The sequence below is a fragment of the Acinetobacter sp. MF4642 genome (assembly GCF_002018925.1).
Taxonomy (GTDB): domain Bacteria; phylum Pseudomonadota; class Gammaproteobacteria; order Pseudomonadales; family Moraxellaceae; genus Acinetobacter; species Acinetobacter johnsonii.
On the sequence record NZ_MVON01000001.1, the window covers coordinates 115,343 to 291,482 of the forward strand.

The following is a 176,140-nucleotide window of genomic DNA, read 5'->3' on the forward strand; positions in this document are numbered from 1 at the left end:
GTAAATGCTGTAATGCGTCCAAGTGAGACTTTGAATGCTGCACTTGAAGCGATCTAAGTCAAAACTAAATCGATAAATTTACCGATGAAGTGAAAAAAGCCGATGCGAATGCATCGGCTTTTTTTATAGTACTTTATGCTTTCTATTTAAAAAATTTGATGATGTTTTTTAATATCAGATGTTTGTTATAACTATAAATGGCTTTGTTGCATAAATATGTAAGCATCTGATTTAAATAAATTTAATTTTAGATCAAAAAATAATCAAAACTTTTAAAATCATATAGTTATGAAATCTTTGTGCAACAAAGCCACTATAAATTAATAATGCTTGAGTGATCTAATTGAGATATGAATAAAAAGAGTTTAATTTTTGGGGTAATAGCTACTTTGATTTGGTTTCTAGGAATTTATGTATTCAGTCAAAGTAATAGTTATAATCTGCCTGCAACACTCAATGAATTGGGTGATTTTCTTGCGGGTATTTTTGCACCTATTGCATTCTTTTGGCTAATTTTAGGTTATATACAGCAGGGCAAGCAGTTAGATCAAAATACTAAAGCTTTAGAGCAACAAGAAAAAGCGTTACAACTTCAGATTGATGAGATGAAAGAGGGTGTTAAACAGCAAAAAGAAATAGCATTAATTAATGAAAAGACTTTGCAGGCATCATTTGAAAAAGCCCGACCTGAGATAGGTTATTATGCACCTAGTGCTTTTAAACATTCTGAAGATCATTATTCGTTATTATTGAATGTGCATAATATAGGTAAAGGTGATTGCTATAATTTGACTGCATATTTACATGATGGAATTTCATCAAGAGCGCATATTAATTTTCTACGAGTTAGGGGGCTAATGCCCGTTGCATTAAGTACGTTTAAAATGAAAAATGTAGCGTTTTTTAATGATAGCTTACAGTATAGTAATTTTTTTGATGATATCTTTGGAGATACGGGTGAAACTCTTACTGCAAAAATAAAAATTGAATATGAAAATGTTTATGGGTATAAATTAGAAGAGATATGGGAAATAAAATTTTCGCTAAAGAGCGATTTTGATAAAATGTTAAAGCAATACGATTTTGAAAGAGAAAAATAAATATAAGTACTTTTTGTATAGTATTAATTATTAAAGCCCACGTTCGTGGGCTTTAAAATACTTAATTTTTAACGACCATTACGTCCGCGACCACGTGGAGCTTTCGTATTAGGACGAGTAGTACCATTGGTTTTACGCTTTGGTTTCTCACTATCATCCATTTGCCAAATACGCTTTGTACCTGACTTTTTCACAGAACCATCTTTGTTCTTACGAACCATAGGCTTACCACCTGTACCACCCGGTTTTTTCACATAAGAGCGCGAACGGTAAGGTTCTTCAGCAGGAATGTTTTGAAAGTCAGGGTATAAAAGTGGTTCGATTTCTTTGGATTCACCTGGTTGTAAACCCATTTGAACCAAATCAATTGCACCAATTTTAGTACGGATTAAACGTAAGGTTGGAAAACCTACAGCAGCAGTCATGCGACGTACTTGACGGTTACGGCCTTCACAAATTGAAATTTCGACCCAAGAAGTCGGCACAGACGCACGGAAACGTACAGGAGGATCACGCTCCCATAACCACTCAGGTTGTTCAACTTTAGATGCTTCAGCAGGTAAAGTCATACCATCTTTCAGTTCCACACCTTTACGCAACTGCTCAAGGGCTTCTTCAGTGACATCACCTTCAACTTGAACCAAGTATGTTTTAAATTTTTTATTGGCAGGGTTAGTGATGTATTGGTTTAAACCACCATGGTCGGTTAAAAATACCAAGCCTTCAGAGTCCATATCCAAACGACCAGCCAAGCGCAAAGTAGAGTCGCTGACAAAGTCAGACATCGTCATATGTGCTTCATCTTTACGGAACTGGGAGAGGACGTCATAGGGCTTATTCAGGATGACGATTTTCATTATAACCTACTAAAATATATAAATTAATTTTGATGTGGTTTCCTACTTACCCGTTTAAGTACCCGCTCTGGGAGAGATAGCGGAGAAATTAGGAATAAAATGACCACTAATTGTGGGGTACTATATCAGATTTAGGCTTATGCTCCTCAACTTTATTCTTAACGTACGAGGAATACCAAAAAACATCTTTATCAGAAAGTCTAATTGGTTGCTGAATATCCCCAGTATTAATCATGTTATAGAATTTATCTTTTCCAATGGATAGGAGTTGCATAAATTCTTTAGCTCGAATTCTGCGATCAATCTCAATCATCTTGCATCCTCTGTGCTCATCCCACCACCTTCATATCTAGAGGATAAGACTCTTGGTGATTCATGTATTCTTCATCAAATGACGGGTAAACTGTATTAGCTTTTAAATTGTGCTTTTTAAATATAAATCTAAGTGAATTTTTCGTACTGTTACCAGAAAAAGTGCAGCTACCATTAGCTTGTACTTTTTTTACATATTCAGATAATTCAAACCGAATTTTGAAGTTCATCGATCCTCCCATAAATTGATAAATTTTTCATTTTCAGGGTGAGCTGGTAATTAAATGAAAAACCGAATATGCACATTATCAAAATATTTAAAAAAAAGATGAGAAAAGTTTAAAAAACAAAAAAAAGGTTTATTTTTTAATTTATTATATCAGTAAAATAATCTTAAGTTTGTTTAGATGGATATTCATTAAATTAGAAATGGTTTTTTGTAAAGTGATTTTTAAAAAAATATTATTATAAAGTAAGAGAGTTAAATTTTTAAAAACGCACACGGCTTAGCCGACCCTGAAAAAAAGGTCGGCTATTAACGCATACTGCTTTTTCTGTTAGTTTTTTTATTTACTCATCGTAAATTAAGAATGGATTATTTAAATTGAGTAAAATTGAATTCTTTTTGTTGTTAAATTCTCTTCCAGTTTCTGAAGTACTAAATTCATTTATCTCTTCAGTGTTAAATGATTTTCTCTCAAAATAATCATGCATTAAATAGAGTTTCATGATCTCAAATAATATATCGATTGGATCATCATCATTATTATTTAATTTAAGAAGCGACAATAATGTCCCACCAATAAAAAATTTTTGATGATTCTCTCTATTTCTCTTTTTAATATTTTGTTTCTTTTCTAAAGCATCATCCGTGTCTAAGATGTTTTGATGGATTTTTATTTTTATATCATCGGGTAATTTTGACATATAATTGTCTAACATTTTTTCAGCTAAAAAATAATGTTCAAGCACTGGTGGAACAACTTCTCCGAAATAACTATAATCTAAAATATCGCGTTCTATTTTTGTGATCGATTTTGGATCTTTTTTAGATATAAAAAGAAGTTTATTATCATACGTCTTTCTTTTTTTTGTATATAGATACGTTTTTCTGATTAATTGTTTTTCTTTATCACTCAGTTCCCCTAATTTTTTTTGTTCGATTAATTGAATGACATCATAATGTGAACTTTCGAATGCACGGTTATTCATTGCAAAATATTCGATTGAATTAATATGCTCTTGTGTTGTTAATGCTGTACGACTCATCGTGATATTTTCTCACTAAAATAATAAAAAATGTATATCACATGTCAATTTTAAAACTTGAGAAAAGTTTAAATATTCAAAAAAAGTTCTGTTTTTTTTCTGCTCTCTGTTAGTCCTGCTAGTTTGGCTGTTAGTTTTACTGTTAGTGGTGAGCGATAAAAATCATTTTTTGCGAATGCAAAAAAAAGATTTTTATCTCGTCTCCGTGTTCATTAAAATTTTCTTTCAGAAAATTTTAATGAACACTACGGCTCGTCCTGCGGAGCACTTTTAGTTAGTTAAGTGTTTGTATTTAAATGATATTATTTATTAAATATTCGAAAATTTACTTGAAGTGGCTAAAAATTGCACAAACGCCTGTTACACGTTAAAAATTGGGGCTGTTACATGTTTTTTTGCTTAAATTTCGTTCGGTGTTACACGTTAAAATTTCTGTTGTTACACGTTAAAACTGGGGGGTGTTACACGTTAAAAGTACATACATTTATGATGCTGATATATTTTCTATAAAAAAATCGCATTATTTTTTCATTTTCTGTATCAAACGAATAAAATTTTTGAATAATTTTATATGCTCCATTTTCTTTATTTGAAATTGGATTTGTATATGTATTATTTTGATTTACGTCATAATGTGAAAGAACTAAAAATTCAGCATAAAAATTTGCGTAGAGACAAATTTAGACATTCTTCAGAACTCGGTTATCACTACATTACGCGAACATTATATTTTTCAACGCATAAACAAGATATTGAAGAGCTTGAATATACAGCATCAGCCAATATGCCAATCTGGGCAGCTGATTGCCCCGAAGTATTTTGGAATGCAGCGGATCAATATGAAAGTATGAAGGGGAGGACATCTACGCATATTACCGTGGCTCTGCCGAAAGAACTCAATTATATGCAGCGGATAGATTTATCAAATCAACTTATATATGAATTCTGCGGTCAATATCAGATGCCCTACAGCTTTGCCATCCACAATCATGTTTCAACCCTAGATGGGCGTTATGAACAACCACACCTACATTTATTATATTCAGAGCGAAGTATTTATGATGGTATTGAACGAACACCAGAACTGTATTTTCAAAGACACTGTCCAAAGAATCCTGAGAGAGGCGGTGCCAAGAAACTAACAGCAGATGTAATTGGTCTCGGTCGTCATCAAATTAATCATTATCGAAAAATCACAGAAAATGTCATAAATAAATTTTTAAAAGAATATGCACCCATTAAAGAGGTGGAGATCTACGGAATTAAGTTCCACGTCGAAAATAAGGTCTCATGTTTATCGAATGAAGATTATAATCAAAAAAATGGGACAAATTTAAAAGATGTTCCGCAAATACCGAGGCATTATTTACATAGTAAAGATCCGAATATTCAAGAAAAAATTCAAATGGTTAGGCAAACAGTTAAAGAGATTCGAGAAGCGAATTTATATGAATTGCATCAAGCCGAGTATCAGCTTGAATTGTCCAGAAAAAATCAGTATCAATATGAAAATAATGATATTGTTCAGAAGCCAAAATCTAATGATTTCGACTTCTAATTTATTTTGATTCTCAGTGTAAGGATAGTTTCTAATAAGCAAGTTCAATCTGGATAAGATGAACTTGCTTACTTGATTAAATAGCTGTCGATTTGCAATTGCTCAAGTGCATGCCATTGATAACGATCCTGACCTGAAAAATGCTGTTTGATATAGGCAATATGTCGAATCACGTGTTTCTGCTGTTTGAGTAAATGCTGAATGCGCTGATCTGCATAATGAATATCAACGCGCTGCTGCAACAGCGCTTGATAAAAATGACGATAATCAGGGTTCATATTTTTCAAAATTTCATGTGATGCAATTGGAGAGCGTGGCTGACTCAATCCTTGTGCCGTCGTATTTCCAGAAATGACAATTTTCGGTTGTACGGAACTTTTCGCTGGTCTTAAGGACTGTGTGGGTGTATCTGTCTGAGTTTTGAGAGTGTGAAACGCGTGTTGAATTGACTGCGTTAGCGTATCAGCTTGGGTGTCTTTAAGTGGATTTGTACTTCTTTCAGGCTTTGTACCAGTTGTATTTGTCATTTGCACCGACGATTGCGGTTGAGCTTGAGTTTCAGTATTCGGCTGGATCAGTTGCTTTAACTTTCGATAGTTAATTGAATAAAAGTTGGTTTGAAGCCATTTATTTTTTGAGAGCTTTTTAATCACTAAAATCTCCGCTTGTTTTAATTTAGCGACGATCCGTTTGATTGTGGAGACACTATAAATCCCCAGAGTTTGTTGCCACTGTTCATAGCTATGAAACCAATACTTTTTTCCTTTGTGGACTTGAGCATCACTGTGTTCTAAACAGTAGTGCAGCTTTTGTAAAAAAGTCGCGGCTGCGACGCCATACGCTTTTGCAAGCGTAGGCGAAGCAATTAAAGGGTAGTCAGAGGGAGCCAGCAGAATATGCTGATTATGCTTCATAACGTGCTCCCAAAAGACGCTCAGCACGTTCAATCAGGTTTTGACGTTGATGGGTGCGGAATGCCCAGAGCGATGGGGTATGATTATTTTGATTGAGTTTTGCGACTTCAGCGATTTGTTCATCATTCATCTGGCGTATACATTGACGAATAATTTGGTGCGCATGTTCAAGCTCGGTCAACAAGGAGTCTGCAGTATCGAGTGCTTGATAAAGATGGGTTAGACTTTGACGCTGGGGATTTGAAATGCTTTTGCCAAGTTCAACAATCAGTTGAGAGGCTTGTTTTTTAGATGTGCAAGTGTATGCACCATGAAAAGTAGCGTTCATAGCAGTAGTCCTAGATAAGTTTTAAATACTTACCAGCATTACTTCTCACGGTAATGGTGGCAGCGAGACAGGGGTGAGAATACTGAATCTAGGATCAGCCAACCTTACGGTTGCCCTATCAAGCTGCCATAACGACTGCTAAAACAGTAGACAAAAAAATAGCCGCGAGTGCGACATTAATTTGCACCTAGATTGTATCAGGTTCTCACGCCTGAACACAGATTTTGCTGTGTCCTATAAGCTTATCTGCGTATCCATTGCACTGTCAACGCTGTATTTGCATATTTTTACAAAACGCTACATTTAATTAATTCATTGATTAAGCTTTAGTTATTGGGGAAGTCTGACGGCTGGGTTTACCTATGATGAACAGGAGTATGTCGTTGGATACGGCAGGGCTTTTCTTCAGATCCACTTAAAAAAGTGAATGTTTGGTGAAGATCTATTCAATCATTTTATTCATTTATTTTATTACAGAAGAGCAGTTCATTTTAAACCGATCCATAGCATCAAAATCAGCCCATTGATGGTTTTAATTTGAGCTTATGGGTGAAATCAATAACTTAACTGAATTTATTCAAGGCGATCATGTGAATTTTATCGTATCGCGAAATTGACTAAAGCGCTGGATAAATCTAATATGAGCTCGCTGGCCTACATTGCCAGTCGGTTTTGACAGACCGATTCATCTAGCACATGAGGTTTATATTTTTGGATATAAACTGAATGTGGGAATCTTCACGTCCCCCTTTTTTTCTATGGTAGGACGGAAGGGGGACACTTTCGGGTGTGCTGATTCCTAGATGATCAGTCTGTCAACCCCTTTTCGTTCTGCCACCATTATTTGACAGTAATTTGGTAGAACTTCTATTACATCTAGGAGCTTCTCATGCTGTATCCATCTATTCTTTATTGTGCCTCCGCACCTATTCAACCTTGTTGTGTCCTTCAACAGGGCATACAGCACTGATTTTAATTTTTAAGCGGTATTAAAAAAACATTTTTACACGAACAATCTCTAAGGTGGATGGCTCAATCACGCCTATAAAAAAATACTTATTTTTATATCCCCTTGTGATTGTCAATTGCATTGAACATGCGGGGAACAATGATGTCTGAATTCACTCAACCAAAAATCATTCCAATCGAAAATCGCCCATCAAAATCCAAAGTCTTTGTAAAGTGCATCGTGGTGCCGATCGTCATCTTTTTGATTATGGCCAAAGTCTTTTCCTTTGGCTGGTTTGGCTCTCTATTCTTTGGAATCTGGCTGTTGTGGTTTGTGATCACTTATTACTTCTATGAATATGGCAATACCTACTTTGCAGGTATGACGGAGCAACTGACGCGCCAAGGTGAACAGTTTAATTATCACAATCGTGGGGTCTGGATTAACAGTCAGGATAAAACCATCATCCTGTTTGATGAACCTGAACAGCGTTTAGTGAAATACCCATTTGACTATATTACCTCGGTCGGTCACTTCAACTTAGTTGAAGACAAAGTGTCTTATTCCAGCACAATCACCAGCAATCCGATGACGGGAACGCATATCCGCCAACACGAACATCGCAGCCCAGTCAAAAGAGAATACCAAGTCAATATTGGAACACGCGATCAATTCAAACCCCATTACCGCCTCAAGGTGTTGTTTCCTTGGCGTAGCCCAAAAATGGCCAGTGAAATCCGCCAACTGCTATCGGCCGATCATTACCAATAAAAACTAAGAATAAGAGGGAGTAATAAACGTATGAAACATTCAAAAACGGGGATACCATCCATCACAACCAGCACCTTGATGCTGGTCATCAGTATGGCGATGGTTGGATGTGGCGGTGGTTCAGGCGGAAATACTGGTTCCAATAGTGGTGGAACGGATGGGGTAAACGATGGTGGTACTTCACCTCAGCCTGTCACGTGTTCTGAAACGCAATATCTACAAGAAGGAATTTGTAAAAACAAGACAGCACAACGCTTTGAACCTTTATTGGTCTCTCGCTTTCTCAAAGGTCAGGCCTATCAATTGAACTTGAAGACTGATCAAGATCTGACCTTCAGTTTTAGCAGTCAGAGTCCGAATATTTGTGACTTCGAACAAGGGGAGCTCAAAGCCCTTGATGTGGGCAAATGTACTTTAAAACTGACACAGGCAGGAACCTCACAGCTTCTGCCTGTGAATAGCACGATGGTAGTGGATGTCATTGAGGCGCATGCAGAGGAGCATAAAGATTTGAATGCTTGTCATGCAGGGAGACCCAGTGAGGCGGAGCGGCAGCTGTTTATCAATACCCTGAATGAGATCCGTGCCTTACACAATCTGCCGAAAGTTCGCTATGACCAAGCCTATGAAGACCAAATGATGCAAGCCTCTATGTTACTGGCGGTGAATGAAAAGACCTCACACTATCCGGACCGTACGTGGCGCTGTTTTAGTGACATTGGCTATCAAGGGGCTTCAACATCGAACTTGAACTTTGTTCAAGCCTATCAACCTTTAGCCAGCTACGGTGCTGATACCCATCTGATCAATTGGTTGATTGAAAAAAACTCGAGCAGCATTGGACATCGACGTCATATCTTGAGTCCATTCCTGAGCAAAACTGCCTATGGCGAAGTCTCCAATACTGAGGCTAAAAGCGTACCGACCATCTTAGGCGCTGCCATGAAAGTGGTCTATCCCTATGCATCGCAAACCTTAAGCACCACGATGCCGAAAGGGGTGATTGCCTATCCGTATCATGTTTATCCGAAGAAATTCTTTTCAAAAAATGAACCTTTATCCCTGTCGATATTAGTCAATCCACAAAATACCTATGCCAACAATACGGTGGATTTTTCTCAGGCGAAACTAACCGTGACGAGACGGGATAATCAGCAAAGCCAAACGATCAGCAACATCCAGTATGACAATATCAGCTATGGTTTAGTCGCCAATAATCTGCAATTCCATTTTAGCGCAATGGAATACAACGTGATCTATGACGTTAATGTGCAGAATGTATTGGTGGATGGAAAAGCTGAGGACTATACCTACTGGTTTAAAGTTGATGATCAGTCTAGTGAACAACACTTATCAGGAGAATCATCCAATGAGATTTAAGCTGAGGCCATTTTTACTTGCCAGTGCTTCACTACTGGTATTACAGACAGCGGTAGCTCAACCCGTTTCTAACGCCAATGCATTGACTTTGCAGCCAGTGACTTTAGCGCAGGGCTTAAACTGTTTGGATTGGGCCAAGCAAGAACAGTCGTTTAGCAATCAACTGGCTACGGGAGATTGGACGCATACAGCAGCCTCTAATCTAACGACTCTGCAACAACAATTTCAGCAGCACTACACCCAGCAAAAATCAAGCGTTGTGGATGATCCAGACGATGAAAACTACTGTGAGGATTGTCCTGAAATAGAAGTCTATTTGCCCAAAGATAAACGCAATCCGATTCAACGGATTGAGGCTTTGATGCAGGTCAGTGTGGCTGGGGCAAGTACTTCGATTTATCGCAATGATGACATGGCTCAGACCAAGCAGAAGCTAGAGGAAGGGTTAAAGATTCAGTTCAGTCACTATAGTGGACAGCAATTTAAACGTTTTAAGCAGCAGTGGGATCAAGCCTCAGCACATGACAATGAGAAACGAACCAAGACCCATCAGGTCTTTCAGCAGTATCCACATTTAAAAGTGTTTAACGGGGAGGTCTTTCAAAACGGAAAACGTTACAGCCCTAAACAGATTTACATCTATACCCAGCACTATAAACGGGATGCTTCTGATCTGAGCAGCATGATTGCCTATATCAGTCTGTATGACCATCCCGTGAATCCATCACAGCACATATTACAGTGTGGCTTTATTGACAATATGTCTTACACCGCTTCAACTGAATAAATAACGAGTAGCATCATGAAAAAAATATTTTTAGCGGGCTTATGTCTCAGCCTTTCAAGCTTGGCCTGTGCGGGCGCCAAAGAAAGCCTGATCGGAAAACGTCTGGTGATGGACATCCCGGATGTCCAATGTGCGGGCTTGTCCTTCTCCAAAAATGGCAAAGATGCGGCGATGTATGCAGAACTGGGACAGTGTCAGGATCCCTTACATCTTAGGGTCAGATGGTTGGATGACAAGACCTTTATCTTAATTGAAAAAGTACGTCTCAATGAGACCTCTCCACCCCGTAGCTTTTTATACAAAGTCAAAAGCATCAATCAGGATTATGTCCAGCTGACTGAGATCTGGACAGGGTGGGGAGACTCAAAAGACGATACGCTGGGTTATTATTTTAGATAACAAGATCGGAATAGTGATCAAGACAGGCCCTTGCTGAGGTAGGGGCTTTAAAACAAGAAATGAATAGTTCGATCAGTATTTAAAGGAATTCAATCATGGTGTGTAGTCCAATGTTTTATCCAGCAAAATTCGAACAAGAAGGGCAAGCTTATAACGTCTCTTTTCGAGATATTCCTGAGGCAATGACTTGTGGTGACAATTTCGAGGATGCGCTACAGATGGCCAAAGATGCGCTGTTTACCAGTGTGGACTTCTATCGTGAAGAGGGTCGGATTTTACCTCCACCCAGTGAATGCCAAGAGGGTGAGATCCTGATTGCTTTGGATCTGGCACTGAAATAAAGCGCATAGGGCTCAAAAGTGAGGAGAGCGAGATGGAAAGCAAAGAACAGGAAGCTTTAGAAGAATACAACCACTTAGAGCAAACGAAAGATATTTTATGTGACGTTTGTCAGGAGTTCACTCAACTGAACTATGCAGTCCTATCCGCCAATTGGGGCAGTGGGTCGAAGCATGATGGAGAACAGTATCAACTGCATTTATGTGAGGCATGTTTCTTCGCGACTCTCGCAACGTTAAAAAGAGAGCATCGAGTGAAGCAGATGTTTAATGAGGATTTTAATGAAGCTGCATTAGAAAAATTTGGTTTGAAATAAAGATGACTTGATGACGGATTGTGCCTATGGATGACAATATTAAAAGACTTTTAGTAGAAGCTGAATTGAAAAACTTAGCAGCGGGCTCAGTGTTTTCTGTTCAAGAGTTTAGTGTTGCTCTTTCTAAGAAGCAGCTTCTAAGCTTTTTATCTCCCTATTTAGATCAAGAGGAAGTCAGCCAGGTTATACCCAATATTTACTATAAAGTTAAATTCTCAAGTCTTTTTAATCCGCCGAGAGCCTTACCTCCTGATCTCTCCAAAGTGTTAGCCGCGATCACTCGATTAACCGGTGAGACGTTTCAATATGATGGTGGCTATTGTGCCAATCGTTTAGGGTTAAGTACTCAAGTGCCTCTATATCATGTCTTACATACCAATGGCCGTTCAAGGCGATTCAAACTGGCGGGTGTAGATGTGGTACTGAATCACACGGATGATCAGCGGCTCCTCCAATATCCTTTGCAAAAGGTCGGTATGGTGATCTCTGCTCTGTATTATTTAGGACCAAATGTTGTGGATGATAAGATCATAAAAGCGATCAAAGATCAGTTATCACCTGAGGAGTATGCAAAGTTACTTTCAGCAGATTTGCTGAAATAGCCCATTCCTGTGTAAGCCTACGAACTATTCCTATTTGCACCCTACCTATCATTCCTGTTCCAAGTAGGCGATCAAGAATTAAATTACATAGTTAATATTGATATTACATGCTTGAAATATGGTCAAATTATAGGGCAAATATGATGCAATTCTTACCATATAGTATGAGGTCTTAGATATGAAGGGATTAACTTTGATTAATGGTGCGACTGTTTCTGCGACTGATGTTTGCAAATCTTGGAGTAAAATTGTTCAAGCTGCCAAAGATAGCCATGAACCTGTTTTTGTTTGCAGGAACAATACGCCCGAAGCTGTTGTTCTAAGCTTTGAAGAATTTCAAAACATCCAGGAAATCGTTGAAGCTGCTCGACCTGAACAGCTAGGACAACAGATGGTTTGTGATCTGTTGGATATTGCTCAGTTAACTGGTCAGCCGATCAGACCTATGCTTTTGAACAAAAAAGGTGTGTTTGAAGAAGCAGAAGGGCAATAAGCATAGCTGTTGGTGATAATTATGGGATTTTCGTAAGATTTGATTCAGATACCCTTGAACGGAAAGGGTGTTATACAGTTGGAATTGGTAAAACTAATTTAACTGTTATATTTTTAGATTCGATTATAAGCCAGTACAAAGCAATAAAAAATGAGTTATCACCTGAAGATTATGCAAAGTTACTTTCAGCCTATTTGTCGCAATGGATCAAAAGGTTGATGAGTGATTATGAAAATTGGACTGCCACCACTTTCCTAGACAAATATGGTCTATTCTTGGACTGTCACCTGTATTAGGCTCTACATCTCCTGCTTCAGGATTTAATGCTAAGAATGTTTTGAATTCCTCATATTTTTCCTGAGCCCAATAAACAAGACAGTATTTAGTAAATAATGGTCTCACATATTGTATACATTGATTTTAGTTATACTACCTTGTAGTAGTTTATTTCATACTACTTGGTGATATTTTTACATACTAAATTTTAATTCACAGGGTTAAAGACGATGTACTATTTCGCAGAGGATCCCTTCTAGGTAATGTTACCTAGGAGGAACAATGAAAAAACTAAAACATCAATACAAGCAATCAATACAAAGTACTCGACACGATTATCTTTGGAAGGTTTACCCTAATGTCAGAAGTTCTATATTTAAGAAATTTAGAACTCAGCAAGAGCGTAGCTTTTATTTTTTGCATCGTATTGAATACAAAAGTTATTCGCTTAAAATTCGAGTAGCACGTGGTGCAGGCTTACCTCAAGTTTGGGATGATTTTCCGACTTGCGTTTATAAAGTTGCTAAAAGTTGGAAACATAATTCTAAGAGAGCACATCAGTACTACAAAGAACATGAACAAAAATAAAAAATGGGAGCTATCAGCTCCCATTTTTTGTTGTTTCTGCATAGCCTGCAGAATCAATAGCCCCATTATGTTAAATAGGGCTAAAATTCCCTCTTTGAGAAATCTGATTGAGCTGATCCTAGACAGTCTTAACCAAATATCGGTAACTGTCAGATTAGGTCGGAACTAATACACATGATCAAAGTTTTAATACTGTGCCTCCTGCTTTCAGCCTGCACAGGCCATTCGATTTCGACAAAAGTGCATGTCACTGTATGTGTACAATGTGTGAATTGAAAAGCCCTCAGGTGAGGGCTTTCTTACAATTTAATCTTCAAGCAGCGAAAAGATTCTCATGAATCCTTTGAATCAAAAAACTAAAGTCTCCATGTTCTGACATAGCAACAAGAGTTGTCCGTATAGTATCTTTATTAACAGCTAGATCACTCTTAATCTTGTATAAACATTCAGTATTATTTTGGATGATACACATACTACAGGGACTTCGCTCAGAATCACAATTACAGTTTTTCAATTCTGTATTAATATAAAGAGCTAGAATTTCGCAAAAAAATGATAAAAACCATTTACCTTTACATATTTTTTTCAGGGCTTCAATTGAATGATTTAAATTCAATGATGATTCAAATTCTCCTAAAGGTATATTGATCTCATTCAATAATTCCAGTTTCCTTTTGTTCTTTAATTCTTGATACGAGTCAGAGTAAGAATATATATTGGGATAATTTCTTTGAGTAGAGTTTTTCAAAGCATCTAAAGATATTTTGTATAAATCAAAAGATTTTTCTTGGAAAAAAATAAAAAATTTTTCAACTATTAATCGGTCAATTAATGCTTCAGGCGACCGAATAAAGTTAGAAATAATTTTTAATACAATTTGGTTGGATACTAAATGAGTTTCCATGGAGTAATAGGGTGTATAAATGAGATTTTGTAATGATCTAATTTCATTTCTAAAGTCTTTTACATCTTTATCCATAACACCCAAAACATACTTAGTTGCCAGACCTTCCGTAAATGTTGCATTTAAAATATCTATAGCTCTTTCAACACCCTTACAACCAGGCTCTATACCATCTAATTGTTTTGAAGCATAAATTTCAATATCTAAAGAATTTAAATTTTTAATTTTATCGTATATTGGAATGTCATCGACACCCTCAACTATTAGGTACGGGGTTCCAGACATTTTCGCTATAGTGATCAAATCATTAACTTGAATAAGAGACATAATATTTAACTTCTAAACTTTACCAATTTTGAATTCACGTAAGACCTTAGGATCTTGTCTTGTAATAAATGGTGAATGTGATGCAACTATGATTTGAGTTTTAGGTAGTAGTTTTGAGAATAAACCTATTAGTTCTCTTTGCCATTTTATATTCAAAGATATTTCTGGTTCGTCAATAATCAATAAATCTCTCTGTCGGCCTTTAAATAGAACTAAACAGAGTAAAGTTAATATATGTCGTTCACCACTAGATAAGTCATTTATTTGATGATATTTTCCGTTGATATCTACACTGGCTTCTTCATGAGTAACTTTTAATTTTTTTCCATTAATTAAAAAATTATTAAATGTATCAATTAGTGTGTTCATTGAGCTTAAATGGAATTTTTCAAAATCAAGTTCTTTAATCATATTCAAAAAAAGTTTTTGCAGTAATTCGTTTTTTGAGACTCTAAGTTGATATTCTTTTTGATCAATATTATTAATAATTTCTAATATATTTTTTTTAAAACCATTGTTCTCTCCATCCATTAGAGCTTCTACTAATCTTTCCTTGTTATTGACTAATTTAGTTATTAACTGTGGGTCATAAAAACTAATAGATTTATCTGGATTTTCATTTTCATTTTCAATTTCATTTATTGTAATTGCTTCAGAAAGTGTTTCAAATAAAGCACTTTGAATTCTTTGAGATGCAAAATATCTGGCTACCCTATAGTTTTCAACTAGCATTTCTTCAATATTTTCAATTTTAATATTCTGAATAAATATATGGGAAGAAGCAAAATCTAAGTCTGTAGATCTCTTTCGATTTGATCTATGATATGTTTTAATTCGCATATCAAGAAATTGACTTATATCTTGGAGTTCTGAAATGTTTAATTTATTAGAGACAGCATTTCTAGCAAAATAGTTTCTTAATGAATCAAATATAAACTGTTCTGGAATGTTTAGTGGAGATGTTGTCACTCCACGTTCTACACCTAGAGATAGGGAGCTAATTTGATCTAAAATATTACTATTCTCAGACCATGTGAAATTATTATCATCTGGGTTTTTTTCTACCCAAATATTTATTTCTTGTTTTATTGTTGGTTCATTATTAAATGATAGAAAATCCCTTCTTTCTTCAAACGTAAAAGTTGTGTCTATTCTAGAAATTTTTAAGTTATTTAGTTCTGCCTCATTTTGGCTAAGAAAAGCGTGAATAGCCTTCAAAAAGCTAGTTTTACCACTACCATTTTGACCATATAAAACAGTGACATTTCCATCAGCAAAATTTACCCCTATATTTTGATATATATCTTTAAAGTTAGTAATATCAAATTTTTTAATTTCAAATTTTTTCATATGTGAATTTCTAAAAATTAATTAACTGAATTATAACAAAAAAATATTTGATTTGTCGAAATATTCTTAGGAATTCAATCGAAAATCTTTTGAAGATTTTTTTCTTTCTAGAGTTAAATTTTGCTAGTACATTACAAATGTGATTGTATTTGAAGTACCTAAATTTTTGATCTAATGTTAGTGGTATTGTTTTAACTAAATATACCCATATATGCGTAAGATGTTTTATCAAACTGATAAATTTAATATTCTTCACTTATAAAATAGCACTACGCGCAGTCAACATGCCTTCCCAACTAAAGTAATCCCGCGTCAAACTTCCCCTAATTCAGCGACCAGCCAATTTTTGGCTGGTGCAATGTAATATCTATGATTAATGCTCACTTAAAATAAGCTGCCTAACCTTAACTGCTTTCTCGAAGTGATCAAGTTTGTGTTGTAGGATCCACCAGTGAGCAGCCTCCATCAATAGCTCAGGATTATCATTCTTATTCTTGAAGAAAGCATAAAAGGATAGTCCTACATTATCTCCCTTTTTCTCAATTTTCTCGTTACACCCACGAATAAAAATCTCTTTTAATTCATCTCTCATTTTTTGACCTTTGTTAATTATTCAATTTCTCTAAAACCCGTATTCCTGCGGATTGTTTTAGTTTACTTTTCCCAACACTGGAATCATTCTCGGTCCAGCCTGTCTAGCCTTGCCAATGATCTCTACCAGCTCATCATAAGTCAGCTCAAACTTATCCTCGCTGTCAAAGACGTAAACCATATTCTTGTCTTTGAATTCTTCAGGAGTCGGCGGGACAAAACGCTTAGGAATTAAAATCTGTGCCAATTGTTCATTTGAAAGTTTATAAATATGCATAGTCTTATCTCACTCTAAAGAGTTCATTCCATTCTGTTAAATAGTTTGGCGATTTACGTTCTTGATTCATTTGCCAGTGCTCATCTTTACGCCCGCACAAGCCCAACGACAGCGTGTTCTTGCCATACTTGTGGGTGATGTGATCTAAGGCGTTGGAGAGCTTGGCTCGCTTAATCTGTAGCGAATAATCGGTAAATAGGTCAGGGGAGAATTTTGCTTTAGGGATAATCTCCATCAGGATGATGCCTGCCTTTTTATACTTAAAGCCGGGTTTGAATACCTCATCAATTGCCTGCATTGCTATGCGGGTAATCTCTAAAACATCATCGGAGTGCTCGGGCAGCTGCATAATCACGTAAGGTGTGTATTTTGCACATTTATCAAAGCGACCAGTTTGAATAAACACCCCAATCATCTTGCATAGGGACATGTCATCTCGAAGCCTTGAGACAGCTCTTTGCACATATAAACGCACTGAAGATTTGATATTTTCAATGTCATAAATAGGTTGGCCATAAGACTGGCTGCTGATGATTTGCTTTTTAGCAGGGGCATCACTCTCTAGATCAATACATGAGATCCCATTCAGCTCACGTACAGTCTTTTCCATGACAATGCTGAACTGCTTTTTAATTTCTGCCGGGTGCGCTTGAACCAAATCCAAAACGGTACGGATATTCATTGCATGGAGCTTTTTACTGTTCTGTCGTCCAACACCCCAAACCTCACCAACATCGATTTGTGCAAGCATGGCTTCAGTAGAGCAGGGATCCATATCGACCAGATTGCATACCCCATTAAAAAACTTATTCTTCTTGGCTAGGTGATTGGCAATTTTTGCTTCTGTTTTTGAGCGGCCAATACCTACGCAGCAGGGTAAAGTAAGCCACTGCCAAGCAGTCTTACGAATATCTTGGGCATAGTCGGTTAAATCAAATAAGTGCTCGTAGCTGGTGAGATCCAAGAAGCATTCATCAACTGAATAAATCTCTTGCTCTCCTGGTGCAACATACATACCCAGTAAAGTCATAAAACGACGAGACATGGCCCCATACAGCGCAAAGTTGCTGGAGAACACTTGCACGTCGTGCTTCTTGATGATGTCTTGAATCTGGAATACCGGTACACCCATTTTAATACCAATGTCTTTGGCTTCTTGGGAGCGTGCCACGGCACAACCATCATTACTCGAGAGAACAATGACTGGACGATTATTGAGGGACGGATTAAAAATACGCTCACAACTGACGTAGCAGTTATTCACGTCCACTAACGCGAATATACGATTTTCAGCTTTCATTTTTATACTTCTTATTTGCTGGTCGAGCGTCTATAAAATTGCTTGAGGTTGAAGGTCACAACCCCTTGAATAGAAATAGACTGGCTGTCTTTAGGAATAATATGCTCGTAAGCTGGGTTTTCAGCTCTCAGCCAAATAGGGGGAAGTTCATAGTCTTCATCCCCAAACATTTCTTTGATTTCTTGTTTTGACATCTTAGCAGTCATCATTAACCGCTTAAGTGTTATTTCACGCTCATCGATGAGGGCTAAAACGATATCTCTATGTTGTGCTGTAATGCTCTTATCGACCAAAAAAGGGTCATCAATTTCAAAGCCAGCGTAAAGCATAGACTCACTATCAACCCGTCCCATAAAAGTGGATATTGGATTGAAGATGAGGAAGTCATTTAAGTCGATCGACTTGTCGATATGGTCTTTGGTACCAAAAGCAGGACCAGCAGAAAACCGTTCCAATGCAGAAGGAATTTCGAGGCGAGTTTTGATTGAAATTTCTTTAAGATCAAACTTAGACCCTAGCTCATGCTCTTTTTGTATTTTTTCAAAGACAGCATTGATTGTAGGACTTGGAGCACCATCAGGGCCCATAAGTTTTTGAAGGAATGACCAGACGTCATCCGAGAAATAGATCGGTAGTTTCTTTGACATGTTTGACTCCTACGCTACGAGGCGTGTTTGGAACTGAACTCTTTTTTTAGGATAGTCGGTGGCAAATGAAAATTCAAATTTAAAAGCTGTGGATAATCAATGGGCGTTCAAATTAAATTAGGTTGAGCATCATTTTCGGATAAGCGGGATTTAGGGAAAGTGATGTACTCATCTTGCATTTCAAAGAAGAACTCATGAGCCTCTTTAAAGCTGCAATTCAGCCATTCTTCGCGGTATTCATCAGGGATTACGATGATCGAACGCTTCTCATCTTTAGGCTTATGGAATTGCTTCATGAAAGGGTGTTTATCAGCATTGATAGTGAGCATGCTCATTGAGCGTATTTGCTCTCCATCGATGATGGCATTCTCATATATCGCGGCCACGGTAAAGGGCATACCATCCTCACGTGCAATGCCATACCAGTGTGACTTCCCATCGATGTATTTGGGTTCAAAGATAGTTTCGACAGGAATTAGGCCAAATTGTGACTTGTGCCAAGCTTCCCTAAAACTGGGCTTCTCAGCTACTGTTTCAGTCCGGGCATTGTATGTGTACTTACCGAAGCTTTTTTCCTTGGCCCACTTAGGAATAATTCCAAAATTAACGGATCTCCATTCGATCTTGCCGTCATTGGAAAAGATCAACGGTGAAGGATAGTTCGGAAAAATGTCTTCAGGGAACTCCAATTGATCAGGCTCAGGGAGATCTAGTAGAAATGCACGATTCTTTCTGATCGCTTCGAAGTTTGCGCACATAGACTTATCCCTTTTTATTCTTTGTAATCATCGCTCAAATAATAACCCAACTAAGAATAAAATGATTTCAAAACAATTTAGTATCGTCAACGCAGTGCTCACATAAGAATTTGCAGTATTAAACCTAAAAACAGTGAGTTTTACATATCTATAATTGATACTCAGCTCTACAAGTCATATTTATTTATATAAGCTATACTGGTGATGGAATCGCTATGACTAATAAACAAACGCAAGAGTCCAATCCTCAAAAAGAATCAAACGATGACAAGGGTGATCAGAAAACCTATCAGAATCCGGATCCTCAGAAAAAACCTAATGAAGAGCCCGAGAACCCGCTTAAAGAGCAGAAGTAGATCAAAAAGCCCTCGACAAGGGCTTTTTGAAATCAAATGCTTACACTACTTTTAATCTCAAATAAATTCATGCTGGAATAGCTGCGACAACTTTTTCTCTATCCCACAAACGGTGATTTTGAATAGCTTGTTTGAATTGATCTTGGATCTCTTTAAAATTTTGAGTAGAGAATAGAGCTGCATCCTTCGTGAGCTGAAACTCATCTATTAAAGCGCATTTATCACCCAGGAAAACAATGGGCTTGAGATGTTTATATGTCTCTAATACATAATGTTTAGAAACTCCATCAGCCTTAAATACTTCTAAATTATTCCCATCAATCACGATTACGGCATCATAAGTCACTGAAGGCTCGCCATTTTGTCTTCCATCTACTGGTATTTCATTGCCATCACAAGATTTAACAGGGGCTGCGTTCGGTGCTAAAGTTTCCACAATAGCTTTTTCTGCTTCAGCCCATATTTTAATATCATCTATTGATGATGCATTTACACCGTCATGAACGAGCAAGGCAATTTTTCGCTGTTTAATGTCAGATGCAGGAAAAGATGAGGTACTTAATCTTTTCGAAGATGCAATTACGGGTTGGTGCAGACTATCTTGCTGTTTAGGGGGAGTTTTAATACCTAACTCTTTCGCAACATATTCAGCTAAGTCCAAGTCAATATTAGCTAAGACAGCGTAAACTACACGTCTGCGGATATCTTCCGATTTAACCTTAGATAATTCAAAAGAATATGCATCCTTAATATGCTGTTGTTCATGTTTTTCCAAACTATGGTAGTGCATTGTGGCTTGCGAGAAATGATCAGCGAAACTTTCTGGTCGAACTCTTAGTTTGCTGCCTTGTACTTCTTCAGGATGTGTCTTGAAGGCACCACTGTCATTAGGTGATTCTCTTGGCCAATTTTCATCAACAGAATTAGGTTCATAATTTGCCTTTCCTTTATAAACTTCGTGATTAGCATAACCACCTCGTCTATTCGTATGAAAAGGACAAACGGGTTTGTTAATTGGAATTTGATTAAAATTTACCGTACCTAGTCTGTGTAAGTGAGTATCCGTATAGCTAAACAGCCGTCCTTGTAAAAGGGGATCGTTACTAAAATCTATACCTGAGACAATATTTGCAGGACTAAAAGCAACTTGTTCTGTTTCTGCGAAAAAATCATCTGTATTTTTGTTTAAAACAAATTTACCTAGTGGAGTGACAGGTACAAGTTCTTCTGGGATTAATTTTGTAGCATCTAAGACATCAAAGTCCCATTGTTTTGCATCTTCTTCAGAGAAAATTTGTGCGCCTAATTCCCATTCCGGGTAATTGCCACGCTCAATAGCATCCCACAGATCACGTCTGTGAAAATCGGGATCTTTGCCATTAATTTTTAGGGCTTCATCCCAGACGACTTGAGCTACCCCTTGCTTTGGAGTCCAATGGAATTTCACTAAGAATGCTTCATTATTCTTATTAATCAATCTAAATGTATGAACACCAAAACCTTGTATAGATCGTAGATTTCTTGGAATTGCTCTATCAGACATTATCCAAGTAGTCATATGTGATGCTTCGGTGTTTAAAGAAATAAAATCCCAGAAAGTATCATGGGCAGATTGACCAGTTGGAACTTCATTGGCATCTTCTGGTTTTACTGCATGAACAAAGTCCGGAAATTTAATAGCATCCTGAATGAAGAAGACAGGGATATTATTCCCCACCAAATCATAATTTCCTTCTTCAGTATAAAATTTTATAGAAAAACCTCGTACATCTCGAACGACATCAGCCGAACCTCGCCCACCTTGAACTGTAGAAATACGGACAAAGATAGGGGTTTGATTATTTGTGTCCGTTAGGAACTTAGCTTTAGTCCATTTTTCATTACCGGTATAAGCTTGAAAGTAACCATGAGCACCGACCCCCCGAGCATGTACAACACGTTCTGGAATACGCTCACGATCAAAATGAATAAGTTTATCCCTTAGAAGAAAGTCCTCGAGAAGAGTAGGGCCTTTCTCATTAATTTTTAGACTATTTTGATTATCAGCTACGGGAACACCTAAAGAAGTGGTAAGAGTTTTACCTATAGGATCCACGTATGCTTCCTCAGAAAGCTGGTCGATTTTTGGTGTATTTGGTTCTTTCATATCACATTCTCTTATACATTTGCTTTATAACGTTTTATGAAAATAAGTATTTATTTTCACGTAAGTTAATGGCTTATTTGTTGACGGATATTTTGTGCTTATACAATTTAATAGGTTATCTACAATCGAATATGAGTTACTTGCAAGAAAACTCTTTTTTGGATCAAAGATACCCATATAAACTTTAAGTATTTACGCTTTGAGTAAGGTAAAGAAATGTGTATTTTTTGTTCGCTTAAACTTTTCATTTTAAATAATATTGAATTAATCTAAGTCAAAACAAAAGCTTATTAATTTTGATATTCCTCGCAATACAAACAGGATTTAGCCCATTTGGTATTTTGACAGCGTGGGCATTCTTCATTTAAATGATTTAAATGTTGGGTTTGACCACACAACATACAAGAATAAAAGTGATCTACATTGTGATGATCTGCGATTTGGTATTCATCGGGAAATAGAGGAAGGCCCCATTTTATATTTTCTTTAGAATATGGGATCACGCTTAGGCAGCCATCAGTCTCAAGCAGTGCCATTTTAACTTGTCCAAGATGCTCTATCTTCTTTTGGCGCATTTCAGCAAAGAACTCATCATATGAATACTTTTCTTGCTTAATATCCTCAACAATCAGTAAACCATTTTTGACGATGTATATAGGTCGACCTTCCAATACGGTCTCAAAAGCATCGGATTTCATCATTAAGTAAGTTGTTAAGCGATACAAAGCCATAATTACTGCAAAAACGATGACAGCATGAATGATAGGAACTTCTTCATAGAACATAGCATCGCCAGCAGCAGATCCTAAACTAAGAATAATTGCGATTTCAAAGATGGAAAGTTGCCTAACACCACGTTTACCAGAAAATCTTAAAACTAAGATAATCAGGAAGTACATCAAGACACTACGAAGTACAATTTCTGCTGCAAAAGTAAATGTAGTATCAGCTAATAGTATTTTTATAAAGTCCATTTTACACCTATTTAATTATTATTTAGATGTGCTGATAATGAGCCTAAAAGGCTCATTATCATTATATTGGCTTACATTTTGTCCCATGCATCTTTAATCGCATGTTTGGCTTGTTCCCACTTTAAGCGTGATTCAGCCTTTAGTTCTTCCCATTTTACTTTTAGATCACTTTCTGAATCCTCAAATCGTGCATCAGTACCACGCTCATTTCGGGCATGCTGACCTAATTCATAGGCTGAACGAAGATCACGGTCATAATCTACATCAGGAAGTTCTCGTTGGATATCGCCGTAATATGGGCGGTTTGAATAATCTGTACGCCAATCATGCTTGATTGGGTTTTCGTCTTGATGGTCATTGATAGTCATAATGAACTCCAATTCTATCCAACTAAGAATTCAAAAAAAATTCATAGTTGGATTTAATTAATGAATGAGTTTAAGAATTTAATAATATTATTCAACATGAAAAACTATTATTTCTGTTGAGCGTGTTGGTCATTTTTCTGGTTTTGGTTCGGTTGTTTTTGCTGATTCGGATTTTTTTGTGGTTGGTCTGGTTGCTGTTGCTGTTGTTGCTGATCTGGCTTTTTTTGCGGTTGATTTGGCTGCTGCTGTTGCTGATTTTTCTGCTGTTGATTTTGATTAGTCATTTTACTGAACCTCATAAGATTAGAATTAATCTACATTAATTAATCAGTAGATTTATTATTAATATCATAATTTGTGTTTTAAAAAACATCAGAGGTGTTACATTTTAATTTTTGAGTTAAATTGTGTTTGTTTTAAAGGTTTAGGTGTTGATAATAAATGGAAATATATATTTTGTTTTTTACAAAAGGCTAACAATGTTAAATTTTATTCTTAATTCAGATTTATATCTTTTTGATTGGATTTGTGTTTGTAATTTATTGATTTTTTTGAATTTGAAAAAATAAAAATCTGTGTTGGATCAATGAAATAACGAAAGGAATAATAACGGTGCTTGTACTTTCAATAAATAAAGTTAAAAATTTTATAAATTAGATATAATGCTTTTTACTAATTTTAAACACCATAATTTTTTTAATTCCAATGAGTGTGATTTATATCACAGATTGTGAAATGTTTCTTTATTTCAAATATTATAATTATTTACTTAAATTTTTGTATTTTAAAATAAATAAACTAAAGGATTACATTTGTTAACGTTTCTTTTCAAAGTTGTTAATTAATTAAGTGCAAGTGTCAATTATGTTGGTATAAGTTATTTACCGCGAGAGAATTATAATGCCTACTGCAGTAAAAGAGAGAATTTTAAATTTAATAACCGATGCCCATCAGAAATATTTTGAAATAACACAATTTTTCTTAGATCCATCAGTGTCGCGTTCTGCAAAAGAGTTGAAAGCTTTTCATTTCCTAGAAAACGAAATACTTCATTTGGATAGTGATTTCTCTGATTTTCCTACTAATGTTGATCAATTGGCAGTCTGGATGCAGAAACAAAATAAAACACAATGCTTGCATTACAAAGAGTACTTAGAAAGGCGTGAAAATGGGAGTGCAAGGGAGTTTTTTGGAACTACAAGTAAAGCTTATGAGTTTTTATACAAAGTAGCACCGACCAAACGTGTAGACGGGGCTTGGCTTTATAGCTTTACACAGTACTGGAATGATCCAGCTTTTAGAGACTTTATACAGATATATGTTGAGGAGTTGGGGTTAGGTTCCAGTCAAAGTAACCATGTAAAACTTTTCAATAAATTACTTCTATCACTTGGTCTTCATCAATTTTCAATGAATTTGCCTGATGAATATTATCACCAGTCAGCAATACAATTAGCTTTAGCTTATGCTCCATCAGATTTTATACCCGAGATTGCAGGTTTTAATTTTGGATACGAACAACTACCACTTCATTTACTGATTACAAATTATGAACTTAAAGAGTTAGGTATTGATTCCAAATATTTTAACCTACACATTACAATTGATAACTTTGATAATGGGCATGCTCAATTAGCTACAAATGCGATTAAATGTTTAGCCAAACGCTACCCAAATCAATCCGAATTTATTCGTAAATTAAAGATAGGCTTTTTATTGAATAATCGGGGAGTTAGCTCAGTTCAAATAATAAAGAACCTAAATACTGAGCGAGTGGTTCTGGAAATTTTCAAGAGCAAAGCTTTGGTTGGAAAGCACATGCATAATGAGAAATGCAAGTTTAATAATAAGTCTGTAAATTCATGGCTATCAGAAGAAGATCAGGTTGAGGAATTCATTAGTGAGCTAATAAAAATAGGATGGATTAAGCTTAACGAAGATCCAGAACATAGCCGATTTTGGAAGCTGATCAATGAAGAAGATGGGAAAATGTTTGGAGTTTTCTCTGCTGCAGAAAAAACTTTTATTTATGATTGGATTGCTGGTGCTAATTTAAGTAGACGCATTAATCCAGTAAATTCAGAATATATAAAAAACTTTATAGAACTAAATGATTTTAGTTATTTGTCAGAAAAAGAATTATCGCTGTTACAGCAGCAAATTCAGATATCTACAAATACTGGGCATAAAATTAGCAAATTGATGCCATATTTAGCTCCACATCAACATCACCAAGAGATTGGTTTATGGGCTACGCAAAAAGTAGTTGAGTATATTTTCCCATTCTTAGGCAGTAATTTTAAATAAGAGTAGGCTAACTTATTAATTTATACAGAATAGATGTAGTCTATGACAAATAGATTGCATCTAGCTATTTTTTACAAGTATGAAATGAAATACCTATGACTCAAACGGACATTGCGAAGGATTAGGGCTTTTTTGAAATTACTTACAAAGAAATAAAGAGTACGATCAAAGTCTAGCCGTACTCTTTATTTTACGATAATTTAAATAGCTTGCCATTGTTGCTTAACTTCTTCTGAATTTTTAATCAGAACTACTTTGTCATCTTTGACCTCACCAATCCATGCCGTTGGGATCAGATGATGCTGATCATTTTCATCACGCGTCAGTTTGAGTTGGCTATCACCTTCGAGATGATCAACTGTTCCGACTTTGGTACCACAAGAAGCAATTACATCTGAATGTTTTTTAATATCTTGAATATTTAAAGTACTCATTTCTTAAACCTCTTTTATAAACATTACAACACAGAAGCCTTTAAGCTACTGCTTATTTCATCATAATTGTTGGATTTTAAATAATCCTTACATGATGATTTTATAGATTCACATAAACCTACTATTTAGTTAACAATGAAACAAAAGAAATAAATAGTTAAATAATTACGAATAATTATCTTTTCATTACAATTTATCTATTTAACTAAACAGATTATTTCAATTATTATTTAAATAAACTCATTTGAATTAAAATTTTAAGAATGAATAGAAAAATATTTATAAAAGGCTCAACTTTAGACATATTAAATCGCTTTGAGCAGTATTCAGCTGAAGAAAAGCTAAGTCAACGTCCGATTGTGTTGAAACAGTTGATTCATTCTGTTGGACGATTGCCTGACCCTGCTTCGGGACAAACCTATCAACGCTGGCAAATTTTGGCCCAGATAGCTGGCTTTGACCTAAGTTTAGCAAAGCTTTTTGAGTCCCATTTTGATGCTTTAAGTATTTTGCATGAACTCGGTTATCATCATGAAATCAATGAGGAGACATGGGCTGTTTGGGCTGCCGATGGTGGACCCGTGCCGTTACAGGTCGAAAATGGGCTTTGTCATGGAATTAAGCCGTGGTGTTCAGGCGCTGAATTTATTCATAAAGCATTAATCAGTTTTAAAGATCAACAGGGGCAATCTCAGCTCTGCATTATTGACCTCAACCAATCCTTGATCACCATTGATCTGGCTCACTGGCAAGCTATAGGCATGCAGGGAACACAGACCGCAAGAGTCAATTTTCAGGGGATAGCAGTCAAACTCATTGGTCATGCCAATGACTACCTTGATCGGGTTGGTTTTTGGCATGGTGCTGCGGGTGTTGCAGCTTGCTGGTACGGTGCCGCGGTACGGTTAGTGGATGAGCTACAACAAAGTTGCCTTAAAACCCCTAATCCTTTTAAGAAAATGTATTTAGGGCGGTTGGTAACTCGACTTGCTGTAACCCGACAATATTTCCAATATATCGCGCAACTGATTGATAGCCAACCCAAGCTTAGCCATGAACGGGATGTACGGATCTTGCGTGCGCAGGCAGAACAAAGCTGTTTGGAGGTTATTGAAGGGGTAGGAAAAGCGCTTGGAGCACGGCCTTTTTGTGAACAAGCAACTTTTGCCAGCCTAATGGCTGATTTACCTGTATTTATTCGGCAAAGTCATGCGGCATTCGATGATGAGCAAATTGCTGAACGATGTTTACAGGAGCAAATATCATGGCAGCTCTAAAACATGCTTTAGTCGAAGATCGTATTATTGAAGGGCAAGGGACCTCCCGAGAACAATGGCTGCATGCATTTGAGCAGCAGCCGCTTTCTCTACTCAATTTTAAAAAATTTCAATCTAAAAGAATCTTGATTGTCGCACCCCATCCAGATGATGAGATACTGGGGTGTGGCGGCTTGATGCAACAATTAATTATGTTGAATTGTCAGTTGGTGATCGTTGCCGTCAGTAATGGGACACAAAGCCATCCACATTCAACCAAATACAGCCCAGATCAATTAGATCAAATTCGCCCACAAGAAAGCTTAGCGGCTTTACAGTGTCTAGATATTTCTGAATATGTTCAACGTATTGCATTAAATTTACCAGACGGGCAGATTCATTTGCACAGGGAACATCTGTGGCAAGAATTAGACAAGTTGGTTAAAGCGGAAGATATTTTAATTTGTAGCTATGCACTGGATGGGCATCCAGATCATGAAGCGGTAGGAAAGACTGTACAGGCATTTGCTCTAGCTCATGACATATCATATTTACACGTGCTGATCTGGGCTTGGCATTGGGCGCGACCACTAGATCCGCGTATCCACTGGCAAAAGGCTAGAGCTTACAACTTAACTCAGGCCCAATTAATCAAAAAACGTCAGGCCATCATGCAGTTTAAGAGTCAGATTGAAGCTGATGAAAGTACAGGCAATGCTGCGATTTTATCTCCAGCAATCATCGAACGTTTGTTAATGCCTTGGGAGGTTTATCTTTGTGAATGATTCTAATCAATATTTCGAAGCCTTATATCATCACAATAATGACCCTTGGGGCTATGATTTACATTGGTATGAAGCTCGTAAAAGGCAGATTTGTTTGGCATTGCTTACTCAACAGCGTTATTCATCAGTGTTGGAAATCGGCTGTTCCAATGGCCATTTAAGTGTACATTTAGCCAAACGCGCTGATCAGCTTTTATGTCTAGATTTTTCTGAACATGCTGTTCATTGGGCCGCTAAACGTTTACAGAATTTGAAGCATGTGAGCGTTCAACACCAAAAAATTCCTGAATATTTTCCTGAACAGAAATTTGATCTGATTGTCATCAGTGAAGTGGCCTATTACTTATCAAGCAATGAACTGCATGAACTGATCGATCAGCTCCAAGACAGTTTAACGCCACAAGGTGAAATCCTGTGTTGTCACTGGCGTCACGCCATTCAGGATTTTGAACTAGATGCTTATCAAGTCCATCATTATTTAAAACAATCTTTGTTGTTCACTCATTATTTAAGTCTGAATGATCCAGATTTCATCATTGATATCTGGACGGTAAATCCTTCATCTTTGGCAAAACAACAGGGCTTAGTATGAAAATAGGTATTGTTATCCCAGCCCATAATGAGGAACAGAATTTATCCGCTTGTTTGCAGTCAATTAAACACGCTATACAGCATATAGGTCACGGTCAGGTCGAGATTCTAGTGGTTTTAGACAGTTGTACTGACCAGTCCCTCATGATTGTAAAGTCACATCAAATGAATTGGCTTGAATGTAATTTTGCTTGTGTGGGCAAGGCCAGAGACCTTGGCATTAGGCAGCTAATCGATCAAGGAGTTACATGGGTCGCTTGCACGGATGCTGATACAATTGTAGATCCAGATTGGTTACTATGCCAAATGCGACATCAGCCAACAGATGCTATTTGTGGAATCGTTATACTGGATGATCTTAGTCACTTATCAATACAACAACAGCAAAAATATCTGACGCATTATCAAGACATGATGGATCATCAACATATACATGGGGCGAATTTAAGCTTTAGTGCCGAAGCCTATATTCAGGCGGGAGGCTTTGAACCTATTCCTTGTCATGAGGATGTCTCATTAATTGAAAAATTTATTAAGCAATGTTGCAAAATCACTTGGAGCAATTTGGTTCGCGTCACCACTAGCAGTCGATTAAATGGACGTGCACCTGAAGGTTTATCGTACTTTTTAAAACATTTATAAAATTGACCTAATTCGAGAGAGAAAGTTAATCCACAGCTTTAGCGGGTGACATATATTATTCAGCTTTATAAATGAGCTATTTAATTCTGTCATCTTTACAAAATTTAAGTAAATTCATATCTTTGCCTAATTAAATTGAAAAGCTAAGAAGAAAAAGTGTTAAAAATAAATGCTTTAATTTTATTTGGATAATTAATAATAAGTTATTGATATATATAAATTTTATTTTTGTAAAAAATACTGTTTTTAGATTGGTTTTGTGTATAATTTCGTCATAAAAGCCTCTGTGGATTTATAGAACTTCTCTATAGATTAGCAGGGGTTTTTCTATGGCGATTTATCCGAGATGGACGCTCTGAGTTAATTTGTGTGGATGGTATTAAATGATCCTTTTTTCCAGAACTGCTCTTATTGATCCTGAAATTCAATTAAGTGCTCAACGTCTTTCAACTCGTTTTAGCTTTTTCGGTCTTGGTTTCGCCACGGCTGCATGGGCGCCGCTGATTCCTTTTGCCCAGCAACGTTTACATTTTAATCATGCCGATTTTGGTTTGTTGCTATTATGCAGCGGCTTAGGTGCAATGCTAGCTATGCCTGCAACAGGTAAAATTGTTCAGCGTGTTGGTTGTCGTGTGCCGATCGGTTTCGCTTTACTCTTGCTTGCCGTTTTATTGCCAAGCCTAAGCTTATGGACCACGCCGTTAATGATGGCGATCACCTTATTCTTATTTGGTACAGCAGCAGGAAGTCTGGGCGTTGCACTCAATATTCAGGCCGTAGTGGTTGAGAAAAATAGCTTAAAATCATTGATGTCTGGCTTTCATGGTATGGCGAGTCTAGGCGGATTAGCTGGGGTACTGACGATTACTGCATTGCTTGCTTTAAGTATTTCGGCTGTTATGAGCGCATTTGCTGTGAGTTTACTGTTGGTAATTATTATTTTTCTTTCAGTGCCATACAGCATAAAAGCTGTAGAAAATACCAGTCTTGAAGCATCTTCGAAAGTGAAAAAGTCGATACGCCAGCGCCTGCCACAACCTTTGATTATATTAATTGGTATTGCCTGCTTCATCATTTTCATGGTGGAAGGCGCGGCGATGGACTGGAGTGGTATTTATTTAACGCAACAATATGGAGTTAATACCACTTTTGCGGGATTGGCGTATACCTTCTTCGCGATTGCCATGACCACAGGACGTTTTACGGGGCATTATCTGATCCGTTATTTTGGTGAAAAAAAGCTTTTAACCTATAGCGCGATTTGTGCAACTTTAGGTTTAGCTTTGGTCAGTATCGCGCCTTATTGGTGGCTGGTTTTAGTGGGTTATACACTGGTTGGGACAGGTTGTTCTAACATCGTCCCGATCATGTTTTCCCGTGCTGGACGTCAGACGGTGATGCCGAGCGCAGTTGCATTGTCTTGTGTTTCGACCATGGCTTATACGGGTATTCTGGTTGGACCTGCTTTCATTGGAATGGTGAGTGAGCTGATTGGCCTAAGTACAGTGTTTATGGCACTATCGGGTCTATTATTATTGATTGTGGCTTTAAATCGGTTTACTTATGTGAAATAAGCATCATAGTGAATTGAACTGGCAATATCTGGATACTGCCAGTTCCTTACAAATCGAAGTACTATAAATTTTGATAAATAGGGTTAACGTTACGCATTCCCAGGAATCTGAAATCCTGCATAGCGGTTTTGTTCTGTAAGTCGTTAAGAAATGCATTGCGCCAGTCATTAATATCAAAATCTTTTAAACCTTTCATTAGTTGTTTGTAGCGTGAAATACGTTCTTGTCGTGGCATTTCCAGTGCTGTTTTTAAAACATCGACCATTGCCGTTTTATCGGTAGGATCAACCAGTAGTGCTTCTGACATATGCTCTGCAGCACCTGCATATTTGGATAGAATAAGTACACCAGGATTTGATGGATTTTGCGCGGCAATATATTCTTTCGCGACCAGATTCATCCCGTCTCGTATTGAACTGATCCAGCACACATCGGCTTGACGATAGATTTGCATCAAATGATGATGTTTTATTGCATCATAAATACATTCCACGGGTTGCCACTCTTCCTTTGCAAATTCCTGATTAATCATCTCGATCTTAATCTTGAAACGCTCAAATAAACGTTGATAAGCTGGAACTTCCAAACGACATGGGCAAGCAATTTGTAAATGTTGAATATGCTGCTGATACTCAGGATATTTCTCTAAGAACTCTGCATAGGACAAAAAGCGTTCCAGTAAACCTTTTGAATAATCAATCCGATCTACGCCGATAATGGTTTTTGCAGCATTCAGCTCTACTGGGCGGGTAAGGAAGTCTTGTACATCAATAAACTTATGGGCCGCTTTTTGAATCGCTGTTGGATTTACACCAATTGGGTAGCATTTAATTATGGTTAAACGTTGATGGTAGCTTAACAAAGTTTGTTGAATTTTCTGTGCGTTCAATAAAGATGTGCATACTTGCATACACACTTTTTGATCTTTATCTGTTTGTAGACCCACCACATCGTATTGGCATAGATCCTCAATCAATTGTTGAGCACATGGAATTTTTTGCCAGATAAATAAAGGTGCAAAAGGAATGTGCAGGAAAAATCCAATTTTATTCTGCATACCGAGTTCACGGCAATATTTCGCCACACTTAAAAAATGATAATCATGAACCCAAATGGTATCGTCTGGATCTGCAATTTCGGCAAGTTTTTGAGCGAATAAAGAATTTACTTTTTGATATCCTTCGTATTCTGATGTTTTAAACTCAATCAGGTCTGAACGATAATGCATGGCAGGCCAAAGTGAATTGTTGGCAAACCCTGCATAATAATCTGAATATTGAGAATTTGTTAAAGGGCAGGTGACATAATCAACTTTATCCTTCCGAAAAATATTAAAATGTACTTCCTCTTGCTTATGAACTCGTTCGCCATTCCATCCGAGCCATATACCACCAATATCATCTAATGCATCTTGTATAGCGACTGCAAGCCCACCTGCGGTAGTTTTTTGCCCGTTGGGAATAGTGACTCGATTCGATAAAATAATTAATTTAGACATGTTTTCTCTCCATCTAAGTTGTTGTTACCCTTAAAATTGTTATCATGGTTTCGAATATGGTCTAAAAATAATTCTAAAAAATCATATACTTGCTTTGTGTCTTTAAGCTGGTATTTGGCATGGGTAAGCCCTTGACCGACTTTGATTGAGATGCCATCTTCCAACTGATTCACAAAATAAAAACCATCTTCGTCCGTAACGTCATCACCAATGAAAATTGGTGTGTAAACCTCATACTGGTTTAAATGAGCTAAAACTTCCTTGATTGCCAAGCCTTTATTGGCTTGAGCGGGTATTAATTCATAAACGAATTTCCCTTGAATTAATCTTAGGTTGGGGAATATCTTTTGAGCTTCTAACATTATTTTTTTTGCTATATCTTCGAGCTCTGGAGCTTTCCTATAATGCAACGCAATTGATGATTTCTTGTTTTCAATCAGTAAACTTGGATAGGCGATACATGCTCGAGCTAAAATTTTGTAAATATTTGAAATTTCTAAGAAACTCTTTGGTGTATGTAATTTTTTTTCATTTCCTATATATATTTCTAATCCATGCAATGCGGCAATTGGAAGATCAATGGATTCAAATAATTTACGTGCAGAATCAATATCTCGTCCAGTCACAGCTATAACAGGAATCTTCTTTGAAATAATTTGTCTTAAAATATTTAAAGTCTTAGTCGGAATATAACTATCGATAGGATTTAATTGAAAATCAGATAAAGTGCCATCTATATCTAAAAATAGACATGGCTTATTGTAATTTGAGCTAAGCTTATCTCTTAATAAAGAGTTCAAGTATTCTAATTGTGAAATTGATTTATCTATTATGTCTCTCAATTTTTAATATCTCATATTGCGATTATATTTTATTATAGATCGAAATTTTTTTTATAATACTTAAGTTGTCAATAAGCAAACACAAGCAGAACGTAATTTACATTATTAATGCTTATAATACATCGTAAACCTTTCTTACATGTTTAATAAGAATTCATTTTTTATATTTATTATGGCTTTGTTACACAAAGATGTATAAGTTGAAGTCGCTTTATTGCATAAATTTCTTCTTGAATATTTTTCAACAATATAAATTCCAAATGAAGAAGCCTGTACCTAAAATCTATCGTACAGTGAATTGGTCCCCCAATAACCGAGCTTTAATAAATCGAGGAAATATCTCGATTGGTTTTGATCTTACAACTTAATGGTAGACTCCTCCCAAAGGCAAACATGGTTGAAATTAAACTTATTCGAACACATCCATCCAAATTATTAACTTATTATTCCTTAAATGTCTCATTCAAAGCTTGTTGTACAGCATCAACACGTGTTTTACAGGCTTTGTATGCCACCATAGACTCTTCAACGATTTTCATTAAATTGTCGATGTCTGGCTCTTCGTGTGACTCCAATAGCTCGGCATTCTTTTTAAGGACTCCATAGCCTTCCTTGAAAGAGAGTTCTTTTTTACTCATTACCAATTACCTTCGTTACATTTGCTTGAATGGTACCATCCTGTAATTCGACCTGGATGTTATCACCTGAAATCTGTTGAATAGAGCGAATAGCTTTCCCTTCACTACGAACTATTCCATAGCCTTTAGCCATCACGTTTCGCGGATTCTGGATTAGGGTTTCACGCATCAGCGATTCGACTTGATTCATTGCCAGTTTGATCTGTTGCTGGGCTAAGTAATGTAGGGTGCTTCGCATCAAATCTACGCTCTTATTTGCTTCATTAATTTGCCCATGCGCAAGCGTCTTAATCACTCTCATGTATTGATCATTTTGGCTTTGGTACGTCGTGATTTGATGTTGGGATAATAGCTTAATGGTTTGGAATGAATCTAAGACACCCTGAGTCCGTTCAGCGATAAGATTACGAATACCACCAATTACCTTACTTGGTGTGTCAAATGAACGGTTTGCAACTTCATCCAATATCGTACGGTCTTTCTCGTGACCAATACCGACCCAAATCGGAACGGTTCGTTTGGCCAACAATGCTGCCAGTTCGAAATCATTTAAATAGGCAAGGTCGTTCACAGCACCGCCACCACGGATAATCACGATGAGATCGGGTGGCGTATTGAAATCAGTAGCCCATTGTCTCAGACCATTACTTAGAGAAGTGATGATACTCTTTGCTGCCGTGTTCCCTTGAAATGTGGCTGAATAGTATTTGAAATGACATACACCAGATTTTTCTAAAGCATCAGCATCTTTTTTGAAGTCACCTAAACCTGCCGCATTCTCAGGAGCAATTACCAGGACATTCTGAATATCAAACGGAGTAGGAATGAGCTTATTTTTATTTAACAGACCTTCAGTGGTTAGTCTTTCTAATATTTGTTGATAACGCCGTGCAATGTCTCCAAGGGTATAGCTTGAATCAATATCTTCAACATTAACTGAAAAGCCATACTGTGGATCAAACTTGGCTCTGACTTTTACCAGGACATTTAAATCTTTTGAAAGCTCTACACCGCTTTCCCTTTCAAACTTAAGCACCATTTTCTGAGCTGTAAATTTCCAGATGGTTCCTTTACAACTCGCTATAACTTTGTCGGTACTTTCATCCTTTTCAGCTAACTCAAGATAGTAATGTCCGCCCTTAATATTTAGATTACGGATCTCAGCTTTCACCCATACAGGCTCATTGAAAGTAATTTGAATTACTTCCTGTACGGTTGATAGATAATCACTGAGAGAAAACTGAGGTTCAGACATTAGATCAATTATTTGAAGTGCTTAGATGAATAGTATTAAAGCAAAGCCAGAAGTGCAAATTGAGAATATGCTCACTTGACCCTGATCAAGGTATATGGCATATTTCTGCTATAGTGGACGTACATATGGAAATTCACTTAATTACCGTAAAAAGCTCATCATTTGATGGGATTTTTTGTTGCTAGATAATTTGGAATAAAATGTGAATGAGGTCTCAATATAAACCAAGTATATTAGTTGGTATTAAGTTCTCCATGATAGTTAATATCAGTTTATACCTGCACCTTCCCTAAGTTGCAGGTTTTTTTTCTTCATTTTTTATTCGATTAATGATTTAATTATTTTGTTGTAAATAAAAACAACGATTCCTTGTTTCGGCGCAAAAGACCAAGGGGAAAGCCTTACAGAAATGTAGGGCTTTTTTAATAGGAGCTTAACTTAAATCGTATTGGTATAAATTTTAATTTTTTATCAGATGCTTAGTCGATAAAGTGCGTTCAAATAATTGCGCTTTTTTGTTGTGATATATTTTAATCATTACTTACAACAAGAAGAATAGAAATGAATATTTATATCGGTGGTGATTTAGATGGCAGGGTAATAGTGCTTGATAAACCATGTTTTAATGCTAAAAAAGTAAACAAGACAAAAGCAGCAAACTACATTAAGCAAATGTATGTCATACATGGTGACGTCTATTATTTTTGGCGTGATGCTGAGCTTAAATTATTGGAAGTTACTCAACGTATAGAGATCTTACTGGCAAAGACTAAGCGAAAATCTATTTAACTGTCCCTGATAGTAAGTTTTTTATTGTCTTTATCCGTAAAAGAAATTAGTTTAAATTGAACCAATTGTTAAAATAATTATGAGAACGGAAAAAATGAATAGAAAATTTGAACTACATGTGATTAGCCAGATCTATGACTTTTTAGTTGAAAGAGAGGCGTTTACCTCACTAAACCTTGATCGGAAAGTTACGGAGTTTTTTCGGGAAGTACATGTAGGGCGAGAAGAAGATTTTACAATTCTTGAATCAAATAAAATCTCAGGAAACTTTGGTGAAGTTTCCTATATCAATTTATTGAATGTCCCTAATTTCAACGATAAAGATAAATTTCTGAAATGGGCACATAAAGCTTTAAATTTATAAGTTGTAATAAATCAGTGTAATTTAATAGGAATTGTTTCATTGTTTAACAAATTCAATTACATAAATAATAATGTGGTTACATTATGAACAGTAATTCATCATAAGGCGGTTAGATAAATACAAATCACAGTGATATGTTTGAATCAAAAGTTCTACATGGATGGAATTAAAGATGAAATTCTTAACTTTGGTGAGCATAGGTGCGGTAGCAAGTTTCTGTTTATTGTTAAAGAGTCACACTACTGAAAATTCATTTCATTCAAACTTCGATAAAGTTGTTCGAAATGCTGTCTTACAGGGATTCATATAAATATAGATGCCTAAGACATATACTTTTTAGGTACTTAAAGGAGGAATAAGATGATCAGATTATTAATGTGTATATTTGGCCTTCATGGAGCTAGAGAGATTGATTACACAAATGACCATAAAGAAATTTGTGTATGCCGAGAGTGCTTGAAGAAATTTAAAAGTCCTCATGATTAGGTATAATTTCTTTTTATGAAAAGACTGCCTAAAAAATCTGAGCATATAACCTCAAATTGGACAACCGAGCAGGATATTTTCTTAATTGAAAATAGTGTTATGGCGATTGAGGAGCTTATCAATCATCTGCCTTTTACTGAAGATGAAATTATTAAGCGCAAAGAGGTACTAGGTCTCACTAGAAGACATAGACAGATGCGTAAATTTTTTAAGCAATCCATCTTAAGAGAGTTCTAAGCCTCTATTTTTTTAAATGGATCAGACATAAAAGACCCTGTTCGATATCTATTATTCGCGGAGGTTTTTTCTCTCTTATGAAATGTTGTTATACAACTTTATACACTTAATCAACGTCACAGTTACTTTTATAAAACCTCTTACATGTCTATCCCTAGAATTTGTGATAATTGTTTGCATTTAGAGTCAAATGCATTCTTAATGACTAGAGCATTAAATAGAACAATAGAAGGAGATGGATATGACCTCGCAAGAAGTACTCGTATTTTCAGCCTCAGCATTTGGTCTCACATTACTCATTTATGAGTTTGGACAGATGTCAATGATGTTTAGTTAAACCACCTTCGGGTGGTTTTTTATTGCAAGATATAACTACATCACAATATGGATAGAATATGTAAACTGGTTAAATTTTAGTGTAATTGTGAATTTACAATATTTACTGGAAGTTTCATTTACGTAACAAACGAGTAATTAATTATTGATTATGTATTCACATAATAGTTTAGGTATGATTTATATAAAGGAAATTATCATGCCACAATATCTAGCTTTGGCTGAAAAAGTCATAAAAGACATTAAGGAAGAGGTTGGTATTGAAAGGGATCAAAAAGGCCTTTTCACATTGATAATCCTCAAAGTTAGAGAGTATACCCACTCAAGTAATTTAAAAGTTGATCATGAAATTTGTGCGACCATTTTTGATGATGAGAATAAAATTGACGGTATTAAAAGGTTGGATTTAACCCTAATTCCTCGAATCTCAAATGAAGATGAGTTTCTGTTATGGTTAGCAGGTTTCATACAACATATTACTATTGATGAGAGTAAGAAAGACCAGATTCCTTTATCCATTGTTATGAAACAAAGTAAAAAATCCAGCAAACATACTTTGTTAGATGATGTTAATTATGAGTATGAAATTTATAAGTATTTCAGAGAGCCATCTAAGGAAAAAATTACTGATGAATAATAAGTTCTAATAATAAAATAGAACTCATAATAATTATTTCTAGATATTTTAACCACCTTAGGGTGGTTTTTTAATAAGCGTACCATGTGTAAGCAGACGACTACTTCCAGAAAAACAAAAAGCGGCCACCCAACTGCTATCAGGCTGTGCAGCATATTCGATTTCGACAAAGGTACATGTCCTAGTTTGTGTGCAGTGTGTGAATTGAGAAAAAGGAGGTAAAACTGATTTATTGAATGACCGCAATCCAGTCAACGTCACACTTTTCACCATTTTTAAAAATTAACTGATTTGAGTATGAATATTTATCGTAAATCAAAATAGCTTCCTCTCCATAAATATATTCATAGCAATATTTAGTTTTAATAATTAGTTTTGCTTGGGTATCCATGTAGATGTTGCTGTCGTCTCTTTTAATGTAAACTTTATAGTATTCCGCATTCGCTAAGGTGGAAAATAGTGAGAGTGCGAAAGCCCCAGAGATTAAAAAGCTTTTCATATTTAGAGTTGTGTCCTAATTTTTTAAAGGATTATATATAAATCAATAAATTAGGGCCTAATTTTCTAATAACCTTAGCACCTTTCCACGTTGTTTTAATAAGGAGGAACTGGCAATCCCTCTAGTGTTAAACATTTTTGTTGTCAACCTAAACCTTTCTTTGACACCTTTCACAGCAAGCTGTAGCTTTTCATTTCGTTCTATCGATTCAACATTAGTAAGCAAGGCCAGGTTGTATGCAGCCTTGTTCTCGATACATATTAAAATCATACAGCACTTTTTAAACTAAATTCCTTCTTGAAACAGCTCATTCGAGTGCGATTTCCCATTAATGTATTGGGGTTCAAAGATGGTTTCGAAATGGATTAAACCAAATTGAGACTTGTGCCGAGCTTCTCTAAAACTGGGTTTCTCAGCAACCATCTCTGTCCAGGCATTATATGTGTACTTTCCAAAAATTTTTTCTTTTGCCCATTTGAGAATCATTCCAAAATCAACTGATATCTATTTGATCTTGACGTCATTGGAAAAGATCAAAGGTGAGGGGGAGTTCGGAAATATGTCTTTAGGGAATTCTAATTGATCTGGTTCAGGAAGGTCTAGCAAGAATGCGCGATTCTTTCTGATCGCTTCAAAGTTTGCGCACATGAGAGAAATATTCAGTAATATACAATTTTTTGATCGTTTACACCAAAGCCAGTATAAAACGCACTCCATCTTGAGACCGAGGGAGATATGTTAATTTTTTCTTTTTCGATTAGCTTTCCAAATAACTCCCAATCAATCACTAGAACCGATTTTACTTTCATTACTTATCTAGTGCATTAGGTAGTTAGTTGGGTGTTATATCTGATATTTTCATAATTCATGTGCTCCAGCTATCTACAATATTTGCCCAATCCTGAAGCATCTTTCTACGATCAGTCAAATATTTCGCATGGTTATATGAAGCGCGGGTCTTATTTACTTCGGCATGGGCTAGTTGTGTTTCAATCCAGTCAGTATTATAGCCAAGGCCATTTAATTCAGTTGAGGCTGTAGCCCTAAAGTCATGAGCTGTTACTTGATTTAAGCCAATATATGTAAGCATTTTGTTTAGAGTAGTTCTAGAGATCATGCAGTCTCTTTTTTGCGGGGAAGGGAATACATATTTTTGATCTTTAGTAAAAGCATATTGTTCATTCAAAATATTAAGTAATTGATTGGAAATGGGAACGATATGAACTCGATTTTTCTTCATTGTTCGTTCTTGCTTTAATCGTCTAGAGGCTTTAGGAAATTTGATAATCTTCTCTTCAAAATCTACAAAACTCCATTCCATTTTTCTTATTTCAACAGTCCTGAGCATAGAGTAAAGCATTGCCAAACATGCATTCTTAACGGTTGTAGAACCTCCATAACTATCAATATTTTGTCGTAGTGCATTCTTCTCATGCTTTTCAAGTGGTCGAGCATGTTCTACCTCAGGGGATTCAATGGCCTCCCTTACCGCGTATGTGGGATCGTTATCAGCGCGTAAAGTCACAATTGCATAGCGCATAACTAAACCAATGAATCTACGATTAAGGTTGGCAGCAGACTCACCAGTGCCATGCTTCCCTTGACTTAATACACGTTGAACAGTGTTCTTCATAATGGATAAGATATCTGCAGAGCTAACGTCATTGATTGGCTTATTGCCAATGGCTTTGTAGACATCCTTTTCCATAGAATTATTAAAACGGCCGATATAGTCCTCTGATTTGTACTTCATTCTCTCTTGAACATATTCTTGAGCAATGGCCTTAAATGTATTGTTAACAGCCAATTCTTTTTCAATTCTATCTTTTTTCTTTTCTTCAACAGGGTTCAAGCCTTTAGCAAGTTTAGCTTTAGCCTCGTCTTTAAGCTTACGAGCATCCTGAAGTGATACTGCAGGGTATTCGCCAAAACTAATAGTCCCTTCTTTTCCATGTAAGACAAATTTGAATCGCCAAATTTTTTTACCAGTCGGGCGCACTTCAATATATAAACGTTCAGCATCAAGTATTCGGTAAGATTTTTCTAGTGATTTTAAAGTTCTGACTTTTGCATCTGTGAGCATACGGGTATCTTGTTAATAGAAATATGTTACCCGTTAAGATACCCGTTTTTATTGAGGATTAAAATAGAATAAAAAAGACTAAAATAGAGTGTAAGTTTTGTTTTGTAAGGGTTTTAGTGGTTTTGATTAGATTGTAACGGATTGATACAGACTCATATTATCAGCATTATTCAGGATGACGATTTTCATAGTCAATAACTTCTGTAATTACATAAAATAAGAAATATCAAGATTTATTTAATAGAGAAATGTAGTTATTTCTCGTATAAATCTCAAAAACAGCGGAATTCGATTAAGCTATTATGCGATAAGAAGAGTGGAAAGTATTGTCTATCGGCAATTATTTTTTAAATTTGCCAATTATAATAAAAGGGAGCGCCTGCAAAATGGGTTATCAGAAGATCATCGTTCCTGCGGATGGTAGTAAAATTACCGTAAACGCAGATTTATCATTAAATGTTCCAAATCAACCGATTATTCCTTTTATTGAAGGCGATGGTATTGGTGTCGACATTACACCAGCCATGAAAACTGTAGTAGATGCTGCAGTACAAAAAGCATATGGTGGTAAACGCTCGATTGAGTGGATGGAAGTCTACTGCGGTGAAAAAGCCAATAAAATTTATGGCTCTTATATGCCAGAAGAAACTTTTGATGCGCTACGCGAGTTTGTAGTTTCAATTAAAGGCCCCTTAACAACACCCGTCGGCGGGGGCATTCGTTCTTTGAACGTGGCGCTACGCCAAGAATTAGATTTGTATGTCTGTGTACGCCCTGTACGTTGGTTTGAAGGCGTACCATCACCTGTTCAGCATCCTGAACTGACCGATATGGTTATTTTCCGTGAAAACTCAGAAGATATTTATGCAGGAATCGAGTGGAAAGCCGACTCTCCTGAAGCGAAGAAAGTGATTAAGTTCCTCAAAGAAGAAATGGGCGTGACTAAAATCCGCTTTGAAGATAACTGTGGTATTGGGATTAAGCCCGTATCGAAAGAGGGAACGCAGCGTCTTGTGCGTAAAGCGATTCAATTTGCGATTGATAATGATAAGTCGAGTGTGACCTTGGTTCACAAAGGCAACATCATGAAATATACCGAAGGGGCGTTTAAAGAGTGGGGCTATGAGCTTGCGATGGACCGTTTCGGTGGTGAGCTCATTGATGGCGGGCCATGGGTAAAAATTAAAAACCCAAAAAATGGTAAAGACATTATCATTAAAGATGTGATTGCCGATGCATTCTTGCAACAGATTTTAATGCGTCCTGCGGACTATTCAGTGATTGCGACTTTAAACCTGAATGGTGACTATATTTCTGATGCACTGGCTGCAGAAGTTGGAGGGATTGGTATTGCGCCAGGTGCGAATATTGGTGGGGCGATTTCTGTTTATGAAGCCACGCACGGAACAGCACCAAAATATGCAGGCCAAGATAAAGTCAACCCAGGCTCTATTATTCTTTCTGCTGAAATGATGCTACGGGACATGGGCTGGGTTGAGGCGGCAGATTTGATCATTAAGGGGATTTCAGGGGCAATTGAGGCGAAAACAGTCACTTATGATTTTGAGCGATTAATGCCAAATGCAACCTTATTGCGTTGTTCAGAGTTTGGTGAGGCTATCATTGCAAATATGGAATAAGTTTTAAGCTGAATTGGTAGAAGCCCGCACATACTGCGGGTTTTCTTTTGTTGTGTTGAAAATAGCTCTGGAAATAGGTTTGCAATGTAAAACTAGGTTAAAGGATTTGTGCTTTCAGTGAGTATAGGTAAGGTTAAATAAAAAGGAGAGTTGATTCTTAACCACAATTTATATATGTAATTACAATGAAGTACTTTGATACAGCTTATAGCTTGGGTTTTTAGCTGAGTGATGTATGGTGGTCTTTGTCGAATGTTACGGCAGATGATAAAGGAGTAGTCTCATGGCTAATCAACAAAATCAACAGCAGAACAATCAGCAGCAACGTCAACAACAACCAAATCAACCACAAGAACAACCAGACCAGCAACAACAGCAACAACAACCCAAACCAAATCAAGGTCAGCAAAAACAGCCGAATCAAAACCAACCGAACCCAGATCAGCAACAACGCTAGGCGTATTGCTATTTCATGAACGAATGTTAAAGGCATTTCAAGGAAGAATCGATCAAAGGGAGTTGAACCAAAGGAGGACCCTATGTCGAATAATGTTGTGAAAACATTAAAACAGAAGATCAAAGCACGTTTAAAAAAGATCTCTAAGCATCAGTCTAAGCTGAAAGCCTTAGAGAAAAAACTGAAGAAGCGTAAGTAGTTTTACGTGGTTTATTTGAAGCAAAGCCCTCATTTTATATGAGGGCTTTGCCGTTACATATATAAGATATCTTTCAATATATGAGGCATTTAGTATGAAAAGGTAACTTTATCTTATTTTAATATCTAAAAATTAGCTGAGTAGTTGAATCATGCCTCGTTTAGTTCTGAGTGGAGCTATTTTAAGTATAAGTCTGCTGATGAGTGGATGTCAGCCACCCGTTTCGGGTGAAGCAGCAGGTTTGAGTTATCCATATTTATATTGGCAGTTATATAAGACGCCTTTAGCAAAAAACTTAAATGTGCCTGTACAAGGTGTAAGCCATAAGCAGATACAAGATACTTGGGGGGCAGCACGTGGTCAGGGACGAAAACATCAAGGTATTGATATCTTCGCTAAACGCGGAACACCTGTCTTAAGTGCTACATCAGGCATTGTCTTGGATGTCGGCCTCAATAGTCTAGGTGGACAAGTAGTATGGGTAATGGGACCAAACTTAAGCCGTCACTACTATGCACATTTAGATGCTTATGCGCCTAATATTCAAACGGGTGATTGGGTTGAAGTGGGAGAAGTATTGGGCTATGTCGGGAACACGGGCAATGCCAAGAATACGCCACCACATTTGCACTATGGAATTTATAGGACTGGAAAAGGAGCCGTAAATCCTTATCCGTATTTAACTTTAAATGCATTGAAATAACCGAGCTTTGATCTACAGCTGTAAAAGTTTGAATGCGTGAATTGTATTGGTTATAGAAGGCACATCAATTGGGTTCTTTTCTTATACTTAAACCGTACATTTGTAGTATTTAGAGGTAAGTTAAAAATATCACAGGTATTTAACATGGACGGCCCTTTATAACGGAACCTACAACTCTTTTTCGATTTCCTTCTATGTGAAGGATTAAAAGGCTTCTTTTTTAGTTGTTGGATTGGAGGTGGATGTCCTACGGGTAAAGTAAAATAGTTGCAATGTTCCTAAACCGAGAACTCCCGCAGCAAGCATAAACTGAAAGTGATATGACCAACCCAAATGCTGCAAGGTACTAAAACTTAGACCACCGACCAGTTGGACCGTTGCAAAGCTGAGTGTTGCCATACTCCACAACTTTTTATAGGCCAAGCCGTAGAGTTGTAAGATGGTGTAGGAGGTGAGAAAGACCACCGCAGGGTTCAGTAGGCCTGTGAGAAATGAAGACAGGAGCGTAAATACAGGCGAGAAACTCAGAACCGCAATAAAAACTGCCGCAATATAGACACTGTATAAAATCTTTAAAGCGTGAAAGTTGCCAAATTTACGTGCTAAAGCATAAGCTGTCGCTGCACCCAAAGCGCTGCCTAAGCCATATAAAATCCAGTTAAAATTGATCCAATATAAATTTAGCGTTAAAACATGGCTTAAGTAATCAATCCAAAACAAAGAATGGGGAATATACGCAAAGGCACTGCAGGCATAAACAATGAGTAAGCTATAGTAAATTTTATTCACTGTATGAGTTTGGGGCTGGCTTGTAGGGATGCTGTGTAGTTGCTTTTGGAAAGGACGAACCAGTCTCCATAATAACCATGTAATGACAAATGCAAAGCCACAGAGAATGAACCATGCGCTACTGATTGCAATACGGTCTAAATACGGCATAAACAGCGTGGCTGCCAATACACCAATTCCTATTCCGCTAAATCCAATGAGATTAATTTTAAAACGGTGCTGTAACTCACTGCACTGTGCCACAATACTGGGCGATAGAATCATCAGCAAACCACCGCCGATACCTGAAATGATGCGCCACACCAAATACCAAACTTCGTTAAAATGCGCAAATGCACAGGCAAACAGGCTGATTGAACCAAAGAGCGCAGCAAAAATGATATAGATTGGCATTTTTGCATTCTGTGGCAACTTCATCGCCCAAAATGCTCCGATCAGATAACCCAGCAGATTGGCGCTACCGAGTAGGCTGGCGAAATTGTGTGACCACTCATAGGCTTCGCGAGTGGACGGCAGTAGAGCGGTATAAGAAAAACGTAAGATGCCAATTCCCAAGCACATACTCAGGCAGAGAAAGAGACTCAGTTGTACGGTGCTTGAGAACGTCCTGTTCATCATCATTTGACTATTTGTTTAAAAAATACACTTGAACTATAAGATGAAATTTACAATAAAACAATCGGGTGATGTCCGTCTTTAGTCGAGCGGAGTAAAGGCGAAGTCAATTTAATCAGTGTCTTTAAGTGCATTAATATCCACGGCATCACCAATGGTATAAAAATGCCCGCCTGCAACATGATGGATACTTTTCCATTCATCTGCGGCTTCATGGTAGTACCAATGGCCATCTCTAAAAACACGATCATCTGCATAAGCGGCAATGACTTTACCAATAAATAAGTCATGTTGCTGTTGATTATGCGGTTCAGGAATGAGTTCACACAGAATCCAAGCGCTACAGCCTTCAACCACTGGAATTGGGCTGTGACCAAACTGAAAAAGTTCGACCCCACACTGACGTAACTTTTCAGGAGCATCATATTGACTGATCATGCCCAGTGCGTAGACCATTTTCAGCTGTTTAAGTGTAGGGACTTGCAGCGCAAACAAACCCGATTTTTCAATAATACTGCGGGTTTTCGTAGATTTATCGAGTACGACCGTCACTTTGGCTGGGCTAAACTCTAGGGCGCATGCCCAAGCCGCGGCCATGACATCGGTGCTTTCATCATCTTGACTGGAAACCAGCACGGTTGGGCCGTGGTTGAGTAGCCGATATGCTTTTTCTAAAGGGACGGGCAGAATGTGAGGATTAAGCAGAGATTGAGTCATGTAAAAGAACACTTTAACAGCCGTTTAAATGCTTTATACCACATTCTAAAACTGCCAATTCAGTCTAAATTTGTACATTCAGCGTGGAATATGGCGCAAAACAGTAAGCCCGTTTAAATTTTGATTTATAATTATGACAGCATCATTTAGGGAAACAATATGAATATCCCCTTAATCGTCAATGTCATCATTTTTATTGCATTGCTTTTTTTACTGGGCCAAACCCGTAAAACCGATTGGAGTTTAGCGAAGAAAGTACTGGCAGGTCTCTGTCTTGGTATTGTTTTTGGTCTCGCTTTACATGGGTTTTATGGTACGCATTCGCCTGTACTGCAAGAGTCGGTACAGTGGTTTAATTTGGTCGGTAAAGGCTATGTCAAACTACTACAAATGGTGGTGATGCCTTTGGTGTTTGTTTCCATTTTAGGCGCTGTGATTAAGCTACACGATGCGGGTTCATTGGGTAAAATTAGTTTTATCAGTATTGGAACTTTGTTATTTACCACAGCAATTGCTGCATTTGTCGGTGTGGTGGTGACCAATCTGTTTGGCTTAACTGCGGCAGGTTTGGTACAAGGGGCACAAGAAACTGAACGTTTAAATACGATTCAAACTGACTATGTCGGGCAAGTGGCTGACTTGCAAGTACCTGATTTATTTCTGTCATTTATTCCGAGCAATCCTTTTGCCGAGCTGACAGGGGCACATCCAACCTCAATTATCAGTGTAGTCATTTTTGCAGTGTTTTTAGGCATTGCAGGCTTGAACCTCATGAAAGCGGATGCTGAGAAAGGGCAAAAGCTGTTGTCTGCAATTGATATCTTGCAAGCGTGGGTCATGAAGTTGGTGCGTCTAATTATGATGCTCACGCCTTACGGTGTGTTCGCACTCATGACCAATATTGTGGCCAATTCTAAAATGGTGGACATCTTAAACTTAGGTGGCTTCTTGGTTGCGTCTTATATCGGTTTGGCGATTATGTTTATCGTGCACGCCGTGATTTTGGCGCTCACAGGCGTGAACCCAATTCAGTTCTTTAAAAAGGTTTGGCCTGTGCTGACCTTTGCATTTACCAGCCGCTCAAGTGCTGCCAGTATTCCTTTAAATATTGAAGCGCAAACACGACGTTTGGGTGTACCTGAGTCAATTGCCAGCTTTTCAGCCTCATTTGGTACGACCATTGGGCAAAATGGCTGTGCGGGGCTGTATCCTGCGATGTTGGCTGTTATGGTTGCACCGACAGTTGGCATTAATCCACTCGATCCACTTTGGATTTTGACTTTGGTTTGTGTCGTGACCTTGAGCTCGATTGGGGTGGCAGGTGTAGGTGGTGGTGCAACATTTGCAGCGCTGATTGTCCTGCCAATGTTGGGCTTGCCTGTGACTTTGGTTGCACTGCTCATTTCAATTGAGCCTTTAATTGATATGGGTCGCACAGCTTTGAATGTGAATGGTTCGATGACCGCAGGTGTCGTGACCAGTCAAGTCTTAGGTCAAACAGATAAGCGCATTTTTGAGCAAGACAATGTGGACTTAAAAGAAGTCTAAGCTGAGAAATATATAGCTTATGAACTGAAAAGAAGCCTATCTTCATGATTAGGCTTCTTTTTATTGGGCGTGTATCCATAAATGACGAAAAACTGTATCTACTTTTTTGCGCAGTTTTTTGCAAAATAAAGCTTCAATTTAGGAGAAAAACGATGAAAATGTATCAAGTCGATGCCTTTACAACTGAATTATTCAAAGGTAATCCTGCAGCTGTGATTGTGCGTGATGAATGGTTAGCAGTAGATTTGATGCAGAATATTGCCCTGGAAAACAATTTGGCAGAAACGGCTTTTGTGAAAGTGATTGATGCTGAAAACTTTGAAATTCGCTGGTTCACTCCTCAGGTTGAAGTAGACTTTTGTGGGCACGCGACTTTAGCCAGTAGTTTCGTCCTGTTTCGCGATTATACCGATGCTAAACGTATCCAGTTTCATGTAAAAGACTTGGGTATTTTTATCATTGATCAAGATGCTGACGGCAAGATTCATATGAATTTTCCAATTCGTGCACCGCAAAAGTTAGAAGACTATCCTGCGGAAATTCATGAGTTGGTCGATTGTGAAATTAAAGAAGTCTATTTAAACCCACAGGCTTATATTTTAGTCTGTGAGTCTGAGCAGGCCGTTAAGGATGCCAAACCGAACTTGGATAAAATTCGTCAAATGGCAGAAAAGCACAAAGTCAGTACTGCTATTACCGCTGAAAACTTGGATGTTACCCTGACTTCAACGTCGCAAGACTATGACTATATCGCGCGTTATTTCGCACCGCATAAAGGCATCAATGAAGACCCTGTGACAGGCTCCATGCATACAGGTCTTGCACCTCTATGGGCGGAGAAGTTGGGTAAAACCTCATTGCTTGCCTATCAGGCATCGAGCCGTGGAGGATTGCTTTACTGTGATATTCAGTCTGAAACACGAATCCAAATTTCTGGCTATGCCAAGTTATATATGACGGCTGAACTTTACTTAGATTAAGTTGTAATTCTCTTAAATTAAAACTACTGGTGAAAAATAAGCATTGATTAAAATGCTATTTTTCACCAAATTACTATAAAAATAATTTCACTTTCCTCTATGATGTTGAGAATCATTCATATTTTGTCGAATTATTTGGAAAAATAATGTTAATGCGTTTTAAAACATTGAGTTTGTCGGTATTGCTACTTGGCTTTGGGGGCACAGTATGGGCACAACCCGTATTGGTAAAATCGGAACAGAAAATTGAAGAATATAAATTAGATAACGGTTTACGTATTATTCTTGCGCCAAACGATAAAGAAAATAAAGTGTATATGAATATGGTCTATTTGACTGGTTCATTGAACGATCCCAAAGGTAAGGGCGGTTTGGCGCACCTACTGGAACATTTAGCGTTCAAGGGAACTAAAAATGTTCCAGGGGACGAGTTTCAGCGCCGTTTAGATCAGTACGGTTTAATGAATAATGCCAGCACGGACTATTATTCAACCAAATATATTAATGTGGTTCGTCCTGAACAAAATGCGATTAATGAGCTGATTCATCTTGAAGCAGAGCGTATGGACGGCTTGGTGCTCCAAGAAAAATATGTACCGTCTGAAATCGCGATTGTAAAACGCGAGCGTGAAGTCCGTATGGATCAGCCTTTTTCGGTACTCATGGATCAGATGTGGAAGTCTGCTTATGGTAATCAATATTTAGGGCGTTTACCGATTGGTGATCTAAATGAGTTACAGTCAATCAAAATGGCTGAACTGAATAAGTTTTATCGTGACTGGTATGCACCGAATAATGCGGTATTTGTCATTTCAGGTAAGTTTGACCAAGCAGCTGTACTGAAGCAGATTGATGAAAAGTTTAGTGCGATTAAAACGCGCGCTGTGCCTGCGAAAGTTAAAGTGCCTGTCTTAGATGCCAGTAAGATTAAAGATCGCCAGTTTGTGGTGAAAAAAGGCAGTAATTTCGCCAAATATAATATCTACCTGAATGGTAAAAACGAGAACATTAAGACTGCGCTGGCGGTGTCACCGTATTTATACACCATGCAACCCAGTGGACATTTGTACCAAAGCATTGTAGAAACGGGAACGGCGACAGCTGTTCAGTCGACCACATGGTTAGACCAAGATTTCAATATGGTGTTTATGGGCGCAGTTTATGCACCCAACCATGATGTGAAAAAAGTCGAGTCGGCTTTGGTTGCTGGAGTAGAAAAGACACCAAGCTTCAACGAGATTGAGCTCAACCGCGTGAAGAGCATGATTAAAAATGCCCAAGAAAGCATGTTCAGCAGCGCAACGGCAGTCGGTGGTATGCTCAGTGACTACGTGGTTTCTGCCAATGGTGATTGGACACAATACTTTAAAGATCAGCAACACTTACAACAGCTCAGCGTTACTGATGTGAACCAACGTTTAGATGACTTTTTAGTACCCGAGCATCGTATTTCAGGCACAATTTTACCAACCCCAGAAGATCAGAAAAAAGCACTTGAACAAGCGGCAGAAGCGACCCCAGCAAAAACTTTAGACCAACAAGCAGTGGCTGAAGAACCATTGAAAGATGTCAGTGCGTATAAGGCAGAAGTGGCTGGATATGTAAAAAGTTCAAAGCAATATTTAGAAAGTGCTGAAAAACAAATTCAGCGTGGCAAGTTAAAAAATGGCATGCAATATGCGCTGTACCCAAGTACTACGCGTGATGATAAGACTTATGCCACCATTTCGATTGATTTTGGTACTGCAGAAAGTTTGTTTAATAAAGCAGAGTTATTAGACCTGACTTCTTATTTACTGCTCAGAGCTTCAACTCAATATAGCTTGCAAGATATTGCCGATCATTCTATAGATGCGGGTGGAGGTGCAAGTGCAGCAAGTAATGGCAATGGGATTAATATTTCAATCGTGGCGAAGAAAGAAAAGTTTGATGAATTTTTTAACTTCGTGATTGATGTCCTTAAAAATCCAACTTTTGAACAAAGCCAGTTTGATTTGATTAAGTCACAAAGCTTAGCAAGTCTAGATCGGCCGTATACTGAACCTGAAACTGTAGCGGCTTTAACCATTGCTCGTTTACTTGAAACGTATCCAATTGGGGATATTCGACATCACTTCGAGCCTGAATATGTCAAGAAGCAGTATCAGGCCGCAACACAAGCTCAGGTTAAACAGTTGTATCAGCAGTTTTTTGCGATGAATCATGCACAAATTTCGGTAACGGGTGTGATTGATACGAAAAAGATGAAAAAGACTTTAAATCAGGCTTTTGCAAACTGGAATTCGGCAGCGCCTTATCAGCGGATTACTTCTGACTTTACGGCATATAAAGCGCAGCGTGTACATGCACTGTCAGAGCAGCGTGAGTTTGGTAGCTATCAGAGTATTATGACGTTCCCTGTAGGCACATACCACCCAGATGCACCTGCCTTACAGGTACTCGAGCACATTTTAGGTGAGTCACAATTATCTTCTCGTTTGGCGCAAGAGCTACGTGAAAAGAATGCCTTGGTCTATGGTTTTGGCAGCAGCATTTCGCTGGATGACTGGACGGAGTCAGGAGCGCTAACGATTGATGCAAACTATAGCGCAGGCAAATCGGCTCAAGTGTCTCAGGCGGTGTATAAAGTCTTGAATGAGTTACTGGCCAAAGGCGTTACTGAACAGGAAGTGGAAGCTGCCAAGGCTGATATTTTGAAAAAGCGTGTGACTGCACTTGAAGATAGTCGCAATATCCATCGTATGTTAATTCCTCAAATGAAGCGAAATCGTACTTTACTGGATCGCGAACAGCGTGATTTAGCATTGGCAAAAATTGGCAAAGCCGATGTTGATGCGGTGATTCAGAAGTATATTAAGCTGGATCAGTTGGTTGAAGTGATGGCTGACCAATATGGCAAAGCGCAACCAGCGCTGAAAAAGTAAAGATTTCAGTTTTCATTTAAAAGAACCCCTCAAAATTGAGGGGTTCTTTTTGTTATAGCTTTTAGAAATTAGTTTTCTTATTTTTTTAATTAAAGCCGATAAAACTGTTTGGCATTGTGATGGAATACGCGCTCTAAAGCATCAGGCTCATAGGCAGCGACGACATCGCTAAAGGCATCGATAATATTCACCAACGATGTACTGACCGAATCCATAGGAAAGTTCGAGGCAAACATTACTCGATAGATTCCAAAACAGGTGAGGGCATGTGTAATCATGGGATGTGCAAGGTCAAAGACTTCTTGTTTGGAAGCCAGTCGGCCTTCTTTATGAAAACGATGTCCTAATACAGGCATGAATAGTCCTGACATTTTGGTATAGACGTTTGGACAGCTTGCAAGTTCAGCTAAGTGGTCCTTCCAACGAAAGAGAATATTTTCGCGTGCCGTCTGCGTTATGCCTGTATTTGCACCAATTGGACCAAATAAACCCGCAGGTGTACCCAAATGGTCTAGCACAATGGAAGTTTCTGGGAACTGCTTGGCCAGATAAATCACATCTTCAAGCTGTGTCGAATAAACCCAAGCATCAAAACTCAAGTTGTATTGGGACAGTACTTCGAAACCTTTGAGAAATTTTTTATTGCGATATAACTGTGGCTCACCTGTCCACGCATGGATTTCTTTGTCTTCATGAAAAGACGCCATTTTACGAATACCACGAAAGTGTGGTGAAGCTTTATGGTGTAATTTTAGGATCTTTTTAAAGTTACGATCACGTGGGTCAGCTGTTGCGACAATGCCACCCAATTTGACCGTATCTGCCCCAAAAGCTAAAGACTCAATAAATTGAGTTTCCTCAACCACGCCTTTACCTTTGCTGTGATGCCAACTGGCTTCAACATGTACCACTTGCTCTACTGTGTATGGGCCAGTATCGTGTTTATAGTCTTGGGGCAAATAAGGACGTGTGATATGACGGGTTAGGCCTAGGGTTTCAATCAGATCTTTAGGTTTCACCAAACGAACCATTTTGTCCAAAAGCTTAGGATGCTTACCCAATAATTTGACTGCCAAAGCCGCTGCATGTGGCGTGTTATAGGGGTCCCACTGATGGATGTGTGGATCGATGAGTGCAAAGTCCAAATGCTGCATGTTCTTCCCTAAGTCATATTCCTTAGCGATTACCATACTGTAAATTGAGGTGTTGCAACATTGTATTTCGTTTCAAATACGACGAAATGAAAAAAGCCTGCGCGAAGCAGGCTTTGATTGATCAGTGATCGTGTTTGTGGTCATGCTTGTTGGCATGAAATTCTTCGTTATGACGGAAACGAAGGTAGTTTTCAAACTGTTCACAATATTCATCATAGTTGTCTTCAAGCATCATTTGGAACTGCTGCAAAATATAAGACATCACTTGCTCTTTGGCCTCACGCATTTCATCGCCATCTTTAAAGTTGTTGGCTGCCACCCACGTGTTAAAACGGGCTGTACCAAACAACATCGCGGCACTTACTTGGCCACGTATTTCAGCAGGTTTCACTTGTGAACCTTTTTCAGTGCGACAAAAATCGTTGGCTTGCTTAATAAATTCATCTGCACGTTCAAAAAAAGCAGCATTCAACGCTTCTTCTTCGGTTACATCTGTTGCTTCAATCTTCTGAACCATGAACTTGTCCTAAAATACATAAATAACTCAGACTGCATTATAGGCAAAGCCTTGCAGAAACTAAACCTTTGCCTTAATCTAAAAATAGCCTAAGCAATAAAATAGAGAATATCCATGCAAGACGCGATTGCGGTAAAAAGTGATATTGCTTTATTGCGTCAAAACATTTGGCCACCACAAAATTTAGCCAATGTCGAAGGCTTACCGATCTACTATGGCACGAAAGCGGAAGTTGAGGACTACTACCGTCAGTGGATGGGTTTGATTGAGCGGGCACAAGACTTGTTCCAACCTTTTATGGAAGATGAAGTGTTGGATGCAATTCATTTACCTAGTCATTTGAACTTACCGCTGTTTTATTTTCACGTCGATCGTATTCGGATTAATAAAACCCGCGCCAAAGAATCTAAAAGTTTTCGCGGTATTGCAAGCTTAATCGAAAAATGTGGGCAGTTTGAGCCAGAGCAAGTCCAAGCCATGCGCGCTTGGTTGGACAGCGATGATAACGCCGCCTTGGTTGCGCATAGGGAATTTATTGACCTCAGAACCTATGTGTTTCAGCATGGGCAGAGTGAATATACCCGTACCCGATTTTATGTAAATGGTATCGTGTTAAGTACCGAAGCACACTTTGAACTGGTCGATGCACGAGACAAACCACGTAAGCAGCGCAGTGATAGCTATAACGCCCCCTTAGCAGATAACAATACGTGGAAGGTGTACGGCAAGTATCGTTAACTTAGGTGTAGACAGGGAATTCACCTATAGAAGAACTTTTCGCTGCTGATCTATATTTTAATTTAAAAGACTATTTCAGCTTTTTGGTTTGACTGAACAGCATCAGCTGTTGTTCAACCAATTTCAGCATTCTATTTTTTTCCGCGGCGATCCATCCTGTGGCAAAACTATAAGCAGCTTCTGGTTCAGGGGCTTGTTGAAATAAGGCATCTGCAACCACCAAATCATTATAGTGCCCTAGGCTTTCCTGAACTGCTTTGAGTTTTTTTAAATAGGTTTTTAATGCTTTTACATCGAGTAAAGACGTCACAAACTCAATGCTATAACGCAGTTGTTTGACTTGTTTACGAATACGGTGTTTTTCCTCATCTTCAAGCTGGCTAAAGTGCTCGGCATGTGCACATATTTTATCGTGTAAAGCATGTATAACTTTGAGTGCATGCTTTTTCAGTTTGGCTTTTGAAGGCGAATCTAGTTCTTGCTCTGTAAATAAAATTAATTCAAGCCAAAGTTGCGTCGTTTCTGCTCGTTGGAATAGGGCGCAGACATCAGTGATGGCTTCTGTATTTGGAGCAAGATGGTCTAAAGGATAACCTGCCTCAATCAGTTGAGGGAGTAAGTCTTCGTTTAGCGCATCGATGTCACGTGTTCCACCTAAGGCTTGAAAAATAGTGGTGAGTTCCGTTTTCCAGTGCGGTTGCGTAGCCTCCGACCATGCAGCAAAACTTTTCAGTGCGGTACGCAAGCGGCGGATTGCCACGCGGGCCTGATGCACATGCTCAGTGGAGTACTGCTGTCGAGCAATTGAACTGGCATTCGGAAGTAAGTGCTGTAAGCAATTGGCCACTATGCTTTGTAGCGCTTCAGTTTCTCTTGAGCTTCTGTTCAGTAGAAGAAGTGTTTGATACTGTGCAGGAAAGCAACTTTGCTGACGAACAGCTAGAAGGCCATAGTCAGATTTACTGTGTGTGTCGAGACTCAGTTGGTATTTTTGAACCCAAGGTCGTATAAATGCGATCAAATCCTCTGTTGATCCTTGTTTTAATTCAAATTCGATCTCGAAAATATCAACACTGTTTTGTTCTTTAAAAATTTTGCCAATATCGAGAGCAATTTCAACTGTACTGCTTTCAATATTTTGCAAAACGCGTAAACGTTGGATATTGGTTTCAAAGAGCAATTCAAGGGTTGGAAGTGGAAGCCCCAAAGCGCGTTTTAATTTTTTGTAGATAGCGGAATAATCTTTATAGTTCTCTAAGTCGAGTGTAGTCGTCTCAGGTGGCGCTATATCAAATTCAAGTTCCAAGCGACTCAATACTTTTGCGGTATTCACTGCTTTGAAAGTTTGTTTCCATTCATCATTTTCCTGCCGACGTCGAATCGCGATGCAATGCTTAGCAAGTGTTTGATCCGCTGTATCAAAGTATTGGGCTGCTAAATGAATCGGCTCAGCCTTGAGCAGTGTAAAAGCTTTTTGCAATGCCTTACGCTTCTTAACTGGAACTTGAAACTTAAACTCAATCTCTTGCATAGCCCTGACTCATGACAACCTACGTTTTACTATAAGCTAAATTGAGCAAAAAAAGACCAGACTTGAATAGGTATAAGCTAAAAGAGCAGAAATAGTGTGCTAGATGTCACTTTTAAAATGAAGATAGTGGTTAGAAATATGCAGAGTTAATAAGTACAGATGGTTACATCGAAGTGATAATAAATCTACATTGAGTAGGAATGTATAGCCTTACTTTTTAAGAATAAAAATGAATATAAAGCCTGTATTGTTTTGATAATAGGCCGTTTTGTCATAGATAAATTAGCGGTTTGAAGCGACCAACCACGATCTTCTATCGTGGTTTTGCGGCTTGTCAGGCCTTGTCGAGGGACGATAGCAGTCATGTATTTAACATGACTGCTTTGGTATACAGAGCGTTATTTTAAGAATTTACGGCTAACTAAGAACTGTTCTGTCGCTTCTAAAAGTTTATCGGCATAAACTTCAAGCTTTGCTGTGAGCCAACCCAAAACAAACCAATCACTGGCTTCAAGTTCGGTCTGTTGAATGTATGCAGCTGAAGTCGCCAAGATTTGATATTCATGTGCAGCTTGTTGGGCATCATTCAACGCTTTACTGTATTTCTGCAAATTTTTCACATCATAAATTGACGTTAAAATAGGAAAGCTAAACTTCAATTCCTTAATTTTCTGCGCCAATACATCTAAGCTTTCAAAGTGACTAATATCCGCAGCATTTAAGCTTTCCTGTAGCTGTCGATATTGGTTTTGCAGGGTATTGTGCGCATAGGTTTTTAAATCCTGCTTCTGCACATGATCATGTGAGCTTAAACTAAAGGTTAATAACTCAAGATAATGATGGACGTTTTGGGTCGATTTAACTAAATTTCCAAGCTTTTCTTGAGCATATAAAATGTCTTTGGCAAGATTTTCTGTAGTGGTTGGATTCTGAAGAAAAGCGCCTAGGGTGCTTTGCATATGCTGCAAATGTTGTAAATGATCAAACTGATGCTTAAATGCGGCAAGTTGCATCGCCCATTTATCAGAAATATTGCTATTCCAGTCCTTAAACAAAGCTAAGGTTAGTTGTAAGTGCTCTAAAGCGGTTTGTGCCTGATCAATATGGCTTTGCTCAGCAACACCTGCTGAAATTGCAGCAATATTCGGCAGTAAATGCTGCATTTGCTGACCAATCAACAAACTCAGGTTATGTGCCGCACTTTCTTTTTTCGATAAGACAAACTCTTTTTCAAAACGTGCTGGACTTACGGTTTGCTCAAGTGCCAGTAGATTACCCATTTCGGCTTTGCTGCGGACATCTAACCACAGTTGATACTTCTTCACCCATTCAAAACTAAAGGCCAAAAGCGACTGAACAGAGCCTGATTTGAGTTCGAATTCTACCTCATGAATGGTCTGTTCTCGACCAGATGCACGAACCACACCAACATCCAAACAGACTTCAATTTCAGCATCTTCAAACTCAATGACGCGATAGGTGCGTTGGATGTCCGTTTCAAAGGTGAGCTTTAACGCAGCTGCATCTGAGCCTAAAGCTTGGGTTAAAATCTGTTGAGCCTCTGGAATAGCTTCATAAATGCTTAAGTCCAGTTCAGGAGATGACTCTAACTCACCCAAATTATGATTATGTTCAAAACGGTGTAAATGACTTTTACCTGCGGCTTTGAGTGTTTGAATCCAGCAAGCACCTTCAAGACGCTGACGCAAAGCAGCACCATGTTGGGCCAAGAGGCGATCAGGCGTGTCAAAATACTTGGCTTGAAGTTGAATCGTTTCAGATTTTTTAGGATCTAAAGCTTTAAGAAGGGCGGTACGTCGTGCTTCGCTAATCTGAAATTTTAATTCAATTTCAACCATGAAAAATTCCTAATTTGAGGGGCTAGGTCAGTGCCAAGCCTTTATGTATTTAGATGCATGATCTGTAGTTTGTTTTTATGTGCACTAAAGGCACACCAATGGACCACTGGATTGTAGCGAAAAAGAGACAGTATGTAAGACTTGACGACACAATAAAACAAAGTTGCAGCGTGAGATTGATCAAAAAACAATTCTGTTTTTAGTGGACACGCGCCTAGAGGCGATTGCACTTTGCAGATTGCATATTTTCAGCTATGTTGGTAAAAAACCATCAGGATGATGACAGATGAATGCTCAGGTTGAACCGAAACAGGAACATGACGCTGAACATAATTTTCAATTGCCGATTAAGGACTATCACCAGTTTTATCGTTTTTATCTAACAGAGCACCGCAACATCATGAGTCGTCGGCTACACGTTGCAGGCAGTTCAATTGGACTGTACTTTTTCTCTAAAGCCATACTTAAACGCAAGCCGCGCTATTTTATATACGGCTTAGTCTCTGGTTATGCCTGTGCGAGGGTAGGTCATTTTGTTTTTGAAAAAAATAAGCCAGCCAGTTTTAAACAGCCTTTGTATAGTTTTATTTCTGACTGGCGTATGTTTTCCGATGTTTTACGTGGAAATTTAAGCTTACAAGATCGTGCTTTGGATAAAATTCCAAGTTAGTGAAGCACTTTGTGACTTCATCATGAAAGTTTTATTAAAAGCTTGAAATTAACAGTTGCAAAGTATGAGTTAATGTTCTAATAATGAGATCGTTGTTTATATTTTCACCAAATAATATATAAGTGCTTTGAATTTTAAAGTGCTTTTAGTTTTCCAAGCCTAGAGCGACCTTCTCTAGGCTTTTTTTATATGGACGTTAAGTAAAATATGCGGCTTTTTAGCTTTTATGATGTTATTTCAACATCACTGGTTTAAAAAGCTAAAAAGCCGTATCAGATCGCTGCGTTTCTCTTATCCTTGTTATAAAGTTGTTATTTTTATTTTATTCTTGTTGCTTTCTGTATCCATCAAACTGCGAAAGCGGTGGGGCGACTATCACTGAAAATAGGTATTTTTATATAGCCTGAGCTTGGTCGTGGGATTTTTGTGCAAAGCAAAGCATTTTCGGTCCCAATTCATTAAAGAATTAGTCACCATTAGCTTTATAATAGAATGACATAACCCAAAGGTAGAGTTAAATGCGCGGTTTATATTTAATTACAAATGATGATCCTTTAGAGCTACTTTTGGCTAAGCTAGAAGGTGCAATGGCAACACGTGAAGTTGCCATTTTGCAGTATCGCCGAAAAAAAGTACCCAAAGAAGAACAGGCTTACGAAGTTGAGTATATGAAAGCGATGTGCGCTGAGTATCGTGTTCCTTTTGTGATCAATGATGACTTAGAAATGGCCGTTAAATACGGCGTTGGTGTGCATTTAGGGCAAGGTGATGGCGAAGTTGCCGAAGCTGTCGCACGCCTGCCAAAAGATACGGTGATTGGTCGTACGTGTTTGAACTCGATTGAGCTGGCTGAAAAGGCGATTACTGAAGGTGCAACTTACGTCGCTTTTGGTGCAATTTATGCAACTGAGACCAAACCAGAAGCTGGCAATATTGGCTTGCAGACTTTAAAAGAAGCCAAAGCCAAATTGGATGTGCCTATTTGTGCGATTGGTGGCTTAACAGTTGAAAATTCAGGTGAAGTGATCGAAGCTGGTGCCGACCTTTGCGCAGTGATTAGTGATATATTAGGGCTATCAATGTCTGCGATTCCTGATCGTATAGAACAGTGGGCTGATTTATTTGCATCTAAAGCTTAAGCGTTTTTAGATGTTTTTTTATTTTTTGAGTTGAGTAACTTCATGAGCTTATCTCCAAAGCAAGAACAATTGTTTAAACAAGCAAGCAAACATATTCCGGGTGGTGTGAACTCACCTGTACGTGCATTTAATAGCGTAGGCGGAACGCCTGTCTTTATTGAAAAGGCGCAAGGTGCATACTTGTACGATGTGGATGGTAAGCGCTATGTAGACTATGTGGGCTCATGGGGACCAATGATTTTAGGTCATGCTCATCCTGAAATTATTAAAGCAGTTCAGAATGCTGCAGTGGATGGTTTAAGTTTCGGTGCGCCTACCGTACATGAAACGACTTTAGCCGACATTATTTGCGAAATTATGCCGTCAATTGAGCTGGTTCGTATGACCAACTCAGGTACTGAAGCTACCATGACAGCTATTCGTCTTGCGCGTGGTTATACAGGTCGTGACAAGATTGTAAAATTTGAAGGCTGTTACCACGGTCACTCAGATTCACTGTTGGTCAAGGCAGGCTCTGGTTTGTTAACCAGCGGCGAAGGCGAAGCAACTTCAGCAGGTGTTCCTGCCGACTTTGCCAAACACACACTGACTCTTCCATATAACGATATAGCCACTTTAAAAGAGTGCTTTGCTAAGTTTGGTTCAGAGATTGCAGGCGTGATTGTGGAGCCTGTGGCAGGGAACATGAACCTAGTCAAACCAATCGACGGCTTCTTACAAGCGATTCGTGACGTATGTGATGAACATGGTTCTGTTTTTATCATAGATGAAGTGATGACTGGTTTCCGTGTTGGATTGGGTGGTGCACAAGCTCACTATGGCGTGACTCCAGATTTAACCACCTTGGGTAAAATTATTGGTGCAGGCTTACCCGTTGGTGCTTTTGGTGGGAAAAGAGAAGTGATGGAGTGTATTGCTCCACTGGGTAAAGTTTACCAAGCTGGAACACTGTCGGGGAATCCACTTGCAATGCGTGCAGGGATTGAGATGTTTAAACACCTGCGCCAAGATGGTTTCTATGAAAAATTGACAGCGCAGCTAGAAAAACTTCTTGTAGGTTTACAAGCCGCGGCTGATGAAGCGGGTATTGCTTTTAAAACACAACAAGTAGGCGGTATGTTTGGTTTGTACTTTACCGATCAAGAAGACATTACCAGCTTCGACTCGATGCTGAAGTGTGATATCGATGCATTCCGTAAGTTCTTCCACGGTATGTTAGACCGTGGTGTGAACCTTGCACCCTCCGCATTTGAAGCTGGCTTTATTTCAGCTGCTCACTCTGATGAAGATATAGAATTTACGCTGCAAGCAGCGAAAGAAGTTTTTGCAAGCATGAAGTAAGTATTTGTCCTTGCTAAAAAGCCCATCTCCTTTGATGGGCTTTTTATATGGCGGGTATTTTGAATAAAAAATACTATATCTCAAATACTTTATGTTAATTTTAAGAGTACATGAAAAAATTAATAATTAAATAAGATGACTTATGATTTTAGATTTTCTTAGAAAGCCGATTCAGCTAAAACATTTTTTGATCTTTATACTATTGTCACCAATCATTATCGTCATTTTTAGCGTTATTGTTAGTGTATTAGAACCAAGTGATGTACCGAGCTTAAAAGAAAAACCATATGAGTGTGGAAGTTTTGGCGATCAGAAAATGCGCATTGATCGACGATATTTATTTTTTGCAAGTGTTGAATATCAAGATGTAAATTATTGGGGCAAAGGTCACAAACAAGTTCATGACACAAAAGGATGTGATGATCAAATCCAAAGTGCCTCATTTAATGTGAAATGGCCTGAGATGCTACCTTCTAAAAATGGATTTCAACTTTCTTCAAATAAGCTAAATGACATCACATTTTCTCTTCATCAACGCACAATTTGGACTGGTAGTCAAGAAGACAAAGATTTTTTTGACTCTGATCCAGTTCTGAAACTGTATTTAAGTCCAGATGGTGCTGACATGGAAATTAACGATGAAGAGATTAATAAAAATAAAGTATTTAATCCAGACCTAGGTCTTTATGAAATAAGTTTTGACAGAGTAGGAAATGTCACAAAAAAGGTTTTTTGGCAAGAGAAAAAGGGGAAAGGAGTCAGTTTAGTAATTAAATGTCTTTATTTTAAGACTGGCGGAAGTGATTGTAAGTTAAGTAGTCATGTGCCAGATTATGGGTTTAATACAAGTTATTTAAATGTTTATTTTCATGCTGAATTACTTCCACATTGGAAAAATATTCAAAGGGAGTCATTAAAATTTATTGATTCTTTGCAGATAGAAGAAAATCAAGTAAATGCTTCCAAGTAAGAATATTGAAGTAGCATAAGAACTATTGAGTAGTAAGAAAACGCGATATAACGCAATCAAGCCTAAAATTTAAAGACTTCGAATAATGGTAAAAGAGGGGGAGGAATAATGGATAAATACTTACTGGTGGCCTTGGTAGTTGGTGCATGCATATTGCTGGTGATTTACACTCAACTTGCACCAGCAGGTGGACAGAAAAATTTTAAACAAATCGTACAGCAGGCATTTGGTCGTTATAAAGTGATCGAAAAAAACTACACCATTATGATTTGTGAGATCAATCATCGCAATGAACCAGAAGAGTTGGTCTTTATCCGTATTGACCCTGCCCAAAAGAAAAATTTACGCATTTCAGGAAGGATGCTGATAGCAACCTATCCCAAAGCACCATCGGTACGTGAAATGCGTAAAGACTTTAAAGACTATGTCACTTAACACTTAGCGTCGACGAGAGCTACTACGGCTGCGGCCGCGCGCCATACCGCCGAGAGCATTGAGTACAGCAAGCTTGGTCATACTGCCTGAAGCATGCGCATGACAGATGGCAGCAGCGAGAGCATCGGCAGCATCTTGCTGTGGTTTGATGCTCAGGTTTAGGAGTCTCATCACCATCATTTGTACTTGTTCTTTGTCCGCAGCGCCATAACCGACCACCGACTGTTTAATCTGGCGTGCGGTGTATTCTGCAACTTGTAGGTCAAGGTTGACCAGTGCAGCAATAGCAGCACCACGTGCTTGCCCCAGCTTCAGTGCGGAGTCAGGGTTTTGTGCCATAAATACTTGCTCAACTGCGGCTTCGGTTGGGCCATGAAATTTTACAATACGATCAATCCCTGCAAAAATACGTTTTAGCCGTTCAGGCATATCAGCAGCTTCGGTACGAATGGTGCCAGCATCGACAAAAATTAGTTTTTGACCTTCTTTTTGAATAATACCGTAGCCTGTGAGGCGAGAACCGGGGTCAATACCAATAATTAATGACATGCTTGCCCTTTAAAAAAAATAATATGCCCATATTGTTACATAAGCGTATCAAAAAAGCTTGATGTAGATTGAGCACTTGATTCTTGCACCTTATTCATTTTGTTGAGATTAGATTAATTTTCATGAAATTATTTCTTTTTATATTAGCTGGTGTCATTCTCGAAGTCTTCGTATGGATTGGCGTGGGCGACCTCGTTGGTAGCATGTGGTACGTGTTCTTTTGGTTTATTGCCGCTTTCTTTATTGGTATGAGCCTGATTCGTAAGTATTCAGCAGGTTTAATGCCACAAATGCAGCAAATGCAGCAAATGCAGCAAATGCAAGCGGGCCAGATGGGTGCAGATCCTGCATTAACAAACAATCTGCCAAAAATCATTGCGGGTTTTCTTTTGTTGATTCCTGGCTTGGTGACAGATGTGGTTGCCGTGTTATTGCTTATTCCAGCAGTACAAAAAGCCATGACGGGCGCGCTGATGAACGTGATGATGAAACGTCAGCAAGCGATGATGGAAAAAATGATGGGTGGCATGATGGGTGGCATGATGGGGGATATGAATGGCATGGGCGGTGGTGCTCAAGGTCAAAATCCATTTGCAGATATCATGCGCCAAATGCAAGAAATGCAGCAACAGCAGGGCGGTTCAACTTATCGTGACTCTAGTATTATTGATGGCGAAGCACGAGAAGTCACGCCAGATGCGAAAAAAATTGAAATGAAAGATGTGAATAAATAATTTCATACCTAATTTTAAAGCCGAGTTCTAACTCGGCTTTTTTTATCTTTATGAAAATGTTTTAAGTGCTTATGATTTAAAATAAATATAACAAACGATATAATTATTTTTTAAAATTTATGCCGCTTTTTTATGTCATTGCTTTTCACGATTTGCGCATTGCATTTTGTTGCGCAGCTAAGTCCTGGTCCTGATGTTTTACTGATTGCCAAAAGTTCAGCTTCGACCACACAAAAAAACACTTTAAAAACGATCTTAGGTATTTCTGTTGGCATCGTCGTTTGGGTGGTTTTAACCTTGTTAGGTTTTACCGTACTCATCGAAAAAATGCCATGGATTCAACAGGTATTGATGGTAGTTGGTGGTGTGTTCCTTGCACGTATGGGGTGGCTAATGTTGAAAGCTGGTTTCAATACAATGCAGCAAGAAGCCTTGCTAGATGATGGTCAAAAACTGCCTACACCCAATGCCAACCATTATTTCATGTCAGGTTTGCTGACTAACTTGTCTAACCCGAAAACGCTGATTTATTTCAGTAGTGTGTTTTCACTAGCCTTAAGTTCTAGTGCAAGTCCTTATTTAAAAATGCAACTTGCGGTCATTATTCCCATCCAAACTTTTATGACTTTTGCACTGCTGATGCTGCTTTTATCATTACCTAAAATTAAAGCGGCATATCAGCGTTCAGGAAGTTATATTGACATTTTTTCTGGCGGGTTGTTTCTGATTTTTGCTTTATGGCTTTGGTACGATGCTCTCGCAATCTACATCTAAGTCATTTTTAAGCTCTTTAGATGATGGAGCCTGTTCCAAGCTAGACACTTCGTCTTTTTTACTTTGCGCATAGCGGTTGGGCTGCAATGTCGCTTCGGTATTTTCTGAGCCCTTATAGCTACGACTGCGGTTGGCACGTTCGCGTAAACCGCCTTTTTTAATCAACTGAACCATTCTTTCTTCCTCATCGTTGCATCTTATTTTAATAAACAATCGCGAGAAAACTAAAGGGTTTTAAGCAAATATGACGGAATACGTCAAAAACTATTATGTTACAAAATGAAATTGTCATAATTCGGTGTTATAAAGAGGAATATGCGTTAAATCAATTGATTAATCTTTCAGTGTAAGCCGTTGCTGACATCACTTCGGGTGAATGGCGCTTGAGTCTCAACAAATACTCACATAAGATAAATGAATCTAACATTCTGTAAGGCAGGGTGATGGACAATAAAAACAAGAAAGGACAAAAACAAAGGGGTAAAGCGATGCTCTATCAATACCACTGCGCATGTTGTGAAACAGTTGTCGCATCAACAGATAAAGACTGTCCAAACTGTGGATCACATAATATTCGAAGTCCTTTTGGATTTTGGATTTTCTGTATTGTTGCATGTCTTGCAGCAGCGATTATTGTTAAATCTGTACAAGTCTATTTGGCCGACCGAAACAGCGAACCCGCTGCCGTGACTTCGCTCTTTGATGTGCTCAATCATGACAACAAACCTAAGTAGTGAGGTTCAATGACTTCACGACTGAACTGATGGACTATTTTCCATTAGTTAAAATAAAAAAACCCGCATTAAGCGGGTTTCTTTTAGGAGCAAACTTATAGACCAGCTGAAGCTTTAAGTGCTTCCACTTTGTCGGTTTTTTCCCAAGTAAATGCAGTATCTGAACCTTCACGACCGAAGTGACCATAAGCAGCAGTTTGCTTATACATCGGTTGAATGAGGTCGAGCATACGAGTGATCCCGTATGGACGTAAGTCGAAGTGTTCACGGACTAACGCAATGATCAACTCTTCAGATACTTTTGCTGTATTGAAGGTATTGATCGAAATAGACGTTGGCTCAGCCACACCAATGGCATAAGACACTTGAATTTCACATTTGTCTGCAAGACCCGCCGCTACGATGTTTTTCGCAACATAACGACCTGCGTAAGCAGCAGAACGGTCAACTTTAGATGGATCTTTACCAGAGAAAGCACCACCACCGTGACGTGCCATGCCACCGTAGGTGTCTACGATGATTTTACGACCTGTTAAACCACAGTCGCCCACTGGACCACCAATCACAAACATCCCTGTTGGGTTGATGTGGAATTTGGTGTCTGCATGGAACATTTCAGTAGGGATCACTTTTTTCACGATTTCTTCAATCACAGCTTCTTTTAAGTTGCTTTGAGAAATTTCAGGATCATGCTGAGTAGATAATACGACTGCGTCTAAACGAACAGGCATGCCATTTTCATAAGCAAAAGTCACTTGGCTTTTTGCATCTGGGCGTAACCATGGTAAAGCGCCACTACGACGTAGTTCAGCTTGCTTTTCCATTAAACGGTGTGCATATGAAATTGGAGCAGGCATAAGCACGTCAGTTTCACGGCTTGCATAACCAAACATTAAACCTTGGTCACCTGCACCTTGATCTTCAGGCTTTTGACGGTCTACACCTTGAGCAATCTCTGGTGACTGTTTACCAATCATGTTGATCACGGCACATGTTGAACCATCAAAACCAAGGTCAGAATGGTGGTAACCAATGCCATTTACGGTTTGACGAACAATCGCTTCAAAGTCAACATTTGCAGTTGTTGTGATTTCACCTGCAAGTACTACCGCACCCGTTTTTACAAGCGTTTCACAAGCAACCCGCGCATATGGGTCTTCTTTTAAGATCGCATCCAAGATAGCATCACTGATTTGGTCAGCCATTTTATCTGGATGGCCTTCGCTTACAGATTCCGAGGTAAATACAGCGTACTCGCGCATAAGTCCTATCACAGTTAATTTAAAAGACGCAATATGGTACATCGACTTAGCCGTTTGAGCCAGTTCTACACGACCAAAATGACTGAATTTATTTCAATTCAACGACTTTTTATCTGATATAAGCATCTAAAAAATTGATATAGCGTTTATTTTTAGTTCGAAATGACAAAGTAAAGGCTTTTGGTTCAAAGTTTATGGGTGCGTATCATGAGATTTTGTGTTTTGGTTATATCTAATTGTAAAACAATAGCTTGTTTGAGTTTTTGTTGGCTTGGGTGTTAAGTTGGTAAATAAAAAATGCTCAAAATAAGCATCATAAAAGAATCTATAATTTGTACTAATTCATGAATAATTTAAAAAAGTGAATAAAATTCACCATGAATGTTTAATTGTATGTAAAAAATACAAATGTATCCTATGATGTGTTTGCTACTCAAGGATAACGGTTTGTTCTGATTAGTGAATAGGGTGGCCGAGCTTTGTTTTTAAAAATTGATGATTCTATCGTGTAGAATTTGACTCAGAGAAAAGCGATAGAGACATTTCCGAGTGAAATTGTTGTGATTTTAGGCAATGCCCGCATTTATTAGACATTGATGATGAATAAATAGCGAAATATTGTCCATTAGGCTTTACCCATTCCTCTTTTTTTAAGACAATACACCCATCTTTGAATTCTATTCATCTTACTCTTTAAATCATTTGTTTGGACTCTGACCTATGACAACCCCGCTTAACGAACGTCGTATTGCAAACGCAATTCGTGTATTGGCAATGGATGCTGTGCAAAAAGCAAACTCTGGACATCCAGGTGCGCCAATGGGGATGGCTGATATCGCTGATGTGGTATGGCGTGAGTTTTTCAACCATAACCCGACTAACCCTCAATGGGCGAACCGTGACCGTTTTGTACTATCAAATGGTCATGGCTCTATGCTGCAATATGCGTTATTGCACCTTACGGGCTATGATTTATCAATTGAAGATTTAAAAGCATTCCGTCAACTGCACTCTAAAACGCCGGGTCACCCAGAATTAGGTTATGCACCAGGTATTGAAACGACAACTGGCCCGCTTGGTCAGGGGATTGCAAACGCAGTTGGTTTTGCTCTAGCTGAAAAAACTCTAGCAGCGCAGTTCAACAAAGATGAGATGAGTGTTGTTGACCATTTCACTTACTGCTTCTTAGGTGATGGCTGTTTAATGGAAGGTGTTTCTCACGAAGCATGTTCACTTGCAGGTACACTAGGTCTGGGTAAACTGATTGCTTACTATGACGACAACGGTATTTCGATTGATGGTGAAGTAGAAGGTTGGTTCTCTGACGATACAGAGCAACGTTTCTTGGCTTATGGTTGGCAAGTACTTAAAGCTGATGGTCATGATGCAGATGCATTACGTGCTGCAACTTTGCAAGCAAAAGCTGAAACGAAAAAACCAACGATCATCATCTGTAAAACGATTATTGGTCTAGGTTCACCAAACAAGCAAGGTAAAGAAGACTGCCACGGTGCGCCGCTAGGTAATGACGAAATCGCATTAACACGTGAAGCATTGGGCTGGACTGAAGGTCCATTTGAAATTCCTGCTGACGTTTATGCAGCATGGGATGCAAAAGCGAAAGGGACGGCTTCTGAAGCGGCTTGGAATGAATTATTTGCTCAATATGCAGCAAAATATCCAACTGAAGCAGCTGAATTAAAACGTCGCCTTTCAGGTGAATTGCCAGCTGAATTCCTTGCTCAAGCAGATGCATTTATCGCAGAAACTAATGCAAAAGCTGAAACCATTGCTACACGTAAGGCAAGCCAAAACACATTGCAAGCTTTCGGTCCATTATTGCCTGAACTATTAGGCGGTTCTGCGGACTTGGCGGGTTCTAACTTAACACTTTGGAAAGGTTGCCAAGGTGTTCAAGACAATCCAGCAGGTAACTACGTACACTATGGCGTACGTGAGTTTGGTATGACTGCCATTGCAAACGGTGTTGCGCTTCACGGTGGTTTCATTCCTTACGTTGCAACATTCCTTATGTTTATGGAATATGCGCGTAATGCAGTACGTATGTCTGCGTTGATGAAACAACGTGTAATCCATGTATATACACATGACTCTATTGGTTTGGGTGAAGATGGTCCGACGCATCAACCTGTAGAGCAAATTGCGTCTTTACGTGGTACACCAAACTTAAATACTTGGCGTCCATGTGACACAGTTGAAGCTGCTGTGTCTTGGAAATCTGCACTTGTACGTTCAGAAGGCCCAACAGCGTTGATCTTCTCTCGCCAAAACTTACCATTCCAAACACGTACAGATGCACAAATTGCAAATGTAGCGAAAGGTGGTTATGTATTGGCTGAAGAAAAAGGCGAATTAAAAGCGATTATTATTGCGACGGGTTCTGAAGTATCTTTAGCAATGGAAGCGCATGCACAACTTGACGGTGTGCGTGTCGTGTCTATGCCATGTGCTGAAGAATTTGTGAAGCAAGATGCAGCGTACCGTGAAGCGGTTCTTCCATCAAACATTCGTGCGCGTGTTGCTGTTGAAGCAGCACATGTAGACTACTGGTGGAAGTTTGTAGGTTTAGATGGTCGTGTAATTGGTATGACGACTTATGGTGAATCTGCACCTGCGAAAGACTTATACCAATACTTCGGTATTGCCACTGAAGCAGTTGTTGCTGCGGTAAAAGAATTGACAGCTTAATTTTTAAAATTAACTGTTTGAAGGACGCTCCAGTTTAGGGGCGTCTTTTATTTTGAATGGTGTATATAATATGCAAGCTGCTGCTGAAGTAGCTGCATAAATTTTAGGTGATGATATGAGCTTGTACGATCAAATTCATGATGAAGTTGTATTGATGGATGCGGGCGAACAGAAGTGGATTGGACCAGATCTACCTTTGGAGGCGATGGTTGCTGTTGAACTGTTATTGCAAGATTTAGCAGAAGATAAGCAAATTAAGATCCGTCGTAAAAACCATGAAAAGCAGACAGGTATGAAGTTGATTGATCGGATTCTGATTGAAAAACTATGATGGTTGTCACGTCTAAAAGAAGCCTTATTGAAGCGATTCAATAAGGCTTTTTCTTTGTAATGATTTCAATTTAAATATAAGCCTTACAAAAATAAACATCACTTTGAAAACAAAATGGAAGTACCAAATATTCATATTGTGCCACTGACAGAAATAGATCAGTCGATCTGGGCTGTATTATGGCAAGCTTATCAGGCTGATTTATTGGAGCAGATATCTGAAAATACGTGGCATAAACTGACTGATTCTAAGCGTGAGCATATATATGGTTTTGCCGCACTTATGGCCGGTCGGGTTGTAGGCATTGTGCATGTGGTAGAACATGATAGTTGTTAGACGTTAAAGCCTTATGCCTACTTGCAAGATTTGTTTACGCATGAGTACTATCGTGGGCTAGGGGTTGCAAGAGCTTTAATCGAACACGTCAAAATGCGTACCGAAAAGCGAGCATGTGATCGGGTTTATTGGCTCACCCATCAGGATAATTTAGTCTCACAGCAAATCTAGAATAAAGTCGCGAAGAAGATTGGTTTCATTCAATATCAGGTGTAGGTAAGTCGCTACATTTAAAAACAATTATATCGTTCTAAAGTTGCAACATATCGTTTTATCTTTATAGATGTATTCGTTGTAGAACTCTATAGACTAAGCAGTATTCCAATGTGAGATAAAAACATGAACTTTAAAGCTTTAACAATCGGTTTGGCTGTTGCAACTGCGACTACATTTGCTATGGCGAAACCTGTGGCATATCAAATTGACCCTACACACACAGCAACAGTTTTCACATGGAGTCACTTTGGTTTTTCAACGCCATCTGCAAACTTCAGCGACATTCAGGGTGTGATTAATGTTGATAATGCAAAACCTACAAACTCATCGGTGAATGTAACGATTCCTTTATCTAGCTTAAACACCAACGTAAAAGCTTTAGATGAACACTTACAAGCGGCTGATTTCTTTGATGCGGCAAAATACCCAACCATCACCTTTAAAAGTACAAAAGTACAAGCTCTTGGTGCGAATAAATACAAAATCACAGGTGATTTAACCATTAAAAATGTGACAAAACCTGTCGTTTTAGATGCAGTGCTGAATAAACAAGGTGAGCACCCGATGACCAAGGCACAGTCAATTGGTTTCAATGCAACCACTTCATTTGACCGTTCTGCTTTTGGTGTAGGCGCATACGTGCCTAACGTGGGTGATAAAATCACTGTGAATATCACCACTGAAGCATCAGTTCCACAGCCTAAAGCTGTTGCAAAATAATTCATATCTACCAAAAAAACACCTTCATAGAGGTGCTTTTTTATGTCTGCTGTAAACTTAAAAGTTAGAGCAATAGGCGCATTGAACGGATTATGGCTGAATTATATAACGAGTGCTTTTAAATACGCTGCCAAAACTTGTCCAGAGACATGCTCTAGTTGAGCTGCAAAGCGTTGGTTGTCTGCACGTAATGCTGAAATATTGATGTTCGCTTGACGAAGTTCAGCAGTATGCCCGATTAGCCATTTTTCTAAACCATCCGCTGCGACTTCAGGATGGAACTGTAAGCCAAGAATATTTTTGCCTACACGAAAAGCTTGGTTGGGATAAACTTCTGAGCTGGCCAACAGTTCAGCTTGAGCAGGGAGTTCAAAGGTGTCTCCATGCCAATGTAGCACTTCAGTTCCTACCAGTGCTTGTAGTGGGTTCTGTTCAACGGTATTGAGCTGTAACTGACTCCAGCCAATTTCTTTGCTATGACCTGCATATACTTTTGCACCGAGTGCATATGCAATCAACTGTGCGCCTAAGCAAATTCCTACAGTCGGTAAGTTTTTTTCTAAACGAACTTTAAGTAAGTCTATTTCGTGTTGTAAGAAAGGGTAGTCTTCAATTTCATATACCCCAATTGGGCCACCTAAAATGACGGTTAGACCTGTGTAATCCAACGCTTTAGCTAAGTCATCTTTGCCGGCTTCAAAATATCGTACCCGATAACCCAATTGATATAACATATCTTCCCATGCACCCAAATCTTCAAAAGCAAGATGCTGAATCGCGTATATGGTATCGGGTAGGGTCGTCATAGTTGGCTCGTTCACAGGCGTTAAAGGAATGTAAAAATGTACAGGGAAATGCACAGAAGTTGAAGGCAATAAATCAGAAAAAATGTAGAAAAACTATGAACTCAATCCAAGCTTTCACTTGCGCTGCAGCATGTTTTTAATCATCCATTTGCTTGAGCTTAAAATTTCTCGTTGTAGATGTTCATCCGCCATGCTCCGCGCCATGACGATTGCACCGACCAGTTGACACAGTACCGCCCAAGCTTGTGTTTCATTGCCTAGATGTTGTGTAAAGAGTGCGTGACCACGAAGCATTTCCTGTTGAAAACACAGTTTTGTTGTTTCACTACTACGTGCTACCTCGGCTGCAAGAGAGGGAATAACACAGCCTTGATCTGGACGTTGCACATGAGACAGCGCTAAATAACGTTCAAGTTCGAAGTCAATCCACTCTTCGAGGTTGTCATGCGGATTGGCTTGCCATGCTTGAAAGCTGTGTTGTAACTCGGATTGGATCAGTGCTTCAAATAATTCATGTTTTGATGAAAAATGCGAATAAAAAGCACCGCTGGTCATTTGAGCCGCTTTCATAAAACCGTCGACGCCAGTATTGGCAAAGCCTTGCTTCTTGGCCAGTTGAGCACTGATTTTAAGCAGCTCTTGACGTTTTTCTTCTTTATAGCCTGTTTTATAGCGCATAGGAGTTTCATCAAAATAAAATTGACTGATGCTGAAAACTATAACATAGTGATCGTTATGATAACGATCGTTATTTTATAAAGGGAGTGTATTTATGGATGGACTACAGCCAGAACAGCAGTTGCAAAAGGCTGATGCTAAAAAGAAAGTTGCGTTAGTGATTGGCGCAGGAGATGCTACAGGGGGTGAAATTGCGAAACGGTTTGCACGTGGTGGATACATCACCTGCATGACGCGAAGAAATGCCGAAAAACTCCAGCCCTTAATTGCAGAGATAGAAGCTGAAGGTGGCCTTGCATATGGCTTTGCGTCGGATGCACGTAAAGAAGATCAAGTCATCGCTTTGGTAGAAGAAATTGAAGCCAATATTGGTGAAATCGATGTTTTAGTGTTTAACATTGGGGCGAATGTGCCATGTAGTATTTTAGAAGAAACTGCACGTAAGTATTTTAAAATTTGGGAAATGGCATGTTTCGGCGCGTTCTTGACAGGGCGTGAAGTGGCGAAGCGTATGCTCGTGCGTGAACATGGGAGCATTATTTTCACGGGTGCAACCGCAGGCATAAGAGGTGCAGCAAACTTTGCCGCTTTTGCAGGGGCGAAACATGCACTGCGTGCTTTAGCGCAAAGTATGGCACGTGAGCTTGGCCCGAAAAATATTCATGTGGCACACGTGGTGGTGGATGGGGCAATTGATACCGATTTTATTAAAGACACTTTTCCTGAGATGTACGCGCGCAAAGAACAGGATGGCATATTAAATCCCGTGCATATTGCAGAAAATTATTGGCATTTGTCGCAGCAACCGCGCGATGCATGGACGCATGAGTTAGATTTAAGACCTTGGATGGAAACGTGGTAAAAGGACAAAGCATGAAAAGCGTAGAATTTTATTTTGATTTGGGCAGCCCATATAGCTATTTGGCCTACTATCGTTTACTGCAAATAGCAGAGCAGCAAGAGATTCAGATTGTGTATAAGCCTATTTTATTAGGCGGGGTGTTTAAAGCAACAGGTAATCGTAGTCCGATAGAGATTCCTGTCAAAGGGGTTTATTCAATCTTAGATATGCAACGCTGGGCGGAGTATTACCATATCCCAATGCAAATGAATCCGCATTTTCCAATGAACACTTTAACCCTAATGCGCATTTTGACAGGCGTTCAATTGTTGCATCTAGAAAAGTTTGAGCAAGTTTTAAAACTTTTATTCGATGCGATGTTTGGTACACCACAAAATCTGAATGAACCTACTGTCTTGGCAGAAATGCTAGAACCAAGTGGCTTTTCTGTAGAAGATATTATGAGTATGGTTCAGTCGGATGTGGTGAAACAAAAACTGATCACTGAAACAGAACAGGCCATTCAACGTGGCATTTTCGGCGCACCGACATTCTTTGTGGGTGATGAAATGTATTGGGGCCAAGATCGCCTACATTTTGTAGAACAAGCGCTGAATAAAGCAAGCTAAAAAAACTAAATCAACATAACATGCTATTTAAGATCAGCCGTAAAATCACGGCTGATCTGCTTCAAATTAAAATAAACGCTTAGGCGCATGTTCCGTGTCTAGACTCACCATTTTATGTTCATCTTTTAAGTCTACACCTGAGTAACCGAGTTTCTTAGAGCCACGCATGAGAGACATTAGCCGTTGTACTGCAACAGGAATGCTTAAGCCCGCAGGTCGAACATTTGAAATACAGTTCCGTTTAGCATCCAACGTACCTGAGGCTGCTTTCCATGTATAGTAAATGCCCATACTATCAGGTGAGCTTAGGCCAGGCCTTTCGCCAATCAGCATCACGAGCATAGTCGCGTGTAGGCACTCTGCAACTGGATCACCCAAAGCGACTCGGCTTCCAGTAGCAATAACCATCGGTGCAATGCTCCAGTGTTCCGCTTGCAACTGCGGGATAAGGTGTTGAATAAAAGGCACTGCATTTTCTTCAATTGCCCGTGCAGATAGTCCATCACCAATCACAATGCAGACATCATAGTTTTGCGGGTTACTGGCTTTAAAGACCTCTAAGCCATGTTGTGAAGCTGGACTTAACAGGCGACCTAGGTCAGGACGTTTTAAGTATTCTTGTTTATTTTCAGCTTGACTGTGTACCGTCAGACTATCCAAACCTAGTGTATTAAAACTTGCAACTAAGTGTTCGACATCTAAAGCTTGATGTACCGCATCTTGCGCTTCCGCATGTGCTAGTTGAAATTTCAGCAGTTCATGGGTCGGGATGCTACAGCCTGCACGTCCAATGGCGATACGAGCATCGGTAAATTTCTTTAAGTTTTCCCAAACATCCTGATGCTGTTCAGATTGATAGTTTTCTAGAGGAACAAGTGACATAAGTTGCTCCTTATATATGTAAAAGTTTTTCAAATTGTGGCGGGATATGTTCTGGCCAGAGAATGTGCTGCTGCTGTTGTTTAAAGATGCCTTGTTCTGCCAACCACAGATCAAACTCAGGTCCGGCTTTTAAGCCTAAAAGTTGCCTTAAATACAGCGCATCATGAAATGACGTGGTTTGATAGTTCAGCATGACGTCATCCGAACCCGGAATGCCCATAATAAAGTTCAAACCTGCTGCACCGAAAAGGGTGAGTAGTACATCCATGTCATTTTGGTCGGCATCGGCATGGTTGGTATAGCAAATGTCGCAGCCCATAGGTAAGCCTAGGAGCTTGCCACAAAAATGGTCTTCCAAGCCTGCACGGATAATTTGTTTGCCATTGTATAAATACTCTGGGCCAATAAACCCAACCACAGTATTTACCAGTAGTGGGTTAAATTTACGAGCTACTGCATAGGCACGGACTTCTAAGGTTTGCTGATCTACGCCGTGATGCGCATTACTAGATAAAGCACTGCCTTGACCTGTTTCAAAATACATCACATTTTGTCCCACAGTCCCACGCTTGAGAGCCAGTGTTGCTTCATAGCCTTCACGCAGTAATTCGAGATTAATGCCGAAACCTTCATTGGCGCGCTGAGTGCCTGCAATCGACTGAAACATTAAATCAATCGGCACATTTTTCTCTGCCAGTTGAATCCCCGAACTGATATGCGTCAGCACACAAGACTGGGTTGGAATATGATGCTCTTGAATCACATGATCGAGTAGTTTGAGCAGCTCCGATAAATTTTGTAGGTTATCGGTTGCAGGATTAATCCCAATGACGGCATCCCCATTGCCATACATCAAGCCATCCAAAATACTAGCAGATATCCCCAAGAGATCATCGGTCGGATGATTCGGTTGTAAACGGGTCGAGAGATGACCTTTTAAACCGATGGTGTTGCGAAATTGGGTGACGACTTCACATTTACTCGCAACCAAGATGAGGTCTTGATTGCGCATAATCTTACTCACCGCAGCCACCATTTCAGGGGTTAAACCGAGCGCAAGTTGTTGTAATTTCTGCGTAGTCGCATCTTCACTGAGTAGCCAGTTACGAAAGTCTCCTACGGTAAAATGTGAAATAGGCGCAAATAAATCACTACGGTGCTCATCGATAATCAGGCGGGTTATTTCATCCTGTTCATAGCTGATCAGCGCTTCAGTTAAAAACTGCTTCAATGGAACATCGGCCAATGCCATTTGTGCGGCAACACGTTCAGTGGCATTTTCCGCCGCAACACCTGCAAGTTGATCACCTGAGCGCAGCGGGGTTGCTTTTGCCATTAAAGTTTTTAAATCATTAAACACATAGTGCTGATGTCCAATCAACGTTTTATAAGCCATGTCATAGGTCCTTCTATAAGTCTTGTTCGGCCTTACGAATACTTTCAAACTCTTCTTCAGGTGTACCTTGAACGAGTCGATGGCGACTATGGAAAATAAAGTAGGCAATAAAGACCGCATAAATAGCGGCAGCCATAAACCAAACTTTAGGATCCACTACAAAACCAGCTATCACCGCAATACTGGCTAAAATCAAAGCAATTGATGAGGTGACAATCCCACCTGGGGTTTTATAGGGACGATGCAACTCTGGACGGCTGATGCGCAGTTTAATGTGAGAAAGCATCATCAAGACATAAGAAATAGTCGCACCAAATACCGCCATCAGGATGAGCAGATCACCTTCACCTGTTAGGGACAATAAAAAACCAATGATGCCGGGAATAATAATCGCTAAATAGGGCGCTTTGTTTTTATTGGTCAGGGATAACGAGGTTGGTAAATAACCCGCACGGGATAAGGCGAAAATTTGACGTGAATAGGCATAGATGATGGAGAAGAAACTCGCAATTAAACCTGCCAGACCGACAAAATTGACAAAGCTGCCTAACCAGCTGTTCTGACCATAGACGGCTACCAGTGCATCAACTAAGGGTGCGCCTGATTCCTTAAGTTGTTCTGCGCCAGCAGCACCAGCTCCTAAGAACAGAATAAGTAGGGCAAAAGCGGCCAAAATCAGCATTGAACCGATCAAACCACGTGGTAATGATTTAGATGGATCTTTGGCTTCTTCTGCTGCCAGTGGTACACCTTCCACCGCTAAAAAAAACCAAATCGCATAAGGCACCGCCGCCCAAATACCGATATAACCCATCGGTAGGAAGCTACTTGCTCCGATATTTTCAGTCGGTGCAATGTTAAATAAGTTGGCGCTGTTAAAATGTGGTGCCATTGCGATGATAAAGACAAAAAGAGCTACGGCTGCAATGGCGGTAATGACAAACATGATCTTGAGGGCTTCACCTGCACCTTTAAGATGAATACCCATAAAAACCAGATAGCAGATTAGATAAATGATCCATCCACCGATACCAAATAAGGACTCGCAGTAGGCACCAATAAAGCATGCGATAGCCGCAGGGGCGATGGCATATTCAATTAAAATCGCCGTGCCAGTGAGATAGCCACCAAATGGGCCAAATGCGGTACGCGCAAAGCTATAGCCACCTCCCGCAGTGGGCAGCATGGTGGCCATTTCAGACATCGACAGGCACATGCATAAGTACATGATGGCTACAACAACCGTTGCGATAAACATACCGCCCCAGCCACCTTGAGCAAGACCGAAGTTCCAGCCAGCAAAGTCGCCTGAAATGACATACGCTACGCCTAAACCGACTAATAATAGCCAGCCTACAGCACCTTGTTTCAGTTGCCTTTTTTCAAAATAGTCGTCAGATGTGCTTACCGTTGAAGTAGAGAGCGGAGTTGTTGGGCTGTTAATGGGAGAATCGGTCATGTGAAGCTCCATATCTTGAGTTTTTATAGATGGCTTGATGGATGCAATATTTATGCAATTTCAGTACCAAGAGATTAGACGTCCTGTCTAATGTTTATATGACACAGTTTTGAATTATTGTTTTGATGGTTGATGGTTGATGGTTGATGGTTGATGGTTGATGGTTGATGGTTGATGGTTGATGGTGTTCAGGGTAACGAATCACCCTAAACACATAGAGAACAGAATACGAATAAGCTAAGTGCTTAGAAGAAGCCCATAGGCTTAGTTGCATAGCTCACAAGTAAGTTTTTAGTTTGTTGGTAATGATCGAGCATCATTTTGTGGTTTTCACGACCAATCCCTGACTTTTTATAACCACCGAAAGCGGCATGTGCAGGGTAGATGTGGTAACAGTTGGTCCAAACTCGACCCGCTTGAATTGCACGACCTGCACGGTAAGAGGTATGTGCTGAACGTGACCATACACCAGCGCCTAAACCATAAATAGTGTCGTTGGCAATTTTAATGGCATCGTCAAAGTCTTTGAATGTTGCCACTGAAAGTACAGGCCCAAAAATTTCTTCTTGGAAAATTTTCATGTCATTGGTGCCTTTGAAAATGGTTGGTTCAATATAGAAACCAGAACCCACTTCATTACGCTCACTACCACCTGTTAGTACTTGTGCACCTTCACCGCGACCTGTTGCGATACAACCCAAGATTTTCTCTTGTTGTTCAAGTGAAGCTTGCGCACCAATCATCGTTTCTGTATCGAGCGGGTGACCCGTTTTAATGCGTTTCACACGTTCAACTGCCATTTCAAGGAATTTATCTGCAATACTTTCTTGAACTAAAGCGCGCGATGGGCACGTACAGATTTCACCTTGGTTAAGCGCAAACATGGCAAAACCTTCAAGGGCTTTGTCTAAGAACTCATCGTCTTGATCCATAATGTCTTCAAAGAAGATGTTTGGAGACTTACCACCTAATTCTAAAGTTACAGGAATTACGTTTTCAGTGGCATATTGCATGATCATTTGACCCACAGCAGTAGAGCCAGTGAATGCAATTTTAGCAATACGTGGATTGGTTGCGAGTGGACGACCCACTTCAACACCATAACCGTTGACGATGTTTAAAATACCAGGTGGTAGTAAGTCTTGAATGAGTTCAATTAAAACCAAAATGCTCGCAGGGGTCTGTTCAGCAGGTTTTAAAACAATACAGTTCCCAGCAGCTAGTGCAGGAGCAATTTTCCATGTCGCCATCAAAATTGGGAAGTTCCATGGAATGATTTGTCCTACCACGCCCAAGGGTTCGTGGAAGTGATAGGCAATGGTATCTTCATCAATTTCAGAAATGCCGCCTTCTTGCGCACGGATACAACCTGCGAAATAGCGGAAATGGTCAATGGCTAAAGGAATGTCCGCTGCAAGTGTTTCACGAATCGGTTTACCGTTGTCCCATGTTTCAGCCACAGCCAATTTTTCTAGATTTTGTTCTAGACGATCTGCAATTTTAAGGAGTAAATTTGAACGTGTAGTTGGAGAAGATTTGTTCCATTGTTCTTTGGCTTTGTGCGCAGCATCCAGTGCAAGTTCGATGTCTTCGACAGATGAGCGAGGGACTTTTGTAAAAACTTTACCGTCGACAGGAGAGATATTTTCAAAGTATTCACCTTTTACTGGAGCAACCCACTCGCCACCAATAAAGTTGTCATACTGTGCTTTAAATTCTACTTTAGAACCAGATTGGTTAGGGTCTACATAGCGCATATTGAAGTTCCTTTGCTTATTGATTTTTTAAAAGCATCTACAGCTTTGGTATAAGGTACATCTGTACAATATTTAAGTAGCATAACTAATATAAGGTTGGAAAAAGGTTGGAAGGAAGGAGGTTTACAAGCCTTTGACAAATGTTTACAACCAAGTAATACAGTGGACGTATATCAGGAATTGTTTTGAGTATAAGGAATGATGGCAATGCAACATTTAATACAGAAAAGACAAGAAATAGAAAAGCTTAGAACCAGTAGTAGTATTTCGACGGTACAAGCTGAACAACTGGGAAAAAGTATTGCAAGTTCATGGCAGCGCTCTAACTCCGCAGAAATTCCAAAAGATCGCTTTGCTGCACCCATTTCGGAAGGTTCTATGTCACAAGGTTCAGCGCTACAGCATGCTTTGAGTTATTGTGCAGATGAACTGAGACACATTGCACAGCAGTCTTCGATGGTGGTCGCTGTAGGTGATATTGGTAGTACCATTATTTGGAGTGCGTCCAGTAGACAAATGCGTAATGCGGCAGAAAGTGTACATTTTGTTGAAGGCGGGCAGTGGCGAGAGGAATTGGTGGGGACCAATGCATTGGCCTTATCCTTAAAAACGCAACAGTCCAGTTGTGTCTTTTCAAATGAACATTACATGAGCTCCATCCATGATTGGGTCTGTTATGCTGCACCAATCATCGACCCTTACTCAAAACACGTCCTTGGGGTGATTGATTTATCCACCACATGGAAAAATCATAATAGCCTTGGCCTACTCGCAGCAGAGCGCTGTGCATCCATCATTCAAACGGCACTGTTAGAATACCAGCGTCAACAGTTGTATATCCGTGCTTTTGGTGTGCCACAAGTACATTTCAATGGAAAAGTGATGGTCCTTACACCGCGACAAATTGAAATTTTGACCATCTTGGCGTTGTGCCCACAGGGCATGACTTTAGATACTTTGCATCAGGCCTTATATGGTGAGCGCAAGGTGAGTGTGGGAACACTTAAGGCCGAAATGTCACAATTGCGTGACTTGCTCGGTGGAATGTTGGGATCTCGTCCCTATCGAATTTTGGCGCATATTGAGGCCGATTTTTTACAAGCCGAGCAGGCCTTAGATGCTGCCTATATTGAGACCGCATTGAAGCTGTGTTCAGGTGTTTTACTGCCTAAAACAGAAAGTCCATTTCTATGCGCATGGCGCGATTGTTTGGAGTCACGTTTAAGCAGTGCGATTTTTAAAGCCAATGAAACCGATATGTTGTTTAAACATGTTGCTCGTTACCCAGAGGCGATTGATGCGGTTGAGCGACTCATTGAGCTGACACCGGATGGACATCCTGCGCATCAGCTACTCGAGAAATATAAAATTTAAAAATTATGAATTGTGTTGGAAAGGTGTAGTTACACTATTTTTTGCTCGAGCCACTGGAACAGCTTAGCATAGACTTCGGCACGAACTTCAGGTGCGGAGAGGACTAAGTCGTGTAAACCATTTTGAATGGTCACGACACTGACGTCACCTTGTAAATTTTTAGCCTGCTTTTCAATGTCTTTAACATCTAAAATCACATCACTGGTTTGCGCGGCTAGGCCCCATTTCTTTGGGTTGAGCGTTTGATGTGAATGCATAATGAGTGCAGGAACAGAGAGCTTCAAATCACCGCGATGAATTTCTTTCTGTGCTTCATGGATTGCACGTACAAAGCTGATTCGAACCATAGAATAGCTTGGTTGTTTCCACTCTAAATCAAAGTTCCATTCACCATGCTCGTTTTGATGCAAGCTCGGTACATACCATTTATTCAGTTCACTTGGAAACTTGAGGTCAGGAAAACGCTTTGCGAGTCGGCTGAGCTGCGGCACGCCAAGTTTGCGCTTAATGGGATGCATATTAAAATCATAAAAAGGGCTATTGGCCCAAAGTGCTTTGATCAGCGGATGCTTAGGATTGTGCGCAGCGTATAAAGTCGTGATTAAGCCACCCGTAGAGTGCCCTGCAAGTAGCACAGCAGTATGGCCTTCATTGCCAATGATCTCTAAGGCTTGGGTAATTTCAGCATCGTATTCGCTGAGATCACGGACGTTGTAATATTTTTGATGGCTCAAGTGAGAACGACCATATTTTCTTAAATCGAGCGCATAAAAATCATAACCATGCTGATTAAATTGTTCAGCCATTTCGGTTTGGAAAAAGTAGTCAATAAAACCATGGATATACAGCACAGCTTTTTGAGTATTTTGCGGGGATTTTTTACGTACGAGGGTTGCGCATACGGTACCTTCATAATCGTCTGGAAAACTGATTTTTAATTGTTCATAGCCTTCGCCGAGGACATCAGGTTGATACGCAGGATGAGTTTGATTTGCTGACATAATTTGCTCTGGTTGTTATTGTCATGAGTTTTCTTATCCTTGATGAAGTGCAAAACTTTGTCAACCACAAATAAAAAAAGACAATTTAAGTGCACAGGTAAGCAAGGATTAGGCTTACCTGAATGAAACAGTATGGACGTCTGTTTCATTCCACTTAAATTGTCAAAGCAAACTAAAAGTTAAGGAGAGAACTTAGACCGCTGCTCTAAAATCGACCACTGAAGCACCAGATTTGAGTGCAGCTTTGAAGATGTCGACCACTTGAGCATGGTTTGCTTTACGTGGATTCGTCAGCATGCAAGCATCTTTTTGCGCATTTTCAGACATAACACCCAAATCTTGCTCTTTCACACCCAATTCAGACAAGCTCGATGGAATACCAATCGATGCAGATAGTTCACGAATTGCGTCAATGGCAGCATATCCAGCCTCTGTCACAGTTAAACCTGTGATGTTAACTCCCATCAGTTCAGCAATTCGTGCATAACGGTCAGGGCAGGCAATTAAGTTGAACTCACAGACGTGTGGAAGTAGGACTGCATTACATACGCCGTGAGGTAGGTTATAGAAGCCACCCAGTTGGTGAGCCATCGCATGGACATAACCTAGAGATGCATTGTTAAATGCCATACCTGCTAAATATTGTGCATAACTCATGGCATCACGCGCTTCTAAGTTTTCGCCGTTCGCAACTGCTGGACTTAACCATTCGCTAATCATTGAAATGGCTTTTTCAGCACAGGCATCGGTGATTGGGTTTGCTGCTGTTGAAACATAAGCTTCTACTGCATGGGTTAAGGCATCCATACCTGTTGCCGCTGTTAAGCTTGCAGGTTTTGCAATCATCAGTTTAGGGTCATCAATTGCAATTAGTGGAGTGCAGCGCCAGTCCACAATTGCCATTTTTACGTGCGTATCTGTGTTGGTAATAATACAGAAGCGCGTCATTTCTGATGCTGTACCTGCCGTGGTGTTGATGGCAATAAGAGGGGTCATTGGAACCGTACTTTTATCGATCCCTTCGTAGTCACGAATATGACCACCACCCGCAGTCACGAGTCCAATACCTTTAGCGCAGTCATGCGAAGAACCACCACCTAAGGAAACAATAAAGTCACAACCTTGTTCGTTATACGCAGTCACGCCGTTGTGGACATTGATGTCAGTTGGGTTCGGTTCTGCACCTGGGAAGATGTGGCTATCAACACCTGCATCTTTGAGATATCCTGCAATGGTGTCGGCTACGCCAAATTTAAATAAACCTGCGTCGGTTACAATCAGTGCTTTCTTTGCACCGAGGTTTTGTGCTTTACCACCAATTTCTTTGGCACAGCCTGGGCCAAAAAGTGAAACACAAGGGATATAAAAACCGTTGGTTTGATCTGCAATATTTTTAAAAGCCATGGTGCGATTCCTTCTACCATTATTTATGTTGTTATCGGTGCTCATTACCGTTTTTAGAGTATTGAATGATTCAAAAAACTTGTGTACCTACCAAATACCTACCATGAGTAAGGGAATGAGGAGAAATGGCTTCACCGAACAGAATGGCTATCGATAAAAGGCATAGCCTGTGGTTCAGGATTTGTTTATATTGGTTTTGAAGTTGTGGTGAAAATAGCCAAATTCAAAGAGGAAAAGCCGTGGAGCAAAATGATAAGCTTAAGCAACATCAAAGTCTTGCTATACAGTTAAGACAAGTTGTTCCAAGTATTCAGCAGCTTTATCACGAGCAATTCGCTTTTCTCTCCACACTCAATGTGCAAAACGTTTTAAGTGTTGACGTAAAAACACAACGGATCGAAATTTTAAATCATTGTTTTCATATTCAGTTTTATGCGCCAGTTGAACAGGCGGAGCTGTGTGTCCCACAGTTTATCTATCAAGGACACTATGCAGAAGCGCTCGAAGAGTTTTGTTTACACGACATTGTGTTTTTAGTGGGTGATCAGTCCCCACAACATTCTTTGTATTTGCGCAATAAAGTTAAACAGCTGCGTCAGCTGATTCTTCAACAAGTGTTTGTTTTGTTCGATGGACCGAGTCGCGTGCAAACAATTTTGACTGAAATACGGGAAACACAATCAGAACTCTTTCAACAGTTATGCCAGCAAGTTGAATTCAATACAGCTGATCTAGTTTCTGAGCGAAGTTTGCTGGCTGAGTTGCAGCGCTTATGTAACTTAGATGCAGATCAGGCGGAAGATATTTTACCCTTACAGTCTTTAATGAATAGTTATGATGAGCTGTGTTGCAGTGCCAATCAATTATTAGATCCGTATGTTTATCGCATTGTACAAACGGCATTTCCTGAACGGTTTTCTTTACAAGAGTTGGTGGATCATACGCACGACATTCACTTGTTATATCCGCATGCTAAAGAGCAGCCCCATATGCTTGGCTTTGTGCGGCTTATGCATCGGGATCTTTGGACATCGCGTGATTTGTTGTCTAAGCGGCATTTTTTAAAAGCTGAGACCAAGCTATGGCAAAAGAAGGTCGCCAAACTTCCAATTTTTGATGAAAGCCGTACTGTAAATTGGTTATTCAAACAAAAAGCGGTGGTGACAGACTGGGTTAGTCAAAATATTCAGCATAGTAGTATACGCGTTGCCGTAACGGCTTTAAGTTATCTCGATACGCAGTCTTATCATCCTGAGATTATTGTCACGACTTTAAAGTACTTCCAACATGTCGCGGCGCGTTTATTTATACAAAGTTGCTATGAACATGCCTTACAACAGCATTGGTTTGAGCTGGAGGCCAACCAGCATGTGGTCTTAAAAAATAGACGCCAAGATATGGATGATCAGCGTATAGCGATCAGCCCGTCTATTTTGTATTTAGATGAATGGCTCGAACTGCTACGCCGTGTGGTAGAACAGCAGCCCGAATGGGGGAAACGAGTCTACACAAAATTGAGTCGCGTAATGCAGGCCTATATTCAGCATCTAGATAAAATTGCGCAGAAACTCCCAGAAGACTTAGTGGTTTATTTTAGCGAAGATAAGCAACAATACCGTGATTTTTATCTTCAGTTAAAGCAACATAAATTGCATATTGAAAGCTTTCGACAGTTGTTTTATTTAAATCGGCCTCCTTTACGAGTTTCGGTGTTTGATGCTTATGTGCGAGATTATTTGCCAGAACATTTTGAGACGCAAAAGGAGGTTTTAAAAAATGTCACATGGAAGAGCCTATTTCATCAGGCTGTGCAGTGGCATGATCAGTTGCATAGCCAAGAGTTACTCGCTGAACTGAAACGAAAGCTTGGTTATGTCTCATGGCAACCGATCAGCCATGAAGCTTATTATTTTATTGAGAGTTGGGTGCTTGAGGAGCTCAAAGATATTGATCGCATCATTGCTGAGTCACGTCGCTTTCAACATTGCTTAGCAGCCAGTTTTGCTGAGCGAATCATTGTACGTGAATATGCTGCATTTCATATGAGTCATACCGACGCACAGCGGCACTTGACGCTCGGTTGTCACTATATTGCAGGGCAACTGTTATTTGATCAGCTTGAATATCCAAATAACCAAAAAGCGCTACCTGATGATGTTGTCGTCGCTGAACAATTCATTGCCATGCTGAATCAAACCCAATAATCAAGCTCTTAAAAATTAAACAACAATGGACCTAATTTGTCGCACATCATTTACTGTGTGACGAGATCTGCTTAACTTTTTTGCAAAAACTCGGTAGGCTATAGCCGTTCATCAATGGTATAGGTCTTATGAAGCAAGAAACTGCACTCAAACTCTTAAAAGCGGGCGAAAATGTCTTTTTAACCGGTTCCGCTGGTGCAGGAAAAACCTATACACTGAACCAATACATTAACTATTTAAAAGCTCGTAAAGTGCCTGTGGCGATTACGGCTTCTACAGGTATTGCCGCGACGCATATGAATGGCATGACTATTCATACTTGGGCTGGCATTGGAATTAAAGATGCGTTGGGGGAAGATGAACTCAAACGCATGAAAGAACGTAAATACTTAAAAGAGCATTTAGAAAATGCCCAAGTCTTAATCATTGATGAAATTTCGATGTTACATGCCAAGCAACTCAATTTGGTCAATAAAGTCCTTAAGTTCTTTAAAGAAAGTGAAGAGCCATTTGGCGGGATTCAAGTGATTGTTGCAGGTGATTTCTTCCAGTTACCGCCAGTCGGTAAAAATGAAGAGCGTAATCGCGATAAATTCTGTTTTATGTCTGATGCTTGGGTCGAAGCCAAGTTTCGTGTGTGCTATTTGACTGAGCAGCACCGTCAGGGCAATGATTACCTCAATGATATTTTAAATGCCATCCGCAGTCAGAGTATTAACTCTCAGCACTTGCAGGCTTTACAAGCTACACGTCAGCAAGATATTGGAGAAACCTTTACACGTTTATATACACATAATATGGACGTGGACACCATCAACTTCAAACATCTGAATGAAATTGAAAATGAAGGTCGACAGTTTGAGGCAGTGTGTGATGGCAATGACAAGCTTATTGAAACCTTAAAGTCTTCTGTGCGTGCACCTGAAAATTTAACCCTCAAGAAAAATGCCAAAGTGATGTTTGTAAAGAACAACTTCGATGTGGGCTATATCAACGGTAGCTTAGGCGAAGTGGTGGGCTTTGAAGAAGATGATGATTTTGGGATCTTGCCGAAGGTCAAACTGACTGATGGTACGGTACTGGTGGTTGAGCCTGAAACGTGGTCAGTGGACAATGATGCAGGCAAAACCATTGCCAGTTTTCAGCAAATTCCATTACGTTTGGCATGGGCCATCACCATTCATAAGTCACAAGGGATGACTTTGGCGGCAGCGGAAATTAATCTTAGTCATACTTTTGAAAAAGGACAGGGCTATGTGGCTTTGTCGCGCTTAAAGACTTTGGATGGTTTAAGGCTGCTGGGATTTAATGAACAAGCTCTGGAGCTAGATAGTCTTGCTATTAAAGCAGACCGCCGCTTCCAAGAACTGTCCGATGAAGCTGAAACACATTTTGAGGCCATTGATCTTGAGCCACAGCACAAGGCCTTTATTCGTCACTGTGGTGGAACGCTCAATGAAATTGAGATTGAGCGGAATGAAAAGAAAATTGCCCGTAATGCAGGTAAAGCCAACTATGCTTCTGCAACACTCGATGAAACACGTGAACTGTTTGAAGGTGGTTATGAAATTGCAGATATCGCACAAGAGCGCGGTTTAACGGCAGCAACCATTATCAACCATTTGGCAAAGTTGCATAAAGAGCAGGGCTTGGATATTTCCGTGGCACATCCTGGGGAAGAAGTGGTGGAGCAAGTGCGGAAAATTTATAAACGCTTAATGAAGCGTCAGCAAACAGAACACTTTAGTGAGGATGGTGCGATTAAGCTTCGTCCAATTGTGGAACTGACAAATCCGCGTATGGGCTATGACCAAGTTCGTCTAGCGCTGTTATATATTGAATAACATCTTAAAAGTAGGGCGTTTCGTGCAGAAATTTCTTACTTACATTGCTCCGAACTTCAGTTAAACTGAATTTTAAGGGATAAGAATAACTTAGAATCGTAATGAAATTGACAGCTTGGTACACGCTACGCAAATTTGTTTATAACAATTTGCATAATGAGGATTATGAGACGCCCTTAAGTCGAGGGTTGAACTATTTTCTCATTGCACTGATTATGAGTAATGCTGCTGCGGTCTTGCTGGAGTCGGTGCAAAAGTACTATGTGTTGTATCAAGACTTTTTCTATTATTTTGAAATCTTTTCTATTGTCGTTTTTAGCGTCGAATATCTCTTACGTTTTTGGTCAGTTGCTGAAGCTAATAGTTTTGAGTCGGATTGGAAAAACCGCCTAAATTGGGTCAAAAGTGGTGGAGCGATTATCGACCTTTTGGCTATTCTACCTGCGTATTTAAACTTCTTTGTTCAGTTCGACTTACGATTCTTAAGAATTGTTCGTTTGCTTCGACTTCTCAAGCTCACCCGCTACTTTGTGTCTCTACAAATTTTATTACGTGTCATTGAGCGCGAAAAAGGCTCATTTCAAGCGGTTATTTTCATCTTAATGATTATGATCATTATGGCGGCTGCAGGGGTGTATTTGATTGAAAGTCAGGCACAACCTGAAGTTTTCAGCTCCATTCCAGCTTCAATGTGGTGGGCCGTAGTTACACTGACCACCGTGGGTTATGGCGATGTGACACCTATTACGCCGTTAGGACGTTTTCTTGGTGCGATTATTACCATTTTAGGGGTAGGTTTGGCCGCGTTGCCTGCCGGTATTTTGGCGAATGGTTTAGCCAATGAACTGGAGCAACGTAAAGAAAAACTTGAACTTAGATTTCGAGAATTAATCCAAAATAGCGATATTGATTTTGTCTTAGAGACAGAAAAAATTGAAGAAGTTCGTAAAGAAGTTGGGCTGACCAAAGAGCAAACAGACGATATTATTTTACAGCTCATTCGTGAACAAAAAGAAGAATCTTTAAGGCAAGAGCGTGAGCAATATGCCTATTGTCCACACTGTGGGAAGAAACTACCTGAATAAATCGGTGTAAAAAGGCATGTGAACAACGTTAAAATTGTACATTTATACACATGCCTTACTTTATCTGAATAGAGATCTAGATTGGTCTAACAAGTCTGATTTGCATCGCTTTTACATGCGGATATCGACTTTTTCTCATGCTGAAAAGCCAGTAGCAAAATAATTAGCCCACCCAAACTTAGTAGAACCCCGACCCAGATCGGGGCTAACCAACCTAAACCTTGGCTAATTAACCAGCCGCCCAGGAAGGCACCAAAAGCATTGGCAATATTAAATGCAGAGTGATTGAGTGAAGCAGCTAAGCCTTGTGCATTGCCAGCGACATCCATTAATCGGGTTTGTAATAAAGGCCCCAAACCAGCAATACTGAAGCTGACTAAGAAGAGTGCAATAAAAGCAGTGGCAAGCTGATCCAGAGATAAAGCACAAAGTACATAAGAGCAGGCATTGGAAACTAAGACCCAAATAATCGCCTTGTTTAAGTTTTTATCGGCAAAGTGTCCTGCGACAACACCACCAATGACCAACCCGAGCCCAATACACGCCAGCGCAAACGGAATGACTTGAATGCTGGCATGGGTATATTCAGTCAAAATAGGCGATACATAACTATATACAGAGAATAGTCCACCAAATCCAATTGCACCGACAGCAAGCGTTAGCCACATTTGTGTATTTTTAAGTCCACACAGTTCATTTTGAATGCTGGCTGTGTGATCCAGTTGCATTTTGGGTAGGCCAAAACAAATCGCGACTACGGTCAAAAATGCGATAGATGCAGAAAACTCAAAACCTGCACGCCAACCATACAGCTGACCTAGCCATGTCGCAAAAGGCACACCAATCACGGTCGCGACATTCAGCCCCATCATGAGCATGGCGACTGCCGAAGCACGCTTTTGTTTTCCAGCAAACTCGGCAACCACCAAAGTGGCAATACCAAAGTAAGCGCCGTGAGGGAAACCTGCAATAAAACGTGATATCAGCATAGACTCATAGCTGTTTGCGAGAGCTGTACTGGCATTGGCGATACCATAAAATAGCATGAGACCAATTAAGAGCGTTTTACGCGGAACCTTTGCGGCCAAAATGGCAATCACAGGTGCGCCAATAGTCACACCTAAAGCATAGGCACTAATAAAATGCCCTGTGACAGGAATGCTGAGATTGAAACTTTGTGAGATCTCTTGGATGAGTCCCATCGCAACGAATTCAGTCGTACCAATACAAAAGCCACCGAGTGCTAATGTCAAAATAATGACAGATAAGTGGCTTGTGGGAGAGATGCTATTTTCTTGAGAGGACATAAATAGAGGAGAAAATGAAAAGTATTATACGTTCTTTATCACATGAAAATTTGGTTGTTCGAAAAAGTTATAAGTGAACTAAGCAAGCGTAATATTCATATGAACTCTGAAGGTTCTGCACGATGAATATTTATTCATAGCGCTATATTGAGTGGACATTCTATAAAAAGAAGTCAAATTTAAAGGCAGCAAATACAGATTAATTCGACCTAGCTTGAGAATTTGGTTTTTTTTGTATTCGCTAGGCTAGGGCTGTCCTGTACCAATGATTAGGGTAAGTAAACCAGCCGCAATGAGTGGGCCGACTGGAACGCCACGTAGTAAAGCAACTCCTGCAACGGTTCCGACCAGCAAGCCTGCAACAACATCGGGTTGGTTTGACATCAGTTTCACACCACGGCCGCCTAGCCATGCAACCAAAACGCCAATCGCGATAGCAAGTAATGATTTGACACTTAAAAAAGATTTAAAAATACTTTCACCGCTAATTCTACCACTTGCAATAGGCACTAAAACTGCAATGGTTAAAATGATGATCCCGATATTTAATCCATGTTGTTGGATGAGAGGGAAGTATTCACTCAGTGGTGTCATCCGCAAAATAATGAGGACTGCCGCAGCAATGGTTACTGCAGAATTGTGACTGAAAATACCGCAAGCCAGTAGGATCAGGAGGACGATCAGGTTCAAATCTAAGTTCGGCATATGGGGGAGGCTGGTCAAAAAAACATGTGCATTGTAACGTTTTTTTAGCCGCTCTGCCGAATGATCCGAGTCCTTTGATTGATGTTCCTGTATTTCAGTATAAAATGAGCCTTTATTTAAAAATGTGGTGTGCTGATGCTGTTGGAAAAAATGTTGCAGTCGCAAGGATTTGGTTCGCGAAAGCATTGCCAACAGTTGATTAAAAATGCAGCCATTGAAATTGAGGGGCAGATCATTACTGACCCTAAACATAAACTCAAATTGGATGCTTTGAACTACAAGGTACATGGGAAGAGCTTTGAATACCGCGAAAAAGTCTATATCGCCTTAAATAAACCTCAAGGCTATGAATGTTCACATCAGGCGACACATCATTTTAGTGTTTTTGATTTGTTTGACGATGTGCTCTTGAATCGTGGCATTCAATGTGTAGGTCGTCTAGATCAAGACACCACTGGTTTATTGTTACTCACCGATGATGGTCAGTTTTTACAAGCATTGACACACCCTAAAAAACATGTGGCAAAAGTGTATCGGATGCAAACGGCCGACCCCGTTACAGATGAACAAGTTCAACAGCTGGAGCAAGGGGTTGAACTGCGAAATGAAAAAGGGAGTTTTGCTGCAACAGATGTAAAACGCTTAGCTGAATGTGAACTACAAATGACCGTGCATCAGGGGGTATATCATCAAGTGAAACGTATGCTTGCGGCAGTGGGAAATAAAGTTGAGAGCTTGCATCGTCAGCAAATTGGAGCGCTCGACTTAACGGGGATACCAGATTTAGTCGAAGGGCATTGGATCTATTTAAATGCAGAACAAGTGGCTTTAGCCAAGACACGCAATGATCTTGAGAGTGAAGGTCTTTAGACGCTGAATGCTATAGAAAGCAATGATAGGTCTTAAACTCATTATCCGCTACAAAGCCCATGGCTTCATATAAGCTGTGGGATTGATAATTATTTTTTTGCGTTTCAAGCGTAATACGAATGGCTTTTTCGTGTCTTGCAAACAAAATCGCGGTATCGATCAATTGTTTTGCTGAGCCATGGCGACGATGCGGTGGAGAAACATAAACATCATCTAAAATATAGTAAGTTGCGCAGGCCACAGAAGAAAAACCTAAATACAGCAGCACAAAACCTGTAATCACATCGTCTTTGACATGAATGAAGATGACGCTTTGTTCGTTTTCAAGGCGAAGTTTAAGGAACTTTTGGGAAAGCGCTAGGTTGGACGATGCACCATAAAATTGGCGATATTCATCAAATAATACAGCAAGTTTTTCTAAGTCTTCTAAAGTGGCACGCCTAACGATCATGTATTACTCCATGCTGTATTTATAATGTTTACATGAAGCATACCTAAGTTTTGAAAGGGATATTTCTAAAATTTGTTTAGAAATGCAACACTGTTAAGTTTTGTCACTTTCTCCCAAGATTGCAGCTAATTCCTCAAAAAGATCAATATGTTCATCATCTGCAAATAAATCATTGGTTGCAGTTGAGTCTGCACTGGTGATGTGTTCAACCGCTTTTTGTTCTTGCTTGAGTTTACGTAGCTTAATCAGTTGTTCAATATTGATGTTCTGGTTTTCGATTGAGAAAGGGATGGATTTGGTTAAAACCACTTGTTTGAAGAATAAACGAACGGCTTGCGCAGGCGTAATTCCCAGTTGTTTAAACACTGCAAAAGCTTGTTTCTTTTCTTGGGAATCGAGTCGAATTTGATAGACTTCTGTTTTTCTCATGATTTTTTAAATAATTTTAACGACTTAAGGGTAGAAGTTATTTTAATCAATTCCATTGTAATTTCAATATTCATACAATGGAATTTTAAATTATTTTGTAATGACAAGAAGATTACAATGTCAATTCAAGATTGGAGCTAAACTGCATAAGCTGTTGAGTTATTGGGTCTTTAAATGAAAGATGCTTGGCTAAGAGCTGTAAGGGCTGACTAAAATCATCGTCGGCTTTATGTACAACTTTAGGATAGAACGGATCATTTTTAATCGGCAGGCCTAAGAAATTGAGGTGTACACGGAGTTGATGTTGCTTGCCTGTCTCGGGTTTAAGCTCATATTTTGCCCATGTTGCATCATGCTCTAGAAGCAAGATCTCGGTTTCACTGTTCGGTGCTTTGTCTAGGACTTGCATGGTATAGAACGGTTCACCTTTTTGCATATGTAGTTTTACTATGCGTGGAAAGTTGAGTTCACGGTTAAACGGTGCAATCGCATGGTAGGTTTTTTGAACCTGTCGATCTGCAAACATTTGCTGATACAGCCCTCGACTGTGAATACATTTGGAAAACATCACTAAGCCAGCGGTTTCACGGTCAAGGCGGTGGATGGGCGTTAAATGCTCAATACCTGTTTGTTTTTTCAGGCGCACCAATAGGGTTTGTTGGACATATTGCCCCGTTGGACTGATGGTCAAAAAGTGCGGCTTATCCACGACTAAGAAATGATCGTTTTCAAATAAAATGTCATGCTGAAATGGCACTTCAATTTCGTGCGCTAAAAAACGGTAATAAAACACATGCTGATTTTCAAGATATGCCGAATCTGTATGGAGGATATTACCTACAGCGTCATAGACCAAACCATCATGAAAACGTTGCTGCCACTCAGTTGCTTCAATATGCGGAAATTGGTCAGATAAATAAGCCAATACGGTGTGTGGTGATGGCTTTAATTTAGGTAGGAACACTTTACTTGCGCTCACGCCATTGAGCGTGGGAGGACAAAATTCAGCAGGTTTTATGTTGAGCATGATGTGCAGGCAATATGTAATCGGTTGGCGCAGTTAAATACGAGATTTAAAGCTTGTGGCTTGGGCATTTTGTGAGTCCAGTGCTATCATAATTGTTCTTTTGTCACTTGTCGTGAGTATTATGCAGTATTCATTTAATTTAACGCTCAATAATGAACAAGATACCCAAAATTTAGCGCAAATTTTGGCACAGCATTTTACGACGGGTGTAGTGTATTTAATTGGGGATTTGGGTGCGGGTAAAACTACGCTAACACGCCATTATTTACAGCATTTAGGTCATCAAGGTTCCGTGAAAAGCCCAACTTATACCTTAGTTGAGCCGTATCAAGTTCAAGGGCGTGATATTTTCCATTTTGACTTGTATCGTTTAAACGATCCGTATGAACTGGAGTTAATGGGTATCCGTGACTATTTGGAAACGCCCAATGCATTGTTTTTGTTTGAATGGCCGTCTAAAGGGGGCGATGAGATCCCTGAGGCGGACTTAATTATTGATATCCAAAAATCGGAAGATGAACTGACACGGTCTGCTACCTTAAGTTTCCATTCAGTAGCATTATTACAAGCATTAGAGAGCCAATTAAACAATGCGTGATGATTTAAAGATACGTCGTATTCATACTTTGAATCCTGCTCTAGCCAACCAAATTGCAGCAGGTGAAGTCATTGAGCGTCCAGCGTCTGTGGTCAAAGAGTTACTTGAAAACTCGATTGACGCAGGTGCGACAGAGCTGATTATTCGGGTAGAGCAAGGCGGCAGTACTTTAATTGAAATCATGGATAATGGTCGAGGGATTCACGCTGAAGATCTCCCTTTGGCGGTGATGCGCCATGCGACCAGTAAAATCAAAACCGCTGAAGATTTACATGCAATTGTCAGTTTAGGCTTTCGCGGAGAGGCATTGGCTTCTATTGCAGCGGTGTCGCGTTTAACCTTAACCAGTAGTCAAGCGGATGATGGAATTGGCTATCAAGTTGAAGTCAATGGAACTGCATTTGACCATCAAGAGATTCAGGCTGTAGCTGCACCGAAAGGTACGCATATTCGGGTACAAGATTTATTTTTTAATGTGCCTGCACGTCGAAAATTCCTCAAAAAACCTGGCACAGAGTTTGGTCATATTGAGGAAATCGTCCGACGTTTAGCGCTGACGCATTTCGATATTCGTTTTGTGCTTGAACATAATCAAAGCATCAAACTGAACTTGCCGATTGCAGATAGTGGTGAGCTACGTTTTCAGCGCGTACAACAGTTGCTAGGGCGCACATTTACTGAAAATGCTTATTGGATGGATGCAGATAGCATCAACATGCGTTTAACAGGTTGGTTGGGACATCCCTCCGATGCGCGGGCTCAGGCTGACTTACAGTATGTTTATGTGAATGGTCGAATTGTTAAAGATAAAACCATCTCTCATGCGCTGCGTATGGCTTATGATGGTATTTTGCATGGACATCAGCATGCGGGTTATTTGCTTTTTCTGGAAGTAGACCCTGAAAATATTGATGTCAATGTACATCCGACCAAACATGAAATTCGCTTTTTGAATCAACGTGAAGTACATGAATTTGTACGTCATTATGCCAAAGAGACTTTATCGCAGTTTCAAACGGCAACCGCAGATTTATCTGATGCCATGAAGATTGCAGAGAATCAAGCTTTGATGTCTGTGCAGCCTCGTTATCAAGAGCCTTTGCAGTTGCATCGTCGTGTTGAGTCTACACAAACTGGTGAGCAAGCCCCATCGGATGTGCTTACTGACTTTAGTTCAAATCAACCGCAAGGCGTCCATTATTCGGCGCAACCTTCACGCTATCAGGGCTCACAACAGCTCAATAATGCTTTGCAAAGCTATTTAGCACCTCTACGTGATACATCATCTGGTGTTGATCAAGCTCAGCCTTTGGCTGATTTTACAGTGCAAAGCCCAAAAGTCGATGAACATCCGTTGGGAATTGCAATTGCACAATTGCATGGTATTTATGTGCTGGCTCAAAATACAGAAGGGCTGATTATTGTTGATATGCATGCAGCGCATGAGCGTATTTTGCTACAGCAAATGAAGTCAGCGTGGGATAAACCAGAGTTTTGGACTTCTCAGCAGTTACTTATTCCCAAAGTGATTAATATCACGCGAATGCAAGCTATGCGAGTGGAAGAGCTCAAAGATCAATTGGCGCGTTTGGGTCTTGAAATTGATCAATATGGCGATGAGCAGGTCATTGTTCGTGGTGTGCCTGCGATTTTACATAAAGCCAACTTTGAGGCGCTGGTACCTGAATTACTGAACGATTTGGATCCAAATGATGAAGCGCAGGGCTTACTGCAAAAGCGTGATCAAATTCTAGCGGGTATGGCCTGTCATGGTGCTGTTCGCGCCCATCGCATTTTGGGTCTTTCTGAAATGAATGCTTTGCTTCGTCAAATGGAACAAACTGAATTTGCCAGCCAATGTAACCATGGTCGCCCAACTTGGCGTGCGTTTCCATTGGCTCAACTAGATAAGCTTTTTGCTCGAGGAGAGTAGTTGTACATGTCAACTCAATTGCCGGTCATCAATTTAATGGGGCCAACTGCAAGTGGTAAAACTGCTTTGGCATGTCAGCTCTATGAGCAAGGGAATTTTGAACTGATATCTGTAGATTCAGCATTGGTCTTTAAGGATATGGATATTGGTACAGCAAAGCCGACCAAAGAAGAGTTACTGCAATATCCACATCACCTTATCGATATTATTAGCCCATTAGAAGTCTACTCGGCTGCAAACTTTGTTGAAGATGCATGTGGTCTAATTGATGATATGCATGCACGAGGTAAAACCCCGATTTTGGTGGGTGGAACTATGCTCTATTTCAAGGCACTTTTAGAAGGCCTTTCAAGCAATTTACCGAGTGCAGATTATGCTGTTCGTGCTGAAATAGAAGCCAAAGGTGAAAGTGAGGGTTGGTCTGCGGTCTATGCGGAATTATGCAGTGTGGATCCACTGGCGGGCGAAAAATTTAAAGTGAGTGATAAACAACGTATTATTCGGGCTTTAGAAGTTTACAAGTTGACAGGGCAGCCCATTACTAAACTTCAAGCTGAACAGCCTAAAAATGTGCCTTATCGCTATAATTTTCATAATTATGCTTTGATGCCAGACCGTGCAGAATTGCACCAAAGAATTGCACAACGATTGAAAATTATGTGGGACATCGGATTTTTGAATGAAGTGGAAACACTTATGAAAAAATACGATTTAGATGAAAATTTACCCTCTATGCGCTCAGTTGGGTATCGACAAGCACTCGAATTTTTACAGAAAGGAGATAAAACTGTCGAAAAACAACATGAAATGGAGGATAAATCACTTTTTGCGACACGACAACTTGCCAAACGTCAATACACTTGGTTAAGATCTTTGCAAGAGGCACATAAATTTACAACGTATTCTACTATCACGCAGGCACAAGAAGACTTGCGAAACTGCTACGGATAAAGCAAAATTTAGCTACTATCTTTTTTATAATTTTTAATTGAAAAATAAAGATAGTTTTTTGCGCTGATTTTTAAATTTTTTTGGAGTTATAACATGTCTAAAGGTCAAACTTTGCAAGATCCGTTCTTAAATTCTCTCCGTAAAGAACGTATTCCTGTCTCTATCTTCCTTGTAAACGGTATTAAGTTACAAGGTCATATTGAATCTTTCGACCAATATGTTGTTTTATTAAAAAATACAGTAAGCCAAATGGTTTACAAGCATGCAATTTCTACAGTTGTTCCTGCACGTAACCCACGTCCAGCTGGTGCACCTGCTGGCGCTGGTCAACAAGGTAGCTTTGGCGGTCAACAAGGCGGCTTTGGTGGTCAACAAGGCGGCTTCGGTGGTCAACAAGGCGGCTTCGGTGGTCAACAAGGCGGCTTTGGTGGTCAACAAGGTGGCTTTGGTGGTCAAGGTGGCTTCGGTGGTCAAGGTGGAGGCTTTGGTAGTCAAGGTGGCTTTGGTAGTCAAGGTGGCTTCGGTGGTCAAAGTGGCTTCAGTGGCCAATCGACTGGTTTTGATGGCGAATCAAAATTTGAAGACACTCAAGATGACGAAAATAATCGTTAATTAATTGTTAAAAAAGCCTCTCACATGAGAGGCTTTTTTTATGTCTAATTTTTAATTTTCGTCCAAGCAAAAAAAAAGACCAGTATGAATACTGGTCTTTTTATGTGTTTAAACTTATGACTTGTTGTTCTTACGATCTAAGTTAGGATCTTTAATTTCGACATAAGCTCTGTTACGTGTTTCGCGTAACCAGCTATCAAGCTCTGCATCAAATTGACGCTCACCTAAAATTTGACGTGCCATACGCTCTTGGTATTCAGCAGTCATGTCTTGTTGACGTGTTTCAGTCACTTGAAGAATATGCCAGCCAAATTGGGTTTGGAAAGGTTTACTGGTTTGACCTACCGGTGTATTTTTCATGGTTTCTTCAAACTGAGGAACCATCACACCTGGGCTGACCCAACCCAAACTCCCGCCATCACGTGCTGAACCTGTGTCATTAGAGTAGGTGGAAGCCAAAACGGCAAAGTCTTCACCTTTTTGGACGCGGTTATACAAACTTTCGATCATTTGTTTAGCATTTTCAGGGCTAACCACTTCAGACGGTTGTATCAAAATATGGCGTGCTTTGTATTGAGGCACAATCGCTTTTTGCTCAGCACCTTTGCGTTCAACTAATTTTAAAAGATGTACACCATCACGCACTGTAATTAAATCTGTGGTTTGTCCCACTTGGAGTGGACTCACACGTGCTGCAAGCTCGCTAGGGATGTCAGAAAGTGCTCTAAAGCCCATATCTGCACCTTCAACTTTGGTGCCAGCAGTACTGAACTTTTTAGCGATTGCAGCGACATCGTTGTCGTTTGCTAGTACCGTTTTAACTTGCTTCGCCACAGCGTCAGCATTGTCACCTGAAACACGCACATGTAGCACATGCACTTGGTTACCGAGTGCTGCTTGACCTTGTGGGGTATTTAAGAAGTTTTTAACATCTTGATCTGAAATCTGGATACGAGAGGTAACGATTTGCTGGCGTAAACGATTGATGGCTAAATCTTCAGCAACGCGACTACGCAAAGAAGCATAGGTTCCGGGTGCCATTTTATCGAGCTTTTGTTGGAATGCTTCTAGGCTTGTGCTACCGGATTGTTTTGCAACATTTAAAACCGCTTCATTCAAGCTTTTTTCATCAGGTTGAATGTTGTAACGCTTCACTTGTTCAAGCTGAGTCTGACGAATAATCAGTTGCTCTAATGCTTGTTGTGCCAAATATTGCTCTGGTGGGACTTGTTTCTTTTGGCTCTCAAGTTGATGTTTGAGCTCAGCCATACTTGCTTCTAAGTCACTCTTCAAAATGACACTGTTATCGACAACAGCAACAACTTCATCCGACGCATGTACAAAAGTTGGAATAGCGGTTGCGAGAGCTAAAGCCAAAGCACTCGCTTTAAAAAATTGTTTGAACTGTTTTGTCTTCATTAACGGTCTGTCCAAGTCTGATTAATATTGTTAAAGCCTAGAATACGATTTTCTAGTAATGATGAAAGTTTACTGTTGAGTCCGCCTAAGCCTTTAAGCGTAATTTCGGCCATAATTGCACGTTTAGGTTCTACACCTGCAGCATTGACGTCATCCAAGTCGTTATAGTACTCGCGACCATAAACGGAGATCCCCCAACAGCAAGACTCGTAATTGACACCAAGGAGGTATTCACGAGCGACATTGTTGTCTAAGTCATATTGAGCGTGGCCCATAATACGCCAGTTGTTATGGATCGGTTGTACAAAAGATGCAACTACTTGGTCGTAATGTTCTTGGCGGTCTGCAATTTCTTTACGGTAGAAATAGCCAACGTTATAGAGGTTGCCTTTATCACCCGTAAAGTAAAGTTGTAAGTCGCGTTGCGCATTATCGCCATTTGCCATCCATGCTGAGTTTGCACCGAGGGTAAAGTTTTGTGAGAGCTGGCTAGATACGCTGACAATCGGACCAGAGTGATTTTCTCTGTCAAAGACATCTGCTGTTTGGTCAAGCGTTACGCGGCGGTCTTCGAAATAATAGCTTTGGCCCACACTGGCTTTTAAGCGCTCTAGACCCACCGTATCAAATAGGCTATAGCTTAAGCCTAGTGACAAGAAGTTATTGTCTTCTAGACGGTCATGGCCATAGAAGCGATTTGCACTAAATAACTGATCATAGTTGATCGATGCTGTTGCAGAGTCAAAGTTTGGTGCGCCATCTTGATTTTTATAGGGTGCGTAGGCATAGAACATGCGTGGGCTTAAGGTCTGTAAGAAAGTGCCTTCTTTTTCAAAAGTTAAACCTGCATCAAAAGTCACCTGTGGCACAACATAAGATTTGTCATTCGATGAGCGGTTGGTGTTGTCAAACTCATTGATGGTGTCTTGATCGTAGAATGTGTTCACATTGCGAATAGATACTTCAGGAATGGCGAAAGCCCACGGTGTACGGTAGTTATAGCGTACAGAAAAGTCATTATAGACACGGGTGCCGCTTGGTTCAAAGCTATCGTTGGTATCGCCGTCGATAGTCCCAAAGTCCTTTTTAAAGTAAGCCGTATCGTTGTTGAACTCGTATTCTAAGCCCAGTGCATTACCCGCTTTATAGTTGAGTAAAAACTGTGGTAAACGCGCATACGGACGGTCAACGTAGGGGGTGGTTTCGTCTAGTGTTTGGAAGTCTTCAACTTTCAGTTGGGCTTTTAGACCAGGAATTCCATTTTTATAGTTTAACTCCCACGCACGACGCAGGTTTAAGTCTGTTTTGGTGTTTGGGTTATTGCTTAAGTCAGTAAAGTAGTCTTTGTCTGAAGCATAGTTATATTCAAGATTGGTTGAGAACTGTTCATTGATTTGCCAGTTATGTAAAAAGTGCAAATCTTTACGGTCTTCATCGTCATATTTTCGGTCACCAGCTAAGTACCCCCCCCAAATTTGACCTGAACCAAAGTTTTCGGTCAAATAGCGAAACTCACCCTCAAACATTGGGCCGCGGTCGCTGATATAGCGCGGCGTAACAGTCGCGTCGTAGTTAGGTGCTAAGTTGAGATAAACAGGCACTGCAAGCTCGACACCACCATCATTGGTGAAGCCAAAACTTGGTGTCAAAATACCGGTAGTACGACGGTCATCAATCGGGAAGTTGAAATAAGGAACAGCGAGAACGGGTACATCTTTAACATAAAGTTTTGTACCACGTGTTTCACCACGTCCAGTTTCTTGATTTAACTTAATTTCGTCTGCTTGGATTTTCCACGTTGGCGATTGCTCTGGTGGGCAGGTACTATAAGTTGCATTTTTTAGCGTAGTGGTCGTTTGTGACTCACGTAGGATTTGGTCGGCCCGCCCATGCGCATGTTGTTCTTCTGAAATATAGAAACTGTTTTTCAGATCGCCTTGCTGAGTTTTTAGGTTGTAATTGATTTGGTCACTTTGCGCTAATAAGCCACTTTGCGCCATTTGCACACGACCTTCAGCATTGGCAAAGGTCTGGGTTTGGTCAATGGTAATTTTATCGGCACGGATTTGACGACCTTCTTGATCAATCAGGACATTACCTTCAAGAACAGAGTCACCTTGTGGGTTGTAGTGACCATAGTCCGCTGTAATGGTAGATGTCGCATTGGCTGCGTCAGCAGCTTTGGTTTCAGGGCTTACAGGGGTTAGCCATGTGCCTTGGCAATACGCGGAGCTTAAGTAACGACCTTGGCGCTGTTGAGCTTCAGGAGATGACTTATCGACATAGTATTGTTCGAAAAACTTTTGCCCAGGATAACTCTCTTGTAGTGCTTGTTTTAGCGATTGTTGTTCGTCTGAAATAGACGTGGTTGGTATTGCAGCATAGCTTGTGATTGAGCTACCACAAAGAAGGGTAAATATCGCAGTCGCTAAAGGATTAAATTTAAACTGATGCTTCATGTGTCTCATTTACCAAGTATGCTTAAAACGCAATTAATTATTGTCGCATCATAGAGAAAAAGTTGATAAGTGGCTACACTTAGCACTTTAAAAACTCAGCCTGTATTAGAATTTATCGCAAATGAATACACAACGTGAACAATTGATACAAACATGGATTTCATCTGTACTTGGTTCAGATCAATTTGAAATTAACTTTTTAGCAGGCGATGCAAGTTTCCGTCGTTATGCACGAATCAAGTTGAATAATAAAACATTTATGCTGATGGATGCACCACCAGAAAAAGAAGATTGTGTGCCTTTTGTGACGATTGATGAATTTTTTGATACGAACGGTGTTCGTGTACCACATATTGTGGCGAAAGATTTGGAGCAAGGCTTCTTATTGCTTGAGGATTTTGGCGATGTGCTACTGTCTACACAGCTCGATGATAAGACTGTCGATGCGCATTATGAGCAAAGTTTTAAGCAGTTGATTCAATTGCAATCTATTGATGGTGAAGGTCATTTCCCGGCTTATTCTTATGAAAAGTTAATCACTGAAATGTCGCTATTGACAGATTGGTTATTGCCAAGTTTACAGATTCAACCCACTGATGATGAGTCTGCGCTGATTAAACGTACATTTGCAATTTTAGCCAATGCTGCTTTGGCTCAACCTCAAGTGATTGTACATCGTGATTTCCATAGTCGTAATCTCATGCTTTTGGCAGATGAGCAAGAGCAGGGGGTGATTGACTTTCAGGATGCTGTGATTGGTGCAGATACTTATGATCTGATCTCAATTACACGTGATGCGTATGTGCAATGGAATCCTGAGCGCGTTTATCGTTGGTTTAAAGTGTTTTATGACTTGTTACCTGCATCGGCAAAAGAAGGTCGTGACTTTGAACAATTTAAACAAGATGCTGACTTGATGGCGATTCAACGTCATATCAAGATTTTGGGTATTTTTGTGCGTTTATTTGAACGTGACGGAAAATCAGGTTATTTGAAAGATTTACCACGTGTGATGTGGTATTTACTTGAAGAAAGCAAACCTTATGCAGAACTACAACCTTTCATGCAATTTATTTGCGATAAAGTGATGCCGAAATTTGAAGCAAAATATGGCAAATACGAGGTTGTTGCAGCATGAAAGCAATGATTTTGGCAGCGGGGCTTGGCAACCGCATGCGTCCTTTAACACTCTATAAACCGAAACCTCTGCTTGAAGTGGGTGGCAAACCACTGATCGTTTGGCATATTGAAAAACTCAAGCAAATTGGGGTCACAGAAATTGTGATTAATTCTGCATGGTTGGCCGATGTATTGATTGGCGCGCTTGGCGATGGTTCGCAGTTTGGAGTGACTATTCGTTGGACGCGTGAAGAAGAGGGGCTTGAAACAGCAGGTGGTATTATTAATGCTCTACCACTTTTGGGGACGGAACCGTTTATTTTAGTGAATGGCGATGTGTGGACCACTTTTGATTTTGCATCATTGCTCAATGTCGATTTGGGAGAAGATTTTGCGCATCTGATATTTGTAACCAATCCGACACAACATCCCAAAGGCGACTTTATCTTAAATCAAGGGCGTGCTTATACCTTTGAACAAGAGCAGTCAGGTGAAGCACTGACTTATAGTGGTGTTGCGGTTATTCACCCACAGATGTTTAAGGGTTTAGAAGCAGGTAAGCGTCCACTGGCTCCATTGCTAAAAGAAGCGATGTCTGCTGGAAAAGTTTCTGCCGGGAAAATGCAAGCCGCATGGGTGGATGTTGGCACACCTGAGCGATTAAGTGATCTAGATCTACAGATTCGTCAAGGTATGTACGTTTAAGTGCATAATCACTAAGCGTTAGCTACTGTTCCACGGCTGAGAAATCGGTATACTTCAGTTTAATTTTATTGAGATGTCTTCTTTATGCATCCATTTTTTCAAGACTTAAAGCAAGGTAGTCAAAAGCTTGGCTTAGATTTGAGTGAAGAAGCATTAAATTTATTGCTGAAGTATCAAGACGCACTTGTGCTGTGGAACAAAGCTTACAATTTAACAGCGATTCGCGATCCTAAAGAAATGCTGGTGAAGCATTTATTAGATAGTTTAAGTATTTTAAAAGATTTGCCGAAAGGTCGTTTGCTAGATATTGGTACAGGCGGTGGTATGCCGGGCATGATTATTGCTCTATGCCAACCTGAGCGCCAATGTGTTTTGCTCGATTCCAATGGTAAAAAAATTCGTTTTTTAAAACAGTTTATCGCAGACTTAAAATTAACCAATGTAATTGCAGTTCAAACGCGTGTTGAAAATGAAGATAGCATCCATGATTTGGGTCAGTTTGACGTGATTACCAGTCGTGCATTTGCCTCTTTAACCGATTTTATCAATGCATCGAAGCCTTATATGCACCAAGACAGCATTATTGCTTCTATGAAAGGCTTGGTTCCGCATGACGAAGTTGAAGCATTCAAAAACGAATTTAGCTGTGACATTATTGCGTTAAAAGTTCCACGTTTGGACGAACAACGACACTTACTTTTATTAAAACGTATCTAAAAAAATTCAAAGGATTGGGCGGGTCATGGCACAAATTATTGCGATTGCGAACCAAAAAGGTGGTGTAGGTAAAACCACAACCGCAGTAAATTTGGCTGCATCTTTAGCAGTACTTAAAAAGCGGGTTTTATTGGTTGATATGGACTCGCAAGGCAATGCGACCATGGGTTCAGGCATTCAAAAAAATGACCTACTGTATTCAGTGACCGATGTTTTACTGGGTGAAGTGCCTATAGAGACTGCGATTACCAAGGCGGAAGTGGGTTATAAGGTCTTGGGTGCAAACCGTGATTTGGCAGGCGTTGAACTTGCGATTGCTGAGCAAGAAGGGCGTGAATTTATTCTGCGTGACGCATTGCAAGAAATTGAACAAGCATATGACTACATCATTGTGGACTGTGCGCCAAGCTTAAGCTTGATCACGGTTAATGCGCTGGCAGCGGTGGATGGTGTGATGATTCCAATGCAGTGTGAATACTATGCTTTGGAAGGCTTGGCAGATTTAACACAGACTATTGATCGCATTCAACAAGCATTGAATCCTGAGTTAAAAATTATTGGTGTTCTACGCACCATGTATGATGCACGTAACGCGCTGACACGTGATGTGTCTGAAGAATTAGAACAATACTTTGGCAAAAAACTCTATGACACAGTCATTCCACGTAATGTGCGTCTAGCTGAAGCACCTGCGCATGGTTTGCCAGTGATTTATTTTGAAAAAAGCTCGAAGGGTGCAGTTGCTTATTTACATTTAGCAGCTGAAATGATTAAGAAAAGCAAAGTGAAAAAAGGAAGTAACGCATGACCGTTAAAAAACGTGGACTGGCAAAAGGTCGTGGTTTAGATGCCTTACTCGGTTCCATTCAAAAAGAGAAATTACAACTTGAAGCACAAGCTCTTGATCACGGTCAGCTAAAACAAATTGATGTGCATCTATTACAACGTGGTGAATATCAGCCACGTCGTTTTATTAATGAGCAAGACTTACAAGAGTTAGCGGCATCGATTGAAAAACACGGTGTGATGCAGCCGATTGTGATTCGTCCAATTGATAATGAAAAGCACCCCTATGAAATTATTGCGGGTGAGCGTCGTTGGCGTGCGGCTCAACTTGCCGGTTTAACGCAAGTTCCAGCCATTGTTCGTGATTTAACAGACCAAGTTGCAATTGCACTGGCGTTGATTGAGAACATTCAACGTCAAGATCTTAATCCGATTGATCAGGCGATGGCTTTACAGCGCTTCCATGAAGAGTTTGGTTTAAGTCATCAAGAAATTGCAGACACGGTAGGCAAAGCGCGTACTACAGTGAGTAATTTGCTGCGTTTATTAAGTCTAGCTGAGCAAGTTAAAGACTTTATGCAACAAGGTTTGCTGGACATGGGACATGCTCGTGCCATTTTGACTTTGAAAGGAAAAGATCAACTGAAAGTCGCTGAATTGGTGATAGAGAAGAGTTTATCTGTTCGCCAAACTGAACAATATGTTCGTGATCTCAATACGCCGAAACAAGAAAAATCAAAAACGGAAATTGCACCAGATCTTCAACAATTGACACAGCGCTTAACAGATCGTTTTAGTGCAAATGTCAAAATTGATCATAATAAACAAGGGAAAGGCAAGCTCACGATTCATTATCATTCACTCGATGAGTTAGATGGTATTTTGAATATTTGCTTAGCTGAATAATTTTATTTTCTATTTTTAAATACTTGGGGAAGTGTTATGTGGGAATTGGTAAAAGCAGGTGGGTGGCTTATGCTGCCCCTTGTGCTCTGTTCGATCTTTACTGTTGCGATTAGCTTAGAGCGTTTGATTCGCTTGAAGAAATCCACTATTTTACCGAAAGATTTGCTATTAAATTCAGCGCAAAGCGTACAAATGGTTTTGCCTAAACTTAAACAAAATCAGGATTTACAGGCAACGACATTGGGTCGTATTTTGGAAGTTGGTTACCAAAGTAAGGCACAAGGTGAACAGTTTGCACGTGCGCAGATGGAAGCAACTGCTTCTCAGGAAATTGGTTATCTTGAAAAAAATATCAATTTTTTGGGAACATTGAGTGCTGTCGCGCCTCTTTTAGGATTATTGGGAACGGTACTTGGGATTATCGAGTCATTTTTAATGATTGATATTGGGAATAGTAGTAATCCAACACTGATGATTCCGGGGATTTCTAAAGCACTGATTACAACTGCGGCAGGAATGTTCATTGCGATTCCCGCATTATTTGCTTATCGTTATTTTCAGCGGTTAGTTCAAGAGTATGTTGCTGAATTAGAACAACAATCGACTTTATTTCATGCGGCTTTATTTTATAAGCAAACAGAAACTGTGCTTGAAAACCATGATGATGTTGTTGTGAAGCAAGCGAGCTAAGGTGAAGTATGAAATTCAAACGTTCACAAGTTGAAGATGTTCATATTAACCTTACACCAATGATTGATTGCTTATTATTTATTTTGGTGTTTTTATTGCTGACCACCACCTTCAATCAATTTAGTCGTATGAATTTAACCTTGCCTGATGCGCAAGGTGTTCCACCGAAAACATTTGATCATAAAATCGAAGTGGTGGTAGATTCCACTGGGCATTATTCAATTAATGGTCAGTCTATTGCATCGAAAGATGTTTCAGAATTAAATACCGCAATTAAACAGATTTCCAATGACCGTCGTGATCTAATGTTTGTGATTGCTGCGGATGCAAAAGCAACCCATCAGGATGTGATCCGTGTGATGGATGTGGCAGGTCAGTTGGGATTTGTAAATATCAATATTAGTACCAAAGTGCCTTCTCGAGGTTATTAGTGAAACACGATTTAAAAGTTTATCTACGTCTACTGAGCTATTTAAAACCGTATTGGGGCGTAGCGATTCTTGTGGTGATTGGTTTTGCTATGAATGCGGCGACAGAAGTTTCTGTCGCTAAATTACTTGAAAAAATTATTGAAGCGATTCAACACCGTGATCAAGGTTTTACGACATTGTTCCCAATTTTGGTTGTTGTGGTAATGTTCTTTCGTGGGCTGGGTTTGTTCATGGGAGGCTACTTTACAGCGGTCATTTCTAGAAACTTGGTCTTTAATATTCGCCAAGAAGTTTTTGCAAAATTATTGCGTCTTCCTGCACAGTATTATCTAGATAATAATAGTGGTCATATCACTGCGAAGATTATGTTTAATGTGGAGCAGCTTACCGCTGCATCTTCAGAATCATTAAAAACTATTGTTCAACAAGGCCTAATCACCATTGCATTGTTGGGGTACCTGATTTATAGCAATTGGCGTCTGACCTTGTGTATTTTGATTTTTGCACCGTTGATTGGTTTACTTATCCGTAAAGCGGCAAAGCGCATGCGTAAGCTTTCTATTCAAGTCCAAGATACCATGGGTGATGTCAATCACGTGGTACAAGAGACGGTCAATGGTCACTTGGTGGTAAAAGGTTTTGGTGGTCAAGGGTATGAGCAACAACGTTTTAAAGATACCTCATTGGAGAATTTACGACGCGGTTTGAAAATGGTGGTTGTGCAACAGCTCAATAGTCCAATTGTACAGTTGATTATGTCAATTGCTCTGAGTATTGTGATGTGGATCGCACTACGCCCAGAAATTCTACAAGATACCAGCGCGGGTCAATTTGTGGCGTATATTACTGCAGCAGGTATGTTGAGTCGGCCAATTAAAGCATTGACTGATGTGAATGAAAAAATTCAACGGGGTATGGCTGCAGCACATTCAGTTTTTGAAATTTTAGATTTGCCTGAAGAAAAAAATACTGGGACTTTAACTCCAGTACTGAAAGGTAATATCGACTTTAAAGATGTGAACTTAGTTTATGTGGATGGTTATCAAGCGCTGCATGATTTTAATCTGAGTGTCAAAGAGGGTGAGACGATTGCTTTAGTGGGGCGTTCTGGCGCTGGTAAAACCTCTTTGGTGAACTTGTTAGTGCGTTTCCAAGATACGACCTCGGGCCAAATCCTCTTTGATGGTATTGATATTCACGATATTGAAATCAATAGTCTGCGTACCCAAGTGGCAATGGTCAATCAACAAGTGGTTTTATTTAACCGCACTGTGCGTGACAATATTGCCTATGGTCAGCTTGAAAATGCCTCTGATGAAGAGGTAATTGCAGCAGCAAAAGCGGCCTATGCACATGACTTTATTATGGCTTTACCACAAGGCTACAACACTAAGTTGGGGGCGCAAGGCCTTAATTTATCGGGTGGCCAACGTCAACGTATAGCCATTGCTCGTGCGATTTTGAAAAATGCGCCTGTATTGATCTTAGATGAAGCCACCAGCGCGCTTGATAATGAATCAGAGTATTTTATTCAGCGTGCCTTCGATGCTGCAATGCGGGATCGTACCACGATTGTCATTGCGCATCGTTTATCCACTATTGAAAATGCAGACCGTATTGTGGTGATGGATAAAGGGCGTATAGTAGAGCAAGGTACACACGCTGAACTGATTGCGAAGCAGGGTGCTTACTATCAGCTCCATCAGCGTAATTTTGAGGAAAACTAAGTCATGTCAGGTGCACAGTTTATTCAGGATGCTTGGAACTCACAGGCAAAGTGGTTAATTGTGCTTCGTCCGTTGTCTTGGTTATATCGAGGCGGTTTTCTTCTAAACCGTAAGTTGTATCGGTGCAATATTAAAAAAGCCTATACGGCTCCTGTACCTGTCATGGTGATTGGTAATATTACCGTGGGTGGGAGTGGTAAAACCCCTCTGCTCATTCACTTGGTGAGTTATCTGCAAAGTAAGAATATTCGAGTGGGTGTGATCAGTCGTGGTTATGGTGCCAAAGGCCCATTTCCGACTATGGTGGATCTCAACTCATTGCCTGAAAATGTAGGTGATGAGCCAACTCTCATCGTGCAATCCACTGATGTGCCGATGGCGGTGGGTCCAAATCGCCAAGAAAGTATTGAACTGCTTTTATCTCACTATCCCATTGATCTGATCATTAGTGATGATGGGCTTCAACATTGGGCATTGAGTCGCCAAATTGAATGGATTGTCCTAGATAATAATCGTGGACTAGGCAATGAAAAGTTATTGCCCGAAGGTTATTTACGAGAGCCAAAGTCTAGGTTGGATCAAGGCATAGTGATCGAGCATGCAGATCATCCTACTCGTACTATGCACATGCACTTAGAAGTTGCAGAGCCTTATTTGTTGAACAGTACTGAAGCAAAAGCTTTCAATCCGCAAGATGATTTTTATGCGGTCGTGGGGATTGGGTTTCCGCAGCGCTTTTATCGTACTTTAGAGCGTATGGGGGTGCAGCAGTTCCAGTGTCATGAGTTTGCCGATCATTATGAATATGAGTTAGAGGATTTGGTTTTTGACGATGCCAATCCCATTATTACCACTGAAAAAGATGCAGTGAAAATTTTAGCGTTGCTCAAACAAAATCCTAGTTTTGCCCGTGATATTTGGGTTGTTCCTGTCGATGCAGTGTTATCGACGGCGTGTTATGACACCTTACATCAACAGCTCGCCGCTGTAGGTATTGAAATTTCTTAAGGTCTTTTATGAAGCATATTGTTATTCCTGCACGTTTCGCAAGCACACGTTTATCTGGAAAACCACTCCTTAAAATTCATGGCCGTGAAATGATTTTACGGGTCGTTGATCAGGCGAAGAAAGTGGAAGGTTTTGATGATCTTTGCGTCGCAACGGATGATCAGCGAATTTATGATCTTTGCATGGCTGAAGGTGTGGATGCGGTGTTGACTTCTGCGGATCATCCCTCGGGAACAGACCGCCTAAGTGAAGTGGCAAAAATTAAGGGCTGGGCCAGCGAAGATATCATTGTGAATGTTCAAGGTGATGAGCCTTTGTTGCCTGCAGCTTTGGTTAAGCAAGTCGCGCAACTTTTAGAGTCACAAGCCGATTGTTCAATGTCGACCTTGTGCGAACCAATTCAGCATTTAGATGAATTTAAACGTGACAGTATTGTTAAAGTGGTAATGTCGAAGTACAAACAAGCACTTTACTTTAGTCGCGCCACTATTCCATATGACCGAGATGCTGCAAAGCAAGTGCAACAAACGTTGCATAATCAAGCCTTCCGTCATTTGGGTTTGTATGCTTACCGCGTGAAACTACTTCAAGAGTATGTGACATGGGATATGGGTGCACTTGAAAAGCTCGAAAGCTTAGAGCAGCTGCGTGTTTTGGAGAATGGACATCATATTGCCATTGATATCGCAGAAGCGAACTTACCACCGGGTGTGGATACACAAGAAGATTTAGATCGTTTAAATGCCATGGATGTGGCTTATTTTGCATAATAGAACTTAGGTCGTCTACATGAAACAAACGCTGCCTGAGCAGATTTATCCGTGGCATCAAAATGTTTGGGAAACTTTAACCACGCGATTTCCCAATATTGGTCATGGCTTATTGTTTTATGGCAAAAAAGGTTGTGGTAAAGAGATTTTTGCTGAGCAGTTTCTTGCTTGGGTCTTATGTGCGAAGCGGCAGCCAAATCATTTGGCCTGTGGGGAGTGTGGGAGTTGTCAGTGGTTAAAGGCGGATACACACCCCAATTATGTGCACATCACTACCGATGAAGACAATAAGAAACAAAATGCCAAGATCAAAATTGAGAAAATTCGTGATCTGCTGCCTTTTGTGCAGCAAACGGTAGATGGTTGGCGCGTCATCATTATTGAACCAGCGGAAGCTTTAAATACAGCTTCAGCCAATGCTTTATTGAAAACGCTTGAAGAACCAGGTGATCGTGTTGTTATCATTTTATTGGCAGATCATTATTTAAAACTGCCTGCAACCATTCGCAGTCGTTTGCAACATTTTGCTTTGGATCGCATAAATGAACAGCAAGCAGAGCAATTTTTAAATCAGCATTTGTCCCATAGCGATTTGGCACAGCAACATTTGTTGATGAATTTGTCCAATCATATGCCGTTGCAGGCAATTACATTGTCCGAGAGTGAATGGATTCCTCAACGTGCTGAATTTTTAAAAGATTGGCAAAAGTTGGTGATGGATAAAAATATGCCGATGGCAATTGCGACCAAGTGGAATAAAGCGCTTACATTTAGTGATTTTAGTCAAATGTTTGAGTACTTGTTGTCAGATTTGATTTGTGTCAAGCTAAATCAGCAATTAAAAAACACTGATTTGGATTTCAGTGTGCTGGCAGAACGGTATTCACTTGAAACTTTGTTTTCAATTTACGCCGAGTTGCAACAGTCAAAACAATATATTGAACAAAACGTACAAACTAATTTAGTGCTCGACCAATTGTGCATTCGGTTGATGGATGTTTAAAACAGGGGAATTTTATGCAACCACGTATGGGCGGAATCATTCAAGCCAATATTCCAGATAAAGCAACGTTATATGCAAGTTACATGCCTTTTGTGGTTGGTGGTGGTTTATTTATTCCATCCAAGCAACCTGTAAAAATGGGGGAGGAAGTCTTTGTTTTGGCAACATTGCCAGAGCAAGCACAGAAAATTCCTCTAACAGGTAAAGTGATTTGGATCTCGCAAAAGCAAAATGGAATCAAACTGCAAGGATTTGGTATTCAACTTTCTGGGGAGAAAGGGATTTATTACAAATCAGAAGCGGAAAAGTTGCTTGCAGGTCTTAAGTCTGAAGGGCGAACTAGTTACACTATGTAATTAAGTACATGAAGTAGGAAACGCCTGTGTTTGTAGATACGCATTGCCATTTAACCATGCTAGATTTAACCCCTTATGATGGGGATTTGGATTTAGCATTAGCGCAAGCACGTGCAGCGGGCGTTCATCGCTTTATGAGTATCTCGGTTGATCTTGATGATCATATTGAGCTAGCAAAAATTGCGGCACGGCATGATGATGTGGGCTATAGCGTCGGGGTGCATCCTTGTGAAGACCCTGAAACCATGGCTCGTGCGACCACAGACTATTTAATTGAGTTGGCGCAGCCTGAAAAAGTTTGGGCAATTGGTGAGACTGGGCTCGATTATTTTCATAGTACAGATTTTATCGCTGAGCAAAAAGACTGTTTTGCACGACATATTCATGCTTCACAAGCCGTAAAAAAACCAGTTGTTGTGCATACCCGTTCTGCCAAGCACGATACTGTCGATATTATTCGTGCCGAAAAATCGACCCATGGAATTTTGCATTGTTTTACAGAAGACTGGGAAACGGCTAAAGCTGTCTTAGACTGTGGTTATTATGTATCATTTTCAGGAATTGTATCTTTTAAAAATGCGCAAGATTTACGTGATGTGGCGAAGCAAGTTCCTTTAGATCGTTTGTTGATTGAGACGGATAGTCCTTATTTAGCCCCGATGCCATATAGAGGAAAGTCTAATGAGCCAAAGTACGTACCTTATGTAGCCAAAGCCTTGGCAGATGTATATGATAAGTCCTTAGAAGAGATGGCGTTCATCACAACACAGAACTTTGAAAACCTTCTCAACATGAAGTAAATAAATTGAAACGATAAAAGTGTATAAGAGAGTACTAGGGTGAAAATGGATCGTCAGGCTCAGTTTCGAGCAAGAGAAGCGTTAATTTTCCAAGTGGCTGAACAGTTACTTTTAGAAAATGGCGAAGCAGGAATGACCCTTGATGCATTGGCTGCGGAATTAGATCTAGCAAAAGGTACACTTTATAAGCATTTTCAAAGTAAAGATGAACTGTATATGTTGCTCATTATTCGTAATGAGCAGATGTTGCTTGAAATGATTAAAGATACAGATAAGCAGTTCCCTGAACATCTGGCTTTTTTTATGTTACACCATTTGCATCATCCTGAACGCACGGTGTTGTTTCATCAAATAGAAGAGCGATTATCGACAACGGGTGTTGGGATCTATCATTTATTTACTGAGCTTTATCAAATTCGAAAGCAACGTCTACGTTTAATTATCCGTATGACCGAGCGGTATTTGGAGTCAATAGAAAGTCAAATGACAGTTCGTGATTATTTGGCATCTATTTGGTCTTTAACGCATGGTGCAGCTGCGATTTTGAACTCTAGTTTTTATCAACGGTATTTGGGTTCTCGTGATACTTTGCGCGTGGCCTACATTGACCAAGCTCTGGCGATGCCTAAACAAACGGGCGCAGCAGGATATCTTGCTTAGCGGATAGGATGTATGAAACAGAAACCACCTTCAAGGATTCAAGGATTTACACTGGTTGAATTGATGGTGGTTATTGTTATTATGGCCATTATGGCGTCATTGGTGATGTTGAATATCAATGGGGTCGATCAACGTAAAGCAGCGCAAGCCCGTGATTTTTTTATCATGGATGTACAGAAAATTGCACGTGAGGCAAATGATCAAGCACGTGTTTTGGCACTAGAGGTTCATCCTGCGACCGATGTGGCTGATTTTTCTTATGCTGTTGTTGAATATAAAAATCCTCAATTTACCATACCCACAGAACAACAAAATAATGCAATGCTGAATCATCAAAAATGGCAAAAATATAATGAGTTCCCGCAGCAAGTGTTAGCCAAAAATGTTTCTTTTGCTGTGCAATCCTTAGACTATGATGTTTCCCAAGCCCGAAACGATGATTTAACCCAAGAGAGTGCACCTAAACTGATTTGGTTGGGGAATGGCGAAGCAAAACCTGTTCGTATTCAATTTTATTATGCCAATGAGCCCGTGGGTGCAGAAATTGAAATTGATCATTTGGGTAAAATAAATGCGAGCTAAAGATTTAAAGAATAGTCTGCCGGCTTGCGCTCGGATGAAATATTATTTCATTAATCCTCGCTCAGGATTTACATTGCTGGAAGTGATGGTGGCTCTGGCTATTTTTGCTACAGCAGCGGTCGCTTTAACCAAAGTGGGTATGCAATATACTCAGTCTACAGCCCACGCCATCTTGCGTACCAAGGCACAATTTGTTGCCTTGAATGAAATTTCGATGATGGAAATCAATCGTGATTGGCTACAAGGCACGGCCTCTAAACAAATCACCCAACAAGGTGAAACTTGGCAAATTGATAAATCAGCGCAAGCAACGATTAGTACTAATGTGCAACGCGTCAATGTACAGGTGAGCTTGGTGAATACTGAAACTGGAAAAGTAGATTCGGGTGTTACGAGTTTAGTTTTTTTTAACCATCGTGATGGAAGCCAACCATGACAAAACGCTCAGGCTTTACTTTGGTTGAGTTATTGGTGGCAATCGCGATTTTTGCTGTGCTTTCAGCTTTGGGTTGGAAGGTTTTTGATTATCTGATCAAGATTAAAGAGCGTAATACCCAACATGAACAGCGCTTAGGTCAACTACAAGAAGCATATCAACAAGTGTTACGTGACACGGTGCAAATTGTACCAATTACTGCCAATGTTGCGGGGCAGGTTCAACCCGCAGTCATGTTGCAAAATGGTCAGTTGACCTTTAGTAAAACTGGCGTGACTGATCCTTTAATGCAAGGCATACCGCCTGAAGAGCGAGTTGAATATATTTATAAAGCAGATGAAAAAAAACTGTACCGTTATAAATATAAAAATTTAAATCAAACAGGTAATGATCAACCTGAAACCAGTGTTTTGCTTGATTCAGTTGATCAATTTCAAATTATGTTACTTAACCCCAATGAAATGGCACAATGGCCTGAGGTAGCATTGAGTGAAAATGATGTGACTCAGGCAAAAATACTACCGCGCGGTTTAAAAATAAACCTCACCGTCAATGACGTGAGTTATGAATGGGTGTTTAGTTTATTAAATACAGACTTTTTAAAACAAAAAAATTAAGTTGCAGGATATGAAACTCACGGACTCTATGCAAAATCATTTTTCCTTAAATGTCTTCGTTGTAAATAGGTGGATGTTTTGAAGCGCTCTCAGCATGGCATTGCATTGATCACCATTTTGGTGATGGTGGCTTTAGCAACCATCCTTGCGGCTACGATTGCGAAACATCAGCGCAATACCGCAGAGAGTACAGCCTATTTAATGCGACAAAACCAAGCTCTGTTATATGCAAAAAGTGCTGAAGCTTTTTTTTCTGAGTTATTGGTGGATGATGCTCAAAATGCAGCAGAGGTTGATCATCTACAAGAAACGTGGGCAAAGCCTATGCCTGCTTTTCCAGTGGAAGATGGTTTTGTTTCTGGACGTTTAGAAGATGAGTCAGGAAAATTTAATTTAAATGCTTTAGTTAAGTCGGATAAAAAGCCGAATGAGGCTGCAAAACTTTGGTTTGAAAAGCTATTGGTACGTGTTGGGTTGCCTGCGCAACTTTCAGAAGCAGTGATTGATTGGCAGGATGAAGATGATGAAGTCAGTGGGCCGATGGGTGCTGAATCTGCTTATTATCAAAGTTTAGCTCAGGGTTACTTGGCGCCAAATCGTACTTTTTATAATGTTGAACAGTTGAAATTGGTACGAGGTTTTGAGGGGCGCAACTATCAACTGATTGCACCTTATGTGAGTGCTTTACCGAATAATGAATTAAAGGTGAATATAAATACTGCACCTGCGCTGGTGTTGGCTAGCATTGATCCTAAGCTGGATGTATCTGCTATTCAAAATTTACAAAAGCAAAGACAGGCCAATTTGGAGCATTTTTCCAATGTTAATGAACTGTGGGAGGTTGATCCATTTAAACAAGTAGACGAGGCTCAGCGGGCTGCTGTTAATGATTTTCTCGGAGTTCAATCGAACTATTTTAAAGCCAGAATTGAAGTGTTGCTGAATGAGCGTAAGCGTCAGTTTAGTAGTGATTTGGTGCGAAAAGATCAAGCGGTATATGTGGCTTATCGGAGCATGTCACCGTTTTAAAGGGTAAATATAAGACTGATATGATTTACCAATTGGATTGAACAATAAAATAAATGAGCATAGGTTAACTTTTGCTTTATAATTAAAGTCAATTCTCAGAAAGTTTGATTGCATTACGGCATATGTTAATTCGTAAGTTATTTAAGTTTGAAAATGCCCATATTGTACGCAACTGTACATCGGATCGTTGTAAACGCTCCATTCATGGTCATAGTTATAAAGTTGAATTACTCCTCAAAGCATCGAAATTAGATCATGGTCAAATGGTTTATGACTTTGGCTTGCTGAAAGGGGTGATTAAAGACCTTTATGACTCTTTTGATCATGCGATTTGTTTTTGGCAAAACGATGATCCAGAATATATCCTAGCATGTAAAACCTTTAGTGCACGTTGGGTGTCGCTACCTGTTTCGCCATCGGCTGAACAATTTTCACGTATTTTCTTTTATCTTGCACAGCAAGTACTTGCGTCGACCGTGACTCAAAACGGTGAAGGCGATGTGGAAGTGTACTCGGTGATTGTGCATGAGACCGATACGGGCTATGCGCAGAGTTTTATTGAAGATATTGAAAATACACAGATGGGGCTTTTAGATTTAAGCCAGATTGAGTTTTCAGAACAAATCCAAGCGGAATGGGCGGACACTGAAATGTATACCAAATTAAAAGAAGGTATCCAATTTCACAATCCGAATGTAGAATTACAAGTCAAACTGTGAAATTTGTCACAGAATATACAGTAAGGGAATAAGGCACAAGTATGTCTTTAACAGAACAACAGCAAACCAAGCTTGATAAAATTCAGCTGGATGCCAGTTGGAAACATGGATTAAGTGACTTTTTGCTTAGTACAAAGATGGATGCGCTAAAGCAGTTTCTTGTTACAGAAATAAAAGCGAATAAAGTGATTTATCCGCCAAATGCGCTGATTTTTAATGCATTTAATACGACGCCTTTGGCGAATGTAAAAGTGGTAATACTCGGACAAGACCCATATCATGGACCGAATCAAGCACATGGGCTCAGTTTCTCTGTGCAAAAGGGGCTTGCTTTACCACCATCTTTACGTAATATTTTCCATGAGTTAAATAAAGATTTAGGAATTGATATTCCTAAACATGGGGATTTAACTCGGTGGGCGCAGCAAGGAGTTTTGCTGTTAAACAGTGTATTAACCGTTGAAGCTGGTCAACCCACATCTCATCAAAAACAAGGTTGGGAAGACTTTACCGATCATGTGATTGATGTTTTAAATGAACAGCGCGAGCATATTGTTTTTATTCTTTGGGGAGCATATGCGCAGCGGAAAGGACAACGGATTGATCAAGAAAAGCATTTGGTGTTAAAGGCGGCACATCCGTCACCTTTGGCAGCAAACCGTGGTGGATTCTTCGGTTGCAAAGTTTTTTCAAAATCCAATAATTATCTTAAACAACATGGCATTGAGCCTATAGATTGGCAGCTGGACGCATGACATATTCTCCCGTTTCTAAAAACTACCATCCAGATTTGATTGTAGAAGAAGCAAAAAATGGTTGGCGCATTGTTCGTCTGAATAGACCAAAATCACTTCACGCTTTAGATGAAACGATTGTTTCAGCTTTATTTGAAGTATTTCAAGATTTTCATTGCGATGACGCAGTAAAAGCCATTTGGTTGGATTCAACCACACCAAAAGCATTCTGTGCGGGTGGTGATGTACGTAAACTTCGTCAACTGGTTATTAATGATGAAGTTGAAACAGCCAATCAATTCTTTGAGCAAGAATATGCTTTAGATTTGTTACTACACAACTATGCTAAGCCTGTCTTGGTATGGGGTGAAGGTTATGTCATGGGTGGCGGTTTGGGTCTCTTTATGGCAGCGCCATTCCGTTTGGTGACGCCGCATTCACGATTAGCGATGCCTGAAATTAATATTGGTTTGTACCCAGATGTGGGTGCAACGCGTTTCTTAGCGGATCGTGGGGCAATTGGTTTGTTCACGGGCTTAACGGGTTCAATCATGACGGCTGCGGGCGCATATGGTATTGGTTGGGCAACACACATCTGTGATGCGCAGCGTAATACGGTGCTTGAGAAAGTTATCAATATAGACTGGAGTCATTATCCAGCAGGTGATTTTAGAGCCATTGATGACACATTAAACAGTATGCATCGTCCGGTAGGCCCAGGTCCATTACAGAACTCTTTGGATGTCATTCATAGTGTATGTCGTGGTGTGAACTTCGAGCATGATTATGATGCTATTGTTGGTTTAAGTGATGCGCGTAGCGATTGGCTTCGTCAAGCCAGTGAGAACTTACAAAAAGGCTCACCAACAACTGCTGCATTAACATGGTTGCTATGGCAGTGGGGCAAGCAGGTTCATTCTTGGAATGAAGTGTTCGAGCTTGAAACCCAAATTTCGGACTGGAAAATTCGTCATGCAGACTTTGTTGAGGGTGTGCGTGCGCGTTTAGTGGATAAAGACTTGTCACCAGCATGGAAACAAGGGGCTAGTAATAGCTTAAAGGGTATTTTCGCTGGTAATCCACCAACAACGAGCATTGAAAGCTGGAATGAACTCCTTAAACATTACGATGTAATCTAATCTTTATGACTGATGTTTTAAAAATAGATAGTGAATGGATGCAGCTTGCTTTAGAGCAGGCTGCTATTGCAGCGTCAAAAGGTGAAGTCCCGGTCGGGGCAGTCATTGTGAGTCAAAATAAAATTATTGGTTCGGGCTTTAATGCGCCTATTACGCTAAATGACCCTACCGCGCATGCTGAGGTTCAAGCACTTCGCGATGCTTGCCAAAATACACAAAATTATCGTTTACCTGATGATGCGGTCATGTATGTGACGCTTGAGCCTTGTACCATGTGTGTAGGTGCTTTGGTGCATGCACGCGTTTCAAAAGTGGTATTTGGTGCGACAGAGCCGAAAGCGGGTTCTCTTATAAGTGCACGTAAATTATTTGAAACGGGTTATTATAATCATCAGTTCTTGGTTGAGTCGGGTTGTTTACATGAGCAATGCTCACAGCAGCTCAGTCACTTTTTTAAAATGCGCCGCGAACAAAAGCGACTATCCCGTCTACAAGAAAAGGGATGAATGAATTCGTAAAATAATAATTTCATGTAAAATGAAATGACAATAATTATTGTCAAATAAAGCGCTGGAACCACCATGAACAATATTCAGATTAAAAAAGAATTTAATGCACCCGTAGAGCAGGTGTTTGATTTACTTTCTAAACACTCAACCTATAACGTCGCTTTTGCACCAGTTCAAGTGGTGCGAGTGAAAGATTCAGCAGATCCAGAACGTCCGGATGGGCTTGGTTCTGTGCGTCGTATGGGTTTTGGTCCAATTAAACCACTACAAGAGCAAATTACATTAATGAATGTGAATGAGCGTATTGAATACAAGATTATTAAAAATCCACTCATCAAACATCATTTGGGTATTATTGAGTTTGAGCCGATTGACTCGAATAAAACTTTAGTAACCTATACGATTGAATTACAGGCACGTGCACCTTTTGTAAGTAAATTAATCCTTGCACAGCTTAAATCTGCGATTAAACTAGGTTTTTCGAAACTCGCTAAATCTGTATAACAAACTTTGGGTAAGCAATGACAGTTCAAATAATCACAATTGATGGTCCAAGTGGTTCGGGTAAGGGCACACTGGCTGCGAAAATAGCAGCCCATTATCAATTTCATTTACTTGATTCGGGAGCGTTATATCGCTTGTTGGGCCTGTCATTGCATCAACAAGATTTGTTGGATGCTTTGTCAAGCGAACTGAGTCAGTGTGTCGAAATTGCTAAACATTTAGACATACAATTTTTAAGTTCTGCACAAGACACACAAGTCTTGCTCAATGGTGAGGATGTTAGTCAAACCATTCGAACTGAGCGAGTTGGTGAGTTTGCATCAAAAGTTGCAACAATTCCTGAGCTTAGAGCTGCGCTGGTCGATCGCCAGCATGCTTTTGCACAAGCACCAGGCTTGGTTGCAGATGGTCGAGACATGGCCACATCCATCTTTCCAGAGGCTCAAGCCAAGATTTATTTAACCGCTTCAGCCCAATCTCGTGCTGAACGCAGAGTAAAGCAGTTGCAGGGTATGGGGCTGGATGCTAAAATAAACGATATTTTAGCTAATATTGAGGCGCGTGATAAACGTGACATGGAGCGCGAAGTTGCTCCACTCAGACCAGCAGCTGATGCCTACATTATTGATAGTTCTGAATTGAACATTGATGAGGTATTTCAGCTTATGACGGCTTATATCGATAAGCAATTAGCAAACTAACGAATTTTTATATTCAGCAGAAGCATAGCTTGATCAGTTCAAAATGGACTATGTAGACGCTTAACTAAACCGGCCTTGTCTGATCCAAGACCGCTGACTTTATCAGGTATATCATGACCGAATCTTTTGCAGCCCTCTTTGAAGAAAGCGAATTAAACCTCAACGTTGAAAAGGGTGCTGTCATCCAAGGCGTTGTAGTAAACATCGATTCTGATTGGGTAACAGTTGACACTGGCCTTAAATCAGAAGGTATTGTTGACCGCGCTGAATTCTTAAATGAACAACGCGAACTTGAAGTTCAAGTTGGCGACACTGTTGATGTTGTTGTTGAAGCGCTTGACAACGGCATGGGTCAAACAGTTTTATCACGTGAAAAAGCGAAACGTGCTGAAACTTGGACTAAACTTGAAAAAATCTTTGAAGACGGCGAAATCGTTACTGGTGTTATCTCTGGTAAAGTTAAAGGCGGTTTCACTGTTGACATCGGTCCAGTTCGTGCGTTCCTTCCAGGTTCTTTAGTTGATACTCGTCCTATTCGTGATACTACTCACTTAGAAGGTAAAGAGTTAGAATTCAAAGTAATCAAACTTGATGCTAAACGTAACAACGTTGTTGTATCTCGTCGTGCTGTTATGGAAGCTGAATCTTCAGCTGACCGTGAAGCTCTTCTTGCTCAGCTTGAAGAAGGTCAAACAGTTACTGGTACTATCAAAAATCTTACTGACTACGGCGCATTCGTTGACCTTGGCGGTATTGATGGTCTTCTTCACATCACTGACATGGCTTGGAAGCGTATCAAGCACCCATCAGAAGTTGTTGAAGTTGGTCAAGAAGTTACTGTTAAAGTACTTAAGTTTGACAAAGAACGTAACCGCGTATCTTTAGGTCTTAAGCAATTAGGCGAAGATCCATGGTTAGCGATCATGAACCGTTACCCTAAAGGTTCAATCGTTAAAGCTCGCGTAACTAACTTAACTGACTACGGCTGTTTTGCAGAAATCGCTGAAGGCGTTGAAGGTTTAGTACACGTTTCTGAAATGGACCACACTAACAAAAACATCCACCCATCTAAAGTTGTTCAGATTGGTGACGAAGTTGATGTTATGGTTCTTGAAGTTGACGAAGAGCGTCGTCGTATTTCTCTTGGTATCAAACAAACTCGTGCTAACCCATGGGAAGAGTTTGCTAAGAACCACGACAAAGGTGAAAAAGTTTCAGGTACGATCAAGTCAATCACTGACTTCGGTATCTTCATCGGTTTACCAGGCGGTATCGATGGTCTAGTTCACTTGTCTGACATTTCTTGGAACGAACAAGGCGAAGAAGCTATCCGTCGTTACAAGAAAGGTGACACAGTTGAAGCGGTTATCTTGTCTGTAGACGCTGAAGGCAACCGTATCAGCCTTGGCATCAAGCAAATGAACAGCGATCCGTTCAACGATTTCTTAGCTGCTAACGAACGCGGTGCACTTGTAAAAGGTACTGTAACTGCTGTTGACGCTCGTGGCGCAACACTTAAGTTAGCTGACGAAGTTGAAGCGACTCTTAAAGCATCTGAAATCAACCGCGACCGCGTTGAAGATGCAACTAAGTTCCTTGAAGTTGGTCAAGAAGTTGAAGCGAAAATCATCAACGTAGATCGTAAATCTCGCTCTATCAACTTGTCTATCAAAGCGAAAGACGAAGCTGAAGAGAAAGAAGCAGTTGCTAACTTGAAGACAGCAACTACTGGTCAAGACAATGGTCCTAAGACTATTGGTGATTTGATCAAAGCTCAAATGGGCAACTAAGTAGATGTTTGAATTGTATTGTTAATGTAAGTTAACTAATACTTTTTACACAAATACAATAAACGGTAGCGTAGTATTCACTTATTACGCTACCGTTTTGTATTTAAACAGGTTATTATCAATCTATCTACAAGGTAGCTTGATAATTAAAGAGGTCGCAGATGACTACTGAAGCACTTAATAAGTCTGACTTAATAGAGCGTATTTCTCTTAAAAACCCGCACTTAGCAGAGCCATTAGTGGAAGAAGCTGTTAAGATTATGATTGATCAAATGATTGCATCTTTGTCTTCAGATAATCGTATTGAAATTCGTGGTTTTGGTAGTTTTGCACTCCATCACCGTGAGCCTCGTGTTGGGCGTAATCCTAAAACGGGTAAGTCGGTAGAAGTGGCTGCTAAAGCTGTTCCACATTTCAAACCAGGTAAAGCATTACGTGATGCAGTAAACGAGACTGCAGGCGAATAAAATTTATTGGGGTGCTTATGCGTTACGTATTATTCGCATTATTAATTGTACTGTTTGGCTACTGCCTAGCTTTGGTGCTACAAAACGGAACTGAGCTAACCGTTGATCTGTTGTTTATACAGGTTCCAGCAATGCGTTTAGGTCTATTGTTATTATTGACAATGGCTTTAGGGATTGTGTTGGGTTTGTTAATTGGTGTTCAGGTATTTCGTGTATTCCAGAAAGGTTGGGAAATTAAGCGACTACGTAAAGACATTGATCACCTTCGTAAAGAGCAGATTCAATCCGCTCAGCTGGCTGCTGCTGAAGCTGCAGCACATACAAGACATGAAAAAACGGTGTTAGATATCAATCCTAATGATCGTCCATCTACACCGCTTTAAGCCACAATACTTGTTAAGATTTTTATCTTAGAAGTATTGAAGCAAGTTTGATTTAAACGCCTTTGGATATATAATCAAAGGCGTTTTTTATTGTGCTTTAATATATTGATAACTATATAAAAAGTATATGAATAAAGAACTTAGTTTGAATTTTAAATAGTTTTTAGAAAAATAGTCTTGGTCGTTTTGGGCTTAATCCGTATAATGCCATAATTTTGTGAGTTTGAAGGGTCTCCCCATGAGTATTATTGTTGCCTTAGACGCAAAAAGTCATTATGACGCAATGACGATTGCTGGGCAATTAGACCCTCAATTATGCCGTGTAAAAGTCGGTAAAGAATTATTTACCCATGAAGGCTCATCTATTGTTAAAGCTTTACATGGTGAAGGCTTTGAAGTCTTTCTAGATCTAAAATTTCACGATATTCCAAATACGACTGCGCAAGCGGTATGTGCTGCTGCAGATATGGGTGTTTGGATGGTAAACGTCCATGCTTCAGGTGGCCGTAAAATGATGGAAACCTGCGTTGAGCGCTTAAAGGCTGGCAACTATAACACTCAACTAATTGCAGTAACGGTGTTAACCTCGATGGGACGTGAAGATTTAGCCGATATTGGTCTGGATATTGAACCATTTGAACAAGTCAAGCGTCTAGCAAAACTGACTAAAGACAGTGGTTTAGATGGTGTGGTATGTTCAGCGCAAGAAGCAAAAATGCTGCGTGAGGCTTTGGGTTCAGAGTTTGCCTTGGTGACGCCGGGCATTCGCCCTGAGGGTTCAAGTGCGGATGACCAAAAGCGTATTGTAACGCCAAAACAAGCAATGTTAGACGGTGCAACACACCTAGTGATTGGTCGACCAATTACACAGTCTGCAAACCCGTGTCAGATGCTCAAAGATATTTTAGCGACGCTTTAAGCGACTAGAAATCTAAAAAGCCTTTCATTCGAAAGGCTTTTTTATGGATTAAATTTTAAAAAGAATTGTTGGTGAGCGAAGTGGCAATAGCAAAATAAAAAGACAGCATTGAATAGAGCGCTACGCTTTATAGTGCAGCCAATACGCTGACGACAATTGGTGCCAAAACTGACAGGATGAAACCGCTCACCATGGCATGTGGAATAAAGTCATTCCCACAGGCTTGTTTGACCATCGGTAGTGTAACATCCATTGCTGTAGCACCTGCAGATGAAATCGCAGAGCGGGGGTAACGCCAGCCAATGATATACATAAACACAATCGCAAAGATTTCTCTGAACAAATCATTCATCAGTGCAATACTGCCTAAATGTGCATTCTTTAACTCTGTGACCACAATGCCAGTCATGGAGTAGAAACCATAACCTTGAGATAACATAATCAAGTCTTTTAGTTGAATGCTCGGCACAAAATAGGCCGTTACAAACGCCCCGATAATTGAACCCAGAATACAACCAAGTGGAACGAGCAGTATTTTCCAGTTCAACCATGAGCGATCAAGTGGTGAATAGGCCAAATCAAGCCCGATCAGGAACATGAAAACCAGTAACAAGTTCCATGTACTGATATGAAGTGTATAGCCGAAACCTGAAGATAGCTCTGCCAAGCCATAACCCAAGGCCAGTGCGATAAATGCATAACTGATATTGATTAATGACTTGCTCACAAGGCTCATGGATACTTTGCCATGACTCGGTTGGTAGCCCAAAAGTTTAAATAATATGTAACAACAGACGAAAGCACCGATACTGGTCATAACTGCTAAAAGCGCTGCATGATTGAGTATCTGCCAAGGTTCGGCAATGCTATGCAAAGTCGTTGAAAACTCAATCGCAATTGCAATTAAGAGTATATATGTAAAATAGGGCAGGATTTGAAAGGCAAGTCGTTCAAGCCATTTGGGTAAACGACGCGCCAAAACAAATCCAAGTGCTAAACAAATAAGAAGCTGAAAAATCAACCAAAACGATTGCATGTCAAATAAAGTGTGAAAAAATACTAACTTATTATGACCGCGATCTTAATTTATTGCTTGACTATCTTGCTTAGAATTTAAAAAACGATAGTCTGCTGGATTGGCTTTTCGTGTTTTTAGCCAATACTTCCATGTATAGCTGGGCCATAAAGAGAAATTTTTCCCATCCGCTTGTTGATACCAGCTGACGCAGCCAGATTGCCAAATGGTATCTGTAAATTGACTTTGTAAATGCTGATTAAATTGGTCTTGAATATCTGCTTTCACAACGATTGCTTGAGATTGGGTTTTTTGTGCCATCTCGATGAGCTGTAGAATGTAATTTACTTGTGACTCAATCATAAAAATAACCGAGTTATGACCTAAGACTGTATTGGGCCCTAAAAGCTGAAATAAGTTTGGGAAACCTTTGGTGCTAATCCCATAGAAGCTTTCGGCTCCATCTTTCCACGCGTCTGTAAGCTCAACATGATTCAGCCCTGTACAGCTAAAGGATTTAAGATAAATACGTGGGTCAGTCACAAACCCTGTGCCATAGATGAGGCAATCAATAGGACGCTTTTTTCCATCTTTGGTGATGATACTGTCCTCAGTTAATTCCAAAATATCATTGGTAACCAACTCCACATTTTTACGGTTGAAGCTTGGATAATATTTGTTGGAGACCAAGATGCGTTTACAACCCATAATATAGTTGGGAATCAGCTTATCTGCGGTTTCAGGGTCTTTGACTTGATGGTGAATATACGCTTCTGCTAGTTTTTGTGCATATTTCATGACCTTTGGTTTCATAATGGGAACTACACGAGATTCATTTGTCCAATACAGACGAGCTCGATGAATTTTTCGAAACCAATCAAATCGATTAAACAGTGTTTTCTCAATCGGTAAATAACGACGTTCATCCCGAGGAATAACCCATGCAGCTGTCCTTTGTAGTACGTAGAGTTGCTTCACTTTTTCTGCAATTTCAGGAATATATTGAATCGCGCTACCCCCAGTGCCAATAGAGGCAACATTTTTATTGCTGAGGTCATAGTTATGATCCCACTGTGATGAATGGAAAACTTTGCCTTTAAATTTCTCGATACCCGAAATACGCGGAATTTGCGGTACATGCAGTGGACCAGATGCGAAAATAACAAATTGAGCGGTCAGAGTTTCATTTTGATTAAGGGTGAGTTGCCATAAACACTGATTGTCTAAGTAATGTGCAGCACACACTTCGGTGTTAAAGCGGATATAAGGCTGCAATTGATGTTCAGCGGTAAGTGTTTGCATGTATTGATAAATTTCAGGTGCTTCAGCATAACGTTTAGACCAGTCGGTCTTGGGTGAAAAAGACAAGGAGTAGAGATGTGACTGTACATCACAAGCAGCGCCCGGATATTGGTTTTCACGCCATGTGCCACCTATTTCACTGGCTTTTTCCAAAATTACAAAATCACGAATATTATTTTGCAAAAGGCGAATAGCCATCGCTAAGCCACCAAAGCCTGCACCAATAATGGCGATTTTTACCTGCGGGGGTGTTGAATTTGCTGCCTGCATTTGTTTTTCCTTTTTGTTTTACTTTATTGTAGAGCAACTATCCAGAAGGTCTATGATAGCCCTGACAAGAAAATTGATAGATTCGGCAATTGTTGTACGCTAGGTGGCTGTAGTAAAACATAGGCCAATATTTTGCTTTTAATTGATTATGAAACGTTCTGTACTTGGCTTGATGTATTTGATTCAAGGAATGCGTAAAGCAGGAGTCGCAGTCGATCAAAAGTTACAAAGCATTGGCTTACGTGTGGAGTCGCTTGATCCGAATGCGATCATTCATCCTGCTCTAGAGTGGGATATTTTGAAAATCATTGCAGAGGATATTGAGCCTGAGCAAGGCTTGTTCATTGGTCAGCATTATGTCTTGGCAGGATATGGCCCTTTACTGATGTTATTGATGACCAGTCCAACGACACACACCGCTTTAGAGCAAGGTATTCGTTATCAAAGTTTGACGCATTTGAGTGGCTTATTGGGTTTGAAAAAACAAAATGATCAAGTCGCACTGTGTTATCTACCGAGAGACTTGCAAACCCCTGTGGGACAGTTGCGTGCACATTCTGAAATAGCGGGAACCTATAAGTTTTTACAAGATATTTATAAGATGATTGGGCTGGAGATGCCTGAGATTCGAATTACATTACCGATTGCACGACCTGAAGATGCGAAAAAACTGGTGCTCTATCAGCAGGTTTATGGTCAGCAAGTGAGTTTTGGTACGCAGCAAGCTGAATTTTGGTTTGATGAGTGGGTTTTAAATGTACCAATTCCTTCAGCAGATTTGATGACATTTAACGTTTATGCAGGAAAATGTCAGGCGGAATTACAACGTTTGGAAGAAACGGCAGAGCAACCGAGTCTGATTCAGCGGGTACAGGATTATTTGGAGTTACAACGCGGTTTACTGCCGACCATGGCTGAAACTGCACAAGCGTTGAATTTGCCAGAGCGAACCTTAAGACACCAGTTGCAACAGTTAAATAGCAGTTATAAACAAATTCGTGAGCAATTAATGAAAGACCGTGCACTACATTTGATGGAATATCAGGAATATTCCATTGAAATGATTGCAGAGTTATTGGGTTACTCGGAGCCTGCAGCCTTTAATCATGCATTTAAACGGTGGTTTGGTTACAGTCCACGACAATATGGGAAATAGCCTAAGCATAATTATGCCAAAGTGTTATATATTAACTTTTCCACTCCGCTATAATTGATATAGCCTAAAAACAGTATTAAATGATATGTCAGATTTTAATTCACCTACCGCATTCAGTCCTTTATCTCCTGCAGAGCGTTATGCTCAAGCCTTAGCATCTGGGCAGTTCATGTCTGATGAGGCACAAGCTCAGGCCGTTCATGAGTTGGATCGCGTTTGGCATGAATTAATTCAACGTTTTAAGGCATCTAAAAAAGCATTCCGTCGTTTCCGTCGTCAAACTTCTCCCCGTGGTGTATATATGTGGGGCGGTGTAGGCCGGGGTAAAACATGGTTGATGGATCAGTTTTATGACTCAATTCCGTTTCGTCGTAAAACACGGATGCACTTTCACCATTTTATGCAACATGTACATCGTGAGCTCAACAAGCTTTCAGGTCAGCGTAACCCTTTAGATGCGGTTGCAGATCAAATTTATAAAGAAGCAGTGGTTATTTGTTTCGATGAGTTCTTCGTCTCGAATGTGACGGATGCCATGATTCTTAGTGATTTGTTCCAAAAGCTTTTTGCACGTGGCATTACCTTGGTGGCAACCTCAAACATTGCGCCAGATGGTTTATATAAAAACGGCATTCACCGCGATCGTTTCATTCCAACCATTGAAATGGTGAAACAGCAGTGTGTGATTTTAAATGTAGATGCAGGCGTGGACTACCGTTTACGTGTTTTGAAACAAGCGCAACTCTTTAAATCTCCTTTAACACATGAGCACCAACGTTGGATCGCACAGCGTTTTAGTGCATTGACACAAACTCAAACCATTTCAGATGAGCCGATTATTATTAATAATCGTATTGTAGAAACGGTCGGGCATACTGAAGATGTTTTATGGTGTGAGTATTCAGAGCTGTGTTTAAAACCACGTAGTCCTGCTGACTTTATCGAAATTGCAAATATTTATAATACTGTGTTGGTGAGTAATGTTCCGCATTTGACCGATTATCTTTCTGAAGGGACACGTCGTTTTATCTATCTGGTCGATGAATTTTATGACCGTGGAGTAAAACTGATTTTAACCTCAGAAGATACGATTATTGACCTGTATTCTGGTGATAAATTGGCCTTTGAAATTGAACGCACGCGTTCACGTTTATTGGAAATGCAATCAGATGATTACTTGAATGAAGCGCATCGACAAATACAAGCAGAAGCTGGGAAGCAACAAGAAGAAATTTAGAACTTAAAGCATCCGAAAGGATGCTTTTTTTATGTGCATTTTCATTGTTTAATTTATCGACTTTTTTTTATAAACATGGCTTAATCAGGGTTGAAAACAGGGAGAATATTGGTTTTAAGTGTAAAATATAAGCAAAACTGCACTTAAGTCTAATTTCGACATTTCAAAAACTTAATAAACTATTAAAGAGCATTTTGTAAATTGATAATGCTTGTGCCTTGAGCAGTATTTTATTTGGTAGTTTGTATATTTTATTAAATAAAAAATGATCACTATTTCGCACGGTGATATTACTATTCAGCCAAGTTTAAATCGGTATACTAGAATCTCTTGTATAAAAAGTAGCAATATCAGGAAAGACAATGACTGCACGTATTCAAAAAGGCAAGTTAGCGATTGCTAAAGAACTTTACGATTTCATCGAAAATGAAGCACTTCCAGGTTCAGGTTTGGACAGTGAAACTTACTGGAAAAACTTTGAACAAGTCGTTGTCGATCTTAGCCCAAAGAACAAAGCACTATTGGCTAAGCGTGACGACATTCAAGCGAAGATCGATGAATGGCACCGCAACAACAAATTTGAACTTGGAGCTTACAAAGCTTTCCTTACTGAAATTGGCTACTTAGTACCAGAAGTAGAAGATTTCCAAATCAGCACAGAAAATGTAGATGAAGAAATCGCATTATTGGCTGGTGCGCAATTGGTGGTACCTGTGCGTAATGCACGTTACTGCTTAAATGCTGCAAACGCACGTTGGGGCTCTTTATACGACGCACTTTACGGTTTTGATGTGATCCCAGAAGACGGTGGCGCGGAAAAAGGTAAAGGCTATAACCCTGTACGTGGCGACAAAGTTATTGCATTTGCTAAAAACTTCTTAAATGAAACCTTCCCATTAGCAAATGGTTCGCATGTTGATGCGACAAAATATGCAGTTGAAGGCAAAAAGTTAGTTGTGACGTTAAAAGACGGTTCGACATCGACTTTGGCTAAAGAAGCACAATTTGTTGGTTTTAATGGCGAAGAATCTGCTCCAACAGAAATTGTACTTTTAAACAACGGCCTACACGTTGTAATTGAAATTGATGCGAACAGCCCAATTGGTAAAACAGATGCCGCTGGCGTAAAAGATTTAGTGCTTGAAGCTGCTGTAACGACTATTCAAGACTTAGAAGATTCGATCGCTGCTGTAGATGCAGAAGAGAAAGTTGAAGGCTACCGTAACTGGTTAGGTTTGATGAAAGGTACACTTTCAGAGTCTATCGAGAAAAATGGTAAAACCGTTACGCGTACTTTGAATAAAGACCGTACGCACAAAAACTTGATTGGTGGTGAAACGAAACTTCATGGCCGTTCATTGATGCTTCTTCGTAACGTGGGTCACCTCATGACCAACCCTGCGATCTTGGTAGATGGTGCTGAAATTTACGAAGGTATCATGGATGCATTAATCACTCCGCTATTGTCTTTCGCAGATATCAAAGGCGAAAACGAAAACAAGAACTCTCGTAAAGGTTCTATGTACATCGTAAAACCTAAAATGCATGGTCCTGAAGAAGTTGCTTTTGCTATTGAGTTGTTTGAGCGTTCAGAACAAGCGCTTGGCTTGCCTGCAAAAACTTTAAAAATCGGTATCATGGATGAAGAACGTCGTACTTCTGTAAATTTGAAAAACTGTATTGCGCAAGCAAAAGACCGCACGATCTTCATTAACACTGGTTTCATGGACCGTACTGGTGATGAAATCCATACCTTTATGGAAGCAGGTCCATTCGTTCGTAAGGGTGAAGTGAAATCACAAATTTGGTTCCCAGCATATGAAAACCGTAATGTAATGATCGGTCTTCAAGCGGGCTTACGTGGTAAAGCACAAATTGGTAAAGGCATGTGGCCAAAACCAGACATGCTTTTAGACATGTATAAAACCAAGATTGAACATCCAGAAGCGGGCGCAAGCTGTGCATGGGTTCCATCTCCATCTGGTGCTGTCATTCACGCGATTCACTACCACCAGTGCAACGTGTCTGAGCGTCAAAAAGAATTATTGAATACTCAGCCTTTATCATTAGATGATTTGTTAACACCGCCTTTAGCAACAGATACCAACTGGACTGAAGAAGAGAAAACCAAAGAGCTTGAAAATAACCTTCAAGGGATCTTGGGTTATGTTGTGCGTTGGGTTGACTTGGGGGTAGGTTGTTCGAAAGTTCCAGACATCAACAACGTGGGTTTAATGGAAGACCGTGCAACTTTACGTATTTCATCTCAACACGTTGCTAACTGGTTGCGTCATGGCATCGTATCTGCGGCGCAAGTTGAAGAAGTGATGCAGCGTATGGCGAAAATCGTTGATGAGCAAAACGCAAACGATCCGCTTTACACCCCTATGGCGCCAAACTTCGATGGTTATGCATACAAAGCAGCTTATGACCTTGTGTTTAAAGGTGGTGAGCAGCCATCAGGTTATACAGAGCCACTTCTGCATGCTGCACGCTTGAAGTTAAAAGGTTATACAGGTGACTAATCTGTAAAGCTAAAAAAGCCTCTTCGGAGGCTTTTTTATTGGCTGGAATAAGTCGCACTATGTCTATGGAGGAAAACAATAAGACTGATTTAATTTTGGGTAATAGTGATCTATAGATTGGCGCTTGCTTAGAGCTATGAATGGGTTTAAGCGTAGGGCTAAACAAGTATTTCAGCTAGACGCTGCGGATAAAAGCCTTATACAATTCGCTATATAAAGCTCGTCATACTATTGTTAACCACCAAGTTGGATGAAAATCCATGTGCGCTAATTTTAAACCTCTAACCCTTGCTCAAGTACAACAGTTTGGTCTACCTGAAATTCCGTTTGATTATGTCGAAGAAGTCTATCCTGGTTATGAGCTGCCTTTATTGTTCAAATCAAATTTAGGTTTTGAGTGGCGTAAGGTACATTTTGGTTTAATACCGAAATGGGCCGAAGATAAGAGTATTGCAACGAAAACCTATAATGCTCGAAGTGAGACACTCTTGCAAAAGGCTAGTTTTATTGAGGCCACTTTAAAATACCAGTTTGGGGTGATCCCAGTTTTTGAATTTTATGAGTCAAAATATATAGAACAAAAGCCACAGAGATGGGGTGTCAGACGACAGGATGGGCAAGTGATATTTGTTGCTGCACTTTATGAAATCAGTCGTATAGCAGGCGAGGTAGTGCGTTCAGCAACCATGCTTACGATGGATGCCATAGACCATCCAATGATGCGGGAGTTTCATGAGCCAGGTGATGTGAAGCGCTCAGTAATTGTGATTCCACATGAACGCTTAGAGGAGTGGCTTAGCTGGAAATCACCAAATATTCAATCTTTTGTACAAGGCTTTCCTGTTGGAGAGTTTGAATGTTCACATGTGCCTAAAATAAAAGTCGAAAAAGAGAGTCCCCAACTCAACTTTTTCGACTTTTAAACGGTTTAGCGAGCTAAATTTTTAAACACGTGTTTTAAGCTTTCCATCATTTTTTCAATTTGCAAAGGTGTTAAGCCTTCAAATGATTGCTCAAGCACAACACTGGTGAGATCATTAATCTTATTGGTCATTTCAACACCTTTTTCGGTGAGAAGGACACGGGTAATACGGGCATCGTCTTCACAAGAATAAGTTTCAACCAATCCTTCATCCTTTAACCGATAGACAATTTTGGTGGTTGTCGACATTTTAGAGACCACCATGTCAGACAAATCAGAAACACTGGCATGTGGCTTTGAGTCTAGAGCCAGTAAAATACGACGACGTGAGTTATCTAAACCATACTTTTTTAAAGCGTGATCGACATTGAGTACATACTGTGCATGTACTTGCGTTACCCAGTAAAATGGAAAACTTTCTAAAGAAAAATCTTCAGAACCTGGTAGGAACTTACTGTACTTTTTGGTCATGTGACGGATTCCCCGTGAATCGTATTTTTATTTTATAGATCATTTGAACACATTTTATGTGAACACTCATACACTTATCAATACAAAATTACTGGATTTATCACCATAAACGAAATTTGTTAATGGATAACCTTGGCCAGTAATCAAGAAAAGTTAAGCGTGGCTGTTTAGATGAGACAGGGTATAACCGTCTTTATCTTGATGGAAGCTCACAATGCTTTGTGCAAATTGTACAACTTCATCTTCGACTTCAGCATTCTGGTGAGAATCTAAAGAGAGTTTAGCCATGGGAACACCGTCCTGTAGAACGATAGGCAAGTGCATTTCAAACTTTTGGTTATTATGCGAAACCACAACTTTAACTTGATGCTGATCAAATGAGGAGTCTAAATGCAGATATGCGCCTTCATAGCTAGTATTGGCAAGCATTTTTGACGTCTTATTGAAGGTCAATGCTTTTTCATTGTTCATAGCGATGAATCCTGTCTTCGATTACTTTGATCGGATTGTCAATCCGCGCATCCTTGGTTTGGGTGATTGACCACTTTTACAACAATGTTGGTCGTGTTTCATTTTAGTGAAAAAAATGGATTTGTGAACTAGTGTTTTTAACAAAAAGTGTCATTCGTGGAAATCATAAATGTAGTGAATTGATATTTTTTAACTATTATTAAAATAAATAATTAAATAAAAACAATTATTTGGTTTTTATTTGCGATGGATTTAATTAGAAAAACTAAAAAATGACCGTGGCGTCTAATCTTTATAGAATGCGACAATTGGCATTAAGTGACAAAATTTCAAACAGTGATTTCGATATTTTTATGTATTTTTTGCATAATAAGTGGTCGAATATTAAAATTTTGTTAAAAACCATAAAAAAATTATTACAAGCCAAACATCTCAGGCATAATTATTTCATCTTTAGTTGAACAGGTCACAAATATGGATCCGTCGCCGTGCAGGTCTATGCTTTTAAATCAGAAACATAATTCTGGGGTAATGAAATAATGGAATTTTTATTAGATCCGGGAATATGGGTAAGTTTACTTACGCTTATTATATTAGAAATTGTTTTAGGTATTGATAACCTAGTCTTTATTGCCATTTTGGCTGAAAAACTTCCTCCTGAGCAACGCGATAAAGCGCGTGTCATTGGTCTTTCGCTTGCACTTTTAATGCGCTTGGGCTTGTTGTTTATCATCACTTGGTTAGTCACGTTGACTCGACCGCTGATTACTGTCTTAGATTGGACATTCTCTGGGCGAGATTTGATTCTTTTATTTGGTGGCTTATTCCTAGTGTATAAAGCCGTTACCGAATTGCATGAAAAAATTGAAGGTAAGCCCGAAGTTAAGCTGACCACCAATGTGGTCTACGCAGGTTTCACCGCAGTTGTGGCACAGATTGTGATCCTTGACGCTGTGTTCTCATTGGATTCGGTGATTACCGCGATTGGTATGGTCGACAACATTAATGTGATGATGGTGGCTATGGTCGTTGCCATGGTGGTCATGCTGTTGGCGTCGAAACCATTAATGACTTTTGTAAACCGTCATCCGACTGTGGTCATCTTGTGTTTAAGCTTCTTACTGTTGATTGGTATTAGCCTGATTGCGGAAGGTTTCGGCTTCCACATTCCTAAAGGTTATATCTATTCGGGTATTGGTGTTGCCATTGCGATTGAAGCCTTTAACCAATTTGGTGAGCGCAATGCGGCAAAACATGAAGCGAAAATTCCACTGCGTCATCGTACTGCGGATTCTATTTTGAAACTCATGGGTGGCAAGCTCCAAGCTGAAGATCCTGATCAGCTTCAAGCGCAAGAAACTTTTGCGGATGAAGAGCGTTATATGATTGGCGGTGTACTGACATTGGCTGAACGTTCGGTCGCGTCGATCATGACACCGCGTAGTCAAATTTCGTGGGTCAATCTTGATGATTCACCTGAGAAAATTCGTGAACAGGTACTGTCTGTGCCGCACAGTTTATTTCCTGTGTGCCGCGGTAGCTTGGATAAAGTGATCAGTATTGCGCGCGCCAAAGAATTGCTCGATGTCTTAGATGATGAAGAGCAATTGAAAGACTTGATCAAACGTCATCGTCCAATTTACATTTTTGAAAAAATGAAAGTCATTGATGCGATTAATACGTTAAGAACGTCTAAAGGTTCATTGGTTTTGGTGAGCGATGAGTTTGGTAATGTGCAGGGCCTTGTTTCACCGCTTGACGTATTTGAAGCGATTGCTGGTGAATTTCCCGATGCCGATGAGCAACTTGATTTGGTGAAGATAGATGATCAGACGTGGAAGGCGACAGGCATGCTGGATTTATACCAGCTTGAACTGGAACTTGGGATGATCGATTTGGTTGAAGAAGATGCAGGCTATATCAGTGTTGCTGGTTTAATCCTAGATAAAACTCATGGTGATGTACACGTTGGAACTCAACTGGACTACCGTGGTGTTCACTTTGAAGTGCTTGAGTTGGATTCAAATCGAATTAAGACCGTAAATATTACTTATCGTACTGCTTAATCATTACAAAACTAGATTGTGAGAAAAATGTCAGCTTCGTGCTGGCATTTTTCTGCTTATAAAATAAGTGCTATGCACTTAAATAAAAAGCAGTTACTCTAAGCCCGCAATTGGGCTGTCGTGTTTTGGTGAAGACCTTTTTTCTATACCTGTGGTCGTCAAAGCATTGCATTTAGAGCATGACAGTAAAACAAATGATTAAAATAAGAATGGAAACACTTCATGCAACTTTTGGAAAATGTCGTTGATTTTAATAAGCTTTCAGTAGAGAAAAAACAAGTTCTATTTGAAGAGCTTGAAACTTTTGATCGACAAATTTTCCCAAATGCAATCCCTGTAGAACTGTATCAATTGTTGTATAACCCTGATGTAGTGGCATTACCAATTATTCGTTTTTATCATCGCGGAAAAATAGTTGGGCAAAATATTATTGCCATCTTGAAGCTTAAGACAGCGCATCAACCCTTATATATTCTTAGCTCGCGTGCAGCTTTTTTACCTGATTACCGAAATCAAAACAGAACACTTTTATCTGCAATTCGAGTGACCTTAGGTTATCGTTTAAAATATCCTACGCGTCAGTTATGGTTTGTTTCGAGTTTAATGCAGCCAAAAATATATCGGCTGTTTGCTTCACGTTCAAAACGTTTTTATCCACGTGCAGAAGTGCCAATGCCTGAGGATTACTTAGAGGTACTTGATCTAATGCAAAACCGTCATGTGAATGTGCAACAGCGCAGTGATGATGTGTTTGTGCATCCTTGTGTACTGCCACAGACCACGCCTGAACAATTGATTCGGCTTCGAAATCGAGCCAGTCGTCATATCAACTTTTATATGCAACATACGCCTGATTATTTTATTGGTATGGGCTTGATGTGTATCTGTAAATTAGATGTGTTGACTCTGCTAGAAGCGGCGATGAACGTGTTTTTAGGGCGAGAAGTTGCTTAAGCAGAAACTCTCGCCATACTTTATTTAGGCTGAGGTACGGATAAGCTGTATATCTGCATATTCATAAATGGTTTCAGCCTTCATTTGATGAATGTGATCCATAAACGCTACATTAAAACTTCCTGTGCTTTGGCTTCGGGCATAAGCAAGTTGCCCCGCAATGGCAAAGTGGACATGGGCAGACAGTGCAGCAATGACAGGATTGGTGACTGCGCTATAGGCTGCAATTAATGCACCAAGGGCACAACCCGTAGCAGTAACTTTAGGTTGTAAATGTGAACCACCATTGACTTGGATTACAGCATCAAGTTGTTTTGAGAGAATATAGTCAGACTCGCCAGAAATGGCAATGACTTCAGCCTGTGCTAAAAGTGTTTTTGCTTGATGGTAGACATCGGCACTGCTTGCTGTACTGTCAACGCCTTTGGTTTCGATCTGGTTCCCTGCAAGTGTGCTGATTTCCGATGCATTGCCACGAATAACGGTGGGTTGAAAAGCTAAAAGCTGATCTACCATTTCAGAGCGCCATTTTAAAAATGGCCCATATCCTACAGGGTCTAATACCCAAGGTATGTTTTGCTGCTGTGCGGTTTGTGCCGAGATTTGCATGGCTTGCATTTGTTCAGATGTCGGTGTACCTAGGTTAATACTGAGCGCTGCACTAATACGGGTGAAACTTTCCGCCTCAAAGGGATTATCAATCATGGCAGGTGAGGCCCCCGCAGCCAATAAAACGTTCGCTGCATAATTGGCAGCCACACTGTTGGTGATACATTGCACCAAAGGTTGTTGCGTTTGCAGGGCAGTCCAAGCTTCAGCAACATATGCCACCAAGACATCGGTTTGGTCTTGAATCGATTGTTTTGTGTTAAGCAAGGACAGGTCTAAAAGCTGGGTCATAGCGGGTGCCCTTATTTGGTGAAATAGTGGTCTTGATGCTTACATTTGCGACAAAATAAAGTCACATATTGGTCAGCATCATAATCTACAGTGAGTTCATTTGAACCGCAGTACATACAGCGTTTTTGTGAATAGAAGCTTAAACGTGGTTCAATTTTTTGCCATGAACGAGAGACAGGCTGGAAGAAAATGGCTTCGTCATAGCCTAAAAAGCGGAAAAATAAGACTTCGCTCATTTTGCTGAATGGTAGGTTATGCGGTCGAGGCAGCGTTGAAGTTTCCCATTTTTCAGCCACACTGCGTTCACGGTATTGTTGTAAAGTTTTTTTCAACAAGTTGGTGTTAATAAAGTTTTCATTTCTGGGTTGTAAGGCTTTCCGTTGATATAAATACTCCAATGCAGTTTGGATTAAATAATAAATTTGTCCGACTGCGAGTACATCGAGTAAACGATAACAAAACACTTGGAAACTGTTATTTCCCGCAATTTGAATGCCCCAAGTACGGCAGTAAAACTGCATAAATTGGATAATTTCCTGATAGAGCAATTGGTACAAGGCATTTTTGACTTCATCCGCGGTCTTAAAAGGCACACCAAGGCTAAGATTTTCATAAAACCAATAACGTAATTGCTGCGTAACACTAAATAGGCTAGGTTCAGAATAGCCGTCCAAACGTACATTAATATAATACTGATGGGCTTCACTGGCAAAATCTTTGGCAACGAGGATTTGTTCTTTTACCAATTGTTTGACGAGACTATTTTGAAACAGATAATTGGGGGTGATGCTAAAATATTTGATCTGTTCCCAATCAATAAATTCTTGATGTTGTGTATGTTCTTGTGCGTAGTCATCTAATAGAGCCAATAAAAATAATTTATGCATAAAACTGAGCTGGCCCAGCTCAAACTCATAAATGTCTTTTTGATTTTTAGTTTTGCGCTGTTCTTGCTGACGAGTTTCTTTCAATATTTTTTTGCGCTGGGCTAAACAACTGTCGCAGTGGCAATTTAGATTGGAATTGCTAAAAACACGATGTTGGCAGTGGCTACATTCATGAAAGTTAATTTCTTTGTCGTATTGTTCAGCATCCACCCAAAACATGGCCGCCTGACAAAGTGGACAAGGCGTGCTCTCATCAAGTTGTTTGTGCAAAATTTGAAGCGACATAAGATGAATTTGAAACTCAGGATTTTCTCAAATTATACACGCTAAAATTTCATAAAGGCGTTGTAAATTGCAGTGTAATTGAATAAGCAGAAGTGCTTTGTAAACGCTAGACGGGTGAAGCAACGCAGTGGCGAATATAGGGTAAAAAAATACGGCATGCACCGTATTTTTTGGACTAGTAGAATTTAAACGGGGCAAGGTAGAGAGTCATCTTCCATACCTAGTTTTTTAGCTTCAATCATGGCTTGAACTTTTTTGCTCGGCAACTTTTTACTCCCTAGTGTGTCGTAGTGATTTAGAATGCTGCTGACATCGTGTGCTTGTAATGGCAACCCTTCACAGCTCATGAACAGGGCAATGACTTTATGATCAATTTTTGCAGCATGCATTGCTTGCAGCATTTTTATATTTTCGACGCGGACGATATGGTCTTTTAAGTACATCTCACACCTCTATTTGTTTTGCTTAAGTTTTATCATGCGTTATGCATATTTAGATACAAGCAAAAACTGTGCACAAAATGTAGCCGATTTGAAAATTAAGTTAGATATTTGAAAAGAGCTGGCTTTATATTTTATTGATGTCTTTAAGTTTCTCAGCGTTTGAATGGTAGAGAGCTAATGGCACTGTTTAAGTGTAAAGGCTGGTGCAAATATTGCTAGACAAGCACGGCACGATGTGAGGAGTTGTTTGTTTATTATTCACTTGGTGCAGTCATATGCGCGGGATAAGAACAATAGAATTGAAAAGCCTGTTCAACGTGCCCATATAAATATCATTCAACATACACAGACAGTACGGCAAACTTGTCGTATGATCAAAACATACACAATATAAAGCTGTAGACCAATAGCATTAGGACATGACATGAATATTGCGGCAAATCCAATTATTGAAGCAGATCAAACCGTCTATTTAAAAGACTACCAAAAACCATCTTTTTTAGTAGATAGCATTCACCTCGATATTCAGGTCTATGATGAGCATAGCCAAGTTGATGCTGTACTGGAGCTGACGCGCCAAACTGAGGGTGATTTGGTTTTACTCGGTCGTGATTTAGAGTTGAAAAGTGTAGTCCTGAATGGTCAGCAACTTAGCCAAGAGCAATATGCGCTTGATGCAGAGCAGTTGGTGATTCGTAATGCACCAAATCAGATCAAACTTGAGACATCGGTGATCATTCATCCTGAGTCAAATACACAACTGGAAGGCTTATACCAAGCCGCATCAGATTTGTTTGTTACCCAAAATGAGCCTGAAGGATTCCGTAAAATTACCTTTTACCCAGACCGTCCTGATGTCCTTTCAGTTTTCACCACACGTGTAGAAGCCGATAAAAAATATCCAGTGCTCCTTGCCAATGGTAACTTGATTGAAGCGGGCGAGGCAGGCGAAGGTCGTCACTATACCATTTGGCAAGATCCAACCAAAAAACCAGCGTATTTGTTTGCTTGTGTGATTGGTGATTTGGCTGTTTTAAAAGACTGTTATGTGACCTCGGAAGGCCGTGATGTAGCTTTAGAAATTTATGCCGAAGAAAAAGATATTCCGAAATGTCATATTGCAATGGAAGCCTTAAAGCATTCAATGCGTTGGGATGAAGAACACTATGGTCGTCCCTATGATTTAGACAACTATATGATTGTGGCTACCAGTGCTTTCAACATGGGAGCGATGGAAAATAAAGGTCTAAACATCTTTAATACGTCATGTGTTTTGGCGGATGAAGAATACACGACAGATGCCGCGATCATGCGTGTACAGTCGGTCATTGCTCATGAATACTTCCATAACTGGACAGGTAACCGCATTACTTGCCGTGATTGGTTCCAATTGTGTTTAAAAGAAGGCTTAACGGTTTTCCGTGATCAATCTTTCTCAGAAGATTTACAGTCTGCTGCGGTTCAACGTATTGACGACGTTGCGGTACTCAAAGCACATCAGTTCCCAGAAGATTCAGGCCCATTGTCTCATCCGCCGCGTCCAGACCACTTTGTGGAAATCAATAACTTCTATACTGCAACGGTCTATGAAAAAGGTGCGGAAATTAACCGCATGATGGCAACCTTATTAGGCAAAGAAAAATTCCGTAAAGGAACTGATGAATACTTTGAACGCCATGATGGTCAAGCTGTGACCGTTGAAGACTGGGTAGCTGCTTTAACCGCAGGTTCAGGCGTAGATTTATCCAACTTCTTAACATGGTATAACCAACCGGGTACACCAAAATTGGAAGCTGAGGGGCATTATGATGCTGCTGCACAAACTTATACCTTAAACTTTAAGCAAAGTTTAAAAGCACATCCTAAGTATCCGAACCTAAAAGCTGTTCCAATTCCTGTCGCTTTAGCACTGTTCGATGCTGCAACAGGTGAGCAATTGGTTTTAAACTCAGACAGTTTATTTGAAAATGCAGTCAAAGACGGTGTATATCTTTTTGACCAAGACCAAGCCAGCATTGTGTTTAGCGGTTTAAGCACGAAACCTGTCGTGTCATTACTGCGTAATTTTTCTGCGCCCGTCAACTTAGAATTTAACTATACCGATGAAGAGTTGGCGTTCCTGATTCAATACGAAACAAATGGTTTTAACCAATGGCAAGCAACGCAAACACTGCTTGAGCGTATTTTACTCAATGGTCATGATGCGCATATTTATATTCAAGCCATTAAAAACACGCTGCCAGATCTTGTTGAACAAGATCCACTCTTGGCATCACGTTTATTTGATGTACCAAGCGAAGGTTATTTGGGTAGCCGCATTGACACCGACTACGAACCAGCGAAGATTCAAGAACAGCGTAATGCTTTAATTGACAAACTGGCACGTGAGTTAGGTGAGTTCTGTAAAGACACTTATTTGGCTTTAGACCCAGATTTGCAAAAAGAGTTCTCACAAGCCATGGGAGTCCGTGCGCTAAAAAACATCATGCTCAGCATGATGGCACGTCAAGGTGATGAAACCGCTTTTGAACTGGCATATCAGCAATATGAAGCCACAGGCAATATGTCTGAACGTTTAGGCGCATTACGTGTCTTGGTGTGGAACGATGCACCGCAAGCAGAAGCTGCTTTACATGATTTTTATCAACGTTTTAAAGATGAGGCTTTGTCACTAGATCAGTGGTTCACACTTCAAGCGGCACATCCTTGTGCTACGACGGAAACCATTCAATACCTCACTTCTCATGTCGATTATGATTTGGGCGTGCCGAACCGTATTCGTTCTGTGAGTGGTGGCTTAAATGCAAACCCAGTGAACACATGGAGTTTTGGTGTGGATCATTTCATTGGACTGGCAAAATATTTAGATGAGAAAAACCCAATTGTTGGCTCTCGTTTACTTCAGGTTTTGTCACGTTGGTACACATTGGCAGAGCCACAGCGTAGCGAAGTGAAAGCAAAGCTTGAGGGGTTAAAACCACAAGTGAAATCTAAAAATGTCAGTGAGACTTTGAGTGGTATGTTAAGTATTTAACTGATCTATGCATAAAAAAAGCCAGTCAGTAGACTGGCTTTTTTTATGCAAACTGAAGAATTACGGCATGAAGAGCTCACATTGGTATTTTTCTAAATAATGAACATTTATGTGAATAGTGTGAAATGAATCGCATTTTATGGGTATAATGTTATGGCATAACAGATGATTAGCTCAATATTCTGTATTTTTTTCGGCTTCTGTATACAGGCTATTGGGCAGACAAACATGTAGAGTGTAAACAGATATGTTAGTTAAAATTGAAGATGGGTTTTATTTAAATACCGTTCATATTATTGCTATTCGTATTGCGAAAAGTGCTGAATTGGGAACATTTCAAGTCAATGTTGAGTATAGCCCGCATAACCATCAGGCTTCGGGGTTATTTCAAAAAACTTTTATGCAACAGTCGGCAGCAGAGCATTATTTGCAAAATTTGCATCAGCAGATTAGTAAAAGCTAATGAAGTGAACGAGTTCTGCTAAACAAAAAAAGACTGCTTCGGCAGTCTTTTTTGTTTAAAACAATACTTAAACTTTTACGATCAGCACAGGTATCGGAGACTGTGTGAGAACATTTTGCGCCACACTACCTAACATCATCTTTTTAAAGCCTGTACGGCCATGTGAGCCCATCAAAATCAGGTCTGCACCGACTTCATCGGCCACATGAATAATACCTTCAGAAGGAGAGATGCCGCGGATCACTTTGATATCCACCTCAATTTCATCACGGTCAAATGAGAGCTTTACTTCGGCTAAACGATCTTGAGCGACTTTTTCAGCATGTAGGAAATAGTCAGTGATGGCTGGTGCAACTTTATAGAAGTCGACTCCGACAAATGGATCGACTGCAATCACGCTCATGAGTGTCACACGACTCTTTAAATCTTTGGCCAACTCAAGTGCTTGTTCAACAGCAGCATAAGACATCGGGGATTCATCGACGGCAACCAAAATGTGTTTGTAGCTCATTATTTTCTCCTTAAGGGTACGTCTTTTTGCGGATCATTTTGCAGTACATGCGAAATCAGCTCACATAAAGACGCGTTATGGTTGATTAAGCTTTAACAATGAGAACTGGGAGCTCAGTAGACTTGAGAACATCTTGAGCAAAGCTGCCTAATAGGAATTTTTGAAAGCCTTTACGGCCATGTGAACCCATCACAATCAAGTCATTTTTTAGTGAAGCAGCCGCTTCGACCACAGCATCTTCAGAGACTTCACCTTTGATGATTTTAGACTGAGCTGTCACACCTTGTTCTTGTGCAATTTGAACCGCATCCTGAAGGGCTTTCTCAGCATTGTTGTAGGCTTGTATGAAATAGTCTTTCATGATTGGAGAAGTATAGTAAAAATCAGCATCTTTGAGTGGGTCTTCAGCAACTAAGCTAATCAATGTAAGTTGACTGCCAAAAACTTTGGCAATTTCAGCCGCTTGTTTAACCGCAGAAAAAGAAATTTGTGAACCGTCAACAGGGACTAAAATATGTTGGTAAGCCATCAGAGGGACTCCTTTTTGTATAAGATTTAGTTCTTAATTTATTGATAACACACTGCCATTAAATGTTCAATTTTGATCGGGCTAAAAATTGAAAATTCATGAAATTTAAAGAAAATAATTCAAAAAAAAGCCGATTTACGTGTCCAAAATCTTGAGTGAAAAACTCAAGTTTCAGATTTAAAGCAATATTCTTTAAAAGGTGCTTCTAGTGTTTAAATAAGGCTGAAATGAGACCTGTTTAATCATGCGATGTAATAGAGATTGTATTAGAATCATTTGAAAAAAGGGTGGAGCCGAACAGTATGATTTTTCAATCAATAATAAAAGTACTTAGTACTGTTTTCATGATTGTGCTATTGAGCGCGTGTCAAAGTGTAGAAAAGAACACCAAACTGATTGCGGGTACATTTAACACAGCAACCAATATTCAAATGAAAATGCTGGATCGCTTTGCGCCTCCCGATGTCATCATACACAATAATATTCTATATCAAGCCAGCCCTGAGCTGAATGTTGACATCTATCAACCCAAAAATATTGAACAATTAAACGCAGTGCCCACGGTGGTTTGGATTCATGGCGGCGGATGGGTTTCGGGCTCAAAAGAGCATGCACGAGGTTATTTCAAACTTTTGGCCAATCAAGGCTTTAACGTGGTCTCTGTACAGTATCAGTTTGCACCTGAGGCGATTTATCCCACTCAGTTACAGCAAGTCGATCATGCACTGAATTTCTTACAATTGAATGCTGCTCAGTATCATATTAACCCGAACCAACTGTATTTAGCAGGAGACTCTGCTGGAGCCAATATTGCCAGTCATTATGCTGCACTTTTGACGAATCCCGCATTTGCTCAAGCATCCAATTTTAAGCCGAGCATTCAGCCGAAACAGCTTAAAGGGCTAATTTTGCACTGTGGTATTTATGACTTATATCGCTTTGTGAATACCGCTCCTGAGGAACTCAGGCTTATTGAATGGGGTGTCTATAACTTGGTTCAAGCGTATACAGGAGAGCGTAAAGAGGATGCAGCATTTTTAAAGTCGATTTCAACCAGTGAACATATTACATCACAGTATCCACCTGTCTTTATCAGTGGGGGAAATAAAGACTTTTTAACCAAGAGCCAGTCTTTACCTTTCGTCGAGGTGTTGAAGCTGCATCAAGTTGCAGTCACGGAAGCTTTTTATCCAGACTCTAAGGAGTTTTTGGTGCATGAATATCAGTTCATGATGAGCAAACAAGCGAGTCAGATCACCTTTGATCGAACCATTGATTTTATAAAGCAAACCTCAAGGCCGACTGAAACAAAATAAAAAAGTATACAGAAAGACTTGTTTAGTTTTTGCTATTTTAATAACATACCGACCGATCGGTATGTTTATTGTTGAGTTTCTGATGAATCCTATATTAATGGCTTATGCTTTGCTGGCGATGGCAATTATTTCTGAAGTGATTGGTTCGACTTTTTTGGTAAAGTCGGAAGGTTTTACCAAGCTATTGCCTTCACTGGCGGTAGTAGTTTTATTTTCGTTGGCATTTTATTTATTGTCTCAAGTGATTAAAGTGATTCCATTGGGTATTGCTTATGCGATTTGGGCGGGTGTTGGTATTGTTTTAACCGCTCTGATTGGTTACTTTGTTTTCCGACAAAGTCTAGATTTCGCAGCAATGATCGGTATTGCACTGATTGTTTCTGGTGTGGTCGTAATTAACTTATTTTCAAACTCAACAGGGCATTAAGTTCGATGCAACAAGCAAGTCCACGTAAAAAGGCACCGGAACAGGTTCGCCAAAGTATTCTACAACATGCGATCTGTTTGGCTGCTGAAAAAGGCGTGACTGGGGTTTCCATACAAGCAGTGGCTGATTTGGTTGGCGTGAGTAAGGGTGGTGTTTTTCATCATTTTCCAAACAAACAAAAGCTACTTGAAGCGATGGTTGTGGAAAAGCTTGAACAATTAGATCGTATTATTGATGAGTTGATTAGCCAAGACCGTGATCATTATGGTTGCTTTACCCGAGCCTATATCGAGATTACTTTGGAAAAGCAGGTGCTAGGCTTGGAGCATTCTTGGTCAGCTATTTCGATGATTATGCTGACGGATCGGACCTTTAATGAGTATTGGATTGAGTGGCTAGAAAAACGTTTAGCGCGACATCAGGATACAGATAATGATTTGGAGCTTAAAATTTTGCGCTATGCTGCAGATGGCATTTGGCTCACGGCATTTACTGAGGTGGAAAATTTGTCTGAGACCATGCAACTTAAGCAAGAATTGATTCAACGAAGTTATCAGCATTAATTTTTCAATTTAGCAATATTTGAAAATAAAAAAGCACCCATCGAGGGTGCTTTTTTATATGAGGGCCTAAACTTTTTTAGCTTTAAACTTAAATATAAGCATAACTGCAAAACCAAAGAGTAGTCCCCAAAAGGCAGAGCCAATACCAAAGAACTGTACACCAGATGCGCTAAATAAGAAGGTCATGAGGGCTGCTTCGCGGTCTGATACCGCTTCAAATGCAATCGCGATGTTATGACTAATCGTGCCAAACAAAGCAATACCAGCCAAGGCTGTAATAAAAATCGCAGGGAAAGACAGCAAAAGACTGGTCAGGGTGGCTGCGAATAGTCCCATTAAGATGTAGAAGAAACCGCAGCTCATGCCCGCAATATAACGTTTTGATGGATCAGGGTGAACTTGTTCATCTAAACTGACAGCTGCACTAATTGCTGCGGTATTGACACTATAACAGCCAAAAGGTGCGAGTAAGGCTTGAGCGGTACCCGTCCAACCAATCAGTTGATTGACATGTGGGTTATAGCCATAGCTTTTAATCATGGCAATACCCGGTAAGTATTGCGATGCCATATTGATCACAAACAAAGGCAGCGCTAAACCTAAAATAGCAGACATGCTGAACTCAGGTGCCATCCAAACAGGTTGCGCTAGGCTCCATGTGATTTGAGGAGTATGGAAGTCTAAGAATAACGGGCAGAGTAACAAGCCTGCAATCACTGTAATGACAATGCAATAACGTGGAGTAAGTCGCTTAGAAACAATATAGGCCGCTAGCATGGATAAAATAAAACCCCAATGATCTTGCATACTGGCGAACAATGAAATACCAAACTTCAATAACACACCTGCCAGCATGGCACTGGTTAGGCTTTGAGGGATATACGTCAGTACTTTTTCAAAGATACCGAAAAAGCCCAAAATGGCAGTAACCAAACCACAGACCAAAAATGCGCCAATCGCTTCATGCAAACTATAACCACTGCCTGTCGCAATAATTAAGGCCAGTGCTGCCGTAGACCATGAGGTCGATACAGGATATTTAAGTTTCCAAGATAAAAGCAGGCCACTCAAACCAATACCTAGACCTAAAGCCCAGAACCATGAGTTGATTTGCGCGGTATTTGCACCTAAGACTTGGGTGGATTGAATGACCAAGACTGAAGACACACTAATGCCAATGAGGAAGGTAATAAAACCTGCGAATACAGCTGGAACTGAGAAATCTTGAAATAATTTTTGCATGAAGATCAAAACATAATTTGAATGAGTGAAAATTACTATTGTTCAAGGGTCATACGCTGGTCCTTGAAAAACAAAACAGCACATGATAGATTTTTTATCGAAAATAATGAGATTATTCACGAAAATTACAGTGTAGAAAGTGCCAGTTTTAAGCCGAAGCCACAAAACAGCAGACCGACGGTCGCCACCGCAACGGCTGCAACTTTAAACTGACGATTGAAATAGCTCGCCAGCTTAATACCTGAAAAAATCAGGATACTGAGATAAGCCATACTGATGATTTGTAGAATAATGGAAAGTAAGGCAAAACTTAGTGCTGGGTAGGCATAATTGGGGTCGACAAACTGCATAAAAAAAGACAGATAAAACAAAATGGCTTTTGGGTTTAAAAGGCTAATGGTCAATGCTGAACGAAAAGGATGTAAGGTTTGTAATGTGCTCTGGTCTGTACTTGCTGCAAGCTGTTGTGGGCTGGAGTTCCACGTTTTGACTCCTGCAATCAAGAGTTTTATACCTAAGTATGACAGGTACAGCGCACCAACAATTTTTAATAAAATAAACAGCCAAGGAAAAGCATGTAAAAGAGATGCTGCACCCAGCACGGTACATAGAATGAGGATCAAATCGCCTGTGAAAACACCTAGTGCACCCCAGTAACCTGTCTTAATACCAAATCGTGAGGCAATGGACATCACATAAAGAGAATTTGGGCCTGGCAAAATCACAATTAGAATTGTACCTATGATATAAGTACCGATGTCGATAATACCAAACACAACGCATTCTCAATAAAAAAGCCGATGTTGCATGATAACAAAATCGGCTTTTAAAAGAAGAAAAATCAAGTTAAGCTGAAATTTCTTCATCTAAACCAAAAGACTGACATAAAAGCGTGTTCAGCTGTTGACGGGCTTTAATAAATCCATCAATACCCCCTTGTAGCAGTTGCGTTGCCATGAGGTCATGTTCAATTTGATCTCTAAACTCAGTTTCGCTGAGTGGGGCAAGTGGTGCTGTCGCAGGCATAACATCACTTGCAGACAACTGAGCTTTGACTTCACGTGTGTCTTGCTCAAGTGCAGCCAATAAATTAGGTGCAACAGTCAGCAGGTCGCAGCCAGCTAGTCCCAACACTTGGTCAATACTACGGAAGCTTGCACCCATAATTTCTGTTTTAACCGCATGTGCTTTATAGAACTGGTAAATTTGCTTCACAGAAAGTACGCCAGGGTCTTTTTCAACAGGGTAGCCGTCTACACCTTCGGCTTTTTTGTACCAATCTAAAATACGGCCAACAAAAGGTGAAATTAAAGTGACATTTGCTTCTGCACAAGCATGGGCCTGATGCACACCAAACAAAAGCGTTAAGTTGGTATGGATACCTTCAGCTTCCAGCACTTTCGCTGCTTGAATGCCTGCCCATGTCGAAGCAATTTTAATTAAAATACGATCCTGATCTACGCCGTAGTTTTTATATAGCGCCAGCAGCTCTTTGGCTTTTTCAATGGTGGCATCGGTATCATAAGACAGCGCTGCATCTACTTCTGTGGAAACACGACCTTCAATCAACTTGAGAATTTCAACACCAAATTTGACGGTAAGAATGTCGATTGTGCGTTCAATAAGTAAGTCATCTTCTAAGCCTTCAGCTTTGGCTTGAGCGAAAGCATCTTCAATTAATTCCTTATTTTCAGATTGATTTGCAGCGGCTGTAATTAGAGATGGATTGGTGGTTGCATCGAGCGGACGAAATTGGTTAATCGCCGCTAAATCGCTACTGTCGGCAACAATGGTGGTTAAGCTTTTTAATTGGTTTAATACGGTTTGTGTCATTGATCGTTCGTTCTTAAAGTTATTACCCGTAAATTATTTATAACACAAACTGCTTTTAACCCAAGTGGATTCGGACGTTTTAACAGCAGTTATTATACTTTTTTACGCTGATTTCTAATGTATTGGATTAAAAAACGTGCAGCTGCGCCCAATTCACTTTCACGACTCCAGACCAAGTCTACAAAATATTCAAACTTGGGGGTGAAATCCAGCAGATCTAATATTTTGAGCTGCTTTTTGAGCTGAGGGTTTTCATTTAACATTTCTAAGGGCAAAACACCCCAACCAAAGTTTTGCATGATTAAGGCGCAAGCCGAGTGATGGTTGTCTGTCCGCCAATACTGTTTGGAATATAACAATTCTGGCTTAATGCTTTTATCGCGACTGGCAACCACGATTTGACGGCTGTGTTGAATTTGTTCAAAACTGACTTGTGGAAATTGCGCCAGAATAAAATCTTTATTGGCGACGGGAACTAAAGTTTCGAGTTTTAATTCTACAAACTGTTCGCTGCTTTCCAGTTGCTCACGTTCAAACATCAGTGCCAGTTGTGCTGTGCCGTTGAGTAACATTTTCTGCGCATCTTCTTGAGGTGCAGAAAAAATATTGATTTGTAGACTGGGAAATTCGGCTTCTAATATTGTGATGTAGTTGATCCATTGCATATGCAGTAGTTCAGATACCACTACAATGTTGAGCGAGGACTCCAAACCGTGGCTTAGGGCATAGGCATGCTGTTTCCATTGATTCATTTCAGTCAGTAGTTGCTCGGTCTTTTCGTACAAAGTCATGGCTTGTGCTGTTGCTGTGGGCTCACGTCCTTCACGTAAAAAGAGTTGTAAGTTTAAGTCTATTTCCAAGTTAGCAATTGACATACTCACGGCCGATGGTACTTTACCCAACTTGCGTGCAGCAGCTGAAAATGAACCAGACTCAATTACGGTTTTAAAAATAATCAGTTGCTCTTGATTGATATTCATAATTTTCTATCTTTCAGTTTTATTGAAAGAACCTAACTCGATTAATCAATATTATAAAAATAAAATAGCAAACATCCAATCATGAAAGAGTAATTAAAAATGTTGATTTCCAAAAGAAGGATTATTCATGCACTCAGCTATGAAATCATCCTATTGGTGATCATTGCTGTTGCCTTAAGTTTCATATTCCATATGCCTTTAGAAGTCACAGGTGTACTCGGTATTGCCATGGCTGTCACTTCGGTCATATGGAATATGGTGTTTAACCATTTTTTTGAAAAGTTTGAAGCGAAAAGAAAGCTAAAAAGAACCATCGGTGTGCGTGTTCTTCACGCGATTGGTTTTGAAGGTGGTTTGATGCTTGCAACCATCCCAATGGTGGCATATGCAATGCAAATGAGTATTTGGCAAGCTATCGTGCTCGACTTTAGTTTAACCATGTGTATTTTGGTTTATACCTTTATTTTCCAGTGGTGTTATGACTGCCTAGAAGAACAGTTAGGCTACAAACCAAAATATCATTAATAATTAATTAAAAAATCCATTAATTAGTCATAAAGGCCTTATCTGATAAAGTAAGGCCTTTATTGATATTAAATACTTTATATTTTAACAAAAGATGAAAATTGATCACAATTTGATCATACAAATAACTCCATTTATTACATAACTTCTAAATATAAAAACAAAGAAGTGTTTTTATAAAACTTAATAAAAAATATATCGTACAAGGAGTTAGACGATGAAAATAGGCGCTTTAGTTGTATCTATAGCTTTACTGAGTGTTACACAGTCAGGCTTTTCAGCTACAGGTGGAAGTTTTAAACGGTTTTCTGTTTCTGCGGGGTGGTTACATGCTATGCCTCAAGGAAAGACCAATCCATTTAATATTTCGACTCCAATTGCAAATGGTAGGAATGCAAATATTGGATCGGTCTCATTGAATGCTGTTGTTAATTCAATTGATCCTTCGGATGTAAATGCAGATGCTATGAAAAGTATTCTTAATATGCTTGGAGATATGTATAAAGAAAATCCGAACGAACCTGAATTGAGCCAGTTCTTTGAGTTAAAAAATGTGAATGGCACAGATGAGGTCTATTTAAAAGATGCTTTGTCAGGTAGTGCAGACTTATACGGTTTAGAGCAATGGACAGCTGGGGGGAGCGGCCTTGAAGTTCAAGATGCAGATACGCTCGGTTTAATGATGAATTATTATGTAAATGATAATGTTTCATTACAGCTGATTGGAGGAATATCGCCAAAAGTCGATATTAAAGGAAAAGGAGAAATATTAGCGCCTATGTCAGGTATAGGCCATACAGGTATAGGTCTTGATTTGCCTTTAGCACAAGATATTCCAATTACAAATTTAGGAAGTAAGTCTAAAGTTGCGACAGTCCGTGCTTGGACTCCTGCATTTGAAGCACAATATCAGTTTGGTCAGTCTGGGATAAATAAATTCCGCCCATATGTTGGCTTAGGCATCATGTATGCACATTTTGGTAGCATTATGTAAAAGTAAAATCTGAAGATGCCTTTGCTCCAATCGTAAGTCTTGGCGCAACATATGACATAACTTCTAATTGGTACGGCGTGGCGTCTGTTTCATATTCAAAATTAAATAATAAAACGACGATTGATGTTATAGATAGAAATACAGGAAATCGTTTAATTCATTCTTCTACTAAAATCGATATCGATCCTTTAATTACTTACCTTGGTGTAGGTTATCGTTTTTAATCTAATCAGCGAAGAAGCATTTAGGAATGCTTTTTCTAACCATAATGTTTCATTTCAGCTATAAAAAATAAAAAGACCCTTGGAAGTACAATTTCCAAGGGTCTTTTTTTCAAAAGTGAAAACAGTTAATTATTTTTCAATAATTGCCGTTACACCTTGGCCACCAGCAGCACAAATTGAAACAAGTACGCGACCTGAACCTTTTTGGTTGATCAGCTTCGCAGCAGTGGCAATGATACGGCCACCCGTTGCAGCAAATGGGTGACCTGCTGCAAGTGAAGAACCTTTTACGTTGAGTTTAGTGCGGTCAATTGAACCGAGTGGAGCATCTAAACCTAAACGGTCTTTACAGAATTTTGGATCTTCCCAAGCTTTCAACGTTGAAAGAACTTGCGATGCAAATGCTTCATGAATTTCGTAGTAGTCGAAGTCTTGAAGCTTAATGCCAGCACGTTCAAGCATACGTGGAACTGCATAAGCAGGTGCCATCAATAGGCCTTCTTTTTTCTCAACGAAATCAACAGCAGCCGTTTCTTGGAAGGTTAAGTAAGCAAGCACTTCGTGACCGTTTACTTTTGCCCATTCTTCTGATGCTAAAAGCACACAAGACGCGCCATCTGTAAGTGGGGTTGAGTTACCCGCAGTCATGGTACGCGCATCGCCTTTACCAAAAGCTGGTTTGAGCTTAGCAAGTTTTTCAACCGTAGAGTCAGCACGTAAGTTGTTGTCACGCTCTAAACCTAAGAATGGTGTGATGAGGTCATCGAAGAAACCTTCTTCGTAAGCCGCAGCCATTTTTTGGTGTGAAGATGCAGCAAGTTCGTCTTGTGCTTCACGTGCAATACCCCATTCAAGCGCAGTAATCGCTTGGTGATCACCCATAGAAAGACCTGTGCGTGGTTCACCATTTTTTGGCGCATCCATCAAGTCTTTTAGATTGATTTTAGTCAAAGCTTTTAAACGGTCTTTACCTGTTTTTGCAATGTTGAGTTCAAGCAATGCTTTACGTAAACCATCACCAAATGCAATTGGTGCATCAGAAGTTGTGTCTACACCACCAGCCACACCCACTTCAATTTGGCCTAGTGCGATTTTGTTGGCAACTAAGAAAGCTGCTTGTAAGCCAGTACCACATGCTTGCTGAATATCGTAAGCAGGTGTTTCTGGTGCAAGTGCAGTGTTTAGTACACATTCACGGGTCATGTTAAAGTCACGGCTGTGCTTAAGAACAGCACCAGCAACCACTTCACCAAGGCGTTGACCTTGAAGGTTAAAACGTTCAACAAGACCGTTTAGCGCTGCTGTGAACATATCTGTATTTGAAGCGGTGAAATATGCGCCATTTGAGCGAGCGAAAGGAATACGGTTACCACCGATAATAGCCACGCGGCGAACAGTGTTTTGACTCATGGTTTGATCCTGTTGAACAGCAGTTTGAGTTTTTGGTTTTGAAGCATTTGTAGAAGAAGCGGGGCTTTTACTACGAGTTGACGCAGCACGAGTGCGAGTCGGCTTAGTCGTGTTATTTACTGATTGGGTTGTTGTGCTAGTACTTTTAGTTCTACGAGATGTACTTTTTGATGTATTTGACACAGTTTCCGTAGCAGAATTTTCCACTGCTGGATTTTCTTGAGTTGTTTTGCTCATAAGGCTTTTCCAAGCATGTTAATCTATTCTTAGGGTGTACATTAGCATATTATAAAAAGGGCTGAATTGACTAGAATGACATTGCAACAGGCTTTCAGGTCAAGACATATCATCTATAACTCAAGTATGATTCTATAGAAACCGATGGAACTATTGAAATATAAGACTCTAGACATCACTTTGAAGTTAAAAGGATATCTTTGAATCCATCAACAATTAATTTGTATGAGAGATAAAAAACATGACTGATCAATACCAAACATTCGCAAAATCTCCGATTGGTAAATTTGTCATTAAAAATTTGGGTTTACCTGCACCAACTTTTTTAGACCGTTTTGAGTCAGCAACGCCTGTGATTAAAGGTGCTGTTTTACTGGGTGCAGCAGCAAATAGTTCATTATCTGGTGCAGTTGCGCAAGTGTTGGCAAATGTTCACGCCAATAGCTATGCAGGTAACAATGCACAGTTACAGCAAGCTGCGGCTCAAGTGGGCTTAAATTTAAGTGCATTTAATGCAGGCGACAAAGAGTCTAAATTCAAAGTTGTTATTTTTGATGCATCTGGCATTGAGTCATCAGAGCAACTCAATGAGTTATATAACTTCTTTAACCCTATCGCACGTCAAGTGGCTGCTTCTGGTCGTGTGATTGTAGTAGGTACTACACCTGAAACTGCGGGTAGCGTGAAAAAAGCGATTGCACAACGCGCGCTTGAAGGCTTCGTGAAGTCTGTCGGTAAAGAATTTAAAAAGGGGATTGCAGCACATTTGATTTATGTGGATGCAGGTGCAGAAGCAAATCTTGAGTCAACTTTACGTTTTGCAGCATCTCCACGTTCTGCTTATGTCTCTGGTCAAGTGATTCGCGTTTCTAAAGCTGCTGTTGTAGATGTAGACTGGGCTAAACCATTGGCAGGTAAAACTGCTGTAGTGACAGGTGCGAGCCGTGGTATTGGTGAAGCGATTGCACATGTCTTGGCACGTGATGGTGCGCATGTGATTTGTTTAGATGTGCCACAGCAACAAGCAGATCTTGACCGTGTTGCAGGTGAGATTGGTGGTTCAACACTGGCAATTGATATCACAGCAAACGATGCAGGTGAAAAAATTAAAGCTGCGGCAGCTGCTCAAGGTGGTTTAGACATCATCGTGCATAACGCAGGTATTACCCGCGACAAAACGTTGGCAAATATGAAGCCTGAGCTTTGGGACTTGGTGATTAACATTAACCTGTCTGCAATTGAACGTGTAAATGATTATTTACTTGCGAACGAGGGTTTAAATGCCAATGGTCGTATTGTTTGTGTATCATCGATTTCAGGTATTGCGGGTAACCTAGGTCAAACTAACTATGCTGTGTCGAAAGCAGGTGTAATTGGTGTAGTTAAATTTACTGCTCCAACTTTGACGAATGGCATTACCATCAATGCGGTTGCGCCAGGTTTCATTGAAACGCAAATGACCGCTGCAATTCCATTTGCAATCCGTGAAGCGGGTCGTCGTATGAACTCGATGAGCCAAGGTGGTTTACCTGTAGATGTTGCTGAAACCATTGCTTTATTTGCAGCGACAGCATCGACTGGTTTAAACGGCAACGTGGTACGCGTTTGTGGTCAAAGCTTGTTGGGTGCTTAATTTAAAAGCTTGAATTTATCTCTCCTTTAGAGGGGGATAAATTCTTTATATTATAAGTGGGATGGTATTTTTCCCTCATCCTAACCTTCTCCCTGAGGGAGAAGGAGCTTTCAAAAAATATTGAAATAAAAACTTCTCAAAGGTTCAGTATGAAGACTCGCCATTTTAGTCAACTTCCAAAACCATATATGGCTTATCCGAAAGTCATTCAAGGTTTGATCTTTAAAAAGCCAAAAGGTGAAAAAGTCTTACCGCAGGTTGAGTATGTGGTGGATTCTTTTAACGTCGATCAAAAGCATTTGAAAGCCTATAACCAAGTATGTGGCTTTAAAAATAATGGTTATATTCCTGCGATTTATTTGGCCGTATTATCACAAAGCTTACAAATGCACATGATGGGGCAAGAGCCGTTTCCATTTCCTGTGCTAGGTTTGGTACATATTCGCAATCAAGTCAAACAAATGCGTAAAGTTGGTGTCAATGAAACCCTCACTTTATCATGTAAATATGGCGCGCTTGAGCCACATGATAAAGGTGTTCAGTTCGACTTCATTACCACGGTGAAAGTTGGTAATGAAGTCGTGGTTGAAGCCTTAACCACGTATTTAGCACGTCAAAAGACCAGTGGTAAAACAGCACCAAAATTAGTTGAACCAACGACTCCAGATTATCAGCCGAATGCAGTCTGGGAAGTCTCTGAAAACACAGGTCGTCGTTATGCAATGACCTCGGGCGACTTCAACCTCATCCACATTCATGCGGTGACAGCAAAAGCCTTTGGTTTCAAACAAGCCATTGCGCACGGCATGTGGAGTAAGGCGCGAGCATTGGCTTCGATCACATTGCCTGATGCTTATGAAGCGGATGTTTGGTTTAAACTGCCGATGTATTTACCATCAACAGTCGATTTTATGACTGCTACAGATGGTGTAAATACCGCTTTCTTAATTCGAAATAGTAAGAATCAAAAACCGCATGTGACGGGACAGGTCAAAGCACTATAACTTTAAAAAGCCCAGTTTAGATTACACTGGGCTTTTTTATGTCAGCTTAAAAATACAAGGATGTGTAAATGAAAATTTTAAAACAATATTTACAAGCGAATCCGAACCATTACCAAGGCTATGTTGACCCACGTTTTCAAAGTGTTGCCCATTTGTTTAGCCGCTTGCAGGATGCTCGTTCAGCATATGGTGGTGCAGCCTGTGTTTTATATTTTCAGGGTGAAAAAGTTGTCGATATCTATACGGGTTTGGCAGCGGTAGATTCTCCTTGGCAGGCCAATACTATGTCGGTGTGTTATTCGACGGGCAAAGGCGTGCTCGCAACCTTGGCACATATTTTAGTCAGTCAGGGTTTACTGAGCTACGACCAACCGATTGCGGATTATTGGCCTGAATTTGCCCAAAATGGCAAAGGGAAGATGACGCTAAGACACGTGCTGAGTCATCAAAGTGGATTATTTGATATTCGTAATAACATTGCCGATGCGACAGAAATGTTGGACTGGACGCATATGTTAGACGTATTTGAAAGGGCGCAACCACGCTTTGCAATTGGTGAAGATGCTGCCTATCAACCTTTGTCATTTGGTTGGCTGGTCGGTGGTGCTTTAGAAAAAGCAACGGGGAAACCTTTAACTAAACTCTTCCAAACCTATTTAGTTGAGCCACTTGAGCTAGATGGGGCTTACTTTGGTGCACCCAGTGCTGAATTAAAACGTATCGCACGACCCATTGTCCGTCCTGTATCTATCCAACCAAATCAAAAAAGTCCAACGAAAGTGCGTAAAGTTTCATTGCTTGATAAAGCGATGCAGTGGTCAGGGCAAGATCCACAAGACTTTCAAGATGGCATGATTCCCAAAGGTATGAAAAAGGTCAGCTTTTATCAGGATGATGCGATTCAGGCGATCATTCCCGCAGCAAATGGTGTATTTACAGCCAATAGTTTAGCCAAAGTGTATGCGATGCTATCTCAAAAAGGAATTTGGAAAGGTCAGCAGTTGATTCGTCCTGATGTGTTTTCTGAGTTGAGTCGAGTGCAATATACCGATCGAGATCGGGTGATGCCGATACCTATGTATTGGCGCTTGGGTTATCACCGTATATTAACCTTAGGAAAAACTGCAGAGCAGGGTTTTGGTCATATGGGCTTTAATGGTTCAGGGGCTTGGGGCGATGGTGAGCGAGGCTTGAGTTTTGCTTATACACATAACTTTGCTACAGGTTCTTTGACTGGGGATTATCGACTTTGGGCTTTGAGCCAAGAAAGTTTACGCTGCGCAGATGCGGTTTTAAAAGGCAAAAAAGGCTGGTTTTGACGGGGCTGAGATTTAGTCATCGTCTAAAATATGTTATGTTCGTCGCGGTTTAGGTTTTGAATATTTGTGACATGAAGGCTCCCATTCTTATCCCGCTGGTTGCTACAGGACTATTGTTAGGTTGTTCCGAGACGAATCAAATGCAACATGATCAGTCTAAAGTACAAGTGGCAGAACAAAAGCAGATTATTCCTGCGTGGGTTGGGAGTTATCAGGGGACAACGCCGTGTATGGGGTGTTTGTCCCGTTGTGAAGACTGTCCAGGTATGGCAGTAGCACTAGAGCTGCATGAAAACATGACCTACACCCTAAAACGAGAAAGTTTGAGTGGCCATAATGAAATCGAAACTTTGACTGGATCACTTCGTTTTAATGCTCAAGATCAGCACAAGGTAGAGTTAGTGAACGTGACAACGCGAAACTTGCTATATGTCGATTTAGAAGATCGTGTTTTAGAAATACGTGAAGATGTGACTGGAAAAAAATATCAAATGCAGAGTGATTTTGTTTTGGTGAAACCAGCTTAATTTTCTAAATATCTGTATTTTAGAAATTCATTTTAATATTTACATCTTTTTACTTTTCCAAAGCTCTCACTTTATTTCAAATCTATAATCTAAATACATAAATAGCTTGAGATAGGGAGTGGGATAAAAATGGAGCTAATGGTTTTTGAATTATTGATCTAAATCAGCTTTATAGCTTAGAAATGCGAGAAGGGGGTGAAGTAATTCATTCACTCTTTGACAAAAAAACAGTATGCTTAGGCCTATAAAAAGGAGCATACATGTATCAAGTACTTGCACGGAAATATCGTCCTCGTAATTTTAATGAGCTAGTGGGTCAAAACCACGTCTCTCGAGCGCTAACCAGTGCTTTGGAGCGCGGACGTTTGCACCATGCTTATTTATTTACAGGAACGCGTGGGGTCGGAAAAACCACCATTGCCCGTATTTTGGCGAAGTGCTTGAACTGTGAAACAGGTGTGACTTCGACGCCGTGCGAAGTTTGCCCAACCTGTACCGCCGTGAATGAAGGCCGTTTTATTGACTTGATTGAAATCGATGCGGCATCACGTACTAAAGTTGAAGATACGCGAGAACTTTTAGACAATGTTCCTTATGCGCCAACACAAGGTCGTTTTAAGGTCTATTTAATCGATGAAGTACATATGCTGTCTACGCATTCTTTTAATGCTTTACTCAAAACATTGGAAGAACCACCTGAACATGTGAAATTCCTTTTTGCAACGACAGATCCGCAAAAGCTCCCAATTACTGTGATTTCGCGTTGTTTGCAATTTACACTACGCCCGTTGGCTGTAGATGAAATTACCGAGCATCTGGCTAATATTTTAAATAAAGAAAGCATCCAAGCCGAACAAGATGCGATTTGGCAAATTGCAGAATCTGCCCAAGGCTCATTACGTGATGCACTTTCTTTGACAGACCAAGCGATTGCTTACGGTCAGGGCGCTATCCAGCACCAAGATGTCAAAGAAATGTTGGGTTTAATCGACCGTACTATTATTTATGATTTGATACTTGCGATACATCAAAACCAAAAACAACGGGTGAGTGAGTTGCTGATGCAATTCCGCCAGCAAGCACTGGATGTATCTTTAGTTTTGGATCAGCTGATTTCGACTTTACATGAGTTGGCGCTATTACAATATTTGCCTGAACTTAGTCTCAAATATAGTGCTGAAATTAATAAAAAAATCATGCAATTGTCTCAGCAAATTGCTGCGCAAGACTTGCAACTTTATTACCAAATTGCATGTAAAGGGCGTGCTGAATTACAGCTAGCAGTCACCCAAGAGCAAGGCTTTGAAATGTCAGTGCTGCGCATGTTGGCGTTCCGTCCATTACAACCAAATGAAGTGTTGGTGGCTCATACCAATAGTGCTGTAGTTGAATCTGTACAACAAACGGCAATACCGAGTGCTGCTCCAGAAACGGCTTTGCAGCAAGATGCTCAAACTGTAGATGTTGATGCGGCATTTGAAGACGCTGCAATAACTCAGAATGCAGAACCTGAGTTTAAACCTGAACTTGATGATGTCGATCTTTCAGAAAGCGCCGAAGATAATAAACCACCAGTGGACTCATCTCAGCAATCTGATCAAATCGTATTCGACCCTTCAAGCGATGAAGTGTTGTTCGATTTAGATGAAGCAGACGAATTTAATGCTCGAAGCAATGACGATGAGCCAAATAGTGATGATTTCTTATTTGATGAAATTGTACCGCTAGACCTAGAAAGTCAAAATGATGCTTCCCTTGAAGATGTCGTAGCAATAGCTGAACCTGCTGTGCAAGCGGAGTCTTCTGATTTAGCAAATGAAGTGCTTTCAGCAGATAGCGTACAGGACACCCAAGTTGTAGAAAATGAAAGCCTGCAAACTGTTGCTGCTATTGTAGAGCCCGTTCAACTTGAACAGGTTTCAACTGCATCAGCCGATTTAATGCCACAAGATATTTTACAACTTCAAACGCAGCAGTTAGTCGGTGAGTGGACTGTGGAGAAGTGGGAGTACTGGTTCAGAAGCAGTGGCTTATCACCAGCGGTACAAGAGTTGGCTCAGCAAGGTTTAATGGCTGGGCAAATTAATGCCGAGTCTGTGTTTATGATTCCGCAGCGTTATGAGCAACTCCTCACCCAGTTACGTCATGTCTTGGAAGATGCGCTCAAAGCTGAATGGCCTCAGACGCGTTTTGATGTGAAATATGCAGAAGTTGAAACAATTACCCCGTACACCATGCAGGCGCAGCGCAAGCAAAGAGCATTTCAACGTGCGCATGAATTACTGCAAAACGAAGATACGGTCAAAGGCCTTGTACAAACTTTTGATGGTGAATTGCAGAATATCCAACTTAAGTAATGCCATGGCTTAAGTAGTGGCGCAAAGCACTCCGCATTTCAGATGGAATCGGGGTGCTTTTGCGTGTTTCACGGTCTACAAAGACATGAACAAAATGTCCTTGAGCTGAAGCCGTTTCTTGACCAAATTTGAAAATGGCAAGTTCGTAAGTGAGTGAAGAGTTTCCTATTTTGGAAATAGTCACACCAACATCAATAATCTCAGGATAAGACAACTCATGTAAGAAACTGCATGCGGAGTCGACCACTAAACCAATAATAGGGGATTGGTGAATATCAAAATTTGCTTTTTCAATCAGTAAGGCATTTGCGGCAGTATCAAAATAACTATAGTAGGTGACGTTGTTGACATGGCCATAGAGGTCATTGTCTGACCAACGTGTTTGAATCGGTAGAAAATAATGAAATTGGTCACGTGTCTTTGCAGCTTGTCTCATCGATATCATCCTTAAAATCGTCTTATAAATAGCCTAAGCTAATTATATGGCTTAGCTGTAAATGGCTTGATAAATTTCCCGTGCCTGTTGCCACTCTAGTTCTCTTGGGTTGTTTTGTAGTAGGCGTGTTTGTAACATGGCATCGGTTGCAAGCTGATCTAGACTGTGTTCAGAAACATTCAATGCCTTGAGTTTTAAGGTTAAACCACTGCGGTCTAAATGGTTTTGCATATGATCAACGAAAAGATCAGAAAGACCATCGGTACAGCCTGTACTTTTTGGATCGAGCCAGCAGATCAGTTCCGCATAATGTTGCTTGGCTTGGGGGAGGTTAAACTTTAAAACCTCTGTCAGCACTAAGGCATTGCTATGTCCATGAGAAATGTGAAAATGCCCACCCAATGGATAAGCAAGCGCATGAACAGCACCTACAGGGGCATTGGCAAATGCTTGTCCTGCCAACATCGAACCGACCAACATATTTTGTCGAGCTTCTAAATTTTGACCATCTTCTAGCACCAAACTGAGGTTCTGATTCAGCAGTTTTAAAGCCTGTTTCGCCAACATGTCAGCATAGGGATTTTTCTTGATTTTAGAGGTATAAGCTTCAATCGCATGTACCATCGCGTCAATGCCTGTAGCAGCACTAATATGACGCGGCAGGTTTTCAGTAAATGTCGCATCCAAAATCGCTACATCGGCAAAAAGAACGGGTGCTACGATGCCAGTCTTTGTCGTTTCACCTGTGGTGACAATCGAAATCGGTGTGACTTCAGAGCCTGTCCCTGCAGTGGTAGGGACTAAAATTAAGGGTAGACGAGGTGCTTGGGCATTATTCATCCCATAAAGATCTGATAACTTTTGCTGCTGTGCGGGATGGCTGAGGATGGCAATAATTTTTGCAACATCCATAGAGCTGCCGCCACCAAAGCCTAAAACGATATCTACCTTTTGCTGTTTGGCATAATCAACCGCATTTAAAACAATTTGTTCACTCGGATCCGCTTCAACCTCACTGTAAATACTATAAGTGAGCAAGAGATCTTCTAAAATTTCTAAGATGGGAAGATGAAGCTGATGCTTTAACATGCCTGCATCTGTAACCAATAACAGATGCTGATAAGGACGTGCTGTTAAAATGCCTCTGAGCTGTTGAATGCTGCCTAAGCCAGAAATAATATTCGGCACAGTTTGAAATTGAAATTGGTTCATATCAGCATCCTTTTTTATATCTTATCCAACAATATTGTTTTGTACTTCTATAGGATTCATCCTCTAAATAACTTAACATAAGACACTTGAAAATAAAGCTGTTTCGAGGTGGTTATGTCATTCACAGCGCCCTATAAGGTGTTATGTGTCTGTTTAGGAAATATTTGTCGTTCTCCCACGGCAGAAGTGGTTCTCAGACATTTTTGTGATGCACATCAGCTCAATATCGAAATCGATTCGGCGGGAACCAGTAACTACCATCCCAACAAAGCACCTGACTTACGTAGTCAAGAACATGCTTTAAAACGGGGCTATGATTTATCCAGCTTACGCGCACGACAGTTACAGACCCATGATTTTGTTCATTTCGATTTAATTTTGGCGATGGATCATCGTAATTTTGATGATATTCAAGCGTTGTATCAAACAGCGCAAACTGAATTTGGTGCTCAACCTCTCCGCGCTAAAGTTGCACTGATGTCTGAACACGACGCGAAGTATCCGCAGCAAGCATTACCTGATCCTTACTATGGTGGTTTTGATGGTTTTGAACGTGTTCTTGACCAATGTGAGTCGAGCAGCCAAGCGTGGGTCAGTATTTTTAAACAACAATTTGAACAGTAATTAAGGTTCGTGCATGCAAATCGAAACACAAAAACAGCTTAAACCTTTTAATACGTTAAGCTTAAATGCGATAGCCTCTCATTATGTTCAAATTCACAGTCCAGACGAGCTTGTAGATGCATTGGATTATGCACAGCAACACGCTTTGAATGTCATGATTCTATCTGGTGGAAGTAATATGCTGCTTCCCGCACAAATTAATGCTTTGGTTGTGCATATGAACATTCTAGGCGTAGAAAACCTGTCTGAAGATGCAACGACCAAAACTATACGGGCTGGTGCGGGTCAAGTTTGGCATGACTTTGTGCTTTGGACGACAGAACACCATCTATTTGGCTTACAAAATTTGGCATTGATTCCAGGCCTCGTGGGTGCATCTCCTGTACAAAATATTGGCGCTTATGGTGTAGAGGTCGGTGAGTTCATCGAAAGCGTGCAAGTCTATGACCGACAGTTGAAAACATTTAGCGATATTCAAGCTAAAGACTGTGCATTTAGTTATCGTCATAGTATTTTTAAAGATGATCCAACTCGCTATGTGATTACGCATGTGACCTTCAAGTTGTTGAAAAAAGAAGATTTGAAAATTAGCTATGGTGACTTAAAACAAGCCGTAGGTGATGAGCTAACAGCTTTTAATTTACAACAACAAGTGATTCAGATTCGTCAAAGTAAATTGCCTGATCCGAAAGAATTTCCTAACGTAGGCAGTTTTTTTAAGAATCCAATTATTAGTCAGCAAGCTTATGACCTTTTAGCCCAACAATTTGAAAAATTGCCACATTATCCGCAGTTGAATGGTGATGTTAAAATTGCAGCAGGTTGGCTGATAGATCAATCGGGCTGGAAAGGTAAGCAGCTTGGTGTGGTCGGGATGTTTGCCAAACAAGCCTTGGTTTTAGTGAATTATGCCAATGCAGATTTGAACGATGTACAGAGCACATACCGTGCAGTACAGCAGGATGTGTATAATAAATTTAAAGTTTTGTTGGAACCTGAGCCTGTGCTATTTAATTCGGCGGGTCTCATCCAATCTCATCAGGATCGTTAAAAGTATGAGTAAAACCCATAAAATGGTGCGTTTAATGCAAGTCACTTCCGTGCTGTTTGCATTTTTCGGCTGTTTAATGATTTTTATTTATACGCCTTTTTATTCTAAGCTGATTGTGGCGACATTGAATACCTTTGTCCCTGTAGATGTCAATGAAGTTGCAGCACAAAGTCAAAAAATGGCGGCACTCAGTGAGCAAGAAAGCTTAGAACCGGGCTCTGATTTGTGGATTGCCCGTCAAGCGTACTTACAGTTGATGGAAGAGCAAATCAAAGAACATAATTCGCAAAACCTAACCACTATTCAGGCACGTTATAAAGCACTACAACAGTTAATTATTTCTGAACAGCGTGAAGAGCAAGAAAAAGAGCAAAAGCCTCAAATTCCTTTGGTGATTGAGACAGCAAGTTCTGAGGTTGACCCGACTGAAAATGTCAAAGAACTGCTAGAGCTGAATAGCAAAGAAAATAAAGCCTTGATGGAAAATTATCTCGACTTTTTAAAAACGCATAAAGTAGAGACTATAGAGGAAGAGCCGATAGATGAACAAATCTATCAGGACATCGCACAAATACATGCACAAAATGAAGAGAGAAAAGCGGCATTAAACATGCCGAATGCCATAGTCGTTTTGGGTGGTGGATTAACTTTAGATAAAAACCGTAAAGATATTGTGGTGAATGAATATACGCGACTACGTCTTGAAACCACATTGCAGGTCGAAAAACAGTTCAAGCTGCCCATTGTGCTTAGCGGTGTCGAAGCCCCGTATATGCAAAAATGGTTAAAGGCACGTGGAGTCGATGCGAAACTATTGGAAGATCGTAGTATGAATACCTGCGAAAACTCGCGCTTTAGCTCTTTGCTGTTGCAGAAAAAAGGTGGTGCGCCTAGAGTGATTTTAATTACAGATCAATATCATATGCCACGTACACGCCGTTTATTTGCTTTAAATGGTATCGAAACACAGCCGATAGAGGCACCTATGCCGACCCAATTAACCCAATGGCGTCCAAGTGAACAAAATTATGATCATAGTCGCCGTGCCAATTATGAAATGCTCGCAACGATACGCGATGTACTGTTGGGTTCGAGTGACTGTAGGGAGATTCCATAATGCCTGAACTTCCTTTTTTAAATCCTTCTGTACTCAAACAGCTTGAACTTCCTGTGCCGAGTCGTGAGACGACACCACAGCTATTAATGCCTTTGAATCTAAACCAGCCGTATGAGGCATCGGTAGAGATGGTGTCTTATCGTCGTTTATACGGTTTAGACGCATTGGACTGTGATCACTGGCAAGGTTATGTTCAAATGCCTTTGTTTAAGCTGCATGTCCAAGTTTTTGCACCTAAAATTGAAAAAATTAAAGGTTCAGTCTGCCTGTTGCATGGTTATTTAGAGCATAGCGGAATTTATCAACCCATTATTAAAGAGTTGCTTGACCAAGGCTTTAGTGTACTGACCTATGATCTTCCGGGGCATGGACTCAGTGATGGATCACCTGCGAATATTCAAAATTTTGATCATTATCAAGATGTGTTACATGCTGTGGTGCGCTATGTCAAACATGCAGAACAGCTACCGCAACCGTGGCTAGGCATAGGGCAGAGCACGGGTGGTGCAATTTTGATGCATCATTTGCTTGAGTTTGCCGAACGCCGTGAAAACCCTTATGTGCAACGTGTTTTGTTGTTGTCGCCACTCATTCGACCTGCAAAATCCGCTTGGTGGCATAACTCGGTTGGATTAGGCATTATTCGACGGATTAAACGTCAAGTGCCGCGTCATTTTAGGCGGAATAACCATAACCCTGAGTTCTTACGCTTTGTTCGTTTAAAAGATCCGCTACAACCTCGTATGATGGGTATGGATTGGATTTTGGCTATGTCCAAATGGATGTTGGAAATGGAGCAGCGCCCAGCCTGCCGCATTCCTGTCTGGTTAGCCCAAGGTGCGCTGGATCAGACGGTAGACTGGCGTTATAACATTGAGTTTATTCGTGAAAAATTCCGCTTACAAACTTTATTGATGTTGGAGGAAGGTTCGCATCAATTGATCAATGAACGTTCGGATATTCGTGCGGCATTAACAGGTCTAATTCCAGCCTTTTTACATGCGCAGGGTTCATCGAGTGGTTATTACTAACATTCTGTGATTTCTGTTATCGAAAATAAAAAAGGAGGCTGATAGAGCCTCCTTTTTATTTAGAAATGTTCTAATTTGGACATATTCCACATACGGAAATAGAAGTTCTCTTCATCTTTATTTTCACAAGACAGCAGTTCACCATCTTTTAACCAAAAATGCAGCTGCGCATAGTTTCGAATTTCTCGGTCATTAATGCGCTGTGCTAAATGGCGTGCTTTAATTTCTGCTGGATGTTTTAAGCCCGCTGAAGCAATCATTTCTGAAAGTGCCTTTAATGTGTTGTCATGAAAATGCAAAACGCGTTCGGCTTTTGTGGGCACATGTATTGCTTTTTGACGCTCTTTGTCTTGTGTCGCAACACCAACAGGGCATTGGTTGGTATGACAACTTTGCGCTTGAATGCAGCCCACCGCGAACATAAACCCTCGTGCAGAATTGACCCAATCTGCACCAATTGCCATGGTACTGGCAATATCAAAGGCACTAACCAATTTGCCACTGGCACCAATTTTGATCTGGTCACGTAAACCAGCACCGACCAGTGTATTGTGTACAAAAAGTAAGCCTTCACGTAGTGGTACGCCCATATTGTCTATCAGTTCGATAGGTGCTGCACCAGTCCCGCCTTCGGAGCCATCTACCACAATAAAATCGGGAATAATTTGAGTATGTAGCATGGCTTTGACAATACTCATAAACTGCCAAGGCTGACCAATACACAGCTTAAATCCGACTGGTTTGCCTTCAGATAACTCACGCAGTTTTTGAATAAAATGCATCATCTGAATTGGCGTTTTGAAGGCAGAGTGACTTGAGGGGGAAACACAGTCATGATCGCGACTGACGCCCCGTATTTCAGCAATCTCTTCAGAAATTTTATCTTTCGGTAGAATCCCGCCATGACCGGGTTTTGCTCCCTGCGAGAGCTTGATTTCGATCATTTTGACTTGAGGTCGTTTGGCTTGAACGGCAAATTTTTCAGGGTCAAATTGACCATCTAGAGTACGGCAGCCAAAATAACCACTGCCTAACTCCCAAACAATATCGCCTCCATATTCAAGATGGTACGGACTTAAACTGCCTTCGCCAGTATCATGGTAAAAACCACCCATTTGCGCTCCTTTGTTTAAAGCGCGAATGGCATTGGCACTCAGGCTGCCAAAACTCATGGCTGAAATATTGAAAATAGAAGCACTATAAGGTTGTGAGCATTGCGAATTGCCCACTAAAATACGGAATGTTTTAGGGTCGGCAGGCGTGCATGGGCTCAGTGAATGAGTCATGAAGCGGTAGTTGTCTGCATAGACATCGATAATGGAGCCGAATGGTTTATCTGCATTTTGGTTTTTTGCACGTTGATAGACCAAACTGCGTTGCATACGAGAAAAAGGCAGTGCGTCTTGATCGGCCTCAATAAAATATTGGCGAATTTCAGGGCGGAAATCTTCAAAAATAAAACGAAAGTGCCCCATAATCGGGTAATTCTTTAAGATTGAATGTTTATTTTGTAAAACATCATGCAAGCCAACAAGACTCAGTAAACCTGTGATCAGCCAAATACTGTTCAGTAAAGTGTCTGAAATAAAATAATTAATATAGATAGGGGTGCGGCTATAATGAAAAAAAGAAATGCTCAAAAAAAGAAAAATACACAGTAGCCAAATGGAGTGCCGTGAAAAGAAAGTATTCAGTAATTTATGACGTATGGATTGAGCAGGGCTAGACATATGGCTGGGCATCCTTCCAGATTGTTTAGACCTAATGTGCCAAGTCTCTGTTTCATCTACAAGTAATAAATTGTTGTTACGCCCGTTATTATTTGCTGTGGGAATTCAATATTAAAATTATGGATAAATTTCATACAGATTGATATCTTTCAGAATTTAAAGTATATAAAATGAATATGAATAAGCGCTTATTGTTCAAAAGAAAAAATTATAAATTACTTACTTCTAGGGATAGGTTAGGCCAAGCTAGCATCGGTATAGTGTGGTTCAAGAATGATAAGAAAAAGGGGAAGCTTCAGTGAAAAATAAGGAAACTGTTTTGCCTGCACCTGTTTTAATCGTGGAAGATGAAGCCATGATTCGCTCGCGCCTAGATCTGATCCTGTCGGAGCTGGGCTATAGTCAAGATATGCTGATTTTTGCTAAAAATTTAGCTGAAGGCATGCAAATCATTGCATCACAACCGATTTCTTTAGCTTTAGTTGATTTAGGGTTGCCCGATGGAAATGGTATTACCTTAATTGAAAAACTCAGAGACATAGATGAAAGCGCATTAATTCTAGTGATTTCGGCATGGAGTACACAGCAAAGCTTATTTGCCTCGATTAAGGCTGGAGCGAATGGTTATGTACTAAAAGAACGTGATGATGCTGAAGTACTGATGTCGATACGGAGTATTTTGCGCGGTGGTGCACCGATTGACCCATTTATTGCTCGTGAAATATTAAATCAAATCTCAACCTCAAATACCCCCCAAACTGAGCGTGTAGAGCAGTTAGATGGTCATGACTATGACCAACTGACCAATCGAGAAACTGAAATTCTCAACTTGGTGGCACAAGGCCTGAGTAACCGCGAAATTGCTGAGCAATTATTTGTTTCGCGCTATACCGTTGAAAGCCATATTAAGCATATTTACCGCAAGCTTTCTGTTTCAAAAAGAACCAAAGCAGTCAGCACTGCGCGTTCTTTAGGTATTTTATGAGAAATGGCTGGCTGAGCATTTTTGTCACACTGTGTTTGTGTGTGCTTAGCTTTGCTAGTTCCGCACAAACGAACTTTGCTGTTAGTCCAACCTGTAAAGTGAATGTCGATAAAATTTCTGCGGTGAAAACAAGTTCTATCGATGTTGTTCCGAAAACAGGATGGGTAGAGGTCAAAAATCCTGACGTGTGGACAGAACGCTGGCCACATTACGATGGCGGCGTTTGGTACCACTTTAATTGGCATTGGAGTTGTAACGACAGTAATGAACTGAAGCAGCCTTTAGCATTTTCTGTGGAAGGCATGAGTAGCGCAGGCGCTGTTTTTTTTAATCGAAATTTACTTTGGAAAGATAAGCATTTAGTTGAGCCTCTATCCAAAAGTTGGAATACCCCGCGTTTTTGGATCCTTCCTGTCGAAAGCTTAAAACAAAAAAACAATGACATTTGGGTGTATGTGGTTGGTAATAGTTATGAAAGTCCGGGTTTAGGCAAACTAGAATTTTCTGATATCACAACAGCATATGATAAACAACAAAAAAGAATTTGGAACAAGAGAGCACTGTTTCAAGTCAATTTAGTCATTTCCACCACCTTAGGTTTGGTGTGCTTTGTCATTTGGTTTTTTAGACGCAATGAAACGACATTTCTGTGGTTTTCTGTTAGCTGTTTGTTTTGGGTCTTGTTTATTTGGAATGTCATCAACCGAGAAGTGTTTCCATATCCAAACTCCTTGTGGGTCATGAAAACTAACCTGACTTTTTTTGTTTTATACAATGTTTGCTTTTGCATTTACTTGCTGCGTTTTGTGAAGACAAAATTTGCTGAGTTAGAGAAAACCTTATTTTTAGTGGCTGCAGTGTGTATTGTCACCATCTTGTTTATCCCGAGCTTGATGGTCAATATCGTATTTGCTGTGATTTTCCTGTTATGTATTGCATTATTTATCGCATCATTCTGCTTTGTGATTTATCGCGCTTATAAAACCAAGCGCCGTGATTTTATTTTGTTGGCGGTTTGTTTAAGTGTGATTCTTATCGTCATGCTTTACGATATTTCACTACTTTTTGATGGACATATTAATGACCATCAGCCTTTGTCGCCGTATACCTCACCGGTGATCACTTTTTTTATTGTGATTATTCTCGCAACACGATTAGATAAAAATATTAAAAAAATACAAAGATTTAATAGTGAACTTGAGCAACGAGTGAGCTTTGTGACCAGTAATCTGTCCTCTAGTTTATATGCTCGACATCAATTAGAGCTTGAAAATGTCCGCCTACAAGAGCGTATTCATTTAGCGCATGATTTGCACGATGGTTTGGGTGCATCTTTGGTTCGTTCCATGATTTTAGTGGATCAGAGCTCCAGCACCATGTCGAATCAACAATTTTTATCCATCCTCAAATTGCTTCGAGATGATTTAAGACAAATTATTGATAGTGGTTCTTTAACCAATAACAAAACGCCAGATAATCCTGTGTTATGGATTGCTCCTGTTCGGCATCGGTTTAGTCAGATCATGGATGAGTTGGATATTGAGGCGACTTGGAGCATTCCAGAGGCATGGGAAATACAACCGACAGCACTACAATGTTTGACTTTAATTCGTGTTCTTGAAGAAAGTTTGACTAATATTATGAAGCACAGTCAAGCACGGCATATTGATGTAAAAATGTATTATCCAAGTACAACTCACTTGGTCATGATTATTCAGGATGATGGCGTAGGTTTTAATGTGGAGTGTGTGCTTAACCACGGGATGGGCATTGGTATGCGCAGTATGAAAATGCGTTTAGAAAAAATTGGTGCTGAGCTCAATATCGAATCTGAAAAAGGCTGTACCAAAATTATTGCCAGTTTAAGGTTTGGTGAGGGAGAAAGTGCTGAGTAGATTAGACTACCCAGCACTTGGTTTGCTTAAGCTTCGTCAGGTGGGAGTAGCATTAAGACGGATTCGTTCATCAGCATCGCAATGTCTTCTAGAATATCGGCATCATATAAGCTTTCATCAAGTAACAGTGCTTCACCATCTGCTAAATTCTTGAGTAATGGTGCAAATTGCTCCGAAATGCATAGCCCTTCACCGTTTGCCCAAAATAAGAATTCATCTTCATCGTGAGTATAAAGTAGGCGAGAAGCGGGTTCTAAGATCAGCTGATAGCCTTGGTCTAAAATACCTTCTAAATCTCCTGTGCCAATTTCTTCAGCTTCAGGAATATTTTCAGGGTATTTCGGCTCTGATATCAAGGTCATAATAGCATCTTCAAGCAAAGTTGAATTTTGTAGCTGAGCCAAAATTTCTGCTTTTAAATAATCCAATTCGTTTTGTGTTAATTGACCGATCGGGCTTTGTTGATCACGGACAATATCGAGCAAAGGATTACGCAGCAGAGCGTTATCAGATAGTTTATCGCCTACACGGTCTACCATGTCGGTGACGTTTGGCATACGGAAGCCAAAAGAGAAGGTCAGACAGTCATCTTCAGCTACACCAAAATGTGATAAACTTGGTGGTACATAAAGTAGATCACCTGGTGCTAATACTTCGTCAAAATGTACGTCAATTTCAGGTAGTAATTTTAAAGGTTGGCCTGCAACAATCTCAGATTCAGCATCGCACATTTGACCCAATTGCCAACGACGGTGTCCATAACCTTGAACTAAAAAGACATCGTAAAAGTCAAAATGCTTTCCGACAGAGCCACCTTTAGGCGCATAAGACACCATGATGTCATCACGGCGCCACTGCGGAATAAAAGGAAATTTTTTCCACAGTGCTGCTAAGTCAAAAGAGTAGTGATCTACGGCTTGAACCAATAAAGTCCAGAGTTTTGGCATCTTTTGGAAATCAGCTTTTAACAGCGGTGAAGACTTGACCGACCACTGATTTGGGTCACGGTCTTTTTGTTTGATGAGACGAGCTGTGACATTTTCATCTAAAGCCAGTTCCATGATATCGCTAGGTTCTAAAATATTGATAATTTCAGGCAGCGCGTTGCGGACCAATAATGGCTTTTTTTGCCAATATTCGGCAAGGAACTGTTCAGCTGTAATACCGCCAAGAACATCAAGAGATTGGGACATGGAAATAGCCTAAGCAAATTTAAAACAATATTGTGACTATTGTCTTATGATCGAAGGCCTATGTGCAAGTATCGTTAGATTTATTTAAATGCGCTTGGTTGATTTAAATAAATTAAGTTTGTCTGAGTCGTTATGATTGCAGGCATCAAAATTTTTACAGCATAATAGGTCTAAAATATAGTGAAGAAAAATAGGGTCTGTTGACATTTACTGTTCATAATTAACCCTATAAAGGTAGCCATAAAAATATACAGGCTAAAGCAACAGAACTTTGATAATTTCTTTTGAGCTTGTCATATCGAGTAGCTATTCCTCTAAATTGCTTTAATCTACAAAACATATTTTCAACTAAATGCCTGATTTTATATAAATACCAGTCCATATGGTCATTGTTCGATTGGCTATTTGTTTTCTTTGGTATATTCGCTTTAGTCCCTGTTTTCCTGATCTGTTCACGCAGTGGTTCTGAATCATAGCCTTTATCTGCACATACCACTTTTGTCTCTTTTAAATCTAATGTTGATATTAAATCAGGTGCAACTTTAACATCATGTGTGGTTCCATCGGTAATCATGAAATCAATAGGATTGCCATGTGCATCAACAATCAAATGTATTTTTGAGGAGTTTCCTCCTACACTTTTAGAAATAGATTGATTCGCTATGCCGACAGAATGTTGATGAGCACGTACATGAGAGCCATCAATAAAAATCCACTCCATATCGGGGCATGAGGCTAATAATTTGAATAATCTAAGTAACTAACCGCTGCTTGACCAACGATTAAAACGTTTGAAAATAGAGTTTGAATGACCAAAACAAGAAGGAATATCTCGCCACGGACAGCCTGTTCTAATTCTATAGAGAATAGCTTCAATAAAATTGCGTAAATTTGAGTTGTGGTGAATGGATAAATTACGCAGAATAACTTTCAACTTTTGCCAGTGTTGATCTGTCAGCATGGTACGAGGCATAGCGAATAGTAAAATTGGGTTTGGCGATTTGATTTTACTACTTCGCTATTTTTTTAAGCTAAAAGTGTCAACACACCCTAATGTTAAGTAAAGAAGATGCCGAGAAAATGGCGAATGAGATATTGCAAAAAGAAAGAGGGAAAAGTCAGTCCAAATTAGCGAAAAAATCATCCTCAATCGATAGGATATACAAAACAAAAAATTTGGCTAAGGTGCCGCAATATCAGCATATTTTACTTTTTAGACAAGCCAAAAGTCTTGCTGAAGATCATCCGCTATATAATAAAATGTGGTATGGCTATTTGGTATTGGCATTGTTATTTGTCAAATATCTCTTTAGACAGAGGGAAAATGTGAGTAGCTTTGACCCTAATAATATTGGTCTATTTTCATTTCTTATTCTTTTTATGCTGATTACGCTGTACCGTAGTCTATTCATTCGAATGTACTTTAAACGACTCATTCAAGCTTATCTCTCAGCAAATTCGTCTAAAAAGCTTTGAGCGATTGGCCATAATTATATTCATGATCTTGTTAAATTTAATATTCAGAATTGAACGGCAACATCTGCTGCCGTTCAATTTATTGGGAATCAACTAAAAACACTTCTAATAATTATGGCACAAGTACTTTTAATTCACGCAGAATATTGCATAACTGAATCATAGGCATACCCATCAACGTGGTTTGATCTTGTCCTATCATTTGTTCAAATAAGCTGATACCAAGGCTTTCACACTTGAAGCTTCCTGCACACATCAGTGGCTGTTCAATTTCAACATAACGCTGAATTTCAGGCAGTCCCAGTTTACGGAACTTAACTTTATAGTGCTCAACTAGACTACGTTCAAAACCTGTTGAGTGTTGCTGCACGCTGAGTGCGGTACTGAAGTAGACAATTTTGTCCGAATTGGCCTGTAGCTGTTTAATGGCTTTTTCAGTACTCAATGGCTTACCAATAAAAATATCGGGTGCACCTTCACGCCATGCCACTTGATCTGAACCAATCACGATTGCTTCAGGGTTTTGTGACGCAATGACATGCGCTTTTTCAAAAGCCAGTCGCTTGGCTAAATCATCGGCATGGCTTTCACCACGAGGCGATTCGTCTATATCAGGGACAACGCAGCGGTAGTCTAGGCGTAAACGGTTCATGAGGTCTTTACGAGTTTGACTGCTTGATGCCAAGATGATTTCTGAAGTATTCATTCGACTGCATATTCCATAAGCACATTCAGTGGTACATAGGACAGTACAGCTTGATGGCAAGCTTGAACTTTAACAGGAGGCGCAAAACCGGCCTGATAAGCTTCTACCCAACGGGTCACACAGATACACCAAAAGTCACCAGGTTGTAGACCTGGAAAGTCAACTTCAGGCACAGGGGTAATGAGATCATTACCTACACGCTGAGAAAAATTTAAAAACTCAGAGGTCATTTCAACACAGATCGTGTGTTGTCCCAAATCGGAAGGTGCTGTATGACAAAAACCATTACGGAAATATCCCGTAATCGGGGAATAACAACAGCTGGATAAAGGTTCACCCAAAACGTTTAAACGGTTTAGATTTGGATCAGGATGAATAGACATAAATGCTAAATCTAGTGAGACTTTTCACTATGATAGCAAAACTTTGCCTTTCGTTTGCTTTTCTGCAAAAGAAGCTAACCTTTTTCTGCATAATCATTTAAAATCGACGCGATTTTTATATATAGAAAGAGAGCTCTACATGAATTTTCAGCGTATGACTGACCTCGATTTAACGGGTAAACGTGTTCTTATTCGCGAAGATTTAAACGTTCCTGTTAAAAATGGTGTGATTACAAGTGATGCACGTTTACGTGCCGCTTTACCAACAATTAAAGCAGCGTTAGCACAAGGCGCTGCCCTAATGGTTTATTCTCACCTTGGTCGTCCAGTTGAAGGTGAGCCAAAACCAGAACAATCATTAGCACCTGTTGCAGCGTATTTGACTGAAGCATTGGGTCAAGACGTTCAATTAGTGACGGATTACCTTGATGGTGTTGAAGTGGCAGCAGGTCAAGTGGTACTCCTTGAAAACTGCCGTTTTAACGTGGGTGAAAAGAAAAACAACCCAGAACTTGCGGCAAAATATGCAGCACTTTGTGATGTATTTGTGATGGATGCATTCGGCACAGCACACCGTGCAGAAGCATCAACTGAAGGCGTGGCACGTTTAGCGAAAGTTGCGGCGGCTGGTCCTCTATTGGCGGCTGAGTTAGATGCACTTGGTCGTGCATTACAAACCCCTGAAAAACCAATGGTTGCTATTGTTGCGGGTTCTAAAGTATCGACTAAGTTAGATGTGTTGACATCACTTTCTGATATTTGTGATCAATTGATCGTGGGTGGTGGTATTGCCAATACGTTCTTGGCAGCAGCAGGCTTCAATGTTGGTAAATCATTGTGTGAAAATGATTTGATTGATACAGCAAAAGCAATTGCGGCAAAAGTTTCTGTACCGCTTCCAACGGATGTTGTAGTAGCTGATGCTTCTGAAATCGATTTTGCAGATTTCTTGGGTTCATTGGCTGCTGCTAAAGCAGTCGTGAAAAAAGTTGAAGATGTGACTGACAATGACATGATTTTGGATGTAGGTCCAGAAACAGCAAAAGCATTTGCAGACATTTTAAAAACGTCAAAAACGATTCTTTGGAATGGCCCAGTGGGCGTATTTGAGGTTGATCAATTTGGCGAAGGCACTAAAACATTATCTTTAGCAATTGCTGAATCTGCTGGCTTCTCTATTGCAGGTGGTGGTGACACTTTAGCTGCTATAGATAAATACGAAGTTGCTGACAAAATCGGTTATATCTCAACTGGTGGTGGTGCTTTCCTTGAGTTTGTCGAAGGTAAAACACTTCCAGCAGTTGCAGCGCTCATAGAGCGTGCACAATAATTATTGTGTGCTCATGCTGTTGTAAAAAGGTTGACTTCGGTCAACCTTTTTTTATGGGCTTAACAAATCTATTCATCATTCAGTCATGAAAATGAAATAATGCTGAAATAAACTATAGGGCATTAAATCATCTGTTCTAGGAAAACATTATGAATTTAAAAATGACCCTTGCTGCACTTTTGTTAGCACCATTGGCACTGACTGCTTGTAAGAAAAATGAAGCACCAGAGCAAACCGCTGCGGCATCTGAAACAGCAGCAGTTGAAGAAGCTGTAACGGCTGAACAACAAGCGGCAATTGATGCGATTGATCAGCCAGAGTTGGATGAAAAGAACAAAGACATTCCAGCTGAAGTTGCAAATGCACCAGCAGATGCTGCAACAGCGGATCCTGCGGTAGAGGCTTCGGCGGCTACAGCACACTAAATACACGCGAATTTTGTAAAAAGTCCCTGCAATTGCGGGGATTTTTTTTAAATAGTGTTATTTGTTGCTGAATTGAAACCTTTGAGCATGTAGAATATGTCGCATCAACTGGGAGGACATTATGGCTCTTATTTCATTGCGCCAGCTCTTGGATCACGCCGGCGAACATGCTTACGGCGTACCAGCATTCAACGTAAACAACTTAGAACAAATGCGCGCAATCATGCTTGCAGCAGATGCGACAAATTCACCTGTTATCGTACAAGCATCAGCGGGTGCGCGTAAATATGCAGGTGCTCCATTCTTACGTCATCTTATTTTGGCTGCAATTGAAGAATGGCCACACATTCCAGTGGTAATGCATCAAGACCATGGTACAGATCCAGACGTTTGCCAACGTTCAATTCAATTGGGCTTCTCATCTGTGATGATGGATGGTTCATTGGGTGCAGACGGTAAAACACCAACAACGTATGAATACAACGTTGATGTAACTCGTCGTACAGTACAAATGGCGCATGCATGCGGTGTTTCAGTTGAAGGTGAAATCGGTTGTTTAGGTAGCCTTGAGACTGGTTTGGCAGGTGAAGAAGATGGTGTAGGCGCTGAAGGTGTTCTCGATCATTCTCAACTTCTCACTTCAGTTGAAGAAGCACGTCAGTTCGTTGCAGATACCAATGTCGATGCACTTGCAATTGCAGTAGGTACTTCACACGGTGCATATAAGTTCTCTCGTCCACCTACAGGCGATATTTTGGCAATTGACCGCATTAAAGAAATTCATGCGGCGCTGCCAAATACCCACCTTGTGATGCACGGTTCAAGCTCTGTACCACAAGAATGGTTAGCGATCATTAACCAGTACGGCGGCGACATCAAAGAAACTTATGGTGTTCCTGTTGAGCAATTGGTTGAAGCAATCAAGCACGGTGTTCGTAAAATCAACATCGATACAGACTTGCGTTTAGCATCGACTGGTGCAATGCGTCGTATGATGGCTGAACAACCAAGTGAATTTGACCCTCGTAAATTCTTCGCGAAAACTGTAGACGCAATGAAACAAATTTGTGTTGACCGTTATGAAGCATTTGGTACTGCGGGTAATGCCGATAAGATTCGTCCAATTTCTTTAGAGAAAATGGTTGATCGTTATAAATAATTCTTTTTGAATAATTTATATTGGAAAAGCCCACCCTGATGTGGGCTTTTCTATGTGTGTTTACATTCGAGGCGACAATAATAAGAGTGTGCTATGGAACTGATATTTGCTGCGGCCTGTTGTAGTGTGGTGGTCTCCATTCTTTTAAAATGGGGTAAAAACAAAGGATTTGATCCGATCCAGATGATTAGCTGGAACTATGCTTCAGCCAGTTTACTGTGTTACTTCTGGTTTAAACCTGATCTAAGCCACGTTTCTATTTCAAATACTCCGTGGTGGCTGATTGTCGCGCTTGGTGTCTTGTTGCCGAGTGTATTTTTATTTTTAGCTAAATCTTTACAATATGCAGGCATTGTCAAAACAGAAATCGTACAGCGTTTGTCGGTGATTTTGTCTTTATTCGCGGCTTATTTTATTTTTCAAGAACAGTTTAATCAGCTCAAAATTGTTGGGGTGGTCTTGGGGCTTTCCGCCGTGATGTGCATTTTATTTACCAATACCTCTGGTGGTGGAGAAGGTCAAAAACAGGCCGTATGGTATTTAACACTAGTCTGGTTTGGTTATGCGCTGATTGATGTCTTGCTCAAATATACAACAGGGCTGGGTGTACAGTTTTCCGTTGCGTTAAACCTGATGTTTATTTGCGCATTTTTGCTGTCAGTCGGTTATGTTGCCGTGACCACGAAAAATATCGGTTTAACCAAGAACGTCGTGGCAGGCCTATGGCTTGGCGTGTTGAACTTTGCCAATATCGCACTTTATGTCAAAGCTCATCTGCTACTCAAGGACAGCCCAGCGGTGGTCTTTGCAGGCATGAATATTATGGTGGTGCTGTTAGGCGTATTCAGCGGACTACTTTTCTTTAAAGAAAAGCTCAAACTCGCAACAGCCATCGGACTGGTGTTGGGTATCACAAGCGTGGCTTGTTTAGCTTACGCAATGTCTGTTTAAAATAGTTCTGCACAAAGGAAAAAGGGTGTTTGAGTAGATCCTCAATCACTGCAATTCCTAATAACAGCCCTGGTTGCTCACAACTGGGGCAATTGGGATAGTGAGGGCGCATGATATGTTGATACTGACCTAAATAGATTTTTGAACCGTACCAGGTTTGTCGGAGACTTTTTTATTTAAGTTAGGCCACCTGACCTAACGGGTTAATCTTATCATAGTACATTGCTTCAAACTCAAAAGGCGATACATAACCCAGTGCACTGTGTACACGCTTTTTATTGAACCAATATACCCAG

Annotated in this window: 176 protein-coding genes and 4 pseudogenes (1 of these 180 only partly in view); 111 read left to right on the forward strand and 69 right to left on the reverse strand. The window is 40.0% G+C overall.

Annotation, left to right across the window (positions count from 1 at the left end; translation table 11 throughout):
* Both MF4642_RS00550 and MF4642_RS17045 read left to right on the forward strand, forming a co-directional pair.
* A protein-coding gene (locus MF4642_RS00550; RefSeq protein ID WP_004696733.1) for an NADP-dependent isocitrate dehydrogenase crosses the window boundary here: on the forward strand, positions 1-57 show its 3' end. Its footprint begins 2,175 nt before the window's first position; the window shows 57 of its 2,232 coding nt (coding positions 2,176-2,232); its start codon lies off the left edge, out of view; its stop codon occupies positions 55-57.
* 293 nt (positions 58-350) lie between these two features.
* A complete protein-coding gene (locus MF4642_RS17045; protein ID WP_193791706.1) occupies positions 351-1,100 on the forward strand; it encodes a hypothetical protein in 750 nt (249 codons plus the stop codon).
* Between the two features lie 68 nt (positions 1,101-1,168).
* Here the strand turns inward: MF4642_RS17045 and MF4642_RS00560 are convergent, their stop codons facing one another.
* The 3 genes from MF4642_RS00560 to MF4642_RS00575 all read right to left on the reverse strand — a co-directional run bounded on the left by MF4642_RS00560 (position 1,169) and on the right by MF4642_RS00575 (position 3,538).
* Positions 1,169-1,957, reverse strand: coding sequence for a pseudouridine synthase (locus MF4642_RS00560; RefSeq protein ID WP_078424948.1), 789 nt, complete (start codon positions 1,955-1,957; stop codon positions 1,169-1,171).
* Positions 1,958-2,063: 106 nt separating this feature from the next.
* The gene (locus MF4642_RS00565; RefSeq protein WP_029575045.1) at positions 2,064-2,267 is read right to left on the reverse strand and encodes a helix-turn-helix transcriptional regulator; all 204 of its coding nucleotides are present in this window, start codon (positions 2,265-2,267) and stop codon (positions 2,064-2,066) included.
* Positions 2,268-2,839: 572 nt separating this feature from the next.
* On the reverse strand, positions 2,840-3,538 hold the full coding sequence (locus MF4642_RS00575) for a hypothetical protein (RefSeq protein WP_114392980.1): 699 nt from the start codon (positions 3,536-3,538) through the stop codon (positions 2,840-2,842).
* 607 nt (positions 3,539-4,145) lie between these two features.
* On the opposite strand from MF4642_RS00575, the gene MF4642_RS00580 reads away from it, so the two are divergent.
* Positions 4,146-5,096: a MobA/MobL family protein gene (locus MF4642_RS00580; protein WP_029575044.1), complete on the forward strand. Its 951-nt coding sequence runs from the start codon at positions 4,146-4,148 to the stop codon at positions 5,094-5,096.
* A gap of 68 nt (positions 5,097-5,164) precedes the next feature.
* Here the strand turns inward: MF4642_RS00580 and MF4642_RS00585 are convergent, their stop codons facing one another.
* Both MF4642_RS00585 and MF4642_RS00590 read right to left on the reverse strand, forming a co-directional pair.
* Positions 5,165-6,010 (reverse strand): hypothetical protein, encoded by an 846-nt coding sequence (locus MF4642_RS00585; protein WP_010326923.1) that lies wholly within the window; start codon positions 6,008-6,010, stop codon positions 5,165-5,167.
* Positions 6,000-6,338 carry a hypothetical protein gene (locus tag MF4642_RS00590; RefSeq protein WP_078424950.1) on the reverse strand — a complete coding sequence of 113 codons (339 nt, stop codon included), beginning with the start codon at positions 6,336-6,338 and terminating at the stop codon, positions 6,000-6,002. The genes MF4642_RS00585 and MF4642_RS00590 overlap by 11 nt, the downstream gene beginning before the upstream one ends.
* Before the next feature lie 1,111 nt (positions 6,339-7,449).
* On the opposite strand from MF4642_RS00590, the gene MF4642_RS00600 reads away from it, so the two are divergent.
* The 9 genes from MF4642_RS00600 (at position 7,450) to MF4642_RS00645 (ending at position 13,238) form a co-directional block, all read left to right on the forward strand.
* Entirely contained in the window at positions 7,450-8,058 is a 609-nt protein-coding gene (locus tag MF4642_RS00600) for a hypothetical protein (protein ID WP_010326921.1), read from the forward strand.
* Between the two features lie 30 nt (positions 8,059-8,088).
* The gene (locus MF4642_RS00605) at positions 8,089-9,438 is read left to right on the forward strand and encodes a CAP domain-containing protein (protein WP_010326920.1); all 1,350 of its coding nucleotides are present in this window, start codon (positions 8,089-8,091) and stop codon (positions 9,436-9,438) included.
* Entirely contained in the window at positions 9,428-10,225 is a 798-nt protein-coding gene (locus tag MF4642_RS00610) for a hypothetical protein (protein WP_078424951.1), read from the forward strand. The genes MF4642_RS00605 and MF4642_RS00610 overlap by 11 nt, the downstream gene beginning before the upstream one ends.
* Positions 10,226-10,240: 15 nt before the next feature.
* A complete protein-coding gene (locus MF4642_RS00615) occupies positions 10,241-10,624 on the forward strand; it encodes a hypothetical protein (protein ID WP_078390424.1) in 384 nt (127 codons plus the stop codon).
* Positions 10,625-10,719: 95 nt separating this feature from the next.
* Positions 10,720-10,965: a type II toxin-antitoxin system HicB family antitoxin gene (locus MF4642_RS00620; protein WP_078424952.1), complete on the forward strand. Its 246-nt coding sequence runs from the start codon at positions 10,720-10,722 to the stop codon at positions 10,963-10,965.
* Between the two features lie 32 nt (positions 10,966-10,997).
* Entirely contained in the window at positions 10,998-11,279 is a 282-nt protein-coding gene (locus MF4642_RS00625; protein WP_078424953.1) for a hypothetical protein, read from the forward strand.
* A 26-nt stretch (positions 11,280-11,305) separates the two neighbouring features.
* Complete coding sequence (locus tag MF4642_RS00630) at positions 11,306-11,881, forward strand: DUF6088 family protein (RefSeq protein WP_078424954.1); 576 nt, start codon at positions 11,306-11,308, stop codon at positions 11,879-11,881.
* A 178-nt stretch (positions 11,882-12,059) separates the two neighbouring features.
* On the forward strand, positions 12,060-12,374 hold the full coding sequence (locus tag MF4642_RS00635) for a type II toxin-antitoxin system Phd/YefM family antitoxin (protein WP_078424955.1): 315 nt from the start codon (positions 12,060-12,062) through the stop codon (positions 12,372-12,374).
* A 558-nt stretch (positions 12,375-12,932) separates the two neighbouring features.
* Entirely contained in the window at positions 12,933-13,238 is a 306-nt protein-coding gene (locus MF4642_RS00645) for a hypothetical protein (RefSeq protein ID WP_078424956.1), read from the forward strand.
* Between the two features lie 313 nt (positions 13,239-13,551).
* On the opposite strand, the gene MF4642_RS00650 is transcribed toward MF4642_RS00645, so the two are convergent.
* The 7 genes from MF4642_RS00650 to MF4642_RS00680 form a co-directional block, all read right to left on the reverse strand.
* Positions 13,552-14,469, reverse strand: a complete 918-nt coding sequence (locus MF4642_RS00650) for a DUF4435 domain-containing protein (protein WP_078424957.1) — start codon at positions 14,467-14,469, stop codon at positions 13,552-13,554.
* A gap of 12 nt (positions 14,470-14,481) precedes the next feature.
* Complete coding sequence (locus tag MF4642_RS00655; RefSeq protein ID WP_078424958.1) at positions 14,482-15,819, reverse strand: AAA family ATPase; 1,338 nt, start codon at positions 15,817-15,819, stop codon at positions 14,482-14,484.
* Positions 15,820-16,192: 373 nt separating this feature from the next.
* Entirely contained in the window at positions 16,193-16,411 is a 219-nt protein-coding gene (locus MF4642_RS00660; protein WP_078424959.1) for a DUF6500 family protein, read from the reverse strand.
* A gap of 57 nt (positions 16,412-16,468) precedes the next feature.
* Positions 16,469-16,687 carry a hypothetical protein gene (locus tag MF4642_RS00665; RefSeq protein ID WP_078424960.1) on the reverse strand — a complete coding sequence of 73 codons (219 nt, stop codon included), beginning with the start codon at positions 16,685-16,687 and terminating at the stop codon, positions 16,469-16,471.
* Between the two features lie 4 nt (positions 16,688-16,691).
* A complete protein-coding gene (locus MF4642_RS00670) occupies positions 16,692-17,987 on the reverse strand; it encodes a Y-family DNA polymerase (RefSeq protein WP_078424961.1) in 1,296 nt (431 codons plus the stop codon).
* A gap of 11 nt (positions 17,988-17,998) precedes the next feature.
* Positions 17,999-18,634 (reverse strand): LexA family protein, encoded by a 636-nt coding sequence (locus MF4642_RS00675; RefSeq protein WP_078424962.1) that lies wholly within the window; start codon positions 18,632-18,634, stop codon positions 17,999-18,001.
* 107 nt (positions 18,635-18,741) lie between these two features.
* Positions 18,742-19,392 carry an SOS response-associated peptidase family protein gene (locus MF4642_RS00680; RefSeq protein WP_078424963.1) on the reverse strand — a complete coding sequence of 217 codons (651 nt, stop codon included), beginning with the start codon at positions 19,390-19,392 and terminating at the stop codon, positions 18,742-18,744.
* A 215-nt stretch (positions 19,393-19,607) separates the two neighbouring features.
* On the opposite strand from MF4642_RS00680, the gene MF4642_RS16915 reads away from it, so the two are divergent.
* The gene (locus tag MF4642_RS16915) at positions 19,608-19,748 is read left to right on the forward strand and encodes a hypothetical protein (protein ID WP_004981682.1); all 141 of its coding nucleotides are present in this window, start codon (positions 19,608-19,610) and stop codon (positions 19,746-19,748) included.
* Positions 19,749-19,815: 67 nt separating this feature from the next.
* On the opposite strand, the gene MF4642_RS00685 is transcribed toward MF4642_RS16915, so the two are convergent.
* The 4 genes from MF4642_RS00685 to MF4642_RS16920 form a co-directional block, all read right to left on the reverse strand.
* On the reverse strand, positions 19,816-21,894 hold the full coding sequence (locus tag MF4642_RS00685) for a catalase (RefSeq protein WP_078424964.1): 2,079 nt from the start codon (positions 21,892-21,894) through the stop codon (positions 19,816-19,818).
* Positions 21,895-22,184: 290 nt separating this feature from the next.
* Positions 22,185-22,868: a DUF421 domain-containing protein gene (locus MF4642_RS00690; RefSeq protein WP_034700360.1), complete on the reverse strand. Its 684-nt coding sequence runs from the start codon at positions 22,866-22,868 to the stop codon at positions 22,185-22,187.
* 71 nt (positions 22,869-22,939) lie between these two features.
* Positions 22,940-23,236, reverse strand: coding sequence for a hypothetical protein (locus tag MF4642_RS00695; protein WP_004981674.1), 297 nt, complete (start codon positions 23,234-23,236; stop codon positions 22,940-22,942).
* Positions 23,237-23,343: 107 nt separating this feature from the next.
* On the reverse strand, positions 23,344-23,520 hold the full coding sequence (locus tag MF4642_RS16920; protein WP_004986537.1) for a hypothetical protein: 177 nt from the start codon (positions 23,518-23,520) through the stop codon (positions 23,344-23,346).
* 616 nt (positions 23,521-24,136) lie between these two features.
* Here MF4642_RS16920 and MF4642_RS00700 point away from each other — a divergent pair.
* A complete protein-coding gene (locus MF4642_RS00700; protein ID WP_078424965.1) occupies positions 24,137-25,543 on the forward strand; it encodes an iron-containing redox enzyme family protein in 1,407 nt (468 codons plus the stop codon).
* Positions 25,544-25,743: 200 nt separating this feature from the next.
* Here the strand turns inward: MF4642_RS00700 and MF4642_RS00705 are convergent, their stop codons facing one another.
* On the reverse strand, positions 25,744-25,977 hold the full coding sequence (locus MF4642_RS00705; RefSeq protein WP_004772208.1) for a DUF2171 domain-containing protein: 234 nt from the start codon (positions 25,975-25,977) through the stop codon (positions 25,744-25,746).
* A 263-nt stretch (positions 25,978-26,240) separates the two neighbouring features.
* Here MF4642_RS00705 and MF4642_RS00710 point away from each other — a divergent pair, with 263 nt between their 5' ends.
* From MF4642_RS00710 to MF4642_RS00730, 5 genes are all read left to right on the forward strand, one after another.
* Positions 26,241-27,254: an acyl-CoA/acyl-ACP dehydrogenase gene (locus tag MF4642_RS00710; RefSeq protein ID WP_078424966.1), complete on the forward strand. Its 1,014-nt coding sequence runs from the start codon at positions 26,241-26,243 to the stop codon at positions 27,252-27,254.
* Positions 27,242-28,018 carry a PIG-L deacetylase family protein gene (locus tag MF4642_RS00715; RefSeq protein ID WP_078424967.1) on the forward strand — a complete coding sequence of 259 codons (777 nt, stop codon included), beginning with the start codon at positions 27,242-27,244 and terminating at the stop codon, positions 28,016-28,018. Before MF4642_RS00710 ends, MF4642_RS00715 begins: the two co-directional genes overlap by 13 nt.
* Positions 28,011-28,610 carry a class I SAM-dependent methyltransferase gene (locus MF4642_RS00720; RefSeq protein WP_078424968.1) on the forward strand — a complete coding sequence of 200 codons (600 nt, stop codon included), beginning with the start codon at positions 28,011-28,013 and terminating at the stop codon, positions 28,608-28,610. The genes MF4642_RS00715 and MF4642_RS00720 overlap by 8 nt, the downstream gene beginning before the upstream one ends.
* Entirely contained in the window at positions 28,607-29,251 is a 645-nt protein-coding gene (locus tag MF4642_RS00725; protein WP_004638728.1) for a glycosyltransferase, read from the forward strand. The genes MF4642_RS00720 and MF4642_RS00725 overlap by 4 nt, the downstream gene beginning before the upstream one ends.
* 383 nt (positions 29,252-29,634) lie before the next feature.
* Complete coding sequence (locus tag MF4642_RS00730) at positions 29,635-30,825, forward strand: MFS transporter (RefSeq protein ID WP_078424969.1); 1,191 nt, start codon at positions 29,635-29,637, stop codon at positions 30,823-30,825.
* Between the two features lie 61 nt (positions 30,826-30,886).
* On the opposite strand, the gene MF4642_RS00735 is transcribed toward MF4642_RS00730, so the two are convergent.
* Positions 30,887-32,323 carry a trehalose-6-phosphate synthase gene (locus MF4642_RS00735; RefSeq protein WP_078424970.1) on the reverse strand — a complete coding sequence of 479 codons (1,437 nt, stop codon included), beginning with the start codon at positions 32,321-32,323 and terminating at the stop codon, positions 30,887-30,889.
* Entirely contained in the window at positions 32,311-33,165 is an 855-nt protein-coding gene (gene otsB / locus MF4642_RS00740) for a trehalose-phosphatase (protein WP_078424971.1), read from the reverse strand. The genes MF4642_RS00735 and otsB overlap by 13 nt, the downstream gene beginning before the upstream one ends.
* 260 nt (positions 33,166-33,425) lie before the next feature.
* Between otsB and MF4642_RS16605 the strand changes: the two are divergent.
* Positions 33,426-33,530, forward strand: a pseudogene (locus MF4642_RS16605) (IS5/IS1182 family transposase); the annotation flags it as partial.
* 78 nt (positions 33,531-33,608) lie between these two features.
* On the opposite strand, the gene xseB reads toward MF4642_RS16605, so the two are convergent.
* Together xseB and xseA are read right to left on the reverse strand one after the other, a co-directional pair.
* Complete coding sequence (gene xseB, locus MF4642_RS00750) at positions 33,609-33,803, reverse strand: exodeoxyribonuclease VII small subunit (protein WP_078424972.1); 195 nt, start codon at positions 33,801-33,803, stop codon at positions 33,609-33,611.
* On the reverse strand, positions 33,796-35,058 hold the full coding sequence (xseA, locus tag MF4642_RS00755) for an exodeoxyribonuclease VII large subunit (RefSeq protein WP_078424973.1): 1,263 nt from the start codon (positions 35,056-35,058) through the stop codon (positions 33,796-33,798). Before xseA ends, xseB begins: the two co-directional genes overlap by 8 nt.
* A gap of 561 nt (positions 35,059-35,619) precedes the next feature.
* On the opposite strand from xseA, the gene MF4642_RS00760 reads away from it, so the two are divergent.
* The 4 genes from MF4642_RS00760 to MF4642_RS00775 all read left to right on the forward strand — a co-directional run bounded on the left by MF4642_RS00760 (position 35,620) and on the right by MF4642_RS00775 (position 37,907).
* Positions 35,620-35,847, forward strand: coding sequence for a hypothetical protein (locus MF4642_RS00760; RefSeq protein ID WP_004984985.1), 228 nt, complete (start codon positions 35,620-35,622; stop codon positions 35,845-35,847).
* Positions 35,848-35,941: 94 nt separating this feature from the next.
* Positions 35,942-36,211 carry a hypothetical protein gene (locus tag MF4642_RS00765; protein ID WP_004984984.1) on the forward strand — a complete coding sequence of 90 codons (270 nt, stop codon included), beginning with the start codon at positions 35,942-35,944 and terminating at the stop codon, positions 36,209-36,211.
* Between the two features lie 501 nt (positions 36,212-36,712).
* On the forward strand, positions 36,713-36,934 hold the full coding sequence (locus tag MF4642_RS00770; RefSeq protein ID WP_078424974.1) for an acyl-CoA thioesterase: 222 nt from the start codon (positions 36,713-36,715) through the stop codon (positions 36,932-36,934).
* A gap of 535 nt (positions 36,935-37,469) precedes the next feature.
* The gene (locus MF4642_RS00775; protein ID WP_078424975.1) at positions 37,470-37,907 is read left to right on the forward strand and encodes a hypothetical protein; all 438 of its coding nucleotides are present in this window, start codon (positions 37,470-37,472) and stop codon (positions 37,905-37,907) included.
* 229 nt (positions 37,908-38,136) lie between these two features.
* Here MF4642_RS00775 and MF4642_RS00780 read toward each other — a convergent pair whose 3' ends face one another.
* Positions 38,137-38,406: a hypothetical protein gene (locus MF4642_RS00780; protein ID WP_004984979.1), complete on the reverse strand. Its 270-nt coding sequence runs from the start codon at positions 38,404-38,406 to the stop codon at positions 38,137-38,139.
* 865 nt (positions 38,407-39,271) lie between these two features.
* Entirely contained in the window at positions 39,272-40,489 is a 1,218-nt protein-coding gene (locus tag MF4642_RS00790; protein ID WP_078424976.1) for a tyrosine-type recombinase/integrase, read from the reverse strand.
* Between the two features lie 386 nt (positions 40,490-40,875).
* Here MF4642_RS00790 and icd point away from each other — a divergent pair, with 386 nt between their 5' ends.
* From icd to MF4642_RS00800, 3 genes are all read left to right on the forward strand, one after another.
* On the forward strand, positions 40,876-42,129 hold the full coding sequence (gene icd / locus MF4642_RS00795) for an NADP-dependent isocitrate dehydrogenase (RefSeq protein ID WP_078424977.1): 1,254 nt from the start codon (positions 40,876-40,878) through the stop codon (positions 42,127-42,129).
* 283 nt (positions 42,130-42,412) lie between these two features.
* Positions 42,413-42,586: a hypothetical protein gene (locus MF4642_RS16925; protein WP_004696738.1), complete on the forward strand. Its 174-nt coding sequence runs from the start codon at positions 42,413-42,415 to the stop codon at positions 42,584-42,586.
* A 350-nt stretch (positions 42,587-42,936) separates the two neighbouring features.
* Positions 42,937-43,488, forward strand: a complete 552-nt coding sequence (locus MF4642_RS00800) for a M23 family metallopeptidase (protein ID WP_078424978.1) — start codon at positions 42,937-42,939, stop codon at positions 43,486-43,488.
* 204 nt (positions 43,489-43,692) lie between these two features.
* Here MF4642_RS00800 and MF4642_RS00805 read toward each other — a convergent pair whose 3' ends face one another.
* Positions 43,693-44,895, reverse strand: coding sequence for a YbfB/YjiJ family MFS transporter (locus MF4642_RS00805; protein ID WP_078425064.1), 1,203 nt, complete (start codon positions 44,893-44,895; stop codon positions 43,693-43,695).
* Positions 44,896-45,003: 108 nt separating this feature from the next.
* Complete coding sequence (locus MF4642_RS00810; RefSeq protein ID WP_078424979.1) at positions 45,004-45,609, reverse strand: flavin reductase family protein; 606 nt, start codon at positions 45,607-45,609, stop codon at positions 45,004-45,006.
* A 159-nt stretch (positions 45,610-45,768) separates the two neighbouring features.
* Here MF4642_RS00810 and MF4642_RS00815 point away from each other — a divergent pair, with 159 nt between their 5' ends.
* From MF4642_RS00815 to MF4642_RS00825, 3 genes are all read left to right on the forward strand, one after another.
* A complete protein-coding gene (locus MF4642_RS00815; RefSeq protein WP_078424980.1) occupies positions 45,769-47,157 on the forward strand; it encodes an L-cystine transporter in 1,389 nt (462 codons plus the stop codon).
* Between the two features lie 152 nt (positions 47,158-47,309).
* Positions 47,310-48,137: a PhzF family phenazine biosynthesis protein gene (locus tag MF4642_RS00820; protein ID WP_078424981.1), complete on the forward strand. Its 828-nt coding sequence runs from the start codon at positions 47,310-47,312 to the stop codon at positions 48,135-48,137.
* A gap of 146 nt (positions 48,138-48,283) precedes the next feature.
* Entirely contained in the window at positions 48,284-51,061 is a 2,778-nt protein-coding gene (locus tag MF4642_RS00825) for a M16 family metallopeptidase (RefSeq protein WP_078424982.1), read from the forward strand.
* 89 nt (positions 51,062-51,150) lie between these two features.
* Here MF4642_RS00825 and MF4642_RS00830 read toward each other — a convergent pair whose 3' ends face one another.
* Together MF4642_RS00830 and MF4642_RS00835 are read right to left on the reverse strand one after the other, a co-directional pair.
* On the reverse strand, positions 51,151-52,215 hold the full coding sequence (locus MF4642_RS00830) for an amidohydrolase family protein (protein ID WP_078424983.1): 1,065 nt from the start codon (positions 52,213-52,215) through the stop codon (positions 51,151-51,153).
* A gap of 121 nt (positions 52,216-52,336) precedes the next feature.
* Positions 52,337-52,732, reverse strand: a complete 396-nt coding sequence (locus MF4642_RS00835) for a DUF3144 domain-containing protein (RefSeq protein ID WP_078424984.1) — start codon at positions 52,730-52,732, stop codon at positions 52,337-52,339.
* A 114-nt stretch (positions 52,733-52,846) separates the two neighbouring features.
* Between MF4642_RS00835 and MF4642_RS00840 the strand changes: the two genes are divergently transcribed.
* A complete protein-coding gene (locus tag MF4642_RS00840; RefSeq protein WP_078424985.1) occupies positions 52,847-53,470 on the forward strand; it encodes a hypothetical protein in 624 nt (207 codons plus the stop codon).
* A gap of 70 nt (positions 53,471-53,540) precedes the next feature.
* On the opposite strand, the gene MF4642_RS00845 is transcribed toward MF4642_RS00840, so the two are convergent.
* Both MF4642_RS00845 and MF4642_RS00850 read right to left on the reverse strand, forming a co-directional pair.
* Positions 53,541-55,001: a CHAD domain-containing protein gene (locus MF4642_RS00845; RefSeq protein ID WP_078424986.1), complete on the reverse strand. Its 1,461-nt coding sequence runs from the start codon at positions 54,999-55,001 to the stop codon at positions 53,541-53,543.
* A gap of 398 nt (positions 55,002-55,399) precedes the next feature.
* Positions 55,400-56,860: a CYTH domain-containing protein gene (locus MF4642_RS00850; RefSeq protein WP_078424987.1), complete on the reverse strand. Its 1,461-nt coding sequence runs from the start codon at positions 56,858-56,860 to the stop codon at positions 55,400-55,402.
* Between the two features lie 286 nt (positions 56,861-57,146).
* Between MF4642_RS00850 and MF4642_RS00855 the strand changes: the two genes are divergently transcribed.
* The 5 genes from MF4642_RS00855 (at position 57,147) to MF4642_RS00875 (ending at position 61,415) form a co-directional block, all read left to right on the forward strand.
* Positions 57,147-57,530, forward strand: a complete 384-nt coding sequence (locus tag MF4642_RS00855) for a DUF962 domain-containing protein (protein ID WP_078424988.1) — start codon at positions 57,147-57,149, stop codon at positions 57,528-57,530.
* 518 nt (positions 57,531-58,048) lie between these two features.
* Positions 58,049-58,669 (forward strand): thiamine phosphate synthase, encoded by a 621-nt coding sequence (gene thiE / locus MF4642_RS00860; protein WP_078424989.1) that lies wholly within the window; start codon positions 58,049-58,051, stop codon positions 58,667-58,669.
* A 42-nt stretch (positions 58,670-58,711) separates the two neighbouring features.
* Positions 58,712-60,010, forward strand: a complete 1,299-nt coding sequence (hemL, locus tag MF4642_RS00865; RefSeq protein ID WP_078424990.1) for a glutamate-1-semialdehyde 2,1-aminomutase — start codon at positions 58,712-58,714, stop codon at positions 60,008-60,010.
* A gap of 142 nt (positions 60,011-60,152) precedes the next feature.
* Positions 60,153-60,980 (forward strand): hypothetical protein, encoded by an 828-nt coding sequence (locus MF4642_RS00870; RefSeq protein ID WP_078424991.1) that lies wholly within the window; start codon positions 60,153-60,155, stop codon positions 60,978-60,980.
* 108 nt (positions 60,981-61,088) lie between these two features.
* Positions 61,089-61,415, forward strand: a complete 327-nt coding sequence (locus tag MF4642_RS00875) for a hypothetical protein (RefSeq protein WP_010326887.1) — start codon at positions 61,089-61,091, stop codon at positions 61,413-61,415.
* Between the two features lie 3 nt (positions 61,416-61,418).
* Here the strand turns inward: MF4642_RS00875 and ruvC are convergent, their stop codons facing one another.
* Positions 61,419-61,964, reverse strand: a complete 546-nt coding sequence (gene ruvC / locus MF4642_RS00880) for a crossover junction endodeoxyribonuclease RuvC (protein WP_004984936.1) — start codon at positions 61,962-61,964, stop codon at positions 61,419-61,421.
* A 122-nt stretch (positions 61,965-62,086) separates the two neighbouring features.
* On the opposite strand from ruvC, the gene MF4642_RS00885 reads away from it, so the two are divergent.
* Positions 62,087-62,698: an FxsA family protein gene (locus MF4642_RS00885; protein ID WP_078424992.1), complete on the forward strand. Its 612-nt coding sequence runs from the start codon at positions 62,087-62,089 to the stop codon at positions 62,696-62,698.
* A 132-nt stretch (positions 62,699-62,830) separates the two neighbouring features.
* Entirely contained in the window at positions 62,831-63,472 is a 642-nt protein-coding gene (locus tag MF4642_RS00890) for a LysE family transporter (RefSeq protein ID WP_078424993.1), read from the forward strand.
* On the opposite strand, the gene MF4642_RS00895 is transcribed toward MF4642_RS00890, so the two are convergent.
* Positions 63,434-63,646 (reverse strand): hypothetical protein, encoded by a 213-nt coding sequence (locus tag MF4642_RS00895; RefSeq protein WP_004696765.1) that lies wholly within the window; start codon positions 63,644-63,646, stop codon positions 63,434-63,436. The genes MF4642_RS00890 and MF4642_RS00895 overlap by 39 nt on opposite strands.
* A 314-nt stretch (positions 63,647-63,960) precedes the next feature.
* On the opposite strand from MF4642_RS00895, the gene MF4642_RS00900 reads away from it, so the two are divergent.
* Positions 63,961-64,206 carry a hypothetical protein gene (locus tag MF4642_RS00900; protein WP_005401120.1) on the forward strand — a complete coding sequence of 82 codons (246 nt, stop codon included), beginning with the start codon at positions 63,961-63,963 and terminating at the stop codon, positions 64,204-64,206.
* Between the two features lie 95 nt (positions 64,207-64,301).
* Here the strand turns inward: MF4642_RS00900 and metK are convergent, their stop codons facing one another.
* Positions 64,302-65,468 (reverse strand): methionine adenosyltransferase, encoded by a 1,167-nt coding sequence (metK, locus tag MF4642_RS00905; RefSeq protein WP_078424995.1) that lies wholly within the window; start codon positions 65,466-65,468, stop codon positions 64,302-64,304.
* Positions 65,469-66,188: 720 nt separating this feature from the next.
* Between metK and tkt the strand changes: the two genes are divergently transcribed.
* The 4 genes and pseudogenes from tkt to MF4642_RS00925 all read left to right on the forward strand — a co-directional run bounded on the left by tkt (position 66,189) and on the right by MF4642_RS00925 (position 69,780).
* Positions 66,189-68,177, forward strand: coding sequence for a transketolase (gene tkt / locus MF4642_RS00910; protein ID WP_078424996.1), 1,989 nt, complete (start codon positions 66,189-66,191; stop codon positions 68,175-68,177).
* A gap of 115 nt (positions 68,178-68,292) precedes the next feature.
* On the forward strand, positions 68,293-68,508 hold the full coding sequence (locus tag MF4642_RS00915; RefSeq protein ID WP_004696769.1) for a hypothetical protein: 216 nt from the start codon (positions 68,293-68,295) through the stop codon (positions 68,506-68,508).
* A 114-nt stretch (positions 68,509-68,622) separates the two neighbouring features.
* Positions 68,623-69,015, forward strand: a pseudogene (locus MF4642_RS17300) (GNAT family N-acetyltransferase).
* A 168-nt stretch (positions 69,016-69,183) separates the two neighbouring features.
* Positions 69,184-69,780 (forward strand): YceI family protein, encoded by a 597-nt coding sequence (locus tag MF4642_RS00925; RefSeq protein WP_078424997.1) that lies wholly within the window; start codon positions 69,184-69,186, stop codon positions 69,778-69,780.
* Positions 69,781-69,881: 101 nt separating this feature from the next.
* On the opposite strand, the gene MF4642_RS00930 is transcribed toward MF4642_RS00925, so the two are convergent.
* Together MF4642_RS00930 and MF4642_RS00935 are read right to left on the reverse strand one after the other, a co-directional pair.
* Entirely contained in the window at positions 69,882-70,586 is a 705-nt protein-coding gene (locus tag MF4642_RS00930) for a glutamine amidotransferase (protein ID WP_078425065.1), read from the reverse strand.
* Positions 70,587-70,700: 114 nt separating this feature from the next.
* Complete coding sequence (locus tag MF4642_RS00935) at positions 70,701-71,264, reverse strand: TetR/AcrR family transcriptional regulator (protein WP_078424998.1); 564 nt, start codon at positions 71,262-71,264, stop codon at positions 70,701-70,703.
* A 94-nt stretch (positions 71,265-71,358) separates the two neighbouring features.
* On the opposite strand from MF4642_RS00935, the gene MF4642_RS00940 reads away from it, so the two are divergent.
* The gene (locus tag MF4642_RS00940; RefSeq protein ID WP_078424999.1) at positions 71,359-72,126 is read left to right on the forward strand and encodes an SDR family oxidoreductase; all 768 of its coding nucleotides are present in this window, start codon (positions 71,359-71,361) and stop codon (positions 72,124-72,126) included.
* A gap of 11 nt (positions 72,127-72,137) precedes the next feature.
* On the forward strand, positions 72,138-72,734 hold the full coding sequence (locus tag MF4642_RS00945; protein WP_078425066.1) for a 2-hydroxychromene-2-carboxylate isomerase: 597 nt from the start codon (positions 72,138-72,140) through the stop codon (positions 72,732-72,734).
* Positions 72,735-72,800: 66 nt separating this feature from the next.
* On the opposite strand, the gene eutC is transcribed toward MF4642_RS00945, so the two are convergent.
* The 4 genes from eutC to MF4642_RS00965 form a co-directional block, all read right to left on the reverse strand.
* Positions 72,801-73,616 (reverse strand): ethanolamine ammonia-lyase subunit EutC, encoded by an 816-nt coding sequence (eutC, locus tag MF4642_RS00950; RefSeq protein ID WP_078425000.1) that lies wholly within the window; start codon positions 73,614-73,616, stop codon positions 72,801-72,803.
* A 10-nt stretch (positions 73,617-73,626) separates the two neighbouring features.
* Complete coding sequence (locus MF4642_RS00955) at positions 73,627-75,012, reverse strand: ethanolamine ammonia-lyase subunit EutB (protein WP_078425001.1); 1,386 nt, start codon at positions 75,010-75,012, stop codon at positions 73,627-73,629.
* Positions 75,013-75,025: 13 nt separating this feature from the next.
* On the reverse strand, positions 75,026-76,471 hold the full coding sequence (gene eat / locus MF4642_RS00960; protein ID WP_078425002.1) for an ethanolamine permease: 1,446 nt from the start codon (positions 76,469-76,471) through the stop codon (positions 75,026-75,028).
* Positions 76,472-76,716: 245 nt separating this feature from the next.
* Positions 76,717-78,228: an aldehyde dehydrogenase family protein gene (locus MF4642_RS00965; RefSeq protein WP_005401131.1), complete on the reverse strand. Its 1,512-nt coding sequence runs from the start codon at positions 78,226-78,228 to the stop codon at positions 76,717-76,719.
* Between the two features lie 198 nt (positions 78,229-78,426).
* On the opposite strand from MF4642_RS00965, the gene MF4642_RS00970 reads away from it, so the two are divergent.
* Positions 78,427-79,602: a helix-turn-helix domain-containing protein gene (locus MF4642_RS00970; protein WP_010326873.1), complete on the forward strand. Its 1,176-nt coding sequence runs from the start codon at positions 78,427-78,429 to the stop codon at positions 79,600-79,602.
* Between the two features lie 29 nt (positions 79,603-79,631).
* On the opposite strand, the gene MF4642_RS00975 is transcribed toward MF4642_RS00970, so the two are convergent.
* A complete protein-coding gene (locus MF4642_RS00975; protein WP_078425003.1) occupies positions 79,632-80,603 on the reverse strand; it encodes an alpha/beta hydrolase in 972 nt (323 codons plus the stop codon).
* 192 nt (positions 80,604-80,795) lie between these two features.
* Entirely contained in the window at positions 80,796-82,007 is a 1,212-nt protein-coding gene (mdh, locus tag MF4642_RS00980) for an iron-dependent methanol dehydrogenase (protein WP_078425004.1), read from the reverse strand.
* A gap of 239 nt (positions 82,008-82,246) precedes the next feature.
* Between mdh and MF4642_RS00985 the strand changes: the two genes are divergently transcribed.
* The 3 genes from MF4642_RS00985 (at position 82,247) to MF4642_RS00995 (ending at position 87,140) form a co-directional block, all read left to right on the forward strand.
* On the forward strand, positions 82,247-84,211 hold the full coding sequence (locus MF4642_RS00985) for a hypothetical protein (protein ID WP_078425005.1): 1,965 nt from the start codon (positions 82,247-82,249) through the stop codon (positions 84,209-84,211).
* Between the two features lie 128 nt (positions 84,212-84,339).
* The gene (locus tag MF4642_RS00990) at positions 84,340-86,055 is read left to right on the forward strand and encodes an AAA family ATPase (RefSeq protein WP_078425006.1); all 1,716 of its coding nucleotides are present in this window, start codon (positions 84,340-84,342) and stop codon (positions 86,053-86,055) included.
* A gap of 101 nt (positions 86,056-86,156) precedes the next feature.
* Complete coding sequence (locus MF4642_RS00995; RefSeq protein WP_078425007.1) at positions 86,157-87,140, forward strand: ion transporter; 984 nt, start codon at positions 86,157-86,159, stop codon at positions 87,138-87,140.
* Between the two features lie 86 nt (positions 87,141-87,226).
* On the opposite strand, the gene MF4642_RS01000 is transcribed toward MF4642_RS00995, so the two are convergent.
* Together MF4642_RS01000 and MF4642_RS01005 are read right to left on the reverse strand one after the other, a co-directional pair.
* Positions 87,227-88,447: an MFS transporter gene (locus MF4642_RS01000; RefSeq protein WP_078425008.1), complete on the reverse strand. Its 1,221-nt coding sequence runs from the start codon at positions 88,445-88,447 to the stop codon at positions 87,227-87,229.
* 246 nt (positions 88,448-88,693) lie between these two features.
* Positions 88,694-89,152 (reverse strand): DUF441 domain-containing protein, encoded by a 459-nt coding sequence (locus MF4642_RS01005; protein WP_004696797.1) that lies wholly within the window; start codon positions 89,150-89,152, stop codon positions 88,694-88,696.
* Positions 89,153-89,287: 135 nt separating this feature from the next.
* On the opposite strand from MF4642_RS01005, the gene MF4642_RS01010 reads away from it, so the two are divergent.
* Positions 89,288-90,022: a pseudouridine synthase gene (locus MF4642_RS01010; RefSeq protein WP_078425009.1), complete on the forward strand. Its 735-nt coding sequence runs from the start codon at positions 89,288-89,290 to the stop codon at positions 90,020-90,022.
* 10 nt (positions 90,023-90,032) lie between these two features.
* On the opposite strand, the gene MF4642_RS01015 is transcribed toward MF4642_RS01010, so the two are convergent.
* The 3 genes from MF4642_RS01015 to MF4642_RS01025 form a co-directional block, all read right to left on the reverse strand.
* Positions 90,033-90,473, reverse strand: coding sequence for a GNAT family N-acetyltransferase (locus tag MF4642_RS01015; RefSeq protein ID WP_004696801.1), 441 nt, complete (start codon positions 90,471-90,473; stop codon positions 90,033-90,035).
* Positions 90,474-90,566: 93 nt separating this feature from the next.
* Positions 90,567-90,902: a type II toxin-antitoxin system RelB/DinJ family antitoxin gene (locus tag MF4642_RS01020; RefSeq protein ID WP_004984882.1), complete on the reverse strand. Its 336-nt coding sequence runs from the start codon at positions 90,900-90,902 to the stop codon at positions 90,567-90,569.
* Between the two features lie 112 nt (positions 90,903-91,014).
* Entirely contained in the window at positions 91,015-91,929 is a 915-nt protein-coding gene (locus MF4642_RS01025; protein ID WP_078425010.1) for a pseudouridine synthase, read from the reverse strand.
* A gap of 121 nt (positions 91,930-92,050) precedes the next feature.
* On the opposite strand from MF4642_RS01025, the gene tsaE reads away from it, so the two are divergent.
* The 4 genes from tsaE to hfq all read left to right on the forward strand — a co-directional run bounded on the left by tsaE (position 92,051) and on the right by hfq (position 96,023).
* A complete protein-coding gene (gene tsaE / locus MF4642_RS01030) occupies positions 92,051-92,527 on the forward strand; it encodes a tRNA (adenosine(37)-N6)-threonylcarbamoyltransferase complex ATPase subunit type 1 TsaE (protein WP_026056383.1) in 477 nt (158 codons plus the stop codon).
* Complete coding sequence (mutL, locus tag MF4642_RS01035) at positions 92,520-94,460, forward strand: DNA mismatch repair endonuclease MutL (protein ID WP_078425011.1); 1,941 nt, start codon at positions 92,520-92,522, stop codon at positions 94,458-94,460. Before tsaE ends, mutL begins: the two co-directional genes overlap by 8 nt.
* A 6-nt stretch (positions 94,461-94,466) precedes the next feature.
* Positions 94,467-95,411 carry a tRNA (adenosine(37)-N6)-dimethylallyltransferase MiaA gene (miaA, locus tag MF4642_RS01040; RefSeq protein ID WP_078425012.1) on the forward strand — a complete coding sequence of 315 codons (945 nt, stop codon included), beginning with the start codon at positions 94,467-94,469 and terminating at the stop codon, positions 95,409-95,411.
* Between the two features lie 93 nt (positions 95,412-95,504).
* The gene (gene hfq / locus MF4642_RS01045; RefSeq protein ID WP_078425013.1) at positions 95,505-96,023 is read left to right on the forward strand and encodes an RNA chaperone Hfq; all 519 of its coding nucleotides are present in this window, start codon (positions 95,505-95,507) and stop codon (positions 96,021-96,023) included.
* A 114-nt stretch (positions 96,024-96,137) separates the two neighbouring features.
* Here the strand turns inward: hfq and MF4642_RS01050 are convergent, their stop codons facing one another.
* Both MF4642_RS01050 and MF4642_RS01055 read right to left on the reverse strand, forming a co-directional pair.
* Positions 96,138-97,442, reverse strand: coding sequence for a peptidylprolyl isomerase (locus tag MF4642_RS01050; protein ID WP_004696818.1), 1,305 nt, complete (start codon positions 97,440-97,442; stop codon positions 96,138-96,140).
* Positions 97,442-99,901, reverse strand: coding sequence for an LPS-assembly protein LptD (locus tag MF4642_RS01055; RefSeq protein WP_078425014.1), 2,460 nt, complete (start codon positions 99,899-99,901; stop codon positions 97,442-97,444). The genes MF4642_RS01050 and MF4642_RS01055 overlap by 1 nt, the downstream gene beginning before the upstream one ends.
* 121 nt (positions 99,902-100,022) lie before the next feature.
* Between MF4642_RS01055 and MF4642_RS01060 the strand changes: the two genes are divergently transcribed.
* The 28 genes from MF4642_RS01060 to pyrF all read left to right on the forward strand — a co-directional run bounded on the left by MF4642_RS01060 (position 100,023) and on the right by pyrF (position 122,108).
* Positions 100,023-101,039 (forward strand): aminoglycoside phosphotransferase family protein, encoded by a 1,017-nt coding sequence (locus MF4642_RS01060; RefSeq protein WP_078425015.1) that lies wholly within the window; start codon positions 100,023-100,025, stop codon positions 101,037-101,039.
* Positions 101,036-101,725, forward strand: coding sequence for an N-acetylmuramate alpha-1-phosphate uridylyltransferase MurU (murU, locus tag MF4642_RS01065; protein WP_078425016.1), 690 nt, complete (start codon positions 101,036-101,038; stop codon positions 101,723-101,725). The genes MF4642_RS01060 and murU overlap by 4 nt, the downstream gene beginning before the upstream one ends.
* Before the next feature lie 84 nt (positions 101,726-101,809).
* The gene (rsmG, locus tag MF4642_RS01070) at positions 101,810-102,442 is read left to right on the forward strand and encodes a 16S rRNA (guanine(527)-N(7))-methyltransferase RsmG (protein ID WP_004984861.1); all 633 of its coding nucleotides are present in this window, start codon (positions 101,810-101,812) and stop codon (positions 102,440-102,442) included.
* Positions 102,443-102,467: 25 nt separating this feature from the next.
* Positions 102,468-103,250, forward strand: a complete 783-nt coding sequence (locus MF4642_RS01075; protein ID WP_004696827.1) for a ParA family protein — start codon at positions 102,468-102,470, stop codon at positions 103,248-103,250.
* Complete coding sequence (locus MF4642_RS01080; protein ID WP_078425017.1) at positions 103,247-104,134, forward strand: ParB/RepB/Spo0J family partition protein; 888 nt, start codon at positions 103,247-103,249, stop codon at positions 104,132-104,134. The genes MF4642_RS01075 and MF4642_RS01080 overlap by 4 nt, the downstream gene beginning before the upstream one ends.
* Before the next feature lie 36 nt (positions 104,135-104,170).
* Positions 104,171-104,824 (forward strand): MotA/TolQ/ExbB proton channel family protein, encoded by a 654-nt coding sequence (locus MF4642_RS01085; protein WP_004984856.1) that lies wholly within the window; start codon positions 104,171-104,173, stop codon positions 104,822-104,824.
* 8 nt (positions 104,825-104,832) lie between these two features.
* Positions 104,833-105,255 (forward strand): ExbD/TolR family protein, encoded by a 423-nt coding sequence (locus MF4642_RS01090; RefSeq protein WP_004696832.1) that lies wholly within the window; start codon positions 104,833-104,835, stop codon positions 105,253-105,255.
* A complete protein-coding gene (gene msbA / locus MF4642_RS01095) occupies positions 105,255-106,982 on the forward strand; it encodes a lipid A export permease/ATP-binding protein MsbA (protein WP_078425018.1) in 1,728 nt (575 codons plus the stop codon). The genes MF4642_RS01090 and msbA overlap by 1 nt, the downstream gene beginning before the upstream one ends.
* A gap of 3 nt (positions 106,983-106,985) precedes the next feature.
* The gene (lpxK, locus tag MF4642_RS01100; RefSeq protein ID WP_078388680.1) at positions 106,986-107,990 is read left to right on the forward strand and encodes a tetraacyldisaccharide 4'-kinase; all 1,005 of its coding nucleotides are present in this window, start codon (positions 106,986-106,988) and stop codon (positions 107,988-107,990) included.
* An 8-nt stretch (positions 107,991-107,998) separates the two neighbouring features.
* Positions 107,999-108,760 carry a 3-deoxy-manno-octulosonate cytidylyltransferase gene (gene kdsB / locus MF4642_RS01105; protein WP_078425019.1) on the forward strand — a complete coding sequence of 254 codons (762 nt, stop codon included), beginning with the start codon at positions 107,999-108,001 and terminating at the stop codon, positions 108,758-108,760.
* Between the two features lie 19 nt (positions 108,761-108,779).
* Positions 108,780-109,763 (forward strand): DNA polymerase III subunit delta' C-terminal domain-containing protein, encoded by a 984-nt coding sequence (locus tag MF4642_RS01110; protein WP_078425020.1) that lies wholly within the window; start codon positions 108,780-108,782, stop codon positions 109,761-109,763.
* 14 nt (positions 109,764-109,777) lie between these two features.
* Positions 109,778-110,119 carry a PilZ domain-containing protein gene (locus tag MF4642_RS01115; protein WP_078425021.1) on the forward strand — a complete coding sequence of 114 codons (342 nt, stop codon included), beginning with the start codon at positions 109,778-109,780 and terminating at the stop codon, positions 110,117-110,119.
* Positions 110,120-110,145: 26 nt separating this feature from the next.
* Positions 110,146-110,919: a TatD family hydrolase gene (locus tag MF4642_RS01120; protein ID WP_078425022.1), complete on the forward strand. Its 774-nt coding sequence runs from the start codon at positions 110,146-110,148 to the stop codon at positions 110,917-110,919.
* Positions 110,920-110,964: 45 nt separating this feature from the next.
* Positions 110,965-111,579 (forward strand): TetR/AcrR family transcriptional regulator, encoded by a 615-nt coding sequence (locus MF4642_RS01125; protein ID WP_004696845.1) that lies wholly within the window; start codon positions 110,965-110,967, stop codon positions 111,577-111,579.
* 12 nt (positions 111,580-111,591) lie between these two features.
* On the forward strand, positions 111,592-112,161 hold the full coding sequence (locus MF4642_RS01130) for a type II secretion system protein (RefSeq protein ID WP_078425023.1): 570 nt from the start codon (positions 111,592-111,594) through the stop codon (positions 112,159-112,161).
* Positions 112,162-112,195: 34 nt separating this feature from the next.
* Complete coding sequence (gene gspI / locus MF4642_RS01135; protein WP_078425024.1) at positions 112,196-112,597, forward strand: type II secretion system minor pseudopilin GspI; 402 nt, start codon at positions 112,196-112,198, stop codon at positions 112,595-112,597.
* Complete coding sequence (gene gspJ / locus MF4642_RS01140; RefSeq protein ID WP_078425025.1) at positions 112,594-113,214, forward strand: type II secretion system minor pseudopilin GspJ; 621 nt, start codon at positions 112,594-112,596, stop codon at positions 113,212-113,214. Before gspI ends, gspJ begins: the two co-directional genes overlap by 4 nt.
* Positions 113,215-113,292: 78 nt before the next feature.
* Positions 113,293-114,243, forward strand: a complete 951-nt coding sequence (gene gspK / locus MF4642_RS01145; RefSeq protein WP_078425067.1) for a type II secretion system minor pseudopilin GspK — start codon at positions 113,293-113,295, stop codon at positions 114,241-114,243.
* 122 nt (positions 114,244-114,365) lie between these two features.
* Positions 114,366-114,962 carry a 6-pyruvoyl trahydropterin synthase family protein gene (locus MF4642_RS01150; protein ID WP_004984830.1) on the forward strand — a complete coding sequence of 199 codons (597 nt, stop codon included), beginning with the start codon at positions 114,366-114,368 and terminating at the stop codon, positions 114,960-114,962.
* Between the two features lie 41 nt (positions 114,963-115,003).
* Complete coding sequence (ung, locus tag MF4642_RS01155; protein WP_004696856.1) at positions 115,004-115,717, forward strand: uracil-DNA glycosylase; 714 nt, start codon at positions 115,004-115,006, stop codon at positions 115,715-115,717.
* Positions 115,714-116,835 carry an enoyl-CoA hydratase/isomerase family protein gene (locus MF4642_RS01160; protein ID WP_078425026.1) on the forward strand — a complete coding sequence of 374 codons (1,122 nt, stop codon included), beginning with the start codon at positions 115,714-115,716 and terminating at the stop codon, positions 116,833-116,835. The genes ung and MF4642_RS01160 overlap by 4 nt, the downstream gene beginning before the upstream one ends.
* A 5-nt stretch (positions 116,836-116,840) precedes the next feature.
* The gene (tadA, locus tag MF4642_RS01165) at positions 116,841-117,341 is read left to right on the forward strand and encodes a tRNA adenosine(34) deaminase TadA (protein ID WP_005401161.1); all 501 of its coding nucleotides are present in this window, start codon (positions 116,841-116,843) and stop codon (positions 117,339-117,341) included.
* Positions 117,342-117,416: 75 nt separating this feature from the next.
* Positions 117,417-117,848 carry an SRPBCC family protein gene (locus tag MF4642_RS01170; RefSeq protein WP_004696860.1) on the forward strand — a complete coding sequence of 144 codons (432 nt, stop codon included), beginning with the start codon at positions 117,417-117,419 and terminating at the stop codon, positions 117,846-117,848.
* 17 nt (positions 117,849-117,865) lie between these two features.
* Positions 117,866-118,549 (forward strand): (d)CMP kinase, encoded by a 684-nt coding sequence (gene cmk / locus MF4642_RS01175; RefSeq protein WP_058869732.1) that lies wholly within the window; start codon positions 117,866-117,868, stop codon positions 118,547-118,549.
* A 113-nt stretch (positions 118,550-118,662) separates the two neighbouring features.
* Positions 118,663-120,339 carry a 30S ribosomal protein S1 gene (gene rpsA, locus MF4642_RS01180; protein WP_004696863.1) on the forward strand — a complete coding sequence of 559 codons (1,677 nt, stop codon included), beginning with the start codon at positions 118,663-118,665 and terminating at the stop codon, positions 120,337-120,339.
* A gap of 161 nt (positions 120,340-120,500) precedes the next feature.
* Positions 120,501-120,806, forward strand: coding sequence for an integration host factor subunit beta (locus tag MF4642_RS01185; protein WP_004696865.1), 306 nt, complete (start codon positions 120,501-120,503; stop codon positions 120,804-120,806).
* A 17-nt stretch (positions 120,807-120,823) separates the two neighbouring features.
* Positions 120,824-121,189 (forward strand): lipopolysaccharide assembly protein LapA domain-containing protein, encoded by a 366-nt coding sequence (locus tag MF4642_RS01190; protein ID WP_004696867.1) that lies wholly within the window; start codon positions 120,824-120,826, stop codon positions 121,187-121,189.
* Positions 121,190-121,427: 238 nt separating this feature from the next.
* Complete coding sequence (gene pyrF, locus MF4642_RS01195) at positions 121,428-122,108, forward strand: orotidine-5'-phosphate decarboxylase (protein ID WP_004984814.1); 681 nt, start codon at positions 121,428-121,430, stop codon at positions 122,106-122,108.
* A gap of 127 nt (positions 122,109-122,235) precedes the next feature.
* On the opposite strand, the gene MF4642_RS01200 is transcribed toward pyrF, so the two are convergent.
* Both MF4642_RS01200 and MF4642_RS01205 read right to left on the reverse strand, forming a co-directional pair.
* Positions 122,236-123,144: a lysine exporter LysO family protein gene (locus tag MF4642_RS01200; RefSeq protein ID WP_004984813.1), complete on the reverse strand. Its 909-nt coding sequence runs from the start codon at positions 123,142-123,144 to the stop codon at positions 122,236-122,238.
* A gap of 45 nt (positions 123,145-123,189) precedes the next feature.
* The gene (locus tag MF4642_RS01205) at positions 123,190-124,695 is read right to left on the reverse strand and encodes a flavin-containing monooxygenase (protein WP_078425027.1); all 1,506 of its coding nucleotides are present in this window, start codon (positions 124,693-124,695) and stop codon (positions 123,190-123,192) included.
* 148 nt (positions 124,696-124,843) lie between these two features.
* On the opposite strand from MF4642_RS01205, the gene MF4642_RS01210 reads away from it, so the two are divergent.
* The 4 genes from MF4642_RS01210 to MF4642_RS01225 all read left to right on the forward strand — a co-directional run bounded on the left by MF4642_RS01210 (position 124,844) and on the right by MF4642_RS01225 (position 130,536).
* Positions 124,844-125,851, forward strand: coding sequence for an AraC family transcriptional regulator (locus tag MF4642_RS01210; RefSeq protein ID WP_058951881.1), 1,008 nt, complete (start codon positions 124,844-124,846; stop codon positions 125,849-125,851).
* Positions 125,852-125,936: 85 nt separating this feature from the next.
* Positions 125,937-127,088, forward strand: coding sequence for a cell division protein ZapE (gene zapE / locus MF4642_RS01215; RefSeq protein ID WP_078425028.1), 1,152 nt, complete (start codon positions 125,937-125,939; stop codon positions 127,086-127,088).
* 362 nt (positions 127,089-127,450) lie between these two features.
* Positions 127,451-129,613: a malate synthase G gene (locus MF4642_RS01220; protein ID WP_078425029.1), complete on the forward strand. Its 2,163-nt coding sequence runs from the start codon at positions 127,451-127,453 to the stop codon at positions 129,611-129,613.
* A 260-nt stretch (positions 129,614-129,873) separates the two neighbouring features.
* Positions 129,874-130,536 carry an SOS response-associated peptidase family protein gene (locus MF4642_RS01225; protein ID WP_078425030.1) on the forward strand — a complete coding sequence of 221 codons (663 nt, stop codon included), beginning with the start codon at positions 129,874-129,876 and terminating at the stop codon, positions 130,534-130,536.
* 5 nt (positions 130,537-130,541) lie between these two features.
* Here the strand turns inward: MF4642_RS01225 and MF4642_RS01230 are convergent, their stop codons facing one another.
* Together MF4642_RS01230 and MF4642_RS01235 are read right to left on the reverse strand one after the other, a co-directional pair.
* The gene (locus MF4642_RS01230; RefSeq protein WP_004696885.1) at positions 130,542-131,006 is read right to left on the reverse strand and encodes a MarR family winged helix-turn-helix transcriptional regulator; all 465 of its coding nucleotides are present in this window, start codon (positions 131,004-131,006) and stop codon (positions 130,542-130,544) included.
* A 153-nt stretch (positions 131,007-131,159) separates the two neighbouring features.
* Entirely contained in the window at positions 131,160-131,477 is a 318-nt protein-coding gene (locus tag MF4642_RS01235) for a hypothetical protein (RefSeq protein ID WP_004984800.1), read from the reverse strand.
* 539 nt (positions 131,478-132,016) lie between these two features.
* Here MF4642_RS01235 and MF4642_RS01240 point away from each other — a divergent pair.
* Both MF4642_RS01240 and MF4642_RS01245 read left to right on the forward strand, forming a co-directional pair.
* Entirely contained in the window at positions 132,017-133,543 is a 1,527-nt protein-coding gene (locus MF4642_RS01240; RefSeq protein WP_004984799.1) for a TerC family protein, read from the forward strand.
* Between the two features lie 222 nt (positions 133,544-133,765).
* Positions 133,766-134,497, forward strand: coding sequence for a hypothetical protein (locus MF4642_RS01245; RefSeq protein WP_078425031.1), 732 nt, complete (start codon positions 133,766-133,768; stop codon positions 134,495-134,497).
* Between the two features lie 24 nt (positions 134,498-134,521).
* On the opposite strand, the gene thiM is transcribed toward MF4642_RS01245, so the two are convergent.
* The 3 genes from thiM to MF4642_RS01260 all read right to left on the reverse strand — a co-directional run bounded on the left by thiM (position 134,522) and on the right by MF4642_RS01260 (position 137,012).
* On the reverse strand, positions 134,522-135,397 hold the full coding sequence (gene thiM, locus MF4642_RS01250; RefSeq protein WP_078425032.1) for a hydroxyethylthiazole kinase: 876 nt from the start codon (positions 135,395-135,397) through the stop codon (positions 134,522-134,524).
* An 11-nt stretch (positions 135,398-135,408) separates the two neighbouring features.
* The gene (locus MF4642_RS01255) at positions 135,409-136,569 is read right to left on the reverse strand and encodes a hypothetical protein (protein ID WP_078425033.1); all 1,161 of its coding nucleotides are present in this window, start codon (positions 136,567-136,569) and stop codon (positions 135,409-135,411) included.
* Between the two features lie 185 nt (positions 136,570-136,754).
* Positions 136,755-137,012: a hypothetical protein gene (locus tag MF4642_RS01260; protein WP_078425034.1), complete on the reverse strand. Its 258-nt coding sequence runs from the start codon at positions 137,010-137,012 to the stop codon at positions 136,755-136,757.
* A 424-nt stretch (positions 137,013-137,436) separates the two neighbouring features.
* Here MF4642_RS01260 and pepN point away from each other — a divergent pair, with 424 nt between their 5' ends.
* Both pepN and MF4642_RS01270 read left to right on the forward strand, forming a co-directional pair.
* Positions 137,437-140,046 carry an aminopeptidase N gene (gene pepN / locus MF4642_RS01265; RefSeq protein ID WP_078425035.1) on the forward strand — a complete coding sequence of 870 codons (2,610 nt, stop codon included), beginning with the start codon at positions 137,437-137,439 and terminating at the stop codon, positions 140,044-140,046.
* A gap of 247 nt (positions 140,047-140,293) precedes the next feature.
* The gene (locus tag MF4642_RS01270) at positions 140,294-140,509 is read left to right on the forward strand and encodes a hypothetical protein (RefSeq protein WP_004696898.1); all 216 of its coding nucleotides are present in this window, start codon (positions 140,294-140,296) and stop codon (positions 140,507-140,509) included.
* 67 nt (positions 140,510-140,576) lie between these two features.
* Here MF4642_RS01270 and MF4642_RS01275 read toward each other — a convergent pair whose 3' ends face one another.
* Entirely contained in the window at positions 140,577-141,020 is a 444-nt protein-coding gene (locus MF4642_RS01275) for a universal stress protein (protein ID WP_078425036.1), read from the reverse strand.
* A gap of 85 nt (positions 141,021-141,105) precedes the next feature.
* Complete coding sequence (locus MF4642_RS01280; protein ID WP_004696902.1) at positions 141,106-141,549, reverse strand: universal stress protein; 444 nt, start codon at positions 141,547-141,549, stop codon at positions 141,106-141,108.
* Between the two features lie 302 nt (positions 141,550-141,851).
* Here MF4642_RS01280 and MF4642_RS01285 point away from each other — a divergent pair, with 302 nt between their 5' ends.
* From MF4642_RS01285 to MF4642_RS01295, 3 genes are all read left to right on the forward strand, one after another.
* Entirely contained in the window at positions 141,852-142,865 is a 1,014-nt protein-coding gene (locus tag MF4642_RS01285) for an alpha/beta hydrolase (protein WP_078425037.1), read from the forward strand.
* A gap of 82 nt (positions 142,866-142,947) precedes the next feature.
* Positions 142,948-143,292 carry a DMT family transporter gene (locus MF4642_RS01290; RefSeq protein ID WP_005401176.1) on the forward strand — a complete coding sequence of 115 codons (345 nt, stop codon included), beginning with the start codon at positions 142,948-142,950 and terminating at the stop codon, positions 143,290-143,292.
* Positions 143,293-143,297: 5 nt separating this feature from the next.
* Positions 143,298-143,855: a TetR/AcrR family transcriptional regulator gene (locus tag MF4642_RS01295; RefSeq protein WP_078425038.1), complete on the forward strand. Its 558-nt coding sequence runs from the start codon at positions 143,298-143,300 to the stop codon at positions 143,853-143,855.
* A 66-nt stretch (positions 143,856-143,921) separates the two neighbouring features.
* Here the strand turns inward: MF4642_RS01295 and MF4642_RS01300 are convergent, their stop codons facing one another.
* The 4 genes from MF4642_RS01300 to MF4642_RS01315 all read right to left on the reverse strand — a co-directional run bounded on the left by MF4642_RS01300 (position 143,922) and on the right by MF4642_RS01315 (position 147,910).
* Entirely contained in the window at positions 143,922-145,097 is a 1,176-nt protein-coding gene (locus MF4642_RS01300) for a benzoate/H(+) symporter BenE family transporter (RefSeq protein ID WP_078425039.1), read from the reverse strand.
* 125 nt (positions 145,098-145,222) lie between these two features.
* On the reverse strand, positions 145,223-145,873 hold the full coding sequence (gene leuE, locus MF4642_RS01305) for a leucine efflux protein LeuE (RefSeq protein WP_078425040.1): 651 nt from the start codon (positions 145,871-145,873) through the stop codon (positions 145,223-145,225).
* A gap of 70 nt (positions 145,874-145,943) precedes the next feature.
* Entirely contained in the window at positions 145,944-146,930 is a 987-nt protein-coding gene (gene tal / locus MF4642_RS01310) for a transaldolase (RefSeq protein WP_078425041.1), read from the reverse strand.
* A 92-nt stretch (positions 146,931-147,022) separates the two neighbouring features.
* Entirely contained in the window at positions 147,023-147,910 is an 888-nt protein-coding gene (locus tag MF4642_RS01315; protein WP_078425042.1) for a LysR family transcriptional regulator, read from the reverse strand.
* Between the two features lie 99 nt (positions 147,911-148,009).
* On the opposite strand from MF4642_RS01315, the gene aceI reads away from it, so the two are divergent.
* Both aceI and MF4642_RS01325 read left to right on the forward strand, forming a co-directional pair.
* A complete protein-coding gene (gene aceI, locus MF4642_RS01320) occupies positions 148,010-148,435 on the forward strand; it encodes a chlorhexidine efflux PACE transporter AceI (protein ID WP_004696918.1) in 426 nt (141 codons plus the stop codon).
* Between the two features lie 217 nt (positions 148,436-148,652).
* A pseudogene (locus MF4642_RS01325) lies at positions 148,653-149,653 on the forward strand (OmpW/AlkL family protein).
* 129 nt (positions 149,654-149,782) lie between these two features.
* Here MF4642_RS01325 and MF4642_RS01330 read toward each other — a convergent pair.
* Positions 149,783-151,300 (reverse strand): acetyl-CoA C-acetyltransferase, encoded by a 1,518-nt coding sequence (locus tag MF4642_RS01330; protein WP_078425043.1) that lies wholly within the window; start codon positions 151,298-151,300, stop codon positions 149,783-149,785.
* A gap of 241 nt (positions 151,301-151,541) precedes the next feature.
* Here MF4642_RS01330 and MF4642_RS01335 point away from each other — a divergent pair, with 241 nt between their 5' ends.
* The 5 genes from MF4642_RS01335 (at position 151,542) to dnaX (ending at position 158,140) form a co-directional block, all read left to right on the forward strand.
* A complete protein-coding gene (locus MF4642_RS01335) occupies positions 151,542-152,933 on the forward strand; it encodes a 3-oxoacyl-ACP reductase (RefSeq protein WP_078425044.1) in 1,392 nt (463 codons plus the stop codon).
* Between the two features lie 149 nt (positions 152,934-153,082).
* Entirely contained in the window at positions 153,083-153,937 is an 855-nt protein-coding gene (locus tag MF4642_RS01340) for a MaoC family dehydratase (RefSeq protein ID WP_078425045.1), read from the forward strand.
* 74 nt (positions 153,938-154,011) lie between these two features.
* Positions 154,012-155,256: a serine hydrolase domain-containing protein gene (locus MF4642_RS01345; protein WP_227518496.1), complete on the forward strand. Its 1,245-nt coding sequence runs from the start codon at positions 154,012-154,014 to the stop codon at positions 155,254-155,256.
* Positions 155,257-155,327: 71 nt separating this feature from the next.
* A complete protein-coding gene (locus MF4642_RS01350; protein WP_005401188.1) occupies positions 155,328-155,783 on the forward strand; it encodes a copper resistance protein NlpE N-terminal domain-containing protein in 456 nt (151 codons plus the stop codon).
* A 260-nt stretch (positions 155,784-156,043) separates the two neighbouring features.
* On the forward strand, positions 156,044-158,140 hold the full coding sequence (gene dnaX, locus MF4642_RS01355) for a DNA polymerase III subunit gamma/tau (RefSeq protein WP_078425047.1): 2,097 nt from the start codon (positions 156,044-156,046) through the stop codon (positions 158,138-158,140).
* On the opposite strand, the gene MF4642_RS01360 is transcribed toward dnaX, so the two are convergent.
* Together MF4642_RS01360 and MF4642_RS01365 are read right to left on the reverse strand one after the other, a co-directional pair.
* Complete coding sequence (locus tag MF4642_RS01360) at positions 158,133-158,576, reverse strand: acyl-CoA thioesterase (RefSeq protein ID WP_078425048.1); 444 nt, start codon at positions 158,574-158,576, stop codon at positions 158,133-158,135. The two genes, dnaX and MF4642_RS01360, sit on opposite strands and share 8 nt — an antisense overlap.
* Before the next feature lie 51 nt (positions 158,577-158,627).
* Complete coding sequence (locus MF4642_RS01365) at positions 158,628-159,788, reverse strand: iron-containing alcohol dehydrogenase (RefSeq protein WP_078425049.1); 1,161 nt, start codon at positions 159,786-159,788, stop codon at positions 158,628-158,630.
* A 114-nt stretch (positions 159,789-159,902) separates the two neighbouring features.
* Here MF4642_RS01365 and MF4642_RS01370 point away from each other — a divergent pair, with 114 nt between their 5' ends.
* Genes MF4642_RS01370 through MF4642_RS01385 form a run of 4 tightly spaced genes read left to right on the forward strand, consistent with a single transcriptional unit; the run spans position 159,903 to position 163,611 of the window.
* Positions 159,903-160,412 carry a low molecular weight protein-tyrosine-phosphatase gene (locus MF4642_RS01370; RefSeq protein ID WP_078425050.1) on the forward strand — a complete coding sequence of 170 codons (510 nt, stop codon included), beginning with the start codon at positions 159,903-159,905 and terminating at the stop codon, positions 160,410-160,412.
* A gap of 13 nt (positions 160,413-160,425) precedes the next feature.
* Complete coding sequence (gene murB, locus MF4642_RS01375) at positions 160,426-161,463, forward strand: UDP-N-acetylmuramate dehydrogenase (RefSeq protein ID WP_078425051.1); 1,038 nt, start codon at positions 160,426-160,428, stop codon at positions 161,461-161,463.
* A gap of 4 nt (positions 161,464-161,467) precedes the next feature.
* Positions 161,468-162,580, forward strand: a complete 1,113-nt coding sequence (locus MF4642_RS01380) for a YdcF family protein (RefSeq protein ID WP_078425052.1) — start codon at positions 161,468-161,470, stop codon at positions 162,578-162,580.
* Positions 162,580-163,611, forward strand: a complete 1,032-nt coding sequence (locus tag MF4642_RS01385; RefSeq protein ID WP_078425053.1) for an alpha/beta hydrolase — start codon at positions 162,580-162,582, stop codon at positions 163,609-163,611. Before MF4642_RS01380 ends, MF4642_RS01385 begins: the two co-directional genes overlap by 1 nt.
* A 59-nt stretch (positions 163,612-163,670) precedes the next feature.
* Here the strand turns inward: MF4642_RS01385 and MF4642_RS01390 are convergent, their stop codons facing one another.
* The gene (locus MF4642_RS01390; RefSeq protein ID WP_078425054.1) at positions 163,671-165,341 is read right to left on the reverse strand and encodes an FMN-binding glutamate synthase family protein; all 1,671 of its coding nucleotides are present in this window, start codon (positions 165,339-165,341) and stop codon (positions 163,671-163,673) included.
* 298 nt (positions 165,342-165,639) lie between these two features.
* On the opposite strand from MF4642_RS01390, the gene MF4642_RS01395 reads away from it, so the two are divergent.
* Positions 165,640-166,326 carry a LuxR C-terminal-related transcriptional regulator gene (locus tag MF4642_RS01395; protein WP_078425055.1) on the forward strand — a complete coding sequence of 229 codons (687 nt, stop codon included), beginning with the start codon at positions 165,640-165,642 and terminating at the stop codon, positions 166,324-166,326.
* Positions 166,323-168,221, forward strand: a complete 1,899-nt coding sequence (locus MF4642_RS01400; RefSeq protein WP_078425056.1) for a 7TM diverse intracellular signaling domain-containing protein — start codon at positions 166,323-166,325, stop codon at positions 168,219-168,221. Before MF4642_RS01395 ends, MF4642_RS01400 begins: the two co-directional genes overlap by 4 nt.
* A gap of 26 nt (positions 168,222-168,247) precedes the next feature.
* On the opposite strand, the gene MF4642_RS01405 is transcribed toward MF4642_RS01400, so the two are convergent.
* Together MF4642_RS01405 and MF4642_RS01410 are read right to left on the reverse strand one after the other, a co-directional pair.
* Positions 168,248-169,414: a cupin domain-containing protein gene (locus tag MF4642_RS01405; RefSeq protein ID WP_078425057.1), complete on the reverse strand. Its 1,167-nt coding sequence runs from the start codon at positions 169,412-169,414 to the stop codon at positions 168,248-168,250.
* A gap of 226 nt (positions 169,415-169,640) precedes the next feature.
* Positions 169,641-170,387, reverse strand: a pseudogene (locus MF4642_RS01410) (IS5-like element ISAba31 family transposase).
* 80 nt (positions 170,388-170,467) lie between these two features.
* Between MF4642_RS01410 and MF4642_RS01415 the strand changes: the two are divergent.
* Positions 170,468-170,890, forward strand: a complete 423-nt coding sequence (locus tag MF4642_RS01415) for a hypothetical protein (RefSeq protein ID WP_004696946.1) — start codon at positions 170,468-170,470, stop codon at positions 170,888-170,890.
* Between the two features lie 112 nt (positions 170,891-171,002).
* On the opposite strand, the gene MF4642_RS01420 is transcribed toward MF4642_RS01415, so the two are convergent.
* The gene (locus MF4642_RS01420) at positions 171,003-171,596 is read right to left on the reverse strand and encodes a Maf family protein (RefSeq protein ID WP_004696948.1); all 594 of its coding nucleotides are present in this window, start codon (positions 171,594-171,596) and stop codon (positions 171,003-171,005) included.
* Positions 171,593-171,979, reverse strand: a complete 387-nt coding sequence (locus MF4642_RS01425; protein WP_004696950.1) for a DUF2237 family protein — start codon at positions 171,977-171,979, stop codon at positions 171,593-171,595. Before MF4642_RS01425 ends, MF4642_RS01420 begins: the two co-directional genes overlap by 4 nt.
* A gap of 139 nt (positions 171,980-172,118) precedes the next feature.
* Between MF4642_RS01425 and MF4642_RS01430 the strand changes: the two genes are divergently transcribed.
* The 4 genes from MF4642_RS01430 to MF4642_RS01445 all read left to right on the forward strand — a co-directional run bounded on the left by MF4642_RS01430 (position 172,119) and on the right by MF4642_RS01445 (position 175,844).
* A complete protein-coding gene (locus MF4642_RS01430) occupies positions 172,119-173,309 on the forward strand; it encodes a phosphoglycerate kinase (protein WP_078425058.1) in 1,191 nt (396 codons plus the stop codon).
* A 149-nt stretch (positions 173,310-173,458) separates the two neighbouring features.
* Positions 173,459-173,734, forward strand: a complete 276-nt coding sequence (locus MF4642_RS01435) for a hypothetical protein (protein ID WP_004696954.1) — start codon at positions 173,459-173,461, stop codon at positions 173,732-173,734.
* 121 nt (positions 173,735-173,855) lie between these two features.
* Positions 173,856-174,893 carry a class II fructose-bisphosphate aldolase gene (gene fba, locus MF4642_RS01440; RefSeq protein WP_078425059.1) on the forward strand — a complete coding sequence of 346 codons (1,038 nt, stop codon included), beginning with the start codon at positions 173,856-173,858 and terminating at the stop codon, positions 174,891-174,893.
* Between the two features lie 93 nt (positions 174,894-174,986).
* Positions 174,987-175,844 carry a DMT family transporter gene (locus MF4642_RS01445; protein ID WP_078425060.1) on the forward strand — a complete coding sequence of 286 codons (858 nt, stop codon included), beginning with the start codon at positions 174,987-174,989 and terminating at the stop codon, positions 175,842-175,844.
* Positions 175,845-176,025: 181 nt separating this feature from the next.
* Here MF4642_RS01445 and MF4642_RS17310 read toward each other — a convergent pair.
* On the reverse strand, positions 176,026-176,140 hold a 115-nt coding region (locus MF4642_RS17310; RefSeq protein WP_413772799.1), incomplete at its 5' end, for an IS3 family transposase.

Bases quoted from the DNA above. Each gene is read 5' to 3' on its own strand.
- MF4642_RS17045 (WP_193791706.1), top strand. From the start codon at position 351: ATGAATAAAAAGAGTTTAATTTTTGGGGTAATAGCTACTTTGATTTGG.
- MF4642_RS00560 (WP_078424948.1), bottom strand. From the start codon at position 1,957: ATGAAAATCGTCATCCTGAATAAGCCCTATGACGTCCTCTCCCAGTTC.
- MF4642_RS00575 (WP_114392980.1), bottom strand. From the start codon at position 3,538: ATGAGTCGTACAGCATTAACAACACAAGAGCATATTAATTCAATCGAA.
- MF4642_RS00580 (WP_029575044.1), top strand. From the start codon at position 4,146: ATGTATTATTTTGATTTACGTCATAATGTGAAAGAACTAAAAATTCAG.
- MF4642_RS00585 (WP_010326923.1), bottom strand. From the start codon at position 6,010: ATGAAGCATAATCAGCATATTCTGCTGGCTCCCTCTGACTACCCTTTA.
- MF4642_RS00590 (WP_078424950.1), bottom strand. From the start codon at position 6,338: ATGAACGCTACTTTTCATGGTGCATACACTTGCACATCTAAAAAACAA.
- MF4642_RS00600 (WP_010326921.1), top strand. From the start codon at position 7,450: ATGTCTGAATTCACTCAACCAAAAATCATTCCAATCGAAAATCGCCCA.
- MF4642_RS00605 (WP_010326920.1), top strand. From the start codon at position 8,089: ATGAAACATTCAAAAACGGGGATACCATCCATCACAACCAGCACCTTG.
- MF4642_RS00610 (WP_078424951.1), top strand. From the start codon at position 9,428: ATGAGATTTAAGCTGAGGCCATTTTTACTTGCCAGTGCTTCACTACTG.
- MF4642_RS00615 (WP_078390424.1), top strand. From the start codon at position 10,241: ATGAAAAAAATATTTTTAGCGGGCTTATGTCTCAGCCTTTCAAGCTTG.
- MF4642_RS00620 (WP_078424952.1), top strand. From the start codon at position 10,720: ATGGTGTGTAGTCCAATGTTTTATCCAGCAAAATTCGAACAAGAAGGG.
- MF4642_RS00625 (WP_078424953.1), top strand. From the start codon at position 10,998: ATGGAAAGCAAAGAACAGGAAGCTTTAGAAGAATACAACCACTTAGAG.
- MF4642_RS00630 (WP_078424954.1), top strand. From the start codon at position 11,306: ATGGATGACAATATTAAAAGACTTTTAGTAGAAGCTGAATTGAAAAAC.
- MF4642_RS00635 (WP_078424955.1), top strand. From the start codon at position 12,060: ATGAAGGGATTAACTTTGATTAATGGTGCGACTGTTTCTGCGACTGAT.
- MF4642_RS00645 (WP_078424956.1), top strand. From the start codon at position 12,933: ATGAAAAAACTAAAACATCAATACAAGCAATCAATACAAAGTACTCGA.
- MF4642_RS00650 (WP_078424957.1), bottom strand. From the start codon at position 14,469: ATGTCTCTTATTCAAGTTAATGATTTGATCACTATAGCGAAAATGTCT.
- MF4642_RS00655 (WP_078424958.1), bottom strand. From the start codon at position 15,819: ATGAAAAAATTTGAAATTAAAAAATTTGATATTACTAACTTTAAAGAT.
- MF4642_RS00660 (WP_078424959.1), bottom strand. From the start codon at position 16,411: ATGAGAGATGAATTAAAAGAGATTTTTATTCGTGGGTGTAACGAGAAA.
- MF4642_RS00665 (WP_078424960.1), bottom strand. From the start codon at position 16,687: ATGCATATTTATAAACTTTCAAATGAACAATTGGCACAGATTTTAATT.
- MF4642_RS00670 (WP_078424961.1), bottom strand. From the start codon at position 17,987: ATGAAAGCTGAAAATCGTATATTCGCGTTAGTGGACGTGAATAACTGC.
- MF4642_RS00675 (WP_078424962.1), bottom strand. From the start codon at position 18,634: ATGTCAAAGAAACTACCGATCTATTTCTCGGATGACGTCTGGTCATTC.
- MF4642_RS00680 (WP_078424963.1), bottom strand. From the start codon at position 19,392: ATGTGCGCAAACTTCGAAGCGATCAGAAAGAATCGTGCATTTCTACTA.
- MF4642_RS16915 (WP_004981682.1), top strand. From the start codon at position 19,608: ATGACTAATAAACAAACGCAAGAGTCCAATCCTCAAAAAGAATCAAAC.
- MF4642_RS00685 (WP_078424964.1), bottom strand. From the start codon at position 21,894: ATGAAAGAACCAAATACACCAAAAATCGACCAGCTTTCTGAGGAAGCA.
- MF4642_RS00690 (WP_034700360.1), bottom strand. From the start codon at position 22,868: ATGGACTTTATAAAAATACTATTAGCTGATACTACATTTACTTTTGCA.
- MF4642_RS00695 (WP_004981674.1), bottom strand. From the start codon at position 23,236: ATGACTATCAATGACCATCAAGACGAAAACCCAATCAAGCATGATTGG.
- MF4642_RS16920 (WP_004986537.1), bottom strand. From the start codon at position 23,520: ATGACTAATCAAAATCAACAGCAGAAAAATCAGCAACAGCAGCAGCCA.
- MF4642_RS00700 (WP_078424965.1), top strand. From the start codon at position 24,137: ATGCCTACTGCAGTAAAAGAGAGAATTTTAAATTTAATAACCGATGCC.
- MF4642_RS00705 (WP_004772208.1), bottom strand. From the start codon at position 25,977: ATGAGTACTTTAAATATTCAAGATATTAAAAAACATTCAGATGTAATT.
- MF4642_RS00710 (WP_078424966.1), top strand. From the start codon at position 26,241: ATGAATAGAAAAATATTTATAAAAGGCTCAACTTTAGACATATTAAAT.
- MF4642_RS00715 (WP_078424967.1), top strand. From the start codon at position 27,242: ATGGCAGCTCTAAAACATGCTTTAGTCGAAGATCGTATTATTGAAGGG.
- MF4642_RS00725 (WP_004638728.1), top strand. From the start codon at position 28,607: ATGAAAATAGGTATTGTTATCCCAGCCCATAATGAGGAACAGAATTTA.
- MF4642_RS00730 (WP_078424969.1), top strand. From the start codon at position 29,635: ATGATCCTTTTTTCCAGAACTGCTCTTATTGATCCTGAAATTCAATTA.
- MF4642_RS00735 (WP_078424970.1), bottom strand. From the start codon at position 32,323: ATGTCTAAATTAATTATTTTATCGAATCGAGTCACTATTCCCAACGGG.
- xseB (WP_078424972.1), bottom strand. From the start codon at position 33,803: ATGAGTAAAAAAGAACTCTCTTTCAAGGAAGGCTATGGAGTCCTTAAA.
- xseA (WP_078424973.1), bottom strand. From the start codon at position 35,058: ATGTCTGAACCTCAGTTTTCTCTCAGTGATTATCTATCAACCGTACAG.
- MF4642_RS00760 (WP_004984985.1), top strand. From the start codon at position 35,620: ATGAATATTTATATCGGTGGTGATTTAGATGGCAGGGTAATAGTGCTT.
- MF4642_RS00765 (WP_004984984.1), top strand. From the start codon at position 35,942: ATGAATAGAAAATTTGAACTACATGTGATTAGCCAGATCTATGACTTT.
- MF4642_RS00770 (WP_078424974.1), top strand. From the start codon at position 36,713: ATGAAAAGACTGCCTAAAAAATCTGAGCATATAACCTCAAATTGGACA.
- MF4642_RS00775 (WP_078424975.1), top strand. From the start codon at position 37,470: ATGCCACAATATCTAGCTTTGGCTGAAAAAGTCATAAAAGACATTAAG.
- MF4642_RS00780 (WP_004984979.1), bottom strand. From the start codon at position 38,406: ATGAAAAGCTTTTTAATCTCTGGGGCTTTCGCACTCTCACTATTTTCC.
- MF4642_RS00790 (WP_078424976.1), bottom strand. From the start codon at position 40,489: ATGCTCACAGATGCAAAAGTCAGAACTTTAAAATCACTAGAAAAATCT.
- icd (WP_078424977.1), top strand. From the start codon at position 40,876: ATGGGTTATCAGAAGATCATCGTTCCTGCGGATGGTAGTAAAATTACC.
- MF4642_RS16925 (WP_004696738.1), top strand. From the start codon at position 42,413: ATGGCTAATCAACAAAATCAACAGCAGAACAATCAGCAGCAACGTCAA.
- MF4642_RS00800 (WP_078424978.1), top strand. From the start codon at position 42,937: ATGCCTCGTTTAGTTCTGAGTGGAGCTATTTTAAGTATAAGTCTGCTG.
- MF4642_RS00805 (WP_078425064.1), bottom strand. From the start codon at position 44,895: ATGATGAACAGGACGTTCTCAAGCACCGTACAACTGAGTCTCTTTCTC.
- MF4642_RS00810 (WP_078424979.1), bottom strand. From the start codon at position 45,609: ATGACTCAATCTCTGCTTAATCCTCACATTCTGCCCGTCCCTTTAGAA.
- MF4642_RS00815 (WP_078424980.1), top strand. From the start codon at position 45,769: ATGAATATCCCCTTAATCGTCAATGTCATCATTTTTATTGCATTGCTT.
- MF4642_RS00820 (WP_078424981.1), top strand. From the start codon at position 47,310: ATGAAAATGTATCAAGTCGATGCCTTTACAACTGAATTATTCAAAGGT.
- MF4642_RS00825 (WP_078424982.1), top strand. From the start codon at position 48,284: ATGTTAATGCGTTTTAAAACATTGAGTTTGTCGGTATTGCTACTTGGC.
- MF4642_RS00830 (WP_078424983.1), bottom strand. From the start codon at position 52,215: ATGCAGCATTTGGACTTTGCACTCATCGATCCACACATCCATCAGTGG.
- MF4642_RS00835 (WP_078424984.1), bottom strand. From the start codon at position 52,732: ATGGTTCAGAAGATTGAAGCAACAGATGTAACCGAAGAAGAAGCGTTG.
- MF4642_RS00840 (WP_078424985.1), top strand. From the start codon at position 52,847: ATGCAAGACGCGATTGCGGTAAAAAGTGATATTGCTTTATTGCGTCAA.
- MF4642_RS00845 (WP_078424986.1), bottom strand. From the start codon at position 55,001: ATGCAAGAGATTGAGTTTAAGTTTCAAGTTCCAGTTAAGAAGCGTAAG.
- MF4642_RS00850 (WP_078424987.1), bottom strand. From the start codon at position 56,860: ATGGTTGAAATTGAATTAAAATTTCAGATTAGCGAAGCACGACGTACC.
- MF4642_RS00855 (WP_078424988.1), top strand. From the start codon at position 57,147: ATGAATGCTCAGGTTGAACCGAAACAGGAACATGACGCTGAACATAAT.
- thiE (WP_078424989.1), top strand. From the start codon at position 58,049: ATGCGCGGTTTATATTTAATTACAAATGATGATCCTTTAGAGCTACTT.
- hemL (WP_078424990.1), top strand. From the start codon at position 58,712: ATGAGCTTATCTCCAAAGCAAGAACAATTGTTTAAACAAGCAAGCAAA.
- MF4642_RS00870 (WP_078424991.1), top strand. From the start codon at position 60,153: ATGATTTTAGATTTTCTTAGAAAGCCGATTCAGCTAAAACATTTTTTG.
- MF4642_RS00875 (WP_010326887.1), top strand. From the start codon at position 61,089: ATGGATAAATACTTACTGGTGGCCTTGGTAGTTGGTGCATGCATATTG.
- ruvC (WP_004984936.1), bottom strand. From the start codon at position 61,964: ATGTCATTAATTATTGGTATTGACCCCGGTTCTCGCCTCACAGGCTAC.
- MF4642_RS00885 (WP_078424992.1), top strand. From the start codon at position 62,087: ATGAAATTATTTCTTTTTATATTAGCTGGTGTCATTCTCGAAGTCTTC.
- MF4642_RS00890 (WP_078424993.1), top strand. From the start codon at position 62,831: ATGTCATTGCTTTTCACGATTTGCGCATTGCATTTTGTTGCGCAGCTA.
- MF4642_RS00895 (WP_004696765.1), bottom strand. From the start codon at position 63,646: ATGGTTCAGTTGATTAAAAAAGGCGGTTTACGCGAACGTGCCAACCGC.
- MF4642_RS00900 (WP_005401120.1), top strand. From the start codon at position 63,961: ATGCTCTATCAATACCACTGCGCATGTTGTGAAACAGTTGTCGCATCA.
- metK (WP_078424995.1), bottom strand. From the start codon at position 65,468: ATGCGCGAGTACGCTGTATTTACCTCGGAATCTGTAAGCGAAGGCCAT.
- tkt (WP_078424996.1), top strand. From the start codon at position 66,189: ATGACAACCCCGCTTAACGAACGTCGTATTGCAAACGCAATTCGTGTA.
- MF4642_RS00915 (WP_004696769.1), top strand. From the start codon at position 68,293: ATGAGCTTGTACGATCAAATTCATGATGAAGTTGTATTGATGGATGCG.
- MF4642_RS00925 (WP_078424997.1), top strand. From the start codon at position 69,184: ATGAACTTTAAAGCTTTAACAATCGGTTTGGCTGTTGCAACTGCGACT.
- MF4642_RS00930 (WP_078425065.1), bottom strand. From the start codon at position 70,586: ATGACGACCCTACCCGATACCATATACGCGATTCAGCATCTTGCTTTT.
- MF4642_RS00935 (WP_078424998.1), bottom strand. From the start codon at position 71,264: ATGCGCTATAAAACAGGCTATAAAGAAGAAAAACGTCAAGAGCTGCTT.
- MF4642_RS00940 (WP_078424999.1), top strand. From the start codon at position 71,359: ATGGATGGACTACAGCCAGAACAGCAGTTGCAAAAGGCTGATGCTAAA.
- MF4642_RS00945 (WP_078425066.1), top strand. From the start codon at position 72,138: ATGAAAAGCGTAGAATTTTATTTTGATTTGGGCAGCCCATATAGCTAT.
- eutC (WP_078425000.1), bottom strand. From the start codon at position 73,616: ATGTCACTTGTTCCTCTAGAAAACTATCAATCTGAACAGCATCAGGAT.
- MF4642_RS00955 (WP_078425001.1), bottom strand. From the start codon at position 75,012: ATGGCTTATAAAACGTTGATTGGACATCAGCACTATGTGTTTAATGAT.
- eat (WP_078425002.1), bottom strand. From the start codon at position 76,471: ATGACCGATTCTCCCATTAACAGCCCAACAACTCCGCTCTCTACTTCA.
- MF4642_RS00965 (WP_005401131.1), bottom strand. From the start codon at position 78,228: ATGCGCTATGTAGACCCTAACCAATCTGGTTCTAAAGTAGAATTTAAA.
- MF4642_RS00970 (WP_010326873.1), top strand. From the start codon at position 78,427: ATGATGGCAATGCAACATTTAATACAGAAAAGACAAGAAATAGAAAAG.
- MF4642_RS00975 (WP_078425003.1), bottom strand. From the start codon at position 80,603: ATGTCAGCAAATCAAACTCATCCTGCGTATCAACCTGATGTCCTCGGC.
- mdh (WP_078425004.1), bottom strand. From the start codon at position 82,007: ATGGCTTTTAAAAATATTGCAGATCAAACCAACGGTTTTTATATCCCT.
- MF4642_RS00990 (WP_078425006.1), top strand. From the start codon at position 84,340: ATGAAGCAAGAAACTGCACTCAAACTCTTAAAAGCGGGCGAAAATGTC.
- MF4642_RS00995 (WP_078425007.1), top strand. From the start codon at position 86,157: ATGAAATTGACAGCTTGGTACACGCTACGCAAATTTGTTTATAACAAT.
- MF4642_RS01000 (WP_078425008.1), bottom strand. From the start codon at position 88,447: ATGTCCTCTCAAGAAAATAGCATCTCTCCCACAAGCCACTTATCTGTC.
- MF4642_RS01005 (WP_004696797.1), bottom strand. From the start codon at position 89,152: ATGCCGAACTTAGATTTGAACCTGATCGTCCTCCTGATCCTACTGGCT.
- MF4642_RS01010 (WP_078425009.1), top strand. From the start codon at position 89,288: ATGCTGTTGGAAAAAATGTTGCAGTCGCAAGGATTTGGTTCGCGAAAG.
- MF4642_RS01015 (WP_004696801.1), bottom strand. From the start codon at position 90,473: ATGATCGTTAGGCGTGCCACTTTAGAAGACTTAGAAAAACTTGCTGTA.
- MF4642_RS01020 (WP_004984882.1), bottom strand. From the start codon at position 90,902: ATGAGAAAAACAGAAGTCTATCAAATTCGACTCGATTCCCAAGAAAAG.
- MF4642_RS01025 (WP_078425010.1), bottom strand. From the start codon at position 91,929: ATGCTCAACATAAAACCTGCTGAATTTTGTCCTCCCACGCTCAATGGC.
- tsaE (WP_026056383.1), top strand. From the start codon at position 92,051: ATGCAGTATTCATTTAATTTAACGCTCAATAATGAACAAGATACCCAA.
- mutL (WP_078425011.1), top strand. From the start codon at position 92,520: ATGCGTGATGATTTAAAGATACGTCGTATTCATACTTTGAATCCTGCT.
- miaA (WP_078425012.1), top strand. From the start codon at position 94,467: ATGTCAACTCAATTGCCGGTCATCAATTTAATGGGGCCAACTGCAAGT.
- hfq (WP_078425013.1), top strand. From the start codon at position 95,505: ATGTCTAAAGGTCAAACTTTGCAAGATCCGTTCTTAAATTCTCTCCGT.
- MF4642_RS01050 (WP_004696818.1), bottom strand. From the start codon at position 97,442: ATGAAGACAAAACAGTTCAAACAATTTTTTAAAGCGAGTGCTTTGGCT.
- MF4642_RS01055 (WP_078425014.1), bottom strand. From the start codon at position 99,901: ATGAAGCATCAGTTTAAATTTAATCCTTTAGCGACTGCGATATTTACC.
- MF4642_RS01060 (WP_078425015.1), top strand. From the start codon at position 100,023: ATGAATACACAACGTGAACAATTGATACAAACATGGATTTCATCTGTA.
- murU (WP_078425016.1), top strand. From the start codon at position 101,036: ATGAAAGCAATGATTTTGGCAGCGGGGCTTGGCAACCGCATGCGTCCT.
- rsmG (WP_004984861.1), top strand. From the start codon at position 101,810: ATGCATCCATTTTTTCAAGACTTAAAGCAAGGTAGTCAAAAGCTTGGC.
- MF4642_RS01075 (WP_004696827.1), top strand. From the start codon at position 102,468: ATGGCACAAATTATTGCGATTGCGAACCAAAAAGGTGGTGTAGGTAAA.
- MF4642_RS01080 (WP_078425017.1), top strand. From the start codon at position 103,247: ATGACCGTTAAAAAACGTGGACTGGCAAAAGGTCGTGGTTTAGATGCC.
- MF4642_RS01085 (WP_004984856.1), top strand. From the start codon at position 104,171: ATGTGGGAATTGGTAAAAGCAGGTGGGTGGCTTATGCTGCCCCTTGTG.
- MF4642_RS01090 (WP_004696832.1), top strand. From the start codon at position 104,833: ATGAAATTCAAACGTTCACAAGTTGAAGATGTTCATATTAACCTTACA.
- lpxK (WP_078388680.1), top strand. From the start codon at position 106,986: ATGTCAGGTGCACAGTTTATTCAGGATGCTTGGAACTCACAGGCAAAG.
- kdsB (WP_078425019.1), top strand. From the start codon at position 107,999: ATGAAGCATATTGTTATTCCTGCACGTTTCGCAAGCACACGTTTATCT.
- MF4642_RS01110 (WP_078425020.1), top strand. From the start codon at position 108,780: ATGAAACAAACGCTGCCTGAGCAGATTTATCCGTGGCATCAAAATGTT.
- MF4642_RS01115 (WP_078425021.1), top strand. From the start codon at position 109,778: ATGCAACCACGTATGGGCGGAATCATTCAAGCCAATATTCCAGATAAA.
- MF4642_RS01125 (WP_004696845.1), top strand. From the start codon at position 110,965: ATGGATCGTCAGGCTCAGTTTCGAGCAAGAGAAGCGTTAATTTTCCAA.
- MF4642_RS01130 (WP_078425023.1), top strand. From the start codon at position 111,592: ATGAAACAGAAACCACCTTCAAGGATTCAAGGATTTACACTGGTTGAA.
- gspI (WP_078425024.1), top strand. From the start codon at position 112,196: ATGAAATATTATTTCATTAATCCTCGCTCAGGATTTACATTGCTGGAA.
- gspJ (WP_078425025.1), top strand. From the start codon at position 112,594: ATGACAAAACGCTCAGGCTTTACTTTGGTTGAGTTATTGGTGGCAATC.
- MF4642_RS01150 (WP_004984830.1), top strand. From the start codon at position 114,366: ATGTTAATTCGTAAGTTATTTAAGTTTGAAAATGCCCATATTGTACGC.
- ung (WP_004696856.1), top strand. From the start codon at position 115,004: ATGTCTTTAACAGAACAACAGCAAACCAAGCTTGATAAAATTCAGCTG.
- MF4642_RS01160 (WP_078425026.1), top strand. From the start codon at position 115,714: ATGACATATTCTCCCGTTTCTAAAAACTACCATCCAGATTTGATTGTA.
- tadA (WP_005401161.1), top strand. From the start codon at position 116,841: ATGACTGATGTTTTAAAAATAGATAGTGAATGGATGCAGCTTGCTTTA.
- MF4642_RS01170 (WP_004696860.1), top strand. From the start codon at position 117,417: ATGAACAATATTCAGATTAAAAAAGAATTTAATGCACCCGTAGAGCAG.
- cmk (WP_058869732.1), top strand. From the start codon at position 117,866: ATGACAGTTCAAATAATCACAATTGATGGTCCAAGTGGTTCGGGTAAG.
- rpsA (WP_004696863.1), top strand. From the start codon at position 118,663: ATGACCGAATCTTTTGCAGCCCTCTTTGAAGAAAGCGAATTAAACCTC.
- MF4642_RS01185 (WP_004696865.1), top strand. From the start codon at position 120,501: ATGACTACTGAAGCACTTAATAAGTCTGACTTAATAGAGCGTATTTCT.
- MF4642_RS01190 (WP_004696867.1), top strand. From the start codon at position 120,824: ATGCGTTACGTATTATTCGCATTATTAATTGTACTGTTTGGCTACTGC.
- pyrF (WP_004984814.1), top strand. From the start codon at position 121,428: ATGAGTATTATTGTTGCCTTAGACGCAAAAAGTCATTATGACGCAATG.
- MF4642_RS01200 (WP_004984813.1), bottom strand. From the start codon at position 123,144: ATGCAATCGTTTTGGTTGATTTTTCAGCTTCTTATTTGTTTAGCACTT.
- MF4642_RS01205 (WP_078425027.1), bottom strand. From the start codon at position 124,695: ATGCAGGCAGCAAATTCAACACCCCCGCAGGTAAAAATCGCCATTATT.
- MF4642_RS01210 (WP_058951881.1), top strand. From the start codon at position 124,844: ATGAAACGTTCTGTACTTGGCTTGATGTATTTGATTCAAGGAATGCGT.
- zapE (WP_078425028.1), top strand. From the start codon at position 125,937: ATGTCAGATTTTAATTCACCTACCGCATTCAGTCCTTTATCTCCTGCA.
- MF4642_RS01220 (WP_078425029.1), top strand. From the start codon at position 127,451: ATGACTGCACGTATTCAAAAAGGCAAGTTAGCGATTGCTAAAGAACTT.
- MF4642_RS01225 (WP_078425030.1), top strand. From the start codon at position 129,874: ATGTGCGCTAATTTTAAACCTCTAACCCTTGCTCAAGTACAACAGTTT.
- MF4642_RS01230 (WP_004696885.1), bottom strand. From the start codon at position 131,006: ATGACCAAAAAGTACAGTAAGTTCCTACCAGGTTCTGAAGATTTTTCT.
- MF4642_RS01235 (WP_004984800.1), bottom strand. From the start codon at position 131,477: ATGAACAATGAAAAAGCATTGACCTTCAATAAGACGTCAAAAATGCTT.
- MF4642_RS01240 (WP_004984799.1), top strand. From the start codon at position 132,017: ATGGAATTTTTATTAGATCCGGGAATATGGGTAAGTTTACTTACGCTT.
- MF4642_RS01245 (WP_078425031.1), top strand. From the start codon at position 133,766: ATGCAACTTTTGGAAAATGTCGTTGATTTTAATAAGCTTTCAGTAGAG.
- thiM (WP_078425032.1), bottom strand. From the start codon at position 135,397: ATGACCCAGCTTTTAGACCTGTCCTTGCTTAACACAAAACAATCGATT.
- MF4642_RS01255 (WP_078425033.1), bottom strand. From the start codon at position 136,569: ATGTCGCTTCAAATTTTGCACAAACAACTTGATGAGAGCACGCCTTGT.
- MF4642_RS01260 (WP_078425034.1), bottom strand. From the start codon at position 137,012: ATGTACTTAAAAGACCATATCGTCCGCGTCGAAAATATAAAAATGCTG.
- pepN (WP_078425035.1), top strand. From the start codon at position 137,437: ATGAATATTGCGGCAAATCCAATTATTGAAGCAGATCAAACCGTCTAT.
- MF4642_RS01270 (WP_004696898.1), top strand. From the start codon at position 140,294: ATGTTAGTTAAAATTGAAGATGGGTTTTATTTAAATACCGTTCATATT.
- MF4642_RS01275 (WP_078425036.1), bottom strand. From the start codon at position 141,020: ATGAGCTACAAACACATTTTGGTTGCCGTCGATGAATCCCCGATGTCT.
- MF4642_RS01280 (WP_004696902.1), bottom strand. From the start codon at position 141,549: ATGGCTTACCAACATATTTTAGTCCCTGTTGACGGTTCACAAATTTCT.
- MF4642_RS01285 (WP_078425037.1), top strand. From the start codon at position 141,852: ATGATTTTTCAATCAATAATAAAAGTACTTAGTACTGTTTTCATGATT.
- MF4642_RS01290 (WP_005401176.1), top strand. From the start codon at position 142,948: ATGAATCCTATATTAATGGCTTATGCTTTGCTGGCGATGGCAATTATT.
- MF4642_RS01295 (WP_078425038.1), top strand. From the start codon at position 143,298: ATGCAACAAGCAAGTCCACGTAAAAAGGCACCGGAACAGGTTCGCCAA.
- MF4642_RS01300 (WP_078425039.1), bottom strand. From the start codon at position 145,097: ATGCAAAAATTATTTCAAGATTTCTCAGTTCCAGCTGTATTCGCAGGT.
- tal (WP_078425041.1), bottom strand. From the start codon at position 146,930: ATGACACAAACCGTATTAAACCAATTAAAAAGCTTAACCACCATTGTT.
- MF4642_RS01315 (WP_078425042.1), bottom strand. From the start codon at position 147,910: ATGAATATCAATCAAGAGCAACTGATTATTTTTAAAACCGTAATTGAG.
- aceI (WP_004696918.1), top strand. From the start codon at position 148,010: ATGTTGATTTCCAAAAGAAGGATTATTCATGCACTCAGCTATGAAATC.
- MF4642_RS01330 (WP_078425043.1), bottom strand. From the start codon at position 151,300: ATGAGCAAAACAACTCAAGAAAATCCAGCAGTGGAAAATTCTGCTACG.
- MF4642_RS01335 (WP_078425044.1), top strand. From the start codon at position 151,542: ATGACTGATCAATACCAAACATTCGCAAAATCTCCGATTGGTAAATTT.
- MF4642_RS01340 (WP_078425045.1), top strand. From the start codon at position 153,083: ATGAAGACTCGCCATTTTAGTCAACTTCCAAAACCATATATGGCTTAT.
- MF4642_RS01350 (WP_005401188.1), top strand. From the start codon at position 155,328: ATGAAGGCTCCCATTCTTATCCCGCTGGTTGCTACAGGACTATTGTTA.
- dnaX (WP_078425047.1), top strand. From the start codon at position 156,044: ATGTATCAAGTACTTGCACGGAAATATCGTCCTCGTAATTTTAATGAG.
- MF4642_RS01360 (WP_078425048.1), bottom strand. From the start codon at position 158,576: ATGAGACAAGCTGCAAAGACACGTGACCAATTTCATTATTTTCTACCG.
- MF4642_RS01365 (WP_078425049.1), bottom strand. From the start codon at position 159,788: ATGAACCAATTTCAATTTCAAACTGTGCCGAATATTATTTCTGGCTTA.
- MF4642_RS01370 (WP_078425050.1), top strand. From the start codon at position 159,903: ATGTCATTCACAGCGCCCTATAAGGTGTTATGTGTCTGTTTAGGAAAT.
- murB (WP_078425051.1), top strand. From the start codon at position 160,426: ATGCAAATCGAAACACAAAAACAGCTTAAACCTTTTAATACGTTAAGC.
- MF4642_RS01380 (WP_078425052.1), top strand. From the start codon at position 161,468: ATGAGTAAAACCCATAAAATGGTGCGTTTAATGCAAGTCACTTCCGTG.
- MF4642_RS01385 (WP_078425053.1), top strand. From the start codon at position 162,580: ATGCCTGAACTTCCTTTTTTAAATCCTTCTGTACTCAAACAGCTTGAA.
- MF4642_RS01390 (WP_078425054.1), bottom strand. From the start codon at position 165,341: ATGTCTAGCCCTGCTCAATCCATACGTCATAAATTACTGAATACTTTC.
- MF4642_RS01400 (WP_078425056.1), top strand. From the start codon at position 166,323: ATGAGAAATGGCTGGCTGAGCATTTTTGTCACACTGTGTTTGTGTGTG.
- MF4642_RS01405 (WP_078425057.1), bottom strand. From the start codon at position 169,414: ATGTCCCAATCTCTTGATGTTCTTGGCGGTATTACAGCTGAACAGTTC.
- MF4642_RS01415 (WP_004696946.1), top strand. From the start codon at position 170,468: ATGTTAAGTAAAGAAGATGCCGAGAAAATGGCGAATGAGATATTGCAA.
- MF4642_RS01420 (WP_004696948.1), bottom strand. From the start codon at position 171,596: ATGAATACTTCAGAAATCATCTTGGCATCAAGCAGTCAAACTCGTAAA.
- MF4642_RS01425 (WP_004696950.1), bottom strand. From the start codon at position 171,979: ATGTCTATTCATCCTGATCCAAATCTAAACCGTTTAAACGTTTTGGGT.
- MF4642_RS01430 (WP_078425058.1), top strand. From the start codon at position 172,119: ATGAATTTTCAGCGTATGACTGACCTCGATTTAACGGGTAAACGTGTT.
- MF4642_RS01435 (WP_004696954.1), top strand. From the start codon at position 173,459: ATGAATTTAAAAATGACCCTTGCTGCACTTTTGTTAGCACCATTGGCA.
- fba (WP_078425059.1), top strand. From the start codon at position 173,856: ATGGCTCTTATTTCATTGCGCCAGCTCTTGGATCACGCCGGCGAACAT.
- MF4642_RS01445 (WP_078425060.1), top strand. From the start codon at position 174,987: ATGGAACTGATATTTGCTGCGGCCTGTTGTAGTGTGGTGGTCTCCATT.